This window comes from Micromonospora sp. WMMA2032 (assembly GCF_002688545.1).
Taxonomy (GTDB): domain Bacteria; phylum Actinomycetota; class Actinomycetes; order Mycobacteriales; family Micromonosporaceae; genus Micromonospora; species Micromonospora sediminicola.
On record NZ_CP024052.1, the window covers coordinates 3,264,876 to 3,495,561 of the forward strand.

Here is a 230,686-nt window from a genome sequence, read left to right on the forward strand (position 1 = left end):
CGGCGCACGTCTTCCCGCTCATCCGGTCGCCGAGCGTGGCCGGGTCGGGCAGCGCGGCGGCCACCAGGTCGCGCGGCGACACGTCGACCCCGCGCACGCGCACCGGTTCGGTCGCGTCCAGCCCGAGCTTGTGCAGCGTCCGCAGCACCTCGATGAACTCCGCGCCGAGGCCGTACTTGAAGGTGACCCGCTTCGCCGGCACCCAGCGCGGGATGAGCAGCACCTCCTCGTGTTCCACGTTGACGCACTCGACCGGGCCGATGCCGGCCGGGAAGTCGAAGACCTCCGGTTCGCTGAACGGCTCGGTGGTGAACCAGCCGCGCCCGGCCTCCCAGATCACCGGCGGGTTGAGGCACTCCTCGATGGTGGTCCAGATGGAGAAGGAGGGAGCGAACTCGTAGCCGGCGACGGTGAGGTTCGCGCCGTCGCGTACCCCGATCTCGTCGATCTCGGTGAACAGCTCGTCGGCGGCGTAGCGGGCGAAGACGTCGGACAGGCCCGGTTCGACGCCGATCCCGCACAGCGCCAGCCGGCCGGCGGCGGCCCACCGGTCCGCGACGGCGAACTGCTCGTCGCCGAGCTTGACCCCGGTTTCCGCGTAGGGGCGCTCGGGGTGCGGCCGGGACAGCGACATCGCCATGTCGAGGTAGTCGGCCCCGGCCGCGAACGCGCCGTCGAAGATCGGCATGACGAAGCGCGGGTCGACCGCGTTGAACACGTGGGTGATCCGGTGCTCCCGGCAGAGCGCGGCGACCGCGTCGGCGGACGACGCGTCGACGGTGGCGGCGACGAACCGGTCACCGTGGCCGGCGACCGCCCGGGCGGCGCGCGCCGGGTCGTGGTCGGCGACCACCATGGTCTCGAAGAAGGAACGGCGGGCGGCGATGGATACGGCGGCGGAGCCGACGCCACCGGCGCCGACGAGCAGGATACGCATCAGGAGTCGAACCCCAGTCCAAAGCGGTCGAGAGTACGGAGCCAGAGGTTGCGCCGCCCGTCCCGCGCGTCGGCGCGGGCGAGCGACCAGCGGGTGAGGTTGATACCGGCGGACCGGGCCGGTTCCGGCGGGAACGGCAGCGGCTTGCGGCGCACCAGGTCGAGTCGGGTCAGCGGGGTGTCCGCGCCGGCGAGCAGGTCGAGGGTGACGCGCGCGCCGAAGCGGGTGGCGCCGACGCCGAGCCCGGTGAACCCGGCCGCATAGGCCAGGCGTCCGGAGTACGCGGTGCCGAAGAACGCGCAGAACCGGGTGCAGGTGTCGATGACGCCACCCCAGCGGTGACTGAAGCGCACATCGGCGAGCTGCGGGAACGTCGTGAAGAAGTGCGAGGCGAGCGTGGTGAAGGTGGCCTCGCGCTGCTCCAGCGCCGGTGCCACCCGGTTGCCGTAGTGGTAGATGGCGTCGTAGCCGCCGAACAGGATCCGGTTGTCGGCGGTGAGCCGGTAGTAGTGGAACTGGTTGCCGGTGTCGGCGAGCCCCTGCCGGTGCCGCCAGCCGATCGCGTCGCGCTGCGCGGCGGTCAGCGGCTCGGTCATCAGCGCGTAGTCGTAGACCGGGACGACCCAGGAGCGCAGCCGGCGCAGCAGCGGCGGGAACGCGTTGGTGGCCAGGGCCACCCGCCGGGCCCGTACCGTGCCGGGCGCGGCGTCCGGGCCGCCGGCCGTGGTGGCGCGCAGCGCGGCCCCGTCGGTGGCCAGGCCGGTGACCCGGGTGTGCTCGTGGATCCGGACGCCCAGGCCGAGCGCGGCGCGGCGCAGTCCCCAGGCGAGCTTCGCCGGGTCGAGCAGCGCCGTCCGGTCCCGGTCCCACATCCCACCGAGGTACGTCGGCGACGCCACCTCGGCGCGGACCTCGTCGCGGTCGAGCAGCCGCACGTCGTGGCCGTACCGGCGGCCCAGCTCGGCGTCGGCGGCGAGCCCGTCGAGCTGGTACGGCTCGACGGCCACCGCCAGTTCGCCGGTCCGTTCGAGGTCGCAGTCGATGTCGTACCTCGCCACGGTGGCGGCGATGGCGTCCAGGTTCTCCCGGCCGAGCCGTTCCAGCTCACCGATCTCGCCGGGGAACCGCTCGATGCCGTTGGCCAGCCCGTGGGTCAGCGACGCGGCGCAGAAACCGCCGTTGCGCCCGGACGCCGCCCAGCCGCAGGTGCCGGCGTCGACGAGCAGCACGTCGCGGTCCGGATCGGCCTCCTTGGCCAGCAGCGCGGTCCACAGTCCGGCGTACCCGCCGCCGACCACCAGCAGGTCGGCGGCGTGCGCGCCGGACAGCGGCGGCAGCGGGTCGGGGCGTTCCGGGCGGTCCAACCAGTACGGGACGGGCGCGGCATCGGCCAGCGCCCGGCCGGTATGCGGGAGCGTCATGGCTTCCCCGCCGGGGTGGCGATCACCGCGAGGGCGGCCCGTCGGGACCGCCGGCCGCGCAGCGAGCTCGCCCCGACCAGCAGCAGCGCTATCCCGAACATGGCCGTGCCGATGACGTTGACCTGCGGCGGGATGCCCCGCTGGGCCGCGCCCCAGACGTACATCGGGAACGTGACGGTGGTGCCGGCGTTGAAGTTGGTGATGATGAAGTCGTCGAAGCTGAGCGAGAAGGCGAGCAGCGCGGCGGCCACGATGCCGGGCAGCACCAGCGGGAGGGTGATCCGGCGGAACGTCTGCCACTCGCTGGCGTAGAGATCCATGGCGGCCTCCTCCAACCGCCGGTCCATGCCGGCGAGCCGGGCCTTCACGGTGACCACCACGAACGACACGCAGAACATCACGTGCGCGATGACGATGGTCCAGAAGCCCTGCGGCACCCCGGCGGCGACGAAGAGGGCGAGCAGCGAGGTGCCCATCACCAGTTCCGGGGTGGCCATCGGCAGGAAGATCAGCCCGTTGATACCGGACCGCCCGCGGAAGCCGTGCCGCACCAGGGCGAACGCCATCAGCGTGCCGAGCACGGTGGAGACGACGGTGGCGATCAGGCCGATCTCCATGCTGCGCACCACCGCGTCGCACATGTCGGCGGTGGCGCATGGGCGGGCCCAGTTGTCCAGCGTGAACTCGTTGAAGTCGTAGGAGAGCCGGCTGGACGGCCGGTTGAAGGAGAGTCCGGCCACCACCATGATCGGCAGCGTGAGGTAGCCGAGGACGAGCAGGGCCACGCCCATCACCCACCGGTCGGCGAGCCAGCGCCTGAGTCCCATCAGAGGACCTCCTCCGTGCCGGCCCGACGCAGGTAGACGAAGACGATGGCCAGGATCGCGGCCATCAGCAGGAAGGACAGCGCCGCGCCCTGTGGGTAGTCCAGCCGGACCAGGAACGCCGAGTCGATGACGTTGCCGATCATGTACTCGTTCGGCGTGCCGAGCAGCTCGGCGTTGATGTAGTCGCCGGTGGCGGGGATGAAGAAGAGCAGCGTGCCCGCGATCAGGCCCGGCATCGACAGCGGCAGGGTGACCCTGCCGAACGCGCGCAGCGGGCTCGCGTACAGGTCGCTGGCCGCCTCCAGCAGCCGGGGGTCGAGCCGCTCCAGGCTCGCGTACAGCGGTAGCACCAGGAACGGCAGGAAGTTGTACGTCAGGCCGAGCACCACGGCGATCGGCGTGGCGAGCAGCCGGCCGTCCGGGCCGAGCAGGTGCACGTCGCGCAGCAGTCCGACCAGCGCGCCGTTGTCCGACAGGATGGTCTTCCAGGCCAGCGTGCGCACCAGGAAGCTGGTGAACATCGGCGCGACCACGGCGACCAGCAGCAGGTTCTTCCACCGGCCGGCCTTCTGCGCGATCGCGTAGGCCAGCGGGTAGCCCATCAGCAGCGCCAGCACGAGCGCGATCGCGGAGTAGAGGAACGAGCGCAGGAACTGCGGCCAGTACGCCTGCAACGCGTCCGGATAGTTGCCGACCGCCCAGGTCATCGCGTAGCCGGTGGAGAGCGAGCCGGCCGGGTCGTAGAGGCTGGCGGCGGCGAGCTGGAGCAGCGGCAGCGCGAAGAAGACCAGCAGCCAGGCCGCGCCGGGCAACAGCAGCAGGTACGGCAGCAGCCGGGCGCGCCCGCGCCGCACCGGCGGTGGCGCCGGTTTCCCGCCGGCGGTCGGTACGTGGGCCAGCGCGGTCATGAGAGCGCACCGACCGGCGGCTCGTCGAGCAGCGGCGCGGTCTGGTCGTCCTCGCCGCCCGCCCGGGGCAGCAGGAACGCGTGCCGGGGGTCCCAGTGCGCGGTCACCGGCGTGCCGACGGCCAGCCGCCCGCCCAGCCCGCTGTTCGCGGCGAACGCGGACAGCTCGCTGCCCCACGCGGTGCGCACCAGGTACTGGGTGCTCACCCCGACGTAGGAGGCGTCGGTGACCACGCCGCCGACGTGCTGGTGCCCGGCGGGCACGTCGTCGGGGCCGCCGGCCAGGTGCAGCTTCTCCGGCCGTACGCCGAGGAAGGTCGGCCCGTCGACGACCCGGGCCCGGTCGGCGGGCACGGAGAAGCGCGCGCCGTGCGCGGTGACCAGCACGTCGTCCCCGGCGCGGCCGCCGGCCTCACCGGCGAGCAGGTTGGACTGGCCGAGGAAGTTGGCCACGAACGCGGTGGCCGGGTACTCGTAGATGTCGGCCGGGGCGCCGAGTTGCTCGATCCGGCCGGCGTTCATCACCGCGACCGTGTCGGCCATGGTCATGGCCTCCTCCTGGTCGTGGGTGACGTGCACGAACGTGATGCCGACCTCGGTCTGGATCCGCTTCAGCTCGATCTGCATCTGCCGGCGCAGCTTCAGGTCGAGCGCGCCGAGCGGCTCGTCGAGCAGCAGCACCTGCGGGTGGTTGATGAGCGCCCGGGCCAGCGCGACGCGCTGCTGCTGGCCGCCGGAGAGCTGGGCCGGCCGGCGCCGGCCGTACCCCTGGAGCTGGACGAGCGCGAGCATCCGCTCGACCTGGTCGCCCACCTTGCGGATGCCCCGGCGGCGCAGCCCGAACGCCACGTTCTCGTGGATGTCCAGGTGCGGGAAGAGCGCGTAGCTCTGGAAGACCGTGTTGACCGGCCGCCGGTACGGCCGCAGCCCGGTGATGTCCCGGTCGCCGAGCAGCACCTGCCCGCTGGTCGGCGCTTCCAGCCCGGCGATCATCCGCAGCGTGGTGGTCTTGCCGCAGCCGGACGCGCCGAGCAGGGCGAAGAACGACCCCTGCGGGACGGTCAGGCTGAGGTCGTCGACGGCGGTGAAGACACCGAACCGCTTGGTCAGGTCGGCCAGTCGCAGATCGCCGGCCGGGGTTTCCTGCGCCATCTGCCTCACGCCCCGATGACCTGCTGGAACTTGGTCTCGTACTCCTTCTCGCGCTGCTCGTCGAGGGCCATGAAGACCTTCGACTTCGCCAGCATCGCGTCGTCCGGGAAGATGAGCGGATTCTTGGCCAGGTCGGGGTCGATCTTCTCCATCTCGGCCTGCGCGCCCTGCACCGGGCAGATGTAGTTGACGTACGCGGCCAGCTTCGCCGCCACCGCCGGGTCGTAGTAGTGGTTCATCAGCGCCTCGGCGTTGGCCTTGTGGGTGGCCTTGTTGGGCACCAGCATGTTGTCCGACCAGAGCATCACGCCGGACTCGGGCACCACGAACTTGATCTTCTCGTCCTCGAAGCCGAGCTGGATCACGTCGCCGGACCAGCCGATGCAGGCAGCGATGTCGCCCTTGGCCAGGTCGGGGGCGTAGTCGTTGCCGGTGAAGCGCCGGATCTGCTTGCTGTCCACGGCCTTCTTCAGCTTGGTCAACGCGTCGTCGAACTGGGCCGGGGTGAAGTTGGCCGGGTCGTGGCCGCCGGCCTGGAGCAGCAGGCCCATGGTGTCGCGCATCTCCGACAGCACGGTCACCTTGCCCTTGAGGTCGGGGCGGGTGAGCAGCTCGTCGACGGTGCGGATCTCCTTGGTGACCTTGGCGTTGTAGGCCAGGCCGGCCAGCCCGGACTGCCACGGGATCGCCAGCTGGGTGTCCTTGTCGAACGACCGGCCGCGCAGCGACGGCAGCAGGTTCGCCTCGACGTTGGGGATCTTGGCCTTGTCCAGCTTCTGGATCCAGCCGAGCCGGATCATCCGGGCGGCCATCCAGTCGGTGAGCACCATGATGTCCCGGCCGGTGCTCTGGCAGCCGGCCAACTGGTTCTGCACCTTGCCGAAGAACTCGTTGTTGTCGTTGACGTCCTCGGTGTAGGTCACCTGGATGCCGGAGGCGGCCACGAACGCGTCCAGGGTGGGCCGCTTCGACTCGTCCTTCTCGTCGGTGTCCATGTACTGCGGCCAGTTCGAGAAGGCGAGCTTCTTCTCGGTGGCGGAAACGTCGTCGCTCTGGCAACCGGCTTCGGTCTGCTGGGCGCCCTTGGTGCCGCAGCCCGCGAGGGTGCCCGCGGTGGCGAGCAGGGCGGCCGAGCCGAGGGTCCCGGTGAGCAGACCACGCCGGGTGAGGGTCCGGAGGGGACTACGCATGTGACGACTCCTTGGGGGGCATCGTCGGCGGCGGGGCGGGGGTTGGCTCGCCGGCGGAGGGGTCAGTGGCGATGGAGGCCTGATCCTGACATGAGAACCCCTCCCTTACAAGGGATTCCGTTGCCGGAATAGCCATGCACCACGAAATACGCCAGACTGCGCCGGGGCACTACGCTCAGCACGGAGATTCGGACATGGGGAGCGGCGATGGCCAACCGGCACCTGGAGAACGGCAACGGCAACCGTCGCGTGACGGTGCGTGACGGCGCCAGCCACGCTCTGCTCGACGACGTGGCAAAGCAGATCATCGAACAGCTCCAGGAGGACGGGCGACGCCCGTACGCGAGCATCGGCAAGGCGGTCGGCCTCTCCGAGGCGGCGGTACGCCAGCGCGTGCAGCGGCTGCTCGACGCCGGCGTCATGCAGATCGTCGCGGTGACCGATCCGCTCCAGCTCGGTTTCCCGCGCCAGGCCATGATCGGGCTGCGCACCGACGGCGACCTGGAGACGGTCGCCGACCGGCTGGCCGAGTTCGAGGAGATCGACTACGTGGTGATCACCGCCGGCTCGTTCGACCTGCTGGCCGAGGTGGTCTGCCGCAACGACGCGCACCTGCTGGAGATCCTGCAGAAGCTGCGCGGGGTGGCCGGGGTGGTCTCCACCGAGGCGTTCGTCTACCTGAAGCTGCGCAAGCAGACCTACAGCTGGGGCACCGCCTGAGCCGGTGAAGTCAGGCCGCGCGGTCCCTGCTGTCGCGCGGCAGCGCCCCGGGGAAGGCCCCGCAGCTGTCCGGTCCCCACCGGCCGGAGTCCCCCGCAGTGAGCCTTTCGAGCTGATATCACCGACGACTCAGAGCGGGGAGCGCGAGGCGCGGAGAAGGGCGCCGCGCGGCGGCACGTGGCGCCCGAGCGGCGATCGCGTCGTCCGCGGCGGAGACCTCGGTGAGCCGGCCCAGCGACCCGGCGGGCCCGCTTCCTCGCCGGCCCGACGCACCTGCTCACCGCGGCGCACGTGGGTGGCCGGCCGGCCGTGCATGAGTGCGTGCCTGCGTGCGTGCGTGCGTGCGTCGGGGGCGATATCACCAACGACTCAGCTCGAAAGGCGCTCGACCCGCTACCGAGCCACCCGGGACAGCCGCGAAATCCGTCGCCTACGCGTACACAGATCGCTGAATCCGTTGCTTCCATCCGTCGACAGTTGCGTTATCAGCAATGACTGTGGGATAACCGTGGGCAGAGCGGCCGGTGTCACCCCCTGACCGGCCCGAGACCCGATGGGGCTGACATGGCCAACGCCACCGACCACCTCTGGATGCACTTCACCCGGATGGCCAGCTACTCCGCCGGCGAGGTCCCGACCATCGTGCGCGGCGAGGGCGCCTACGTCTGGGACGCGCAGGGCCGCCGCTACCTGGACGGGCTCGCCGGGCTCTTCGTCGTCAACGCCGGCCACGGCCGGACCGAGCTGGCCGAGGCCGCCGCCAAGCAGGCCGGCGAGCTGGCCTACTTCCCGCTCTGGTCGTACGCCCACCCGACCGCGGTCGAGCTGGCCGAGAAGATCGCCACGCTGACCCCGGGTGACCTGAACCGGGTCTTCTTCACCACCGGCGGCTCGGAGGCCGTCGAGGCGGCCTGGAAGCTGGCCCGGGCCTACTTCAAGCGCACCGGCAAGCCGAACAAGCACAAGGTGGTCAGCCGTTACATCGCCTATCACGGCACCTCGATGGGCGCGCTGTCGATCACCGGTCTCCCCGGCATCAAGAGCGACTTCGAGCCGCTGGTACCCGGCGGCATCAAGGTGCCGAACACCAACTTCTACCGGGCGCCGGAGCACGGCGACGACGCCGAGGCGTTCGGCCGCTGGGCCGCCGAGGAGATCGGCCGGGCGATCGAGCGGGAGGGGCCGGACACGGTCGCCGCGGTCTTCCTGGAGCCGGTGCAGAACTCCGGCGGCTGCTTCCCGCCGCCGCCCGGCTACTTCGAGCGGGTGCGCGAGATCTGCGACACGTACGACGTGCTGCTGGTCAGCGACGAGGTGATCTGCTCCTGGGGCCGGCTCGGCGAGTACTTCGGCGCCACCCGGTACGGCTACCAGCCGGACATCATCACCACGGCCAAGGGCATCACCTCCGGCTACGCCCCGCTCGGCGCGATGATCGCCAGCGACCGGCTGATGGAGCCGTTCCTCACCGAGACCGGCATGTTCGCCCACGGCGTGACGTTCGGCGGCCACCCGGTCTCCTGCGCGGTGGCCCTGGCCAACCTGGAGGTGTTCGCCCGGGAGGACCTGGTCGGGCACGTCCGGGCCAACGAGGACGCGTTCCGGTCCACCCTGGAGAAGCTGCACGACCTGCCGATCGTGGGTGACGTGCGGGGGGACGGCTACTTCTACGGCATCGAACTGGTCAAGGACAAGACGACCCGGGAGACGTTCGACGAGGCCGAGTCCGAGCGGCTGCTGCGCGGTTTCCTCTCCACCGCGCTGTTCGACGCCGGGCTCTACTGCCGGGCCGACGACCGGGGCGACCCGGTGGTGCAGCTCGCCCCGCCGCTGATCGCCGAGCAGCAGCAGTTCGACGAGATCGAGCAGATCCTGCGCGCGGTGCTGACCGAGGCGTGGTCGCGGCTGTAGACCGTGGGCTACCAGGACCTGTCGTACTGGCTGTCCAGCCTGGACGAGCCGCTGACGCCGCGAGCCGGGTTGCCCGGCGACACGGACGCCGACGTGGCGATCGTGGGCGCCGGGTACACCGGGCTGTGGACGGCCTTCTACCTGGCCGAGGCCGACCCGACGCTACGGATCGTGGTGCTGGAGCGGGAGATCGCCGGGTACGGCGCCTCCGGCCGCAACGGCGGCTGGTGCTCCGCGCTCTTCCCCACCTCACTGCCGGCGCTGGCCCGCCGGCACGGGCGGGACCGGGCGCTCGCCATGCAGCGGGCCATGCACGACACGGTCCGCGAGGTGGGCCGGGTGGTGGCCGCCGAGGGCGTCGACTGCGACTGGCGGGCCGGCGGCACGGTGGTGCTGGCCCGCACCGGGCCGCAACTCGACCGGGCCCGGGCCGCGGTGGCCGAGGCCCACGCGTACGGGCTGACCGACGACGACCTGGTGCTGCTCGACGCCGCCGAGGCCGCCGCCCGTTGCGCCGCCGACGGGGTACGCGGCGGCACGTACACCCCGCACTGCGCGGCCGTGCACCCGGCGAAGCTGGTCCGGGGGCTGGCCCGGGCGGTGGAGCGCCGGGGCGTACGCCTGCACGAGCGCACCCCGGTGACCGCGCTGCGGCCCGGGGCGGCGGTGACCCCGGCGGGCGTGGTGCGGGCGCCGGTGGTGGTCCGCGCGACCGAGGGCTTCACCCCGGCGCTGCCCGGGCACCGGCGGTCGGTCGCGCCGGTCTACTCGCTGATGGTGGCCACGCCGCCGCTGCCGGAGGAGACGTGGGCCCGGATCGGCCTGGCCGAACGGGAGACGTTCTCCGACCACCGGCACGTCATCGTCTACGGCCAGCGCACCGCCGACGGGCGGCTCGCCTTCGGCGGCCGGGGCGCCCCCTACCACTACGGCTCCCGGGTGCGGCCCGACTTCGACCGGGAGCCCCGGGTGTTCGCGGCGTTGCGCCGGGCGCTCGGTGAACTGTTCCCGGTGCTCGGGCCGGACGTGCCGGTGACGCACGCCTGGGGCGGTCCGCTCGGGGTGGCCCGGGACTGGGCCGCCTCGGTGGGGCTGGACCGCCGCACCGAACTGGCCTGGGCCGGGGGCTACGTCGGCGACGGCGTCGGCACCAGCAACCTGGCCGGCCGTACGCTGGCCGACCTGATCACGGGCCGGGAGAGCGACCTGACCGCGCTGCCCTGGGTCGGGCACCGCTCCCCGCGCTGGGAGCCCGAGCCGCTGCGCTGGCTCGCGATGAACGCCGGCCTGAGAGTCATGTCGTCCGCCGACGAGACCGAACTCCGCACCCACCGCCCCGCCCGCCGGGCCGCCCTCTTCAGCCGCTTCCTCGGCCACTGACCCCGCCCTCGCGGGCGGCCGGCGCCCAGGGGGCGCGGGTCAGTGGTTGGGCGGGATGACCCGGAGGTGGCCCCGGCGGCCCTGCTGGTGCGGGGGCTGGGGGGAGGGCTGGTCGTCGGACGGAGGGCGGGGCGGGGCCGGGCGGGCGGCCTCACGGACCGCCTCGGCCAGCGCCACCAGGTCGTCCGTGGTGGGTGGCGGCGGCTCGAACTCACCCTCGTGCCGGACCACGTCCCAGCCGCGCGGGGCGGTCAGGTTGCGGGCGTGCGGCTCACAGAGGTCGTACGTGTGCGGTTCGGCGAACGCCGCGAGCGGGCCCACCACCGCCGTCGACTCGTTGTAGACATAGGTCAATGTGGCGACCGCTTGCCGGGGGCAGCCGTTACGGGAGCAGCGCCGTGGTGACCTCACGGCGGCAGGGTATCCCCATTACCGGGTCCGGCGCACCGCTTCGCGTTACGACACGCCCGTCATGGTGATCACAATTCGTCCGGTCGGCGCACCGGCACGCCGGTCGACCGCACCACGGCGGTCCGGCCCGGTGGCCGGGCTACCCTGTGCCTCATGACCAGCCCGCAGAACCGCCGCCCCGGCTCCGGCCGGCGTACCCACCGCGACCGGCACGGTCGGGGGCTGCGCGGGCGTCTGGTGCCGGCCACCGTGCCGTTGGCCCGGACCAAGGCCGAGGTCTTCGACGACCTGGTGCTCGACACGGTGGAGACGCTCGAACGCCGGTTCGCCAAGGAGCTGGCCGGGGTCGAGTTCGCGGTCGAGGACGTCCCGCCGGATCTGAACGTCTACGACTCGGACGTGCTCGAGGACGGCGAGGTACCCCTCGCCCGGCTGCTGCCGGGCCGGCCCGGCCGCCAGGAGGTGCCGCCCCGGATCGTGCTCTACCGGCGGCCGCTGGAGTTCCGCGCGATGGACCGGGAGGACCTCGCCGACCTCGTGCACGACGTGATCATCGAGCAGGTGGCGAACCTGCTCGGCGTCGACCCCGACGAACTGGCCTGACCGGCCGGACGCCGACCGCGCGGACCCGGGCGGCCCCCACCGCCCGGTCCGTACGCTCCTCAGGCGGCGACCCGCCGCTTGAGCTTGCGCCGCTCCCGTTCGGAGAGGCCGCCCCAGATCCCGAACCGCTCGTCGTGGCCGAGCGCGTACTCCAGACATTCCGTCTTCACTTCACACCGCGAGCAGATGCGCTTCGCCTCGCGGGTCGAGCCGCCCTTCTCGGGAAAGAACGCCTCCGGGTCGGTCTGCGAGCAGAGCGCCCGCTCCTGCCACTCCGGCGCGTTCCCGAGCAGGTCGGCCACCTCGAGCTGGCCGTCCATCGATTGCCTCCTTGTCGCGCACCGGCGTCATTCGCCGCTGCAACCCCCCACGCGAAAGGCGTGCCTGTCCGTACGGACCTGTTTTGTTGCGTTCCGTGCGAACAACCCCATTCAAATTACACGCGTGTAATGCGTGCGCCGTCAAGCCAAACTTGATAATGGAGTCGCCCTCCCGACACGACCGGGACGACCGCTGCGGCCGCCCGTAGCCTCGCAACCTGCCCTATCGATTCAGACCCCGGACGAGTAACGCCCTCCCCGGCGAGTTGCCCCAAGTTTTCTGCCGTGGCGCGCCCTCGGGTGGGCCGGCCGGACGCCCCCGCCGGCCGCCGTTCCAAGATCAGAATTGGTGGGCCAAAGGGTAACGCGCCCGTCGCGGTACCGCCCGTCGAGCCGGTCAACGCCGACCGCGCCCCGTCCATCATGTGGACGGGGCGCGGGGGCCGGCGCGGCGGTCGGTCAGTCCAACCGGGGCGGTGAACTGCTCGGCCAGGCGAATTCGGTGATCGCTCCACCGGTGACGGAGATCGCGCCGGCGGGCGTGACATCGTCCCACCAGACGGTATAAGGGCCGGCCTCCAGGTCCGGGTAGACGGCACTGTGGAAGACGCCGTCGCGCACGTGCCGCTCCCGGACGGCGGAGTGGGTGCGGGGTCCGTCCCGGTCCGCGCGGCTGATCTCGATCTCCCGCCCGTGCAGCTCCCGGCCGGTGTGGATGATCAGCGCGCCGGAGTCGCCGCCGAGGTCGAGCACGACCGTGCCGCTGAACGACGGTCCCATGTCGTGGTGCTGGTGCGGCATGCCCGCGCTCCCGTCAGGACTTCTTCGCCGGCGGGTTGTTGAACCCGTCGTACGGCGTGCCGAGGAACGGGAAGTCGCCGAGGAACGGCGCGGTCACGTCGCCCGCGTCCAGCCCCGGGGTGACCGCCGCCGCGGCGGCGTCCGGCTTGAACGTCTTGTCCACCAGCGGGACGGTGAGCCCGGCGATCGCCCGCAGCGCGATGGTCACCACGTCGTCGCCCACCCGGCGGCCGTTCGGGAAGCCGGCCAGGTCGCCGCCGAGCACGCCGAACCGGTCCGGCTTGCGGCTGGGCCGGATCGCCGTGTTCAGGCGCAGCATGTCGGCCTGCACGTCGCCGGTGGTGTTGGCGAAGCCGTCGATCAGCCCGGCCGGTACGCCGGTGAGCAGGATCGCCACCAGGTCGGCGCGCGGCTTCTTGGCCTTGTTCAGCGCGTCCAGGTTGGGGAAGACGCCCGGGTAGAGCGTCGGCAGCAGGGCGGCCAGCTCGGGGCGCTCGACGAAGCCGGCGAACCGCTTGTCCTCCGACGGCGGCAGCGTGTTCCACAGGTCCTTCTTGGACATCGGCACGATGACCTCGTTGAACAACGGGTTGCCGAGTCGTGACACCTGGGTGAAGGGGCCGGCGGCCGTGTCCGCGGCCACCCGCTCGCCCAGCACCCGGACCTGCTGGCGCGACGCGCTGGTCCAGACGCCGATGGTGGACGCACGGTCGGCGTAGCCGTACCGGCTGGCCCGGCGGCGCACCTTGCTCAGCGGCACCTGCACCGCGATGCTGTGCACGTTCAGCCGGTCCAGCGCGTTGACCGGCTCGCCCTCGGTCTTGAACAGCTTCTTCCCGGCCACGTGCAGCTGCTGGAACGGCCGCAGCGTGCCCAGGTCGAACACCGCGCCCAGGTCCACGAAGAACCCGTCGGCCCGCTGGCCGGCGAAGACCTTCTCCCCGGTGGACAGCTTGAACGTCGCCTGCTTCACCAGGTTCTGATAGTTCGGCGTGGACAGCGGGCCCACGTTGCACGGCGGGCAGGGCAGCTTGTGCGCCAGCACGTGCTCACGCCCGTCCGCGATCCGGGTCAGCCGGTAGAACTGGCGCCGGTTCCAGTTCTTGCTCTCCAGCGACTCGATCGGCCCGGTGTTGTAGAGAAAACTGTTCTGGTTCGTGATCTCGGTGGTGAATTCGAAACGATAGGTGACGTCCGGATAGCCGTCGCCGTCGTTGTCGACGTGAATCTCGTACCGGACGTCGTCGCCGAACTCGAAGAAGTTGGGGCCGCCGGAGGGGAGCTGCACCGGCACGTAGTTGGCGATCAACGTGACCGTGTCCGGCTGGCTCGGACTGACGAACGCGTAGAGATCGGAGCTGTCGGCGACCGGATCCTTGGCGATCTCCGGGGCCTCACGGTGAGAGGACATGGCGGACCACACCTTCGTCGGGTGAACGGAAGTCGGGACCGGCGGCGGGAGCCCGCGCCGGGAGGGGCGGGATCAGCGGCGGCCGGCGGCGCGCACCAGGCGGTCGGCCAGACCCCGGTCGCGCACCTGGACCCGGGTCGTACCGACGAAGACGTCCATCGCGCCGGTGGCGGCGTCGCGGAGATGGACCACGATCGGCTCGTCGCGCCGGCTCGCGGTCGGGGCGTTCTGCGCGGCGGACAGGCCCGGCACGGTGAGCGCGGCCGCGCCCAGGGTGGCGCTCGCGGCGGCGGTCAACGTCTGCCGCCGGGTCAGCCGCGGCCAGGGCCGCCGCTTGGGGGCGTCGGTGGTCTCGTCAGTGCTCATCGGCAACCTTTCCGGGCCGGCGCCGCGGCGCCGCGGGGGCCGGGCACCCGGACGCCGCCGGGTCCCCGGGCTGGGGGTCACCGGCGGCGGTCCTCGCCGCAACCGCCGCCGGCATCGACAGGTACGGCCGGCGGCGGGGAAAGGTTCGACGTCAGGCGCCGGTGTGACCGTACGCGGTCGTCCGCTTGCGGAACGGTCGCCCGGCGGCCGAGGCGATCGCCCGCAACTGCTCCTCGGTACGCGCCGAACCGTTGCCCGACCCGGCCATCCGGGAGATGGTCTCCTCCATCAGCGTGCCGCCGAGGTCGTTGCAGCCGCCCCGCAGCATCTCCACCGTGCCCGCGTCGCCGAGCTTCACCCAGGAGCACTGGATGTTGTCGATCCGACCGTGCAGCAGCAGCCTGGCCATCGCGTGCACCGCCCGGTTCTCCCGCCAGGTCGGCCCCGGGCGGGCGATGCCGGCCAGGTAGATCGGCGCGTTGGTGTGCACGAACGGCAGCGCCACGAACTCGGTGAACCCGCCGGTGCGGTCCTGGATGCCGGCCAGCACCCGGAAGTGGGCCAGCCACTGGCCCGGGTGGTCGACGTGGCCGTACATCATCGTGGAGCTGGACCGGATGCCCAGCTCGTGGGCCGTGCTCACCACGTCGACCCAGGCGGCGGCCGGCAGCTTGCCCTTGGTGAGCACCCAGCGCACGTCGTCGTCGAGGATCTCGGCGGCGGTGCCCGGGATGGTGTCCAGCCCGGCCTCGCGCAGCATGCCGAGCCACTCCCGCACCGGCACCCCGGCCTTCGCCGCGGCGGTGACGATCTCCATCGGGGAGAACGCGTGCACGTGCATGCCCGGCACCCGCGCCTTGATCGCCCGGACGATGTCGGCGTAGCCGGTGACCGGCATCTTCGGGTCGATCCCGCCCTGGAGGCACACCTCGGTGGCGCCGGCCGCCCACGCCTCCTCGGCCCGGTCGGCCACCTGCTCCAGCGGCAGCCGGAACGCGTCGGCGTCGCTCTCCCGCTGGGCGAAGGCGCAGAACCGGCAGCCCACGTAGCAGACGTTGGTGAAGTTGATGTTCCGGTTGACCACGTAGGTCACGTCGTCGCCGACCGCGTCCCGGCGCACGTCGTCGGCGATCCGGCACAACGCGTCCAGCGCCGCGCCGTCCGTGCCGAACAACGCCAGCGCCATGGCCTCGTGCGCCGGCTCCAGCAGCGCGGCCGGGTCGTCCGCGGCCAGCCGCAGGCCCGCGCGCAGATCGGCGTCCACGCCGCCGGATCCGGGTACGCCGGCCGGGCGCGTGACCTTGCTCGCCACCTCGGACCAGTCGCCGTAGACGCTGTCGAAGTCGCCCCGCCGGTCCTCGGTGCGGCCGGTGACGTCGATCGTGACGTGCAGGTCGGTCCGGCCGCCGAAGACCTCCTCCGGCTCCTGCCAGGGCCGTCCCACCGGGCGGGCCGCCTCGACCGCGAGCCCGGTCTCCGGGTCGACGAGCGCGGTGACGTGCGGCAGCAGGCGCGGGTCCAGCCACGGCGCGCCGGCCCGCACGTACTCCGGGTAGACGGTCAGCCGCTCGCGCAGCGTGAAACCCGCGCCCGCGGTGCGCCGGGCCAGCTCGTCCAACTGCGGCCAGGGACGCTCCGGGTTGACGTGGTCGGGCGTGACCGGCGAGACGCCGCCCCAGTCGTCGATGCCGGCGCGCAGCAGCAGGTCGTACTCGCCGGCGATGAGGTTCGGCGGGGCCTGGATCCGGGCCCGCGGGCCGAGCAGCACCCGGGCCACCGCCACGGTCGCGGCCAGGTCGTGCAGTTCGGCGTCCGGCATGCCGCGCATCGCGGTGTCCGGCTTGGCGCGGAAGTTCTGCACGATCACCTCCTGGAGGTGGCCGTACTCCCGCATCGCGCGGCGGATGGCGAACAACGCGTCCACCCGCTCGGCCCGGTTCTCGCCGATGCCGATCAGGATGCCGGTGGTGAACGGCACGCCGACCCGGCCGGCGTCGTCGAGCACCCGCAACCGCACCGCGGGCTCCTTGTCCGGCGAGCCGAAGTGCGGGCCGCCCGGCTCCGACCAGAGCCGGGTCGCGGTGGTCTCCAGCATCATGCCCATGCTGGGCGCGACCGGCTTGAGCCGCTGCAACTCCGACCAGGAGAGCACGCCCGGGTTGAGGTGCGGCAGCAGGCCGGTCTCCTCCAGCACCGCCACCGCGCAGGCGCGCAGATAGTCGAGTGTCGAGTCGTAGCCCCGCTCGTCCAGCCACCGCCGGGCCGCCGGCCAGCGCTCCTCCGGGCGGTCGCCGAGCGTGAACAGCGCCTCCTTGCAGCCCTGTGCGGCGCCCTCGCGGGCGATCGCCAGTACCTCGTCGCGTTCCAGGTAGGCGGCGGGCAGTCGGTGCGGCACGGTGGCGAACGTGCAGTAGTGGCAGCGGTCCCGGCAGAGCCGGGTCAGCGGGACGAAGACCTTCTTGGAGAAGGTCACCACCCCCGGTCGGCCGGCCTCGCGCAGGCCGGCGTCGCGGATGTCCCCGGCGACGCGGAGCAGTTCGTCCAGCGCCGGGCCGCGCGCGGTCAGCAGCGCCGCCGCCTCGTCCGCGTCCAACGCCCGGCCGGTGGCGGCGCGACCGAGCGCCCGCCGGACGCTCGCCTCGGTCGGGACGGGCTCACTGCGATCAACCATCGGCCCAGCCTATGCGGTGCCGCTCGCGGTTCACTCGAGTGTAAGGAGGGGCCCCCGCTCAACGCCTCCGGTAGAGGCGGGGGCCCCTCTTGACGCCGGGCCGCCGGCGGGCGGCGCGTTCCGCCGCCGCCCGCGGCACGGTCACCGGGGCTGGTTCGGGTCCTCGCGGTCGAAACGCTGGGTGCGCTCGTCCCCGGCCGGGGAGGCGGGCTGGCCCGGCTCGGCGGGCTGACGCGGGATCGCCTGCGTCGGGTCCGCCGACGGCGGCTGGCCGAAGGGCGGGGCCGGCTGCGGGGCGCCGTACTGCGGCCCACCGAACGGCGGGCTCGACTGCGGGGCGGCCGGCGGCTGGCCGAACGGCGGGCTCGACTGCGGGGCGTGCGGCGGGGCGGTGTTGAACGGCGGCGCCGACTGCGGCGGGCCGTACGGGCCGGCCTGCGGCCAACCGGGCTGCGGCGGGCCGCCCGCCTGCGGGTAGCCGGCCGGGGGCTGACCCGGCTGCGGCGGCACACCGGCCGGCGGGTAGCCGCCCGGCGCCGGGTAGCCGCCCGGCTGGCCGGGCTGCTGCGGCCAGCCCGGCTGGGCCTGGCCGTAGACACCGGGCTGCGGCTTGGGCTTCGGCACGTAATAGAGCCGGCGCCAGACCGTGAACACCACGTACGCGGCGACCGCGAAGACGGCGAGCCAGGCCACCCGGGTGAGCAGCCCGAGGAACGCGTCCAGCACCTCGCCGTCGGCGAGCCGGCCGACCAGCCAGATCAGGAACGTCAACGCGCCGAAGAAGGCGGCGACGCCGTACTCGACCAACGCCACCAGGGTGATCAGTTTCGCCTTCGGCAGCACCGGGCGGACGTGCGTGGCGAGCAGCACCGCCAGCACCGGCAGGACGGTCGACTCCAGCCCGACGAAGGCGAAGAACGTGCTTCCGGCCCGACCGCTGAACGTGCTGTAGTCGTCGACCGGCACCAGCAGGCGCAGCAGGCCGACGAAGAGCAGCACGGCGTTCGCGCCGAGCAGGACGAGCGCGGCCAGTTCGCGCAGTGGCTTGGTCAGCTGGCTGGCCTGCGCGGCGTCACCGGACGCGGGCTCGGCGGGGCTGGTCACGGACTCCCCCAGGGGACGAAAGCGGACAGTTGCCGACGTGAGCGTAGTCTCTCCGGCCACCCGGCGACCCACGGCGGCACGTGCGGAAGGATGGACGGCATGCGCATCGTGGTTCTGACCGGCGGCATCGGGGGCGCCCGTTTCCTGCTCGGCGTGCGGGCGTACGCCCGCCAGGTGGGCGCCGAGGTGACCGCCGTGGTCAACGTCGGCGACGATCTGCTGCTGCACGGGTTGAAGGTCTGCCCCGACCTGGACAGCGTGCTCTACACGCTCGGCGGCGGCGCCGACCGGGAGCGCGGCTGGGGCCGGGCGGGCGAGACCTGGACGATCAAGACGGAGCTGGCCGCGTACGGCGCGGAGCCCAGCTGGTTCGGCCTCGGCGACAAGGACGTCGCCACCCACCTGGTGCGCACCACCATGCTCAACGCCGGCTACCCGCTGTCGCAGGTCACCGAGGCGCTGGCGACCCGCTGGCGGCCCGGCGTACGCCTGCTGCCGGCGACCGACGACCGCCTGGAGACCCACGTGGTCATCGATGACGAGCAGGGCCGGCGGGCGGTCCACTTCCAGGAGTGGTGGGTGCGCTACCGGGCGGACGTACCCACGCACCGGTTCGTGTTCGTCGGCGCGGAGACGGCGAAGCCCGCCCCCGGCGTGGTGGAGGCGCTCGCCGCCGCGGACGTGGTGTTGATCGCGCCGAGCAACCCGGTGGTCAGCATCGCGCCGGTGCTGGCCGTGCCCGGCCTGCGGGCGGCGGTGGTCGACGGGCCGGCCCCGGTGGTCGGGGTCTCCCCGGTCATCGGCGGCGCGCCGGTGCGCGGCATGGCCGACCGCTGCCTGGCCGTGCTCGGCGTCGAGTGCAGCGCGGCCGGGGTGGGCGGTCTCTACGGCGCCCGCTCCGACGGGGGCCTGCTGGACGGTTGGCTGGTCGCCCCGGAGGACGAGGGCACCACGGTGCCGGGCGTGACGGTCCGCTCGGCGCCGCTGCGGATGACCGACGAGGCGGCGACCGCCGCGATGGTGCGCGCCGCGCTGGAGTTGATGTGAGGCTGGAGATCCTGCCGGTGCCGGGCATCGGCCACGTGACCGAGGGCGACGACCTGGCCGCCCTGATCGCCGGCGCGGCGCCCTGGCTGCGCGACGGCGACGTGCTGGTGGTCACCAGCAAGATCGTGTCGAAGGCGGAGGGCCGGCTGGTCGACGTGCCGGCCGACGGCCCGGAACGGCTCGCCGCGCGCGACCGGGTGCTGGCCGGGGAGACCGTCCGGGTGGTCGCCGCCCGGGGCGCGACCCGGATCGTGCAGACCCACCACGGGTTCGTGATGGCCTCCGCCGGCATCGACGCCTCCAACGTGGACAAGACCCGGCTGGTGCTCCTGCCGGTGGACCCGGACGCCTCCGCCCGGGCGCTGCGGGCCGCGCTGCGCGACCGGCACGGTCTCGACGTGGCCGTCGTCGTCAGCGACACCATGGGCCGCCCGTGGCGCAACGGGCTCACCGACGTGGCGCTCGGGGTGGCCGGCATGCCGGCGATCCGCGACCACCGGGGCGAGGTCGACCCGTACGGCAACGAGCTCCAGCTCACCCAGATGGCCGTGGTCGACGAGCTGGCGGCCGCCGGCGAGCTGATCAAGGGCAAGTGCGACCAGGTCCCGGTCGCCGTCGTCCGTGGCTACCTCACCGCGACCGGCGACGACGACGAGGGCGCCCGGGCCCTGGTGCGGGACGCCTCGATGGACCTGTTCTCGCTCGGCACGGCCGAGGCGCGCGCGGACGGGCTGCGGGCGGCGGCCACGCTTCCCGACACGACCGGCGCCATCCCGGCCGACCCGGACGCGGTGGCGCGGGCGGTCGCCGCGGTGGCCGAGGTGGTCGTCCCCGGCACCGTCTTCACCCACGTCACCGACGACGAGGTACGCGCCGGGCTCGCCGCCACCGTGCCCGGCTGGCCCGCCTCGGCCACCGGCCTGGTGCTCGGCGCGGCGCCGACCCCGGTCGGCCGGGCCGACCTGGTCCGGTTCGGCGCCGACCTGCAACGCCTGCGCACCGCGCTGGCCGCCGAGGGGATCGGGTCCGCCCTGCTGCCCCCGCCGGCCGGCAGCACGGCGAGCGCCACGTTGGCGCTCTGACCGGCGCCCCCGCGGGCCACGGCCCGGTCAGGACTCCAGGACGGCTCGGCCGAGCGGGGTCAGCGTGTGCAGGACGGTGTTGCGGTCGCGGTGGCTGACCAGCAGCCCGGCGTTGCGCAGCACGGTGGTGTGCTGGCTGGCCGCGGCGGCGGAGATGTGCAGTCGGCGGGCCATCTCGCCGGTGGTGCAGCCCTCGTCGGCGGCCTGGAGCACCGAGGCGCGGGTGCGGCCGAGCAGGGCGGCCAGCGCGTCGCTCTGGCCGGCGCCACCGTCCCGCGCGGCGCCACCGCCGGGCGTGAGGCCGCCGAGCCGGTCGACCGGGTAGACCAGCACCGGGGGCAGGGTCGGGTCGACCAGCGCCACGGGCGTGCGGGAGCAGAAGAACGACGGCACGAGCAGCAGGCCCCGGCCGTCCAGGTGCAGCTCCCGGGTGTCCGGGTAGTCGAGCACCTCGAGCACCCCGCCGCCCCAGCGCATGCTGGGTCGCAGGCTGGCCAGCAGCCCCTCGGCGCCGCCGTCGAGCATGGCCCGGGCGCGCCGGGCCCGGTCCGCCTCGACCGCGGCCTGCACCCGGGTCCAGTACGGGGTGACCGCCAGCGACTGGTAGCGCGCCATGGCCTCGGTGAGGTGGTGCAGCATCTCCGGCTCGCCCCGGGCGAGCGCCGTCGCCGAGGGGGGTAGCGGGTTCTCGCTGGCGAGCAGGGTCAGGTCGCGGCGGAGCATGTCGGCCGGCGTGCCCCGGACGGCTTCCAGCCCGGCCTCGAAGCCGTCCCGGCTGGCGGACGGCGTGAGGAAGTCGGGAAAGTAGCCACGCGGCGGGTTGAGCGCGAGAAGCAGGCGGTAGCGCTCGGCGCCGGTGTCGGACCGCAGCCCGTGCGCCACGGTGCGTCGCCAGGTCGTCATCAGTGGGTCACGACCGCGACCCTGGAGCAGGTGCACACTGAGGACCAGCTCCCAGAGCGGGTCCGCGGCCGGGGCGACCCGGGTCCGCAGAATGTCCTCACTCGAGAAAATGATCTTCAACATGGAGCGCTCCTGGGCGGACGGCGGGGGCGCACGCCACCCCTGGCACTTTACCCGTCGGTACTAATCTCCATCTTTAAGCGTGACGTGAAAAACCTCGACGCGTAACGGGCCGGTTCGGCAGACTCGTCCTTGCCCGCCGACGCCGGGGCGCAGTGTCGACCCGGTCGCCGGCCGACGGGCGTGGCCGGACGGCACCACGAGGGTCTGCGGATCTGCTCCGCAGGGGTGCCGTCCGGCCCTCGCTCATCCGATCCAGAGCGCCACCCGGTGGTCCTCGTCGGTGACGAAGTACCAGCGTCCCGCCACCTCGGCCAGGCCCTCCACGTGGTGGAACGGCGCCAGCTCCGCCACCGGCTCGGCGGCCACCCGGGCGTCGGCACCGGCCGCGTGGCGGAACCGCACGTGCCGGGACGTCACGTCGCCGCCGTGCGGGTGGTCGTCGAGCAGCACCGAACCCTTGCCCAGCGCGTCGATCGACCCGATCACCGCCGCGTAGCCGCCGTCGTCGGTCGGCGTGATCGCGCGGAAGCCGGCCAACGCCCCGGCCGGCGTCACCCCGGTGAGCGCGTACGCGCCGAGCGCCCGCGGCCAGCGCGCCGCGTCGTCGAACATCTCCGCCACCCCGGCCAGCTCGACGTAGATCGGCTCACCGTCGGCGGTCACCGGGAAGCGCAGCCCGAGCAGCACGGTCCCGTCCGGCGTGAACGCCGCCGCCTCGACGTTGAGCGGGAGGTCGTCCTCGGCCAGCCGGGTCACCCAGCTCTTGGCCCGGGCCGTCCCCCGGGCCACCGTCTCCACGATGAACCGCTGCCGGACCCGCTCGCCCGGTGGCAGCGGGACCAGCGGGGCGGCGGCGAGCGCGTCGTTGACCGCCCGGTGCAGCCGGAAACGGTTGCGCACCACGTGCACGGGAAGAGTGCCGGTCGCCGCGTCGTCCTCCCGGAAGCGGGCCACGAAGGCGCGCCGGGGGCGCAGCGGGCCGCCCTTGGAGCCGAAGTGCGAGCCGAAGACGTAGACCCAGCCGTCGTGGTGGGCGAGCGCCTCGCCGTCCTCGGTGCGGCCGTTCTCCCGGCCCGCGTCGGCGGGCACGTGGTGCGCCACCCACTCGCCGTCGTCGCGTTCCAGCAGCAGGGCCAGGCACTGCTCCACCGGCCCCTCGTCCAGCACGGTCCAGAAGCCGCGCCGCGCGCCGTGCGCCCGCAGCAACGCGGGCGAGCGCACCGGCAGCAGATCGCTGGCCTCGTTGCCGGCCACCAGGAACTCGACGAGTCGCAGGGTCACCGGGCCAGGGTACGGAGGCGGCGCTCGTAGAGTGTCCGGGTGCCCGACACCTCCCGCACCGCGTACGCCCAGTTGCACGCCGATGCCGTCGCGGTGCTGCGCCGCTGGACGGCGACCAGCCCGGCCGCCGCCGCCAACCGGGACCGGACCCTGGCGCTGCTGGCCGCCGGGCCGGTCGCGCTGACGCGGACGCACCGGCCGGGGCACGTCACCGCCAGCGCGCTGGTCCTCGACCCGACCGGCGAGCGGGTGTTGCTCTGCCTGCACGGCAAGTTCCACAAGTGGGTGCAGCTCGGTGGACACTGCGAGCCCGGCGACCGGACCCTGGTCGGCGCGGCGCTGCGTGAAGCCACCGAGGAGTCCGGGATCACCGGCCTGACCGTCGGCCCGGAGCCGATCGACGTGGACGTCCACGCGGTCGCGTGCCAGGGCGGATCGCTGCACTACGACGTCCGGTTCGCGGTGTTCGCGCCGGCGGGTGCGACCGAACGGGTCAGCGCCGAGTCCGACGCGCTGGGCTGGTTCCCGCCGGACCGGCTGCCCACGCCGCTGGCCGGCGGGACCCGCCAGCTGGTGGCGCCGGCGCTGGCCGCGCTGGCCCGTCGCGCCGCCGGGTGACCCACGCCGGCGGCCGACCGACCCGCCGGATCAGACCAGGCTCTCCTCGCCGCGCTCCTTGAGCTGGTCGACGACCTTCTTCACATCCTGCGCCCGGTCGCGGGGGCAGACCAGCAGCGCGTCCGGGGTGTCCACCACGATCAGGTCGTGCACCCCGACGGTGGCGACGAAACGGCCGGAGTGCGGCACTACCACGGTCCCGGTGGTGTCGTGCAGCAGCACACCCGGCTTGGCGTCGCCGCCGAGCACCACGTTGCCGTCGGCGTCACCGGGCAGCACCTCGCCCAGGGTGTGGAAGTCGCCGACGTCGTTCCACCCGAAGTCACCCGGTACGGTCGCCACCCGGCCGGCGGTCGCCGCGCCCTCCATCACCGCGTAGTCGACCGAGATCTTCGGCAGCGTCGGCCAGACCGTGCCGAGCACGTCGTCCTGCTCCGGGGTGCCCCAGGCCGCCGCGATGGCGGTGATCCCGGCGTGCAGCGCCGGCTGCTGGCGGGCCAGCTCGGCCAGGAAGACGTCCACCCGCCAGACGAACATGCTGGCGTTCCAGAGGTGCCGCCCGGACCGGACGTAGCCTTCGGCCACCTCGGCGGCCGGCTTCTCCTTGAACTCGCGCACCGGGCGCAGCGGCCCGTCGCCCAGCGGGTCGCCGGTCTCCAGGTAGCCGTAGCCGGTCTCCGGCCGCGTCGGGGTGATGCCCACCGTCATCAGCAACCCCTGCTCGGCCCCGCCGATCGCCTGCCGCACCACCTCGGCCAGGCGGGCCGGGTCGCCGATCAGGTGGTCGGCGGCGAACGAGCCCATCACCGCGTCCGGCGCCCGCTCGGCGATCACCGCCGCGGCCAGCGCGATGGCCGCGCAGGAGTCCCGCGGGGAGGGCTCGACCAGGATGTTCTCCTCCGGCACACCGGCCAGTTGCCGGGCCACCGCCGCGGCGTGCGCGGCCCCGGTGACCACCAGCGTGCGCTCGGGTGTGGTCAGCGGCGACAACCGGTCGACCGTGGCCTGCAACAGTGAGGCGGAGGTGCCGGTCAGCGGGTGGAGGAACTTGGGATGGCCGGCGCGGGACAGCGGCCACAACCTTGTGCCGCTGCCGCCCGCCGGGATGACGGCGTAGAACATCAGCACATCATGCCCGAAGCGGGCGAGCGCCAGGGTCGGTCGTCGACGACCCGCAGCGGACGCTCAGGAACGCGCCCGGCGCCAGGCGGCGATGTGCACCTCCGCGCTGGACTCCCAGGTGAACTCCTTGGCCCGGTCGAACCCGGCCTTGGCCAGGGAGAGCCGTCGCTGCTCGTCGTCGAGCAGGGCGCCCAGGTCGGTGGCGATCTGGTCCGGGTCCTCGCTGGTGTAGGCCACCGCGTCGCCACCCACCTCGGGCAGGGAGAGCCGCGGCGTGGTGAGCACCGGGGCCGCGCACGCCATCGCCTCCAGGATCGGCAGCCCGAAACCCTCGCCGTAGGACGGGTAGGCGGCGACCAGCGCGCCGCCGAGGAAGCCGGGCAGGTCGGCGTAGCGCAGGTAGCCGGGGCGCAGCAGCCGCAGGTGCGACGGCACCTCGGCCACCGCGCGGTCGATGTCGTCGTCGTGCCCCTGGCCGCCGGCCACCACCAGCACGGGCGGGTTGGGTCGGTCGGCCACCGCCCGGGCCCAGCCCCGGATCAGGTTGGGCACGTTCTTGCGCGGCTCCTTGGCGCCGAGGAACGCGATGTAGCTGCTGTCGCCCAGCCCGAGCCGGGCCCGGACCCGGGCCTTCTCCTCGTCGCCCGGCGCGTGGAAGGCGGCCTGGTCGACGCCGTGGTAGGCCACGTCGATCCGGGTCGGGTCGGCGTCCAGCAGGCGGATCAGCTCGTCCCGGGTGGCCTTGCTGGGCACGATCACCCGGTTGGCCCGGCGCAGCGACGTCTTGATCGCGCTGCGGAAGAACGTCCGGCGCGACTTGTCGTAGTGCTCCGGCTCGGTGAAGAAGGTCGCGTCGTGCACGGTGACCGTCACCGGACAGCCGGCCCGCAGCGGGCAGGTGTAGAACGGCGAGTGCAGGACCTCCGCGTTGACCTGCTGGGCCAGCAGCGGCAGCCCGGTCTGCTCCCAGGCGAGCCGGGCCGGGCGGTGCGCCACGGCGGCCGGGGCGGGGATCACCTCGGCGCCGGGCAGCATCCGGGTGTAGCGCTCCAGGTCGGTGCGCAGGCTCACCACGGCCAGGTCGACGCCGGAGCCGCAGACCCGGCCGAGCGCGCCGAGCAGGCCGTCGACGTACCTACCGACGCCGCCTCGGTCGGCGGGGACACTCGTGGCGTCGATGAGTACGCGGGGCGGACGACCGGCGGTCACGGGGCGACTCCTCAGGTGGCGCGGTTGTGGGGAAGAACACTGTCGGCAAGCCTACGCCGGGCCGGGTGCCCGACGCTGACTGCGACCCGACGGTACGCCGACTTGTCGTTGTCATCGAGTACGCGCCGGGGGCGCGTATCGTTCGCGCCGATGGCCGACAACATTGCCCGGGTCTTCGCCGACGCGATCGCTCCCGACCCCGCCCGACCGTTGCTCACCTGGTATGACGACGCCACCGGCGAGCGCACCGAACTCTCCGGCGCAACGCTGGCGAACTGGGTGGCCAAGACGGCCAACCTGCTCGTCGACGAGGCCGGGGCCGCGCCCGGCGACCCGGTCGGCGTGTTGCTGCCGCCGCACTGGCAGACCGCCGCGGTGCTGCTCGGCTGCTGGTCGGCGAAGACGACGGTGGTCGACCGGCCGACCCCGGTGGACGTGCTGTTCACCGCCGTCGACCGGGTCGACGAGGCAGCCCGGTGGCCGGCCGGCGAGCGGTACGCCCTGGCCCTGGACCCGTTCGCGCTGCCGATGCGGCAGGTGCCGCCGGGCTGCGCCGACTTCGTCGGCGCGGTACGCGGACACGGCGACCACTTCACGCCGTACCCCTCCGGGGGCGAGGCGGACGCGGCGCTGCTGGCCCGCGCACAGGCACGCGCCGCGGAGCTGGGCCTGCGCGCCGGTGACCGCCTCCTGGTCGACGTGACCCGTCACCCCGACCCGGTCGACTGGCTGCTGGCCCCCCTGACCGCCGGCGCCTCCGTCGTCGCCTGCGCCCACCCCGACCCCACCCGCCAAGCCCACCGCGCGACAACGGAACGAACCACCCACACCCTCCCCCTCCCCTGACCCCCGCGATCTTGCACTTGCGGCCCCAGGTTCGGGGCATTCACCCCTTTCGTCGGGGCGGAAAGTGCAAGATCAGCGGGGCGGGGGCGGGGTCAGGCTGGGGTGGGGTGGTCGGAGCCGGCGCGGCGTTGGGCCAGGGTGGCGAAGGCGGTCAGGGACTCGGGGTTGGCCAGGGCGCCCTTGGCCGCGGCCGAGTCGACCGGGGTGCCGGTCAGGATCTTCTTGACCGGGACCTCCAGCTTCTTCGCGCTCAACGTTCTCGGCACGGCCCGGACCTGGTGGATCTCGTCCGGCACGTGCCGGGGTGACAGCGCGGTCCGCAGCTCCCGGCAGATCGTCTTCCGCATCGCGTCGTCGAGTTCCAGGCCGTCGGCGAGCACCACGAACAGCAGCAGCTCACCGGCGCCGCCCTCGTCGTCCTCCAGGTGCACCACCACCGAGTCGACCACCTCGTCGAGCCCCTCCACCACGGAGTAGAACTCGGCCGTGCCCAGGCGGACCCCGCCCCGGTTGAGGGTGGCGTCGGAGCGGCCGGTGATCACGCAGCCGCCGCGCTCGTTCACCGTGATCCAGTCGCCGTGCCGCCAGACGCCGGGATAGACCTCGAAGTACGCCTCCCGGTAGCGGGCGCCGTCCGGATCGTTCCAGAACCCGACCGGCATGCTCGGCATCGGCTCGGTGATCACCAGCTCGCCGAGCTGGCCGATCACCGCAGAGCCGTCGGCCGCGCGGGCCTCCACCTTCGCGCCGAGCGCCCGGCAGGCGATCTCCCCCGCGTGCACCGGCAGCAGCGGCACGCCGCCCACGAAACCGGTGCAGACGTCGGTGCCGCCGGAGAGCGACTGGAGCTGGAGGCGGTCGCCCACGTTCTCGTACACCCAGGTGAAGCCCTCGGCCGGCAGCGGCGCGCCGGTCGAGCCGAGGCCGCGCAGCGCGGACAGATCGGCGATCTCCCGGGGCACCAGCCCCGCCTTGCGGCAGGCCAGCAGGAACGGGGCCGAGGTGCCGAAGTAGGTGGTGCCGGTCTCCGCCGCCATCCGCCACAGCGCGCCCAGGTCGGGGTGGCCCGGGTTGCCGTCGAAGAGCACGATCGCCGCGCCCACCGCCGGCCCGGAGACCAGGAAGTTCCACATCATCCAGCCGGTGGTGGTGAACCAGAGGAACCGGTCGGACGGGCCCAGGTCGTGGTGCAGCGCCAGCATCTTCAGGTGTTCGAGCAGGATGCCGCCGTGGCCGTGCACGATCGGCTTGGGCAGGCCGGTGGTGCCGGAGGAGTAGAGCACGTAGAGCGGGTGGTCGAAGGCGACCGGGGTGAAGGTCAGCGGCTCGTCGGTTTCCGCCGCCAGCTCCGCCCAGGCCAGGGCGCCCGCCGGGATCTCGCCGGCCGGATCGAGGTACGGGACGGCGACGGTGTGCCGCAGCGACGGCAGCGCGGCCCGGATCGCGGCCACCTCGGCGCGCCGGTCGACCGGCTTGTCGCCGTAGCGGTAGCCGTCCACCGCGACCAGCACCGTGGGCTCGATCTGCTGCCACCGGTCGGTGACGCTGCGGGTGCCGAACTCGGGTGCGCAGGAGGAGAAGATCGCCCCCAGGCTGGCGGTGGCGAGCAGCAGGACGTACGTCTCCGGGATGTTCGGCGCGTACGCGGCCACCCGGTCGCCCGGGCCGACGCCGAGCCGGCGCAGGCCGGCCGCCACCCGACGGACCCGCTCGCGCAGCTCGGCCGCGGTGAGCGTCTCCGGGGCGCGGGTCTGCCCGTGCGCGATCACCGCCGGGTCGTCGTCGCCGAGGCCCGGCATGCGCAGCACGTTCTCGGCGTAGTTGAGCGTGGCGCCGGGGAACCAGCGGGCGCCGGGCATGGCCCGCCCGGCGAGCGTGGCGGTCGGCGGGGTGTGCGCGACCACCTGGAAGTAGTCCCAGATCGAGCCCCAGAACCCGTCCAGGTCGGTCACCGACCACTGCCACAGCGCGTCGTAGTCGGCGAACTCCAGCCCACGGTGCTCGGCCAGCCAGCGCAGGTAGTCACCGATCCGGGACCGTTCGCGTACGTCGGCCGGCGGCGTCCACAGCACGTCAGACACGTTCCACCCTCCCTGAGGCCCGTCACGACACTGTGCATGGGCCGTGGCGCCATCTTGCCCTACCTCGTGCCGCCATTCTCCGCACCGGGTGGCGGTTCCGGGGCGTGCCCACCCCACACCCCGAACCCCCCACCCATGTGGGCCGCGTGCAAGGAAGGGCCCCTTCTTAACGCCTCGTGCATGTGAAGGGGCCCCGCTTAACACCTCGCGCCCTGCGGGAGAGCATCGGCGGTGGCGGGCAGCGCCGGCACGCGCCGGATGTTAAGCGGGGCCCCCTCCTCTACCGCAGGCGTTAACAAGGGGCCCTTCCTTGCACGTCAGCCGGCGCGGTGGGCCTGGATGGCGCGGCGGCGGGCCAGGCGGTGGGCGCGCCGGATCTCCGCCTCCCGGAAGCGGCGTTCGTCGTCGGGCGTCTCGGGCAGCACCGGGCGGACCCGCCGGGGCGCGCCACCGACGTCCACCCCCACGAAGACCAGGTACGCGGTGGCGACCCGCACCGGCTCGTCCTCGGCCGAGTCCCAGCGCTCGGCGACCACCCGCACCCCGACCTCCATCGAGGTGTTGCCGGTCCAGTTGACCTGCGCGTGCGCGTGCACCAGGTCGCCCACCCGGACCGGCTCGGAGAAGACGATCTCGTCGATGGAGGCGGTGACCGCGGTGCCGCCGCTGTGCCGGGCCGCCGCCGCGCCGGCCACGTCGTCGACGAACTTCATCAGTACCCCACCGTGCACGCTGCCGTACAGATTGACATCGACAGCGGTCATGATGCGACTGAGCGTGACGCGGGAGTACGAGGTCGGCTTACCCGCCGGCACCGCGGGATGATCTGTCATGCCGGAAACGGTACGGTGCGCGGATGCGACATCTCTGGAGCTTCCTCGCCGGGTTGGTGGTGGCGCCCGTCACCTGGGTGCTCGTCACCCTCGGTCAGGACGGATCTGGGCGGACCGTCAACCGCTGGGTGGAGATCGGTACGTACAGCACACCGAACCTGATCGAGCCGGCCGTCTATCTGGGCGTCGCCGGCGTCCTGCTCGGCCTGCTCGGCACGCTGCGTTTCTCGCCGCTCGGCCCGCTCGTGGCGGGCCTGCTGCTCGCCGCCCCGTACGTCGGGTTGTTCGTCGCGCCCTTCTCCGTGCGGGACCGGGTGCCCGACGACCTGAAAGTGCTCGGCGACCCGCTGCCGCTGCGCCAGCCGCTGGAGAACGGCACGCTGTTCCTCATCGGCCTGCTGCTGCTGATGGCCGTGTTCAGCGCCCAGCGGTGGCGGCGACCCGTGGCGGCCGAGGCGGAGCTGACCCCGGCCGTCACACCGGTCGAGCACGGGCCCACGCTCACCGACTGGCCGCCGGCCGGCGCGCCGAAGGACCCGGACACGGCCCCGCTCACGCTGGCCTACCCGGAAACCCCCACCGATCCCCTGCCCCGCCGCACCGGCGGCGAGTCGCCGTGGTCCGCGCCGCCGCGCGGCGCCGCCCGGCCGGAGGGCACCAGCGAGAGCCGTTGACCAGTGCGGGCGGGCCGGGTCACCCCGGCCCGCCCGCCCGAACGTCGACGCCGGCGCTCAGCCCTTGAGCAGCTGCCGGGCCATGACGATGCGCTGCACCTGGTTGGTGCCCTCGTAGATCTGCGTGATCTTGGCGTCCCGCATCATCCGCTCGACCGGGTAGTCGCGGGTGTAGCCGTAGCCGCCGAGCAGCTGGACCGCGTCGGTGGTGATCTCCATGGCGGCGTCCGAGGCGAAGCACTTGGCGGCCGCGCCGAAGTAGGTCAGGTCCGCGTCGCCGCGCTCCGACTTGCCGGCCGCCGCGTACGTGAGCTGCCGGGCCGCCTCCAGCTTCATGCCCATGTCGGCGAGCATGAACTGGATGCCCTGGAACTCGGCGACCGCCTTGCCGAACTGCTTGCGCTCCTGGACGTAGCCCTTGGCGTAGTCCAGCGCACCCTGGGCGATGCCGATCGCCTGGGCGGCGATGGTGACCCGGGTGTGGTCCAGCGTCTGCATGGCGGTGGCGAAGCCGGTGCCCTCCGCGCCGATCATCCGGTCGGCCGGGATCCGGACGTTGTCGAAGTAGACCTCGCGGGTCGGCGAGCCCTTGATGCCGAGCTTCTTCTCCGGCGCGCCGAAGCTGACCCCCGGGTCGGACTTCTCCACCACGAAGGCCGAGATGCCCCGGGACCGAGCTGTGGGATCGGTCACAGCGAAGACGGTGTAGTACTCGGAGACGCCCGCGTTGGTGATCCACCGCTTCACGCCGTTGAGCACCCAGTGGTCGCCGTCGCGGACCGCCTTGGTGGTCATCGACGCGGCGTCGCTGCCCGCCTCCGGCTCGGAGAGGCAGTAGGAGAACATCGCGTCGCCCGAGGCGACCGGAGTGAGGTACTTCCGCTTCAGCTCCTCGGAGCCGGCCAGCAGCAGCGGCATGGTGCCCAGCTTGTTGACCGCCGGGATCAGTGACGACGAGGCGCAGGCCCGGGCCACTTCCTCGATCACGATGGCCGTGGCCAGCGCGTCCGCGCCGGCGCCGCCGTACTCGACCGGGACGTGCGGGGCGTGGAAGTCGGCGGCGCGCAGGGCGTCGTAGGACGCCTTGGGGAACTCACCTGTCTCATCCGCCTCGGCGGCGTGCGGAGCCACCTTCGCCGCACAGACCTCACGGACCGCCTCCCGGATCGCCTCGTGCTCCTCCGGCAACCGGTAGACGTCGAACGACTGCTCTGCGGCCATGTCGGCCCTCCCCTTTCACCGCTATCATGCGCAGTCTGTGCCGCCCGGAAGCTGCCGACTGCCGCAAACTGAAGGATAACCACCGGCTACGGCCGAACCTTACCGGCGGGTAGGCTCGCGCCCGAGCGTCGTCCACCCGACCCACTACCCTCACACCAGACATCAGTCCCCTCGGCGCCCGGCCTAGGCGCCCCCAGCAGAATGCGACGCGAGGAAGCGCCGCCAGTGCGAGCGGAGAAGACAGGCGTGACGATCCCGTACCCGAACTCCCAGCCGACGCCCGCCATCGCCGCGGTGACGCCGCCGTCCGGCGCCGCCCGGCCCCGGGTCACCTTCCTCGGCACCGGCTACCTCGGCGCGACGTACGCCATCTGTTACGCCGAGCTGGGCTACGAGGTGCTCGGCTTCGACGTAGACGCGGACAAGATCGCGAAGCTGAACGCGGGCGAGGTGCCGATCCACGAGCCCGGCCTCGACGAGCTGCTGCGGCGCAACCTGGCCGCCGGCCGGCTGCGGTTCAGCACCGACATCCAGGAGACCGCCGACTTCGGCGACGTGCACTTCATCTGCGTCGGCACCCCGCAGCGGGCCGACGGCATGGGCGCCGACCTGTCCTACGTCGAGGCGTCGGTGACCGGCCTCGCCCAGCACCTGACCCGCAAGGCGCTGATCGTCGGCAAGTCCACCGTGCCGGTGGGCACCGCCGAGTGGGTGGAGCAGCTGGTCGGCAAGCACAGCCCGACCGACCTCGGGGTCGAGGTGGCGTGGAGCCCCGAGTTCCTCCAGGAGGGCTTCGCCGTCGACGACGTGCTGCGCCCCAACCGGATCGTGGTCGGCGTCAAGAGCGAGTGGGCCAACGGCATGCTCTTCGCCGCCCACAAGGGCGTCTTCGACCTGGCCGCCACCGAGGACCGCGAGGTGCCCCTGGTGGTCACCGACTTCGCCACCGCCGAGCTGGTCAAGGTCGCCGCGAACGCGTTCCTGGCCACCAAGATCTCGTTCATCAACGCGATGGCCGAGGTCTGCGAGGCGGCCGGCGGCGACGTCACGCAGCTCGCCCGCTCCATCGGCTACGACCCGCGGATCGGCAACCGGTTCCTCCAGGCCGGGCTCGGCTTCGGCGGCGCCTGCCTGCCCAAGGACATCCGGGCGTTCCAGGCCCGCGCCCAGGAGCTGGGCGCCGGCGAGGCGCTGCGCTTCCTGCACGAGGTCGACCTGATCAACCTGCGCCGCCGTACCCGGGTGGTGCAGCTCGCCGCCGAGCTGCTCGGCCGCCGCTCCGGCCCGGCCGGTCCGGACCTCTCCGGCACCCGGATCGCGGTGCTCGGCGCCACCTTCAAGCCCAACACCGACGACGTACGCGACGCCCCCGCCCTCGCGGTGGCCGCGCTGCTCGGCAAGGCCGGCGCCGACGTGCACGTCTTCGACCCGCAGGGGATCGAGAACGCGCGCCGCGCCGTGCCGGAGCTGACCTACGAGGAGAACATGACCGACGCCGTCCGCGGCGCCGACCTGGTCTGTGTGCTCACCGAGTGGGCCGAGTTCCGCAACGCCGACCCGGTCGCGCTGGGCGAGCTGGCCAACGGCCGCCGGGTGGTCGACGGGCGCAACTGCCTGGACTCGACACTGTGGACGCAGGCCGGGTGGGAGTACCGCGGCATGGGTCGCCCCTGACCCGTCGACGTCGGGCCGGCCGGCCGGGGATCGCATCCCCGACCGGCCGGTCCTTTTTTGTTGTCCGGAACGCGCCGGCAACTGTCGAAATCCCGGCCCGCTCAGGGCATGCTGCCTCTGGGAGGTCCACAGTGCGGGGGCGCGGGCGAACGGGAGACTGACGTGGAGAGCTTCAGGTGCGCCTCGTGCGGGCGGGAGATCAAGCCCGCCGTCGTCTGCCCCCACTGCGGCGCGGAACAGCCCCAGTGGACCGAGCACCTGGCCGACATCGAGCGGTCGATCGCCGAGATGAAGGCGCGCGACGCCGAGATCGCCCGTGAGCAGCGGCAGATCGCGGCCAAGATGCAGGCCGCCCTCTTCCAGCGCGACATCCTGGCGCACGCCGGGGAGGAGCGGATCAAGCAGGCCACCCGTCCCCGCCGGGTGCTCCGCCGGCGGCCCGGACGCCGCCCGCCCACGGCCGCCACCGGCGCGCCGCCCCGGGTGCCCCGGCAGGGCACCCCGCCGCCCGGGCCGGACGACCTCCCTCCGTCGCCACCCCGCGGCCGCCCCCAGTGGCTCGACGCGGACGACCCGGAGCATCCGCCGGAGGCGTCGTCACGCGAGGTGCAGAACATCCCGCTCGGGCTGGGCGCGCTGCTGCTCGGCGTCGCGGCGGTGGTCTTCGCCGCGGTCGCCACCAGCTCGATGGACGCGTTGGCGCGGCTCGGCGTGCTGCTGGTCGCGACCGTGCTGATGCTGCTCGCCCCGCCGGTGCTGGCCCGGCGCGGGCTCACCTCGACCGCCGAGACCATCGCGGCGGTCGGGTTGCTGCTGGTGCCGCTGGCCGGGTACGCGCTCTGGGCCGTGGACCGGATCGGCGGCGGCACCTCGGGCGCCGCGTTCGCCGGGTCGATCTTCCTGGTCACCACCGTCGTCGCCTTCGGCTACGCGTACGGCACGGGCCTGCGCGCGCCCCGGTTCGCCACCGTGCTGGCCGCCCAGCCGGTGCTGCCGCTGCTGGCGTACGAGCGGATCACCGGCCCGGCCGGGTGGGCGTTGGTGCTCACCGTGGTGGCCGTGCTGGACCTGGCCCTGGCCCGCTCGGTGGTGGTGCGCGAACGGCCGGTCCGGCAGGACCTGCCCCCCACCGAGCCGCCGACACCCGCCGCACCCCGGCAGCGCGCCGACGAGGACCGGCCGGAGTCGGCGCCGGAGGAGGCCGGTGAGGTGCTCGGCGGCGAGTCGCCCGCCGGGCCCGCCGCCGCCGCGCCGGCCCGTCCGGTGCCGTGGCTGCGGGAGCTGACCTGGCTGCTGCACGGGGCCGCGGTCGCGGTCGCCCTGGCGTACGCGGTCACCGCCCTGCTCCGCGCCGCCACCGTGCCGACCGCCGCCGGCGCCGGCGCGGTGCTGCTGCTCGCCGCGCTGGTCGCGCTGGCCGGGACGCTGGTGCTGCGCCGGCCGCCGTTGCCCGACGTGGGCGCCGGCATCCTCACCCTCGCGGTCATCGGCGCGCTCGGCCGGGTCGCCTCGGTGGCCCTGCCCGGGCGTTCGCTGCTGCTGATCGCCGCGGTCATCGCGCTCACCGGGCTCGCCGTCCGGGCCGTACCGGAGGCGGCCCGCCGGGGTCCGCAGCTGGCGTCCGCGGTCGCGCTCACGGTCAGCGGCCTGGTGGTCGCCGGCGGCGCGCTGCGCGCCGGGCTGGCCCCGGTCCGGGCGGCGCTGCCCGCCTGGTCGGCCGACCTCGGCGGGTGGCACGCCGAGCTGGCCCGCGCGGTCGGACCGACCGGCTGGCAGCTCGCCGCCGCCGCGCTGCTGCTCACCGTCGCCGCCGTGGTCGCGCTGCCGCCGGAGATCCGCCGGGAGTTCGCGGTGGTCGGCGCGGCGCTCACCGCGCTGGCGGTGCCGGCCTCGCTCGGCCTGGGCTGGGCCGCGGCCTGCTGGCCGATGCTGCTCACCGCCGTCGCGATCGGGGTGCTCGGGCTCACCGCCGGCACCGAGCGCGCCGCCGTGGCGCACGCGGTGACCGCTGCCGGGCTCGGCCTGGTCGGGGCCGGGGCCGCGCTCGCCCGCCCCGCGCTCACCGCCGCCGCGCTGACGCTGCTCTTCCTGGCCGGGGCGCTGGTGTCGCTCGCCCCGCGGGTCCGCCTGGCCGCCGCCGCGACGGACCGGGTCTGCGCCTGGGCGGCCGGCGGCGCGGCGTTCGCCCTGCCCGGCGCGGTGGCCGCGTTCGTCGCCGCCACCGTGCCGACCCCGCCGGCGCCCACCCCGGCGAACCTCCGCGAGATCACCGTCCCGATCCTCGCCGCGAGCTTCCTCGCGGTCTGCGTGACGCTCGGCTACGCCGCCCTGGTCCAGGTGGCGCAGCGGCAGCTGAGCATGCCGCACGCGCTCGGCACCGTGCTCGGCGCGGTCGCCGTCGCCGCCGCCGGATTCGGCGCGCCCGGCGCCACCTCGGCGGACGCCTGGGTGGGTGGCCTGCTGCTGATCTCGGCCGCGCTGCTGGCGCTGGCCCCGCGGATCGACGCCGGCCGCCGCGCCGACATGTCGCTCGACGGCTCGGACCTGGCCCTGGCCGCGATCACGGTGGCGCTGGTGGCCACGCTGGCCCGGATCGCCGCGGTCCTCGCGCCGGGCGGTCAGCTCGTGGTGGCCGCCGCGCTGGTGCTGCTGGTGGCGGTCGCCGCCCGGGCGCTGCCGGAGGAGTGGCGGCGCGGTCCGATCCTCGGCATCGCCGCCGGGGGCACGCTGATCGGCCTGATCGCCGCCTGGAGCGCGCTGCGCGGCGGGCTCGGTGTCCTGGCCACCCCCGGCCCGATCTGGGCCGGTGACCTGAGCGGCTGGCCGGCGGCGCCGACCGGCGGGTCCACCTGGCAGGCGCCGGTCGCGCTGGCGCTGCTCGCGGTCACCGCCGCCATCCTCCTGCCACCGCCCTGGAAGTACGACGTGTCGGGCGCGGCCGCGGTGCTCGCCACGGTGGGTGCGCCGGCCGCGTTCGACCTGCCCTGGTGGTCGCCGGTGCTGGTGGGCGCCATGGTGGCCACCGTCTTCGGGATGGCCGCCGCGGCCGCGGCGGACCCGCGGGCCGCGCTGTCCCGGGCCACCGTGGCCGGCGTGGTGGCGTTGCACGCGGCCGGCGCCGGGCTGGTCCGCCCCTGGACCACCGCGCTGGCGCTGGGCAGCATCGCGTTGATCGGGGTGACGGTGGCCGCGCTGGCCCGCACGCTCGCGCCGACGCTGGTGGAGGACATCCGCGCCGAGGGTATGCCCCCGCATCTGGTGCAGGTGGGCGGTGCGGGCGCCGGGGCGGCGCTGCTGGCCCTTCCCGGCGCGGTGGCCGCCCTGTCCGCCGAGTTCGGCCGCCCGCCGCAGGTGGTCCTCACCTCCGCCCTGGCCGCCGCCAGCATCGGCCTGGCCGTGGTCGCGGCGGTACGCCGGCAGGTGCCGCAGTACCTTCCGTACGCCAGCGTCGCCGTGGTCGGCGCGGCCACCGTGACCGCGGCGGCCGCTCTGCTCGTCCGCCTGCCCGCCGGTGTGTTCGCCGCCGCCGCGGCGCTGCTCGGGGTGCTCGCCGAACTGGTCCGGGCGGCCACCGTCCCGCCGGTCGGCTCGGCCCGCCCGGTGCGCCGCTGGTCCGTGCTGTTCGACGGGGCGCTGCGCCGGGACCCGGGCGACCGCACGGAGCTGCGCTGGCGGGTCAGCCCGGCGGCCGGGGCGCTCGCCGCGGCGGCGCTGCCCACCGCGCTGGCCCTGGCCACGCTGGCGCCGTCGCTGGTGGTGGCGTTGTTCTCGCCGTTCGCGGCGCTGGGCCGGGTGTGGCAGGGGCCGCCGCCGGAGCTGCTCACCCCGCCGCCGGACGCCGTGGACCCCACCCATGTGCTCACCGCGCTGCTGCTCACCGCCACGGCGGCGCTGGCCGCGACCGGGTTCAGCGGCGGTCGCCGGTCCCGGGCGGTGCCGGTGGTCCTGCCCGGGGCCGCCCTCACCCTGCTGATCACGCCGGTGGCGCTGGGGCGGGGCTGGCCGGTGACCACGCTGGCCGCGCTGGCCGTCTTCACCATCTCCATGCTCGGGCTGGCGCTGACCCCACCGCCGCCGTTGGTGGAGCCGGCCCGGTCGATCCGGGTCGCCCGGGTGCTGGTCTTCGCGATCGGGCTCGCCGCCGGGGGCGCGGGGCTCTGCGGCAGCCTCGCCACCCGCGACCTGACCCTGTTCACGCTGGGCGGCGCCGTCGGCGTGGGCATCGTGGCCGCGCTGTTCGGCACCACCCAGCGGGCCCGCATCCTCGGGTGGTTGTTCGGCTCGCTGATGGCCCAGCTCTTCGCGCTCACGCTCGGGCTGGTGGTGGGGCTCGCCGCGGTCTGGTCCGCCTTCGGGGTGCTCGCGGTCGGCGCCGCGTTGCAGGTCTTCGCCGCCACGCTGCCCCGGTTGCGCCGGCCGGAGGCGTACCGGGAGGCGGCCACCGTCGAGTGGAGCGGTTACGGGGCGGCCCTCATCGCGCTGGCGCTGGCGTACGACTCACCCCGGCACATCGCCGCGCTGCTGGCCGCGTGGGGCGCGGTGCTCGGGGTGGCGGCCAGCCGTCCGGGCCGCCGTCCGATGGAGCGCAACCTGCTGTTCTGGGCGGTGGTGGCCTGCGAGATCAGCGCCTGGTGGATCCTGATGCGGGTGGCCGACGTGGCGCTCCCGGAGGCGTACACGCTGCCGTTCGCCGCGCTCGCGTTGCTGGTCGGGGTGCTGCAGCTGCGTCACCGGCCCGACCTGTCGAGCTGGGTGGCGTACGGACCGGCCCTGGTGACCGCGTTCCTGCCGACGCTGGCGATCGTGATCGCGACCGACTCCAGCATGCTGCGTCAGGTGCTGCTGCTGCTCGGCGCCGTGGCGGTGCTGATCTTCGGTTCGACGAGCCGGCAGCAGGCGCCGGTGATCGTGGGCGCGACGGTCACCGCGATCGCCGCGGTGCACGCGTTGTTCAGTCTCGGCCCATGGCTGGTGCTGATCCCGGTCGGCATCGTCCTACTGGTGCTGGGCGCGAGCAACGAGCGTCGCCGGCGGGCCCAGGAGCGCCTGCAGACAGCGCTGCGCGGCATGCGCTGACCTTGCCGCCTGTGCGCGGCGACGAACGGTCACCGACGGCGACACCCGCAGCGTTACGCAGATCGACAGCGCCGCATCACGCCAGCGACGCGCGCAGCGCGGCTTCCTTCTCGGCGACCAGGTCCTCCAGGCTCGCCTGGTAGGCGGCCATCCGGTCCCGCAACGCCGGGTCGGAGGCGCCGAGGATCCGGACGGCGAGCAGGCCGGCGTTGCGGGCATTGCCGATCGACACCGTGGCGACCGGTACGCCGGCCGGCATCTGCACGATGGACAGCAGCGAGTCCATCCCGTCCAGGTACTTCAGCGGCACCGGCACACCGATCACCGGCAGCGGGGTGACCGAGGCGACCATGCCGGGCAGGTGCGCCGCCCCACCCGCGCCCGCGATGATCACGCGGACGCCGCGATCGGCGGCGGACCGGCCGTACTCGATCATCTTGAGCGGGGTGCGGTGCGCCGAGACCACGCCCACCTCGTACGGCACGCCGAACTCGTCGAGCGCCTCGGCGGCGGCCCGCATGGTCGGCCAGTCCGAGTCACTGCCCATGATCAGCCCGACGGCGCTCATGCCGTGCTGGCTGGGCATGCCCTCACGGCCCTCGCTCCGCTCGGTGCGTTCGCTCATGCCGTGCTGGCTGGGCATGCCCTCACGGCCCTCGCTCCGCTCGGTGCGTTCGCTCATGCGCGTCCTTCCTGGAGCCAGCGGGCGGCCCGCGCGGCCCGGGCCCGTACGTCGGCCAGGTCGGTGCCGAGCACCGTGACGTGACCGATCTTGCGGCCCGGACGGACCTGCTTGCCGTAGAGGTGGACCTTGGCGCCGGGCTCGGCGGCGAACAGGTGGTGCAGCCGCTCGTCGATCGAGATCCCGCCCGGCTCCCCGCCGAGCACGTTCGCCATCACCACGACCGGCGCGGCGAGCGAGGTGTCCCCCATCGGATAGTCGAGCACCGCCCGCAGGTGCTGCTCGAACTGCGAGGTCCGGGCGCCCTCGATGGTCCAGTGCCCCGAGTTGTGCGGGCGCATGGCCAGCTCGTTGACGACCAGACCGGTGGGCGTGTCGAACAGCTCCACCGCGAGCAGCCCGACCACGCCGAGCGCGGTGGCCAGGTCGATGGCGAGCTGCTGCGCCGCGACCGCCCGCTCCTCCGGCAGGTCGGGCGCGGGCGCCAGCACCTCGACGCAGATGCCGTCGCGCTGCACCGTCTCCACCACCGGGTACGCGGCCACCTGGCCGAAGGGCGACCGGGCGACCTGCACGGCCAGCTCTCGTCGCAGCGCCACCCGCTCCTCGACCAGCAGCGGGGTGCCGCCGGCGAGCAGTGTCGCGGCCAGCTCGGCGGCCCGGTCGGCGTCGTCCACCATCCAGACGCCGCGCCCGTCGTAGCCGCCCCGGGCGGCCTTGAGCACCACCGGCCACCCGGTCTCCTGGCCGAAGGTCACCAGGTCCGCCGGCGACTCCACCGGACGCCAGGCCGGGTTGGGCGCGCCCAGCTCGCCGAGGCGCTCCCGCATCACCCGCTTGTCCTGCGCGTGCACCAGCGCCTCGGCCGGCGGGAACAGCTTCACGCCCTCGTCGGTCAGCGCGCGGATGTGGTCGTTCGGCACGTGCTCGTGGTCGAACGTGACCACGTCGCACCCCTTGGCGAACGTGCGCAGGGCGGTCAGGTCGGTGTGGTCGCCGTACTGGACGTCGGCGGCGACCAGCGCCGCGCCGTCGTCGGGAGCGAGCGCCAGCACGCGCAGCGACTGACCGAGGGCGATGGCGGCCTGGTGGGTCATCCGGGCCAACTGGCCGCCACCCACCATGCCCACGACGGGGAGTCCGGTCCGGGAGTCCATAGCGCCGCCAGCCTAACCGGGCCGGGGACACCCCCGGCCGCTGGGCCCGTCCCCGTCCCACGGCCGGGAAACGGGACGGCGACCGGCTCCGGGGCGGGGCACCATGATCCGCATGACGACTCGCCGGATGCTCCGCGCGCTGCCCGTACTGGCCCACGACATGCCGTCCTTCGACCCGTCCGACGTGCCGGCCGAACCCACCGCCCTCTTCGCCGACTGGCTCGCCGCCGCGGTCGACGCCGGGGTCGACGAGCCGCACGCGATGACCGTCTCGACGGTCGACGCCGACGGCGCGCCCGACGCCCGGGTGCTCATCCTCAAGGATCTCGACTCCGCGGGCTGGCACTTCGCCAGCAGCTCGGCCAGCGCGAAGGGACGCCAGCTGGCGCGGAACCCGCGCATCGCGCTCAGCTTCCACTGGCGGGAGCAGGGGCGCCAGGTCCGGGTGCGCGGCACCGCCCGACCGGCCGACCCGGCCGTGTCCCGGCAGGACTTCCTGGCCCGGCCGGAGGGCTCCCGGATCGCCACCCTGGCCGGCCGACAGAGCACCGTCCTCACCGACCGGGCGGAGCTGGACCGGGAGCTGGCCGAGGTCCGCGCCCGCCTCGCCGGCGATCCCGACCTGGTCGCCGACACGCACACCGTCTACGTGGTGGCGCCGGAGACGGTCGAGTTCTGGCAGGCCGACCGGGAGCGCCGGCACGTCCGGCTGCGCTACCGCCGGGGCGCAGCCGGCTGGGCGCGGGAGCAGCTCTGGCCGTGACGGCTCAGCCGAGTTGGGCGACCAGGTCCTCGACCGAGGTCACCGGCCGTTGGCAGACGAACCCCCGGCAGACGTACGCGGTGGGCCGCCCGTCGACCAGCGGACGGTCCGCCAGCAGCGGCACACCCGGCTGGTCCGGGGCGCCGGCCACCACCACCGCGCCGGGCGGGGCGTGCCGGCGGGCGGCGGCCACCAGCGGGTCGCCCTCCGGGTCGTCGGTCACCACCGCGATCTCGTACGGGCCGGAGAGCAGCGCCTCGCCGACCGTGGCGGCGTAGCCGGTGAACCGGGCGTGCCGGTCGACGATCGGCGCCACCGTGGACAGGGTCACCTCGGCCGCCTCCCGGTAGCGGGTCTCCCCGGTCAGCGCCGCGTACGCGACCAGCGCCGCGACGACCGCCGAACGGCCGGACGGGGTGGCGTTGTCGGTCGGGTCGGCGGGCCGGGTGACCAGGCGCTCGGCGTCGTCGGCGGTGTCGTAGAAGCCGCCGTCGGCGGACGCGAACCGGGCCAGTGCCACGTCGAGCAGCTGCCCGGCCAACGTCAGCCAGCGTCCCTCGCCGGTGAGCTGGTGCAGCGCGCAGAACGCCTCCGCGACGCAGCCGTAGTCCTCCAGCACCCCGGCCGGCTCGCCGACGACCTTGTCCCGGGAGACCCGGCGCAGGCGGCCGTCGACCAGGTGCACGGCGGCCAGGTGCTCGGCGGCGTCGCGCATGGCCCCGTCGGCGACGATGACCACACCCTCCATCAGGTTCGCGTCCTCGTCCTCCCGGGACGCGTAGAGCGCGGCGACCTGCTGGAACTCGGCGAGCGCGGTGATCGCCAGCCCGTTCCAGGCGGCCACCACCTTGTCGTCGCGGGCCGGCTGGGGCCGGGTGTCGCGGGCGGCCAGCAGCCGGCCCACCACGTCCTGCCAGCGGGCCCGGACCGCCGGGTCGGCGTCGTCGACGTCACGGGCCAGGCGCAGGACGCTGGCGCCGTGCTCGAACGTGCCGTCGGCGGTGACCTCGAAGAGGTCGGCGGCGAACCGTCCGTCGGACTCCCCCAGCACCTCGACCAGCTGCGCCGGCGTCCAGACGTAGGTGAGTCCCTCGACGCCCTCGGTGTCCGCGTCCAGCGCGGAGGCGAAGCCCTCACCGGGTCGGTGCAGCTCGTCGGCGAGGAAGCGGGCGGTGTCGCGGGCGACCCGGCGGGCCAGCCGGTCGCCGGTCAGCCGCCAGAGCTGGGTGTAGACGCGCAGCAGCAGCGCGTTGTCGTAGAGCATCTTCTCGAAGTGCGGCACGGTCCAGTGGCCGTCCACCGAGTAGCGGGCGAAGCCCCCGGCGAGCTGGTCGTTCAGGCCACCCCGGGCCATCGCCTCGCAGGTGTGCCGGACGATCTCCAGGCTGCGCGCCGAGCCGGTGCGCCGGTGGTGCCGGAGCAGGAAGAGCAGGTTCATGTGCGGCGGGAACTTCGGCGCGCCGCCGAAACCGCCGTTCGTCTCGTCGTACTCCTGGGCGAGCTGGCCGGCGGCGCCGTCGAGCAGCTCGGCGGTGAGCGGGGCGGTCACGCCACCGACGGCCTGGGCGCCGCCGATCGCCTCGACCACGGCGGCGCCCTGCCGCAGCACCGCCTCGCGCTGGTCCCGCCAGGCGGCGGCCACCGAGCCGAGCAGCCGGACGAAGTTGGCCCGGGGGAAGTAGGTGCCGCAGAAGAACGGGGTGCCGTCCGGGGTGGCGAACACCGTCATCGGCCAGCCGCCCTGGCCGGTCATGGCCTGGGTGGCGGTCATGTAGACGGCGTCGACGTCGGGGCGCTCCTCCCGGTCGACCTTGACGCAGACGAAGTCGTCGTTCATGAGCCGGGCCACGGCCTCGTTCTCGAACGACTCGTGGGCCATCACGTGGCACCAGTGGCAGGCCGCGTAGCCGACCGAGATCAGCACCGGCACGTCGCGGCGCTTCGCCTCGGCGAACGCCTCGTCGCACCAGGGCCACCAGTCGACCGGGTTGTCGGCGTGCTGGAGCAGGTAGGGCGAGGTGGCCTCGGCGAGTCGGTTCACCACCCGACCCTATCCGCCGCGCCGGACCGCCGCCCCCGGACCGGTCGGAGCCACGAGCCGTCCTTCCGCTATTCACCTTTGTCTATTTGAATCGGCGCATGGCCGGCGTCGTCCACCGCCGGCGCGTCCGAAGGAGACGGTCCATGCGCAGACTCCCCGCCCTGCTCGCCCTCGCCGCCCTCGCCGGATCCCTGCTGGCCCCCGGCACCGCGTCCGCCGAGGTCCCGCCGCAGACCCGGTGGTCCGCCACCACCGGCGTCGGGATCCACAACACGTACGAGCGCGGCACCTACACCTACCTGGCCCAGGCGCTCGACGCCCGGCCCGGGCTGATCGAGCTGGACGTCTGGCCGGACGTGCTGACCCGGCAGTGGCGGGTCAGCCACAGCAACCCGCTGGGCAACGACAACAACTGCGTCGCCGCCACCAGCGCCGCCCAGCTCTACACCGGCACCCGCAACAAGAACCTGGAGCACTGCCTGGACGACATCCGGCTCTGGCTGGGCGCCCACCCCGACGCCGGCCCGCTCATCCTCAAGCTGGAGCTCAAGACCGGCTTCAGCGGCCGTACCGGCCAGGGGCCGGCGCAGCTCGACGCGGTGCTCGCCGCGCGGCTCGGCGACCGGGTGTTCCGCCCGGCCGACCTGCTCGGCGACCACCCCGGCCTGGACGCCGCCGCCCGCGCCGACGCCTGGCCCACCCGCGCGCAGCTCGCCGGCAGGGTGATCGTGGAGCTGATCCCCGGCACCGTCGAGGAGGGCAACCCGACCGACACGCTCTGGACCGACGTCGAGTACGCCCGCCACCTGAACGGTCTGGCGGCCGCCGGCACGCTGGGCAGCGCCCGGGCGTTCCCGGCGGTGCACCGGGCCCAGGCCGGCGACCCCCGGACCCGGTACGCGGACCCGGCCCTGCGCCGGTGGTTCGTGCTCTTCGACGGCGACGCCTCGGCGTACGTCACGGGCGGCGTCGACACCGCCTGGTACGCCGCGAACCACTACCTGCTGGTGATGACCGACGCGCAGAACGTCCCGCCGGCGGTCGGCAGCGGCGACGCCGACGCGGCGGCGGCCCGGGTCGCCCAGCTGGCCCGCGCCCACGCCAGCATCGCCTCGGCCGACTGGGCCACGCTGCCCGCCGTCCTCGACGACGTGCTGCCCCGCGGCTGAGCGCGCCCCCGCGCCGTCGGGCCCGCCCGGCGGCGCGGACCGCTCAGGAGGCGCCGTCGGCGCGCAGCGGGAAGACGTTGCCCCGCGCGGTGTCGCGCAGCGACCCCAGCACCGCCCCGATCTTGTCCGCCGGCATCGGCTTGAAGAAGTGGTAGCCCTGCGCGGCGGTGCATCCCAGTTCGACCAGCGCGGTGCGCTGCTCGGCGGTCTCCACCCCCTCGGCCACCACCCGCAGCCCCAGCTCGTGGGCGAGCCCGACCGTGGTCCGGACGATCGCCGCCGCCTCCGGCGAGTCGGCCATCCGGATGACGAAGGACCGGTCCACCTTCAGCTCGTCCACCGGGATCCGGGTGAGGAACGTCAACGAGGAGAAGCCGGTGCCGAAGTCGTCGACCGCGAGCTGCACGCCCATCGCCCGCAGTGTCGCCAGCACCTCGTCGATGATCTCCAGCTCGCTCATCACGACGGTCTCGGTGATCTCCAGGACCAGCCGGTGCGGCGGCACCTGGTGCCGCCGCAGCGCCTCCTCGATCTCGGCGGGCAGCCGCGGGTCGAGCAGGCTGCGGGCGGACAGGTTCACCGAGATCGGGACGTCCAGCCCCTCCCGCGCCCAGCCGGCGGCCACCTCCAGCGCCTTGTCCAACACGTAGCGGGTGAAGCTGCCGAGCTGCTCGCTGTTCTCCACCGGGCGGATGAAGTCGGCCGGGCCGAGCCAGCCCCGGCGCGGGTGCCGCCACCGGATCAACGCCTCCACCCCGGTCGGCCCGCCGGTGGCCAGGTCCACCGCCGGTTGCAGCGCCAGCACCAGCTGGTCGTCGGTGGCCAGCGCCTCCCGCAGCTCCGCGAGCAACGCCAGGTGGTCGGTGCTCGCCGCGTCGCGGGAGCTGTCGTACGCGGCGACACTGCCGCCACCCTCCTTCGCCTGGTACATGGCGATGTCGGCGCGCCGCAACAGCTCGGTCAGGTCGGCGACGCCGGCGTCGGCCACCACCACGCCGACCGCCACCTCGATCGACATCCGCACCCCGGCCACCTCGGTCGGCGCGGCGAGCCGCTCGGCGACCTCCCGGGCCTGGCGCACCGCGTACGCCAGCGGGGCCGTCCGGTCCTCGACCACCGGGACCGAGGTGAGCAGCAGGGCGAACTCGTCGCCGCCGAGCCGCCCGAGCAGGTCCCCCGGCCGGGTCAGCGCGGCCAGCCGGTTGGCGGTGAGCCGCAGCAACTGGTCGCCCGCCGAGTGGCCGAGCGTGTCGTTGACCTCCTTGAACTGGTTCACGTCCAGCAGCAGCAGAGCCACCGGGTGGTCGTGGGCCCGCTGCCGCAGCGCCTGGTCGCCGCGGGTGAGCAGCGCGGCCCGGTTGAGCAGGCCGGTGAGCTGGTCGTGCACCGCGTCGTACGACGAGCGGGCGGTGACCAGCCGCAGCTCACGGTGGGTCGCGGCGTCGTGCAGGGCGGCGGCCAGGGCGTCGGAGAAGGCGGCCACGCCGTCCTGTTCCCGGGCGGTGGGCGGGGCGGACCGGGCGAACCGCACCCGCAGCCGTCCCACCTCGGCGGGGCCGACGGCGAGCCGCCGGACCAGCTCGTGTTCGCCCGAGCCGCGATCCGCCGGGGGCTCCACCTCCCGATCCCGCACCTGCCCACCGAGGTCGGCCCGGTATCGGCGCCAGCGCCCGTCGCCGCGGGCCACGTCGACCTCGACCAGCTCGGCCCCGAACAGGGTGAGGGCGCCGGTCACGGCGGCGGTCGCCACGCCGCGTTCGTCGAGCTGGTTGAGGGCGGCGGTGGCCTCGGCGAAGGCCCGCCAGGTCCGGCGCTCCTCGTCGGCCCGGAGCCGGTGCCGGTAGGTCTGCTGCAACAACCACAGCGGCGGCGGCAGGAGCAGCAGCCAGCGCGGGTCGAGTTCCAGCAGCGCGACCACCACCAGGCCGACCGCGACGTTGCCGGTGAACATGAGCAGCTTGCCGCGGAGCGCGGCGAGCAGCGGCGGCCCGATCGGGATGCCGTGCCGCAGCGCGAGCGTGGCGGCGCCCAGCCAGGCGGTGGTGAGCAGGTAGGTCACCGCGCCCGCGCTCAGCGCGAGGGCCAGTTCGGGGGTGGGCGCGGCGAGCAGCGGCCGGCCGAGGGCGCTCGCGACCGCCGCGGCCAGCGCCGTGGCGGCGGTGAGCGAGGTGGCGATGCGCACCAGCTCCAGCACCGGTCGGCGGTCCGCCACCAGGGACATCGTGGTCCAGGCGGCGCCGGCGCCGAGCAGCGCGGCGGCCGGCAGCCAGCCGGCGGGGACCAGCCAGAGGCAGACGAGGAGCGCGGCCTCGCCCCAGGTGATGCTGACCATGCCCGACGGGGCCCGGAAGCGGAGCCGGGCGAGCTGGGCCACGGCGAACGCGACGGTGGCGAGGCCGAACCGGGCCGGCCCGGGCAGGGGGTCGTCCACCGGTAGGTGTGCCGGTACGGCGAGGCCGAGCACCGCGGCCAGCAGCGCGGTGACCGCCACCGCGACGGTCAGCAGCACGACGCTCACCGGGGTGCCCCGCAGGCCGAGCCGATCGGGTGGCCGGTCGGCCGGTTCGGAGGTCACGGACCCGCCCCGTCGGCGGGTGCGACCGGGACACGGTCGGGGCCCGTTGCTGCCCTCGACATCGGCGCCCCCCTTCCGCGCAGGGTCCGGGGCCTGACGGTCCCCCCGGCGGAAGGCTAAGCCAAAGCCGGTGGCCGCAACAGGGGGCGACCACCGGCTCGGGCGTGATTCATGCGGTGTTCAGCTGTTTCGGCGCTGCTGGGGGCCGTTGGGGGCGCTCGTCGGTGAATCCTGCTCGACGGCCCCGTCTGTCGGATCGACGACTGCCGAGTCGACCCGGCCGGGCTCGCCCTGCCGCGGGAAGCGGTCGGGCAGGCGGCGCAGGCGGGCGTTCATGTTGCGGATGAGCAGGACGGTGACGGTGGCCAGCGCGACGATGAGGAAGAGGCCCATCGGGCCGGCCAGACCACCCGTGCGGGTGTCACCGAAGTTGTTCTCCGCGAGCACCTGGGCGGTGGTCAGCATGGTGTTCCTCCGATGTGCGGCTGACGACCAGGGTAGCCCGCGCCGATGTCAGTGGGCACGGCACGTCTCGCGCACCCCGGCGAAGAGGTCGGACTCGGGGAGCGGGCTGTCCACCAGCGAACGGGCGAGCTGGAAGTCCTCCGTCGGCCAGGCGCGCTGCTGGAGCTCCATCGGCACCTGGAACCAGAACCCGTCCGGGTCGATCTGGGTGGCGTGGGCGCGCAGCGCGTCGTCGCGGACCGGGAAGTAGGCGGCGCAGTCGACCCGGGTGGTGATGCGCTCCCCCTTGTCGGGACGCTCCTCCCAGCGCTTCATCCACTCGCCGTAGGGCGACTCCAGGCCGGCGGCGAGCATCGCCTCGTGCAGGCCCATGATCTTGGCCCGGGAGAAGCCCACGTCGTAGTAGAGCTTCAGCGGCTGCCACGGCTCGCCCAGCTCCGGGTGGCGCTCCGGGTCGCCGGCCGCCTCGAACGCCGCCACGGTGACCTTGTGGGTCATGATGTGGTCCGGGTGCGGGTAGCCGCCCTCCTCGTCGTACGTGGTGACCACGTGCGGGCGGAACTGGCGCATCAGCCGCACCAGCGGCGCGGCGGCGACCTCCACCTCCTGCAGCGCGAAGCAGCCCTCGGGCAGCGGCGGCAGCGGGTCGCCCTCGGGCAGACCGGAGTCGACGAAGCCGAGCCAGGCCTGCTCGACGCCGAGGACGGCGCGGGCGGCGTCCATCTCGGCGCGACGGATGTCGCCGATGTTGGCCCACACGTCGGGGCGGTCCATCTTGGGGTTCAGCACGCTGCCCCGCTCGCCACCGGTGCAGGTGACGACCAGGACATCCACCCCCTCGGCGACGTATTTCGCCATGGTGGCGGCGCCCTTGCTCGACTCGTCGTCGGGATGGGCGTGCACCGCCATGAGACGCAGCTGTTCTGCCACCTTCGGCGCTCCTCGTCTGTGCCGGCCGGGCGACCCGCCCGGGGCCGACCGGCTGACCTGCCGGAATCTCCCCCCGCGCCCGCGAAAGCCCCCGTGCTGGCACGTCGGGACCGCTGCCGGAGTGGCCGGGACCACCCTGGCCGGTCGAGGCCGACCTGCCATCCTTGACTCAGCGCCGGGCTGGGAAGATGGACCTAGCCATTCTTGCCGATGCCGCCGACAACAACGCCAGGAGATACCCGCCGGTGAGCGAGACGCACGCCACAGTCACACCGGGTACGCCGGTCTTCCCGCCCGGCCGGTACGGCCGCCGCCGGGAGCCGGGCCGCCGCCGGCCGCTCCTGCTCGCCCTGACGGTGACCGTCCTGCTGGCCGTCCTCGGGCTGGCCGCCGCGAAGCTCTACAGCCAGTACGGCGACCCCGAGTACCAGGGCGAGATGATCAGCTACACCGGGATCACCGACTCCCGCGTGGTGGTCGACTTCCGGGTCACCGTGCCACCCGGCGGCTCGGCGACCTGCCTGCTGCGGGCCCGCTCGCACGACGGCGCCGAGGTGGGCCACGTCGAGGCCACCGTGACCGCCGAGTCCGGCCAGCGGCACGTCCGAGCCCGACAGGAGGTGCCCACCAGCGCCCGGCCGTTCATCGGCGAGGTGCTGCGCTGCCGACCGACCGGCTGAGCCGGAGCACCGGCGAGCTGCCGGAACACGCGTACCTCGGGTCCCGCGACCGGCACCCGGGGTGATCGACCACACCTCGACCGGCACCGCACTGGTAACTTGGTAGTTCACCTGTCAGCCAGTCCGCACCAACCGAGGAGATCGCCTGTGTCCACCAACGGAAACGAGGCGCCCGCCACCTGGCTGTCCCAGGACGCTTACGACCGCCTGCAGGCCGAGCTCGACGAGATGATCGCCAACCGGCCGGTCATCGCCGCCGAGATCAACGCCCGGCGCGAGGAGGGCGACCTGCGGGAGAACGGTGGCTACCACGCCGCCCGCGAGGAGCAGGGCAAGGCCGAGGGGCGCATCCTCTATCTCAAGGAGCTGCTGCGCACCGCCAAGGTCGGTGAGGCTCCGGCCGCCGACGTGGTCTCGCCCGGCATGGTCGTCACCATCTACTTCGACGACGACGCCGACGACACCGAGACGTTCCTGCTCGGCTCCCGGGAGATCGCCTCCACCACCGACCTCACCGTCTACAGCCCCGAGTCCGCGCTCGGCAAGGCGATCCTCGGCGGCAAGGCGGGCCAGACCTGCACCTACACGGCCCCCAGCGGCGCCGACATCAAGGTGACCGTCGTGTCCTTCGAGCCCTACTCGGGCTGACCGCCCTCCGGACCCGCGCCGGACGGCTCGGGTCCCGACCCGACCGAGGCTGACAGGCTCCTCGGGCCCCGAGCCACACCCACCCGTTCGCCCCGACCGGACCATCCGGCCGGGGCGTTCGCGGTTCACCCCTCGCCGGCGAAGACGACCTGGTAGCCGCTGGCCCGCAGCGCGCTGATCAGCGTGTCCGAGTGCTCCACCCCACGGGTCTCCACGGACAGCGCCACCTCCACCTCGCCCAGCCGCAGGTGCGGGTTGGCCCGCTGGTGCACCACGTCCACCACGTTGGCCCGGTGCTCGGCGATCTCGCCGAGCAGCGAGGCGAGCTGACCGGGCCGGTCCACGCACCGCACGGTGATCCGCAGGAAGCGGCCGGCCGCGGCCAGGCCGTGCTCGATCACCCGCAGCATCAGCAGCGGATCGATGTTGCCGCCGGAGAGGACCGCGACCACCGGCGGGGTCACCTCCACCGCGCCGGCCAGGAGCGCCGCCACCCCGACCGCCCCGGCCGGCTCCACCACCTGCTTTCCGCGCTCCAGCAGCATCAGCAGCGCGCGGGAGATGTCCTCCTCGGAGACCGTGACCACGTCGTCGACGAGCTTGCGGACGTGGGTGAACGTCAGCTCACCGGGCCGCCCGACGGCGATCCCGTCGGCGATCGTCGCGAACGAGGGCAGCCGGACCGGTTCGCCGGCCCGCAGCGAGGGCGGGAAGGCGGCGGCGCTCGCCGCCTGCACCCCGATCACCCGTACGTCGGGACGCAGCGCCTTGGCCGCCACCGCCATGCCCGACACCAGCCCGCCACCGCCCACCCCGGTCACGATGGTGCGCACGTCCGGGCACTGTTCGAGCAGTTCCAGCGCCACCGTGCCCTGACCGGCGATGACGTCCGGGTGGTCGAACGGGTGGATGAACACCGCACCGGTCCGCTCGGCGAAGGTCTGGGCCGCGATCAGCGACTCGTCCACCGTGCTGCCGACCAGCTCGATCTGCGCGCCGTACCCCTTGGTCGCGGCGACCTTCGGCAGCGGCGCGTTCACCGGCATGAAGACGGTGGCGTGCGTGCCGACCAGACCGGCGGCGAGCGCCACCCCCTGGGCGTGGTTGCCGGCGCTGGCGGCCACCACGCCCCGGGCCCGCTCGTCGGCGGAGAGCCGGGAGATCCGCACGTACGCGCCCCGCACCTTGTACGAGCCGGCGCGCTGCATGTTCTCGCACTTGAGCCAGACCGGCCCGCCGAGCGCGGCGCTGAGCGGACGGGACGGCTCCAGCGGCGTGGTGCGGGTGACGCCGGCGAGCAGCTCCCGCGCGGCCTGTACGTCGGCGAGACCGACCAGTTCCGTCATGCCCCGATCGTGCCACCCGCCCCGGCCGCAGGCGGCGGCGACGTCACCGACGGCGCGTCCGGTCCGGCGACCGCCGGCGCGGGCGTGGCGGAAGCGGGCCAGCCGGGGTGGCCCGGCCAGGCGGGCACGGCCCGGGCGAGGCGGTCCTGCTGGGCGGCCGAGATCCGGCGGACCAGCACGACGAACGAGATGCCGGCGACCAGGCAGGCCACCGACAGCAGCAGCCGGCCGCCGAGCGCGTCCTGGTAGTAGCGGACGTAGCTGCCGTACTCCACGTCGTTCTGCGGCCACTCGGTCAGCCGCGAGTACCGCTGGTCGTCGCCGCGGCTGACCACCCGGTCGCCGACCGAGAAGACGAGCCAGGCGGCCCACCAGACGCCGACCAGGGCCGGCGTGGTGCGCCGGAGCAGGCTGTCCCGGGCGATGTTCGCGACCACCCGGGCCGGGACCACGAAGTTGGCGAACGGCACCAGCCAGCCGGCGATCGCCCAGCCCGGGCCGAGGCTCGGCAGGGCGCCCGCGAACGCGTCGGTGTTCTTCCGCGCCCGCCAGGTCCAGATGATGACCAGCACCGCCGCGGTCAGGAGGGCCAGCAGGTAGGGCAGCCCGAGCAGCAGTTCGGCGACCGCCGCGCCCAGCAGCAGGTCCCGGTCGCCCTGCTCGGCCGCCGTGCGGGCCATCCGCGCCCCGACCAGCGGGAACAGCGCGCCCGGCAGGTAGAGCACGGTGGCCGCGCCGACCGCGACCGCCGCGGCGGTGCCGAGGCCACGGACCGGGTACGTGGGCACGCCGGGCAGCACCGGCGGCTGGCCGAACGGCGTACCGCAACGCTGGCAGTCGGGGTCGACCGGGGACGCGACGTCCCCGCAGGTCTGGCAGTGCATCGGGGACCGTCCGGAAGGGTGTGCGCGACAGGGGTGCGCACACGTTAGACGATCACGCGGTGGCCGGCGACCCCGTACCGACCCGGGGATAGCCGGGAGCGTGCCGCGTCCACGGCGCCTGCATCTCGAACTGCCCGGCCACGCCGAGCAGCAGCAGCTCCGAGCCGGGCGGGCCGACGAACTGCACGCCGACCGGCAACCCGTCCGGGCGGCGGCCGACCGGCACCACGATCGACGGCAGGCCGGCGATGTTCCACGGCGCGGCGTACGGGGCGTACCGGATGTTGGTCGACATGTTCGCCAGCCAGGAGCGGCCGGACCAGCCGGCGGCCGGCGGCGGCGGCCCGGCCAGCGCCGGGGTGAGCAGCAGGTCGACCGAGTGGTCGGCGAAGAACTGCACCGACCGCTCGCGCCAGGCCGTCCGGTCGGCCTCCCGGACGTACCCCCGGCGCTGCGCCCACTCCCCCAGCGCGACGTGCCGGCGGCTGCGCCGCTGGAGCTGGCGCGGCGCCACCCCGGCGGCCCGCACGTCCGCCGCGGCGGCCGCGAACCAGGTGGCGATGCCCTGCAGGCCGAGCCGGGTCGGGTAGACCGGGTCGGCGGGAACGGTGTCGTGCCCGGCGGCGGCCAGCAGCCGGCCGGCCGCGGCGACGGCGTCCCGGTTCGGCGCGTCCGGGGAGACGCCGCGCACCGGGGAGCGCAGCGACACGCCCACCCGCAGCCGCGGCGGTGGGACCAGCCGGTCCGGCCGGCGGCCGGCCAGCACCGAGAAACCGACCACCGCGTCGGCGACCGTCCCGGTCAGCATGCCGTGCTCGGTGAGGCCGAACCAGTCGTCCGCGCCGAGCTGGCAGGGCACCACACCCCGGCCGGGCTTGAGGCCGACCAGGCCGCAGCAGGCCGCCGGGATGCGGATCGAGCCGAGACCGTCGTTGCCGTGGGCCATCGGCACCAGCCCGGCGGCCACCGCGGCGGCCGCGCCGCCGGAGGAGCCGCCGGGGGTGCGCGACAGGTCCCACGGGTTACGGGTCACGCCGGTGTCGTCGTCGGTGAGGGCCCACAGGCCCAGCTCCGGCATCCGGGTCACGCCGAGGATCACCGCGCCCGCGCCGCGCAGCCGGCGGACCACCTCGTGGTCGGCCTCCGCCACGCCGGTACGCATCGCGGCCGACCCGTTCCAGGTGGGCAGCCCGGCGACCGGCGTGTTCTCCTTGACCGCCACCGGCACGCCGGCCAGCGGCAGGTCGGCCAGTTCCTCCTGCTCGTCGACCTTCTCCGCCTCGGTGATCGCCTCGCCGCCGCGTACCGTGCGGAACGCGGCCAGTTCGGCGTCGACCCGGGCGGCGTGGTCGAGGTGGTCGGCCACCACCTGCGTGGCGGAGACGTCACCACGGCGGACCGCACGGGCGATCTGCTTCGCGGTCGCCCCGACCCAGGTCGTCGGCAAGATGTCCGGCACTGCCACCCTCCCCGTCCAGCGGTCAGCCCAGCGCCTGCTCCAGATCGGCGAGCAGGTCGTCGACCGTCTCGATGCCGACAGACAGTCGCACGAGATCGCCGGGAACTTCAAGCGGCGAGCCGGCAGCGCTCGCGTGTGTCATCCGGCCCGGGTGCTCGATCAGGGACTCCACGCCGCCGAGCGACTCGGCGAGCACGAACAGCCGGGTGGAGTTGCAGATCTCCACGGCGTGCTCCTCGCCGCCCGCCGCGCGGAACGAGATCATGCCGCCGAACCGGCGCATCTGCTTGGCCGCGACCTCGTGCCCCGGGTGCGACGGCAGGCCCGGGTAGATCACCTGGCCGACCTTCGCGTGCCCGTCCAGGTAGGCCGCGATCCGCTCGGCGTTGTCGCAGTGCCGGTCCATCCGTACCCCGAGGGTCTTGATGCCGCGCAGGGTGAGCCACGCGTCGAACGGACCGTTGACGGCGCCCATCGCGTTCTGGTGGTAGCGCAGTTCCTCGCCGAGGGTGCGGTCCGCGGCGACCAGCGCGCCACCGACCACGTCGGAGTGCCCGCCGACGTACTTGGTGGTGGAGTGCACCACCACGTCCGCGCCGAACGCGATCGGCTGCTGCAGGTACGGCGAGGCGAACGTGTTGTCGACCACCAGCAGCGCGCCGGCGTCGTGCGCCACGGCGGCCAGGGCGGCGATGTCGGCGATGCCGAGCAGCGGGTTGGTCGGCGTCTCCACCCAGACGATCTTCGTGGTGCCGGGGCGGATCGCGGCGCGGACCGCGTCCGGGTCGGAGACCCTGGCCGGGGTGTACGCCAGACCCCACCGCTCGGCCACCTTGGCGAAGAGCCGGTAGGTGCCGCCGTACGCGTCGTCCGGGATGACCACGTGGTCGCCCGGCTTGCACACGGTGCGCAGCAGGGTGTCCTCGGCGGCCAGGCCGCTGGCGAAGGCGAGCCCCACCGGGCCGCCCTCCAGCGCGGCCAGGCACTCCTGCAGCGCGTCCCGGGTGGGGTTGCCGGAGCGGCTGTACTCGTAGCCCTCGCGCGGTGCGCCGACGGCGTCCTGGGCGTAGGTGCTGGTCTGGTAGATCGGCGGGATCACCGCACCGGTGCGGGCCTCGGGGTCCTGACCGGCGTGGATGGCGAGCGTCTCGAAGCCGTGACTCATGCCGCAGACGTTAGCCCGCCGGCTCACCCGACTGCCGTCGAACCCGGGCGCGCGCCGCCGCCGCGAGGTTGTCGGCCGGGTCCGCCATACTAGGCCGGTGAGTTCGACCGAAGCGCTGCCGTCCCGTCTGCTCGGCACGATCGACCGGATCCCCACCTCGCTGGAGATCCTGACTGGTCCGCGATCGGGCCGGGTCAGCCTGCCGGTGCGACTCGCCTGGTCGGGCCCGGCCGACTTCGACATCGGCGACGCGCGTGAACGACTGACCCTCTACTGCCTCCTCCTCGACTGCGGCCAGCGCAGCGACATCGTGCAATACGTCAACACCACGCTGCTCCGCCAGGACTGGCCTCGCATCCGCCGGTTGACCGCGCGCCGCGTGACCCGGCTCTGGGAGCGACGACTGCCAGACCTCATCGCCGGTGATGGACGAGCTGCACCGTCGACTGCTGGAGATCGGTTTCGCCGCCGGTGACGACCTGGGGTTGATGCTCGCGGGCGGCTATGCCATGTGCGCCCACGACCTGGTCGACCGCCCTTCTCAGGACATCGACTTCGCGACGGCCACCGCGATTCCGCTTCCCACCGTGACGGACCGTCTCGCCGCCGCCTACATCGCGGCCGGGTTCTCCGCTCGGATCGTTGAGTCGACGCCCCGAATGGCTCGCCTGCTGATCTCGAACGACGTGTCGTCGTGCGAGGTCGACCTGCTCAAGGAGGCCCTCGCGCCGCCGGCCCGAATGGCTCTGGGCCCGGTGCTTGCCTTCGACGACGCCGTCGGGCTCAAGGTTCGCGCGCTGCACGACCGCGCCGCCCACCGGGACTACATCGACGTCCGCGCCGCGAACGAGAGGCTCGCATGGACCGAGCTGGAGCACCTCGGCGCCCGCCACACCGCGGGTTTCTCGCTGGACGAGTTGGCCGACCGGTTGGGTGGCGTGACGGAGCGGGACATCCGGACCTTCCGTTCATACGGGCTCACCGAGCCGCAGGTCGACGAGCTTCGGACATGGGCCCTGGGCTGGGAGGCGGATATCCGGGCGCGCCTGGCCAACGGTGAGACCGGCCCGGTGGGCGTTCCCGACGATGACTGGGACGCATACCTGGACGAGTCCTGAGCGCCTCACCCCAACCTGTCGATCATGAAGTTGACGATGGCTACGGGGTCGGCGACATGTCGCCGCCAACTTCATGATCGGCGGACGTTGCGGAGGCGGGCCCGGGGGGGTGACGCGGTCTAGCCTGAGCGCATGAGCGGGTGCGTGTTCTGCGGGATCATCGCCGGCGAGGTGCCGGCCTTCACGGTGACCGACGAGCCGGACGGGGTAGCGTTCCTGGACACCCGGCCGGTGTTCAAGGGGCACGTGCTGGTGGTGCCCCGTGCGCACGTGGAGACGCTTGCCGACCTGCCGGACGACGCGTTGCCCGGCTACTTCCGGCTGGTGCGGCGGATCGCGGTGGCGGTGGAGTCCGGTCTGGGGTCGGGTGGGACGTTCGTGGCGATGAACAACCGGGTGTCCCAGTCCGTCCCGCACCTGCACACCCACGTCGTGCCCCGGACGAAGGGCGACGGGCTGCGGGGCTTCTTCTGGCCCCGTACCCGCTACGCCGACGACACCGAGGCGGCCGACTTCGCCGCCCGGATCTCGGCGGCGCTCGCCTGAGCGTCGGGTGGGCGGGTAAGGAACCGGGAACCGACGCTGTTGCACACGTTGGGAAAGCCAAGAGAGGAGTCCCACCGTGTTCCTCCGCCGCATGAAGGCCGAGATGATCTCTCCTGACCAGGCCCTGCCGGGCCGCCCGATCGCCATGCCGATCGCCGACCGGCACGAGGTGCTGCCGTCGACGCTGAAGGGCCCGTTCCCCGAGGGCGCGCAGGTAGCCGTCTTCGGCATGGGCTGTTTCTGGGGCGCCGAGCGGCTGTTCTGGACCCTCCCCGGCGTGCTCACCACGTCCGCCGGCTACGCGGGTGGCTACACCACCAACCCGACGTACGAGGAGGTGTGCTCCGGCATGACCGGGCACGCCGAGGTGGTCCAGGTGGTCTACGACCCGTCGAAGATCGCCTACGAGGACCTGCTCAAGGTCTTCTGGGAGAACCACGACCCGACCCAGGGCATGCGCCAGGGCAACGACGTGGGCACCCAGTACCGGTCCGCCATCTACACCACGACGGACGAGCAGCGCGCCGCCGCCGAGGCGTCCCGGGACGCGTTCGCGCCGATCGTGGCGCGGGCCGGCAAGGGCGAGATCACCACGGAGATCGCCCCGCTCGGCGACTACTACTTCGCCGAGGACTACCACCAGCAGTACCTGGCCCCGACGAAGAACCCGAACGGCTACTGCAACCACGGCCCGAACGGGCTGAGCTGCCCGGTCGGCGTGGCCCGTACCGCCGCCTGACGCCCGATGCCGGGTCTGCGGTGTTCGTCACATCGCGGGCCCGGCTCATCTCGGGCATCCGACGCCGAGCGGGCAGGAACCGACGCGTTCCTTCACAGCCACACTCCGTAACCGCGCATCGTAGCAACCTGTCACACGTTCGTCATCGTCTCAACAGGCGAACTGCAACAACCTCTGGCAGCATTGGCTCGCATGTGCGGACTTGCGGGAGAGTTCCGCCGTGACGGTTCACGCGCCGACGTCTCGGCCGTGGAGCGGATGGCGGCCACGATGAGTGACCGAGGGCCCGACGACAGCGGCGTCTGGTCGCAGGGCCCGACCGCGCTGGGACACCGGCGCCTGAAGATCATCGACCTGTCCGCGGCGAGCGGCCAACCGATCGTCGACGCCGCCGCCGGGCTCACCGGGGTCTTCAACGGCTGCATCTACAACTACCGCGAGCTGCGCGCGGAGTTGCAGGCCAAGGGCCACCGCTTCTTCTCCGCCGGTGACAGCGAGGTCGTGGTCAAGGCGTACGCCGAGTGGGGGCTCGACTTCGTCGACCACCTGGTCGGCATGTTCGCGGTCGCGATCAGCGAGCGGGACACCGGCCGCCTGGTGCTGGCCCGCGACCGGCTCGGCATCAAGCCGCTCTACCTGGCCGAGAGCCCCGGCGTGGTGCGCTTCGCCTCGACCCTGCCGGCGCTGCTGGCCGGCGGCGGCGTGGACACCACCATCGACCGGGTGGCGCTCGCCCACTACCTGAGCTTCCACAGCATCGTGCCGCCGCCGCGGACCATCCTCGCCGGCGTCACCAAGCTGCCCCCGGCCACGGTCCGGGTGTACGAGGCGGACGGCACCACCCGGGAGCGGGTCTACTGGGACCCGACCTTCGGGCGCGCCGCCGAGCGGGCCGGCTGGTCCGAACAGGACTGGCAGGACGCCCTGCTCGACTCGCTGACCACCGCCGTCCGTCGCCGGATGGTGGCCGACGTGCCGGTGGGCGTGCTGCTCTCCGGCGGCCTCGACTCCAGCCTGGTGGTCGCGCTGCTCGCCGGTGAGGGCCAGGCCCGGTCCGGCCTGGCCACGTTCTCCATCGGCTTCGACGCGGTCGGCGGCCGGGAGGGCGACGAGTTCGTCTACTCCGACCTGGTGGCCAAGACGTTCGGCACCGACCACCACCAGATCCGGGTGCCCACCGGCGACCTGCTGCCGCCGCTGGAGGCCGCCGTCGCGTCCATGAGCGAGCCCATGGTCAGCCACGACTGCGTGGCGTTCTGGCTGCTCAGCCAGGAGGTGGCGAAGCACGTCAAGGTGGTGCAGTCGGGCCAGGGCGCGGACGAGATCCTGGGCGGCTACCACTGGTACCCGCCGCTCGCCGGGGTGGACCGGGAGCAGGCGCTCGACACGTACGCGAAGGCGTTCTTCGACCGGGACGCGGCCGGGCTGGCCCGGGTGCTCAACCCGGACTGGCTGGCCGACGGCGACCCGGCGCGCGAGTTCGTGGCCGCCCACCTGGGCCGGGCGGGCGCGGAGACCGCGGTCGACGCCGGCCTGCGGATCGACACCCAGGTCATGCTGACCGACGACCCGGTGAAGCGGGTCGACAACATGACCATGGCGCACGGCCTGGAGGCCCGGGTGCCGTTCCTCGACCACGAGTTCGTGGAGCTGGCCGCGAGCTGCCCACCCGAGCTGAAGCTGGCCCAGGGCGGCAAGGGCGTGCTCAAGGAGATCGGCCGCCGGGTCCTGCCGCACGAGGTGATCGACCGGCCCAAGGGCTACTTCCCGGTGCCCGGCCTCACCCACCTGGAGGGCAAGCTCCTCGACCGGGTGCGCGACGCGCTCACCGCGCCCGAGGCGCGCCGGCGTGACCTGTTCCGCGGCGACTACGTCGACGCGCTGCTCGCCGACCCGAACGCCGAACTGACCCCGTTGAACGGAAACAAGCTGTGGCAACTGGGACTCCTGGAAATGTGGCTCCAGAGCCACGGAATCGACTGACCATGACGGACACCCTCGCCACCGGAACGGCGCGTACCGACCGGGAACGGGTGCTGGGGCGCCGCCGGGAACGGACCGGGCCGGGCGGTGACCCGGTCGCACCGGGCGCCCCGGAGCCGCGACAGCCGGAGACCGGGTCCGCCGACGCCTCCGGTGTCGTGCTGGACTGCGGCTGGGGCCGGCTGGTGTTCGGGCAGACGTTCGCCGACCAGGTGCACGTGGCCGACGTGCTGCGCTCCGAGGCGGTCGGCGCCCGGGACATCTGCATCTACCTGCGCGACCCGCACGTGCTGGTCTCCCGGCTGCCGGACGAGCTGTTCATCGACCCGTCGCTGACCTACCGGCTGCCGCTGGGCGAGCGCCGCCCGGCCGCCACCGAGGGCGGCGAGATCCCCGGGCTCACCATCCGGCCGCTGCGCGACGCGGACGACGCGGACGCGGTCAACCGGATCTACGCCCGCAACGGCATGGTCACCGCCCCGGTCGAGGTGCTGGTGGACAACGCCGCCACCGACCGGTTCCTGCACCTGGTGGCCGAGGACGCCACCGGCGAGGTGGTCGGCACCATCACCGGCGTGGACCACGTCGCGGTCTTCGACGACCCGGAGAACGGGGCCAGCCTCTGGTGCCTGACCGTCGACTTCAACACCGCGCCGCCCGGCACCGGCCAGGCGCTGCTCACCGCGCTCGCCGACCAGCTCGACACGCGCGGCCGGGCGTACGTGGACCTGTCCGTGCTGGCCGAGAACTCGGGCGCGATCCGGCTCTACGAGCGGCTCGGCTTCCACCGCACCGGCACGCTCTGCGTCAAGCGGAAGAACCCGATCAACGAGCGCCTGTTCCTGCCCGCCATGCCGGAGGGGTACGACGAGCTCAACCCGTACGCGAAGATCGTCGCGGACGAGGCGATGCGGCGTGGCATCCGGGTGGAGGTCACCGACCCGCACTGGGGTGAGCTGAAGCTGACCACCGGGGGCCGGACCATCCACACCCGCGAGTCACTGTCGGAGCTGACCTCGGCGGTGGCGATGAGCCGCTGCGACGACAAGCGGGTGACCCGGCGCATCCTGACCGAGGCGGGGCTGTCCGTGCCGCGCGGTCGCACCGCCACCGGCGAACCCGACGACCTCGCGTTCCTGGCCGACGTCGGCCCGGTGGTGGTCAAGCCGGCGCGGGGCGAGCAGGGCAACGGGATCACCGTCGGCGTGCGGACGGCGGAGGCGTTGACCGCCGCGGTCGAGCTGGCCCGCCGGTTCTGCCCGGACGTGCTGATCGAGGAGCTGCGCGCGGGCGAGGACCTGCGAGTGGTGGTGATCGACCACGAGGTGGTCGCCGCCGCGGTCCGGCGCCCGGCGCAGATCACCGGAGACGGAGTGCACGACGTCACCGAGCTGATCGAGCGGCAGAGCCGACGCCGGGCCGCCGCCACCGGCGGCGAGTCCCGGATCCCGATCGACGACATGACCCGTGAGGTGGTGGCCGAGGCCGGCTACCAGATGCACGACGTGCTGCCGGAGGGGCAGGTGCTGGCGGTCCGGCGGACCGCCAACCTGCACACCGGCGGCACCATCCATGACGTGACCGCCGAGCTGCACCCGGCGATCGCCGAGGCGTGCGTGACCGCCAGCCGGGCGCTGGACATCCCGGTCACCGGGTTGGACCTGCTGGTCCCCGCCCCGGACGCGCCGGAACACGTGTTCATCGAGGCCAACGAGCGGCCGGGGCTGGCCAACCACGAGCCGCAGCCGACCGCCGAACGCTTCGTCGACCTGCTCTTCCCGGGCACGCGGGCACCGCAGCGACTCTGGTCGCCGGCCGGTGCGGCAGGCTCAGGGGCATGACCGCACGGAAACCCCAACCGCTCAAGCTCGACCTCGAATACCTGCGCCAGGTGCTGGTGGAACTGCTGGAGATCCCCAGCCCGTCCGGGCGTACCGACCACATCCAGCAGTACGTGGGCGAGCGGCTCTCCGCGCTCGGGATCAGCTCCACGCTGACCCGGCGCGGAGCGCTGAGCGCCAGCCTGCCCGGGCCCCGGGCTACCGGCGCGGACCGCGCGCTCGTGGTGCACACCGACACCATCGGCGGCATGGTGAAGCGGCTCAAGGAGAACGGCCGGCTGGAGATCAACCCGATCGGCACGCACAGCGCCCGCTTCGCCGAGGGCGCCCACGTGCGGATCTTCACCGACGACCTGGACCGGGTGATCACCGGCCAGGTGCTGCCGCTCAAGGCCAGCGGGCACCGCTACAACGAGGCGGTCGACCTCCAGGGCGTCGGCTGGGAGCTGGTCGAGGTCCGGGTCGACGAGCCGGTGCACGACGAGGCAGGCCTCCGCGCGCTCGGCGTCGACGCCGGCGACTTCGTCGCGCTGCTGCCCAACCCGACGATCACCCCGAGCGGATACGTCAAGTCCCGGCACCTGGACGACAAGGCCGGGGTGGCCGCGGTGCTGACCGCGTTCAAGGCGATGGTCGACGCCGGCGTCACCCCGGCGGTCACCGCGCACCTGCTGGTCACCGTCACCGAGGAGATCGGCCACGGCGCCAGCCACGGGCTGGACCCGGACGTGGCGGAGATCGTCTCGGTGGACGCGGCGGTGGTCGCGCCCGGCCAGCAGTCCCGGGAGAACGCGGCCACGCTGGCGATGGGCGACGGCGTCGGCCCGTTCGACTACCACCTCACCCGCAACCTGGCCTCGATCGCCAAGGAGCACGGCGTCGACCTGGTCCGGGACGTGTTCGACTACTACCGCTCGGACGCCGCCTCGGCGGTCGAGGCCGGGGCGCACGCCCGGGTGGCGCTGCTCGGCTTCGGCGTGGACGCCACCCACGGGCACGAGCGCACCCACCTCGACGGCCTGCACCATCTCGCCCAACTGCTCTGCCTCTATCTGCAGAGCCCGCTGGTCTTCCCCGAGTGGGACGCCGAGCCGGAGGGCGACCTGGCCGACTTCCCGTCGCTGGCGGTGCAGCCGGCGCACGAGGAGGGCCCCCGGGAGGGCCCGATCGGCGTGGAGTGACCGTCACCCGGCCGACCCTCCGCCCGAGGGCCGGCCGGCCCGGGCGGAGGGCGAGGCTCACGCTCGGTGACGGGCGCTGACGGGCAGAGCCGGCCACGGGCCTTTCGAGCTGATATCAGAAACGACTCACCCGCCGTCGCGAGCGGCGGCATGTGGCCGGGGGCCGGGCGCCGGGCGCGGGGGCGAGGGCCGGGCGCGGGGGCGAGCGCCGGGCGCCGGGGGCCGGGGGCCGCCCCGACATCGCGTCCGGCCGTGAGTCGTTCGTGCTATCAGCTCGAAAGGCGGCGCGAACCCACGTCCCGACCGGGCGCGGTCCCGGGCTCTCGTCCGCCCTGTGATCGAAATTCGTTGCCGTGGCCGCCGGGAAGTGGATAGCGTGGCGGTACACGGGAAAGGAGGTGGTCCAGACTTGTATAGCAATCGGACTCGTGAGGTGGCTGTCCGCTAGCCGCTGTCCTCGACAGTGAAACCGTCCGCCGCGAGGCGGGCACAGCATGATCGTCGAGACCGTGTGGCAGCGGTGCGGCGAAACCACGACAGCCACCCGACCCCCGGGGTGCCGGCCCAGTCCAGCCGGCCCGCGCGCGAGCGCGGAAGCCCCGGGGGTCGCTTCATGTCTGGGGGAAGACCTTGTCCATGCGGGAGCTGGTGGTGCTCGGGACGGCCAGCCAGGCGCCGACCCGGCAACGCAACCACAACGGCTACCTGCTGCGCTGGGACGACGAGGTGATCCTCTTCGACCCGGGCGAGGGCAGCCAACGCCAGATGTTGCACACCGGGGTGACCGCCACCGACCTGACGCGGATCTGCGTCACCCACTTCCACGGCGACCACTGCCTGGGGTTGCCCGGCATGATCCAGCGGCTCTCGCTGGACCGTGTGCCGCACCCGGTGGCCGTGCACTTCCCGGCCGGCGGCGCGGACTACTTCGCCCGGCTGCGCCACGCCTCGAGCTTCTACGAGACGGCCGAGCTGGCCGTGGAGCCGATCGACACCGACGGCCAGCGGATCACGCTGGGCATCGGCACGCTGGAGGCCCGCCGGCTGCGGCACCCCGTCGAGACGTACGGCTACCGCCTGACCGAGCCGGACGGCTGCCGGATGCTGCCGGAGCGGCTGGCCGCGTACGGCATCGTCGGCCCGGCGGTGGGGCGGCTGCTCCGCGACGGCCACCTGGACCTCGACGGACGCCGCGTCAGCCGGGACGAGGTGAGCGTCACCCGACCGGGGCAGCGGTTCGCGTTCGTGATGGACACCGGGCTCTGCGACGGGGTGTACGCGCTGGCCGAGCACGCCGACCTGCTGGTGATCGAGTCGACGTTCCTGGAGTCGGAGGCCGCGTTGGCCGCCGAGGTCGGCCACCTCACCGCCGGCCAGGCCGCTCGGGTGGCCGCCGAATCGGGGGTACGCACGCTCGTGCTCACCCACTTCTCCCAGCGGTACGCCGACCCGCGCCGCTTCCACGACGAGGCCCGCGAACACTTCACCGGTGATCTGGTGATCGCCGAGGATCTCCAGACGGTGCAGGTGCCGCCCCGGCGGGTACCGTCGCCCGGGTGACACTCTCCCTACGTTCCGCGACCGAGGCCGACCTGATGGCGGTCGGCGCCCTGCACCAGCGCTCGCGGGTGGCCGCGTACTCGTCGATCCTGCCGCCCGAGGCGCTCGCCGAACCGACGCCGGAGGCGATGGGGCGCTACTGGGTGGAGCGGCTGACCTGGGAGGGCGCGGACCACCGGATGACCGTGGCCGAGCGGGACGGGCGACTGGTGGGCTTCAGCTACCTCGGGCCGGACGACGAGGGCGACCCGTCGACCGGACTGCTCAACGCGATCCACCTCGAGCCGGACGAGCGAGGCCGGGGCACCGGGCGGGCGCTGATGGTGGACGCGCTGGACGCGATGCGGGACCGCTCGTGGACCCGGGCCGTGTTGTGGGTGCTGCGCGACAACGCCTCCGCGCGCCGGTTCTACGAACGTGGCGGCTGGCGGGCCACCGGCGCGAGCCGCGTCGACCGCATCGGGCCCGCGCTGGTGGACCAGGTGCGCTACGCGCGTGAGGTGTAAGGAAGGGCCCCTTCTTAACGCATTCGGTAGAGGAAGGGCCCCCTGTTAACACCGCGCCCGTTCGCTGTCAGCGGACTCGGGCATGGGCGCCGGCGGGTGAGGCGTTGGTGGCGACATGGAGGAGACCGAGGACACCGGGCGGGCGGAGGACGCCGCGCTGGACGCGTACTCCCGGGTGGTGACCGGTGTGGCGGCGCGGGTGCTGCCCGCGGTGGCGGCCCTGTCGGTGCGGACCGCGCGCGGCGCGGGCGCCGGCTCGGCCGTCGTGATCGGGCCGGACGGGCTGCTGCTGACCAGCGCGCACGTCGTGCAGGGCGCGAACGGTGGTGTGGCCGCCTTCGGCGACGGCACCGAGACCCGGTTCCGGGTGGTCGGCGCCGACCCGCTGTCGGACCTGGCCGTGCTGCGCGCCGACGAGTCGGGCGTGCCGCCGGTCGAACTGGGCGACGCCGACCGGCTGCGCATCGGCCAACTGGTCGTCGCGGTCGGCAACCCGATGGGGCTCGCCGGCTCGGTCACCGCCGGGGTGGTCTCCGGGCTGGGCCGGTCGCTGCCCGCGCGGGACGGGCGGCTGGTCCGGCTGATCGAGGACGTCATCCAGACCGACGCCGCGCTCAACCCCGGCAATTCGGGCGGGGCGCTCGCCGACTCCGCCGGCCGCGTCGTCGGGGTCAACACCGCGGTCGCCGGGTACGGACTGGGGCTGGCGGTGCCGGTCAACCCCACCACCCGGCAGATCGTCGCCGACCTGACCGCCGCGGGACGGGTCCGCCGGGCCTGGCTGGGGGTGGCCGGCGCGCCGGTGCCGCTGCCGCCGGAGGTGACCGCGCGTACCGGCCAGCGGCGCGGGCTGCGGGTGGTGGAGGTGGTGCCCGGCAGCCCGGCCGGGGTCGCCGGGATCTACCTCGGCGACGTGATCGTGTCGGCGGGCGGGCGGCCCGTGCAGGACGGGCAGAGTCTGCAACGACTGATGCTCGGTCCGGCCATCGGTGTCCGGCTGTCGGTCACCCTGCTGCGCAAGGGGGCGTACGTGGACGTGGTGGCGGTCCCGACCGAGCTGGGCAGCCGATGAGGCATGTTAAGAAGGGCCCCTTCCGCTACGCCAGGCGTTAAGAAGGGGCCCTTCCTTACAGCTCAGCGGGCGCCGAGGTGGGCGAGCAGGTCCTGCCGGGTGAGCACGCCCTTCGGCTTGCCGTCGACCAGCACCAGCGCCGCGTCGGCCTTCTCCAGCAGCCCCACCGCCTCGCTGACCGGCTGCCCGCCGCCGATCATCGGCAGCGGCTCGCCCATGTGCCGCTCGATCGTGTCGTGCAGGTGGGCCTGGCCGGTGAAGAGCGCGTCGAGCAGGTCCCGCTCGGCGATCGAACCGGCTACCTCGCCGGTCACCACCGGCGGCTCGGCCTTGAGCACCGGGAGCTGGGAGACACCGTATTCGCGCATGTAGTCGATGGCGTCGCGGACCGTCTCGGTCGGGTGGACGTGCACCAGCTCGGGCAGGCCGCCCGGCTTGCCGGCGAGCGCGTCGGCCACGGTCGGCTCGGTGCCCGAGTCGTCCAGGAAGCCGTACCGGGCCATCCACCCGTCGTTGAAGATCTTGGACAGGTAGCCCCGGCCGCCGTCCGGCAGCAGCACCACGACCACGTCGTCCGGGCCGGCCTTGCGGGCCACCTCCAGCGCGCCCACCACGGCCATGCCGCAGGAGCCGCCGACCAGCAGCCCCTCCTCGCGGGCCAGCCGGCGGGTCATCTCGAAGGACTCCTTGTCCGACACCTCGACGATCTCGTCCGCGATCGAGCGGTCGTACGTCTCCGGCCAGAAGTCCTCGCCGACGCCCTCGACCAGGTAGGGCCGGCCGGTGCCGCCGGAGTAGACCGAGCCCTCCGGGTCCGCGCCGATCACCCGGACCCGCCCCTCGGACGCCTCCTTCAGGTAGCGGCCGATGCCCGAGATCGTGCCGCCGGTGCCGACACCGGCCACGAAGTGGGTGATCTTCCCCTCGGTCTGCCGCCACAGCTCCGGCCCGGTGGTCTCGTAGTGCGAGCGCGGGTTGGCCGGGTTGCTGTACTGGTTGGGCTTCCACGCGCCGGGGATCTCCCGGGCCAGCCGGTCGGAGACGTTGTAGTAGGAGCGCGGGTCCTCCGGCGCGACGGCGGTCGGGCAGACCACCACCTCGGCGCCGTACGCCCGCAGCACGTCCTGCTTGTCCTGGCTGACCTTGTCCGGGCAGACGAACACGCACCGGTAGCCCCGGAGCTGGGCCACCAGGGCCAGCCCGACACCGGTGTTGCCGCTGGTCGGCTCCACGATCGTGCCGCCGGGCCCGAGGATGCCGGCCTTCTCGGCGTCCTCGACCATGCGCAGCGCGATCCGGTCCTTGACCGATCCGCCCGGGTTGACGTATTCCACCTTCGCCAGCACGGTCGCCTGGATGCCCTCGGTGACGTTGCGCAGGCGTACCAGCGGGGTGTTGCCGATCAGCTCGACGACGTTGTCGTAGTACTGCACCTCGTTGTGCCCTTCGTTGCGCCGCCGTCGTGGGGCGGCCGGTCAGCCGTCAGTTCGCCGCCCAGCGTACGTGCCGTCAGGGCACCACGTGCCCGGGGACGACGGAGCTGCGACGTGCCTCCCACTCCAGGAACCGTTCGGTCTCGGCGAGCACGCTGCCGGCCAGCCAGGTGACCATCACCGCGTCGTCGGCCAGCCCGAAGATCGCCAGCGGGATCTCCGGCAGCAGGTCGATCGGGGAGACCACGTACGCCGCCGCGCCGGCCATCAGGGCCAGACGGACACCGCCGTCGTACTCGCCCCGGGCGGTCGCCCGGATCATCCGCGGCAGCGCCGCCAGCCGGGCGCCCAGTGACGGCCCGCCGCGCGCGCCCGCCGCCAGTGCCCGGGCCAGCGCGGCGAACGCGGCGCTCCGCTTCAACGTCTTCCCCATGTCTCCGCCCCTCTCCGTCCGACCAGGGTGCGGCCCCGGGGCAAGCCCGCGTCCGCTTTCCCCGGAGTACCCAGACGGGCACCCGCCCAGCCTCCCGATCACGGGAAGCGGGGGTCGTACCGGCGCGATACTGTCGGCTCATGGGGGACGCTGGTTCCGTCGCGCCGGTCCGCTGGCAGCGCGCCCGGCAGATCGCCCGCCTCGCGGCGATCGGCACGGGCGCCACGGTGGCGGCCACGGCCGCCACCGGCGGGGTGCTGCTCGGCCAGGCCCGGCAGGCCCGCCGCACCATCCCGATGGCCGAGGCCCCGCCGCCCCGCTGCGACGGCGTCTACGGCGCGAAGCTCCCCGGCCCGCCGGTCACCATGGTCGTCCTCGGCGACTCGTCGGCCGCCGGCTACGGCGTGCACCGCCGCCGGGAGACGCCCGGCTCGCTGCTGGCCACCGGCCTGTCCCGGCGACTGCACCGCCCGGTCCGGCTGCACCGGTTCGCCGTGGTGGGCGCCCTGTCGGCCGGGCTGAAGCCGCAGGTGGAGTCCGCGCTGGAGGTCGAGCCGGACGTGGCCGTGGTGCTGGTCGGCGGCAACGACGTCACCAACCGCACGCCGCCGGCGCTGGCCGTGCGCTACCTGGTCGACGCGGTCCGCACGTTGCGCGCCGCCGGCTGCGAGGTCGTCGTGGGCACCTGCCCCGACCTCGGCACGATCCGGCCGATCCAGCCGCCGCTGCGGTGGCTGGCCCGGCGCTGGAGCCGCCAGCTCGCCGCCGCCCAGACGGTGGCGGTGGTCGAGGCGGGCGGCCGGACGGTCTCCCTCGGCGACCTGTTGGGGCCACGGTTCGCCGCCGAGCCCGGCCGGATGTTCGCGTGGGACCGGTTCCACCCCTCCGCCGAGGGCTACGCGGTCGCGGCGGCGGCGCTGCTGCCGACCGTGCTGTCCGCGCTCGGGGCCGTCCCCGAACGCCGCCCTTCGCTCGCCGGCGCGGAAGGCGTACGGTCGCTCCCGGAGGCGGCCCACGAGGCGGCCCGGCACGCCGGCACCGAGGTCAGCGGCGCCCAGCTGCGGGGTCGCGACCGCGGGCCCGCTGGGCGGTGGGCGCAGCTGCGGCGGCGGGCCTTCTTCGGCGTCGGCGCGGTGCCCTCGACCGGCACCGCCGCCGACTCGGCCACGCTGGAGGGAACGGCATGAGCGAGCGCCACGTCGGACACCGGGAGGTGAGGGCATGAGCGGACCGGATCAGACGGCGGCCCGGTGGGGCCGGGCCGCGGCCCTGTCGCTGCTGGCCGGCACGGTCGGCGGCGCGGCGGTCCTCGCCGGCCAGGCGATCGCCGCCCGCACCCGCGAGTACGCCCAGCCCGAGCTGGGGCTGGTGCTGCGCGCCACGGTCGGCCGGGCCGACGCGCCACCGCTGCGTCTGGTGCTGCTCGGCGACTCGTCGGCGCTCGGCGTGGGGGTCGACCGGTTCGACGAGACCATCGGCGGTCAGCTCGCCCACCTGCTCGCCGAGGGGCCGACCGGCCGCCGGGTGCACCTGTCCAGCGTCGGGGTCTCCGGGTCCCGCGCCACCGACCTGGCCACCCAGGTGGCCCGGGCCCTGCTCGGTGAGCGCCCCGACGTGGCGGTGGTCCTGATCGGCGCGAACGACGCGACCGCGCTGGCCCGCCCGGCCGACGCGGCGGCCTACCTCGGCTCGGCGGTGCGCCGGCTGCGGGAGGCGCACGTCGAGGTCGTGGTGGGCACCTGTCCCGACCTCGGCGCGGTCCGCGCCGTCGCCGCCCCGCTGCGCCAGGTGCTCGCCTGGTCCGGTCGGCGGATGGCCCGCGCCCAGACGTCCGCCGTGCTGGACGCCGGCGGCACCGTGGTCGACCTGGGCACCGAGACCGGCCCGGTGTTCCGGGCCGATGCCGGAACGCTCTGCCACGACGGCTTCCACCCGTCCGCCGACGGCTACCGGGTCTGGGCGCACGCGCTGCTCCCGGCGGTCGAGGCCGCCGCGGCGGTCGCGTTCCGACATCACCGCCGCCCGCCGGCGGGGTGACATTTCCCGCCCGCCGCGCGGCTTCCACGGCAAGTTACCCGCGGGTTAACGTTGGTTCATGCCGATTGAGTCGCCCCGCGACGCCGTCATCGTCGCCACCGCCCGGTCCCCCATCGGCCGCGCGTTCAAGGGTTCCCTGCGGGAGGTCCGCCCGGACGACCTCGCCGCCACCATCGTCCAGGCCGCCCTCGACAAGGTCCCGGGGCTCGATCCCACCACCATCGACGACCTCTACCTGGGGTGCGGCCTGCCCGGCGGCGAGCAGGGCTTCAACATGGCCCGGGTGGTGTCCACCCTGCTGGGCCTGGACGGCCTGCCCGGCGCCACGCTGACCCGCTACTGCGCCTCGTCGCTGCAGACCACCCGGATGGCGATGCACGCGATCCGGGCCGGCGAGGGCGACGTGTTCGTCTCCGCCGGTGTGGAGATGGTCTCCCGGTACGCCCGGGGCAACTCCGACACCCTGCCGCCGGAGGCGCAGGCGCTGGTCGGCGGCGGCTGGGAGAACCCGCGCTTCGCCGAGGCGCGCGAGCGGTCGCAGGCCCGCACCCAGGCCGGCGCCGAGGTGTGGACCGACCCGCGGGAGGCCGGCCAGCTGCCGGACATCTACCTCACCATGGGTCAGACCGCGGAGAACCTGGCCCAGGTGTACGACGTGACCCGCGAGGACATGGACGCGTTCGGCGTCCGTAGCCAGAACCTGGCGGAGAAGGCGATCGCGGACGGCTTCTGGGCCCGGGAGATCACCCCGGTCACCACGCCGGACGGCACCGTGGTCGGCACCGACGACGGCCCGCGTCCCGGGGTGACCCTGGAGGCCGTGTCCGGCCTGAAGCCGGTGTTCCGCCCGGACGGCCGGATCACCGCCGGCAACTGCTGCCCGCTGAACGACGGCGCCGCCGCCGTGGTGATCATGAGCGCGGAGCGGGCGTCCGAGCTGGGGCTCACCCCGCTGGCCCGGATCGTCTCCACCGGTGTCACCGCGCTCTCCCCGGAGATCATGGGCCTGGGCCCGGTCGAGGCGTCGAAGCAGGCGCTCCGGCGGGCCGGCATGACCATCGACGACGTCGACCTGGTCGAGATCAACGAGGCGTTCGCCGCCCAGGTGATCCCCTCGTACCGGCAGCTGGGCATCCCGGAGGAGAAGCTGAACGTGATGGGCGGCGCGATCGCCGTCGGCCACCCGTTCGGCATGACCGGCGCCCGGATCACCGGCACCCTGCTCAACGCGCTGGAGTGGCACGACAAGACCATCGGTCTGGAGACCATGTGCGTCGGCGGCGGCCAGGGCATGGCGATGGTGCTCGAACGACTGAGCTGAGTCCGGTTCGCCGGAGGGCGGGCCGGGTACGGGAGGCCGCATGGCGACCGTCGTGGAACGCGAGCGCAAGTACTCCGGCGACGAGGGTTTCCGGCTGCCCGACCTGACCGGGTGCGGTGGCGTCGTGACCATGTCCGACGCCACCGTCTCGGATCTGGACGCGGTCTACTGGGACACCGACGACCTGCGGCTGCTGCGCAGCGGGCACGCGCTGCGACGGCGTACCGGCGGGCACGACGCCGGCTGGCACCTCAAGGTGGGCGCGGTCGGCGGCGCACGCGTCGAACACCAGTTCCCGGCCGGGGAGTCCGACGCCGGGCCGCCCGCCGAGCTGGTCGCGCTGATCCGGGGCGCGTCCCGGGGCCGGCCGGTCGCCCCGGCCGCCCGGGTCGTGAACCACCGTCGGGAGCGGCGGCTGCGGGACGCGGACGGTCGGGTGCTGGCCGAGGTGGCCGAGGACGACGTCCGGTCCGAGGACCTGGTGGACGGCACCACGCAGACCTGGCACGAGATCGAGGTCGAGCTGGTCGACGGCGACGACGGGCTGCTCGACGCGGTGGCGGAACGGTTGCGCGCGGCCGGCGCCCGCGAGGTGCCGGTCAGCAAGTCCCACCGCGCCGTCGCCGCGCGGCTCGCCCGCTTCGACGACCGCGCGCCCGAGGGCGCGGCGGGGCCGGTCCTCGGGTACGCCCGGGCGCAGCGGGACGCGTTGGTCGGCAACCACGCGGCGGCGTACCAGGGCGACGAGGACGCGGTCCACGACATGCGGGTGGCGGTCCGCCGGCTGCGGGCCACGCTGCGCACGTTCCGCGGCCTCTGGGGCCGGCGGGAGAGCGAGGCGGTCCGCGCCGAGCTGCGCTGGCTCGGCGGTGAGCTGGGCCGGGTACGCGACGTGCAGGTGATGGCCGCCCGGCTCGACACGGCGGTGCACGAGCTGCCGGACGAGCTGGTGCTCGGCCCGGTCCCCGCGCGCATCGGCGAGCGGTTCGCCGCCGAGCTGGCCCGGTCGAGCACCGCGCTGCGGGCGGCCCTGGACTCCGACCGCTACCCCGAGCTGCTGGCCCGGCTGGACCGGCTGGTCGAGACCCCGGCCGGCGAGGTCGACCGCCGCTGGGTGGACCGTCGGATCCGCCGCGCCCTGCGCCGCGCCGACGACCGGCTGGACGCGGCGTCGGCCGTCGCCGGGCCGGCCGGGGACTTCGCGCTGCACGAGGCGCGCAAGAAGTACAAGGCGGCCCGGTACGCGGTCGAGGTCCGCGAGCCCGCCGTGGGCAAGCCGGCCGCCCGGCTGGTCAAGCGGCTCAAGGCGCTCCAGGACCTGCTCGGCACGCACCAGGACTCGGTGGTGACCCGGGAGGTGCTGCGGCGGCAGGCCTTCCAGGCGTACGCCGAGGGCGAGAACACGTTCACCTACGGCCTGCTGCACGCCCGGCAGGCTGAGGCCGCCGGGCACGACCGGCCGGCGGTGATCCGGGCGCGGGACCGGGCCCGACGGCGCAAGGTCCGCCGCTGGCTGCGGGGATGACCGGGGCCGGTGCAGAGCCGGCGCGGGAGGAGGCGCTCCCGCTTCTCGGTGCCTTTCGAGCTGATATCGGAAACGACTCGGTTCGACCGCGGTCCCGACGCCGCGCGGCCGCGCGCGACTCGTGCGCCCACTGACCGGCGACCGTCCGGCAAGCGCGCCGGGTCACCCGGAACGGCGATCAGAGTGTGGCGCGGGTGCGGGTCACCGCGGCGGCGGCGTCGGCCAGCACGGGCTCCGGTGGACCGGCCAGGGCCAGGTCGGCGGCGACCACCCGGAGTTGGTCGGGCAGGGCCAGGTCGCTGGGCAGTCGGGGCACGTCGCGGCGCGGCTCGCCGGCGGTGTCGGCGGCCAGGTTGGCGATCTCCTGGACCAGCTTGTGCACCAGGTCGGCCCGGGACACGTTGCCCCCCTCGGCCGGCGCCGACCAGCGCGGCTGCTGCCAGTGCCCGACCTGTCGGACCAGCAGGGTCACCGCCCGGTCCAGTTCCGCTGCGCTCATCGCCGCACAGTTTACGGTCAGCGGCGCACGTAGCTGAGCAGGCGGAGGATCTGCCAGTACAGGAAGATCAGGCCGACCAGCAGGCCGAACGCGCAGTACCAGGCGTAGCGGCGGGGCAGCCGGTTGCGGACGGACCGTTCGACCAGGTCGAAGTCGAGGACGAAGCCGAGCGCGCCCGCGATGATCGCCACCACGGAGAAGACGTACGGCAACCAGCCCACCCGGCCGGTGAGGCTGTAGACCGCCACCCCCTGCCGCCCGGTGAACAGGTACGCGAGCAGGTTGACCAGGCCGAGCGCCACGATCCCGACGAGCGTGCCGATGACCAGCCGGGCCAGCCGTGGGGTGGCCCGGATCAGCCGGGCCCGGTAGAGCAGGGCCATGCCGAGGAAGACGCCGAACGTGCCGACCACGGCCTGCGCCACGATGCCCGGGTAGACCAGCTCGAACGCCCGGCTCGCCACCCCGAGCAGCAGTCCCTGGAGCACCGCGTACCCGACGATGAGCGGCGGGTTGGTGATCTGCTTGAGCGAGATGACCAGCACCAGGGCGAGGCTGGCCAGGGCGCTGCCGGCCAGCGCCGCCGAGATCCACGCGGCCTGCGGCACCACGAACCAGGCCACCGCCGCGGTGACCCCGGTGAGCAGCAGCAGGCCCACCGTCCGGGCGACCACGTTGGCCACGGTCATCGCGTCGCCGGCCTCGACGCCGAGCACCTGCCGCTCGGTGCGACCGACGTCGTCCAGCCGGTCGAGCACCGGGTTGGCACTGCGCACCGTGGCCTCCTCCCGCCGACGTACCCGGATCCCACTCTGCCCCGGGTGGGCCGGTGAGGACGGGAAAACGGCGACGCCCGCCGCCGCGGGAGCGGCAGGCGGGCGTCGCGGGACGGGCGGGACGGTCAGTCGTCGCCCTGGAAGTAGCTGAGCAGCCGCAGGATCTCGATGTAGAGCCACACCAGGCCGACCACGATGCCGAACGCGGCGGTCCAGGCGTAGCGCTGCGGGAGGCCCATCCGGACCCCCTCCTCGATGTCGGCGAAGTTGAGCACGAAGCTCAGCGACGCCACCACGATGCAGACCAGGCTGAAACCGATGGCCAGCGGGCTGCCGTCGCGCAGGTGCGTGTTGACGCCGAACAGCGACAGCACCAGGTTGACCAGCATCACGCCGAACAGGCCGGCGATCACCGCCACCATGATCCGGGCGAACTTCGGGGTGGCCCGGATGATCCGCGCCTTGTAGATCATCGCCATCAGGAAGAAGACGCCGAAGGTGGCGACCACGGCCTGGAGCACGATGCCGTCGTAGAGCGTCTCGAAGGCCTTGCTGACCATGCCGACGAAGACGCCCTCGATGATCGAGTACGCCACCACGAGCGCCGGGTTGGCCATCCGGGAGAACGAGATGATCAGACCGAGCACCAGGCCGACCACGGCCGCGCCGATCCAGGCCACGCCGACCAGCGCGTCCGGCACGAGCACCCAGGCCGCGGCGGCCGAGGCCCCGAGGAGGGCGAGCATGAGGACCGTCTTGACGACGACGTCGTCGAGGGTCATCGGGGTCACGGCGGGCGGGGCCACCGGCTGGCCGTAGCCGCCCGGGTAGGGCTGCTGCGGCGGGTACTGCTGGGGGTATCCGGGCTGACCGTACGGCCCGGGCTGGGCGTACCCGGCCGCCCGCTCACGCTCGGCCGCCTGGCCGAGCCGGGCGAGCACCGGGTTCGAGGTCTTCACTTCTCAGGCCTCCCTCAGAGGTCGATCGCACGTAGACGTGCGTCTCCAGGGTAGACGGGCCGACAACACGGCACATCGCGCCAAGCTGTGGGAAAGCTGAGAGTTCGTGCCCGGGGCGGGGGTCGAACCCGCACGCCTTGCGGCAGCCGCTTTTAAGGCGGCCGTGTCTGCCGTTCCACCACCCGGGCGGGTGACACCGGCGCGCCGACACGCGCGGGTGCAGATCTCACCGTAGCGGCTGCGCCGCCGCCCGGCGTACCCCGGCGGGCCCGGCCGATATGGTCGACGCCGTGAGCAGCGCCGCCCGCACGGCCCCCGGGCCCGACCGTGACCAGGCGGTCCACCCCGCGCGGGCCGGCGGGAGCCGGGCGACCCGGCTACGGGCCGCCGTCCGGCGGCACCGGGCGGACCTGGTCGTCGGGTTCCTGTTCGTGGCGCTCGCCGGCTGGCTCACCCACGGCCTGTGGCCGTCGCCCGGCACCCGGATGCTCGCCCTCAACCCGGCCGACCAGACCCTGTACGAGTGGTTCCTGGCGCTCGACGCGCGCGCCCTGCACGGCGAGTTCAGCCTGGTCACCGACCGGTTGAACGCGCCGGACGGGGTGAACCTGATGGCCAACACCTCGGTCGTCGCGCTCGGTGTGCTGCTCGCCCCGGTCACTGTGGCGTTCGGCGCGCCGGTCACGTTCGCCCTGCTGGTCGCCGGGAACATGGCCGGCACCGCGTTCGCCTGGCACCTGCTGCTCACCCGCACGCTGCGGGCCGGCCCGCTCGCCGCCGCGCTCGGCGCGGCCGTCTGCGGCTTCGGCCCGGGCATGGTCTCGCAGAGCAACGGCCACCTGCACATGACCGCGCAGTGGCTGGTCCCGGTACTGGTCTGGCTGGTGGTCCGGCTGCTGCGCGCCGCCGATCCGGCCGGGCGCCCGGACGGGCCGGACCGGCGGCGGGCGGCCTCCTCCGCGGTCGGGCTGGCCGTCGTGGCCACCGTCCAGGTCTTCGTCGGCGAGGAGGTGCTCTTCCTCGCCGCGCTCACCCTGGCGGTCATGGCCGTGGCGTACGGGATGGCCGACCGGGACCTGCTCCGGCGGGCGCTGCCCACCTTCGCCGGCGGTCTGCTCTGCGCCGGCGGGCTGGCGCTGGTGGTGCTGGCGTACCCGCTCTGGGTGCAGTTCGCCGGGCCGCAGGGCGTCGCGGACGGAATGTTCCCCCCGGCCTACTTCTCCGCCGACCTCACCGGCTGGACCCGGCTCTCCGCGCTGACGGTGTTCGGCAGCCCGGAGGCGGTCCGGCTGACCACCGGTCCGGCCGAGTTCACCACGTTCCTGGGCTGGCCGCTGCTGCTGGTCACCATCGGCTGTGCGGTCTGGCTGGGCCGCCGCGCGCTGGTGGTCGCCGTGGTGGCCGCGGGGCTGGTGGCGGCCGCGCTCGCGCTCGGCCCGGAGGTCGTGGTCGGCGGGGAGCGGACCGGCGTGCCCGGCCCCTACGCGCTGCTGGCCGGCCTGCCGGTGGTGGACGGCGCGCTGCCGATGCGCTTCGCGCTGGTGGTGCTGCCGCTGGTCGGCACCCTGCTCACGCTCGCCGTGCACCGGGCCCGACACGACTCCGGTCCCGCCCGCCGACTGGTCCCGGTCGCGGTCGGCGCCGCCCTGCTCAGCATCTTCCCCACCCCCCTGCCCACCGTCGACCGGCCGGCGCTGCCCGAGTTCGTCACCGGCGGCCACTGGCGGCAGTGCGTCCGCCCCGGCGGGGTGCTGGTGCCGGTGCCCACGGCCACCCCGAAGGACCCGTGGCCGATGCGCTGGGCCACCGCCACCGACGTCGCCTTCGGCATGCCGGAGGGCTTCTTCATCGGCCCGTACGGCGAGGGCGGCACGGCCACCATGGGCACCTGGCAGCGGCCCACCTCGGCCCTGCTGGCCGACGTGGCCCGGCGCGGCGTGGCGCCGGCGGTCGGTGACCGGCACCGCCGGCAGGCCGCCCGGGACGTCGAGTCCTGGGGCGCGTCCTGCGTCGCGGTGACCGACGACGCGCCGCACGCGGAACTGCTGCGCCGCACCCTGGAACAGCTCTTCGGCCCCGGCACCCGGATCGCCGACGCGTGGACCTGGCGGTTCTGACCCCGGACACGGCGAAGGGCCCCTCCCGTACGGGAAGGGCCCTTTCCGTTGTCGATCAGACGCGTGCCGCGCCGACCGGCGGGGCGGACGCCTCGGCGAACTCCTCGCGCGGGTCGTGCAGCTGGCCCAGCGCGACCACCTCACGCTTGAGGAAGAACGCCAGCGACCAGTCGACCACCACGCGGACCTTGCGGTTGAACGAGGGGATCCGCGACATGTGGTACGTCCGGTGCATGAACCACGCCGGCCAACCGGTCATCTTCACGCCGTAGACCTGCGCCACGCCCTTGTGCAGGCCGAGGCTGGCCACGCTGCCGGCGTGCTTGTGCTTGTAGTCGACCGGCTCGCGCCCGCGGATCACGTTCGCGATGTTGTCGGCCATCCGGGCGGCCTGCCGCACCGCGTGCTGCGCGCTCGGCGAGCAGAAGTTGCCCGGCTCCTTGGTCAGGTCCGGCACCGCGGCGCAGTCGCCGGCGCTCCACGCGCCCTCGACCACCCGGTCGCCGTCCACCACCTGCAGCGTCGGCCGGCAGGTGATCCGGCGCCGCTCGTCGCGCGGGAAGTCGGTCGCGTCCAGCATCGGCGACGGCTTCACGCCGGCCGTCCAGACGATAGTGTCGGACGGGAAGCTGTCGCCGTCGGAGAGCTTCACGACGCCGTCGACGCACGACTCCAGCCGGGTGTCCAGCCGGATGTCCATGTTGCGCTTCAGCAGCTGCTGCACCGTGTAGGCGCCCATGTCCCGGTCGACCTCGGGCAGCACCCGGTTGGTGGCCTCGACCAGCACCCAGCGCATCTCCTCGGGCTTCAGCTCCGGGTAGTAGCGCAGCGCGTCGCGGGCCATGTCCTCCATCTCGGCGAGTGCCTCGATGCCGGCGTAACCACCGCCCACGAAGGTGAACGTCAGCGCACGGCTGCGGACCGCCGGGTCGGTCGTGGCGGCCGCCACGTCGAGCCGGTCCAGCACGTGGTTGCGCAGGAAGATGGCCTCACCGATGGTCTTGAACCCGATGCCGTTCTCGTGCAGGCCGGGGATCGGCAGGGTGCGGGACACCGAGCCGGGGGCGACCACCACGTGGTCGTACGGGATCTCCCGGGCCGGGCCGCTGATCGGCTGCACCACGGCGGTCATCCGGTCGTGGTCGATCCGGGTGACCGTGCCGGCCACCACGGTGCACTTGCGCAACTCCCGCCGCAACGGCACCACGGCGTGCCGCGGGGAGATGTTGCCCGCCGAAGCCTCCGGGAGGAACGGCTGGTACGTCATGTGCGGCTGGGGGTCGACGACGACGACCTCGGCCTCACGGGAGCTCAGCTTCTTGGACAGGCGCAGAGCGGCGTACAGGCCCACGTGCCCGGCACCCACGACAAGGATCCGCTTCGGATTCACGTCATCTATCTTTCCCCGGGGGGCTCCGGTAATCCCGCGCGAGACCCCCATCTGTGACGGAGCACAACCCGTGTGACCTGCGCAACGTCCCGGGGTGTCCCGTCATCTGCGACGCAGCAGCCACCCCAGCAGCGCGCTCAGCCCCACCGCGACCAGCAGCCCCACCACCGTCGCCACCTGCGAGCCCGCGGACCCGCCGACCCCGCCGAGCCAGGCCAGCACGATGCCGACCACGGCGCTGGCCAGCACCACGCCGCCGGCCCGGGCCAGCCACCGCAGCACCAGGTCCGGGTCGATCAACCCGTCGTAGGGCAGCAGCGCGGCGAGCGCGCAGAGGGTGTGCGCCAGGTAGAGCAGCGTGGCGACCGTCAGCAACCGCCACAGCGCCGGCGGCCGATCGAAGCCGAGCGTGGCCAGCAGCCAGCCGGCGACCGTCACCAGCGCGGTGAACGTCGGCCAGACCCGCCTCGGCCCGACCGCCGGCAGCACCGCGGCGATGGTCAGCGCCAGCAGCGACCGCGGGGTCAGGGCCTGCACCGGGTACGCGAGCAGGAAGCCGGCCAGCACGACGAGGAAGATGCCGCCGCGCACCAGCAGCGGCAGCGGGCTGACCCGGGCGGCGGCGTACCGCACCGCCCGGACCCGCTCGATCAGCGCGTCGGTCATGAGAAACCCGCCCTCGGTGCGGTGGCCAGCCGGGCCACGTCCCGCAGTACCTCGTCCAGGCTGCCGGCGCCGGCCCACCGCACCACCGGCACCCCGTGCTCGCGGAGCTGGCCGATCATCGTGTCCCGGTCCAGCCGCCACAGCCGGTACGCCACCTCGGCCCACCCACGCTCCTTGGGCACCGGCAGTTCGGTCGGCAGCGTGTCCACCGCCACCACGAACCGCCCGCCCCGGGCCAGCCGGGCGAGCATCTGGGCCGACCGCTCGTCGAGCAGCGGTGTGAGCACCACCACCAGCGCGTCCGAGGAGAGCACCTGCGGGCCGAAGATCTGGTCGTACGGCTCGTGCGGGGAGGACTCGGCGTGCACGTCGAGCAGCCACTCCAGCGCGGTCAGGTACTGCCGCCGACCGGTCGCCGGGCGCAGCCGCCGGGCCGTCGGGCCGTACTCCAGCAGCGCCACCCGGTCGCCCCGGTGCAGGTAGTGCTCGGCGATCGCGGCGGCGGCCCGGACCGTGGTGTCGAGCACCGAGGCCGCGCCGCCCACCCCGCCGGAACGGCCCGCCTCGGCCAGCACGTCCAGCAGCACCACCACTTCGGCGTCCCGGTCGGAGAGGGTGGCCGCGACGTGCAGCTGACGGGCGCGCAGGGACACCCGCCAGTCGACCCGGCGCAGCCGGTCACCGGGCGCGAAGACCCGTACGCCGGCCAACTCGCCGCCCTCCCCCGGGCGCCGCGACCGGTGCCCGCCGACCAGCCCGGCGGCCCGGGGCATCGCCTCGACCGCGTCGAACGGCTCGGTCCGCGGGTAGACCCGGGCCCGGATCGGGTCGGTGATCACCGCCCGGGACACCAGCAGCCCGTCGGCGGCGGCGACCCGGGCCCCGGCCGGACCGATCGGGTGCCGACCCCAGCGCAGCGCGGTGCCGGTCAGCTCCAGGTCGACCGCGGTGCCCCGGGGCACCGAGGTGACGAACGGGCGGTCCGCGCCGCCGGCCCCGCGCACGTCCAGCCCGGAGCCGCCGAAGCCGACCTGCTCCACCCGCAGCCACCGGGACATCCGGGTGCGCACCACAGCGATGTCGTAGCCGACCGAGTCCGGATTGCTCACCGCCACGGTGGCGGCCATCGGCCCGCCCTCGACCAGGTGGGTGTCCCCGACGCCCAGCTCCAGCTCCGGCTGCGCGGCCGGGCGGCGGCGCAGCGCGTACGCGGTGCCCAGCGCGAACGGCGTGGCCAGCACCACCAGGTCGATCCGGCCGAGCAGCACACCGGTGACGAGCAGGACGCCGGTGAGCAGCACGGCCCGGCCGAGCGCCCAGGTGGGCGCCCAACCGCTCGCCGGCTCGGCCCGGGCGTCCATCAGCGCCCGGCGGCGTAGCTGGGCAGCGCGCCGCTGGCCGGGGCCGGCGTCGACTCCAGTACCTCACCGACCACGAAGGACGGGTCGACCCGGCGCAGCCACATCTCCGGCCGCAGCGTGATCCGGTGCGCCAGCGCGGGCGCCGCCACCGCCTTGACGTCCTCCGGCACCACGTAGTCCCGGTTCGCCAGCACCGCCCGCACCCGGGACAGCAGCAGCAGCGCCAGCGAGCCGCGCGGGGACGCGCCGACCAGCACCGACGGGTGGTCCCGGGTGGCCGAGGTGAGCGCCACGATGTAGCGGCCGACCGAGTCCTCGACGACCACGTCCTCCAGCGCGGCCTGCATGGCGCGCAGCGTGCCGGCGTCCACCACCGGGGTGATCTCGGCCTCCTCGCGGCGGCGGGCGACCCGCCGGCGCAGCACCTCCCACTCCTCGTCGTGGTTCGGGTAGCCGAACGAGACCCGCAGCAGGAACCGGTCGAGCTGCGCCTCGGGCAGCGGGTAGGTGCCCTCGTACTCGATCGGGTTGGCGGTGGCCAGCACGTGGAACGGCTCGTCCAGCCGGTAGGTCACGCCCTCCACCGACACCTGCTTCTCCTGCATCGCCTCCAGCAGCGCCGACTGGGTCTTCGGCGGCGTCCGGTTGATCTCGTCGGCGAGCAGCAGGTTGGTGAAGACGGGCCCGGCGCGGAAGGAGAAGTCGCCGGTGCGCTGGTCGTAGAGGAAGGAGCCGGTGACGTCGGCGGGCAGCAGGTCCGGAGTGAACTGGAGCCGGCGGAAGTCCAACCCGAGCGCCTGTGCGAAGGACCGCGCGGTGAGCGTCTTGCCCAGGCCGGGCAGGTCCTCCAGCAGCACGTGACCGCCGGCGAGGATGCCGGCCAGGACCAGTTCCAGCGCCTCACGCTTGCCCACCACGACGGTGCCGACCGCGTCCAGGACGGCCCGGGCGAGCCGGCCCACCTCGGCGGGGGGCATGCTCCGGTCGACGTCGTTCATCAGATCTTCTCCAGTTCGGCGACGATCGCCGCGAGGTCGCGCGGCGACGGTGGGCGGCGGGCGGGGGTGCCGAGGAACGTCCAGAGCTGCTCGCCCAGCAGCGCGCGGGCCCGCGCCGGGTCGGACTCGCGGGTCACCCCGTGCCGCTGGCGCAGCCGCTCGTCGGCCAGCTCGCCCAGGCGGGGCAGCACCCGCTCGGTGAACCGCTCGCGGTTGCCGCCGCACCAGTCCAACGGACGCTCCCACCCGTTGATCGCGGTACGCAACGCGTCCCGCGAGGACCAGTTCCAGGTGCCCGGTTCCTCCCCGACGGGGGTCCGGACGCCGGCGCGGGGCGGGGGCGGGGGTGAGAGCGCGGCGGTGACCCGGCGTACGGCGAGCACGGCGAGCACCCCCGCGACGATGATCCAGATCGGCACCCGCAGGCCGACGGCGCTCAACGCGACCATGACCACCGCCACGACGGCGGCGGTCACTGCGGCGGTCCGCAGCAGCCAGCGCGCCCGGCCGCCCGAGGGTCGCTCGGCCTCCCCGGCGGGTTCGTCGCCGAACGCGAGCAGGTCGTCGATGCTGGTGCTCATGCCGGGACCTCCCCGGCCACCACGCTGGTCAGCTCGCCGCGCAGGCGGCGCAACGCGGCCCGGGCCTGGTCCCGGGTGCGCTCGTCGACCGGGTGGGTGGCATAGCGGGCCTCCCGGTAGACGTGCGCGAAACCGTCCAGCACGTCGGCGCTGGCGATGGCCGGGATGCCCGCCGCCGGGTCACCGCGCAGCAGCCGACCGACCAGGTCGGTGGGGGTGTCCCCGGTGTGCCGCGGCACGCCGGCCTCCTCGGCCGCTTCCTCCAGGCGGACCCAGCAGGCGATCACCGCGGTGCGCGGGTCGGTCGACCGGTCGTCCAGTTCGACCAGTCCGGCGTCCAGGGCCGCCATCACCTCGCGGGCGGTGCCCGCGGCGGTGCGCCGGGCCCGTTGCGCGGGCACCGCGCGGGTGGTCCGCCGCAGCGCGCCGCCGACGACCGTCCAGAGCACGTATCCGACGACGGCCAGCACGACCGCGGCGAGCAGCGCCATGGCGACGGTGACCAGCCAGTCCGGTATCCCGCCGGAGGTCTGCTCGCCGGCCTGCCGGGGCTCGACCGGGAACGAGGGCGTCTCCGAGGGGTACTCCGGCACGTACGGGATGGTGTCGGCGGCGGGCGGGATCCGGCTGGCGCCGATGGCCGAGTGCCCGGCGGCGAGCGCGGCGACCGCGAGCAGCGCCGTCACCGCCGCGACCGGCCACCACCGGCGCAGTACGCCGAAGTCCATCCCACCGCCTCAGGTGTTCCTCAGTCCACCCCGGCCAGGTGCTTCGCCCGGGTGAACACGTCGTCGAGCATCGCCGGCGTGAGCCGGCCGGTGAACGTGTTCTGCTGGCTGACGTGATAGCAGCCGAGCAACGTCGGCACCGACTCGCCGGACCAGTGTGCCCCATGGCCGAACGCCGGGCGCGGTGTGGGCGGGCGCTGCCCGTACACGTGCCGCAGCACCGGCCACCACGCGGCCCAGGCGAACGCGCCCAGCGCGACCACCACGCGCACGGTGGGGCGTACCAGTTCGACCTCCCGGTGCAGCCACGGCGCGCACGTGTCCCGCTCGGCCGGGGTGGGCTTGTTGTCCGGTGGGGCGCACCGCACGGCGGCGAAGATGCGGGTGTCGCGGAGCGCGAGGCCGTCGTCGGCGGACACACTGGTCGGTTGGTTGGCCAGCCCGGCCCGGTGCAGCGCGGCGAAGAGCACGTCCCCCGACCGGTCCCCGGTGAAGATCCGCCCGGTGCGGTTGCCGCCGTGCGCGGCCGGCGCCAGGCCGAGGATCGCGATGCGCGCGTCCGGTGGGCCGAAGCCGGGCACCGGCCGTCCCCAGTAGTCCTGGTCGCGGAACGCGGCCCGCTTGACCCGGGCCACCTCCTCCCGCCACGTCACCAGGCGGGGGCAGGCGAAGCAGTCGCTGACCGCGCCGTCGAGGTCGGTCAGGTCGGTCGCCCGCGCGGCGCGGGCGACCACCTCGCCGGGGGTACGCGACTCAGCCAAGCTTCGCCCGGAACAGTTCCAGGGTGCGGGCCCAGGCGGTGGCGGCGGCCCGCTGGTCGAAGTGCTCCGGCCGGTCCTCGTTGAAGAACGCGTGCGCGGTGCCCGGGTAGTCGAACGTCTGGCAGGTCCCCCCGGCGGCCTCGATGGACCGGCGTACGCTCTGCACCCCGTCGGCGGCGGAGAGGCCGTCGGCCTCGGAGCAGTGGATGAGGGAGGCCTTCCCCGCGTAGCCGGCCCAGTCGGTGGCCATGCCCTCCCAGGGCAGGCGGGGGTAGAAGCCGGCGGTGGCGACGATGCGCTCGGAGAAGGTGCCGGACCACAGGGCCAGGCTGGCGCCCGCGCAGAAGCCGGCGCAGCCCACCTTGCCGGCGACCTCGGGCCGGCTCGCCAGGTATTCGGCGGCGGCCGCGATGTCGCTCGCCGCCTCGTCCATCTGGGTGCTGTTCAGCATCTGCCGCGGCTCGGTCGGCTTGCTGGCCGGGCCGCCGTGCCGGAAGTCGGGCGCGAGGGCGACGAAACCGGCGTCGGCGAAGCGGTCGACCACGGCCCGCACGTGGGGCACCAGGCCCCACCAGTCCTGGATGACGATGACCGCCGGGCTCGCCACACCGCCGGAGGGTATCGCGAGATACCCCTCGCTCGTCCCCCCGTTGCCGGTGAAGCTCACCATCTCGCCCATGGGCCCGTCCTCCTAGCGGTCAGTCATCGTTGGCTGGTCGCACAGTTGGGTGTTACGTGCCGGTAGCGTGCCACGCGGTCACCGGCCCGGGGAAGACGGAAGAACAGTGGCATTCACCTCCTGTCGACCCGCCGGGCGGGAGCAACTTCCGCGGCGGCGTGCGTGCGTCGAGACGCCTGTCGAGCTGATGTCGTCAGCGACTCAGCTCGACAGGCGTGGATCGTGGGTGCCGGGACCGGACCGACCGGCGCGGCCGGACTCAGCGCGTCGGCGTCGGCGCGGGCGTGGCGCTCTCGGTCGGCGCGGGCGGGGCGGGTGACGGCGCTTCCGGCGGCCCGAACGGTGCCAGTTCCGGGCAGTACGGGTAGGCGTTGCGCGGCGCCGGCACGGCGCCGGACGAGTCCAGGCAGTTCGGCCAGCCGAGCCGGATCGGCACGCCGTTCTGGTCGAAGAGCTGCGCGTCGCGGATCAGGCGTCCCTGCTGGTCGTAGACGAAGACGTCCTCGATCCGGTCGTACCGGCGATCCACCGCCACCTGCTCGTAGTCGGCGGGGCTGCCGCCGCCGGCGCGCTGGTCCACCTCGGCGAGCACGGCGACCGAGAACAACAGCAGCGCGGCGGTGCCCAGGTGGTGCAGCCGTCGCGGCCACCCGGTGAGGCCGGCGGAACGGTGGCCCCACCACACCGACGCGACGACCGCGCCGATGAGCACCAGCAACCCGGCGGAGGTGTTGGTGCCGAGCCGCGGCACCAGGCCGACCTGCCCGTCCGTCATCGCGGCCACGAGCAGGGCGGCCAGCCAGCCGCGTACCAACCACCAGGCCGGGCGTAGCGGGCGCAGGAAGTCGCTCACCGTCTCGTGACCGAGCACCGGGCCGAGCTGGCGGTCGAGCAGGCGCAGCTGGGTGACCGCGTTGTCGCGCGCGGCGGACAGCCGGCGCAGGCGGACCGGCCGCCCGCCCGGCTCCGCGCCCGCCGCGGTCCGCAGCTCCGCCGCGTACGCCTCCGGCGGGCCCAGCCGGTCGACCAGGGCGCCCTCGCCCTCGGCGGCGACCTCGGCCAGGTGCTCCGCAAGGTCCTCGGTCAACTCGTCCCGCCGAGCCGGCGGCAGGTCGGCGAGCGCGGCCCGCACCCGGTCGACGTAGTCCGTGATCTCCTGCCCAGTGACGGTCATGCCGCCATCCCCCGATCGTCGAGCAGTGCGTCCATGGTGGTGGCGAACGAGCGCCAGGTCTTGCCGGAGCGGGTGAGCTGGTCCCGCCCCGAGGCGTTCAACGAGTAGTACTTGCGGTGCGGTCCGGACTCGCTCGGCACCACGTACGTGGTCAGCAGGCCGGCCGCGAAGAGCCGACGCAGCGTGCCGTAGACCGAGGCGTCGCCGACCTCGGTCAGGCCCGCCTCGCGCAGCCGGCGCAGGATGTCGTAGCCGTACCCGTCCTCGTCCTTGAGCACGGCGAGCACCGCGAGGTCGAGGACACCCTTGAGGAGCTGCGTCGTATCCACGCTCCGCACACTAGTGCGCATTACGGAATACCGTCAACAGGACACCCCGCCGGCAACGGTCGATGCGGCGGGGTGGGAGTTAGGCGAGGCTCCAGGCGATGCCGTCGAGGATGTCGTGCTCGGAGGCGACGACGGAGGGCATCCCGGCCCGCTCCATGATCACGCGGAGCACCAGCGCGCCGGCGCCGATCACGTCGGCCCGGCCGGGATGCATCACCGGCTCGGCCAGCCGCTGTTCCCGGGTCGCGCCGAGCAGGTAGGCGGTCACCGAGGCCACCCGCTCGTAGGGGACGCGGGCGTGGTGGATCCGGCCCGGGTCGTACTCCCGGAGCCCTTCGGCCAGGGCCACCACTGTGGTGACCGAGCCGGCGAGCCCGACCAGCGTGGCGGCCTCCCGGCCGGGCACGGCGGCCAGCGCCCGGTCCACCGCCGCGGCGACGTCCGCCTCGGCGGCGGCGATCTGCGCCGGGGTCGGCGGGTCGCCGTGCAGGTGCCGTTCGGTCATCCGGACGCAGCCGATGTCCACCGAGATCGCGCCGCGCACACCCTCGGTGCGGGTGCCGACGACGAACTCGGTCGAGCCGCCGCCGATGTCGACCACCAGGTACGGCGGTTCGGCGTCGGCGGGCAGGCCACGGACCGCGCCGGTGAACGACAGCCGGGCCTCCTCGTCGCCGGTCACCACCTCCGGCGGCACGCCGAGGGTGCGCTCCACCATGTCGCGGAAGTCGCCGGCGTTGGAGGCGTCGCGTGAGGCCGAGGTGGCGCACATCCGCACCCGGTCGGCGCCGAGCTTGTCGATCTCGGCCGCGTAGTCGGCCAGCGCCACCCGGGTCCGCTCGATCGCCTCCGGCGCGAGCCGGCCGGTGCGGTCGACCCCCTGCCCCAGCCGGACGATCTCCATCCGCCGGCTCACGTCCACCAGCGGCGCCGACTCCCCCGCGGACGGATCCGGCAGGTCCGCGACCAGCAGTCGGATCGAGTTGGTCCCACAGTCGATGGCAGCCACACGCGCGCTCACGGCTGCCACCCTACGGCAGCCCGGCCGGGGTCAGAGGCGGAGGAGCATGCGGCTGTTGCCCAGGGTGTTGGGCTTGACCCGTTCCAGGTCGAGGAACTCCGCCACACCCTCGTCGTACGAGCGGAGCAACTGCTCGTAGACCGGCTGCGGGACCGGGGCGCCGTCGATCTCGCGGAACCCGAAGCTGCCGAAGAACCGGGTCTCGAACGTGAGCACGAAGATCCGCGCGACGCCGATCTCCCGCGCCGCGTCGATCAGCTCGCCGACGATCCGGTGACCGATCCGGTGACCCCGGCAGGACGGGTCGACCGCCACCGTGCGGATCTCCGCCAGGTCCTCCCACATCACGTGCAGCGCGCCGCACCCGACCACCGTGCCGTCCCCGGTGACCGCCACCCGGAACTCCTGCACGTCCTCGTAGAGCGTCACGGTGGCCTTGCTGAGCAGGCGCCGGTCGTCGGTGTACGTGTCGACCAGCCGGCGGATGCCGCGTACGTCACCGGTGCGGGCGCGGCGGACCACGACCTCGTCGACGGTGCTCACCTCACTCCGCCGCGGGCACGTCCACGCAGGGGCCGGCGGCCCACCACTTCTCCACCAGAGCCAGCGTCTCGTCGCCGAACGGGTTCACCCCCGGGCCGGCGCCGAGCGCGTGGCCCAGGTGCACGTGCAGGCACTTCACCCGTCCCGGCATGCCGCCGGCCGAGATGCCGGCGATCTCCGGCACCTCACCGATCGCCTCCCGGCGGGCCAGGTAGTCCTCGTGCGCGGCCCGGTACCGCGCGGCCAGCTCCGGGTCCTCGGCCAACCGGTCGGCCATCTCCTTCATCAGCCCGGCCGACTCCAGCCGGCTGCACGCCGCCGTGGCCCGCGGGCAGGTCAGGTAGAACAGCGTCGGGAAGGGCGTGCCGTCGGCCAGCCGGGGCGTCGTCTCCACCACGTCGGGCAGGCCGCACGGGCATCGGTGGGCCACCGCCCGGGTGCCGCGAGGCGGGCGGCCGAGCTGCGTGGCCACCGCGGCCAGGTCGGCCTCGGTGGCCGGCTGACGTTCCGGCAGGGGTACGGAGTCCGCCGCCGGCTCCAGCGGTGGTTCGACGCTCACAACAGGACCTCTCGTGTGGTGCTCACTTGTCGCGGCGGTCGGCGTTGGCCGCCTGCACGCTCGACCACAGGGTGTCGTACCAGGGGTCGGGCGGCCTCGGCGCCCCCGCCTTCGCGCCCTTGCCGGCGTCCTTGGCGGCGCCGTCCGGGTCGGAGAGCACCACCAGCAGCGTCTCGCCGGGCTTACCCATGAAGAAGCGCTCCCGGGCCTGCGTCTTGACGTACTCCGGGTCCTTCCACTTGGCCGCCTCGGCGGTGAGCCGCTCGATCTCGGCCCGCTGCGCGGCCTGCGCGGCTTCCATCCGCTCGATGTCGGCCTGCTGGTCCAGGTAGACCCGGACCGGATAGGTGTATGCCAGGGCGAGCGCGATCAGCACCGCGAACAGCACGGTGGCGCGCCCGGTGAAGCGCCGGGGTTGGGGTGCGGTGAGCCGCTTGACCGCGCCACCGGCCGCGGTACGCCGAGCCGCGGCCGGGCGGCTCGCGGAGCGTACGCCGTCGGTGGCGCGGGACGTGCCGGGTGACCGGCCGGCGGCCCGCTGCTCGGCGCGGACGCCGCCGTCACGGGCCGTGGACCGGACCCGGGCACCGCCCGCCCGGCCGGCCTGACCCGGCCGACGGGCGGGGCGTTGGCCGCCCGGTGTGCGGCGCTGCTGCATCGTCACACCCCTCCCCCGGAGCGTCGGCCTCAGGCCGAACGGTAACGCGGGAACGCGCCGGCGCCGGCGTACCGCGCCGCGTCGGCCAACTCCTCCTCGATCCGGAGCAGCTGGTTGTACTTGGCCACCCGGTCGGAGCGGGCCGGCGCGCCGGTCTTGATCTGCCCGCAGCCGGTGGCGACCGCCAGGTCGGCGATGGTGGTGTCCTCGGTCTCGCCGGAACGGTGGCTCATCATGCACCTGAAGCCGGCCCGGTGGGCCAGGTCCACGGCGTCGAGCGTCTCGGTGAGCGAGCCGATCTGGTTGACCTTGACCAGCACCGCGTTGGCGGCCTGCTCGGCGATGCCCCGGGCGATGCGCTGCGGGTTGGTCACGAACAGGTCGTCGCCGACGATCTGGATCCGGTCGCCCAGCGCGGCGGTCAGGGTGGCCCAGCCGCTCCAGTCGTCCTCGGCCAGCGGGTCCTCGATGGACACGATCGGGTAGTCGCCGGCCAGCTTGGTGTAGTAGTTGCTCATCTCCTCGGCGCTCTTGGCGCTGCCCTCGAACGTGTAGCTGCCGTTGTCGAAGAACTCGGTGGCGGCCACGTCGAGCGCGAAGACGATGTCGGTGCCGAGCCGGTAGCCGGCCTTCTCGACCGCCTCGGCGATCAGGTCCAGCGCGGCGGCGTTGGTGGGCAGGTTCGGGGCGAAGCCGCCCTCGTCGCCGAGCCCGGTCGACAGGTCCTTCTTCTTCAGCACCGTCTTCAGCGCGTGGTAGACCTCGGCGCCGGAGCGCAGCGCGTCCCGGAAGGTCGGCGCGCCGATCGGCGCGATCATGAACTCCTGGATGTCGACGTTCGAGTCGGCGTGCGCGCCACCGTTGAGGATGTTCATCATCGGCACCGGGAGCAGGTGCGCGTTCGGGCCGCCCAGGTAGCGGAAGAGGCTCAGCTCGGCGCTGCCGGCGGCGGCCTTCGCCACGGCCAGGGAGACGCCGAGGATGGCGTTGGCGCCCAGCTCGCCCTTGTTGTCCGAGCCGTCGATGTCGATCATCTTCTGGTCGATCAGCCGCTGCTCACTGGCCTCGTAGCCGATGAGCTGGTCGACGATCCGGTCCTCGATGTTGGCGACGGCCTTCTCGACGCCCTTGCCCAGGTAGCGGTCGGAGTCACCGTCGCGCAGCTCGACCGCCTCGAAGGCGCCGGTGGAGGCGCCGGACGGCACCGCGGCGCGGGCGATCGTGCCGTCGTCGAGCCCGACCTCGACCTCGACCGTCGGGTTGCCCCGCGAGTCCAGGATCTCCCGGGCGACGATTCCCTCGATGGTTGCCACTGAGTCGCTCCTCGTTTGTGTGGTTCCGGTCCGGTATGGGCCGCGACGGTGCGGCTGAGGCAGGTGTTGAACGCAGCGTATCGGTCCCCGCCCTCCCGTACGCCGCTCGGGGCGGACCCCACGGCGCGAGCTGAGACGGACATTCCCGGATTACCGGGCGTCAACCGGCAACGGGTTTGCGAGAGGTTGCGTCGATCGACAAGGCTGGGCATCATGCCTGCCGCCTCGACGACTCTCCGTGTGCTCGCCGCCTCGGTCATCGTGTCGCTCTCGGTCACCGGATGCCAGGCCCTGGACGACGCGGGGGTCGCCCTCGGGCGGGCCGATCTGGTCAACGACCTCGCCGCGCGGATGGACCGGGCGCTGGAGCAGACCTGGGCCGCGGAATACCAGCTCGACGGCGGGCGGACCGCCTCGATCGCCCAGACCGAGGAGCCGCTCCGCTCCACCTACACCTGGCCCGGCGGCAAGATCACGGTGACCCAGGAGGCGGTGACCCGGTGCGCGAGCACCGCCGCCCGCACCTCCTGCACCGTGTCCCCGCCGTTGCTCACCGCCGGCAAGCCGTCGGTGATCGTCTACGACGAGGCCCGCAAGCAGGGCCTGGTCACCCCGCCGGCGGTGATCCGGCTGCTCACCGATGCCGCGCTGCGGCCCGAGGCGGTCATCACGCAGAGCGACACCACGCTGGCCGGACACCACGCCACCTGCGTCGACGTCACGAACGCCGGGGAACGCTTCACCGCCTGCGTGACCAACGAGGGGGTGCTGGGCAGCTTCACCGGCCGGCTCGACGGCAAGCCGGCCGAGGTGACGCTGAGCCGCTACACCGAGACGGTCGAGGCCGCCGCGTTCGCGGTGCCGGCCGGCGCCGGCGTGGTCGACCGCCGCACCACCACGTCGTGAACCACGGCGGCGCCGGAACCCCCGCACCCCACGCCGCCGGCGCAGCGGGCCGGACGGGCGCGGAGGGCTTCCGTCCCGCCGCCGACCACGGCCGGCCGCCGGACCCGGACGACCTGGCCCTCGCCGTGGCCGGGCGGAAGCTGCTGACCGGCGCCGACGGTCGACTGCCACGGATCGGCGAACTGCCCGCCCGGACCGGCTGGGTGGCGGTCGGCACGCTGGACGGGGTGCCGGCCTGGGCGACCGAGGTCAGCGACCCGGAGTCCCTGCCCGGCCGGTGGCGCAGCTGGCGCGGCCTCGCGGCCGAACTACCCGCCGCCGCGGCGGACCTGGCGGGGCGCGCGCTCGCCGTGGTCACCTGGCGGCGTACGCACCGGTGGTGCGGGGCCTGCCGGGCCGAGCTGGCCGACGTGCCGGGCGAGACCGCGCGGCGCTGCCCGACGTGCGGGCTGACCGTGTACGTGCCGCTGTCCGTCGCGGTGCTGACCGCGATCACCCGCCCGGGCGAGCTTCTGCTGGTCCGGCACGCCCACGGGCCGACGGAGCTGTGGGCGCTCGTCGCCGGCTTCGTCGAGGCGGGCGAGTCGCTGGAGGCGGCGGTGCACCGCGAGGTCGCCGAGGAGGTCGGCCTGACGCTGGACCGCCCCGCGTACGTGGACAGCCAGCCGTGGGCGCTGTCCGGGCCGGGCACGCTGCTCGCCGGTTTCACCGCCGCCGTGACCGATCCGGCCGCGGAGCCGGTGGTCGACCGGGCGGAGCTGACCGAGGCCCGCTGGTTCCCGGTGGACTCGTTACCGGCCGAGCTGCCGCCGGCGTACTCCCTGTCCCGCTGGCTGATCGACGCGGTGGTCGCGCGCGGTTGACCCGTCAGAGCCCCAGCAGCGTGCGCAGGTGGCGCGGGGGCGGGCAGTCGTGCGCCAGCATCGCGTCGTGCCACTCCCGGACCGGCACGTCGGCGGGTCGCGCGGCGGCGATGTCGGCCATCTCGCTGTAGCCGACGAAGTAGGTGGAGAGCTGGGTGGAGGTGAGCAACGCCCGCCGCCACTTGCCGGCCGCCTCGCCCTCCTCCTGGAAGCCGCGCCCGGTCATCAGCGCCATCGCCTCCGACTCGGGCAGGTCGTCGCAGTGCACGAGCTGGTCCAGCAGCGCGTTGATGGTCATCCGGAGCTGCATCTTGAGCTGTTGCAGGCGCACCGGCAGCCCACCGAAGCCGAGGCCCGCCATCAGCTCCTCGGTGTAGACCGCCCAGCCCTCGATGAACACACCCGACTCGGTGAGCGCGCGCACCCGGGTCGGGCCGGCGTGGCGCCGCGCGTGGGCGAGCTGGAGGAAGTGACCCGGCATCGCCTCGTGCACGGTCAGGTTGCGGATCATGTGGTCGTTGTACTCCCGGTAGAACGACTCGACCCGCTGCGCCGGCCAGTCCGCCGGGGTGGGCGCGATGCAGTAGAACGTCGGCACGTCGGCCGTCTCCAGAGGGCCGGGCGAGTCGCAGTAGGCCACCGCCACCCCCCGGGCGAACTCCGGCATCTCCTGGATCACGCACGGGTCGTCGACCAGGCTCACCAGGTCGTGCCGACGGACGAAGTCACTCGCCTCGTCGAGCGTGACGGAGGCGAGGTCGACGATGGTGGCGTCGTCCGGGTGCTCGGCGGCGAGCAGGTCCAGCGCCCGGCGTACCGTCTCGTCGTCGGCCGGACCGCCGACCAGCTCGACGGCCGCCGCCCGGATCTCCTCGGTGACCCGGTCGAGGTTGGCCCAGGCGCGGCGCTGGACCTCGGCGGCGCCCAGCTCGGTGTCGAGCGTGTGCCAGAGCCGCGCCTCCCAGCGTCGCCGGCCCAACCGGGGGTCACGCCCGGGACCGGCGTCGGCGGCCAGCCCCGCGCGCAGCCAGGCCACGAACTCGTCGAGCGAGGCGATCGCCGCCGTGGCGGCCGGCCCGACCCGGTCCCGCAACGCGGGCGCCTGGGCGAGCAGCGCGGGCACCTCGTCGCGGACCAGGGCCGCGGTGCCGGTGAACTGCCCGACCGCCGTCTCGGCGTGGATCCGCGGCATGTCGCGCAGCGTCGCGCGCGCGGTGGCCAGGGCGTCCGGTACGGCGGCGAGGCGCCCCGCCAGGTGGATCAGGCGCTCCTCGACCGGGGCGTAGGGGCGGGCCAGCAACGCGTGCAGCAGCGGGCCGGGATTGTGGCGCAGCGGGTCCCACTCGTGACCGCGGATCTCGGTCGCCTCGAACAGCCCGCGGTCGACCAGGCTGCTGAGCAGCGCGTGGTCGACGCTCTCCTCGACGTCGAGCGTGTCCGGGTCGATCTCGGAGAGCGCGTCGGCCGCGTCCTTCAGCATCGCCTGGTCGGCGGCGAGCGCGTCGGCGGAGAGGTCGGGCAGCCGGTCGTCGTAGCGGTGGTCCCCGGCGGCGGTGGCCAGCCCGGGCCGGCTCTCCAGCAACGCCTCGACGATCCGCTCCGCCAGCGGCACGAACGCTTCCATACCGAAACCCTACCGACCGCGCCGCCGGGCCCCGCCCTCCCACTGCCCCCGCCGCCGCGTTGATCAAGGAGTTCGCGTCTCCGTCGGCGCCCCTCCCGACACCAACTCCTTGGTCACCGAATCGGGTCCCCCGCCCCGGCCGAGCGCGATGTGGACCGCGAGTCTCGCTTCCCGGCGGGGCTTGGTCGATGGGGCCGGGCTGGGCGGACAGCCTCGGCGATCTTGCACTGTGCGCCCCGGCGAATGGGTGTCTGCGACGTCGGGAGGGCCGCAAGTGCAAGATCGCCGGGGTGGGGGTCAGGCGGGAGGGTTGGTGGTGGTGCGTTCGGCGGCGCGGACGGCGTCGGCGTACGCCAGGGTGGCGCGCCGGAGCGCCGCCTCCGGGTCGATGCCGGCCTGCCGGGCGGCCGCGACCGTGGACAGCAGGCTCGCGCCGAGGCGCGCCTCCGCGTCCACCTGGGACTCGGCCAGCGGCGGCGGCACGGCCAGCCCGACCCGACCGGCCCGGTCCAGGATCTTCGCGGCCAGGGCCAGCGCGGGCTGGCTCAACGCGATGCCGTCCAGCACCGAGTCGCGGGTCTTCTCGGCCCGCTTGATCCGCTCCCAGTTCGCCTCGATCTCCTCGATCGAGCCGGCCCGCTCGCCGGAGAACACGTGCGGGTTGCGCCGCACCATCTTGTCGACCAGGCCACCGGCCACGTCGTCGACGGTCCAGCTCTCGCCCTCCGGCAGGTTCTCCGCCAGCCGGGCGTGCAGCAGCACCTGGAGCAGCACGTCGCCCAGCTCCTCACGCAGCGCGTCGGTGTCGTCGGCGCTGATCGCGTCGTACGCCTCGTAGCACTCCTCGAGCAGGAACCCGGCCAGGCTGCGGTGGGTCTGCGCCCGCTTCCACGGGTCGCCGCCGGGCGAGGCCAGCCGGTCCATCACCTCGACCGCGTCGAGCAGCCGGGCGCCGGGCGGGTCCCACGAGCCGTACATCAGCTCCAACTCGGCCAGGCCCGGCTCGCGGGCCAGCCGCAACCCCAGCTCGCGGGCGAGCGACTCGTCACCGGTCGGGCCGGCCAGCCACACCGCGCCACCGTGCGCCGACACCGCGTCCAGCAGCGCCTGCGTCGCGCCCTCGGTCAGCACGCTCACCTCGGCGCCGGCCATCCGGACCACCCGGGTCAGCTCGCTCTCCGCGCCGGCGAAGACCGGCGCGGAGCGTACGGCGTCCCAGGCGGCCGAGGTCAGCAGGCCGGCGGGCAGCCGGGGCGAGGTGACCAGCAGGACGATGCGTGCCGTCATGCTCAGGGCGCCACCGACGCGTTCGGCTCGACCGACTCCGGCCCGGTCGACTCCGGTTCCGGGGTGGAGACGTCGGTCACCTGGTCCGCGCCGTCCACGTACGGCAGGTCGTACTGACGGAACCCGCCCTGCGTCTGGAGCAGCGCCGGGATCTCCAGCGTCGGGAAGCGCGGGTTGACGGTCACGTCGAGCTTGCGCACCTCGTCCCGCAGCGCCACGCTCACCGCGCCGACCTGCCGGGTGAAGGCGGCCTCGGCGAACTGCTTGCGCTGCTCCTCGGCCGACCACCCGGCCGGGGCCACCCCGGCCTTGACCAGCGCGTCGTACAGGTCGGTCCGCGACCCGTCGCTCAGCTCCGCCGGCGGCAGGCCGCGCTCCAGGGCCAGGTAGAGGTCGTACCACTCGGCGGCGAGCGTCGCGTACTCGGTGTTGGGCACGCCCAGTTCCTTGCCGAGCTGCTCGGCGGTGAGCTGGTCCTGCACCGGGATCTTCTTCTCCTCGGCGACCCGCTTGCCCAGGTCGATGCCGACCAGCAGGTTGAGGACGTCCTGGCGGTCCACGTTCAGCTTGAGCTGCTCCGGCGACGGGGTCGCGCCCTGCTGTGCCGCGGCGTCGCGCACCGAGGCCGCGTACGCGGTCTGGGCCTCGTCGTGGATCGTGTCCACCCGGTCGACGGAGTAGGTCCGGTCACCGACGTAGGCGGCGACGTCCGGGGCGGACCGGCCACAGGCGGTGAGGGAGAGCGCGGCGAGGGCCGCGACGCTGGTGGCGGCGAGGAGACGGCGAGCACGCATGACGGTCACTCTCTCACGCCCCGTACCCGCCTGTGACGCCGCCCACCTCACCGCGCCCCCGCCCCGGCCGGCTGCGCCGCCGCCGGCTCGCTGTGTCACCGTCCGCTCGCCACTGCGGGGCTGGCAGAACCGGCCAGCTCCTCGGGCTCGCTGTGTCACCGTCCGCTCGCCACTGCGGGGCTGGCAGAACCGGCCAGCTCCTCGGGCTCGCCCAGGACATCCGAGAGGAGCTGACCGCACCACTCCAGCAGCGCCTGGTCGCGCAGCGGCTCGCCGCCGATCCGGCGGGTGCTCGGCCGAGGCACGCTGACCTGGTCGAGCGCCTGCTTGTAGACCGAGTCCGGGTGGTAGCGCTTGAGCCGCATCTGCTTCGAGTCGGGCAGCGGCAGCGGGCCGAACCGGATGTGCTTGCCCTGCATCGAGACGTCGGTGAGGCCGTAGCGGCGGGCCAGCAGCCGGAACCGCGCCACCGCCACCAGGTTCTGCACCGGCGCGGGCGGCTCGCCGTAGCGGTCGGTCATCTCGGCGACCACCTCGCGCAGCCGCTCGGAGTCGCGGGCCTCGGCGAGCTTGCGGTACATCTCCAACCGCAGCCGCTCCACCCCGACGTAGTCGTGCGGCAGGTGCGCGTCGATCGGCAGGTCGACCTTGACCTCGGTCTCCTCCTCCTGGTGCTCACCCTTGAACGCGGAGACCGCCTCGCCGACCATCCGGACGTACAGGTCGAAGCCGACGCCCTCGATGTGGCCGGACTGCTCGCCGCCGAGCAGGTTGCCGGCGCCCCGGATCTCCAGGTCCTTCATCGCCACGTACATGCCGGCGCCCAGCTCGGTGTGCTGCGCGATGGTGGCCAGCCGCTCGTGCGCGTTCTCCGTCAGCGGCTTGTCCGCCGGGTAGAGGAAGTAGGCGTAGGCCCGCTCCCGGCCCCGGCCGACCCGGCCCCGGATCTGGTGCAGCTGGGCCAGGCCGAGCAGGTCGGCGCGCTCGACGATCAGCGTGTTGGCGTTGGGGATGTCGATGCCGGACTCGACGATCGTGGTGCAGACGAGGACGTCGAACTCCTTCTCCCAGAAGCCGACCATCACCTTCTCCAGCGCCTCCTCGCCCATCTGGCCGTGCGCCACCGCCACCCGGGCCTCGGGCACCAGCTCGCGGATCCGGCGGGCCGCCCGGTCGATCGACTCGACCCGGTTGTGCAGGTAGAAGACCTGACCGTCGCGCAGCAGCTCACGGTGGATGGAGGCGGCCACCTGCCGGTCGTCGTACGCCCCGACGAACGTCAGCACCGGGTGCCGCTCCTCCGGCGGGGTGGCGATGGTGGACATCTCCCGGATGCCGGTGATCGCCATCTCCAGCGTCCGGGGGATCGGGGTGGCCGACATGGCGAGCACGTCGACCGAGGCGCGCAGCGTCTTCAGGTGCTCCTTGTGCTCGACGCCGAAGCGCTGCTCCTCGTCGATGATGACCAGCCCGAGCTGCTTGAACCGGGTGGCCGCCTGGAGCAGCCGGTGGGTACCGATGACGATGTCGACGCTGCCGTCGGCGACCATCTCCAGCGTCCGCTCGGACTCCTTCGGGGTCTGGAACCGGGAGAGCTGCCGGATGTTGACCGGGAACTGGCTCATCCGCTCGGCGAACGTGTTGTAGTGCTGCTGCACCAGCAGGGTGGTGGGCACCAGCACCGCCACCTGCTTGCCGTCCTGCACCGCCTTGAACGCCGCCCGCACCGCGATCTCGGTCTTGCCGTAGCCCACGTCGCCGCAGATCAGCCGGTCCATCGGGACGGTCTGCTCCATGTCCCGCTTGACCTCCTCGATGGCGGCCATCTGGTCCGGCGTCTCCTGCCAGGGGAAGGCGTCCTCCAGCTCCCGCTGCCAGGGGGTGTCCGGACCGAAGTTGTGCCCCTTGGACGCCTTGCGCGCGGCGTAGAGCTGGATCAGCTGGGCGGCGATCTCGCGGACCGCCTTGCGCGCCCGGGCCTTGGACTTCTGCCAGTCCGAGCCACCCATCTTGTGCAGCGTGGGCTGCTCGCCGCCGACGTAGCGGGAGAGCTGGTCGAGCTGGTCGGTGGGGACGAAGAGGCGGTCGCCGGGCTGGCCACGCTTGCTCGCCGCGTACTCGATGACCAGGTATTCGCGGCTGGCGCCGTTGACCGTGCGCTGCACCAGCTCGACGTAGCGGCCGATGCCGTGCTGCTCGTGCACCACGAAGTCGCCGGCCTTCAGCTCCAGCGGGTCGATGGTGTTGCGTCGCCGGCTGGGCATCTTGCGCATGTCGCGGGTGGAGGTGCCCCGGCCGCCGGTGACGTCGTCGCCGGTCAGCAGCACGAACTTCGACGCCTCGTCGACGAACCCGGCGGTCAGGCAGCCGCAGGAGACGAGCACCTCGCCCGGGGCGGGCGCGGCGGGCACCTCCTCGGTGAGCCGGGCGCCGAGGCCGGCGTCGCGGAGCACCTCGACGGCCCGCTGGGCGGGGCCGTGGCCCTCGAAGACCAGCGCGATCGAGCAGCCCTCACCGGCCCAGCGCTTCAGGTCGTCGACCACCCGGGCGGTCTCGCCGTGGTAGAGCGGGGCGGGCTGGGCGGCCAGGGTCACCGCGATGGCGTCGTCCGGGGTGACGTCGACCTCCGTCGGCGCGTCCTCCCAGGGCTGCCGGGCCGGCGCCGCGTCGGCCTCGACCAGACCGAACGGTGCGAGCGTCCACCAGGGCTGGCCCAGGGCGCGGGCCGCCGTGCGTACCTCGGCCAGGGTCTTGAAGGCGGCGGCGCCGAGGTCGACCGGGGCCTGGCCGCCGACGGCGGCTGCGGCCCAGCTGGCCTGGAGGAACTCCTCCGAGGTACGGACCAGGTCGTGCGCCCGGGTGCGGATCCGCTCCGGGTCGCAGAGCAGCAGGTGGGTGCCGGCCGGCATGCAGTCGACCAGCAGCTCCAGCGCGTCGGCGCCGATCAGGGCCGGGGCCAGCGACTCCATCCCCTCGACCGGGATGCCCTCGGCCAGCTTGTCCAGGATCTCGGCCAGCTCGGGATGCTCGGCGGCGAGCGCGGCGGCCCGCTTCCGGACCGACGGGGTGAGCAGCAGCTCCCGGCACGGCGGCGCCCAGAGCTGCGCGACACCCTCGATGGTGCGCTGGTCGGCGACGGCGAAGGTGCGGATCTCCTCCACCTCGTCGCCCCAGAACTCGACCCGGGACGGGTGTTCGTCGGTGGGCGGGAAGACGTCCAGGATGCCGCCGCGCACGGCGAACTCGCCGCGCTTGGTGACCAGGTCGACCCGGGCGTACGCCATGTCGGTGAGCCGGCGGGCGACCTCCTCCAGGTCGGCCTCGTCCCCGGCGGCGAGCTGCACCGGTTCGAGGTCGCCGAGGCCCTTGAGCTGCGGCTGGAGCAGCGACCGCACCGGCGCCACGACCACCCGCAGCGGCCCGGTGCGCCCGTGCGCGTCGGCCGAGTCGGGGTGGGCCAGCCGGCGCAGCACCGCGAGCCGCCGCCCGACCGTGTCGGAGCGGGGCGAGAGCCGCTCGTGCGGCAGCGTCTCCCAGGACGGGAAGACCGCCACCTGCTCCGGCGGCAGCAGGCTGCCCAGCGCGGAGGCCAGGTCGTCGGCCTCGCGGGTGGTGGCGGTGACCGCGAGCACCGGCCGGCCCGCGCCGCCGGCCGGCTCGTCGGCGGCGACGGCGGCCACCGCGAACGGGCGCAGCGCGGCGGGGGCGGTGAGGTCGAGGCCGTCGACCCGGGCGGCACCGGAGCGCGCCAGGTCACGCGCCCGGGCCAGCCCGGGGTCGGCCAGGGCGGCGGAGAAGAGTCCGGTGAGCATCAGTGATCACTTCCAGCGGCTCGACACGACGAGGACCCCGCGTCCAGCCGGACGGGGGGTGCACCTGTCGAGACTATCCCGCGCCGGGGACAATCTCCGGTGGCACCGCGTAGGCCGGGAGGGGACGGGCAATGCCGGAACAGGTCGGTAGTGATCCCCGGACCCGAACCACGCCGGGCCGCTGGCGGGTCCTCGGGGTCGCCCCCGGCATGCTGCTCTACCAGGTGCGGTGCGTGGTCGAGGACCCCGGCTGGCACGGGCCGGCGCGGGACCTGGGGCACCGGGTCTTCCTCGGCCGCTCGGGGGTCTCCCTGCGCCGGCTCAACGGCCAGCTCAGCGTGGTGGACGCCACCTCGGTCCTGCTCACCCGCCCCGGCGACGAGATGTACGCCGCGCACCCGCTGGGTGACGGCGACGTCTACACCTGTCTGGAGCTGTCCCCGGAGCTGCTCGGCGAGCGGCCGGACACCGACCGGTGGCTGGGTCGGCGCGGCTGGGACGGCAGCGTCGACGAGCGGCTCGACCTGGAGCACCGGATGCTGGTGGCCCGCGCGACGGCCGGGCTGGACCGGTTCGAGTTCACCGAGCGGGTGCACCGCTTCCTGGGCCGGCTGCTGGCGGCCAGCCCGGTCGGCGCGGGCGAGCCGGGAGCCGAGATCGAACGGGCGGTCCGGCGCCGACCGGCCACGCTCGCCGCGCACCGCCGGCTGGCCGACCGGGCGCGCGAGGTGCTGGCCGCGTCCGACTCCCGGCTCGGACTGACCGACGTCGCCGCCCAGGTGGGCTGCTCACCGCACCACCTGAGCCGAGTGTTCCAGCGGGTCACCGGGCAGAGCCTCACCGCATACCGGAACCGGCTGCGGGTGCGCTCCCTGCTCGACGTGCTGGCCGACGGCGACGGCCCGCCGCTGGGCGAGGTCGCCGCCACGTACGGCTTCGCGGACCAGGCGCACCTGACCCGGGTGGTCCGGGAACAGGTGGGGCACCCGCCGGCCCGGCTGCGCCGGCTCTTCGCCGCCGGCGAGGCCGACCTGGACGCCGCCTGAACGTTCGCTCGACGATCCGAGCAAGATTCTTCAAGAACCGCCCGGTCGGGTCCGGCGAGGATGGATCCCGTCAGCCCGGCCCGGGTCGCCATGGGGAGATGGCGACCCGGCCAGGGGTACGCGGGCCTGTTCGGGGAGGCCCGACACCCGAAGCCGGTCCTGCGCCGCCGGTTCACGGCGTGCCGCGGAGGTGCCGCACTCCCCCCTGCGGCACCTCCCCCATGATCTTGACCGGGGCGCGTCGACATGGTGCGGTGGAGGCATGACGGGGGAATACCGGGCGGTCTTCGACGCCGAGGTCCGCTTCGCCAACGGCGGTGGGCTGCGTACCGAGGGTTTCCGGCTGGACGTGCCGGGCCCGGGGATCACCGACGACGAGTTGGCGGCGCTGCTCGTGCGGCACCTCGGGCTGCTCATGGTCGGCGAGGTGCGGATCAGCAACCGGACCGTGGTGGAGGAGCCGCACAAGGGCGGGCGCGGCGTCCCCGCCGCGGCCCCCGGCGGGCGGCGCCTGGTCGAGCTGAGCCACGAGATCACCGACGGCCTGGTCACGCTGCCCGGCTGGCCGGCGCCGCGGATCACCGACTGGCTGACCCGGGAGGCGTCCCGGGAGCGGTACGCGCCGGGCGTCGAGTTCCACGTCGCGCGGATCGACATGATCGCCAACACCGGCACCTACGTCGACACGCCGGCGCACCGCTGGGCCGACGGGCCCGATCTGACCGGGATCCCGCTGGACCGGCTGGCCGACCTGCCCGGCCTGGTGGTGCGCGTCCCCGCCGGCACCCGGGCGGTGGACCGGCTGCTCCTCGCCCCCTACGAGGTCACCGGGCGGGCGGTGCTGCTGGACACCGGCTGGGACGCGCACTTCGGCACCGACGCGTACGCCGGCCCGGAGGCGCCCTACCTGACCGCGGACGGCGCCGACTGGCTGGTCGAGGCCGGTGCGGCGCTGGTCGGCATCGACTCGATCAACATCGACGACATGACCCCGGCGGCGGCCGGCGAACGACCGGCGCACAGCGCCCTGCTGGCCGCCGGCATCCCGATCGTGGAGCACCTGACCGGCCTGGGCGCGCTGCCGCCGACCGGTTTCCGGTTCACCGCCGCACCGCCGCGGGTGGCCGGCATGGGCACCTTCCCGGTCCGCGCCTTCGCCGTCCTCGACGGCTGACCCGGCCGGAGCGGGGACGGCGTCAGTAGTGGACCGCGATGCGGCGTTCGACCGCGTCCACCCGGATCTCCCCGCCGTACGGGACGATCAGTTGCGGGTCGGTGTGACCCAGGTCGACGTCGAAGACCACCACCGGGTCGTCGGCGTACGGCCCGAGCGCCCGCAGGATCGCCGCCCGCTGCTCCTCGGCCCAGGCCAGCCGTTCCGGGACCGACAGTCGGCGGTCGAAGTTCCACGCCTTGGGGCGGCCGACCACGATCGCCGGGCAACCGGCGAGCAGCCCGCGCTCGCCCAGGTTCCGCATCATCCGGAAGACCTCCTCGGCCGGCGGCATCTCCTCCGAGGTCTCCACGAGCAGCACCGAGCCGGCCAGCTCGGCGGCGGACGGGACCCGGTCGGCGGCGGCCAACCAGTGCACGATCTCCAGGTTGCCGCCCCAGGTCCGGCCCGTCACGACCCGATCCGGCCCGTGCCAGCGCCAGCCCTCGCCCGGGAGCATCGGCGGCTCCTCGGTCAACGTCTGCGGGTCGCCCCAGTCGAGCGTCTCGTCGCCCCACTCGGCGGCCGGGGCCAGGTCGTACCAGCCGGAGGTGAACAGCGCGGCGCGCAGCGAGTCGAGCGTCAGCGGGTGCGGGCTGCCCGGCCGGCCGAGGTGCACCAGCACCGAGCCGCCGTGGTAGGCGACGATCCCCAGCCTGTGCAGGTGGTTGAGCACGTTGGTGTTGTCGGAGTAGCCGAAGTAGGGCTTCGGGTTGGCCCGGATCACCTCGTCGTCGAGGAACGGGGTGACCGTGATCAGGTCGTCCCCGCCGATGGTGGCGAGCACCGCGGTGACCGTCGGGTCCGCGAACGCGGCGGTCAGGTCCCGGGCCCGGTCCCGGGGGTCGGCGCCCATCCGCCGGGTGGTCGGATATTCCACCGGCTCCAGCCCCAGCTCGTCGCGGAGCCGGCGCAGGCCCAGCTCGTACACGTGCGGGAAGAGGCCCGGCAGGCCGGCGGAGGGTGAGACGACGGCGACCCGGTCGCCCGGCTTCGGCTTGGTGGGACAGCGCGGCGGCGTCATGATCCGAACGCTATCGGCCGGCACCAGCGATTTCCGCCCGGCGAAACGCCACGAGCCGGGCATATGCCGGCAATAGGCTAGGCCCGTGGACGACGAGGCGGAGCTGCGTACCCGGGACTGGCTGCCCCGCACGGCGGCGCTGGTCCTCGGCACCCTGGCGCTGGCCAGCGCGTTCATCGCCGCCTACGTCGGCGCGTTGCACAAGCCGGACCCGAAGGACGTGCCGGTCGCCGTGGTGACGACCGACCAGCAGGCGCAGGCCGTGATGTCGGCCGTCCGCGCCCGCACCGACGTCGTCAAACCCGTCGGGTACGACAGCCGGGAACGTGCCGACGACGGCCTCGACGACCGCTCGGTGTACGCCGTGCTCGGCTCCGCCCCGGGCGGCGGCCTGACCCTGGCCACGGCCAGCGCCGGCGCGCCCGCCGCCACCGAACTCGTCACCGAGGTGTTCACCGAGGCGGCCCGGCAGGCCGGCGTGCCGCTGGCGGTCACCGACGAGGTGCCGGTCTCCGGCGGCGACCCGCGCGGCCTGGTCCCGTTCTACCTGGCGGTCGGCGTGGTCCTCGGCGGCTACCTGGCCTCCACGGCGCTGGGCATCTCGCTCGGCACCAGCCCGGGCAGCCTGCGCCGGGCCGGGTTGCGGATCGCCACGCTCGCCGTCCACTCCGTCCTGCTCGGCATCATCGGGGCGGTGCTGGTCGGGCCGGTGCTGGACGTCTTCCCGCACGACGTGGGAACCATCGCGGTGGTGGGTGCACTGGCCGCGTTCGCGGCCGGGATGGTCGCGGCGGCCGTGCAGGCGTGGCTCGGGCTGCTCGGCACCGGCATCGTGATCCTGCTGCTGGTGGTGCTCGGCAACCCCGGCTCCGGGGGCATCTACGCGCCCGAGTTCCTGCCGCCGTTCCTGCGCGGGATGCATCGCTGGAACGTCCCCGGGCTCGCCACCGACCTGCTCAAGTCGGCCATCTACTTCGACTGGCGCGGCGGCGGCTGGGCGCTGACCGGGCTGCTGGTCTGGGTGGTCGCCGGCCTGGCCGGTCTGCTCACCGCCACGATGTTCCGGGCCCGCCGCCGGGCCGCGCGGACCGGTGCGGGACGCCACGCCGTCGCCGGCCGCTGACCTGCCGGCCCGTCCCAGAGTGCAGATCATCACGCCGTCCCCCTCCTGCCGTCGGGGCGCACGCGGATACCATCCAGGGGAGTCGGACAGCGCTGTCCTTCGTCCTCGCGTAAGGAGCGCAACCGTGACCGACCAGCACGACCACGACGGCCCCGACGCCGCTCTCCGGGCCGACATCCGCCGCCTCGGCACCCTGCTCGGGCAGACCCTGGCCCGCCAGGAGGGCCGGCCGTTGCTCGACCTGGTCGAGGAGATCCGCGCCCAGGTCCGCTCCGACGCGCCGGCCGCCGCCCAGCGCCTCGCCGGGCTCGACGTCACCACCGGCACGAAGCTGGCCCGCGCCTTCTCCACCTACTTCCACCTGGCCAACATCACCGAGCAGGTGCACCGCGCCCGCGACCTGCGTCGCCGGCGCGCCACCCACGGCGGCTGGCTGGACCAGGCCGCCAAGATGATCGCCGAGCGCGGCGTGCCGGCCGAGGAGATCGCCGCGGCGGCCCGCCGGCTGGCCGTACGCCCGGTCTTCACCGCCCACCCCACCGAGGCGGCCCGCCGGTCCATCCTGTCCAAGCTGCGCGCGGTCGCCGACGAGCTGGACACCGAGACCGCCAACGCGATCCTCTACGGCGCCAGCGACGAGGGCCCGGCCAACCGCCGCCTCGCCGAGCTGCTCGACCTGATGTGGCAGACCGACGAGCTGCGGCTCGACCGGCCGGACCCGACCGACGAGGCCCGCAACGCCATCTACTACCTGCGGGACCTGCACGCCGAGGCCGCACCGCAGGTCCTCGACGACCTCGCCGACACGCTGCGTACGCTCGGCGTGGAGACCTCGCCGACCGCCCGTCCGCTGACCTTCGGCACCTGGATCGGTGGTGACCGCGACGGCAACCCGTTCGTCACCCCGACGGTCACCCGCGAGGTGCTGCGGATCCAGCACGAGCACGGCATCGAGGCCACCGAGAAGGCGATGGACGAGCTGATCAGCGAGGTCAGCGTCTCCCGCCGGCTGCGCGCGGTCTCGCTCGACCTCTCCGCCAGCCTGGCCAAGGACCTGGACGCGCTGCCCGAGGTCGCGCCCCGGTTCCGCCGGGTCAACGCCGAGGAGCCCTACCGGCTCAAGGCGCGCTGCGTGAAGGCCAAGCTGGCGAACACGCGGGAGCGGCTGCGTGCCGGCACCCCGCACGTGCCGGGCCGCGACTACCAGGGCTCGACCGAGCTGATCGCCGACCTGGAGCTGCTGCGCGCGTCGCTGGCCCGCAACTCGGGGCAGCTCACCGCCGTGGGCCGGCTCGCCTCGACCATCCGGACCGTCTCCGCGTTCGGGCTCCACCTGGCGACCATGGACATCCGGGAGCACGCGGAGAAGCACCACGAGGTGCTGGCCCAGCTCTACGAGGCGGTCGGCGAGGTCTCCGACTACCCGTCGCTGACCCGGCTGGAACGCACCAAGCTGCTCGCCGACGAGCTGACCGGCCGCCGGCCGCTCTCCACCCAGGACAGCCCGCTCACCGAGGCGGCGCGCAAGACGTTCGACGTGTTCTCCGCGATCCGCGAGGCGCAGGACCGGTTCGGCCCCGAGGTCATCGAGTCGTACATCATCTCGATGACCCTCGGTGTGGACGACGTGCTCGCCGCGGTGGTGCTGGCCCGGGAGGCCGGCCTGGTCGACGTGCACAGCGGGCGGGCCCGGATCGGCATCGTGCCGCTGCTGGAGACCCCGGCCGAGCTGAACGCCGGCGGCGAGCTGCTCGACGAGCTGCTGTCGCTGCCCGCCTACCGGGCGCTGGTCGCGGCGCGCGGTGACGTCCAGGAGGTGATGCTGGGCTACTCCGACTCCAACAAGGAGGCCGGGATCACCACCAGCCAGTGGTCCATCCACCGGGCCCAGCGGGCGCTGCGGGACGTGGCCGCCCGGCACGGCGTGCACCTGCGGCTGTTCCACGGCCGGGGCGGCACGGTCGGCCGGGGCGGCGGCCCCACCCACGACGCGATCCTGGCCCAGCCCTACGGCACGCTCGACGGCGCGATCAAGGTGACCGAGCAGGGCGAGGTCATCTCCGACAAGTACACGCTGCCGGCGCTGGCCCGGGAGAACCTGGAGCTGACCGTGGCCGCCGTGCTCCAGGCCACGCTGCTGCACACCGCGCCCCGGCAACCGGCCGAGATGCTGGAGCGCTGGGACGCGGCGATGGACGTCGTCTCCGAGTCGGCGTTCCGGTCGTACCGGTCGCTGGTCGAGGACCCGGACCTGCCGGCGTACTTCTGGGCGTCGACCCCGACCGAGCTGCTCGGCGCGCTGAACATCGGCTCCCGGCCGGCGAAGCGCCCGAACACCGGCGCCGGCCTCTCCGGCCTGCGGGCCATTCCGTGGGTGTTCGGCTGGACCCAGACCCGGCAGATCGTGCCGGGCTGGTTCGGCGTGGGATCCGGGCTGGCCGCCGCACGGGAGGCGGGCCTGGCCGACGTGCTCGCCGAGATGAACCGGAACTGGCACTTCTTCCGCACGTTCCTGTCGAACGTCGAGATGATGCTGACCAAGACCGACCTGAGCATCGCCCGCCGCTACGTCGAGACGCTGGTCCCGAAGAAGCTGCACCCGATCTTCTCGACGATCGAGCAGGAGTACGAGCTGACCAAGCGGGAGGTGCTGGCGGTCACCGCCTCGCCGGCCCTGCTGGAGAACTCGCCCGTCCTGCAGCGCACGCTCGCCGTGCGGGACACCTACCTGGAGCCGCTGCACCACCTCCAGGTGGCGCTGCTGCGGCAGTACCGCGAGTCCGGCGCCGCCGGCCGGGCGGTGGCGACCGCGCCGGGCGGCCGCCGGGCCCCGAACGACGGCACGGCGCTGGAGCGGGCGCTGCTGACCACTGTCAACGGCATCGCCGCCGGCATGCGCAACACCGGCTGAGACGCAAGGAAGGGCCCCCTTTTAACGCCTCGTGCATAAGAGGGGGCCCTTCTTAACGCCTGCGCCCGGCGCGCTGCGAGCGGCGCCCGACGCGGTGGCGCCGGCTAGAAGTCGCCGCCGCCGAAATCACCACCGAAGTCCCCGCCGCCGAAGCCGCCGAAGTCTCCGCCGCCGCCGAAGTCGCCACCGGCGTAGTCACCACCGCCGCCCATGTCGCCGCCGCCCATGTCGCCGCCCTGGTCGCCGAAGTCCTGGCCGTCGCCGAAGCCCTCCTGGTAACCGGCGTCGTACCCGGGATCGGCGAATGCGGGTGAGAACAGCGCGTCCGCGATCAGGAGACCGCCGACCACACCGACGCCCGCGCCGAGCGCGGTCTTCCACCACGGCGTGGAGTACCAGCCGGCCGGCACCGGCCGCCCCTGGAACCGGCCACCCGGGTAGTAGTAGGGCGTCGCGTTCCCCGGCTGCGGGCCGGCCCGGAACGTCTGCCCCTGCACGTCGACCTGGCGCTCCTTGGTGAGCGAGCCGGCACCCTGGGCGGCGGCCAGCGGCGGCAGCTCCGGGCCCGGGTCGATGCCCATCGCCGTCCGCGCCGCCCGGATGTACGCCAGCCCCTCCAGCGCGGTCTCCCGGGCCAGCGCGAACTGGTGCGGGGTGCGCGCCTGCTCCAGCTGCGAGCCGGCCGCGTTGTACCGCTCACCGGCGTCGGCGAGCGCCTGCCGGACCGCCGGGGCGTCGCCGTGCAGGTTCATCAGCTGACCGCCGAGCCGCTCGTACCAGCGCTGCGCCTCGGCGCGGGCGTCCGCCATCTCGTCGGCCCGCCGGGACCTGCTCCCCCACCGCCAGAACACCAGCGCACCTCCGAGCATCACGATCAGGAACACCCACAGGGCAACTTCCATGACCTCGAACGTACCCAGCGCGCGCACGTCGTACCCGTTTGGCAAGCTTTCTGCCATGAGCTTCTCGACGCTGGCCGTGGTGGTGCTCTGCCTCGCCGCGGGCGGCGCGGTGGGCTGGCTGGCGGCCCGCGGGCGGGCCGCGGCCGACGTCGCCCGTCTGGAGGCGACGCTGGCCGCCGCCCAGGCCGGCGAGGGGCGGCTGGAGCAGTCCATGCGGGCGCTCAGCTACGAGGCGACCGCGCAGTCCCAGGAGGCGGTGGCGCGCGCGGTGGCGCCGCTGCACGACACACTCCGCCGCTACGAGCAACGCGTCGCCGAGCTGGAGCGCGACCGGGTCGACGCCTACGCCGAGCTGCGCGAGCAGGTGCGCTCGATGAGCGCGGTCTCCGGCGAGCTGCGCACCGAGACCAAGCAGCTGGTCGCCGCGCTGCGCGCGCCGCAGGTGCGTGGCCGGTGGGGCGAGCACCAGCTCCGGCGGATCGTCGAGGCGGCCGGCCTGCTGGAGCACTGCGACTTCAGCGAGCAGGTCACCGCCGCCACCGACCAGCAGGGGGTCCGCCCCGACCTGGTGGTGCGCCTGCACGGCGGGCGCACCGTGGTGGTCGACGCGAAGGCGCCGTTCGACGCCTACCTGACCGCGATGGAGGCGCGCGACGAGCGCGGGCGCGACACCCACCTCGACGCGCACGCCCGGCACCTGCGGGCGCACGTCGACGGTCTCGCCGCAAAGTCCTACTGGTCGGCCTTCGACCAGACCCCCGAGTTCGTGGTGCTGTTCGTGCCGGCCGACCCGTTCCTCGACGTGGCGTTGCAACGCGACCCGACGCTGCTGGAGCACGCGTTCGCCCGCAACGTGGTGCTGGCCACGCCGGCCACGCTGGTGGCGCTGCTGCGCACGGTGGCCTACTCCTGGCGGCAGGAGGCGCTGGCGCGCAACGCGGCGACCGTCCACTCGCTGGCCCGCGAGCTCTACGGGCGGCTGTCCACCCTGGGCGACCACGTCGGCAAGCTGGGCAGCTCGCTGAGCGGCGCGGTGACGGCCTACAACCGCGCGGTCGGCTCCCTGGAGGCCCGGGTGCTGGTCAGCGCCCGCAAGCTCGCCGAGCTGGGCGTCTCCGACGACGAGCTGCCCACGCCGGCGCAGGTCGAGCTGGCCCCCCGCCAGCCGCAGGCGCCCGAGTTGCTGGGCCGGCCGTCCACATCGGCCGAACGGTCAGCAGACATCGACGTTTAACACGGCGCACGTGACGACGACGGCCGATCCGTGTCACGGAGTGGTCACAAACCGATCCCGGGTAGTGACACATCTCGTCACGGCCCGAAGGATCTGCGTCACACGTGCCCTGTCGTCTGAAGGGCCCTGTTCTCTGGAGGAAGAGAACGTGAGTCAACCCCGCAATCGGAGCCGGCGCCCCTCCGCCGCGCTCTTCGCCTCGGTCCTCGCGGCCGGCGCCATGACCGTCGGGGGTGGCGCCGCGACCGCGAGCGCGGCCCCCGCCAACGCCCCGCAGCCCTCGCAGCCGACCGCGGCGAAGGCCCTGGGCGCCCACGACGCCAAGCTGCTCGACGCGGCCGAGGCGAAGAACGCGCCGACCGTCACGATGATCATCGCGGCCCGGAAGGGCTCGGCCAAGAAGGTCGTCGACGGGCTCAAGGGTCTCGGCGCCACCGTCAGCCAGCGGTACGACCAGGTCGGCTACGTGCTGGCCAAGGTGCCGACGGCGAAGGCGCTCAAGGCCGCCACGCTGCCCGGCGTCGCCGCCGTCGACCTCGACGAGACCATCAAGCTCCCCGACCCGGCACCGGAGGCCGCCCCGAACGGCGCCAAGGCCGCCGAGCAGGGTGAGACCCTGGCCGGCCCCGGCGGGGACACCGGCGCGGTCAACCCGTACATGCCGACCAACGAGACCGGCGCGGAGGCCTTCAAGGCCGCGCACCCGACGTGGGACGGCCGCGGCGTCACCATCGGCATCATGGACTCCGGTGTGGACCTCGACCAGCCGGCGCTGCAGAAGACCACCACCGGCGAGCGCAAGATCGTCGACTGGGTCACCGCGACCGACCCGCTCGAGGACGCCACCTGGCGCGCGATGATCACCGAGGTGAGCGGCCCCAGCTTCACCACGGGCACCGGCGCCTCGGCCCTGACCTGGACCGCGCCGGCCGGCACCTACCGGTTCAACACCTTCCGCGAGTCCATCACCGCGGGCAGCGACCCGGCCGGTGACGTCAACCGCGACGGCGACACCACCGACTCCTGGGGCATCCTCTACAACCCGGCCAACGGCGACATCCGGGTGGACGTCAACCAGAACCGCGACTTCACCGACGACGAGGTGATGCGGCCGTACAAGGAGAAGTTCCAGGTCGGCCACTTCGGCACGGACAACCCGGCCACCGCCGTCCGGGAGCAGATCCCGTTCGTGGTCGAGTTCCGGCGCAACGTCGACACCACCCCGGCCGGCGGCCCCGGCCTGGTCGACTACGTCAACATCGGCATCATCGAGAGCACCCACGGCACCCACGTCGCCGGCATCACCGCCGCCAACGACATGCTGGGCAACAGCGCCTTCGACGGCGCCGCCCCCGGCGCCAAGCTGGTCTCCGCCCGCGCCTGCTCCTGGGGTGGCGGCTGCACCGCCGCGGCGCTCACCACCGGCATGGTCGACCTCGTGGTCAACCGCAAGGTCGACGTGGTGAACATGTCGATCGGCGGCCTGCCGGCGCTGAACGACGGCTCCAACGCCCGGGCCGTCCTCTACAACGACCTGATCAACACGTACGGCGTGCAGCTGTTCATCTCGGCCGGCAACTCCGGCCCGGGCCTGAACACGGTCGGCGACCCGTCGGTCGCCACCGACGTGGTCAGCGTCGCGGCGAACATCAGCAAGGACACCTGGCTGGCCAACTACGGCTCGGTGGTCCGCAAGGAGAACGCGCTGTTCAACTTCTCCTCCCGCGGCCCGCGTGAGGACGGCGGCTTCAAGCCGAACATCTCCGCTCCCGGTTCGGCCATCTCCACCGCGCCGACCTGGCAGCCGGGCAACCCGGTGCCGGAGGCGGGCTACCCGCTGCCCCCGGGCTACCAGATGCTGAACGGCACCTCGATGGCCTCCCCGCAGGCCACCGGCGCCGCCGCGCTGCTGCTGTCGGCCGCCAAGGCGACCGGCGCGGGCGTCACCCCGGCCGCGCTGCGCCGGGCCGTCTACACCTCGGCCAAGCCGATCGCGGACGTCCCGACGTACGCCCAGGGCTACGGCATGTTCAACGTGCCGGGCGCGTGGAACCTGCTGGCCAAGGGCGTGCAGACCCGCACCTACACCTCCGAGGCCGCGGTCTGCACCGAGCTGTCGCCGAACCTGACCCGCTACGACCGGGACTCCGGCACCTTCGTGCCGAACCCGAACGTGGGCACCGGCATCTACAACCGGTGCGCCGCCGACCGGGGTGGCCAGACGGTCAAGAAGAGCCGCACCTACGACGTCAAGCTGACCCGGACCAGCGGCCCGAACAAGAGCGTCAAGCACCTGCTCGGCCTCCGCGGCAACGACGGCACCTTCTCCGTCCGCAAGGAGGTGTGGCTGCCGCTGAACAAGACCGTCACCGTCCAGGTGAAGGCCAAGCCGATGACCACCGGCGCGCACGGCGCGATCCTGACCGTCGACGACCCGGCCACCTCGGTGGTCGACTTCGAGGTCGCCGCGGTCGTGGTCGCCTCCAACGCGGTGAGCGCTCCGGCGTACTCCTACTCGACCGAGGGCTCGGTCGAGCGGAACAGCTTCACCTCGTACTTCGTCACGGTTCCGCAGGGTGCGGGCGCACTCCAGGTCAACCTGTCCGGCATCGCGACCGGCTCGCAGACCCGGTTCATCGCCATCAACCCGTACGGTGTGCCGGTCGAGAGCACCGCGAGCACCGCCTGCTACACCAACTTCTCCGACGCCGCCGCCTGCAAGCCGCAGGAGCGGGACTACCAGAACCCGATCCCGGGCGTCTGGGAGATCGAGGTGGAGTCGCGGCGCACGTCGCCGGCGCTGGACAACCCGTTCCAGCTGCAGGCGCGGGTGCAGGGCGTGAAGGTCGAGCCGGCCGTGGTCCAGCTGCCGGCGGTCACCGCCGGCACGCCGAGCCCGGTGAGCTGGAGCCTGACCAACACGTTCGGTCCGGTCCGGGTGACCGGCGTCGGTGGGCCGCTGTCCAGCGTCCGCGCCGAGCGGCCGACCATCACCGAGGGCGCCACGCAGGAGTACACGGTGGACATCCCGGCCGGGACCACCTCGTTCTCCGCCCGGATCGGAAACACCTCCGACCTGGGCGCCGACCTGGACCTGTACATCTTCCGCGGCGCCACCGAGGTGGGCCGGTCGGCCGACGGCGACTCGGAGGAGGCGGTCACGCTGAACAACCCGGTCGCCGCCACGTACCGGGTGGTCATCGAGGGCTACGCGGTCGCCGCGGGCGGCACGGCGTACGACTACCGGGACTCGTTCGCGTCCCCGGCGCTGGGTTCGCTCTCCGCGCCGTCCACGCCGCTGTTCCTGCCCAACGGCGGCACCGCGACCCTGACCGGTTCGGTGACCGCGCTGAGCACCCCGGCCGCCGGTCGGGAGCTCTTCGGTGACATGGCCGTCACCACCGTCGAGGGCGCGGTCGTCGGCCGCGGCTCGGTGGAGATCAACGCGGTGAACTGAGTCACCCGTCGTAACACGGAAGCCCGCCTCCCGACGAGGGAGGCGGGCTTCCGCCTTTCCCGCGAGACGGGGTCAGGCCGGCCGGGCGGACTCGACCACGAACGGGGTGCCCTGCTGGCAGGTGGTCATCATGCCCGGCTCGGGCCGGCCGGTGACCTCCACCTTGGCACCGGCCTTGAGCAGGTCGCGCGGACCGCCGACCAGAAGGTGGTCGTCGAGCAGGAGGCAGTTCGGCTCCACACCGGCCCGGATCGTGCCGGTGATGGTGGTGCCGCCGACGCCGGGTGGCGTCGACGGGCCGCCCTTCCAGGTCGGGTTCGGGCGGCTGGGCGTCACGCTGGGCACGGGATCGGGCTGGCTGGTCACCGGGGCGGCTCCCGTCGGGCTGGGGCTGGCGGGCTCGTCGCCGGGTCCGGCGCAGGCGGTCAGCGCGACACCGGCGAGGAGGGCGACGAGCACCGTCCGAGGAGTCTTCATGGTCGGTTGGACGCGGCGGGCGGCCGATCCGTTCCCGGTCAGCCGCGCGCCGCGGCGGCCTTCATGTCGCGCTTGAGCTCCTGCGGCAGCGAGAAGGTCAGCCGCTCGTCGGCGGTGGTGACCTCCTCGACGTCGGCGAAGCCGCGCTCGGCCAGGTGCGCGAGCACCTGCTGGACCAACTCGTCGGGCACGCTCGCGCCGGAGGTCACACCCACGGTGCGGGCCCCCTCCAGCCAGGCGTCGTCGATCTCGTCGGCGAAGTCGACCAGGTGACCGGCGCGGGCGCCGGCGTCCAGCGCCACCTCGACCAGCCGGACCGAGTTCGACGAGTTGCGCGAGCCGACCACGATCACCACGTCGCACTCCGGGGCGATCTCCTTCACCACGTGCTGACGGTTGGAGGTCGCGTAGCAGATGTCGTCGCTGGGGGGCGACTGGAGCAGCGGCAGCCGCTGCTTGAGCCGGGCCACGGTCTCCAGCGTCTCGTCGACCGACAGCGTGGTCTGGGAGAGCCAGACCACCTTCTCCGGGTCGCGCACGGTGACCTTGTCGACCCCGTCCGGGCCGTCGACCAGCTGGATGTGGGCGGGGGCCTCACCGGCGGTGCCGATGACCTCCTCGTGCCCCTCGTGGCCGATCAGCAGGATGTCGTAGTCCTGCTGGGCGAACCGTCGGGCCTCGTGGTGCACCTTGGTGACCAGCGGGCAGGTCGCGTCGATCGCCCGGAGCGAGCGCGCCCGCGCCTGCTCGTAGACCTCGGGGGCCACGCCGTGGGCGGAGAAGATGACGGTGGCGCCCTCCGGCACCTCCTCGTTCTCCTCCACGAAGATCGCGCCCTTGGCCTCCAACGTCCGCACCACGTGCTTGTTGTGCACGATCTGCTTGCGGACGTAGATCGGCGCGCCGTAGAGCTTCAGCGCCTCCTCGACGGTCTGCACCGCCCGGTCCACACCCGCGCAGTAGCCGCGGGGGTTGGCCAGGAGCACGCGCTTGCCGGTCCGGGGAGTCGTCTCAGCGTCAGTCACCCGCCCATGGTACGTGGCGCCCTCCGGGCCGGCAGCGGCCGCGACCACGGCACCGGTCAGGGCTGGCCGGCGGTGTCGGTCCCGGGCCGTAGGGTGGGCGGGTGAGCGCGGGTGAGGTGGGGCGGGGCACGCCCCCGGAGCGGAGCACGTCCGAGGAGCCGTGGCCGGTCCGGGTGGTCAGCCAGAAGGTCGGCGCCTGGATCGCCCGGCTCGGCTGGGTGTGGGTCGACGGTCAGGTGGCGCAGATCAGCCGCCGTCCCGGCGCCACCACCGTCTTCCTCACCCTGCGTGACCCCTCGGCCGATCTCAGCCTGACCGTCACCACCAACCGTGACGTGCTCGACGCGGGCGCTCCGGAGCTGCGTGAGGGCGCCCGGGTCGTGCTGCACGCCAAGCCCGAGTTCTATGCCGCGCGGGGCACGCTCAGTCTGCGCGCCGACGAGATCCGCCAGGTCGGTCTGGGTGAGCTGCTGGCCCGGCTGGAGAAGCTCAAGAAGCTGCTCGCCGCGGAGGGGTTGTTCGACCGGTCGCGCAAGCGGCGCCCTCCGTTCCTGCCCGGCCGGGTCGGTCTGATCACCGGGCGGGCCTCGGCGGCCGAGCGGGACGTGCTCACCAACGCCCGGCGGCGCTGGCCGGCGGTCGACTTCCGCACGGTCAACGTGGCGGTGCAGGGGCCGAGCGCCGTGCCCGACATCGTCGGCGCGCTCAAGGTGCTCGACGCCGACCCGACGGTCGACGTGATCGTCATCGCCCGGGGCGGCGGGAGCATCGAGGACCTGCTGCCCTTCTCCGACGAGGCGCTGTGCCGGGCGGTCTTCGCCTGCCGCACCCCGGTGGTCAGCGCGATCGGCCACGAGACCGACGCGCCGCTGCTCGACTACGTGGCCGACGTGCGCGCCTCCACCCCCACCGACGCGGCGAAGCGGATCGTGCCCGACCTGACCGAGGAGGTCCGCCTCATCGGGCAGGCCCGGTCGCGCCTGGAGCGGGCGGTGCGCAATCTGGTCGACCGCGAGCAGCACCGGCTCGACCTGTTCCGCTCCCGTCCGGTGCTGGCCCGACCGCAGGTGATGGTCGACCAGCGGGCCGTCGACGTGACCGCGCTGCGGGACCGCGCCGGCCGGTGCCTGGACCACCGGTTGAGCGGCGCCGCCGACGACCTGCGCCACACTCTCGCGCGGCTGCGCGCGCTCTCCCCCGCGGCCACGCTCGACCGCGGCTACGCCATCGTGCAGCGCGGCGACGGCCACGTGGTCCGCGCGGCGTCCGAGGTGGCCAAGGGCGATCCACTGCGGGTACGCCTCGCCGAGGGCGAGCTGACCGCCACCGTCGACGGTTGAGGAAATGGTACGGATGACTGAGAAGACCAAGGACGAGCAGCTCAGCTACGAGCAGGCCCGCGCCGAGCTGGCCTCGGTGGTGGAGCGGCTGGAGGCGGGTGGCACCTCGCTGGAGGAGTCGCTGGCGCTCTGGGAGCGGGGCGAGCAGCTCGCCGGCGTCTGCCAGCGTTGGCTGGACGGCGCTCGCGCCCGCATCGACACCGCCCGGCAGAAGACCGAAGAGTGACCGTGGGCCCGCCTGCGCGCGCCGCTCGGCCCTCCGCCGGGAGGGCCGAGCGTCCCGGGAGGCGGGCCCACCTCCCGGGACAGCGAGCGCCGGTCAGCTGAACAGGTTGTAGAACTCCGGCGGCGCCTCGACGACCTGGTCGGCCGGCGGCTTCTGGGCCGCGGCGGCGTTGCCGTAGTCGGTGTAGGTGATCTTCAGATCCTGCGCGGCGCTCTGGCCGGCGGCCGGGATCTTGAGCACCATCTCACTGAGCCGGCCCTGCGGGTCGACCTTGGCGGTGAACGGCACCGACTGGGCCTGCGCGCCGAGTGCGGTGATCACGGCCGGGTCGAGCGAGCCCGCCTCGGCGGCCTTCGACACGTCGACGGTGCCCTCGTACGCGCCCTCGCCGGTCTGCCGGACGTCGGTGACGCCCTGGGTGAGCACGGCGCTGCCGGCCGGGTCCACCTTCTCGAAGTCGAAGCCCAGCGCCCGGTTGCCCTTGATCCGGTTCTGGTCGAGGTGCTGGTACTTGCCGAGGTTGAGGTTCTTCACGCCGGGGATCTTGGCGGCCGCCGTGCCGCCCAGGTCGAGCTTGACCCAGCTGTCCGGCTTGGCGTGGATGAGGTCCAGCTTCATCATCAGGTCCGACGACGGGTCACCGATCGTCATCCGCATCTCGGCGCTCTGGCTGGGCTCGTGCACCTGCCCCTCGGCGGTGGAACCGGCACCCGTCATGGTGAACCGGAAGTTCCCCTCGCGGATCGCGTTGGTGGAGTCGAGCAGGGCCTGCTTGGCCGCGCTGCTGGACCCGCCGGCGCTGGGGGCGACGCTGCCGGAGGCGCTCGGGGTCGCGGAGGCGTCGGAGGTTCCGGCGCCGTTGCTGTTGCAGGCCGCCAGGCCGGGAATGAGCAGCGCCGCGGCGAACGCGGTGGCGCTGAAGCGTCGTATCTTCACGTCAACCTCTCCAGGTGGGTCGTCCGGGCTCGATGTCCCGTCTGTTCCCTGAAGAGGCGTTGCGCAATCCCGCGTCACCCGGCCGTGCGTGTCAGCGCAGCGAGGTGGCGAGCTTGCGCAGCTCCGTCTCCCCCGCGTCGCCGACCACGATGACCGTGCGGTTCGGCTCCAGCAGGACCAGTGCCTGCTCGTTGCCGCGGGCGGTGTACCGCTGCCAGCTCAGCCCGTCGGGCAGGTCCGCGGGGCCCTGCGGCCGGCCCTCGCTCAGCTCGGCCGGCAGCAGCTTCTCCGCCGGCACGTTGCTCTCCACCAGCTGCGCGCCCCGACCCTCGGGGGTCACGTATCCGATCCGCAGCGTCGCGCCGTCCGCCTCGGTCCGGAAGCGGGCGTTGACCGTACGCCAGTCGTCGCCCAGCCCGGTCGGCTGGCTCACCGGGAACACGTTCGCCGCCCGGGCCTGCTCCAGCGCCGGCGCCGGGTCGACGGTGACCGGCGAGTCACCGCCGAGGAAACCCCGGTAGAACGCGATCAGCAGCGCGATCGGCACCAGCAGCACGAGCAGGGACAGCACCATGTCCTTCGGTGACCGCTCCGAGCGGGCCTTCTCCTTGCGGGCGGGCGGCGCGGGCCGGTCGCCGGCGACGGTCTCGGCCCGGCCGGCGTCGTCCCCCGCCGGGTCGACCAGGGCCGGCTCGCCCCGGTCGGTGGGCGGTTCGACCAGCGCCGGCTGCCCCTGCGGCGGGGTCGGGCCGGCACCCGGTCGGACCGGCGGCTGCCCCTCGGGCGGGGTCGCGTCGGTCGGCGGACGGTCGGCAGGCTGCGCGGGCTCCACCCGACCATTGTCGCAGCCGTCCGGGGAGCGTGATCCTGGCCTCCTCCGCCCCGCCGGGACGGCGAACCTGAGATCGTGTGAGGATCAGCGACAAAACCGGCGGCGGCGACGGCCGCACTCCCGCCGGTCCACCCCGCAACGTCGCGAGGAGGAAGCCGCCATGACAACCACCAGGACGCGGACACCCCAGGATCTCGACCGCAACCTCGCCCTCGATCTGGTCCGGGTCACCGAGGCCGCGGCCATGGCCGCCGGGCGCTGGGTCGGCCGGGGCGACAAGGAGGGCGGCGACGGCGCGGCCGTCGACGCCATGCGCAAGCTGATCAACTCGATCCCGATGCGCGGTGTCGTGGTGATCGGTGAGGGCGAGAAGGACAACGCCCCGATGCTCTTCAACGGCGAGGAGGTCGGCGACGGGACCGGTCCCGAGGTGGATGTGGCGGTCGACCCGATCGACGGCACCACCCTGATGAGCAAGGGCATGCCGAACGCGCTGGCCGTGCTCGCGGTGGCCGAGCGCGGCGCGATGTTCGACCCGAGCGCGGTCTTCTACATGGAGAAGCTCGCGGTCGGCCCGATGTACGCCGACGTGGTCGACATCGACGCCGGGGTGGTCGAGAACATCCGCCGGATCGCCAAGGTCAAGGGCACCGACACCGCCGAGGTGACGGTCTGCGTGCTGGACCGGTCGCGCCACGACGACCTGGTGAAGCAGATCCGGCGCACCGGCGCCGGCATCCGGTTCATCTCCGACGGGGACATCGCCGGCGCGATCGCCGCCGCCCGCGGTGAGTCGGACATCGACGTCCTGATGGGCATCGGCGGCACCCCCGAGGGCATCACCGCGGCCTGCGCGCTGAAGTGCATGGGCGGCATGATGCAGGCCAAGCTCTGGCCGAAGGACGACCAGGAGCGGGAGAAGGCGCTGGCCGCCGGGCACGACCTGGACCGGGTGCTGTTCACCGACGACCTGGTGACCGGCGACAACTGCTTCTTCGTGGCGACCGGGGTCACCTCCGGCGACCTGCTGCGCGGCGTGCGCTACCGGGCCGGTGGGGCGTACACCCAGTCGATCGTGATGCGCTCCAAGAGCGGCACGATCCGGGTCATCGACTCCTACCACCGCCTGGAGAAGCTCGCCCTCTACTCGTCCGTCGACTTCGACGGGCGCCCGCTGGCCGAGCAGGAGTGAGCGCGACCGGGACGGCGGCGCCGCCGACGCTGTCGACCGGTCGGCGGATCGCGGGGGTCGGTCTGGCGACCGGCTCCGGCGTCCTGGTGGCCGTGCAGTCCCGGATCAACGGCGAGTTGGGCGTACGCCTGGCCGACGGGATCGCCGCCGCGGTGGTCTCGTTCGGCCTGGGCCTGCTGATCCTGCTGGTGCTGGTCCCGGCCACACCCGGGGGGCGGCGAGGGCTGGCCGCCCTGCGCGGCGCGTTGCGTACCGGCGCCCTGCGCCCCTGGCAGTGCCTGGGCGGGGTGTGCGGTGCGTTCCTGGTGGCGACGCAGGGACTGACCATCGGCGCGCTCGGCGTGGCCGTGTTCACCGTCGCCGTGGTGGCCGGGCAGTCCGGCAGCAGCCTGCTGGTCGACCGGGCCGGCATCGGGCCGACCGGCCGCCAGGCGGTCACCCCGAACCGGCTGGTCGGCGCGGTGCTCACCGTGCTGGCCGTGCTGCTGGCGGTGGGCGACCGCCTCGGCGACCCGGGCGCGCTGGCACTGGCCCTCTTGCCGCTGGCCGCCGGGATCGGCATCGCCTGGCAGCAGGCGGTGAACGGCCGGGTCCGCGCGGCGGCGGACAGCGCCATGACCGCAACGCTCGTCAACTTCGCGGTCGGCACGGTGGCGCTGCTCGCCACGTTCGCGGTGGAGGTGGCGGTGCGGGGCCGGCCGGCGGGCGGTTTCCCGAGCGAGCCGTGGCTCTACGTCGGCGGCCCGATCGGCATCGTGTTCATCGCGCTGGCCGCCGCACTCGTGCGGTTCACCGGGGTGCTGCTGCTCGGCCTGGCCACCATCGCCGGGCAGATCGTGGGCGCGGTGCTGCTGGACGTGGTGTTGCCGACCGCCGCCTCGCATCCCGGGTTGAACACGCTGCTCGGTGCGGCGCTGACGTTGGTGGCCGTCCTGGTCGCCGCCCTCTCCCCGCCCCGCCGCGCCTAACGCGCGGTCGGGGCGTGCAGGGTGTCGACGATCTCGTCGACGACCCGGTCCAGCGGGGTCGCCTCGATGCCGAGCGTGGCGGTGGCGGCGGTGGAGTCCAGCACGAACGGCCGGGCGAACTGGTGCGCGGTCTCCCGCAGCTCCTTGGCGAACGGGTTGGCCACGCCGGCCAGCCAGAGCACCGGGTAGGGCATCCGGGTCAGCTTCGGCGCCGGCGCGCCGGCCCGGGCGGCCGTGCGGTCGGCCAGGTCCCGCATCGACACCGCCGGCGCGCTGGGCACGTGCCAGGCCCGACCCCAGGCCCGCGGGTCGGTCGCGGCGGCGACCAGGGTACGGGCGACGTCGGGAACGTACGTCCAGGTGTGCGGGGCGTCCCAGTCGACGGGGAGGAACACCCGTCGCCCGGTGAGCACCCGGGGCAGCACCATCATGGCCAGCGAGGTGCCGCCGACGCCGATGTAGTCGGAGCCGCGTACCTCGGTGACCCGGGCCCGACCGGCGCGGTGGGCGGCCAGGGCGTCGGCCCACATCCGGTTGCGGACCCGGCCCTTGACCCCGGTGGCGGCCGGTGGCGTCGACTCGGTCATGGGCGCGTCGACCGGGCCGTACCCGTAGAGGTTGCCGACGGTGGCGAGCACCGCGCCGGTGCGCTCGGCGGTGGTGAGCAGCGCGCCGGCCAGCGGCGGCCAGTCGAGGGACCAGCGGTGGTACGCCGGGTTGGCGCAGTTGTGGAGCGCGGCCGCGCCCTCGGTCAGCGCGGTCAGCCGGTCGGTGTCGGCGGCGTCGGCGGCCACCCGCTCGACCGCCGGGTGCTCCGGGCCGGTGCCGCGCCGGGTGACCACCCGCACCCGCTCGCCCTGGGCGACGAGGAGCCGGGCGGTGGCGGTGCCGACGGGTCCGGCGCCGACGATCACGTGCAGGGCCATGGCAGGTCCACCTCTTCTGAAGCAGTTATCCGAATCGAGAGCAGCGCTCTCGAAGAAGAGCATGACGCGGATCGGCGACTCCGTCAAGAGCAGTGCTCTCGCTTTTGATTGGCGCTCTCATCCGTGACACAGTGGGAGCCATGGTCGCTCCCTCGCTCCGCGCCCGGGTCCGCGCCGGGATGATCGAAGAGATCAAGGCCGTCGCCCGCCGCCACCTGGCCACCGACGGCGCGAACCTCTCCCTGCGCGCCGTCGCGCGGGACCTCGGCATGGTCTCCTCGGCGATCTACCGCTACTTCCCCAGCCGGGACGACCTGCTCACCGCGCTGATCCTGGAGGCGTACGCCGCGTTGGGCGACGCGGTCGAGTCGGCCGACGCCGCCGCCGACCCGGCCGACCTGCGCGGGCGCTGGCTGGCCGCCTGCCGGGCCGCCCGCACCTGGGCGCTGGCCCACCCCGCCGAGTACGCCCTGCTCTACGGCAGCCCGGTGCCCGGCTACGCGGCTCCGGACGACACGGTCGCGCCGGCCCAGCGGCCCCCGACGACACTGGTCGGCATCCTGCGCGACGGGGTGGCCACCGGCCGGCTCGCGCCGCCCGCCGAGGACCTGCCCGAACCGCTGCGCGCCGACGTCGCCGAACTGGTGGCGGCGCTCGGGATGGACCTGCCGCCCGCGCTGCTGGCCCGCGGCATGGCCGGCTGGACCCAGCTCTTCGGGCTGATCAGCTTCGAGCTGTTCGGCCGGATCAACCGGGCCCTGCCGCACCGCGACGAGTACTTCGACCACCAGATCGGCCTGATGGCCGACCTGGTCGGCCTGCCCTGACCCGGATCAGTCCGCCGGCACACGCCCCGGCCCGCCGGCCGGCGGCGGCAACGGGTACGGCGGATCGGGCGGAAGCGGCGGCCACGGCGGGGCGACCGGCGGTCGCCACGGCGCGACCAGCCGGGCCGCCCGCCAACCGAGCAGCAGCCCCGGCACGAGGGCCAGCGCGGCCAGCGCCAGCGCCGTCGAGGCGTGGACCGGTCGGCCGTAGAGCCACCCGGTCAGCGGCACGCCCGCCAGCACCACGGTGAGCGTGGCCGCCAGCATCGCCTCGCCGGTCCACCGGCCGGGCACCCCCCGCGCGGCCGGCGGGATCAGCGCGAGCAGCCCGCCGCCGAACAGCAGCAGGGCACAACCGGCGGCGAGCGGGAACAGGATGAGGTCGTCGACGTTCCAGACCACGAGCAGGAACACCGCGGCGTGGAACAGGACCACGACCTGGACGAGCGGCAGCACGACGCCGTAGCCGGACGTGCGGGCGGCCCGCGCACCGGCGACGACGAGCACCAGGGCACCCAGCGCCAGGGCCAGCAGCGCCGCCCGGAGCGGGTCGTTGTGCCGGTCCCCGGGGGAGATCACGCCCAGCGGCGGAGGCCCCTCCCCCTGGTCGTCGGCGAATCCGATCCGGCGCCAGCCACCGTCCGGGTCGCGCAGCGCGAAACCGTCCCGACCGTTCGCGACCAGGACCACGTGCCGCCCGCCGGTCACGTCGAGCACGGCGAGGTCCTGGCCGGCGATCCGCTCGCCGGCCGACCCGGCCTCCTGGTAGCGCGCCCGCAGCAGCTCCCGCTGCTCCTCGGTGACCTGCCAGGACAGCCGCCAGGTCCGGCCCGCGTCGTCGCTCTCCTCCACCCGGATCCGCCCCGGCAGCCACCGGTAGCACCGCTGCGGGGCGGCGGGCAGGCAGGCCCGCCGGTCCGTGCGCTCCGACCCGGCGCGCAGGGTCTCCTCCTCGGCGGGAGCGGGGTCGCGCCACGTCGCACCGGCGTCGTCGCTGATCCGCCATCGCCAGGGCGGGTCGGCCGAGGCGCCCTGGCTCTCCCCGATGCCGGCGACCAGCCGGCCGTCGACCACTGCCGCGTCGACCGCGTCGGCGTACCCGATCGCGCTGGTCGCCGCCACCGCGAGCGTCGCCGCCGGCAGCAGCACCAGGACCCGGACCGACCGGGCGCCCCGCCGCCCCACCGGGTCACGGCGGGCCCGCCGCCACGCCCAGACCGCCAGCGCGAGCGCCGGCAGGGCGAGCAGGTCGGTACGGTCCGCCCGGACCAGTGAGGGCCCGCTCACCGCGCTCCACGCCTGCGAGGCGGCCGTCGCGGCGTACCCGCTGGTCTTGACCACGGCGAAGCCGATCCCGACCGACCCCAACGCGAGGCCGGCGGCGGCCCGGGCCCCGAGCCGGGGTACGACGAGCGTGACCAGCACGGCGACGAGCGGCGGCGCGAGCACCAGCCCGGCGACGTCGCTCAGCTTGCCGGTCACCGGGCCCGGCCGGGCCGCCTTGAGCACGTGGTCGTTGAACACCAGCACGATCAGGGCGAGCACGGTCACCGGCTGGCCCAGCCAGGCCAGCGCGACGCGGTCGCCGTCGGGCGTGCTCCGGTCCGGGGGCGTCATCCGTCCATCGTGGTCACCGATGGTCTCGGCGCGGCCACACGGCGATGAGGATCCGGCGTCAGGTGCCGTCGGAGGAGTGGCCGGGGAAGAGGTGCGCGGTGGGGTCGATGGCGACGGCCGCGTTGTTCACGGCGGTGGCCGCCTCGCCGAAGCCGGTGGCGATCAGCCGGACCTTGCCCGGGTATTCGGTGATGTCCCCGGCCGCGAAGACCCGGGGCAGGTTGGTGGCCATGGCGCTGTCCACCAGGATGTGCCGCCGATCGAGCCTCAGCCCCCACTCGGCGAGGGGGCCCAGGTCGGCGGTGAAGCCGAGCGCCGCCACCACCGTGTCCACCGGCAGCGTCTCCGCCGCGCCCCCGCGCACGGTCAGCTCGGCGCCGGTGACGTGGTCCTCCCCGTAGAGCCGGCTCACCTCGGCGTTGACCACGACCCGCACCGGCAGCGCGCGGACCCGCTCGACGGTGGCGGCGTGCGCGCGGAAGCGGTCCCGCCGGTGCACCAGTGTCACCGAGCGGGCCAGCGGGGCGAGCGTGGCCGCCCAGTCGAAGGCCGAGTCGCCGCCGCCCACGATGAGCACGTGCCGGTCGGTCAGCTCGGTCGGCTGCGGCACGAAGTAGACGATCCCGCCGCCGGTGAAGCTGTCCGCGACCGGCAACGGCCGGGGTGTGAAACTGCCCAGACCACCGGTGACCACCACCGCGCCGCAGCGCAGCTGCTCACCGCCGGCCAGCCCGAGGACCGGCCGCCCGTCCAGGTACGAGAGCTTTTCCGCGCGTACGCCGAGCAGGTAGTCGGGGTGGAACGGCGCGGCCTGGGCGACCAGGTTCGCGACCAGCTCCCGCCCCTTGATCGCGGGAAAGCCGGCGACGTCGAGGATCAGCTTCTCCGGGTACATGGCGGTGACCTGTCCGCCCGGTTCGGGCAGCGCGTCGATCACGGCCACCGAGAGCCCGCGGAACCCGGCGTAGTAGGCGGCGAAGAGCCCGGCGGGGCCGGCCCCGATCACGGCGACATCGACCTCGCGCATGGCGTACCGTCACTTTCCGCCAGGGATCAACCGGTGCTGATGCCGACGGTAGGCGGGCGGACGGGCACGGGCAAGCACGTCCCGCGGACGGTTCGACGCGTCGTCAGGGCAGCGTGACCGGAGGTGACCCGAGCCGGTCCGGCGTGCCGGTCTCGACGCGGCGGCGGAACAGGATCGCGGCGACCACGCCGCCGAGCAGCCCGAACAGGTGCCCCTGCCAGGAGATCCGCTCGTCGGTGGGGAGGATGCCCAGCAACTGCCAGCCGTAGAGCAGGCCGACCAGCAGCACCACGGCGAAGTTCCACCAGCTCCGCTCCACCACACCGCGGGTGAGCAGGATGCCGAGGTAGCCGAAGATCACGCCGCTCGCGCCGACCACCACCGAGTTGGGCGAACCGGTGAACCACACGCCCAGGCCGCTGACCAGGATGATCACCATGGTGGACCAGAGGAACCGCCGGGTGCCGGCGGCCAGCACGAACGTGCCGAGCAGGATCAGCGGGATGCTGTTGCTGTAGAGGTGGTTCCAGCCGGCGTGCAGGAACGGCGAGAAGAAGACGCCGTCCAGGCCCTGGATCCGGTGCGGGATGATGCCCGCGGTGACGTCGAGGTCGAGGCGCAGGCCCACGTCGAGCGCCTCGACGAGGAAGAGCACCGGCACCACCGCGCACATGGCGACGAAGGCCCGGCCGAGCGCCGCGTAGAACGCATCGGTGCCGAACCGGTGGGGGTCGCCGCCGCGAGGGCCGTCGTGCCAGGTCACCTGTCAAGAGCTACCAGCAAGCGCGGCCGTCCGCCACTCGAGCGGCGGAACAACGAGGGCGGGACGCGCGGATTCCCCGCCCGCCCCGCCGTCGGTCGATCGGTCAGTACCAGCCCGAACTCTGCGACTTCTGCCAGGCGCCGCACGGGTTGTCGTACCGGCCCTCGATGTAGCCGAGGCCCCACTTGATCTGGGTGGCCGGGTTGGTCTTCCAGTCGTCCGCCACCGAGCCCATCTTGCTGCCCGGCAGTGCCTGCGGGATCCCGTACGCGCCGGAGCCCGCGTTGTACGCCTTGTGGTTCCAGCCGCTCTCCTTGGTCCAGAGCTTGTCCAGACAGGGGAACTGGTCGATACCGAAGCCCTCGTCGAGCATGATGGCGCAACCGATCTTGCGGTTGCCGCTGAACTCCTCGCACGAGGCCGGGATGGGGCCGTCGTACGGCTTGGCCTTGGCCTCGGCCTCGGCCTTGGCCGCGTCCCGCTCCTTCTTGCGGTTGGCGGCGGCCGCCTCGGCCTGCTTGGCCCGCTCGGCGGCTTCCTTCGCCGCCGCGGCGGCCCGCAGCTTGGCCTGGTACTCGGCGGCCCGCTGCCGGGAGGTCGTCACACGGTGCTCGGCCTGCCGGTCGCGCTGGTAGGCGTACTCCGTCCGGTCGACCTCGAGCCCGACCTGCGCGGTCAGGCCCTGCTGCTGGGTCTGGCGATCCTCGCCCAGGTAGAAGCCACCGGCGACGCCCACGGAGAGCAGTGCGACAGCGGCCGTACGGGCGCCGAACCGGCTCCACAGCCGACTCACGAAGTTTCCCTTCGTCGGGGGCAGGGACACGGCACGCCGCGCGGCCGGGTGCGGCCGGGTACGGGTGCCGTGAGCGCCCCGACCCGACGGTCGAGGCCGACGCGCCGGCGTCCCGTGGCTCCCGCCGTCGTGGCGGAGAAGGCTCGACGATGCTGCCGGTGCGTATGGGGCTCCGGGCCGTGTTCGGCACCGGAGTTGTCGGTGGCGCTCGATGAACACCATCGCGCAGGGTGAGGCCGGTGGGAAACCACGGACGCCAAATGTGATCTGCGCCACACCAAGAATGTGGGCAAAAGCGGGCGTACCAGGGGGTCAGCCCGGGATGTCCTCCAGCAGATCGGTGACCATCGCGGCGATCGGAGAACGCTCCGATCGGCTGAGGGTGACGTGCGCGAAGAGGGGATGCCCCTTCAGCGCCTCGATCACCGCGGTCACCCCGTCGTGCCGACCGACCCGGAGGTTGTCCCGTTGCGCCACGTCGTGGGTGAGCACCACCCGGGAACCCTGGCCGATCCGGGACAGCACGGTGAGCAGCACGCCCCGTTCCAGGGACTGCGCCTCGTCCACGATGACGAAGGCGTCATGCAGGCTCCGGCCGCGGATGTGGGTCAACGGCAGCACCTCCAACAGCCCGCGCGAGGTGACCTCCTCCAGCACGTGCTCGTGCACCACCGCGCCCAGCGTGTCGAAGACGGCCTGGGCCCAGGGCGACATCTTCTCCGACTCCGAGCCGGGCAGGTAGCCGAGTTCCTGGCCACCGACCGCGTACAGCGGGCGGAACACGATCACCTTCTTGTGCCGGCGACGCTCCATCACCGCCTCCAGGCCCGCACAGAGCGCCAGCGCGGACTTGCCGGTGCCGGCCCGCCCACCCAGCGACACGATCCCGATCGACTCGTCCAGCAGCAGGTCGAGCGCCACCCGCTGCTCCGCCGAGCGCCCGTGCACGCCGAACGCCTCGCGGTCGCCGCGGACCAGCCGCACGGTCTTGTCCGGCAACACCCGGCCGAGCGCCGAGCCCCGCCCGGACTGCAGCACCAGGCCGGTGTGGCAGGGCAGGCCGGCGGCGGCGTCGACGTCGAGCGCCTCGCCCGCGTACAGCCGACCGATCTCCTCCTCGGAGAGCTCCAGCTCGGCCATCCCGGTCCAGGTGGGGTCGCTGGCCTGGCCGTGCCGGTACTCGTCGGCGTGCAGGCCGACCGAGGCCGCCTTGACCCGCAGCGGCATGTCCTTGCTGACCAGGGTCACCTCGCGCCCCTCGGCGGCGAGGTTGAGCGCCACCGAGAGGATCCGCGCGTCGTTCGACTCGTTACGGAACCCGGGCGGCAGCACCCCGTCGTCGGTGTGGTTGAGCTCCACCCGGAGCGTGCCGCCCTGGTCGTTGGCGGGCACCGGCCGGTCCAGCCGGCCGTGTCGCACGCGCAGCTCGTCCAGCATGCGCAGCGACTGGCGGGCGAACCAGCCCAGCTCGGGGTGGTGCCGCTTGCCCTCCAGCTCGGAGATGACCACCAGCGGCAGCACCACCTCGTGCTCGGCGAAGCGGTGGAACGCCGCGGGGTCGGAGAGAAGGACCGAGGTGTCCAGGACGAAGGCCGGGCCGGCTGGTCGGGGCTCCTCGGCGGCGGGGACCGCCGCGGCGGCGCTGCGGCGGCCGCGGGTGGTCCGGCGGGTCGGGGCGGTCGCGGCCGGGGTCTGGTCGGCACCGGCGGGGGTACGGCGAGTGGTCACAGGCCTGCTCCGCGGATGGGCACCCGGCCACCCGAGTTCCGCCTCTTCCGGCGCCCGGCGGGCACGGGGTCGGATGCGGGCCCCGTGCGCGAGTCGTCGCAGGTCCGGGCTGTCCGGCTGGCCCGGGAAAACCCCGTGCCATGCCTAGACGCTAATCGCACCGGGGCCGCGCGGCTAGAGGTGGACGTGGATCACGCCCGTCGGGAAAATGAACGTGCCCGGAACCGGCCGGGATGCATGCCCCCTGCGCGCACCCCGGCCGGAGCTCCGTCGCCTCAGCCCTGCCGTCGCACCAGGGTTCCGGCCCTCGGCCCGGCACCGGCGGCGCCGAACGAGGACCCGGTGTACGTGGTGCCGGGCCGGGCCGCCACGCCGCCGAGCTGGGCGGTCGCGCTGACGCGTACGGCCGGGGCGGAGCCGGTGCGCCCGGTGACCGCGGTGGGGACGGCGGTGCCCGCGAACGGGGTGGCCGCCCGTCCGACCGACGTCACCACGGTCGGCGCCGGGCCGGCGAGCGCCGAGGCGATGGCGGCCTGCGCGTCCCGGCGCCGGCGGTTCCAGGCGCCCCGGTCGCCGTCGAAGTAGCCCTGGCGGTAGCCGAACCGGTAGCCGATCCGGTAGCTGAGCTGACCGTGCAACCGGCCGGCGGCGTAGCAGGTGGAGCCGAGCACCAGAACGAGGACCACGGCGAGAAAGGGGCTCACCGGGTCACCTCCGCCGCCCGGGACGGCGTGGCGCCCCGGCTCATCGCTCGTCCGCCCCGGGCAGCGGGTCGACCACCAGCAGCCGCTCCAGGTCGGCGGTGCTGACCTCCTCGACCAGTTCGACGCTGATCCGGCAGCCGTCGAGGATGACCTCGGCGACGGACGCCCGGCGGATCTCGCCGCCGGAGTCGTAGACGCGCACGCTCAGCTCGGGGCAGCCGAGGTGGGTACGCCAGGCGTCCCACTCCTCCCGGTCACCGACGCTGAGCGAGAGGTAGCGACAGCCCCGGGCGAGGTAGACGCGCCACGGCGCGCTCAGCCCGGCGGAGACCCCGTCCGCGATCAGGCCGAACGCCTGGGCGCGGGTCGCGAGCTCGGTCACGAGACCCCCTCGGCACCCGCGGAGTGACGCATGTGAGCACTCGTCGTCTCAAGCACGTGACACACCGTAAGTTGTCTCATGAGCGTGACAGTATCAGCTTTTCGTCCGTTTGCCGCCGTACTCGTGTCCATCTATTCTGCCCGGGTGACACCCCTCAGGAGCAGCTCTGGATCGTTTACCGGAAAACCCGCGACAGCGTCCCGTCGGCGTGACAGCAGCGTGCCGAGCCGGCCCGACGCGGCCGACTGGCCGTACCGTCACGGGGTGACCGAGACGGCCAACGCACGGAAGATCGCCTTCGCCACCTTCGTCCGCCGCGCGCTGGACGACGCCCGCGCGATGCGGGCCTGGAGCGGCACCGAGGTCTCCCGGCGCACCGGCGTCTCCCGCCAGACCATCAACCGCTGGGTGCGCGGCGACTGGGCCAGCGACCCCGAGGCGGAGCGCGTGGTCGCCTTCTGCGAGGGCCTCGGGCTCGACCCGGCGGCCGCGTTCGTCGCACTCGGCTGGGACCGGGCCGCCGGCCCCCGCGCCGACCCGACCCCACCCCCGATGGACCCGGACGTCGAGGCACTGCTGCGCCGGCTGGTCGACCCGAACGTCTCTGACGCGGAGAAGTTCCACATTCGAGAAACCATTCGTTACCTCGCATATCGCCCGACTCTCCCGGCCGTTGTCCGAAATAGGGGTAAACAGGCCGGGTAGTTCCTCAAATGGCGAAAGAACGGAAGGTCAGACCCGATTGTTTCGCCGCGGGGACGGATCGGACCGGCTAGCGTCCACGTTTGTACTGCTAGGGGCTCGTCGTCGGCGGGGGGACGGGACACAGCCGAACCCAGCCCTGCGGGACAGAAGGAGGGGTCTGTCCATGACCCTGAAATGGTTGGCAGTCGTGGTCGCGGTGGTGTCGGTGACATCGTGCGTGACCGGCAACGTGGTGGTCGGCGTGCTGAACGGCGGGCAGCTTCCCCTGGTCGCCAATCTTCTCGCGCTCACCACGGCCGGCACCGCGGTGGTCCTCGCCGTCGTGGCCGAGCTGCACGATCGGCTCAACGACCGGGTCAGCGCGCTCACCGAGTTCCTGGTGGCGCGGCTCAACGAGATCGAGGCGCACACCGGCGACCGGAACACCGGTTTCGTGGAGGGCTACCTGCTCAGCCACGGACAGGACGCGGCCGTGGTGCCGTTCGGGCGCCGGGGACGGGGAGCCGCCGAACGCTGACCTCCCACGTCGTCCCGACGTCACATCTCGGCCACGAATACGCCGCCCGGCGCGGGGTACGCTGTCGCGCGTGCCGCCGTTGAATCTGGGCAACCAGCAGCCGAAGACCCCGTTGAACGCGGAGCACGCCTGGCGTGCGACCGCCGCCCGCGTGCGCGACGTGGTGCTCTTCTTCGACTTCGACGGCACGTTGGCGCCGGTCGACGACGATCCCACCGCGGTCCGCCCCGCGCCGAAGGTGCTCACCGCGCTGGAGGCGCTGGCCCCCCGCGTACGCCGGATCGCCATCGTCTCCGCGCGACCGGTCGAGTTCCTCCGCGACCACCTGGGTGGCCTCGACGGCGTGGACCTCTACGGGCTCTACGGCCTGGAGCACAGCCACTCCGGCGGCGAGACGGTCACCGAGCCGGCCGCGCTGCCCTGGGTGCCGACCATGGCCGAGCTGGCCGAGCAGGCCCGGGCCGAGCTGCCGCCGGGCGCCCTGGTGGAGTTCAAGCGGCTCTCCGTCGCGCTGCACTGGCGCACCGCCCCGCAGCTCGGCGACCTGGTGCAGGAGTGGGGCCGGAGCCAGGCCGAGCGGCTCGGCCTGCGCTGCCAGGCCGGTCGTATGGTGCTGGAGCTGAAGCCCCCGGTCGACCGGGACAAGGGCATGGTCATCGGCGAGGCCGTGCGGGACGCCGGTGGCGCCTGGTACTTCGGCGACGACGTCTCCGACATCAAGGCGTTCGCCGCGCTGCGCGCCCGCGCCGCCACCGACCCGGACTTCCTCGGCGTGTGCGTGGCCGTCGCCAACCCGGAGACGGGTCACGAGGTGGCCGACGCCGCCGACCTCACCCTGGACTCCCCCGCCGCCCTCGGCGAGTTCCTCGAGGCCGCCCTCCCCCACCTCACCTGACTCGACCGCCCCTCCTCGTCGGGAGAAGGGCGGGTCAGACGCCGTAGCGGCGCTGGCGGGTGGCGTAGGAGCGCAGGGCGCGGAGGAAGTCGACCTTGCGGAAGTCCGGCCAGTTCAGCTCGCAGAAATAGAACTCCGAGTGCGCGCTCTGCCAGAGCATGAAGCCGGACAGTCGCTGCTCCCCGCTGGTCCGGATGATCAGATCCGGGTCCGGCAGCCCCTTGGTGTAGAGGTGCTCGGAGATGTGGTCGACGTCGATCGACGAGGCCAGCTCCTCGATCGTGCCGCCGTTCGCCGCGTGCTCCAGCAGCAGCGACCGCACCGCGTCGGCGATCTCGCGCCGCCCGCCGTACCCGACGGCGATGTTGACCTGGGCCCCGCCGTCGCGGTCCCGGGTGCGTTCCTCGGCCGCCTTCAGCGCCGCCGCGTGCGGCGCGGGCAGCACGTCGAGCGCGCCCACCATGCGCAGCCGCCAGGGGTTGCCCTCCTCGGCCAACTCGGTGGTGAGGTCCTCGATGATCTGGAGCAGCGGGTCCAGCTCGGCGGCCGGCCGGGAGAGGTTGTCGGTGGAGAGCAGCCAGAGCGTGACGTGCCCGACGCCGGCGACGTCGCACCAGCGGAGCAGCTCCTTGATCCGCTCGGCGCCCATCCGGTGGCCGTCGTTCGGGTCGACGAAGCCCATCTCCCGGGCCCATCTGCGGTTGCCGTCGCACATCACGCCGACGTGTGCGGGCACGGGCCTGCCCGCGAGCTTCGCCGTGAGCCGGCGCTCGTACACGGAGTAGAGAAGTTTCCGCAGAGTCATCACCTTGCAGGGTAGCGACCCCGCGGAAAGATCAGTGCCGCGGTGGCGCATCGCGGGACGGCCGGCCGTTCCCGGCCCCACGCGGGCGCGGCACCCCGGCCGCGACGGCGGCGAGCGTGCGGGCGTCCAGGCGCCCGTCGCCGAGCCCCAACTCCACCACCGTCCGGTAGACCCGCTCGTCCCGACCGGCGGCCCCGATCACCGCGTCGACCACCCACCGACGCCGGGCCAGCCAGGCCGCCGCCGAACTGTGCCGCAGGTGCACGCCGAGCCGGGCGCGCAGCGCGGCGGCGTACCGACGGGCCGCGTCGGCGGGCGCGCCGGCCGCCGCCGCCCCGGCCAGGGCGCCGGAGCGCAGCGCGTAGAAGATCCCCTCGCCGGTGAACGGGTTGATCAACGACAGCGCGTCGCCGGCCAGCAGCACCCGGCCCCGCCCGGGCGCCGGCCGGTGGGTGGAGAGCGGCAGGTGGTGCGCGCGCAGGTCGGTCACCGTGGCGGGGTCGGTGCCGGGCAGCAGCGCGGCCATCCGGTCCACCAGGTGCGCGCGGGTCAGCGGCTCACCGCGCAACACCTCCCCGTACCCGACGTTCGCGCGCCCGTCCCCGATCGGAAAGGCCCAGGCGTACGCGGGCCAGCGCTCCGCCGACGTGACGATGAGCTGCTCGGGCGGGCCGGGCGGCGCGGGCGCGTAGCCCCGGATGGCGAGCGCGAGGTGCCGGTCCGGGTTCACCGGGTGCCCGAGCGCCCGGCGCAGCACCGACCCGGCGCCGTCCGCCCCGACCACCGCCCGACCGGCCAGGTCCCCGTCGAGCACCACCCGGTCGGCGCCCACCTCCACCGCGCGGACGGTGTGCCGCCGCAGCTCCACCCCGGCCTCGACCGCCGCCCGGACCAGGCGCGCGTCGAACACCTTCCGGGGCACCGTGTACGCGGGCCGGGGCAGCGCCCGGGCCACCGTGCCGCCACCGGGCCCGACCAGGCGCAGCGCGGGCAGCGGCGGGTATCCGTCGACGGCGCCGGTCACGCCCAGCTCGGCGAGCACGTCCAACGCGTGCGCGGCGATGCCGTCCCCGCACGCCTTGTCGCGTGGGAAGTCGTACCGGTCGAGCAGCAGGACCCGGGCCGCGCCCGCCCGCCGTGCCGCGAGCGCCGCCGCCGCCCCGGCCGGCCCCGCCCCCACCACCACGACGTCCCACACCGCGCCCACCACCCCCACATCCTCCCCCGCCACAGCTCCCCCGCCCCCGCACCGCGCCCGCCGCGGTCGGAGTTGACCAAGGAGTTCGCGTCAGCTCCGAGCCCGCGCTCCGACCCGAACTCCTTGATCACCGCGCCGGCCCGGGCGGGGACGCGGGCGCGGTGGGGTGCGTGGGTCAGGGGGTGGTGCGGTGGAGGGAGTAGAGGGTGAGGGCGGCGGCGGTCAGCAGGGGGGCGCCGTCGCGGATCAGGCCGTCGACGCCGAGCAGCCACCAGCAGAGCGGCAGGTCGAGCGCGAGCACGCCGAGCGTGACGACGACCAGCGCCCGGCGCGCCCAGCCGCGGCCGCGCAGCAGGAACGCGGTGCAGAAGAGCACCGCGTAGCTGACCGCGATGCCGGCGCCGAACCAGAGAAACAGGGCGGGCACGGCGGCGATCCGCCCGTCCAGCACGGACCCGGTCGCCACCAGCGCCGGCACCAGCATCAGCGGGCTGTAGGTGAACGCGGCGACCCGGGCGGTGAGCAGCCAGCCGTTCGCCTGCGGGCGCTTCGGCACCACCTCCCGCCAGGAGATGGTGCCGCCCTCGACGACCAGGCCCTTGCGGTGCCGGACCAGGTGGGCGCGGACCGCGTCGGAGCGGTAGAGCAGCACCACCACGGCGACACAGAGCGCGCTGAGCGCGGCGAACCCGACCAGGCCGGGCAGCGCGGGCACCCCGGCCCGGGGTACGACCAACCGGCCCACCGCGAAGATCGTGGTCACCGCGAGGATCAGTCCGAACGGCCGGGCGCCCACCCGGCCCTTGTTCACCTGCCCGATCAGCAGCACGAAGCCCAGCGACCGGAGCATCGCCCAGCCCGTGCGGACCGCGAGGCCGAACTCCTGCTCCGGGGCGTACCAGTAGTTGAGCAGCTCGACCGCGACGGTGGCCGCCGAGGTCACGGCGAGCAGCGTGGTCAGCGCCCGGACGGCGGACGGCCGCCGGACCTCGACAGGTTCGACGGCCGTCCTCATGGCATCCGATGTTGCCCGGTGCGGGCAACCGGCACACCTCTTACTTCTGCGGCTCCGCGTCCAGCCGGGCGCGCAGCGCGTCCAACTCGGCCCAGAGCACGCCGGGGAGCTTGTCCCCGAACTTCTCGAACCACTCGGTGACCAGCGGCAGCTCCTTGCGCCACTCCTCCGGGTCCACCTTCAGGGCGATCCGGACGTCCTCGGGCGTCATGTCGAGGCCCTCGACGTCCAGCGCGTCCTGCGCCGGGACCATGCCGATCGGGGTCTCCACCGCGTCGGCCGTGCCCTCCAGGCGCTCGATGACCCACTTGAGCACCCGGGAGTTCTCGCCGAAGCCCGGCCAGAGGAAGCTGCCCTCGGCGTCCTTGCGGAACCAGTTGACGTAGTAGATCTTGGGCAGCTTGGCCTCGTCGCCGTCGGCGCCCTTGCCCATCTCGATCCAGTGCCGGAAGTAGTCACCGGCGTGGTAGCCGATGAACGGCAGCATGGCCATCGGGTCGCGCCGCACCACGCCGACCGCGCCGGACGCGGCAGCGGTGGTCTCCGAGGAGAGCGTCGCGCCCATGTAGACGCCGTGCACCCAGTCGCGTGCCTCGGTCACCAGCGGGACGGTGTCCCGCCGCCGGCCGCCGAACAGGATCGCGTCGATCGGCACGCCGTTCGGGTCGTAGTAGTCCTCGGCCAGGATCGGGCACTGGGTGATCGGGGTGCAGAACCGGCTGTTCGCGTGCGAGGAGAGGTTGTCGCTCTCCGGCGTCCAGTCGTTGCCCTTCCAGTCGATCAGGTGGGCCGGCGGCTCACCCATGCCCTCCCACCAGATGTCGCCGTCGTCGGTGAGCGCGACGTTGGTGAAGATGGAGTTGCCGCGGTCCAGCGTACGCATGGCGTTGGCGTTGGTCTTCCAGTCGGTGCCGGGCGCGACGCCGAACAGGCCGTACTCCGGGTTGACCGCGTAGAGGCGGCCGTCCGGGCCGAAGCGCATCCAGGCGATGTCGTCGCCGATGGTCTCGACCTTCCAACCCGGGATGGTCGGCTCCAGCATGGCGAGGTTGGTCTTGCCGCAGGCCGACGGGAACGCGCCGGCGATGTGGTAGACCTTGCCCTCGGGCGAGGTGATCTTGAGGATGAGCATGTGCTCGGCGAGCCAGCCTTCGTCGCGCCCCATCACGCTGGCGATCCGCAGCGAGTAGCACTTCTTGCCGAGCAGCGAGTTGCCGCCGTAGCCGGAGCCGTAGGACCAGATCTCCCGGGTCTCCGGGAAGTGCGAGATGTACTTGGTCTCGTTGCACGGCCAGGCCACGTCCTGCTGGCCGGGCGCCAGCGGCGCGCCGATCGAGTGCAGCGCGTGCACGAAGTCGGCGTCGTCGCCCATCGCCTCCAGGACCGACGACCCCATCCGGGTCATGATCCGCATCGAGGCGACCACGTACGGGCTGTCGGTGATCTCGACGCCGAACATGGGGTTCTCGGCCTCGACCGGCCCCATGCAGAACGGGATGACGTACATGGTGCGACCGCGCATGCTGCCGCGGTAGAGGTCCGTCATCGTCCGCTTCATCTCGGCCGGCGCCATCCAGTTGTTGGTGGGGCCGGCGTCCGCCTCGTCGACGGAGCAGATGAAGGTGCGCTCCTCGACCCGGGCGACGTCCGTCGGGTCCGTCCGCGCGTAGAACGAGTTCGGCTTCTTCTCGGGATTCAGCCGGACCAGGGTGCCGTTGTCGACGAGTTCGTCGGTGAGGCGACGCCACTCCTCGTCGGACCCGTCCACCCAGACCACGCGGTCGGGGGTGGTCAGTTCCGCGACCTCACGTACCCAGGAGAGCAGTTTGGGGTGGGACGTCGGGGCCTGATCGATACCCCGAACAGTAGCCGGAGCAACCATGTCACATCTCCTTGTGGTCGACGCTGACCGATCTATGGGATGCACGAGCTCTGGCGGGCGAGTGCGCCGCCGTCGTGGAAACCTGGGATTGGGCTCAGCGTAAACCGGGCTGCCTCGCCAGTCAGTGGGACTGGTTGTGAAGAACTGCACAAGGTACGGCCACGCTGCGGCATCGCGATCTGATACCCGCTTTCGCGCGCAGTTTCACGCAAATCCTGCGGTGAACCTTCGCCGGCCCGGTCCGTCACCCGTCCGGTCGCGACGTCCGATCCGCGGATGCACACGGGGATGTCACGAAAGGCGATTCCGTGATGCGCTCCACACATTCGTACAGCCGGTTACGCTCTGCTCACGGACCACCGAAAAGGGCGGCGGCTCGCCGGCGGGGAGGACCGGGCGGAACGCCGGCGTCCAAGTTGCCCCGGCCGACTCGCCGTTGCGGTCGGTCCCCCTACCGTGCAACCGGTACTCTCGGCGGGTGGCCGCGACGATGACCGGGGACCAACCGGGTGCCCCGCAGACCCGTCGGGGTCCGATCGAGGCCCTCCTCCACCGTTTCGGCCACCTGATCCACGAGTTGAGCAAGTTCGCCACCGTCGGCGGCTTCGCCTTCCTGGTGGACTTCGCCCTCTTCAACTATCTGTCGAGCGGTCGGGGCATGCCGCCCCTGGCGGCCAAGACGATCTCCACCGTCATCGCCGCGACCATCGCCTTCCTCGGCAACCGGTTCTGGACCTGGCGACACCGCCAACGGTCCAACCCCGCCCGCGAGTACGCGCTGTTCTTCTTCTTCAACGGCGTGGGCCTCGGCATCGCGGTGGCCTGCCTGGCGATCAGCCGCTACGGCCTGGGGGCGATCTGGCCCGGGGTGTTCCAGACCCCACTGGCCGACAACATCGCCAGCTTCATCGTCGGCACCGGCCTGGGCACACTGTTCCGGTTCTGGTCCTACCGACGGTTCGTCTTCGTCGAGGCGGGAACTCCCCCCGTTCCGGCAACGAGCCACGACCGAGAGTCCGGGGCGTGACCCACCGCCCATCCCGACCCGCCGGGCCCAGCCGGCCCTGCCCACTGCCCTAAGGTGTTCCGCATGCCTGGAGTCCGTCTGCTGCCCGAGCGCTGGCAGAAGTTCATCCACGAGGCGCTCAAATTCGGCATCGTCGGCGGCATCAACACCGTCATCAATTACGCGGTGTTCAATGCGTTGGCACTCACGGTTTTTCGCGACGGCCAGCTGAAGGCGACCGTGATCGCGACGATCGTCGCGACCATCACGTCGTATCTGATGAATCGTCACTGGACGTACCGCGATCGACCGAAATCGGCGCTACGGCGCGAATACGCCCTGTTCTTCCTGTTCAACGGCGCCGGCCTGCTCATCGAACTCGGTGTGCTGGCCCTGGCCAAGTACGGCCTCGGCGTCCACGGCCTGCTGGCGCTCAACGTGGCGAAGACGATCGGTGTCCTGCTGGCCACGCTCTTCCGTTTCTGGTCCTACCGCACGTTCGTCTTCCAGCCGGTGCCGAAGCACGCCGAGGAGACCTGGCACTCGGTGCCACGTGACGAGTGGGACAACGTCGCCGAGATGGACCCGGTGGCCGAGCTGGCCGAGTCCGTCAGCGAGCTGGAGGAGGAGGAACCGCCACTGGGCGCCGGAGGGCGGGCGGTGGCCGACTACTCCCCGCCCCAGGGGCGTACCGCACCCGCCGACGCAGGCCTGGGCGGCGCCCTCGGCGCGGACCTGGACGCGGAACTCGCCGCCGAGCTCCAACCGCGGCGCGCCCGCCGCTGACCGACCGACCTCGCCGCCCCCGCCCACCCGGACGGGGGCGGCGGCGTACGTCAGGACGGGTCGCGCAGCGGTTTGCCCTCGGCCATGTCGGCCAGGATCTCGCGCATCTCGCCGTCACCCAGGCTGTGCTTGTCGTGCTGGGCCTCGACCAGCTCGTAGAGCTTCGTCTGCACCCGGTCCACGTGCGGTACGTCGGCGAGCACCGACTGGCCCCGCTCGCCGGCCGACTCGATGGTGAGCGTGCCGCAGCCGAGCATCCGCTCGACGAACTTCTGGTGCATGGCGTGGTCGTTGATCCGGGTCAGCGGCAGGTCCCGCCGGTTGCGCGAGAACACCCCCTCCTGGAGCAGCACCCGCTCGTTGGTGAAGAGGTAGTGCGTGGTGCGCCAGACCAGGAACGGCCAGAGCCCCCACCACAACGCCAGCACCAGGCCGAGCCCGGCGATGGCGTAGAGCGCGATGGTGCCGCCGTCGCCGTCGGGCAGCAGGACCCAGCCCGCGACCACCGCCGCGACGGTGAGCACCAGCACCAGGATCGGCCGGATCAGGGCCTTCCAGTGCGGGTGCAGGTGCAGCACGACGTGCTCGTCCTCGGTGAGCACGTCTTCGGGGAACGCCACGGGAACCTCCTCGCAGAACCGGACGCGCTGACCGTAACCGGTCGGCGCACCCCGGCGGCATCGGCCGCGCGGGCGGCTGCCCCGTGGGTGTTAAGAGGGGGCCCTTCCTCTACCGGAGGCGTTAATAGGGGGCCCTTCCTTTCACCTCAGGTGGAGCACGTCGCCGGCGGCGAGACGGAGCGTCTCACCGGCCGCGTCCACCAGGAGCTGCCCGTCCGGGTCCACGCCGGTCGCCGTGCCGTGCACCTCGCGGCCGTCCGGCAGCAACACCCGCACCTGGCGGCCCACCGTGGCGCACCCGCCCAGGTACGCCTCGCGCAGCCCGCTGGCCACCGCGTCGCCGCCGGCGTCGCGCCAGCGCTCGTACCAGTCGGCGAGCGCGCGCAGCAGCGCCCGCACCAGCGGGTCCCGGTCGGTGGCGGTGGCGCCGGCGAGCCGCAGCGAGGTCGCGGGCAGGCCGGTCGGGTTCTCCGGCAGCTCGTCGGCGCGCAGCGTCACGTTCAGGCCGACCCCGACCACGATCGCCGGCGGTTGGGCGCCGTCGCCGGGCACCGCCTCGGCCAGCACGCCGGCGCACTTCGCGCCGTCGACCAGCAGGTCGTTCGGCCACTTCAGCCGGGCGTCCACCTCGGCCAGCCGGCGTACCGCCTCGACCAGCGCGACGCCGGCCAGCAACGGCAGCCAGCCGTACCCGGTGGCCGGCACGGGCGCCCAGCCGCGCTCGGGGACCGCCTCGCCCGGCCGGAGCAGGACGCTGGCCGCGATGCCGGCACGCGGCGGCGACTGCCAGACCCGGCCGCGCCGGCCCCGGCCGGCGGTCTGCCGCTCGGCGACCACCACCAGGCCCTCCGGCTCGCCGGCCCGCGCCGCCGTCACCACGTCGGCGTTGGTCGAGCCGGTCTCCGCCAGCAACTCCAGCCGGCGCCACGGCCCGTGCGGCGCGACCAGCGCGCGGCGCAGCCGGGCCGCCGACAGCGGCGGTCGGTCCAGATCCGTGTACGGCGAGCCGGGCATCCCGCCAGCCTACGGCCCGGGGTGAGGCGCACTGCACAACCTCACGCACCTGAACCATCGTTATATTCCACGGGTGACTACCGAGACCGGGATCAACATCCACACGACCGCCGGCAAGCTGGCGGACCTGGAGCGACGGCTCGACGAGGCGGTGCACGCCGGGTCGGCACGCGCGGTCGAGAAGCAGCACGCGCGGGGCAAGAAGACCGCCCGGGAGCGGATCGAGATGCTCCTCGACGAGGGCTCCTTCGTCGAGCTGGACGAGTTCGCCCGCCACCGCTCCACCAACTTCGGGCTGGAGAAGACCCGCCCGTACGGGGACGGGGTGGTGACCGGCTACGGCACCGTGGACGGCCGGCAGATCTGCGTCTTCGCGCAGGACTTCACCGTCTTCGGCGGCTCGCTGGGCGAGGTCTTCGGCGAGAAGATCGTCAAGCTGATGGACCTGGCCATGAAGATCGGCTGCCCGGTGGTCGGGATCAACGACTCCGGCGGCGCGCGGATCCAGGAGGGCGTCGCCTCGCTCGGCCTCTACGGCGAGATCTTCTTCCGCAACGTGCGGGCCAGCGGCGTCATCCCGCAGATCTCACTCATCATGGGTCCGTGCGCGGGTGGGGCGGTCTACTCCCCGGCGGTCACCGACTTCACCGTGATGGTCGACCAGACCTCGCACATGTTCATCACCGGCCCCGACGTGATCAAGACGGTCACCGGCGAGGACGTCGGCATGGAGGAGCTGGGCGGCGCCCGCACCCACAACGCCCGCAGCGGCAACGCGCACTACCTCGGCACGGACGAGGAGGACGCGATCGAGTACGTCAAGGCGCTGCTGTCCTACCTGCCGTCGAACAACCTGGACGAGCCGGTGGTGTTCGACGCACCGGCCGAGCTGGCGATCACCGACGAGGACCGGGAGCTGGACACGCTGATCCCGGACTCGGCCAACCAGCCGTACGACATGCACCGGGTCATCGAGCACGTGCTCGACGACGGCGAGTTCCTGGAGGTGCAGCCGCTCTACGCGCAGAACATGGTGGTCGGCTTCGGCCGGGTCGAGGGTCGCCCGGTCGGCGTGGTCGCCAACCAGCCGATGCAGTTCGCCGGCACGCTGGACATCGCCGCGTCCGAGAAGGCCGCCCGGTTCGTCCGCACCTGCGACGCGTTCAACGTCCCGGTGCTGACGTTCGTGGACGTGCCCGGCTTCCTGCCCGGCACCGGGCAGGAGTGGGACGGCATCATCCGCCGCGGCGCGAAGCTCATCTACGCGTACGCCGAGGCGACCGTCCCCAAGGTCACCGTGATCACCCGTAAGGCGTACGGCGGAGCGTACGACGTGATGGGCTCCAAGCACCTGGGCGCGGACCTGAACTTCGCCTGGCCGACGGCGCAGATCGCGGTGATGGGCGCGCAGGGCGCGGTGAACATCCTCTACCGCTCCGAGTTGGCCAACGCCGAGGACCCGGCCGCGGTCCGGGCGGAGAAGATCGCCGAGTACGAGGACACGCTGGCCAACCCGTACATCGCGGCCGAGCGCGGCTACGTGGACGGGGTGATCCCGCCGCACGAGACGCGTACCCAGATCGTCCGGGCGCTGCGGGTGCTGCGCACCAAGCGCGAGACGCTGCCGCCGAAGAAGCACGGCAACATCCCGCTGTGACGAGGCCGTCGGCGCCCCCGCCGGGAGAGCGGCGGGGGCGCCGACGTGTCAGCACCCCGGGTATGCGGCCACGCACATCCGCTCGGCCGCGACCCGGGCCATCTGCCTCACCTGCGCCTCGGTCACCCTGGCCTCGGGCACCTGGCCCTGGGGCAGGTCGGTCCGCAGCCGGCCGGACGGGATCAACACCGTCACCAGGTCACCCGCCCGTACCACCAGCCGGTCCTCGAACAACGGCGCATAGCCGGCCGGCCGGCCGGTCGTCTCGTCCGGCGGCACGCTCGCCTCGTGCCGCAGCAGCAGCGCCTGGTCTCCGGCGAAGCCGCTCGCCGCGACGTACCAGCGGTGCACGACCTCGGCGCTGACCGTCCCCCGCTCGGTGTAGGCCTTGCCGGTCGTCCGCCACGCGCCGCAGGCCGCGACAGTGCCCTCCAGGTCGGTGACGAACCGGCCCGCCGCCTCGGGCCCCATCCGGTAGACGTCCTGGGTGAGGACCGATCCGATGGTGGTCGCGGGCTCGGTCGGCGGTTCCATCAGGGTCTGCGACAGCGAGTAGCGCGAGCGCGGTTCCTCGGCCGGCCGCCCCTGCTCGCGGGCGCAGACCTGGAGGAGGTCGTCGACCCGGACCGGCTCGTCGATGCCGCTCTCGCTGAGCCGCTCGCCGGTCGGAACGGGGATGTCGGCCGGTTCCAGCATCGCCTCGGCCACGATCTCCCCCGGCCCGTCGACGGCACCGGCGGCAAGCGGTGGCGGCGCACCGGCCCGGTCCACGAGCGTCGCGGTGAGCGCCGCGACGACCACCACCGAGGCCGCGGCGAGCGCGGCGGAGCGTCGGCTGCGCCGCCGGGCCGTGGCCCGGATCGCCTCCGGCTCCGGCCAGGTGACGTTGCGCAGATCCCGGTGCAGCAACTCCACGAGTGCGACGTCGTCAGGCATCTGCCGCCTCCTCCTCCAGGTCCACCACGGCGAGCAGCCCGGCGAGCGCGGTCCGCCCCCGGGACAACCGCGCCTTCACGGTGCCGACCGGGGCCTCGGTCTCCCGGGCCACCTCGGCGACCGGCATGCCGACCAGGTAGTAGAGCGCGATGGCGACGCGTTGCTCCTCCGGCAGCCGCCGCAGGGCCGCCACCACCTCGAGCGTGTCGGTGTTCGGGCCGGGCACGCTGTCCTCCGCCCCGTGGCGCAGGTAGGCCCGGGCCCGGCTGCGCAGGCTGCGCCACCGGCTCACCGCGATCCGGCTGGCCACCACCCGCAGCCAGGCCTCCGGGTCGTCGTACCCACGCACCGTCGACCACCGCTGCCAGGCCCGGATGTACGCCTCCTGCACGGCGTCCTGCGCCTCGGCGAGGTTGCCGGTGAGCACGTAGACGAAGCCGAGCAACCGTTGCCGGCTCCCCCGGTAGAACTCGTCGAACCCGTCGACGTCCGGCACCTGCTACCTCCCCCGTGACGGTCGCAGGAGAGACGCCTGGCGCACCGGGTGCGGTTGCCCGCTCAGCCGACCAATTTCTCCAGCTCGGCCACCGGGAAGCCACCGGCGGGGATCCGCTCGCGGACCGCCCGGCGGACCGCGACCTGCACGGCCGCGTTGACCGGGGTGGGCACCCCGTGCAGCCGCCCGAGCAGCACGATCTCCCCGTTGATGTGGTCGGTCTCGGCCGAGCCGGCGCCCCGGGCCAGGCTCTGCCAGGTGGAGCCGCCGGCGCGGTCCTCCCCGTCGACCGGCCGGTAGGCCACCAGGTCACCACGTTCGGTGGCCTCCTCGTCCCGGCTGGTGTGCGGGATTCCGGCGGCGGCCAACGCCGCCTCGCCCTCGGCGCGTACCCGCGTCGACAGCGACTCCGGCATGTCCCGGCCGAGCAACGCCTGGAGGCCGTTGCCGAGGTTGACCAGCAGCTTGCCGTACTTCCAGCGCATCACGTCGTCGCGCACCGGGGCGACGAAGCCGGCGGCGGTCAGGTCGGCGGCGATCGCCCGGCTGGTGTCGTCGGCGCCGCTCGGATAGCGGCCGAGGTGCAGCATGCCCGGGTGCGGGTGCCCGTTGGCGACGACCACGCCCGGCTCCAGGTGGGTGGCGGGCAGCCAGACGCAGACCGGGTGCACCCGGGCGAAGAGGCGCAACGCGGCCGGCTCGTTCGCCACGCCGTTCTGGGCGAGAAGCACCGGGAGCCGCTCGGCGGCCGTCCCGCCGCCCTCGACCGGGGCGTCCGCCCACGCGGTCAGCGCCGCCTGGGTGTCCTGCGACTTGACCGTCAGAACCAGCACCGTGTCGGCCGGCAGCGGCGCGCCGTCCGGGCCGGCCACCGCCGGCAGCCGGCCGGCCACCGTCCGCTCCGGCGTCCGCAGCGTCAGGCCCCGCTCCCGCACCGCGTCCAGGTGCGCGCCGCGCGCCACCAGTGTCACGTCCCGGCCGGAGTCGGCGAGGAGTACGCCGATGGTGCCGCCGACCGCGCCCGCCCCGATGATCACGTATCGCATCCGTCCGATTCTGCCCCGACGCGGCGTGGGCCGCTGTCCGGCACGGTCCGGCCGGGGCGCGATCCGCCGTCCGCCGGGTCGGCCGGGCCCGGGCGGCCGGGCGGGCTCGGCCGGGTCCGTCGGGCCGACCGGGTCAGCCGGGTCCGGCGGGTCAGCAGGGTCCAGCGGGGCAGCCGGGCCGGGTCAGCCGGTGAGGCCGACCTCGGCGAGGAGCGGGCCGGTGAGCAGCAGCGTGCCGGCGACCAGCGCGCCGAGCGCGACCAGCAGGAAGAACCCCACCCAGAACAGCGGCGGGAACGGCGTCAGCCGGGCGAGCTGGTCGGCGTCCGACTGGGGCATCCGGCCCCGACTGCGTTGGCGTCGCAGCTCGAAGACCGGCCGCACGCCGCCGACGAGCAGGAACCAGATCGAGGTCCAGGCGAAGGCCGCCTGCACTTCGGGCGGCGTGTACCAGGAGACGGCGAGCACGATGCCGCCGGTGACCAGCAGCGACAGCGCACCGAACAGGTTGCGGATGAGCACCAGCATGGCCAGCAGCAGCGCCACCGCCAGCCAGAGCAGCAACGTGATCCGGTTGCCGGCGAGCAGCCACGCGCCGCCGAGGCCGAGCAGCGACGGCGCGACGTAGCCGGCGAGCAGCGTGAGGATCATGCCCGGCCCGTCGGGACGACCGGCGGAGAGCGTCAAGCCGGACGTGTCCGAGTGCAGCCGGATGCCGTGCAGCTTGCGGCGGGTGAGCAGCGCCATCAGCGCGTGGCCGCCCTCGTGCGCGATCGTCACCGCGTTGCGGGCGATCCGCCAGGGCACCCGGGCGGCCACCACCGCGACCGCCACGACGGCGGTGAGCACCACCAGCAGGGGCGGCGGGTCCGGTTGGGCGCTGGTCAGCGTGTCCCAGAGCGTGGTCAGGCCGTCGATCAGGGGCATGGGCGGGGAGCCTACCGCCCCGAGCCGTGTCGTTCGACCGGTCGCGTCTCATAAAGTGTGAGACTGATCGGGCGTGGTCAGGGAGCGGAGGTGAGGTCGGTGAGCGCAGCTCCGTTGGGGCCCTACAGCTCGCACGTAGGTCCGTGGACTGAGGCCGACTACCTCGCATTGAGCGACAACCGCGGCCGCATCGAACTGCTCGACGGGAGTCTGATCGTGAGCCCTGCTCCGAGCCGACGGCACCAGCGGGTGGCGCGACGACTGGCGAATTCCGTGGAGGCCGCGGCCGAGCCAGCCGGCCTGTTCGTCTACGACGCCGTCAACGTGCGGCTGGGCGTCGACCGGATCGTGATTCCGGATCTCGTCGTCACGGATGCCGACGATGACGGCGTGATTCTCGACGCCGAACGCGTGGCGCTCGTCGGTGAGATCGTCTCGCCGGGTAACGCCGCCGCGGACCGCCTGGTCAAGATGCAGCTCTACGCGATCGCCCGGATCCCGTTCTGTCTGCTGGTCGAGCAGGACGGCGACAGCCACTCGCTGCGGCTGCACCGGCTCGACGGGGGCCACTACGTCGAGGACGCCGTGGCCAAGGCCGGTGAGACGCTCAGCGTCACCGAGCCGTTCCGCTGGGCGATGGACCCGGGCACCCTCCGCTGATCCGGAACCACCCCGCCACCTGGGATGACGACGACCGTCGATGAAAATTTCCTTGCACCCTCTTGCGATCTAGGGCACTAACCTCCAAAGATGAGCGTCAATCAGTAGACGTCCTCTGGAGGCATCCATGGCCCACACCAGGTTCTCCGTACGCCGGCTGTTCGCCGCCGGCCTGACCGTCGCCGCCACCGCGGCCGCGGCCCTCGTGGCGACCGCCGGACCGGCCGCCGCCGCCACCACGCCCGGGATCGACGTCTCCCGCTACCAGGGCAGCATCAACTGGACCAGCGTGCGCAACGCGGGCATCCAGTTCGCCTTCATCAAGGCCACCGAGGGCACGAGCTACAAGGACCCGAACTTCAACTCGAACTACGTCAACGCCTACAACGCGGGCGTGATCCGGGGGGCGTACCACTTCGCCCGGCCCAACATCTCCGCCGGCTCGACCCAGGCCAACTACCTGGCCAGCAACGGCGGCGCGTGGTCCGCCGACAGCCGCACCCTGCCGGCCGCGCTGGACATCGAGGGCAACCCCTACAGCGGCGGCTACTGCTACGGCCTGAGCACCACCGGCATGCGCAACTGGATCCAGGACTTCCTCAACACCTACCGGTCCCGCACCGGCCGGTACGCGGTCATCTACACCACGACGAGCTGGTGGAACCAGTGCACCGGAAGCTGGACCGGCCCGTGGGCCAACCACCCGCTGTGGCTCGCCCGCTGGGCCAGCTCGCCCGGCACCCTGCCGGCCGGCGCGCCGGTGTGGAGCTTCTGGCAGTACACCAGCACCGGCAGCGTCTCCGGGATCAGCGGCAACGTCGACCGCAACTACTGGAACGGCGACCGGAGCCGACTGATCGCCCTGGCGAACAACACCTGACGCGCGCCCGCCGTCATCGGGACCGCCTCGCCACGGGGCGGTCCCGCTGTCGTCGTACCGTCGGGGTCGTCGTCGCCCGGTCAGGCCCGGCGGCGTGCGGTGGCCGGCACGGGCACCGCCGTGCGGCGGGTCCAGCGCCACGCCGCCACCCCCGCGAGGGTGAGCGTGAGCACGCCGAGGATCGCGACCGGCGCGGACAGGCCGGCGCTGACCAGGAGCAGCACGACGTCCCCGAGCGCGACGAGCATCCACAGTGCCAGCCGGGTGCCGGTGTCCCTGCGTCGGTAACCCATGTCGCACCTCCTTCCGTCGTCAGGGATGTTCATACCCCCGAGGACGGAAAGCCATGCGAACACGTTTCGTGACGGCGGGATTCCTGGGTCAGTTCTTGCGGTCCGGCACGAAGCCCTTGGTGATGATGTCGAAGGCGGCGAGGTTGGCCTCCCAGTCCTTCGCCGGCACCTCCCAGCGCAGCGCGTAGCCCCGGTTGCTGGCCGTCGCCACGCCCCGGTTGCGCACGTGGAAGCGGGTGCCGCCGTCACGCGTCTCCAGCCAGTCCCAGTCGGCGCAGGTGCGGAAGTAGGGGTCGCACCGGGTGATGCCGACCAGCTTGTAGGCGTCGACGTAGTTGCGCCGCGACGACTCCTGCGCCTTCCAGTCGGCGTACGCGTCCTTCTTCGGCGAGTCCGTCCACTGGATGAACAACACGCGACGGGCGCCGCCGACCTCGTAGAGCACGACCTGATTGCCGCTGGGCTTGGCCCGCCAGCCGTCTGGAACCGGCACCTGGAAGCCGTTGGAGCCCTTGTAGTAGCGCCAACCGGCCGGCAGCACGAACCCCGACGGGGATGGGCTGGCCGACGCGGACGGGCTGGTCGACGGACTGCCGCTCGGCGAGGCGCTCGCGCTGGGCGGGGCGGCGCTGGTGCTCGGCGCGGGCGGGGCCGCCGACCCCACCGAGCTGCCGGCCGTCGGTTGACCGCCGTCGCCGGAGTCGTCGCCGTTGTTGAGCAGCGGCAGCGCCACCGCCAGGCCGACCAGCAGCACCAGCACCAGCGCGCCGATGAGGAGGTTGCGCCGGTTCGGCGCCGTCTTCGTCCCGGGCAGCACGGTGGCCCGCCCGGTCGACGAGGCGGGGCTGACCGGCGCGGCGCTCAGTGGCGCGGGGCTGACCGGCGAGGCCGGGCGCTGCGCCGGGGCGGCGGGAACGGGCTCACCGTCGAGGCGGGTCTCGTCCAGCGCCGGGTCGGCGTCGTCCACCCGGGTCTCGTCGACCGGCGGGGTGGGGTCGAGCTTCGTCGTCGGCTCGGCGGCCGGCGGGGTCACCTTCGCGGTCGGGCCGGCGTCCGAGGTGGGCGCCGGCACCTTCGCCGTCGGGTCGGCGGCGACCGCCGCCGTACCCCCGGTGGCGGCGACCGCGCCGGCGGCCGAACTGTCGTCGCGTTCGGCCTGGTCGGCCGGGCGCGGCGCCGGCACCAGCGGCGGTCGCGGCGCGCGCGGACCGTTCGGCCCCGGCCGGCGTACGCCGTCCAGCAGCGAGATGCCCTTGGCCCGCCGACCGGCGGCCTTGCGCAGCATGCGCTCCGCCACCTCGGCGGTGATCCGCTCGTCCGGGTCCTTGCGCAGCAGGCCCTGGAGGACGGGCTTGAGCGGCCCGGCGTTGCGCGTCGGCGGCAGCGGCTCGGTGGCGAGCGCGGCCAGGGTGGCGATCGCCGACGGGCGGGCGTAGGGCGACTTGCCCTCGACGGCGGCGTAGAGCGTGGCGCCGAGCGACCAGAGGTCGGCCTCCGGCCCCGCCGTGCCGTCGCGGGCGCGCTCCGGCGAGATGTACGCGGGCGAGCCCAGCACCATGCCGGTGCGGGTCACGTTCGGGTCGCCGGGAATGGTGGCCAGGCCGAAGTCGGTCAGCACCACCCGGCCGTCCTCGCCCAGCAGCACGTTGCCCGGCTTGACGTCGCGGTGCATGATCCCGGCCTTGTGCGCGGCCTTCAGCGCGCCGAGCACGCCCAGGCCGATCTCGACCGCCTTGGCCACCGAGACCGGGCCGTCCTCGGCGATGGTGTCCTGCAACGACTTCGACGCGACGTATTCCATGACGATCCACGGGTCGCCGTCGGTGCGCAGCACGTCGAAGATGCGGACCACGTTGACGTTGTTGAGCCGGGCGATGGCCCGCGCCTCACGCAGCGAGCGTTCCCGCATCTCGCGGCGCTCCTCCGGGGTGAGGCCGGGCGGCGGGACCAGTTCCTTGATGGCCACGTCCCGGTGCAGCACCTCGTCCCGCGCCTTCCAGACGCGGCCCATGCCGCCCTGGCCGAGCGGTGACAGCAGCCTGTACCGGTCGGCGACGAGTTGGGGGAGCGCGTTCGACATCGCTGAAACCGTACCCGGCCGCCCCGACGCACACACCGCCGGCACGCCACTGTCCGGCGAAGGTCGAGTTCCGGACGCGTACCCTGGGCCCATGTCTGCCGAAGAGCCGATGTTCCGGATCGTCCGTGGCGTGCCCACCGCCGAGGAGCTGGCCGCTCTGGTCGGCGCGATCGTGGTGCGCACCCGCCCGGTCGCGGTCGCCGCGCCGGCCGCCGTCTCGCACTGGTCCCGCAGCGCCCGCCCGGCCGGCGCGAGCCCGCTCGCCGGTCCCGGCGCGTGGCGCGCCTCAGGTCTCCCCCGCTGAAACCTTCCCCGCGTACGGGACCCGTACCGGGACTGCCGGGATCCGCGCGGAGCCATTAACCTCACTCAGGGAAACCGTGCGGTGACGGGCAGGGAGGTCCGATGATCCCGGAGGACGACCGGCCAGCCGGCTGGCTACGCGACTACGGCGGCATCGAGGCCGACATCCGACAGATGCGCGAGTTCGCCGACCGCCTGCAGGACGAGGTCACGCGCAACTACTCCCCCCACCTGTCGTACATCGCCGACGACATGAAGGCCCCGGTGCCCAACCCGGCCGACGCCTTCGTCGAGCTGGTGCAGTTCATGCAGGCCCACCACGAGACCCAGAAGGCCGCCGTGAGCGCGGTGTGGGACCTGGCCCCCGCCACCGGCAGGCTGGCCGACGCCGCCGGCCGGATCGCCGCTCATTACGGCGACGCGGACGCGTTCTCCTCGGCCCGGGTCACCGACGTCGAACGGGCACTCACCACCCCGTCCACCGCCGTCACGCGTCCGATGCCACCCCTGGCCGACCCCACCGCAACCGATCAGGGGCAGCAGGTGGTCCTGCCGTGATCGAACGGGGCGGCGGACGCACCGCCGGGCTCACCGACTGGCAGCTGATGGACGTCTCCAGCATGTGGGCGTGCCTGCAGGACCAGGACACCACCGGCCAGTGGAAGCAGGTCGCCGGCTGGCGGAAGGTCTGCGACCTGGCCCTGGCCCACCTGAGCCGGTTGCGCGAATACCGGCGAGGGCTCGCCGAAGCGTGGCCGCCCGAGACCAACGCGGCCGCGCGGGCGTACGTCGCCGAACTCGACCAGCTCATCGAACGCGTACAGCACACCCACGACGCCGCCGCCGCGAACTACGACGCGCTGGCCGCCGCCGCGCGCGCCATCGGCAGCGCCCGCACCGAGCTGCGACCGCTCTACGACGAGTACGCGACCAAGCTGCGACAGAAGCAGGCGTACGAGACGACGGTCGCCGACCCAAAGGCGGTGGCGGGCAGCCGGCTTCCGGAGCGGCCCCCGGTGACGGACGAGGACCTGGAGCGGTTGAACGTCAGGGCGCGCGGGTTGATGACGGGATTGAGCGGAGAGCTCCAACAAGCCCAGGTCATGCTCCGCCAGCCTCCTCCGCAGCCAAAGCTGCCAAGGCAAATCGAAGATCCAGACGCGTACGGGAACATCACACCAGTCATCCCACCAGTCGTGCCGGTGCCCCTACAAAACAGCGTTGATCAGCGTCAGCAAATAGTTTCCAAGCCAGGTCAGCAGACACCCCCGCCCCTCTCATCAAGCAATGGGCCTGTACTTGGTGGCACGGGAACCGCTTTCGCCCCGCCCCCAGCAACCGCTACGCAGGCTGGACTACCCAACCCAAGCTCAGTTGCGCCTACGGGCGGAGGAACTGTTCAGCCTCCCCTCGCACCGACTACTGGCCTGGGCGCCGGACCAACTGCACCTGCGGGGCCACAGACCGTTCGCCCGGGTCGATCTACTGGGGGTAGCCTGCCCGCTGTTCCGCCTCGCTCGACTCCCACAGGGGGCCTGATCGGCGGAAGCCAAGCCGTGGGCCTCCCAAGTTCAACCGGAGGCTCAGCGCCGCGCAGAGTTAATCCGGTTGGTGGGGTAATCGGTGGTGGAGGAGCCGGCACGGCCCCCAGCGGTGGTGCCGGGTCGCGGCCGGGCAGCGGAAGGCTGCTTCCACCCAACACCGTTCAAGGATTTCCATTGGGTGGAAGTCCAGGCTCGACATCAATGGGGGCAGGTCCGTTGAGTGGCCCGAACCGACGACCTCGGCCCCCTTCCGATGCCGAGGATGAGTGCCGTTGGGATCCAGACAACCCGTGGCAGGTCGACCGGGGCGTGGATCCAGTTATGCGACCGCCGGATGACCCTGGCCCCACCGACCCGGGACCAGCAATCGGCCTCGACAGATAATGGCATTCGCTTTTCGAACAGGCGCCACGGTCACGATACTTGTCGGCGCTTTGCTCACCCCTTCGGGCGAACCACCCCAAGTCCAAGTACGCGAGGACCAGTGGCATCTCCGATTCCTCAGAGCCGCAGACGCCCAGCGCCTCAGCCAGGGCGATGGCATCACAGTCGCCATACCAGACACGGGAATCGACCTCCACCCAGATCTGGCAGATAACGTACTTCCCGGAATTGACCTAGATGGAGCTAGCGACGGGCGGCAAGACATAAATGGTCATGGCACTTCGATGGCCGGCCTCATTGCAGCCCACGGCAAGAGCGACAGGACAGGGGCATTAGGGATCGCGCCGCGAGCGAAGTTGCTACCCATCCGGTCTAAACTGGTCGCCGGAAAGGGAGATACGGATGAGTTGGCCGCAAGCGTAGAGTGGGCGGTCACGCAGCACGCTGATGTAATAAGCATCTCCGCCACCGCTGGCGCGAGCACTCGACTTCAGCGGGCCATTAAATCAGCACTTGACGCAGATATTGTCGTAGTGGCAGCGGCTGGAAACCATCCAGAGAACGCAAGTGTCGGATACCCCGCGTCCGAGCCCGGCGTCATAGCTGTAGGCGGTATAGACCGCACTGGCGCGCACGCCTCTGCTTCGGTTAGCGGACCGGAGATAGATGTCGCGGCACCTGCGGTAGACATCTACAGCACGAGTTACGGCGGCAAGTATTCGAAGGGCACAGGGACCTCCAGTGCCACCGCGATCGTGGCTGGTGCCGCCGCGCTCATCCGCTCCAAATACCCCAACCTTCCCGCCGCAGAGGTCGCGCACCGACTGACCGCGACCGCTGTCGACAAGGGCCCACCCGGCCGCGACGACCAGTACGGCTATGGGGTGATCGATCTGGTCGCCGCGCTCACCGCCGACGTCCCTCCGCTCGGTTTCGAGTCGACCGGCGTCACCGCCCCGGCCCCGACCGCCGCCGCACCCGACGCCGCTGGCGACGACAGCACCGCCCGAGGGCTCGCGACCCTGGGCGCCCTGCTGGCGGCGGGCGGCGCCTACCTCGTCTGGCGTCGACGTCGACGTGCCGACGACCCGCCACCGAGGATCAGCCGGTAGCGTCGGCGGGGTGCTGAACTCCGTGCCGTTGCGTCTCGTGCTCGCCTCGCAGAGTCCCGCCCGCCGCAAGCTGCTCCAGGCCGCGGGGATCGAACCCGACGTGCTGGTCAGCGGTGTCGACGAGTCGCTGGTGGTCAGCGAGCGGGCCGAGGACCTGTGTCTCGAACTGGCCCGGCTGAAGGCCCAGGCCGTACTCGGTCGACTGCGGTCCACCGCGGAGGAGCGCACGCTGGTGCTCGGCTGCGACTCGGTGCTCGCGTTCGACGGTGAGATTCTCGGGAAGCCGGCGGACGCGGCGGACGCCACTCGGCGGTGGCGGCGGATGCGGGGGCGTAGTGGCGTCCTGCACACCGGGCACTGCCTGATCGACGTGGTGCACGAGCCGCGCGCCGAGGCGGTCGCCTCGACCACGGTGCACTTCGCGGACATCAGCGACGAGGAGATCGCCGCGTACGTGGCGACGGGCGAGCCGCTGGCGGTGGCCGGCGCGTTCACGATCGACGGGCTGGGTGGGGCGTTCCTGACCGGCATCGAGGGCGACCCGGGCACGGTGGTGGGCCTGTCCCTGCCCCTGTTGCGTCGGCTTCTCGCCGAGTTGGACCTTCGCATCGTCGATCTGTGGACGAAGGTCGCGCCGGGGGGCCAGGAGATCGAGCATCTCGGCTAACGTCCGGGCATGAGCACGAAGCCGCTACCGCTGACCCCGGAACTGCACGCCTATCTGGTGGCCCACGGGTCCGCCCCCGACGAGGTGGTCCGCGACCTGGCCGAGGAGACCCGGGCGGCCCTTCCGGCCGAGGCGGACATGCAGGTCGCTCCGGAGCAGGCGGCGTTCCTGACCTTCCTGACCCGGTTGCTCGGGGTGCGGCAGGCGGTGGAGGTGGGGACGTTCACCGGTCTCTCCTCACTCGCGATCGCCCGAGGGCTGGCCGACGGCGGTCGGCTGACCTGCTTCGACATCTCGGCGGAGTACACCGACGTGGCCCGGCGTTACTGGGCCCGCGCCGGGGTGCAGGACCGGATCGAGCTGCGCATCGGGCCGGCCGCGGACGGGCTGCGCGAGCTGCCTCGGGAGCGTCACCTCGACTTCGCGTTCATCGACGCGGACAAGGTCGGCTACCCGGTCTACTGGGACGAACTGGTGCCCCGGATGCGCCCCGGCGCGGTGATCGCGGTGGACAACACCCTCCGGGGCGGTCGGGTGCTCGCCCCGCGCAACGCGGACGATCGGGCGATCGCCGCGTTCAACGACGAGGTCCTCGCCGACGTCCGCGTCGAGGCCGTGATGCTGCCGATCGCCGACGGGGTGACGCTCGCCCGGGTGCGCTGAACCAGTTCGCCGAGGTGGCGGTATCGAGGCACGCCGGACACCGCCACCTCGGCGAAGTGGAGTCGATCAAGCGGGCGCGACACCGGGCGCCAGGGCCCGGCCCAGCCGCATGGTCAGCAGCACGGCCACCGCGATGAACACGGGCAACAGCAGGAAGGCCCGGTGCGGGCCGACGCCGTCGGCCACCCAGCCGAGCACGACCGGCGCGATCCCGAAACCAACCCCCATCGAGTACGACGACCAGCCCGCCGCCCGATCGGTGGCCGTGCCGGCGGCCGCGAGAGCGATGGAGATCGCCAGCGGGTAGTGGAGGGCGTTGCCCAGCCCGAGCACGACCAGGCCGGTGACCGCCAGCCAGCCGATCGGGCTGGCCCAGAACAGGGTGAACCCGGCGAGTGAGACGGTGAGGGCGCCGAGCAGCAGCGGCACCGGTGGCCAGCGCAGCGCGGCCCGGCCACCGGCGGCCCGGCCGACGAACATGCCGCAGACGATCGCCGCGACACCCGCCGACGCGCCGCCGGCACTCAGTCCGGCATGGCCGCGGAGCACGTCGGCGGTCCAGAGCGACAGGCAGACCTCGATCGAGCCGGTGACCGACATCAGAACCCAGGCGATCCAGTACGCCCGCGGCAACCGCGCGGACGCCGCCCGCATGCCCGCATCGAGGCCTCGGCAAGGTCCTGATCCGCTCGAACGAGATCTCACCGAAACCTCGCCCGACCCGCGGGCGAGCACAGCGGAGGCGCCCGCCGCGGGAGCCACAGCGCCGGGAGCGACAGCGCCAGGAGTAACAGCGGCGGGAGTCACAGAGCCGGGAGTAACAGCGGCGGGAGCGACAGAGCCAGGAGTAACAGCGGCGGGAGCGACAGCGGCGGCAACGGGCGCGGGCGCGGCCGATGGGGAAGCGACGCCAACGGGGGCGGCGGCAGCCGCGGTAGCGGGGGCGGCGGCAGCCGCGGTAGCGGGGGCGGCGGCAGCCGCGGTAGCGGGGGCGGCGGCAGCCGCGGTAGCGGGGGCGGCGGCAGCCGCGGTAGCGGGGGCGGCGGCAGCCGCGGTAGCGGGGGCGGCGGCAGCCGCGGTAGCGGGGGCGCCCTGCGGCAGGCGTACCCGGAAGGTCAACGCGGCGAGCGCGACCAGCGTGATCAGCCCGACCTCGACGGCCATCACCGGTCGCCAGCCGAGGCCGGCGTCCACCGTGACGCCGATGGTCAGCGGCGCCAGGATGCCCATGCCGGCGCAGGCGGCGTTGGCCTCGGTGAGCGCGGCGGGCGCGGCCGGCCCGTGCCGCGCGGTGAGCACCACGTTGACGCCGCTGATCACCATCATGCCGAAGGTGGCGACGACCGCCACGGCGGCGATGGTGGCGGGCAGCGGGTGGAGCAGGCCGAGCGCGGTGACGCCGGCGGCCACGCCGGCGAGGCCGAGCCAGATGGCCGGGCCCCGGCCGTAGCGGCGGGCGACCGGGGCGAACAGCGCGCCGCCGGCGAGCGCGCCGACCGCGATGCCGGTGCTGTGCAGGCCGGCGACGGCGGCGCTGGTGCCCTGTTCGTCGCGGAGCAGCGGTACGACGGGGCCGAACCCGTAGAGGAAGAAGCCCCAGAGGCCCAGCTGCGCGTAGGTCAGCCAGGTGGTCCGGTCACGGGTGAGGCGAGGCACCGGCCCGACGCTACGCGCGCACGACCGGCGCCTCGCCTTGAGTGAGAGGCAGCTCTCCCCGGGTGTTAAGAGGGGGCCCTTCCTCTACCGGAGGCGTTAATAGGGGGCCCCTCCTTTCATCTCACGCTGCGGGCGAACTGGCGGGCGGCCCAGACAACGCCGGCCACGGCGAGCACCGTGATGATTGCCAGCCCCTGCCAGACCTTGTCGTTGCCGAGGTCGCCGCCGAAGAGGGCGCGGGTGCCGTCGACGGCCCAGGAGAACGGGTTCCACTTGGCCACGCCCTGGAGCCAGCCGGGGGCGAAGGTGAGGGGCAGCAGGATGCCGGAGAGCAGCAGGACCGGCTGGGCGACCGTGTTCATCAGCGGGGCGAGCGCGTCCTCGCTCTTGACCTTGAGCGCGACGCCGTAGGAGACGGCCGAGGTCATCAGCGCGATGAGGGCGAGCATCAGGTAGGCCAGCAGCAGGTAGCCGATGAAGACGCGCAGGTCGAACAGGAGCGCCAGGAGGGTGATGATGACGGCCTGGGCGATCAGCGAGACCACGTCGCGCAGGGAGCGGCCGAGCAGCAGGGCGAGTCGGCTGACCGGGGTGACCCGGGAGCGTTCGATCACCCCGGCGCGCAGCTCGGCGATCAGGCCGAAGCCCTGGAAGAGGCCGCCGAAGATGGCCAGCAGCACGAGCAGACCGGGTACGAAGATCTTGTACGCGGCGGCCTGGGTGGGCGCGTTCAGGGCCGGCTTGAGCAGCGGGGCGAAGAGCAGCAGGTACATCACCGGCTGGAAGACGCCGACGAAGACCCAGACCGGGTTGCGCAGCAGCAGTTGCGCCTGGCGCTGGAAGATCAGCCAGGTGTCGCGGGCGAGTTTCATGACAGTTTCTCCGGGGGTCAGGACTCGCGCAGCGAGCGGCCGGTCTTGGTGAGGAAGACGTCGTCGAGGCTGGGTCGGTGCAGTTCGATCGAGCGCAGCTCCACCCCGGCGTGGTCGAGGCGGCGCAGCACCTGCGGGATGGCGACGGCGCCCTCGTCGACGTAGAGACGCAGGCCGCCCTCGTCGGCGGTCTCCAGCTTGGTCACGTACGCCTCGGTGTCGAGCAGTTGGGCGGCGTGCGGGGTGGTCGCGGCGTCCAGGCCGACGATCACCACCTCGCCGGAGATCTCGCGCTTCAGCTCGGCCGGGGTGCCCTCCGCGACCACCTCGCCGTGATCCATGATCGCGATCCGGTCGCAGAGAGCGTCGGCCTCGTCGAGGTAGTGCGTGGTGATGAAGACGGTCATCCCCTCGGTGCGCAGCCGCCGGATCTCGTCCCACATGTGGGCGCGGCTCTGCGGGTCGAGGCCGGTGGTCGGCTCGTCCAGGAAGACGATCTTCGGCTCGTGGATGATGCCGAGCGCGATCTCCACCCGCCGGCGCTGGCCGCCGGAGTAGGTCTTGCACTTGCGGTCGGCGTACTCGGTGAGCTGGAACGCGTCCAGCGCGCGGGTGGCGCGCCGCTGGGCGTCGGCCTTGGAGATGCCGTAGAGGCGGGCCTGGAGCACCAGTTCCTCGCGGGCGGTGGACTCGTCCCAGGTGCTGCCGCCCTGGGGCACGTAGCCGATCCGCCGGCGCACCCCGGCCGGGTCCTTGCGCAGGTCGGCCCCCGCGACGGTGGCCTGGCCGCCGTCCGGCTCGATGAGGGTGGCGAGCATCCGGAGCGTGGTGGTCTTGCCGGCGCCGTTGGGCCCGAGGAAGCCGAAGATCTCCCCCTCGGCGACGTCGAGGTTGACGCCACGGACCGCGTCCACGGTCTTCGTCTCGCGACCCGCGCGGGAGCGGAAGGACTTCCGCAGCCCCCTGGTCTCGATCATTTCTGCTCCTGGTCGTCCGGGCCGGACGTGACCGGCCGCCGATCGTCCGCGGGGAGGACGCACGACTCCCCCGCGGCTCCTGCCGAGGCTAACGCGATATAACTCTTCTAGTCAACGTTGATTATTTCTTGTCCCCGTCCGTCCAGCCCGACCAACCCTCGGCCTGCTCCATCCCCACGGGGAGGTAGGACACACCGGACTCGATCCGCTCCGCGATCCGTTCGCACCAGGCCGTCTCCGCCTCGGCCCGGGCCAGCCACAGCTCGAACATCCATCCGACGTGCACCGGTTTGCGGTTGCGCACCCAGTCGGAGTCCAACGAGGCGCGCATCGACTCGACGCCGGCGCGGAGCAGGTTGGCGCGGTTGCGCAACGCCGCCGCGGCCTCGTCGCGCGGCATCGCCGGCAGGAACGAGAACGCCGCCACGAACGGGTCCGGCGACTCCTGGACCTGCCACCACTGGGCCCGCAGCAACGTCTCGAACTCGTCCTCGCCCTTCGCCGTCACCTCGTACGTGGTGCGGGCCGGACGGGCGCCCACCTGCTCGACCGACACGGTCCGCAGCAGCCCCTCGTCGGTGAGCTTGCGCAACGCGTGATAGATCGAACCGGGCTGGACGTTCGCCCACTTGTCCGCGCTCCAACTCAGCAGCTCGCGGCGCACGTCGTAGCCGTGCACCGGCTGCATCCACCTGACCAGGCCCAGAATCATCATCCGCGTCGCCGACACCGGACAAGCGTAATAGCCAAGTTTGACTACAGTGCCACATCCCACACTGAGCGATCGTTAGGGCCAGCATGCCGGCCGATACACTCCCGGCATCGACCTCCCGGGAGGAGCCCCCAAGGTGCGCAAGGTTCTCATCGCCAACCGCGGCGAGATCGCCGTCCGCGTCATCCGCGCCTGCCGCGACGCCGGCCTGGCCAGCGTCGCCGTCTACGCGGACTCCGACCGGGACGCCCTGCACGCCACGCTCGCCGACGAGGCGTACGCCCTCGGCGGCGACACCGCGGCGGACAGCTACCTGCGCATCGACAAGCTCATCGACGTGGCCGCCCGCGCCGGCGCGGACGCCGTGCACCCCGGCTACGGCTTCCTCTCCGAGAACGCCGACTTCGCCCAGGCCGTCATCGACGCCGGGCTGACCTGGATCGGCCCCACCCCGCAGGCGATCCGCGACCTGGGCGACAAGGTGACCGCCCGGCACATCGCGCAGCGCGCCGGCGCGCCGCTGGTGCCCGGCACCCCGGACCCGGTGGGCAACGCCGACGAGGTGATGGCGTTCGCCGTCGACCACGGGCTGCCGGTCGCCATCAAGGCGGCCTTCGGCGGCGGCGGGCGCGGCCTCAAGGTCGCCCGCACCATGGAGGAGATCCCCCACCTGTTCGAGTCGGCCACCCGCGAGGCGGTCGCCGCGTTCGGCCGGGGCGAGTGCTTCGTCGAGCGCTACCTGGACCAGCCGCGCCACGTCGAGGCGCAGGTGCTGGCCGACCAGCACGGCAACGTGATCGTGGTGGGCACCCGCGACTGCTCGCTGCAGCGCCGGCACCAGAAGCTGGTCGAGGAGGCGCCCGCGCCCTTCCTCACCGACGCCCAGCGCGCGCAGATCCACGACAGCGCGAAGGCGATCTGCCGGGAGGCCGGCTACCACGGTGCCGGCACGGTGGAATACCTGGTCGGCGCGGACGGCACCATCTCCTTCCTGGAGGTCAACACCCGGCTCCAGGTGGAGCACCCGGTGACCGAGGAGACCGCCGGCATCGACCTGGTACGCGAGCAGTTCCGCATCGCCGACGGCGAGAAGCTGCGCATCACCGAGGACCCGACGCCGCGTGGCCACGCCATCGAGTTCCGGATCAACGGCGAGGACCCGGGCCGCAACTTCCTGCCCGCTCCGGGCACCGTCACCGCGCTGCGGTTGCCGTCCGGCCCGGGTGTCCGGGTCGACACCGGCATCTCGGCCGGCGACGTGATCGGTGGCAACTTCGACTCGCTGCTGGCCAAGGTGATCATCGTCGGCGAGACCCGCACCGAGGCCCTGGAGCGGGCCCGCCGGGCGCTCGACGAGATGGTGGTCGAGGGCATGGCCACCGCGCTGCCCTTCCACCGCCTGGTGGTCCGCGACGAGGCGTTCACCGCTGAGCCGTTCACCGTGCACACCCGCTGGATCGAGACGGAGTTCGACAACACCGTCCCGGCCTTCACCGCCGCCGCCGGTGCCGCCGAGGCTCCGGCCGAGCGCGAGACCGTCGTGGTCGAGGTGGGCGGCAAGCGGCTGGAGGTCGTCCTCCCCGCCGGACTCGGCGCGGGTACGGCGACCGCCGCGCCCGCCGCGAAGAAGCCGGCCCGCCGGGGTGGCGGGGGCAAGGCGGGCGCCGCGGTCAGCGGTGACACGCTCACCTCCCCCATGCAGGGCACCATCGTCAAGATCGCCGTGGCCGACGGCGACACGGTCGCCGAGGGCGACCTGGTCGTGGTGCTGGAGGCGATGAAGATGGAGCAGCCGCTGCACGCGCACAAGGCCGGCACGGTGAGCGGGCTGGCCGCCGAGGTGGGCGCGGTGATCACGGCCGGCGCCGCGATCTGCACCATCGCCTGAGGTGTAAGGAAGGGCCCCTTCTTAACGCCTGAGGTAGAGAAAGGGCCCCTTCTTAACAGCGCGGGGCCGGGTGGTCCTTGCCACCACCGGGGGCGGGAGCGCGCCCGGGCGGGAATGATGTTCGGGTGCGGTTCCTTCATGGCGCGGTCCCCGCGCACGACCTGACCTACAACGACGTCTTCATGGCGCCCAACCGCTCGCAGGTGGGCTCCCGACTCGACGTCGACCTGTCCTCCGGCGACGGCACCGGCACCACCATTCCGCTGGTGGTGGCGAACATGACCGCGGTGGCCGGCCGGCGGATGGCCGAGACGGTGGCCCGGCGCGGCGCCGTGGCGGTGATCCCGCAGGACATCCCGATCGAGGTCGTGGCCAACGTCGTCGGCTGGGTCAAGCAGCGGCACCTGGTGCACGACACCGCGATCACGCTGGGTCCGACCGACACCGTCGGCGACGCGATCCACCTGCTGCCCAAGCGCTCCCACGGCGCGGTCGTCGTGGTCGACGCGGACGGGCGGCCGATGGGCGTGGTGACGGAGGCGGACACCGTCGGGGTGGACCGCTTCGCCCAGCTGCGGCACGTGATGTCCACCGAGCTGCACACCGTGCCGGCGGACGCGGACCCGCGTACCGGATTCGACCGGTTGTCGGCGGGCCGGCGGCGGCTCGCGCCGGTGGTGGACGGCGAGGGCCGCCTGGTCGGCGTGCTGACCCGGCAGGGCGCGCTGCGCGCCACGCTCTACCGGCCGGCGGTGGACGACCGCGGCCGGCTGCGCATCGCCGCCGCGGTGGGCATCAACGGCGACGTCACCGGCAAGGCCGCCGCGCTGCTGGAGGCGGGGGTGGACACGCTGGTGGTGGACACCGCGCACGGCCACCAGGAGCGGATGCTCCAGGCGCTGCGGGCGGTGCGCAAGCTCGACCCGGGGGTGCCGGTGGCGGCGGGCAACGTGGTCACCGCGGACGGCGTACGCGACCTGGTCGAGGCCGGCGCGGACATCGTGAAGGTCGGTGTCGGGCCGGGTGCCATGTGCACCACCCGGATGATGACCGGCGTGGGCCGCCCGCAGTTCTCCGCGGTGCTCGACTGCGCCGCGGCGGCCCGCTCGCTGGGCCGGCACGTCTGGGCCGACGGCGGCGTACGGCACCCGCGGGACGTGGCGCTGGCGCTGGCCGCGGGCGCCTCGAACGTGATGATCGGCTCCTGGTTCGCCGGCACCTACGAGTCCCCCGGCGATCTCTACACCGACGCCGACGGCCGGCGCTACAAGGAGAGCTTCGGCATGGCCTCGTCGCGGGCGGTGAGCGCCCGGACCGCCGAGGACAGCGCGTTCGACCGGGCCCGCAAGGCCATCTTCGAGGAGGGCATCTCCTCGGCCCGGATGTACCTGGACCCGAACCGCCCGGGCGTCGAGGACCTGATCGACGAGATCATCTCCGGGGTACGCAGCGCGTTCACCTACGCGGGCGCACGCAGCCTGGAGGAGTTCCACGAGCGGGCGCTGGTCGGCGTGCAGAGCACCGCCGGGTACACCGAGGGGATGCCGCTGCCGACCAGTTGGTGACCGTTCAGGAGAAGAGCCGGCCGACCACCGCACGGGCGGCGGGCTCGGGGTCGGCGCCCACCCGGGACGGGAGGGCGCCGGCCAGCCACAGCTCGGCGAAGCCGTGCGCGATCGACCAGGCGGCCAGCGCGTCCGGGTCGGGTTCCCGGCCGGTGTGCCGGGCCACCCCGCCGCGCAGCAGCTCCCCGGTCCGCTGCCGGGCCGCCACCAGCTCCGGGTCGTCGGCCCGGTAGAGGTCCGGACGGAACATCACCTCGAAGTGCGCGCGGTGCCGGACCGCGAAGACGACGTACGCGACGCCGCTCTCCCGGAAGTCGTCGCCCGCCCCCCGCAGCGCCTCGCCGAGCTTGTCGAAGCCCTGGATGGCGAGCGCGGTGAGCAACCCCGCCTTGTCACCGAAGTGGTGCGCGGGCGCCGCGTGCGAGACGCCGGCCCGCCGGGCGAGATCGCGCAGGCTCAGCGCGGCCGGCCCGGATTCGGCGATCGCGTCCACGGCGGCGGCCAGCAGCGCCCGGCGCAGGTCCCCGTGGTGGTAGGAGCCGGAGGACGTCATGACCCCCACCCTAACTTGTCATTGACAAGATGGCATCCACGCCGGCAATCTTGTCGCTGACAAGATTGCTCGACGGAGGGATGAGCCGTGGCACCCCTGATCGCACTCCTCACCGGCACCGCCGTGGCCCGGATCGCCGGCCTGCTCGGCGTGGACGCGCTCGACGGCTGGCATCCCGCGCTGCGGGTCGGCCTGGCGCTGATGCTCGTGCTGACCGGCACGGCCCACTTCGCCTCCCGGCGGGCGGACCTGATCGCCATGGTTCCGCCGGCGCTGCCCCGGCCGGACCTGCTGGTCACGCTCACCGGCGTGCTGGAACTCGGCGGCGCGGTCGCCCTGCTGCCGCCGGCGACCGCGCGCTGGGCCGCGGCCGGCCTGGCGCTGCTGATGCTCGCCATGTTCCCGGCCAACGTCTCGGCCGCCCGCCGCCGGCTGACGCTCGCCGGCCGACCGGTCACCCCGCTGGCCACCCGGACGGCGCTCCAGCTCGTCTTCGTGGCCGCCGCGCTCGCGGTCGCCCTGGGCGACTGACCGCACCCTCGGCCGCGCCCGGTGCACATCCGCCGTCCGCGCGCCGCGGTCCAGGTGCCGGGCTGCGGTGCGGTGCCGGGCAGCCGCCCGACGGCTGCGGGCGGGGTGCCGGACCGCCCGGAGAACGGCGTGCCTGCCGACCCGGATCGGCAGGCACGCCCCGGCCTCAGACCCGCGCCGGCTCCGCCCCGGCCGGCGGGGCGTCCCCCGTCACCTCGGCGCGCACGCTCGGCAGGCGCAGGCAGGCGAGCAGGCCGACCAGCAGGAACCCGGCCGCGGTGAAGGCGGCGTACCGGGTGGCGTCGGAGAAGGCCGCCTTCGCCTCCTCGGCGATCGGCGCGGTACGCGGATCCGCCGCCAGCCCGCCGATCGCCGCGCCGGCGCTCTCCTTCACCGCGCTCACCACCTGGTCCCGACCGGCCGGGTCGAGGCCGGGCTGGTCGGCCAGCCGGTCGCCGAGGAGGCCGCCGAGGCCGGCGAAGAGCACGGTGCCGAGCACGGCGATGCCGAGCGCCGAACCGACCTGCCGGGCGGTGCTCTGCAGTCCGGAGCCCTGCCCGCTGCGCCGGACCGGCACCTCGGCCAGCGAGACGCCGGTGAGCTGGGCGGTGGCGAGACCGACGCCGATGCCGTAGACGAAGAGGAACGCCAGTGGCGCCCACCAGCGGGTGTCCGGGGCCACCACGAAGCCCAGTCCGGCGACGCCGACCAGCTCGGCCGCGACGCCCAACTGGACCACCCGGGCCGCGCCCCACCGCTGGGTCAGCGGCGCACCGATGCCGCTGGCCAGGAAACTGCCCACGGCGAGTGGCAGCAGCGCCAGGCCGGTGCGGAAGGCGCTGTAGCCGAGCACGTTCTGGAACCACAGCGGCAGCGCGAAGAGCAGGCCGAACTCGCCCAGGCTGACGATCGCCGCGGCCAGGATGCCGTTGCGGAACGAGCCGATGCCGAACAGCGACAGGTCGAGCAGCGCGGGTCGCCCGGCGCGGTTGCGGCGGACCTGCTGGGCCAGGAAGACCCCGAGTGCGGTCAGCCCGGCCAGCGCGGCCACCGGCACCGGGGAGATCGAGGCGGTCCAGTCGAGGCCGAAGAGGCTGAACGGGCGTTCCCGCTCCCACCAGCCGTAGGTGCGTCCCTCGATGAGCGCGAAGACCACGCCGGTCATGCCGACCACGGAGAGCAGCGCGCCGAGCAGGTCGACCCCGCGTTCGGCGCGGTCGTCCCGGGACTCGGCGACCAGCAGCAGGGTCGCCCCGATCACGGCCAGGCTGACCGGGACGTTGATGCCGAACGCCCACCGCCAGGAGTACGTGGTGGTGAGCCAGCCGCCGAGCAACGGGCCGAGCGCCGCCGCGCCGCCGATGGTCGAGCCCCAGACGGCGAACGCGATGCCCCGCTCCCGGCCGGTGAAGTTGGCGTTGAGCAGGGAGAGCGAGGTGGGCAGCATCATCGCGCCACCGATGCCCTGCAGCACCCGGGCGCCGATCAGCGCCTCGCCGGAGCCGGCGAGCGCCGCCAGCACGCTGGCCACCACGAAGACGCCCACGCCGGCGACGAACATCCGCCGCCGCCCGGACCGGTCGGCGAAGCGGCCGGCGACCAGCAGCAACGCGGCGAAGACCAGGGTGTACGCCTCCTGCACCCACTGGGCCTCGGTCGAGGTGATGTCCAGGTCCCGGATGATCTGCGGAACCGCGACGTTCACGATGGTGGCATCCACGATGATCATCGCCACGCCGAGGCTGATGGCGAGCAGCCCGAACCAACGTCCGCGCCCGTCGCTGCGCATGGCACCCCTCCCGCTTTAGCTAGATTTTCTAGCTACCTGAGATGCTAGCTTTAACCCGTGGAGGGGTCGCCGTCAACCGGAGAGGCCACGCCCGCCGGCCGGCCGCCGAGCAGCGAGGCCGCCCGGGCGCTGCGTGAGATGCTGCGGGTCGCCGGGGACACCCGGGCCGCGTTGGCCCGCCGCCTCGGCATCGGCGCGACCGACGCCGCGGCCATCGACCACCTGATCTCCAGCCCCGAGCCGCTGGGCCCGGTGGAGCTGGGCAACCGTTTGGGCATCCGGTCCGCCTCCGCCACCACGCTCGTCGACCGGCTGGTCCAGGCCGGACACGTCGCCCGCGCCCCGCATCCGCACGATCGCCGGCGCCTGACCCTCCAGGTGACCGAGCACGCGGTCGGCGAGGTGCTGGAGGCGCTCCGGCCCATGCTGGTCGGCGTCGACCGCGCGGTCGCCCGACTCACCCCCGAACAGGCCGAGGCCACCGCCACGTTCCTGCGCGAGGTCGCCGAGGTGATGCGGGAGTACGTCGCCACCGCGCCGGACGAGCCGCCCCGCGCCCGTACCGAGCGTGGCTGAGGGCACTCTCAGAAATTAGTTTGGGCCCTGATGGTTCGGGGGCTAATCTGGCGCCCGTGAACATGGGACCGCTCGTCCGCTACCCCGACGCGCTGCAACAGGCGCCGCTCGGCCGGCTGATCTCGATCGCCGGCCACGTCGTCGAGCAGCACTGGGGGCGCTACCTGGCCGAGCACCACGGTCTCACCTCCGCCGGCATGCGGGTGCTGATGATCCTGCTGCGGGCCGGCGACATCACCCACCGCGAGATGGCGGAGCTGTGCTTCGTCCGGCCCGCCACCCTCACCGGCATCGTCGACACCCTGGAACGCGACGGCTTCGTCAGCCGGCGGCGCAACCCGGAGGACCGGCGTGCCGTCCAGCTCACGCTCACCGACAAGGGCCAGGAGCACGCCCGCGCGATCATCGACCTGATCCACAGCGACCGGCCGTTGACGTCGGTCGACGCCGACCCGGCCAAGCGGGCCGTCATCCGCGAATTCCTGACCGAAATCATCACCGGCATGTCCGACGGGGACCTCCGTCGGTTGAACCGGGACAGCGAGTCCGACACCGAGTCGCCAACGGGGAGACATCCGTGCTGATCCGCCTGCTCCGCACACATCTGCGCCCGTACCGACGACTGCTGGCCGCCGTGGTGGCGCTCCAGTTCGTCGGCACGATGGCCTCGCTCTACCTGCCCAGCCTCAACGCCGACATCATCGACCGGGGCGTCGCCCGCGGCGACACCGACCAGATCCTGCGGACGGGCGGCTGGATGCTGGTGGTCAGCCTGCTCCAGATCGCCTGCTCGATCGCCGCGGTCTACCTCGGCGCGAAGACCGCGATGGGCTTCGGCCGCGACGTCCGCAGGGCGATCTTCGGGCACGTCAACCGCTTCTCCGCCCGCGAGGTGGCCCGCTTCGGCGCGCCGTCCCTGATCACCCGCAACACCAACGACGTCCAGCAGGTGCAGATGCTGGTGCTGCTCAGCTGCACCATGCTGGTGGCCGCGCCGATCATGAGCGTCGGCGGCGTGGTGATGGCGCTGCGCGAGGACGTCGGCCTCTCCTGGCTGATGCTGGTCTGCGTACCGGTGCTGGCCGTCGCGCTGGGCCTGATCATCCGCCGGATGGTGCCGGGCTTCCGGCTCATGCAGACCCGGATCGACACCGTCAACCGGGTGCTGCGCGAGCAGATCACCGGCATCCGGGTGGTCCGGGCGTTCGTCCGCGAGCCGTACGAGACCGACCGCTTCCAGGGGGCCAACGCCGACCTGACCGCGACCGCGCTGCGCATCGGCCGACTCCAGGCGCTGATCTTCCCGATCGTGATGCTGGTGCTCAACGTCTCCAGCGTGGCGGTGCTCTGGTTCGGCGCGGCCCGGGTCGACTCCGGGGAGATCCAGGTCGGCGCGCTCACCGCGTTCCTGCAGTACCTGATGCAGATCCTGATGGCGGTCATGATGGCCACCTTCATGCTGATGATGGTGCCCCGGGCGGCGGTCTGCGCCGAACGCATCGAGGAGGTGCTGGACACCGACTCCTCGGTGGTGCCGGCGGCCGACCCGGTGACCGAGGTCGCCGGACGCGGCGAGCTGGAGCTGCGCGGCGCCGGCTTCCAGTACCCGGGCGCCACCGCGCCGGTGCTGCGCGACATCTCGTTCCGGGCCCGACCGGGCCGCACCACGGCGATCATCGGGTCCACCGGCGCCGGCAAGACCACGTTGCTGACGCTGATCCCCCGGCTGGTCGACCCGACCGCCGGCGCGGTCCTGGTCGACGGCGTGGACGTGCGCGACCTGGCCCCGGACGAGCTGTGGCGGCGGATCGGGCTGGTGCCGCAACGGCCGTACCTGTTCAGCGGCACGGTGGCGAGCAACCTGCGCTACGGCAACCCGGACGCCACCGACGCGGACCTGTGGGCGGCCCTGGAGATCGCCCAGGCGCGCGACTTCGTCGCCGAGATGCCGGGCGGGCTGGAGGCGCCGATCGCGCAGGGCGGCACCAACGTCTCCGGCGGCCAGCGGCAACGCCTGGCCATCGCCCGCGCGCTGGTCCGCAAGCCGGAGATATATCTCTTCGACGACTCCTTCTCCGCGCTCGACCTCGGCACGGACGCCCGGCTGCGGGCCGCCCTCAAGCCGGTCACCGCGGACGCGGCGGTGGTGATCGTGGCCCAGCGGGTCTCCACGATCGTCGACGCCGACCAGATCATCGTGCTCGAGGACGGGGGTGTCGTCGGGATGGGACGGCACGACGAACTGCTGGAGAACTGCCCGACGTACGCCGAGATCGTGGCGTCCCAGCAGACGGCGGAGGTGACCCTGTGAGTGACACGAGAGCTGTGCCGCAGCAGAAGGGCGAGCCGAAGCGGCTGCCTCCGGCCGGACGGCGGCCCGGCGGCCCGCCGCACATGAACATGGGCATGCCGGCCGAGAAGGCGATGCGGTTCGGGCCGTCGGCGCGGCGGCTGCTCGGGCGGCTGCGCCCGTACCGGATCCAGCTCGTCGGTGTGCTGGCGCTGGCGCTGGCCAGCGTCGGGCTGAGCGTGATCGGGCCGAAGGTGCTCGGGCACGCCACCGACCTGATCTTCAACGGGGTGATCGGGCGGCAGTTGCCGGCCGGCACCAGCACCGAGGCGGCGGTGGCCGCGGCCCGGGCCGCGGGCAACGGCAACTTCGCCGACATGCTGGCCCGGATGGACGTGGTGCCCGGCGCGGGCATCGACTTCGACCGGCTGGGCCGGGTGCTGGCGTTCGCGGTCGCGCTCTACGTCGCCGCGGGCGTGCTGATGTGGGCGCAGGGCTGGGTGCTCAACGGCGTGGTGCAGCGCACCGTGTTCCGGCTCCGCGCCGACGTGGAGGACAAGCTCAACCGGCTGCCGCTGCCGTACTTCGACAAGCAGCCGCGGGGCGAGCTGCTGAGCCGGGTCACCAACGACATCGACAACATCTCGCAGACCCTCCAGCAGACGCTGAGCCAGCTGCTCACGTCGCTGCTGACCGTCGTCGGCGTACTCGGGATGATGTTCTGGATCTCGCCGCTGCTGGCGACGGTGGCCCTGGTCGCGATCCCGCTGTCGGTAATCGTCACCGGTCAGATCGCCAAGCGGTCGCAGCGCAAGTTCATCGCCCAGTGGACCCACACCGGTGAGCTGAACGCCCAGATCGAGGAGGCCTACACCGGGCACGAGCTGGTCAAGGTGTTCGGCCGGCAGAAGGAGGTCGAGGCCGCCTTCCACGCCAAGAACGAGGAGCTGTTCAAGGCCAGCTTCGGCGCCCAGTTCGTCTCCGGGATCATCATGCCGGCGATGTTCTTCATCGGGAACCTCAGCTACGTCGCCATCGCGGTGGTCGGCGGGCTGCGGGTGGCCTCCGGCGCGATGAGCCTCGGCGACGTGCAGGCGTTCATCCAGTACTCGCGGCAGTTCACCCAGCCGCTCACCCAGGTCGCGTCGATGGCCAACCTGCTCCAGTCCGGGGTGGCCTCGGCCGAGCGGGTCTTCGCCGTGCTCGACGCCGACGAGCAGAGCGCCGACCCGGCCGAGCCGGCCCGGATCGCCGACCCGCACGGCCGGGTCGAGTTCGAACACGTCTCGTTCCGCTACGACCCGGACAAGCCGCTGATCGACGACCTCTCCCTGGTCGCCGAGCCCGGGCACACCGTGGCCATCGTCGGTCCCACCGGCGCCGGCAAGACCACCCTGGTCAACCTGGTCATGCGGTTCTACGAGCTGGACGCCGGCCGGATCACGCTGGACGGGGTGGACATCAGCACCCTGCGCCGGGACGACCTGCGCGGACGGATCGGCATGGTGCTCCAGGACACCTGGCTGTTCGGCGGCACCATCCGGGACAACATCGCCTACGGGCGGCCGGACGCCACCGAGGAGGAGATCCTCGCCGCCGCCCGGGCGACCTTCGTGGACCGCTTCGTCCGCAGCCTGCCGGACGGCTACGACACCGTCATCGACGAGGAGGGCAGCAACGTCAGCGCCGGCGAGAAGCAGCTCATCACCATCGCGCGGGCGTTCCTGGCCGAGCCGTCGCTGCTGATCCTGGACGAGGCGACCAGCTCGGTGGACACCCGCACCGAGGTGCTGCTCCAGCGCGCCATGGCGGCGCTGCGCTCCGACCGGACCAGTTTCGTCATCGCGCACCGGCTCTCCACCATCCGCGACGCCGACCTGATCCTGATGATGGAGCAGGGCCGGATCGTCGAGCAGGGTACCCACGACCAGCTGGTCGCCGCCGGTGGCGCGTACGCCCGGCTCTACCGGGCCCAGTTCACCGGCGCGGTGATCTCCGACGAGGTGCCCGCGCCGACGCCGGGCGGTCCGCCGGCCGGGGTCCGGCCCACCGGCGCGCCGGTCGGGAACTGACGTGGACCCGGCGACACCTGCGACACCGGCCGCCCGGGTGACGGCACGTCACCCGGGCGACCCCGGCGTCGGGCCGGGCTCAGGCCGGCGGGAGCAGGTCGGGCGACCGGCTCGCGACCACCGCGCCGACCAGCCCCACCGCCGCGGCGGTGGGCATCGGGGCGAGACCGCGCCCGTCGCGCAGGCGCAGCGAGACCGACCCGTCGGCCGCCTCCCGGGCACCGACCACCCCGACGTACGGGACGCGTCGGCGGGCCGCGTCCCGGATCCGCGCGCCCAGCGAGCCCGATTCGTCGACCTCGGCCCGGAGGCCGGCGCCCTCCGCCTCGCGGCGGAGCCGGTGGACCGCGTCGGCCTGCGCGTCGTCCACCGGGAGCAGCACCAGCTGCACCGGGGCGTACCAGGCCGGGAACGCGCCCTCGTGCACCTCGATCAGGTAGGCGAACAGCCGCTCCATGCTGCCCACCAGGCTCCGGTGCACCATCACCGGCCGTTTCCGCCGCCCGTCCGAGTCGGTGTACGACAGGTCGAACCGCTCCGGCTTGTCGAAGTCGAGCTGGACGGTGGAGATGGTCGACTCCCGGCCGCCCGCGTCCACGATCTGGATGTCGATCTTCGGGCCGTAGAACGCGGCCTCGCCCGGCGCCTCGGTGACGTCCACCCCGTCGAGCGCGGCGCGGAGCAGCTCCTCGGCCCGCGCCCACCCGGCGTCGTCGCCGACGTACCGCTGGTCCGGCCCGCGCAGCGACAACCGGAACCCGGCCGGACGGACGCCGAGGGCGGCGTGCGCCTCGCGGATCAGCCGCAGGATCTCCCGCACCTCGTCGCCGACCTGCTCCAGGGCGCAGAAGTTGTGCGCGTCGTTGAGCGAGATGGCCCGCACCCGGGACAGCCCACCGAGCACCCCGGAGCGCTCGGCCCGATACATCCCGCCCAGCTCGGCGACGCGCAGCGGCAGTTCCCGGTAGGACCGGCCCCGGGCGGCGAAGACCAGCGCGTGGTGCGGGCAGAGCGCCGGGCGGAGCACGAACTCGTCGTCGGCGCTCAACCGCATCGGCGGGAACATGTCGTCGGCGAAGTAGCCCAGGTGCCCGGAGCGTTCGAACAGCTCCCGTTTGCCCAGCGGAGGCGAGTAGACGTGCCGGTAGCCGGCCCGACGCTCCAACTCCCGTACGTACTCCTCGACGGCGTGCCGGGCGGCGGCGCCGGCCGGCAGCCAGATCGGCAGCCCGGCGCCCGCGAGCGGGTCGGAGACGAACAGCTCCAGCTCCCGGCCGAGCCTGCGGTGGTCGATCATGTCGCTCTCCTTGATCAGGTACGACCCGGAGGCGAGCGGGACCGGGACGCCGCGAGGCCCCGGAGCGGATCGCCCCGGGGCCTCGTCGACGGAAACGTCAGTGCGGCGCGCCGGGAACACCCGGCGTCGTGGTCACCTCAGCACTGCGCATGCCCCGACGGTAGGCGCGCGGACGTCGACAGCGCACGTGAGTTTCGGGGAGTGGGTGCGGGTCGCCGGCACGGGACCTGCCGGCGACCCGCGGCGGCCCGGGCATCGAGAACGGGGGACCCGACGGCTCCGGTGCCGCGTCCCGTCAACGGTACGCCGGTGAGCGTGAATCCGCCGCCCCGCTCGACGCCCGTCGCACCGGTTGTCCGTCACCCCGGGAAGGGTCGCCTCGTTGCAGATCGACGGCCCACCGGTGTCGACGGTCACCACGGGGCAGGGTCGGTCGCGGTGACGCGGGACACGGCGTCAGGCTCGGTGCGGTCGAACGGGGAACTCCGGCGAGGTGGCGGTCGTGGCCGAACTCATCTCTGACGTCGCGTCGCCCATGTGGGCGTACGCGCTGCTGCTGACGCTGCTGGTCGCCGACGCCTTCGTCCCGGTGGTGCCGACCCAGGTCGTCATGATCACCAGTGGGGCGCTGACCGTCTACGGCGGGCTCAACCTGCCGCTCACCATCGCGGTCGGCGCGGTCGGCGTCTTCGTCGGTGACCTGGCCTGCTATGTGCTCGGCCGCACCGCACCGGCCCGTCGGGCAGCCCGGCACGCCGCGCCGGGGCGGGCCCGCCGCGCCGTCGCCCGGGCCACCCGCCGACTGCGCGAGCCCGGACCGCTGGTGATCCTGCTCTGCCGCTTCGTGCCCGGCGGCCGGATGGCGGCGTGTTTCTCGGCCGGCCGCAGCCGCTACCCGTACCGACTGTTCCTGACCTACGAGGCGGCGGCGGCCACCGGCTGGGCCAGCTACGGCACGCTCGTCGGTCACCTGGGCGGCACGGCGCTGACCGAGTCGGCGTGGCGGCTGCTGCTGATCGGCGGGCTGGCGGCGGCCGGGTTCGCGGGGGCGGGCTGGGCCATGACCTGGATCAGCACCCGCCAGACCCGCACCGAGGCCCCCGCCGACTGACCCTCGCGCGGCCACCCAGGATCTCCGCCGGACGCCCCACCGACTGGGCGTCGGATTCTTTCCGCGACTCCGGCGCGTGCGGGGCAACGGCACATATAAGTCCTGCTTATATGTGGGGCGGTCCCGTTGGCGGACGAACGGTTCCCGGAGCACCTGATCAGCTTGAAGGAAGATCAGTCATGAGCGATGGGTCGAACTGGCGCGACGTCAAGGCGAAGGCCCGGGGGGTCGACCCCTCCTGGGACGATGCCGACCGGGTGGCCCGGCGTGGACGACTCAGGGAACAGATGCTGGCCGCGGTCAGTGGCGCCCAGCTGGCGGAGATCCGGAAGCAGCTGGGCATGACACAGGCTCAACTGGCGGAGGCGGCGGGCCTGTCCCAGGCCCGGATCAGCCAGATCGAGAACGGCGAGAGCGTCAATCTGGAGATCCTCCGCGCCTACGTGACCGGGCTGGGTGGCCACCTCGACGTCGTGGCCAGGATCGGCAACATCCGGCTCGACGTGGCGTGACGCCGGGCGGCTTCCGCTAGGGGACGACCCGGGGATCGAAGTGGGTGGCGGTCCCGGATCCGCCTGGGGTCGTTCCGGCGACAGGCTTGGCCCATGCGTGGAGCCCGGAGAAGCGGCCTGCTGGCCCTCGGCGGGATCGCCCTGGCGGCGGTGCTCGCCGTGATCGGTCACCTCGAGGTGAACGACGACCTGAGTCCCTGGTCGCTGACCGTCAGCGACTTCGCCGTCTCCGACCGGGGCGGCGTCATCGACACCGCGATGGCGGTCCTCGCGGTGGCCAGCGCCGTACTCCTTCCCGCGCTGCGCCGGGCGGGCGCCGGTCGGGCGGCGGTCGTGCTGCTGGTCGCCTGGTCGGCCGGGCTGCTGGCCGCCGCCGTGGTGCCCACGAACGAGCCGGGCCTGCCCATGGACACCGCGGCCTACGTGCACCGGTACGCGTCGGTCCTGTCGTTCCTGGCCCTGCCGGTCGCCGGCTGGCTGCTCGCCCGCCGGCTCGGCGCCGCGCCCGCCGGTTGGCTACGCGCGTGGACGGTGGCGAGCCTGCTGCTGGCCGCCGCGATGATCTGGTCCGCCTACCCCGGTGACCGCGCGTTGATCGGCCTGGCCGAGCGACTCCTGATCCTCGCCGAGACCGCCCTCCTGACCACCCTGGCCCTCACCGTCGCCCGGACCCGGGCGGCGCTCACTCCAGCTCGTGGAGCATGAGCTGCCGGGCGGCCTCGGTGATCGAGCCGGACAGGCTCGGGTAGATCGTGATGGTCTGGGCCAGCTCGTTGACGGTGAGGTTGTTCTCCACCGCCATGGTGATCGGCAGGATCAGCTCACTGGCCTTGGGCGCCACCACCACGCCGCCGATGACCTGGCCGCTGGCCGGCCGGCAGAACAGCTTGACGAAACCGTCGGCCAGGTCGTCCATCTTCGCCCGGGCGTTGCCGGACAACGGCAGCATCACCTGGCGGGCCGGGGTCTTGCCGGCGTCCACCTCGTCCTGCGAGACACCGACGGTGGCCAGCTCCGGGTCGGTGAACACGTTCGCCGCGACGGTACGCAGCCGCAGCGGCCGGACCGCCTCGCCGAGCGCGTGCCACATGGCGATCCGGCCCTGCATGGCCGCGACGCTCGCCAGCAGCAGCACGCCGGTGCAGTCGCCGGCGGCGTAGATGCCGGGCACGTTGGTGCGCGACACCCGGTCGACGGTGACGTAACCGCCCCGGGACAGTTCGACGCCGTATTCCGCCAGGCCCAGGTCGGCGGTGTTGGGGATCGAGCCGACCGCGATGAGCGCGTGCGAACCGGTGACCTGGCGACCGTCGGAGAGCACGACCTCCACCCCGTCGGCGGTACGGCGGACCGCCTCGGCGCGGGAGTTGTTGAGGATGCTCATGCCCCGGTTGCGGAACACCCGCTCGATCGCCATCGCGGCGTCGGCGTCCTCGTGCGGCATCACCCGGTCGCGGCTGGAGACCAGCGTGACCTGGACGCCCATGGCCAGGTAGGCGCTGGCGAACTCCGCGCCGGTGACGCCGGAGCCGACCACGATCAGGTGCTCGGGCAGCTCGGGCAGGTCGTAGACCTGGCGCCAGGTCAGGATGCGCTCGCCGTCCGGTACGGCGGTGGGGAGCTGACGCGGGGTCGAGCCGGTGGCGACCAGCACCGTCGAGGCCTCGATCGAGTACGGCTCGCCGCCGCCGGCCGGGGTGACGATCACCCGGTGGGTGTGCCCGAGCGCGTCCTCGCCGAGGCGCGCGGTGCCGGCGACGAACTCGACCCCGGCCTTGACCAGCTTGGTGTGGATGTCGGCGGACTGGGCCAGGGCGAGGCGCTTGACCCGCTCGTGCACCGCCCGGGCGTCGACCGTGACCGCCTCCAGGCCGTCGGAGTGCACCCCGAACTCCTCGGTGTCCCGGTAGCCGGTCACCACCTCCGAGCTGGCGATGAAGGTCTTGGAGGGCACGCAGTCGGAGAGCACGCAGGCGCCGCCGGCGCCCGCCGCCTCGACCACGGTGACATCGGCGTCCAACTGGGCGGCGACCAGGGCCGCCTCGTACCCGGCCGGCCCGCCGCCGATGATCACGATCTGGCTCACAGAGCCGTCCCTTCGTTCGCGACTGCGGGGCTCCGCTCCGCTGCACTCCTCGCGCTCACGGCAAACGCCCCTCGTCTGTGCTCACAGTGACTTTCTTCTCCCCGTCGCGTCCGACACGCACCGTCGTATTCTCCCCCACCCGCCGACCGGGCTATCGTCGTCGCCGTGCGTCTCTACGCCGCTTACGGCTCAAACCTGGACCCCGCTCGCATGCGCGCCTACTGCCCGCATTCGCCGATGGTGGGCACCGGCTGGCTGGAGGGGTGGCGGCTCACCTTCGCGGGCGAGGACGTCATCGGCTGGGAGGGCTCGGTCAGCACCGTGGTGGAGTCCCCCGGTGACCGGGTCTTCGTGGCGCTCTACGACATCCACCCGTACGACGCGGCCCAGCTCGACGAGATCGAGGGCGTGACCGCCGAGACCTACCGCCGGCTCACCGTGCGCGTCTCGACGCTGGACGGGGACGTGACCGCGTGGGTCTACGTCTTCGACGGCTACGAGGGCGGGCTGCCGACCTCGTGGTACCTGTCGGAGATCGCGAACGCGGCCGAGAAGGCGGGCGCGCCGGACGACTACGTCACCGAGCTGCGGTCCCGCCCCACCGGCACCGCGTCCGCGTAGCGCGTCTCCCACCCCTCCAGTGTGCGCCGGACGGACACCCGCCCGCTCGGCGACCCCGACGCGGGGGTCCCCGGTCACACCTGCGGGGCGGGCACGCTCCGCTCGTACATGTCGGTCCAGCGCTCCTCCACCAGCCCGACGGAGCGGTAGAGGGTGACCGGGGCGGTGGGGTTGGCCAGGTCCACGCCCAGCCCGGCGCCCTCGCGGCCCTTCGTCGCGTAGATCGCGAAGGCCCGACGCAGCAGCGCCGCGCCCACCCCGCGCCGCCGGTGGGCGGGCAGCACCGACAGCGTCCGGACCCACCCCATGCCCTGGTCGACCGCCTGGTCGGAGGACTGGAGGGCACCGGCCGGCTCGCCGTCGACCTCGGCCAGCAGCCACTCGTCCCAGACCTTGCCGCTGGACGGGAGCGACTCCCGCCACCGCGCGAAGTCGAGCGGCTCGTGGTCGGGGGTGTCCCGGAACGCGGTGTCGTAGATCCGGTGGAACAGCCGCAGGTCGCTCTCGTCGTCGGCGCGCAGCGGCCGGATCGTCACACCGGCCGGTGGCGCCGGCTCGGCGGGCAGGTCGGCGAGCGAACGGGTCATCCGGACGTACCGCTTGACCCGGGTGAACCCGGCCTCCACCAGCTCAGCCGCCCAGCGGGTCTCCGGAGCGAAGACGGCGGTGCGGGCGGTCAGCGCGGGCCGGCCCCGCTCGGCGGCCCGTTCGGCGACCCGTTCGAGCAGCCGGGCCAGCAGCGGGGCGCGCAGGGGCGCACCGTGGTCCGGGTCCACGTAGACCTCGACGAACTCCCGGCCCACCCCGGTCGGGTTGCTCAGGATCGCCCAGCCGACCACCACGCCGTCCGGGTCGGCGACCAGCCAGGAGTCCCGCGCCGGGTCGACGAAGGGCGCGGTCAGCGCGTCCCGCACGTCGTCGGCGTCGAAGTCCGGGTAGCCCACGGCGAACGTGTCGGCGGCGTGCACCACCGTCAGGATCGCGGGCACGTCGTCGAGGGTGGGGCGGCGGGCGGTCCAGCCGGCGGGGAGCGTCACGGCGCAGATCCTGGCAGCCGGGCCGCCCGGGACGCCTCCCATTTATCCGCCCCGGGCGCGCGGCCGGGCGGCGGTGAGCAGGTGGACCAGCTCGGTGCCCTCGACCGGGCCGAGCGCGCGGAACGCCGGGGACACCAGGCGGTCGGTCACCGCCTCGGCCCAGAGCCGCCGCCGCACCAGCGGCCCGACCGGCGGGTAGGGCGGCGCCCAGCCGCAGGCGGCGGCCCCCGTCTCCCCCTCCGGCCCGGCCAGCACCGCCTCCAGCGGCGTCAGCCCGGCCGCCCGCACGGCCAGCAGGTAGGCCCCGGCGAAGTGCTCGCGCAGCAGCAGCAGCCCGACGGCGGCCCGGGCGCCGGGGGACGGGTCGGGCACCGGCATGGCGCGCCAGGCGGCGAAGAGCGGCATGGCGCTGCCGTCGGCGGCCTCGACCGCCCGGCCGAGCAGCCCGGCGAGCCGGGACACCTCGGGACTCCCACCCAGCCGGGCCGCGCCCCAGCGGCAGCACTCGGCGAGGTTGGCGGCGGCGACCTCCAGCGGCGGGACCGTCCGCGCGGCGGCGTCCCAGCCGTCGGCGACCGCCTCGGGGGCGATGAAGCCGAGCGCGGCGGCCACCGTCTCGGCGCGTACGTCGCCGAGCGCGCCGGCCCGGCCGGTGATGTAGAAGGCCCACCCGGAGATGCCGAGCAGCCGGGCCCGGCGCAGCGTCGACGGGCAGCGGGAGAACGCCTCGCCGAGTTCCAGCGCCAGCGGCTTGCACGCGGCGGCCACCTGCTCCGGGGTCATCGGCGACCCCCCGCCGTCCGTCCACCGTGGCCGCTCATCACGCTCAGTCTGCCTCGTGATCACCCTCCATGGCATCCCCCTCTTCGGCGTCGAGTGCCTCCAGGACGCCCTCCACCTCGCCGGCGCGCCGCCGGGCCGCGCTGAGCGCGCGTTCCGCGCCCCGGCGGGTCAGCTTGGCCCGGCTCAGCTCCTGCTCGGCCGCCGCCCGACGGCGCTCCAGCTCGGCCAGCTCGGTCTCGATCCGGTCCAGCGTCGCCGCGCCGTCCCGCTCGGCCCGTTCGGCCCCGGACAGCTCCGCCTCGGCCCGGCCCAGCTCCGCGCGCGCCTTCTCCAGCTCGCGGGCGGCCGCCCGCCGCCGCTTCGCCCGTTCGGCCCGCGCCGCCCGTTCCTCGCGCGCCCGGCGCGCCTCGGCCGCCCGGTCCGGTACGCCGGACTTCCCCGCCCGGTCCGGTACGCCGGACTTCCCCGCCTTCTCCGGTACGCCGGGCTTCCCGGCCCGCTCCGGTACGCCGGACCTGCCCGCGCGCTCGGGCCGGGTGGGCTCCTCGTCGTCGCCGGTGATCAGCCGCAGCTGGGGGCGGGGCACCTCACCGAACCCGGCGTAGTGGCTGGCCCGCAGCAGCCGGCCGGCGCGTACCTGGTCGGCCACCTCGGTGTCGGAGAGCGCGGCGTTGAGCGTCGCCTCCACCTCGCCCAGCGGCAGTTTCCCGGCCGGGGGCGCGGCGGGTTCGGCGGCGGCCAGCCGGCGTACCTCGGCGACCAGCGCGCCCACGACGGCGCGACGCTGCGCGGAGAGCTCGCGGAGCGTGCCGCCGCGCAGGTCGCGTTGCGCTTCGCGGAGCGCCTCGGCGAGCTGGGTCAGGTCGGCGACCAGGTCGGGCCGGCGGATCGCGAGCAGGTTGACCAGCCAGGCCGCGACCGTGGGCCGGCGGAGCCGCCCGATCTCCCGGGCGGTACGCGGGTCGCCGGCCTGGCGCGCCTCCGCCACGGCGGCGTCCCGGGCCGCGACGAACCGGTCCGGGGGCGTGGCGTAGAGCCGCCGGACCACGTCGGCAGGGGGGCCGGGCACGGTTCAGGCGTCGATCCGGGTACCGGGCTCCAGACGGCGGTAGTCGGTGTTCGACATCGCGGTGTACTGCCGGTCGAGCACACCGAAGCCGTTGGCGTTGAGCAGACCGTCGTGCAGCGCGTAGGCCCGGCGGGGGGCGACGGCGCGGATGAAGTCGAGCACCTCGGAGAACTTCGACCAGGGCGCGTGTATCGGGGCGAAGAGCGTGTCCACCTGGACGTCGTCGGGGGCGAACAGCGCGTCGCCCGGGTGGTAGACGACCTCGTCGAAGAGGTAGCCGATGTTCTGGATCACGGGGATGTCCGGGTGGATGACCGCGTGCTGCCCGCCGTACGTCCGCACCGGCACGCCGGCGGCGGTGAACGACTCGCCCGGGGCGACCACGACGAGCGCCTCGGCGGCGTCGCCGAGCACGCCGGCGAGCGAGGCGGGGCCGTTCACCTGGATCGGCCGGCGTTCCAGCGCCCGGGTCAGCGCGGCGACGTCCACGTGGTCCGGGTGCTCGTGCGTGATCAGCACCGCGTCCGCCCCGTCCAGCGCCTCGGGTTCGCTGAAGACGCCGGGGTCGACGACCAGCACTCCCCCGTCGTGCTCCAGCCGGAGACAGGAGTGGGTGAACTTGGTGACCTGCATCGTGACTCCTCGATTATCGAATCGTGATGTCCTCAGCGCAGTCTGCCGGAACCGGCGCGACGACGCGTCGCGTCCGAGGTATCGGCCCCGGCTCGCGGGGCCGTCGACGATCGGAGCGGGGAATGGGCGGACGACGACTCCGGGGCGTGGCCCTGGTGGCCGTGGGCCTGGCGGCGGTGCTGGCCGTGGGGGCGTGCAGCGCGGGCGGGGACAGTGGCAGCGACTCGGCCGCGCCGCAGAACGCGGCGGGCGGCGCGGCGGAGGGCGGCGCGGAGCGGGACCAGGCGGCCCCGGGCGGGACCGGCGGCGCGGACCTGCGGGTGGACCAGCGGTCCATCATCTACACCGGGACGATGCAGGTCCGGGTGGACGACGTGGACACCGCGGCACGGGAGGCGACCACGGCGGTGACCGCGGCCGGCGGCTTCGTCGGCGGCGACCGGCGGTCGAGCGAGTCGGCGGACGCGCGGGCGGTGCTGACGCTGCGGGTGCCGGCGGACCGGTTCGCCGGCGTGATCGACCAGCTGGCCGGGTTCGGCCGGCAGGAGCGCCGGGAGATCCGCACCGAGGACGTGACCGAGCAGGTGGTCGACCTGGACGCCCGGATCGCCACCCAGCGGGCCCGGGTCGAGAGCGCCCGCAAGCTGCTGGCCCAGGCCAGCTCGGTGGACCAGCTGGTCGCCCTGGAGAACGAGGTGGGCACCCGGCAGGCCGACCTGGCCGCGTTGGAGGCCCGCAAGCGTCGGCTGGCCGACCTGACCGCGCTCTCCACCATCACCGTGACGTTCCTGGGCCGGGACGCCAGCACCGCCGAGGAGGAGGCCGACCTCGGCTTCCTGACCGGGCTGGGCGGCGGCTGGACGGTCTTCCTCACCTCGGTACGCGTGCTGCTCACCGTGCTCGGCGCGGTCCTGCCGTTCGCGGTGGTGATCGGCGTACCGCTGTGGCTGTTGCTGCGGTGGCGACGCCGGCGGGCCCGTCGGACGCCGCCGCCCGGCGGACCACAGCCGCCGGCGCCGGTCGGGCCGACCGGCGGTCCGGTCAGCGCGCCGCCGCCAGTGCCCGCAGCGCGGTCTGGACCATGAGGCGTACGCCCACCTCGATGGCGCGCTCGTCCACGTCGAAGGAGGCCCGGTGCAGGTCCACGTTGGGCCCGCTCCGGCCGACGCCGAGGCGGGCGAGCGCGCCGGGGACGTGCTCCAGGTACCAGGAGAAGTCCTCGCCGCCCATGCTCTGCGGCGTCTCGGCGATGCCGTCCGGTCCGAGCGCCGACGCGGTGGCGGCGGTGAGCACGCCGATGGCCCGGGCGTCGTTGGTCACCGGCGGGCGGCCGCGCAGGTATTCCAGGTCGACGGTGGCGCCGGTGGGCGCGAGCACGTCCCGCACCACCTGGGCCACGATCTTGGGCGCCTGGTCCCAGGTGTCGCGGTCCATCACCCGCAGCGTGCCGGCGGCGCACGCCTCGGACGGGATCACGTTGTAGCGGGTGCCGGCCGACGCGTGGCCGAACACCAGCAGCAGCCCGCTGTTGGCCGGCACCCGGCGGCTGATCAGCGTCGGCACCTCGGTGACGAGCCGGCCGAGCGCGTCGACCAGGTCGACGGTCAGGTGCGGGCGGGCGGTGTGCCCGCCGGGACCGGTGAGCCGGACGGTGACGTTGTCGGCGGCGGCGGTGATCGGGCCGACCCGCAGGCCGACCTTGCCCACCGGCAGGTTCGGGTCGCAGTGCAACGCGAAGATCTGCACCACGTCGTCGAGGCCGCCGGCCTCGATGACCTCCAGCGAGCCGCAGGGCAGGATCTCCTCGGCCGGCTGGAAGATCAGCCGCACCCGGCCGTCGAGCTGACCGAGGTCGGCCAACTGGGCGAGCAGCATGCCGACACCGAGCATCACCGAGGTGTGCACGTCGTGGCCGCAGGCGTGGCAGACGCCCTCCACGGTGGACCGGTACGACACGTCCTTCGGGTCGCTCAGCGGCAGCGCGTCGATGTCGGCGCGGAGCGCGATCACCGGCCCGTCCGGGCGGCCGTCGATGTCACAGATGACGCCGTTGCCCTTGGGGAGCAGGCGCGGCTTCAGCCCGGCGAGCGAGAGTTCCCGGTGCACCAGCGCGGCCGTCTCGAATTCCTCGCCCGACAGTTCCGGGTGCGAGTGAATGTGCCGGCGGGTCTCGATGAGACCGGGTACCCGCAGCGCGAGCAGATGGTCGAGCTCGAAGGGCAGGGGCTGGGAACCGGTCGGCGTCTCGGGCCGGGACGACGCCAGCGGGCCACCGGAAGGCAGCGTCAACGCACTCGTCACGTCGAATTCTCGATCACTAGAGATGGATGGATCTTCGGGGAGAACAGCAGACAGCCTAGACCTCCGGCGGTGACGCTGCGCAACATCTTTCGCGTAGCGGTCGGACCGCGCAGCGTCACGAATGCCCTGGTGGGAGGGCTCGAATATCTGCGGGACAGCAGGTAGATCGCGGTCGGACGCCGTCATCTGCCCCCCACCTCCTACAACGCGTAACCGATTCATCGGTCACCAAATACCGGCCGTCGTTCCGAATTGTCGCATTAGTCGCGGCAATTAACTGCCGCTCCGACAATTGCGCGACAACAGTCGGCTGCCGGACGACTCCCGACGGTGACATGACTGTCCGCCGAACGACCGCACAGGCTGTCCGTCCCGTTCCCCCGTTCGGGTTACCCGCATTCCCGAATCGCACACGCGCCACGGTCACGGCCACACTGCCCGCAGACGCGTCGGCACCACCTCGGGCGGCGTCGCCCGGGGCAGGATCCGCGCCGGGCCGTCACCGCCCGGCGCGTGCGCCGGAGGCTTCCACGGTACGCCGCGCGACCGTGTTCGCCCAGGTCAGAACCGGTCAGTCGGCCGGTAGACACCCCACACGTCGCGCAGCGTCCCGCACACCTCGCCGACCGTGGCCCGGGCGCGCAGCGCCGCCTTCATCGGGTGCAGCACGTTCGTGTCGCCCTCGGCCGCGGCGCGCAGCTCGGCCAGCGCCCGCTCGACCGCGTCCGAATCCCGCTCCGCGCGCAGCTTGGCCAGCCGTTCCGCCTGGGCCGCCTCGATCGTCGGGTCCACCCGCAGCGGCTCGTACGGCTCCTCCTCGTCGATCTGGAACCGGTTGAGCCCGACCACCACCCGCTCACCCGAGTCGATCTCCTGGGCGATCCGGTACGCGGACTGCTCGATCTCGCGCTTCTGGAAGCCGGCCTCGATGGCGTCCACCGCCGAGCCGTGGTCGAACACCCGGTCCATCAGCTCGTTCGCCGCCGTCTCCAGCTCGGCGGTCATCGCCTCCACCACGTACGACCCGGCGAACGGGTCGACGGTGGCGGTGAGATCCGTCTCGTACGCCAGCACCTGCTGGGTCCGCAGCGCCAGCCGGGCGGCCTTCTCGGTGGGCAGCGCGATGGCCTCGTCGAAGCTGTTGGTGTGCAGCGACTGGGTGCCGCCGAGCACCGCGCCCAACCCCTGCACCGCCACCCGCACCAGGTTGACCTCGGGCTGCTGGGCGGTGAGCTGCACGCCCGCGGTCTGGGTGTGGAACCGCAGCATCATCGACTTCGGGTTCTTCGCGCCGAACTCGTCGCGCATCACCCGGGCCCAGATGCGACGGGCCGCGCGGAACTTGGCGACCTCCTCCAGCAGCGTGGTGCGGGCCACGAAGAAGAACGACAGCCGGGGCGCGAAGTCGTCCACGGCCAGCCCGGCCGCGAGCGCCGCCCGGACGTACTCCACGCCGTTGGCCAGCGTGAACGCGATCTCCTGCGCGGGCGAGGCGCCGGCCTCGGCCATGTGGTAGCCGGAGATGGAGATGGTGTTCCACTTCGGCACCTCGGCCCGGCAGTAGGCGAAGGTGTCCGCGACCAGCCGCAGCGAGGGCTTCGGCGGGAAGATGTACGTCCCGCGGGCGATGTACTCCTTGAGGATGTCGTTCTGGATGGTGCCGTTGAGCGCGCTGCCGGGCACCCCGTTCTCCTCCGCCACGAGCTGGTAGAGCAGCAGCAGCACCGAGCCGGGCGCGTTGATGGTCATCGAGGTGGAGACCTTGTCCAGCGGGATCCCGCCGAAGAGCGTCCGCATGTCCTCGATGGAGTCGATGGCCACGCCGACCTTGCCGACCTCGCCGTGCGCGATCGGGTCGTCCGAGTCGTAGCCCATCTGGGTGGGCAGGTCGAACGCGACGGACAGGCCCATGGTGCCGGCGCGCAGCAGCTGGTGGTAGCGCGCGTTGCTCTCGGTGGCGGTGCCGAAGCCGGCGTACTGCCGCATGGTCCACGGCCGGGACGTGTACATCGTCGGGTAGACCCCACGGGTGTACGGGTAGTCGCCCGGCTCGCCCAGCCGGGAGTCCAGGTCCGCCGGAAGGTCGGCCGCCGTGTAGACGCCCTTGATCGGGAAACCCGACTCGCTTGACCGCGCATCGCTCATTACCGGATGGTAGGACGCGGCCGCCGCTCGATGGGTGAGGGATACCGCACACCGGGCGGTGGCGGCCCACCGGAGGTGAGTAGCTGGCCACATACCGTCGAGTAGGTAAACGCCCGCCGCGTCGGGTTTCGCATCGGGCGTCGGAACCAGCAAGATAGAGGGGTTGTGTCCCAGCCCCCTCGATATCCCCCGGTGGCTTTTCTGTGACTCAGATTCCGACGTGGAGCGGCGGACCGGCCAGTCCCCCCACTGGACGCGCGGCGCCCGGCACCACCATCGGTGGTCGCTACTCGCTGCGATCCCCGGTGGGCAACGGCGGCATGGGCACGGTCTGGCGAGCCACAGACACCCTGTTGCGCCGCGACGTGGCGGTCAAGGAGGTGGTCCTCCCGCCGGGGCTCGCCCCCAGCGACCGCGACGCGCTCTACGAACGGACGCTGCGCGAGGCCCGCGCCGCCGCCGCGATCCAGCACCCGGCCGTGGTGCAGGTCTACGACGTGGTCACCGAGGGTGGCCGGCCGTGGATCGTGATGGAGCTGCTGGACGCCCGCAGCCTCGCCGACATGGTGATCGAGGACGGGCCGGTCGCGCCGCGCGCGGTGGCCAAGATCGGCATCGCGTTGCTCGGCGCGCTGGAGGTGGCGCACGCGATAGGCGTGCTGCACCGCGACGTCAAGCCGGCCAACGTGCTCATCTGCACCGACGGCCGCTGCGTGCTGACCGACTTCGGCGTCGCCCGGATGCCCACCGACGTGCAGCTCACCACGCCCGGCATGGTGCTCGGCTCGCCCCACTTCATCTCCCCGAGCGGGCCATGGGCCAGGAGTTCGGCCCGCCCAGCGACCTCTTCTCACTCGGCGTGACGCTCTACACCGCGGTCGAGGGGCGGCCCCCGTTCGACAAGGGCGACCCGATCGAGACCATGCACGCCGTGGTCGAGGACCCGCCCGCCACGCCGCAGCGCAGCGGCCCGCTCACCGGCGTGCTGATGGGCCTGCTGGAGAAGGACCCGGCCCGCCGGATGGACGTGCACCGGGCCCGGGCCATGCTGCGCGAGCTGCTCGCCGGCCCGCTGACCAGCACCGCGACCGCGGTCAACTCGGTCACCGACCCGTACGCCGTGGTGCCGGTGCCGCGCCCGACCACCCCGCCGCCGGTCGCCCCGGAGCCGAAGCCGAGCGGCCAGATCGGCGGCCGGGCGATGATCGGCCCGGGTGAGTCGCTGACCGACCGGCTGGCCGCGCTGCGTCGCGGCGAGCGCCCCGGCGCCACGACGGCGGGTGACGCGGCGCTCGACGAGACGAGCGCCGACGCGTTGGCCGGGCCGCTGCACACGCCCACCGGGGCCATGTCCGGGCCGGGCGCTCCCGAGGCCACCCAGCACATCTCGCCGGACGCCACCGTCCGCCTCGGCCGGGGCGCCGGCGCGGACGCCACCCAGCGCGTCCCCACCGGCGCCCCGACCACCTACGGCGGCGGCGCCGACGCCACCCAACCGGTGTACGGCGGCGGCGCCCAGTGGTCGGTGCCGGGCACCGGCCAGCCGTGGACCACGCCGGCCACCGCGCCCGGCGACGGCGCGCCCGGCGGCGTGAAGGGCCTGCTCGGCCGCGTCAAGGCGTGGCCGCGCAAGGTTCAGCTCGCCGCCGCGGGCGGTCTGGCCGTGGTGCTGCTGGTGAGCGTGATAGCGCTGACCAGCGGCGGCGACGACGCTCCCCCGCCGATCGTGGGCGCGCTGCCCTCCACCTCGGCCGCCGCCGCGCCGGAGATGCAGGAGCGGACCGTCAAGGGCGTCACCATCCAGGTGCCGAAGGGCTGGCAGCAGCAGACCGGCGGGCTCTACGTCGACTACGTCGACCCGGACGACGAGGGCCGCAAGGTCCGCGTCATCGCCGAGAAGTGGGGCGGTACGTCGATCAGCTGGGCCGAGTTCGCCTCGAAGAACCTGAGGAGGAACACCGCCAACAGCAAGACCTGCCCCGCCCCCTACACCGAGGTGTCGGTCTCCGAGCAGCCGCTCGCCGGCCAGACCGCGGGCCAGCTCGAATACACCTGCGGCGAGGGCGAGTCCATGCGCCACGGCATCTGGCGGGGCCTGGTCAAGGACGGCAAGGTCTACTCGTTCTACCTCTCCTCCACCGACGCGCGGTTCGCCGAGAGCAAGCCGATCTTCGACGCGATGGTCGGCTCGTTCCAGCTCACGGCGGACAACTGAGTCGAGGCCGACGGCCAGTGGTGATCCGTCGCCGTGCTATCAAGAGGCCATGGCGGCGGACACCACTGACCTTGACGACCTTCGCGCGCGAGCCGAGAGCTGGCTCGCCGACGACCCCGACCCGGCCGACCGGGACGAGCTGCGCGCCGTCCTCGACGGGCTGCCCGGCACCGCCGGCGAGCTGGCCGACCGCTTCGCCGGCCCGCTGACCTTCGGCACCGCCGGCCTGCGCGGCCCGCTGCGCGCCGGGCCGAACGGGATGAACCTCGCCGTGGTCACCCAGGCCGCCGCCGGGCTCGTCGGCTGGCTCGCCGCCCAGGGCGGCGAGGGCCCGCTGGTGATCGGGTACGACGCCCGACGCGGGTCGCGCGCCTTCGCCGAGCGCACCGCGCAGGTGGCCACCGGCGCGGGCCGCCCGGCGCTGCTGCTGCCCCGCCCGCTGCCCACGCCGGTGCTGGCGTTCGCGGTGCGGCAGCTCGGCGCGGTCGCCGGCGTGATGGTCACCGCCAGCCACAACCCGCCGCAGGACAACGGCTACAAGGTCTACCTGGGCGCGCAGCTCGGCGGCGAGCTGGGCGCGGGGGCGCAGATCGTGCCGCCGGCCGACGCCGGCATCGAGGCGGCCATCCGCGCGGTCGGCCCGCTCGCGCAGGTGCCGCTCGGCCCGGCCGGCCAGGTGCTCGGCGACGACCTGGTCGCCGCGTACGTGGACCGGGCCGCCGCGGTGGTGGACCCGGCCGGGCCCAGGGACCTGAAGGTCGCGTACACCCCGCTGCACGGGGTGGGTGGCGTGGTGCTGACCGCCGCGTTCGCCCGGGCCGGCTTCGGCGTGCCCGGCGTGGTGCCGGAGCAGGCCGAGCCGGATCCGGCGTTCCCGACCGTGAGCTTCCCGAACCCGGAGGAGCCGGGCGCGGTGGACCTGCTGGTCGCGCTCGCCGACCGCACCGGCGCGGACATCGCCATCGCCAACGACCCGGACGCGGACCGCTGCGCGGTCGCCGTACGCGACGCCGGGTCCTGGCGGATGCTGCGCGGCGACGAGGTGGGCGCGCTGCTCGCCGACCACCTGATGCGACGCGGGGTGACCGGCCTCTACGCCACCACGATCGTGTCGTCGACGCTGCTGCGGGCCATGGCCGAGGCCCGGGGGCTGCCCTACGACGAGACGCTGACCGGGTTCAAGTGGATCGTCCGGGCCGGCGGGGGCCGGGAGCCGCTGGTGTACGGCTACGAGGAGGCGCTGGGCTACTGCGTCGCGCCCGGCCACGTCCGGGACAAGGACGGCATCACCGCCGCGCTGACCGTCGCCGAGCTGGCCGCCGGGCTCAAGGCCCAGGGCCGTACGCTCACCCACCGGCTGGACGAGCTGGCCGCCGAGTTCGGCGTGCACCACACCGACCAGCTCTCCGTCCGGGTGGAGGACCTGCGGGTGATCGCGGACTCGATGGCGCGGGTGCGGGCGGCCACCCCGACCGCGCTGCTCGGGCACCCGGTCACCGAGGCGACCGACCTGCTCCCCGAGTCGGACGTGGTCATTCTGCGCACCGACGCCGCCCGGGTGGTGATCCGGCCCTCCGGCACCGAGCCGAAGCTCAAGGCGTACCTGGAGGTGGTGGAGCCGGTGACCGACGGCGACGTCACCGCGGCCCGGCGCCGCGCCCGGGCCGCCGTCACCGAGCTGCGCAACGAGATCGCCGCCGCGCTCGGCCTCTGAGATGTAAGGAGGGGCCCCTTGTTAACGCCTGGCGTTAACGAGGGGCCCCTCCTCTACCTGAGGCGTTAAAAGGGGGCCCTTCCTTACCGCTTGCCGAGGGCGGCGTCGACGGCTTGGCCGAGGGCGGCGATGACCAGGCTCACCGACGGGCGTACCACGCTGTCGTCCAGGCTCACCGTGCCGGAGAAGCCGGCGCCCGCCGCGATCTCCTCCAGGCGCTTGCCGGCGTCGGTGGCGGCGGCGCCGGTCAGCCCGAGCGCCGGCTCCATCCGCAGCACCGCGACCAGGGTGGCCAGCGCCGCGGTCCGCTCGTCCGGGAGCTGCCCGCTGGTCAGCGCGTCGGCCAGCCGGCGGCGGATGTCCGCCTCGACCGAGGCGTCGGCCACCGGGTAGCGGTGCACGTGGATGAAGCCCAGCTCGGTCTCGTCCACGTCGCGGACCACGCCCCGGCCGCAGAGGTCGCCGAGGATCCGGTCGCGCAGCCCGTGCCGCAGCCGCTGCACCCAGGACGAGGGCGTGTGCGGGGTGTCCGCGGCGATCTTGGCCAGCACCGCGTCCGCGATCGGCTCGCCGGTCGGCGCGGGGTCGACCACCGCCAGGTTCCCGTCCGCGTACGCGACCCGTCCGGCCAGGGCCAGCTCGACCAGCACCGCGGCGGCCATGCCCAGGTCCAGGCTGATCCGCGGCATGGTGGCCTTGCCGGTTTCGTCGTCATACGCGAGGAGCAGCAGCTCCTCGGCGAGCGCAACACCAGTCATGGCCCGGAACGCTAGCGCCTCCCCGCACCCTCGCGCATCAACTCGCCGGTGCCGCCCGCTTCCTACGGCGGAGGGCCCCTCCGGGATGGAACGGGCCCTCTGCGCGCGGGTGCCGACGGGTCAGAAGCGGGGCATGCCGCCGAACTGCCGGTCACCGGCGTCGCCGAGACCGGGGACGATGAACATCCGGTCGTTTAGGCCCTCGTCGATCGACGCGGTGACCAGGCGCAGCGGCAGGCCGGACTGCTCCAGCCGCTGGATGCCGACCGGTGCGGCCAGCACGCAGAGCACGGTGATGTCGGTGCAGCCGCGGTCGGCGAGCAGCCGGCAGCAGTGCTCCAGCGAGCCGCCGGTGGCCAGCATCGGGTCGAGCACCAGCACCGGCAGGCCGCTCAGGTCCCGGGGCAGCGACTCCATGTACGCCCGCGGCTCGTACGTCTCCTCGTCGCGGGCCAGGCCCACGAAGCCCATCGACGACTCGGGCAGCAGGTCGAGCGCGGCGTCGGCCATGCCGAGGCCGGCCCGCAGCACCGGCACCAGCAGCGGCGGGTTCGCCAGCCGGGTGCCCTCGGTGTCGGTGACCGGGGTCTGGATCGAGTACTTCTCGACCGGGAAGGAGCGCGCGGCCTCGTACACCAGCATGGTGGTGAGTTCGCGCAGCGCGGCCCGGAACGACGCCGAGTCGGTCCGGGCGTCCCGCATGGCGGTCAACCGCGACTGGGCGAGCGGATGGTCAATGACGTGTACGTCCACGATCGCTCAACCTACCGGTCCCCGGCCCGGCGCACGGCGGGTGCGGCCCGACCAGCGACGCCGCTCACGTATGCGCTCACGTCGGGTCCGCCGTGACCAAGATCACTCGACTCGCGGGTGCGTACTATTCGGGGCATGACGGCGACAGCGACGTCGGCCCGGTCGGACCTCTCCGAGCTGGGACGATCCGAGACCGCTCTGCGGACCTTCCTGCACGGCCTGCCGGGCGTGGACCAGGTCGGCGCGGAGCAGCGGGCGGCACAACTCGGCACCCGATCCATCAAGACCACGGCCAAGGCCGAGGCGATCGACCTGGCGATCCGGATGGTCGACCTGACCACGCTGGAGGGCGCGGACACCCCGGGCAAGGTGCGGGCGCTCGCGGCCAAGGCGGTGCGTCCCGACCCGTCCGATCCGAGCTGCCCGCACGTCGGCGCGGTCTGCGTCTACCCGTCGATGGTCCCGTACGTGGCCGAGGTGCTGGCCGGGTCCGGCGTGCACCTGGCCAGCGTGGCGACCGCGTTCCCGTCCGGTCAGGCGCCGCTGGAGGTCAAGCTCGCCGACACCCGGGCCGCCGTCGCGGCCGGCGCCGACGAGATCGACATGGTGATCAACCGGGGCGCGTTCCTGGCCGGGCGTTACTCCGAGGTCTACGACGAGATCGTGGCCACCAAGGAGGCGTGCGGGGACGCGCACCTCAAGGTGATCCTGGAGACCGGCGAGCTGGCCACCTACGACAACGTGCGGCGCGCCTCCTGGCTCGCCATGCTGGCCGGCGGCGACTTCATCAAGACCTCCACCGGCAAGGTCCCGGTCGCGGCCACGCTGCCGGTGACGCTGGTGATGCTGGAGGCGGTCCGCGACTTCCGCGCCGCCACCGGGCGGCAGGTCGGCGTCAAGCCGGCCGGCGGCATCAAGACCACCAAGGACGCGATCAAGTACCTGGTCATGGTCAACGAGACCGTGGGCCCGGACTGGCTCGACCCGGACTGGTTCCGCTTCGGCGCGTCCAGCCTGCTCAACGACCTGCTCATGCAGCGCACCAAGCTGACGACCGGCGTCTACGCCGGTCCCGACTACTTCACCCTGGACTGAACGCGATGTTCGAATACGCACCCGCCCCCGAGTCGCGCTCGGTGGTGGACATCAAGCCCTCGTACGGGCTCTTCGTCGACGGCGCGTTCGTCGACCCTGCCGACGGCGGCAGCTTCAAGTCGGTCAACCCGGCCTCCGAGGAGGTCCTGGCCGAGATCGCCGAGGCCGGCAACGAGGACGTGGACCGCGCGGTCCGCGCCGCGCGCCAGGCGTACGAGAAGGTGTGGGGCCCGATGCCGGGCCGGGACCGGGCCAAGTACCTGTTCCGGATCGCCCGGATCATCCAGGAGCGCTCCCGCGAGCTGGCCGTGCTGGAGTCGCTGGACAACGGCAAGCCGATCAAGGAGTCCCGCGACGTCGACCTCCCGCTGGTCGCCGCGCACTTCTTCTACTACGCCGGCTGGGCGGACAAGCTGCCCTACGCCGGCTTCGGCCCCGACCCGAAGCCGCTCGGCGTGGCCGCGCAGGTCATCCCGTGGAACTTCCCGCTGCTCATGCTGGCCTGGAAGATCGCCCCGGCGCTGGCCGCCGGCAACACGGTCGTGCTCAAGCCGGCCGAGACCACCCCGCTGACCGCGCTGCTGTTCGCCGAGATCTGCCAGCAGGCCGACCTGCCGGCCGGCGTGGTCAACATCGTCACCGGCGCCGGTGACACCGGCCGCGCGCTGGTCGAGCACCCGGGCGTGGACAAGGTCGCGTTCACCGGCTCCACCGACGTGGGCAAGGCCATCGCCCGCGCGGTCGCCGGCACCCGCAAGAAGCTCACCCTGGAGCTGGGCGGCAAGGCCGCCAACATCGTCTTCGACGACGCCCCGATCGACCAGGCGGTCGAGGGGATCGTCAACGGCATCTTCTTCAACCAGGGGCACGTCTGCTGCGCCGGGTCCCGGCTGCTGGTCCAGGAGTCGGTCGCCGACCGGGTGCTGGAGTCGCTCAAGCGCCGGATGGCCCAGCTGCGGGTCGGTGACCCGCTGGACAAGAACACCGACATCGGCGCGATCAACTCGGCCGCCCAGCTGGCGAAGATCCGCGAGCTGTCCGAGGTCGGCGCCGCCGAGGGGGCCGAGCGCTGGTCGCCGCCGTGCGAGCTGCCCGAGCGCGGCTTCTGGTTCGCGCCGACCATCTTCACCGGGGTCACCCAGGCGCACCGGATCGCCCGCGAGGAGATCTTCGGTCCGGTGCTGTCCGTGCTCACCTTCCGCACCCCGGCGGAGGCCGTCGAGAAGGCCAACAACACGCCGTACGGGCTGTCGGCCGGCATCTGGACCGACAAGGGCTCCCGGATCCTGTGGACCGCCGACCGGCTGCGCGCTGGCGTGGTCTGGGCCAACACGTTCAACAAGTTCGACCCGACCTCGCCGTTCGGCGGCTACAAGGAGTCGGGTTACGGTCGCGAGGGCGGCCGGCACGGGCTGGAGGGGTACCTCAATGTCTGAGCGGGTCGCGGTACGCAAGACGTACAAGCTCTTCATCGGCGGGAAGTTCCCGCGCAGCGAGTCGGGACGGTCGTATCTCGTGCAGGACTCCAACGTGTCGCTGGCCTCCCGCAAGGACGCCCGGGACGCCGTCGTCGCCGCGCGCGCCGCGGTGAAGGGCTGGGCCGGGGCGACCGCGTACAACCGGGGTCAGATCCTCTACCGGGTGGCCGAGATGCTGGAGGGCCGGCGCGACCAGTTCGTCGCGCTCGGCGCCCCGGCCGACGAGGTGGACGCCGCGATCGACCGCTGGGTCTGGTACGCCGGCTGGTCGGACAAGCTCCCCCAGGTCTACGGCGGCGCGAACCCGGTCGCCGGCCCGTACTTCAACCTGTCCGCGCCGGAGCCGACGGGGGTGGTGGCCGCGGTGGCCCCCGAGGCCCCGGCGTTGCTCGGCCTGGTCAGCGTGATCGCCCCGGCGATCGTCACCGGCAACACGGTGGTGGTGGCCGCCTCCCCGGCGGCGCCGCTGGCGGCGGTGACCCTGGCCGAGGTGCTGGCCACCTCCGACCTGCCCGGCGGCGTGGTCAACATCCTGACCGGCCGGCTCGCCGAGACGGTGCCGACGCTGGCCGCGCACATGGACGTCAACGCCGTCGACCTGACCGGTGTCGCCGACGCCGAGCTGGCGGCGGAGCTGGAGGTCAAGGCGGCGGAGAATCTCAAGCGGGTGCTCCGGCCGGCGCCGGCGGACCACGACTGGCACGCCGATCCGGGTCTGACCCGGATGACCACGCTGCTGGAGACCAAGACCGTCTGGCACCCCAAGGGCGTCTGAGTCTCTTCTACTACGCGAGGTAGGATTGACGGGTGACTCGGCTCGGTGACCTCGAACGTGCGGTGATGGACGTGCTGTGGGACTCGGTCCCGGGCACGTCGGACGGCGTGACCGTGCGCGAGGTCGCCGACGCCCTGGACGGCCGTGAGCTGGCCTACACCACGGTGATGACCGTGCTCGACCGGCTCGCCGGCAAGGGCATGGTGCAGCGCGAGCGGGAGGGGCGGGCCTGGCGCTACCGGCCGGCCGCCACCCGGGAGGCGCACATCGCCCAGCTCATGCTCGACGCGCTCGACCTCGGCGGCAGCCGGGACGCCGCGCTGGTGCGCTTCGCCCGGTCGGTCACCGGGACGGAGGCGGACGTGCTCCGGGCCGCCCTCGCCGCCGAGGCCGGGCTCACCGATCCGGCCCGACCCGCCGAGGCCGGGCTGACCGACCGCGTCGAGGATCCGCGGCCCGCCGGGCCGGCGCTCGACGAGGCGACGGACCGGTAGGGCCGCCGCCGTGGCGTACGCCGTGCACTTCGCCGCGACCATCCTGGCCTGCTGGCTGACCGCGCAGGTCCTCGCCGCCGCGCGCTGGACGTGGCGGGCGCCCCGGGTGGCGATCGTCTGCTGGCAGGCGGTCGGGTTGGCGCTCGGGCTCTCCGCGATGGGGCTGCCGATGGCGGTCGGTCTCGCCGCGTACGACCGGCCGACCGGCGGCGCGCTGCTGGCGCTCGCCGACGACCTGGCCCACGGCACGCTGCCGGCCGGTGTGGGCGCGGTGCATCTCAGCCTGGTCGGGGTCGGTTTCGGCATCGGTGCGGTGCTGCTCACCACGACCGTGCGCAGCGTGCACGGCGCGGTGCGGGCGCAGCGCCGGCACCGCGAGCTGCTCACCCTGGTCGCCCGGCGCGACCCGACGATTCCCGGCGCGCTGGTGCTCGACCACCCGAGCGCGGCGGCCTACTGCCTGCCCGGGGTGAAGCCCCGGGTGGTGGTGAGCGCCGGCACGGTCAGCCTGCTCGATCCGGCGGAGCTGGCGGCGGTGCTGACCCACGAGCGGGCGCACGCCCAGGAGCGGCACGATCTGGTGCTGCTGCCGTTCACCGCGCTCTGCCGGGCCCTGCCCTGGTTCCGCTGGGTGCGCGACGCGCACGAGCGGGTTGCGCTGCTGGTCGAGATGCGCGCCGACGACAAGGCCCGCGAGCTGCACGCCGAGGAGCCGCTGGCCGGCGCGCTGCGCCGGTTCGCCGCCGCCGGGCACCGGGTCACGCCGGCCGGCACGCTCGGTCTGGGCGACCGCGACCTCGACGTACGGGTGCAGCGGCTGCTGGTCGCGGACCGCCCGCCGCGGGTGCTCGGCGCGACCGCGCTGGCCGTCGCCGGCACCCTGGTATTCCTGCCGGTCTCCCTCTTCCTGAGCTGAGGCGTCCCCTACGGGACTTCTCCGGGTGCCGCGCGGCCCAATAGGTAGACAAGCTACGTGTAGGGTTCCTACGACAAGCGAGCCAACCCGTGGGAGACGCGACCATGGACCCCCTGCTCCTCGCCCGCCTGCAGTTCGCCACCACCACCTCCATCCACTTCCTGTTCGTGGTGGTCACGCTCGGCCTGGTCACTCTCCTGGTCGGGCTGCAGACGGCCGGCTACCTGACCGGCAAGCCGGTGTACGAGCGGCTGACCCGGTTCTGGGGCCAGCTCTACGTGATCAACTACGTGCTCGGCATCGCCACCGGCATCGTGATGGAGTTCCAGTTCGGGCTGAACTGGAGCGGGCTGTCGCGGTACGTGGGCAACGTGTTCGGCGCGCCGCTGGCCATCGAGACGCTCGTGGCGTTCTTCCTGGAGTCCACGTTCCTCGGCATGTGGATCTTCGGGTGGCACCGGCTCCGGCGCGGCACGCACCTGGCGCTGCTCTGGGGCGTCGCGATCACCGCGTACGCCTCGGCGTTCTGGATCATGGTGGCGAACGCCTGGCTCCAGAACCCGGTCGGCTACGAGGTCCGCGACGGCGTCGCCCACCTCACCGACTTCGGCGCGCTGCTCACCAATCCCACGTTCGGCATGGCGTTCGGCCACGTCGTCTCGGCCGGCCTGGTCACCGGCGGCCTGCTGATGGCCGCGGTCAGCGCCTGGCACCTGCTCCGGCGTACCCCCGACTTCGCGCTCTTCCGCACCTCGCTGCGGATCGGCCTGGTCACCGCGGCGCTCGCGGTGACCGCCCTCCAGGGCTTCGGCTTCGCCCAGTTCGGCCCGGTCGGGCAGGTCCAGCCCACCAAGTTCGGCGGCGGGCCGGCCCGGGACGCGACGGTGGCCGACTGGACCGCCCGGTTCGGTCCCGGCGACTGGGACCCGCCGGTGCTGTCCAGCGTCGGGCTCGGCTTCATGATCCTGATCGGCTTCGCCCTGGGCTGCGTCTGGCTCCTGCTGCCGCTGCTCTGGCGTGACTGGATCATCCGGCTGCGGTTCCCGCTCTGGCTGGTCCTGCTCGGCCTGCCGCTGCCCTTCGTCGCCGTGCTGCTCGGCTGGATCGCCCGCGAGGTGGGCCGCCAGCCCTGGGTGGCGTACGGGCTGCTGCCCACCGCCCAGGCCGTCTCGCCGGTGTCGCCCGGGCTCATGCTCACCTCGCTGATCGGCTTCAGCCTGCTGCTCGGCACGCTCGCGGTCACCAACTGGACGCTGATGGCCCGGCATGCCGCCCGAGGCGCGCTCGACACCGCCCTGGGCCGCCCGCCCGCGCCCGACACCGACCCCGACCACCAGCCCGTGTTCGCCTGAGGAGCCCGCCGTGGAACTCGCCTGGTACGCCCTGCTCGGCCTCTTCTTCGCCACCTACCTGGTGCTCGGCGGCTACGACTACGGCGTCGGCCTGCTGCTCGCCCGGCGCGCGGACGCGGCCGCCCGCCGCGCGACGCTCACCGCCGTGGGGCCGTTCTTCCTCGGCAACGAGGTCTGGCTGGTCGCCGCCGTCGGCATCCTGTTCGGCGCCTTCCCCACGCTGGAGGGCGAACTGCTCTCCGGCTTCTACCCGGCGGTGCTCGGCGCGCTGGCCGGCGTCGTGCTGGTGACCGCCGGGGTGCAGCTGCGCAGCCGGTCGGTCGCCGGCTCCGCCCGCGCCGGCTGGGACCGGGTGGTGGTGGTCGGCAGCGTGCTGGCCGCGCTCGGCTGGGGCGCCCTGCTCGGCGGGCTGCTCCAGGGGGTGCCGCTCACCGCCGACGGGCACGTGGCCGGCGCCGGCCACCTCGTCACCCCGTTCGTGGCCGCCGCCGCGCTCACCGTGCTGGCGCTGGTCGCGCTGCACGGTGCGACCTTCCTCACGCTCCGGCTGCCGTCCACCGACGCGCCGGCGCTCGCCCGGGTCGCCCGCGGCCTGGTGCCCGTCGCGCTCACCGCGGTCGCCACCGCCACCGTCCTGGGGCTGCTCTCCGACCGGGTACGCGCCGCCGTGGCGCGGCCGGCGGTCGCCGTACTCCTGCCGTTGGCGCTGGTGGCGGCGGTGCTGGTGGCCCGCGCGGCGCTGCGCCGGGGCCGCGCCGGGGTGGCCTTCGCGGCGACCGCGACGGCGCTGGCGCTCCCGGCGCCGCTGGTCGGGGCCGCACTCTGGCCCCGGATCCTGGTCGCCACGACGGACCCGGCGGCCTCGCTCGCGGTCGCCGACGCGGCGGCGAGCCGCCCGACGCTGGCGCTGCTGGGCTGGCTGGTGCTGCCGCTCGTGCCGGCCCTACTAGGCTTTCAGGCGATGTGCTGGTGGGTGTTCCGAGGACGGACCGACGGCCGGGCACCGGTGTACTGGTGAACCGCCGCCCGTTCGACCCGCGTCTGCTGCGTCGGGTCCCCGCGGCCCGGCGCGACCTCGCCGTGCTCGCGGTGCTGGGCGGGCTGACCGCGCTGCTGGTGGTGGCCCAGGCGACCGCGCTGGCCACGCTGCTGGCGACCGCGATCGACGGGCGGCTGCACCGGCCCGCGCTGGCCGGGTTCGTGGCGGCGGTGGCCGCCCGGGCGCTGGTGAGCTGGGCCCAGGGCACGGTGGCGGCGCGGGCCGCGGCCACGGTCAAGGCGGCGCTGCGCGCGGACCTGCTGCGCGCGGTCGGCCGGCACGGCCCCACCTGGGTCGCCGGCCGGCGGGCCGGGCAACTGGCCACCCTGGCCGGGCGAGGGCTGGACGCGCTCGACCCCTACTTCACCGGCTACCTGCCGCAGCTGGTGCTGAGCGTGACGGTGCCGGCGGCGGTGCTGGCCCGGATCGTGTTCGCGGACTGGAGCTCGGCGCTGATCATCGCGCTCACCATTCCGCTCATCCCGATCTTCGGGGCGCTGCTCGGCTGGCAGGCGCAGGCCGCCACCGAGCGGCAGTGGCGGCGGCTGTCGCTGCTCGGCGGGCACTTCCTCGACATGGTGGCCGGGCTGCCCACGCTGCGCGCGTTCGGCCGGGCCCGGGCCCAGGTCGACGTGGTGCGCCGGATGGCCGACGGCCACCGCCAGGCCACCATGCGGACGCTGCGCATCGCGTTCCTGTCCGCGCTGGTGCTGGAGCTGGTCGCCACGCTCTCCGTCGCGCTGGTCGCGGTGCCGGTCGGCATCCGGCTGCTCGGCGGCGGGATCACGCTCTCCACCGCGCTGCTCGTGCTGCTGCTCACCCCGGAGGCGTACCTGCCGCTGCGGGCCGCCGGCAGCCGGTTCCACGCCAGCATGGAGGGCCTCACCGCGCTGGACGAGGCGCTCACCCTCTCCGCGACCGACGCGCCGAACGCACCCACCGCCGCCGGGCGCGCGGCCCCGGACGGCCGCGGCGAGATCCGCTTCGAGGGCGTGACCGTCGCGTACGACCGGACGACCGCGCTGCGCGACGTCACGCTGACCATCCGGCCCGGCGACCGGGTGGCCGTCATCGGGCCCAGCGGCGCGGGCAAGAGCACGCTGCTCAACCTGCTGCTCGGCTTCGTCCGCCCGACCAGCGGGCGGATCACCGTCGACGGCACCGACCTGGCCGAGGTCGACCCGGACACGTGGCGCCGCGAGCTGGCCTGGGTGCCGCAGCGGGCCCACCTGTTCGCCGGTTCGCTGGCCGACAACATCCGGCTCGGCGCGCCGGACACCCCGGACGACGTGCTCGCCGCCGCGGTGACCGACGCGGCGCTGGACGAGGTGGTCGACGCGCTGCCCGACGGGCTCGACACCCGGCTCGGCGAGCGCGGCCACGGCCTGTCCAGCGGGCAGCGGCAACGCGTCGCGCTGGCCCGGGCGTTCCTCCGGGACGCGCCGGTGGTGCTGCTCGACGAACCGACCGCCCGGCTGGACAGCGCCAGCGAGGCGGTGGTCCTGAGCGCCACCCGGCGGCTGGTCGCCGGCCGGACCGCGTTGCTGGTCGCGCACCGGCCCGCGCTGCTGGCCGACGCCGACCGGATCCTGCGCGTCGAGGACGGCCGGGTCACCGAACTGCGCCCGACGACCACCGGCCCGGCGGTGACGCGATGATCCCGCGCGACACCGTCCTTCCGGCCGGCCCCGCCCGCGCGGCGGCGCCCGGCCGCGAAGCCGCTTCCCCGACCCGCCCCGCCCGCGCGACGGTGACCCGGTGAGCGCCGGCGACGGCGTGACGCCGGTGGGCCGCGTGCCCGCCGGGCCGACCTCGGTCCCGGCGGAGCCGTCCGGGGTGCCGGAACCACCGGCGCCCACCCGCCCGGACGCCGAGCGGGTCGTGCTGCGTCTGGCCCGGCCCTACCTGGGCCGGCTGCTCGGGGCCGGGCTGCTCGCCGCGGCGACCGAGTTCGCCGGGCTCGCGCTGATGGCGACCGCGACCTGGCTGCTGATGAGCGCCGCCGGCCGGCCGCCGCTGGACCGGTTGACCGTGGCCATCGTCGCGGTGCGGGCGCTCGCGGTCGGCCGGGGCGTGTTCCGCTACACCGAACGGCTCGCCGGGCACGACGCCGTGCTGCGCATGATCACCGACGTCCGGGCCCGGGTCTTCGCCGCGCTCGCCGCCCGGCGCGAGGGCGCCGACCGGCGCACCGGTGACGCGCTGAGCCGGCTGGTCTCCGACGTGGAGGCGGCCCAGGACCTGCTGCTGCGCGTGCTCGTGCCGGGATCGGCGGCGGCCCTGGTCAGCCTGCTCGCGGTCGGGGGCGCGGCACTCATCTCGCCGCCGGCCGCCGGCGTGCTCGCGGTGGGCCTGCTGGTCGCCGGCGTGGCACTGCCCGCGCTGGCCACCCGGCTCACCCGCCGGGCCGCCGACGAGGTGGCCCCGCTACGCGGCGCGCTCGCGGTCGACGCCGTCGACCTCACCCACGGCGCCGCCGACCTGGCCGCCTTCGGCGCGACCGACGCCGCCCTGGCCGCCGCCGAGGGGCGGGCCGGGCGACTGGCCCGGCTGGAGCGCCGGCTCGCCGCCGTCGGCTTCGCGGTGGACGCGACCGGCGTGCTGGTGGGCGGCCTCACCGCCGCCGCGGTGGTGGTCGTGGCGCTGCGCGCGGGCGTGGGCGGGGTGCTGGTCGGCGTCCTCGCCGTCGGCACGCTGGCCGCCGTCGAGGTGGCGCTCGCCCTGGTCGCGGCGGCCCGGCAACGCACCCAGCTCCGGGCCGGGCTGGCCCGCGTCGCCGACCTGCTCACCGAACAGGCCGCGACGGAACCGGTCGACGTCACGGGACCGGTCGGCGCGGCGGAGCCCGTCACCGGCGGCCACGACGTGCGGTTCGAGGACGTGACGGTCCGCTACCGGGCCGGAGCCGCACCGGCCCTGGCCGGGTTCGACCTCGACCTGCCGGCCGGCCGCCGGGTCGCCGTGGTCGGCCCGAGCGGCGCCGGCAAGAGCACGCTGGCCGCCGCGCTCACCGGCGCGGTACGCCCCGCCGCCGGCCGGGTCACCGTCGGCGGCGTACCGGTGTCCGAGCACCCGGCCGACCGGCTTCCCCGGATCGTCGGCGGCCTGCTCGCCGAGGCGTACGTCTTCCACGCGACGGTGCGGGAGAACCTGCTGCTCGGCCGCCCCGACGCCGGCGAGGCGGACCTGACCGCCGCGGCCCGCGCCTCCGGGCTGCTCGACTGGGTACGCGACCAGCCCGAGGGCTGGGACACCGTGGTCGGCGAGCAGGGCGGGCAGCTCTCCGGCGGCCAGCGGCAGCGACTGGCGCTGGCCCGTGCGCTGCTCGCCGCGCCGCCGGTGCTGGTGCTCGACGAGCCGACCGAAGGGCTCGACCCGGCGGCGGCCGACGCGGTGCTCGACTCCGCGCTGGCCGCCACCCCCGCCGGGCACTCGGTGCTGCTGATCAGCCACCGACTCAGCGGCCTGGCCGGGTTGGACGAGATCCTGGTGCTGGAGGGCGGCCGGGTGGTGCAGCGCGGCCGGCACGAGGAACTGGTGGCGCGCCCGGGCTGGTACCGGGAGCAGTGGCTGCGCCAGGAGGCGGCCGAGCGCGGCTACCTCGCGCTCGCCCCCTGACGCGTTCCGGGGTTTTCCCCGACGCCACCCGCGCCCGCCGGTGGCAGGCTGGTGCCATGCGGGTGGATCAGGGGGCAGGGGTCGAGGGCCGGCTGCGCGAGTTGTCCGGGCGGCTGCACGGGCCGACCCGGCTCAAGGCCGACCTGCTGACCGAGGCGCGGCACGCGCTGGAGGACGCCGTCGAGGCGTACCGGGAGGGGGGCCTGCCGCGGGCGGAGGCCGAGCGGCGGGCGGTGGCCGAGTTCGGCAGCGCCGCCCAGCTCGTACCCGGCTACCAGGCCGAGCTGGCCGCCGGGGCGCTGCGCGGGCTGGCCCTGCGCACGCTGGCGGTGGCGGTGGTGCTCATGTCCGCCGGCGACCTGACCTGGCGGGGGTCGAGCTGGAGCGCCGGGCCCCGACCGCCGTCGGGCTACCTGCTGCTCTCCGCCGCGTTGAACGGCATCTGGGCGGTGGTCGCCGGGCTGGCCCTGCTGGGGCTGCTGCTCGGCGCGCTGGCCGCCCGGCGTGGCTCGCCGCGGCTGGTCCGGTCGGCCCGCGCGGTCGGCTTCGGGCTGACCGGTGGGCTGCTGCTCGGCGCGCTCGCCGGGGGCGCCCTGTTCGGCTGGTCGGTGCGCCTCTGGGACGCCGCGCTGACCTGGCCCCCGATGATCGTCGGCGCGGTGGTGGTCTCGGCCGCCTGGTTCGCCCTGGCCCGGGCGGCGCGGTGGTGGCTGCTCAGCAACCGCGTCCCGCGGCCGGCCGGGTGACCCCGGTCAGGCCGGCGCGGTCGGCGGCTCGTCGGCGCCGAGGAACCGGCCGACGGTGGCGCTGAACTCGCGCCAGCCCGCGCGTTCGCCGGCGAGCGCCCGGCCGCCGGCATCGGTGAGCTGGTAGGTGCGTCGTTCCCGGCCGTTGACGGTGCTCCACGTGCTGTCCACCAGCCCGGCCCGCTCCAGTCGGCGCAGCGCCGGATAGATCGTGCCGGTGGGCAGGTCGAGCGTGCCTCCGCTGCGGGCCCGCAGCGCCTCGATGATCGCGTAGCCGTGCAGGGCGCCCCGCTCCAGCACGGCCAGCAGCAGCGCGTCCAGGTGTCCGTGCAGCGCCTGCGCCTTCATGTGTAGCGAGCCTACTTGTCGGGCGCGCGGGACGCCACCGGGGTGCGGCTCCCGGTCGGAACCGGTCGCCCACTAGGGTATGTGCGCAGAGTCACTCGGCGGCGCGACGCCGTCGGGTGGGCAACCGAACGCACACGGAGGTCAGCGTGGCCCGCCAGTCGCCCCAACGGCCCGACGCCGACGAGCCCGAGCTCGACGAGACCGACGCGTCGGCCGCAGCAGACGAGGTCGAGGTCGACCGCCCGGCGGCGGACCGCACGCTCTGGGACGAGGTGCGGATCGACCCGGTGGAGATCGCCCTTCCCGCCGGCACCGGCTTCACGCTCCGGGCCTACCGGACGGCGCGCGAGCTGACCCCGACCGACGTCGCCGAGCGCGACGAGGACGACCCGTTCCTGGCCCGCCGTCAGGTCGTCGAGACCGAGGAGGACGAGGAGGTGGTGATCCTCGACGAGGAGTTCGCCGCCCTCTCCGCCGAGAAGGACGACGAGGACGAGGACAAGGACGGCGGCCGCGCCGGGGGACGTCGCCGGGGCAGGACCGGCGACGCCGAGGCCGAGACGGACGACGACGAGGCCGACGAGGCCGACGAGGACGAGGCCGAGGACGACGAGGACGACGCGGGCGACGAGGAGGTGCCGGTCTTCCTCAGCCACAAGGGCCGGCTGCTGCTGTTCAAGACCCCCGAGTCGCTTGTCACTTTCATCCGTTCCGGTGCGCCCAACGACCTGTCCCAACTGGACAGCTGGAATGAACTGTCCGAACGGCTGGAACCGGCCGACATCGCCCCGCTGGACGAGGACACCTACGAACTCGACCTGGTGGTGGAGAACCTTCGCGGCGGTCACGACGCCTGGGATCCCGCGCTGCTGATCGAAGCCGGCGAGATCGCCCGTGACCTGTCGTACGCCCTGCGGCTACCGGCCGTGCTCGACATGCTCTCCGCCGGCTCCAGCCTGGACGATCTGGACGAGGCGCTGCGCGCTTCTGTCAATGGCGGAATCGGTGGTTTCCTGGGTCGGCGCCGGCTGAAGAAAATCGGGGCACAAACCGCAAGTTTGGGTTGGCGCACCATTGTCGGCAAGATCTCTGCTGTTGTGGACTGGCGCGACTGACCCGGAGCGGGGAGCATCAGTCTCTGGCAGAACAAGACCTGTGTCCCGGGAGGAGGACGACGCCGTGGCGCTCGTGCGCGTGTACTGCGGTCTGGCCTCGGCAGATCCGGCCGACCGAACGGCTTCGGCCGGAACGACGCTGACGTCCGCTGTGGTCGACGACGCAGGCCGTCTGCTGCACGTCTGTGAGATCGGTGACGAGCCCGCCGGCTACGCCCGGCTGGTCGCGCTGCTGGTGGAGCGGTCCGGTGGGCCGAGTGGGGTGGCGATCGCCGCCGACTCCGACGACCACACCGTCACCTCGCTGCTCAGTGCCGCCGGCCGGCCGCTGGCGATCGCCGACGACGACTCGGTCGACGACTTCGCCGAGCGCTTCGCCGACGACGACTCCCTCGAGGAGATGCAGTCCTCCCCGGTCGAACGCCGGGCGGTCGGGCTGGCCCGGGCCCTGCAGGCGGGCGCGCTGTCCGCGGTGACCCTCCCGGCGCCGCGCGACCTGGCCGGCTACAAGCAGGTCCTGGCCGCGCACGCGGCACTGGCCAGCGGGCGGCACTCGGCCGCGGTGACGCTGCGCGAGGTCCTCCGCGAGCTCTATCCGGCGGCGCTGCGCGCGTACCCGGATCCCGCCGAGCCGGTCGCCCTGGCCGTGCTCGACGCGCTGCCCGAGCCGGGCATGCTGACCGGCGCGTCCGGTCGCGGCCGCGACGCCGGCGTGGCCGCCGACGCGGTGACCGCGCAGCTGGCCGCCGACGGCCTGGCCGACGCCGACCGGATCGACGAGGCCGTGACCGCGCTGCGCGTCGCCATCTCCGAGACGCCCCGGCGGGCCACTGTCAACCGATCGCTCACCGCCGCCGTCGCCGAGACGGTGCGACAGGCCGTCGCGTCGGTCCGGGCCTGCGACGCCGGCTGCGACGCGCTGGTGGGTGCGCTGGCCGAGCGGGCCGCCCCCGCGCCGGTGGCCGGCCGCCGGGCCGCCGCCCGCCGGGGCGAGCAGGTGGACGAACTGACCCCGACCGTGTCGACCGGGCTGCGTCCGGTGCGCCCGGCCGAACCCGAGCCGACCGTCGAGCACGCCCTCCGGCGGGCCCGCCCCGAGCCGGCCCCCGACACCGTCGAGCCGGGTGGCCGCCGCGCCCGCCCCGAGCCCGTGCCCGGTGGCCGGCGCAGCCGCCCGGAGCCCGTCTCCGGTCCGGCCGCACCGCCGTCGCCCCGACCGCTCGGCCCGCCGCCGGTCGCGCCCGCGCCGGTGGCTCCGCCGCCGGTCGCACCGACCCCGGTCGCCCCGGCAGCGGCGCTGGGTCGGCCGATGTCGGCTCCCCCGAGCCGCCCCGAGCCGACCGGCGCACCCCTGCCGTCGCGGGTGGACGGTCCGACGAACCGGCCGATCTCCGCTCCGCCCCCGCCGCCGCCCGGCATCACGCCGATCGCCCCGTCCCAGCGCGGCGCCGTGCCGCCCGCCGACGCCGGCGAGCCGTTCCGCCCGACGCTGACCACCGCCGCGATCAACAAGGCGCGGGCGGAGCGGCAGCGCACGGTGATCCCGCCGCGCCCCAAGACCAACCAGGAGCCGCCGACCGGCGGGTTCAGCGCCACCGACCTGAGCGTTCCGGTGCCGAGCCCGCGCCCGTCCGCGCCGGAACCCGCCCCGCCGGGCTCCCGCGCCAACTGGCCGCTGGTCAACACCGGCGACGACCAGAACGACCGGGAGCGGGAGGCGCCCGCCTACCCGTACGGGCGGAGCGTGGACGCGCCGAGCGACCCGGGACGGGTCACCCCGCCGTGGCTCGCCGACGACCTGCCCCAGGAGCCGCCGATGCTGCGCCTGGTGGAGCCGCCGCCGCTCGCCGACCGGGCGCTGCGCAACGAGCTGGACCAGCCGACCGACCCGGGCCTCGACACGCCCCCGCTGCGGCTGGTCGACCCGGCCGACGCCGCGCGTCGGGCACCCCGCGCCGAGCTGCCCCCGCCGTTGGAGCGGCGTCCCGCGCCCAAGGAGCACCGGCCGCCGCCGGTGTCGGACGAGGGCGACGGTGACCTGCTGATCTTCGCGCAGGCCAAGTCGGCCTGGTTCGTCGGGCACGGCGACGAGGCGGACCTGGAGTGGTCGAGCACCGCGGACACCGGGTGGCAGGCCGCCGAGCAGGCCGCCCGCCCGTCGGTGGGCTCGGAGACCAAGGCGGGCCTGCCGAAGCGGGTCCCCCAGGCCAACCTGGTGCCGGGCTCGCCGCTGCGCGAGGAGCGTCCACTGCGGATCGTCCGCAACGCGGCCAGCCTCGCCGAGAACACCACTGGCTACTTCCGGGGTTGGCGTCGCGGTCAGGAGATCGGTGGCTTCGCGGTCGGCGGTCGGCCGGGCCGCGAGGCGGCCGGCGGCTGGGACTTCAGCCGGGACACCGGCGACCGCGACGACGAGCGGGAATACGAATACCGCTCAGCGGGATACCGGTCCTGACCACCACGCCTCGGCGTGTTCCTACCCACACCCGGACGATTTGACGTCGGGTCCGGCCGGCCGGGAACATACCCGGCGGACCAGCGGCGGCGCCTGTTCGCCGGGGTGGGAAGGCGACTCCATTGGCGACACCGGCATTCGACTCCACCGTGCTCACCCGTCGGGGCGTTCTCGCCGCCGCGGCCGGCAGCCTGCTGCTGGCCGGCTGCGGGCCGCAGGGGCAGCGCCCGGGTGACGGCGGGACCAGCAGCGCACCGGGCGACCAGGACCTGTTCGTCGGCGCGAGCCTGGAGCTGAGCGGACGCGGCGCGACGCTCGGCGTGTTCCAACGCCGCGCGCTGGAGATCACCGCGGAGTCGCTGAACCGGACCGGCATCCAGGTCGGCACCCTGCTCCGGTCGATCCGGTTGGACATCCGGGACAACGGTGGCAGCCCGGAGGTCGCCGCCCGACAGGCCGCCGAGCTGACCCGCGCCGGGGCGCAGGCACTGGTCGGTGGCGTCCTCGGTGAGACCGCGGCGGCCCTCGCGGCGGCGGCCCAGCGGCTCAAGACGCCCTACCTGTCCCTGGGCTACGGCGACCGCATCGTGCTCCCGCTCCAGGAGCGTACGTTCAGCTTCAAGCTCACCCCGGACGGCACCGACATGGCCCGCCGGATGGCGGACCTGCTCGAATCACAGCGGATCCGCCGGGTGGTCCTGCTCGCGGCGGACGGACCCCACGGCGACTCGGGCGTGCGCGCCGTGCGGGACGCGCTCGACAACAGCAGGGTGGACCTGGTCCGGACGGTACGGCTGCCGGAGACCGGACGGAGCTTCCGCTCCGCCGCCGAGCGCGCCGCCGCCGGAAAGCCGGACGGGGTCATCGTCTGGGGCACCGCGCCCGACTCCGGTGACGCGGCGCGGGAGCTGCGGCGCGCCGGTCACCGCGGCCCGCTCTTCTTCGACGCCGGGGCGGTCGCCGACGACACCGTGAGCGGCGCCAACGCGACGGCGGTGGAGGGGGCGTACGCCGTGCACCCGGCCTGCCTGGGCGGCTCCCCGCTGACCGCCACCAGCACCGCGCAGGTGGCCCGTCAGGACTTCGACCGGCGCTACACCCAGCGGCACGGCACCTCGGTCGCCTTCGCCCCGTACGCGTCGGACGCGCTTCAGCTCCTGGCCGCGTCGGCGCGGAAGGCGACGAGCCTCGACCGGGGCCGGTTGCGGGCGTTCCTCCAGACCCAGATGGCCGAGGGCATCGCCGGCGGCTACGCCTTCACCGAGGGCCGGCACGGTGGCATGGAGGCCGACTCGCTCGGCGTCTACCTGGTCTCCCAGGGCAGCTGGACCCGGTACGCCTGACCGTCGTCCGGTGACCGTCCCGGCGGGACGGTCACCGGACGACCGCGTACCGCATTCGACCACGGACGGCAGGAAGCGCCCGGTGGCCCATGGCCGCCGGGCGCTTCCGCGTGTCGGTCAGGCGGGCGCGACGGCCCGCGAGCGCCGCATGGTGAGCACGTACTCGACCAGCGAGATCAGTACGTGCTTCGTCGACTCCCGGTTACGGGCGTCGCACGGCACCACCGGCACGTCGCGGGAGATCGCGAGCGCGTCCCGTACGTCCTGCGGATCGTGGTACTGCATGCCGTCGAAGCAGTTGATGGCGATCAGGTACGGCAACCGCCGGTGCTCGAAGAAGTCGATCGCGGCGAAGCAGTCGGCGAGTCGACGGGTGTCGACCAGCACCACCGCGCCGATCGCGCCCCGGACCAACTCGTCCCACATGAACCAGAACCGCGTCTGACCCGGCGTACCGAAGAGGTACAGGATCAGGTCACGGTCGATCGAGATACGACCGAAGTCCATCGCCACCGTGGTCGTCGTCTTGCCCGGCACCTGCCGGGTGTCGTCGACGCCCACGCCGGCGGAGGTCATGATCGCCTCGGTGGTCAGCGGCGTGATCTCCGAGACCGAACCGACCAGCGTCGTCTTGCCGACGCCGAATCCACCGGCGATAACGATCTTCGCCGACGTCACGCGCCCGCTCGGGACCGGCGGCCGGTGCGACATGTCAGAGCCTGCGAAGTCCACTCAGCACCCTCTCCAGCAGTTCAGTGCCCACCGCGTCGTCAGAGTCGTCCAAAATGGTCGGCTCGTGGACCGCGACCAGGCCGTCCGTCGCCATGTCGGCGATGAGCACCCGGGCCACGCCGAGCGGAAGCTGCATCCGCGCCGCGATCTCGGCAAGCGACTGCACGCGTCCGTCACACAACGCGGCTATGTACTGGTGTTCACGACCGTGGCCACCACCATTGCCAGTGGCAACCGCTCGGCCGCGCACCGTCGTCTCGACGAGCGCCTCCAGGGCGATGTCGAGCCGGGGACGGGTACGACCTCGGGTCACGGCGTACGGCCGGACCAACGCTCCCGTCGGCTCGTCACGATCCGCCATGTCGCCGCTCACCTCCCTCGCACCCGGCACCGGCTCGCCCCGGTGGCATCCGTCGCTGTCGTCGTTGTTCCCGCTCCTGACCCACCGGCCAGCGCGTCATTCAGCCCATCATCCCCACAGCCGTACGCGGCTGCGGCGTCAGGGCGTCGCCCACCCGGTCCACGAGCAGGGCCATCTCGTACCCGACCTGACCCACGTCGCAGCTACGCGCCGCGAGCACCGCGAACGACGAGCCGTCCGAGATGGACATCAGGAACAGGAAGCCGTTGTCCATCTCGACGACTGTCTGCAGCACCGCTCCGCCCTCGAAGCAGCGCGCCGCGCCCTGGGTCAGGCTGACCAGGCCGGACGCGATCGCCGCGAGCTGGTCGGCGCGGTCCCGCGGGAGGTCACGGGACGAGGCGAGAAGCAGGCCGTCGGCCGAGACCGCGACCGCGTGCGCCACACCGGGCACCCGGTCGGCGAAGTTGGCGAGCAGCCATCCGAGATCCTGCGTAGTAGTCATCCTTGTTGCTCCTTCTGCCCGCTCCCGGCCACCGGGCCTGAGCCAGACTGCGAGGACTGCTGCCCGCCCGGAGTGCCCTCCGGGCCGGTCGTGTTGCTGTCGGTCGTGTTCCGCCCCCGCTGCACGCCCCGATGGTAGGCCGAGAGCAGGCCCCGGACACCCTCCGGCGTCCGCCGCTGCGACGACGGCGACGGCTTGTCGATGCTGCCCGGCACGAGCTGCGCCATCGGCGTCCGCTTCGGCAGGCCCTTCTGCGTGGTCTCCTCCACCGGCACCTCGGTGGCGGCCGAGGCGGCCCGCCAACCGTCGTCGGCCGCGGTCTGCCACGGCGAGGGCTGCTGCGGCGACGCCGGCTGCCGGGTCGGCAGCCCACCGGCGTACGCCGGACGCGCGTTGCCGTTCGCCGTGCCGTTGTCACGCGGGGCTCCGCCGGCCGTCGGAGTGTGTGCCATCGGTGTGTTACCTGTCGTTGCGGGTGTGGTCTGCGGCACAGCCCGGCCTGCGGTGTCCACCTTGGCGAACTGCTGGGTCGCGGCGCCGTTGGCCGGCCCGGCCGGGGCGGCCGCCGCCTCCTCGTTGGGCCCGGGCCGACGGGTGCGGAACCAGGCCGACTCGAGCTCCCGGAAGATCGGCAGCTCCATCGTCTCGTCCGCGTACCGCTGGCGGTTGCCGGGCTGCTGCGGTGCGGCCTGGCGCGGTGCGGGGGCCGGCTGAGGGGCCGCCGGCTGGGCGGCGGGCTGCTGCGGCGCCATCGACGGCGTCTCCGTGCGCGGGACCCGCGGCAGCTCCGTGGTCATGTCCATGCCGGCGGGCATCCGCTCCGGCATGGCGGGGGCCGGCGCCGGGGCGACCGGCGGCCAGACCGGCGGGGCGCCCACGTGCGGAGCGGACGTCGACGGGACCGGACGCGACGGCAGCTGGTCGGTCGGCGGGGCGGAGACCGGGTAGCCCGCGGTCGGCTGGCCGGAGACCGGCGCGGCCGAGACGGGGTGGCCCGAGACCGGGTAGCCGGAGACCGGCGCGGCCGACACCGGACGGCCCGGGTACGGGTCGCCGGAGACCGGGTGACCGGAGACCGGAGCGGCCGAGACGGGACGGCCCGGGTACGGGTTGTTCGCGTACGGGTTGCCCGAGACCGGCGCGCCGGAGACCGGCGGCAGCGGCGGGGCCGACACCGGTGGGACCGGCGGGGCCGACACCGGCGGCGGGTTGTAGGGCCGCGCCTCCGGGCTGCTGGGCAGCTGCCGCGGGATGGCCGGCTGCTGACCGGTCGTGGCCGGGTCGCCCTCGGCCGGGTTGCGCCGCTGGGGCAGCGGGTCGACCGGCTGGCCGTTGGCGGCCCGCGGGGCGTAGCCGTCGCCGCCACCGGCGTTGGCGCCGGTGAGGTCGGACCAGGCCGGCATGGCACGACCGCCGCCGGCGTTGGCCGGGGTGCCGGAGCCGTTGCGGTGGCCCGGGTCGAAGGAACGCCCGCCGAGCGTGACCTGGTTGCCGGAGCCGCCGGGGTGCGGCGCGGGGGGCGGGGTGTGCGGGCCGTTGCCGAGCGCGGCCAGGGCGCCGAAGGCCGGCGTGGGGCCGCCCTGCTGCGGGCCGGCTGCGGGCAGCGCCGGGGCCGGCATCCCGCGACCGGCGAGGGCGCGCGGCACCAGGACCGAGGTGGGCAGCGTGACGTCGGCGACGGTGCCCCGGTCGGCGGCGGGCCGCAGCTCGACCTTGACGCCGTGCCGGGACGCCAGCCGGGCGACCACGACCAGGCCCATCATCCGGGAGACCGCCACGTCCACCTGCGGCGGCGTGGCGAGCCGCTCGTTCAGGTCGCGCAGCTGCTCGGAGCTGATGCCGATGCCGCGGTCCTCCACGTAGAGCGAGGCGCGGTCGCCGACCCGACGGGCCTCGACCATGACGCTCGAGTCCGGCGGTGAGAAGGCGGTGGCGTTGTCGAACAGCTCGGCGACCAGGTGCACCAGGTCGTTGACCGCGTGCGCGGCGACCTCGATGTCGCGGTCGATGACCCCGAACTCGATCCGGGTGTAGTGCTCGACCTCGGACTGGGCGGCGCGGAGCACGTCGATCAGGGCGGCCGGCTCGCGCTGCACACGGGTGGAGTCCGCACCGGCGAGGACCAGCAGGTTCTCGTCGTTGCGGCGCATCCGGGTGGCCAGGTGGTCGAGCTGGAACAGCTCGGCCAGCCGGTCCGGGTCCTCCTCGCCGCGCTCCAGCCGGTCGAGGTGGCCGATCAGCCGGTCGACCAGGATCTGCGAGCGGCGGGCCAGGTTGACGAACATGGTCGCGACGGAGGCGCGCAGGGCCGCCTGCTCGGCCGCGGTGCGGACCGCCTCCAGGTGGACGGCGTTGAACGCCTCGGTCACCTGACCGAACTCGTCCTTGCTGCGGACCGGCAGCGGTTCGGCGATCTGGTTGGCCAGCTGCACCGGGGAGAGCTGACCGGTCACCTGCGGGTCGCGCAGCCGGGCCACCGCCTGCGGCAGGCCGTACTGGGCCACCGACAGGGCGCCCTGACGCAGGTCGCGCAGCGAGCGGGCCATCGACCGGGCGACCAGGTAGGCGAAGAGGATGGCCAGCAGCAGCATGGTGAGCAGCAGGCCGGTCTCGAGGAACACCTGGCGCTGCGTGTCCGACCGCAGCTCGTCGGCCTGCCGGACCACGTTGCCGTCGAGCCGGGACTCGACCGTGCGGATCAGCTTGGCGTTGCCGACCATCGCCTGGTCCCACTGGTCCGGCCCGAACGGCGCGTTCTTCATCGAGCCGCTGTTGTTCGCCGACATGAAGCCGGTGAGGTTGTCGGCCTTACGCAGGTCGGGTCCCTCGACCGTCTGGTCGAAGAACTCGGCGTCGGCCGGGGTGGCCACGGAGCGGAACGTCGCGAGGGCCTGCGCCTGGGCGGTGCCGCTGGCGATGAACTGCTCGCGCAGCGCGGGGCTGTACTGCCCCTGGGTGAGTGCCTGGTGCACGACCACCCGGCGCTGGGCCAGGTATTCCTTCTGCCGGGCGACCGCGGCGGCGGCGCGCATCCGGTCGCTCAGGTCGTTGTCACCGGCGAGCTGGGTGGCCGAGTCACGGATCGAGAGCAGGTCGTTGATCAGGCGCTCGTACGCCTTCTCCGCCTCGTCGATCTTGAGCTTGCCGTTCAGCACCTGGCTGCGGGTGGCCGGCAGGTCCTTGAGCTGGTCGTCGATCTCGTCCAGCCGGGCCTCGAAGTTGCGCGGCAGGTCGTCGATCTCGCCCCGCTGGCGCAGGTAGGGGCCCTTGGCCTGGTCCACCCGCTGGTTGGCCCGGTTGTAGGCCTCCTGGTACTGCGCCCGGGTCTGGAGTTCCTTCGCTCCGAGGAAGAGCACCGAACCGACCCGCTCGTCCTGCATCGTGTCGGCCAGGTCACCCGAGTAGCCGATCAGGCTGGCGAGGTCGCCGGCCCGGTTGGCATTGTTGAGCGTCTCCAGGTGGTCGACCAGACCGCTGGTGCCCACCACGACCGTGGCGATGGTCGGCACGATCATGATCAGACCGAGCTTGGACCAGATCGGCATGTCGCGCAGCCGACTCGCCGGCCGGCGCAGCCGCGACAGGAAGGAGCCCGCCGTCGTTGGCCGTTTGCTCACGTCACCGCCCTCGCAAAACCGCGTCCGACGTCACCTGAGGGCAACGCCGAGCGACCGACCCGGCGGGTCGGACCTCCGAGATTCCATCACGCCGCCTCCCAAAGAGAAAGCCCAGGTTGGCCCTCGCCGGAGGTGTGATGAGATGTTGATGCAATTTGATAGCAATCCGTCTGGCCGGAGTCACTGAAGGTAATGGAACACCCGCATCGCGTCGTCCTGCTCGCCGGGCCCTCCGGCTCGGGAAAGTCGTACATAGCCCAGCGAACCGGACTTCCGGTGCTGTGTCTGGACGACTTCTACAAGGACGGCGATGACCCTACGTGTCCACGCCGAAACGGACAGGTGGACTGGGAGTCCCCCTTGTCCTGGGACGCGGACACGGCGGTGGAAACCATTGCCCGACTGGCCCGGGAGGGCAAGGCCGAAGTGCCGGTTTATGCGATCGGCGCGGACCGGCGGGTGGCCACCCGGCCATTCGACGTCGACGGATCGCCAATTTTCGTCGCCGAAGGGATCTTCGCCGCCGAGATCGTCGCCGAGTGCCGGCGCCGGGGGCTGCTCGCCGGGGCGTACGCGCTGCGGCGCCCGCGTGGCGCGACCTTCCTGCGCCGGCTCGCCCGCGATCTCACCGAGCAGCGCAAGGCCCCCCGCGTGCTGGTCCGGCGCGGGATCACGCTGCTGCGGACCGAGCCGGCCGTGCTGCGCCGGCAGACCGGCCTGGGCGCCGAGGCCGCCCGCGCCCGGCAGGTGCTGCGCGGGGTGGCCGCCCTGCTCGCCGGCCACCCGCGCCGCCGGTGATCAGCCGATCAGCTTGGCGTACGCCGGCTTGATCACCTCGTCGATGATCCGCAGCCGCTCGTCGAACGGGATGAACGCGCTCTTCATCGCGTTGATGGTGAACCACTGGAGTTCCTTCCAGCCGTAGCCGAAGGCGTCCACCAGCAGCGCCATCTCCCGCGACATCGAGGTGCCGCTCATCAGCCGGTTGTCGGTGTTCACCGTCACCCGGAAGCGCAGGTCGCGCAGCAGCCCGATCGGGTGGTCGGCGATCGACGCCGCCGCGCCGGTCTGCACGTTCGACGACGGGCACAGCTCCAGCGGGATGCGCTTGTCCCGCACGTACGCCGCCAGCCGGCCCAGCACCGGCGGGTTGCCGGGGGTGATGTCGTCCACGATGCGCACGCCGTGGCCCAGCCGGTCCGCCCCGCACCACTGGATCGCCTGCCAGATCGACGGCAGGCCGAACGCCTCGCCGGCGTGGATGGTGAAGTGGAAGTTCTCCCGCTGGAGGTACTCGAACGCGTCCAGGTGCCGGGTGGGCGGGAAGCCGGCCTCGGCGCCGGCGATGTCGAAGCCGACCACCCCGGTGTCGCGGTGCCGCACCGCCAGCTCGGCGATCTCCTGCGACCGGGCGGCGTGCCGCATCGCGGTGAGCAGCGTGCCGATCCGGATCGGCGTGCCCGCCTCGGCGGCCAGCGCGCTGCCCTCCCGGAACCCGGTGACCACCGCGTCGACCACCTCGTCGAGGGTGAGGTTCTGCTCCAGGTGCTGCTCGGGCGCGAACCGCACCTCGGCGTAGACGACGCCGTCGGCGGCCAGGTCCAGCGCGCACTCCCGGGCGACCCGACGCAGCGCGGGCGCGGTCTGCATGACCGCGACGGTGTGCGCGAACGTCTCCAGGTAGCGCTCCAGCGAGCCGGAGTTCGCCGCCTCGGAGAACCAGCGTCCCAGCGCCTCCGGGTCGGTGGTGGGGAGTTCGTGGCCGGCCTCGGCGGCCAGCTCGACGATCGTCGCGGGCCGCAGGCCGCCGTCGAGGTGATCGTGCAGCAGCGCCTTGGGGACCTTGACGATGTCCTCGTACGAGATTGCGACCATGCTCAGACCCTAGTCACCGGCGGTACCGGTCCGGCACCGGACCGGCTTCAGGGACGCCAGCCGTAGACCCGCTCGACGCTCAGGCGCAGGACCAGGCGGCCGTCGGCCACCATGGCGGCCCGGTAGTCCGCCCAGTCCGGGTGCTCGCCGCGGATCCGCCGGTAGACCTCGACCAACTCGTCGACCGTCGCGTCGTCGGTCGCGGCGGCCGGCGGGGTGAGCGTCACCGTGCCCTCGGCCACCGCGTACGCGCCGCCGTCGGCGGTGGTCACGTGGAAGCTGGCCCGGGGGTCCCGGCGCAGGTTGCGCACCTTCGCCCGGTCGGCCGTGGTGGAGCAACGGATCAGGCCCGGCTCGGCCAGGTAGTCGAGGTTGGACAGCTGCGGGCGTCCGTCCCGGCGCAGGGTGGCCAGCACCCCGCGCCCGTGCTCGCCGAACAGCTCCCAGAGCCGGGCGCTCATGCGGTCACCCGCAGCGGCGCGAGCGCGGCGGCCAGCCGGACGAGCCGGTCGAGCATCAGCGCGGCGGCGTCGTCCCGGCCCGGGTCGGCGCGCAGCTCACCCGACTCGTCCAGCGCCTGCCGCAGGAAGACGACCACCGCGTCGTTGACCGGCGTCATGTTCAAGGTCGTCACCACCTGCTTGATCATTTGCACCGCGCGCAGGCCCCCGGAGGTCATCCCGTAGCTGACGAAGCCCACCGGCTTGTGCTGCCACTCGTGGTAGAGGTAGTCGATCGCGTTCTTGAGCGGCGCGCTGAAGCCGTGGTTGTACTCCGGCATCACCAGGACGAAGGCGTCCGCGGCATCGGTGGTGGCGCTCCACGTGTGGGTGTGCTCGTGCAGGTAGACCCGCTCCGACGGATGGTGCGGCTCGTCGTGGAAGGGCAGTCCGACCTCGGCCAGGTCGACGAGGCGTACCTCGTCGAAGCCGCCGTGGCGGACGGCGGCGGCGGTGAACCAGTCACCGATGCGGCGGCCGACCCGACCGGGGCGGGTGCTGGCGACGATCACGTTCAGGCGGGGCATGGTGGGGTCACTCCTGTCGGGGTGGCGGCCGGGGCCGGCACGGTGAGTCGGGGAACGAGCCAGGCGACGATCGGGCCGATGCCGACCGCGTAGAGCAGGGTGCCGGGACCGACGGCCCCGCCGAGCAGCCAACCGACCGCCAGCACGGTCACCTCGATCAGGGTGCGTACCGGGCCGAGCGGGAGGCCGCGGGCGGCCAGGCCGGTCATCAGCCCGTCGCGCGGACCGGGACCGAGGCGGGCGCCCAGGTAGAGCGCGGTGGCGAGACCGTTGAGCAGGATGCCCGCGACCAGCAGCCCGATCCGACCGGCGAGCGGGTCGAGCGGGGGACCAGGGCCAGCGTCGCGTCGAGGGCCAGCCCGACCAGGGCGACGTTCGCCACCGTGCCGATGCCGGGGCGCTGCCGCAACGGGATCCACAGCAGCAGCACCAGCAGTGCCACGCCGTTGACCAGCAGGCCCATCGGCAGGCCGGTGCGGGCGGCGAGGCCCTGGTGCAGCACGTCCCAGGACGCGAGGCCGAGGTCGGCGCGGACCATCAGCGCGACGCTGACGCCGAACAGGGTCAGGCCGGCGAGCAGCCGAACCACCCGGGCCGACATTTTCGTTGACATGTCATCAACCTAGGCGGCATGTTGGTGACATGTCAACCAACCGTTAGGATCGGGGCATGGACGAACCGCGCTGGCTCGACGAGCGGGAGGACCGCGCGTGGCGGGGCTACCGGCGGATGCGCCGGCTGCTCGACCTGGAGCTGGCCCGCGAGCTGATGCAGGACGCCGGCCTCTCCGAGCCGGACTACGACGTGCTGAGCGACCTCTCCGAGACCCCCGACCAGCGGATGCGGCTCAGCGAGCTGGCCGACCGGATGCTCTGGTCCCGCAGCCGGCTCTCCCACCACATCTCCCGGATGCAGCAACGCGGCCTGGTCGTCCGGGAGGAGTGTGCCACCGACGGGCGCGGCTCGGTGGTGACCCTCACCCCGGCCGGCCGGCGGGCCGTCGAGGCCGCGGCGCCGGCGCACGTGGCCGCCGTCCGCCGCCACCTGATCGACCTGCTCACCCCGGCCGAGCTGGCGGCACTCGGCACGCTCAGCCAGCGGGTGGTCGACCGTCTCGCCGGCCGACCCGGCGACGGCGCCGGTCGACGCGCGGAAGCGGCGGGCTGAGCCGTGGACCACCGGATCCTGGGCCGGCTGCGCTGCCCGGTCTGCGCCGAGCCGCTGGCCGAGGCCACCGCCGGCACCACCCGCGCGCTGCGTTGCCCGCGCGGGCACAGCTTCGACACCGCCCGGCAGGGATACGTCAACCTGCTCGCCGGCCGCACCCCGCACAGCGGGGACAGCGCCGACATGGTCTCCGCCCGGTCCGACTTCCTCGCCGCCGGGCACTACGACACCGTCGCCACCGCACTGGCCTCCGCCGCGACGCGCGTCGCGCCCGACGACCCGTACCCCCTGGTGGTGGACGCCGGCGCGGGGACCGGCCACTACCTCGCGGCGGTGCTGGCGGCGCTGCCGGACGCCCACGGCCTGGCGCTGGACGTCTCCAAGCCGGCGCTGCGCCGCGCGGCCCGGGCCCATCCGCGCGCCGCCGCCGCGTTGGCCGACACCTGGCAGCGGTTACCGCTGGCCGACCGGTCCGTGACCGTGCTGCTGAACGTCTTCGCGCCGCGCAACGGTCCGGAGTTCCACCGGGTGCTCGACCCGGCCGGAGCGCTGCTGGTGGTCACCCCCGCAGTCGACCACCTGGCCGAGCTGGTCGACGCGCTCGACCTGCTCCGGGTGGACCCCGACAAGGCCGACCGGGTGGCCGGCAGCCTGGGCGGCCACTTCGCCGAGGATTCCGTCACCGAGCACCGGGCCCGGCTGGCGCTGACCCGCGCCGAGGTCACCACGCTGGTGGGGATGGGACCCAGCGCCTGGCACGCCGACCCGGGACGGCTCGCCGCCCGGATCGCCGGGATGCCCGAGCCGACGCCGGTCACGCTCGCCATCCGGCTGGGCGTGCACCGGCCGCGCTGACCGGCGTCAGGTGGAGAGGTCGACCTCTTCCCAGCCCGGCGGCTCCTCGTGGTACGGCCCGCGCAGCACCACGGCCCACTCCAACGCCCACCGGCGCTGGCCGATCGCGTTGGCATCCACCAGCCCGGGCAGCGCCCGGCCGGCCCGCTCGGTCTCCAGGTAGGCCCAGTCCAGGCAGTAGTGCAGGTCGAGCAGCGCCGCCGCGTCGGCGGGATGTTGCGGTGCGGCCAGGATCCGGGCCCGCCACTGCGGGAACGTCTCCCCGGTGACCAGGTTCGGCATCCGTTCGACCAGCCGCTCGTCGACCGGCACGGTCGGGTCCAGCTGCTTGGTCAGGCCGAGCACCCAGGCCAGCGAGAAGAGCGCGTCGTGGTGCAGCACGAACGACCGGTGGTCGCCCCGGCTGCCCATCACGAACTGCCACTCCGGCGGCGTCAGCATCTCGACCAGGTGCGAGTCGAGCAGCCAGCTCATCGCCGCCTGCGCGGGCATGCCGAAGCAGCGGGCCAGAATCAGGTGCAGCACCGCGATCCGGGCCTCGATCTCCGGGGTCGGGCGCAGCTCGATCTCGTCGCCCGGCTCCCACACCAGCGGGAACTGCGACGGCGGCAGCGGAAGACCCAGCCGGGACAGCTCGTCGAGGCTCGCCTCGCGGACGGCCCGAGGATCGGGAGCGGATACGCGCAACGGTCAGTCCCTGTCTGGTCGCCCCGGCTCGCCGCCGGTCGGTCCCCCTGGCCTGGGAGGATAGCGGCTCCGGCCGGGCCGGCACCATGGCCGGCCCGAGCCGGAACCCGTCAACCGATCCGGTCGATGACCAGCGGCGTGACGGCCGGCGCCTCGGCCGCCACCCGGATCGCCCCACGCGCCTCGGCCAGCGCCGCCGGGATCCGCTCGGCGTGCTCGGCGCGCAGCTCGAACAGCGGGTCACCGACCCGCACGCGATCGCCGGGGCGCTTGTGCAGGACCACGCCCGCCGGGACGCTCACCGGGTCCTCCTTGCGGGCCCGGCCGGCGCCGAGCCGCCAGGCGGCCACCCCGATCGCGTACGCGTCGACCTCGGCCACCCAGCCGTCCTCGGCCGCGGTGACGACCTCGACCTCCGGCGCGGTCGGCATCGGGGCGTCCGGGTCGCCGCCCTGCGCCCGGATCATCGTCCGCCAGGCGTCCATCGCCCGGCCGTCGCGCAGCGCGGCGGCCGGGTCGGCGTCCGGCAGGCCCGCGGCGTCGAGCATCTCCCGGGCCAGCGCCAGCGTCAGCTCCACCACGTCGGCCGGGCCGCCGCCGGCGAGCACCTCCACCGACTCGGTCACCTCGACCGCGTTGCCGACCGTCAGGCCGAGCGGGGTGGACATGTCGGTGAGCAGGGCGACCGTGCGCACCCCGTGCGCCCCACCCAGCTCGACCATGGTGCGGGCCAGCTCGCGGGCGTCGTCGACGTTCTTCATGAAGGCGCCGGAGCCGACCTTCACGTCGAGCACCAGCGCGCCGGTCCCCTCCGCGATCTTCTTGCTCATGATCGAGCTGGCGATGAGCGGGATCGCCTCGACGGTGCCGGTGACGTCGCGCAGCGCGTACAGCTTGCGGTCGGCCGGGGCGAGCCCGTCACCGGCCGCGCAGATCACCGCGCCGACGTCGCGGAGCTGGGCGATGAACTCGTCGTTGCGCAGCGCCGCCCGCCAACCCGGGATCGACTCCAGCTTGTCCAGCGTGCCGCCGGTGTGACCGAGCCCCCGGCCGGACAGCTGCGGGACGGCCGCGCCGCACGCGGCGACCAGCGGGGTCAGCGGCAGGGTGATCTTGTCGCCGACGCCGCCGGTGGAGTGCTTGTCCACGGTCGGCCGGGCCACCGACGACAGGTCCAGCCGCTCGCCGCTGGCGATCATGGCGGCGGTCCACCGGGCGATCTCCGGGCCGGTCATGCCGCGCAGCAGGATCGCCATGGCCAGCGCCGACATCTGCTCGTCGGCCACCAACCCCTTGGTGTACGCGTCGACCACCCAGTCGATCTGGCCGTCGCTCAGCACACCCCCGTCCCGCTTCGTCCGGATGACGTCAACCGCCGTGAAAGCACTCACTTCTCAAGATCCAATCAATTGATCGCGCGTGGCCGCACCGACCCGCGAACGGTGACCGTCGAGGAATCGGGCCGACCGTGACCGGCGGAGGGATCAAGCCTGACCGCCCGGAGCCGGGCACGGTCGGCCCGATTCCCCCAGCTCAACCCCACTTCAACCGGCTCAACCCCAACGGACCGGAATCTCCGAAGGAGGCTCACCCTCACCGGCCCAGAAGATCGTCCCGGACGCGTCCACCACGACCACACGCGGCGTCCGCGCCAACCCCCACTCGATCGCGCCGGCCGGCTCGTCCCAGGTCGGGCCCTCCTCCAGCACGCCGGTCTCGGTGTCCTCGGCGTCCCCGGCCGACCGCTCCCAGTAGGTCGTCCAGACCTGCTGCCCGCCGGACAGGTCGGGGTGCACGAACACCGTCCCCCGGCCGCGCCAGGCGGCCAGCCGGTCCGGCACCACGGGCACCGGATGCTCGCCGGTCACCGCCTCGATGTCGGCCACGTCGAAGGCGTGCGGGAGCAGCTCCGCCATCCGCAGCGGCCCGCTCTTCGCCTCGATCAGGCACTCCGGCCCGCCCTGCTCCCAGAGCAGCTGCCGGCACCGGCCGCACGGCATCAGCGGCTCACCGGTCGCGTCGACGCAGGACAGCGCCACGATCCGACCGCCGCCGGTGGCGTGCAGCGAGGAGACGACGCCGCACTCGGCGCAGAGCGTCACGCCGTAGCCGGCGTTCTCCACGTTGCAGCCGACCACGACCCGGCCGTCGTCGACCAGGGCGGCGGCGCCGACGGGAAACTTCGAGTAGGGCACGTAGGCGTGCCGCATCACCTCGGTGGCGGCGGCCCGCAGCCGCTCCCAGTCGATCTCCATCACGACTCCCATTCTGCCCAATCCACGCCGATCGGTCACCGGCGCGGCCGGAGACGACGATGCCCGGCGGGTCCTCCCGCCGGGCACGTCGTGTCGCGGAGGCTCAGCCCTTGATGTACGGCTTGCCGTCGGCGGCCGGTGCCCGGACCTTGCCGACCAGCCCGGCCACCGCCAGGATCGTCGCCAGGTAGGGCAGCATCGCCAGGAACTGGCTCGGGATGCCACTGCCGATCGCGCCCAGGTAGGTGGCGAGCTGGTCGGCGAAGCCGAAGAACAACGCCGCGAGCAGCGCGCCCGTCGGGCTCCACCGGCCGAAGATGAGCGCGGCCAGGGCGATGAAGCCCTTGCCGCCGATCATGTTCTTGGTGAACGAGTAGAGCGCCAGCGTGTACGACGCCCCACCGACACCGGCCACCAGGCCAGCCATGATCACGTTGCGGTAGCGCAACCGCAACACCTTCACGCCCACCGTGTCGGCGGCGGTCGGGTGCTCACCCACCGACCGGGTCCGCAGGCCCCACCGGGTCCGGAACAGGGCCAGGTGGATGACCAGCACCAGCAGCAGGCCGAGGTAGAGGAAGATGTTGCCCCGGAACAGCGCCGGACCGATCAGCGGGATGTCCTTCAGCAACGGGATCTCCCAGTTGCTGAAGCGCGGCGCGCTGTTGTACTTCGCCGCGTCGGTCTGCATCAGCCGCTCGTAGAGGAAGCCGGTGACGCCGACCGCCAGCAGGTTCAGCACGATGCCCATGACCACCTGGTCGACCAGGTAGCGGATGGCGAACACGGCCAGCAGCAGCGAGATGAACGCGCCGCCGATCGCGGCGGCCACCAGGCCGACCCAGACGCTGCCGGAGATGCTGCCGAACAGCGCGCCGGAGAAGGCGCCCATCAGCAACTGGCCCTCGATCGCCACGTTGACCACGCCGGAGCGCTCGCAGAGCACGCCGGCCAGCGCGCCGAAGATCAGCGGCAGCGCCAGGATGAACGTGCCCCGGACGACGTTGACCAGCGGCATGAAGTTGCGGCCCTCGGGGGCGGCGGAGACCTGCCAGCACAGGAAGCTCAGCACGAAGGCGACCAGCCCGGCGCCGAGCAGCAGCGTGAACCATCGCTTGGGCACGCCGGCCAGCAGGGCGGCACCGGCCGCGGCGGCGATGACCCCGAACAGGATCGCGCCGATCGTGCCGTTGATCTCCAGGGCGGCGCCGCCCTCGGTCTCGCTGAGCGTGAAGCGGGCCTGCTGGTCGGTGGCGAGCGCGCCGAACAGCACGGCCGCGAGCACACCCAGAGCCAGCAGGACCGCGCCGGCCTTGCGGGCACGCGTCCAGAAACCCTCGTCGACCGCGGTGACGGCGACCTCGGGGACAGCGGTGGTGGACATGCTCACCAGCCCTTCGCGAGGCTCGTCTGCAGCCGGGCGGCGCGGGCCGCCCGGAGCTGGAAGATCGCCTTCACCAGGGCGGGCGCGGCGATGAAGATGACGATGAGCGCCTGAAGCACGGTGACCAGCTCCAGCGAGATCCCGGAGTAGGACTGCATCCGGTTGCCGCCGGCCTGGAGCGCGCCGAACAGCAGCGCGGCCAGCAGCACGCCCCACGGCTTCACCCGGCCGAGCAGGGCGACCAGGATGCCGTCGAAGCCGATCTGCGCGATCACCAGCGGGGTCAACGCGTCGGCGGTGGAGCCGAGCACCATGTTCGAGCCGCCGAGGCCGGCCAGCAGACCCGCGGTCGCCATCACCAGCACGTACGTCTTGGTCACGCTGATGCCGGCGGTCCGGGCCGCGTCCGGGTTCTCGCCCACCGCGCGCAGCTCGAAGCCGAGCGTGGAGCGGTTGAGCAGCCAGGCGATGAACCAGGTGGCCAGCACCGCGAGCAGGATGCCGGCGTGCACCCGCAGGTCGTCGCCGAGCAGCCGGGGCAGCTGCGCGGAGGAGTCGACCGGCTTGCTGATCGCGTCCGCGCGGTCGGGGTTCTGCACCCCGCTCTGGATGATGATCCAGGACAGGAAGTAGATCGCCACGTAGTTGAGCATGATCGTGTTGATCACCTCGTGGGCGCCGGTCCGGGCCTTGAGGATGCCCGGGATGAAGCCCCAGAGGGCACCGCCGAGCGCGCCGGCGATCAGCGCCACCAGCAGGTGTACGCCGGGCGGCAGCGGCAACGCGAAGCCGGCGACGGCGGCCAGGATCACGCCGATGGTGGCCTGGCCCTGGGCGCCGATGTTGAACAGACCGCCGCGGAACGCCAGCGCCACCGACAGGCCGGTGAAGACCAGCGGCGCGGTGTAGGTCAGCGTCTCCGAGATCGGGCCCATGACGGCGGTGAATCCGACCGCGTCCGGGTCGAAGATCGCGCCCTTGAACAGGTTCGCGTACGCCTCGCTGACCACGGTCCAGCTGGCGTTCAGCGCGTCCGCCGGGCGGGCGGTGATGTAGCTGTAGGTGGCCAGCACCTCCGGGTCGGAGATGATGATCAGCACGGCGCCGACCAGCATGGCCAGCACCACCGCGAGCACCGTCACGGTGACCGTGTTCGCCGCCCAGAGGTTGTCCAGGAACAGCTTGCCCAGACTGGGCCGGGGCTCCCCGGCCGGTGGCTGCTTCGGCGCGGTGGCGGGCACCGGACGCTCGGCGTCGCCGGCCGGCGCGGTCGGCGTCGCCCGGGCCTCGCTGCGCGCCTCCTGCGCCTCGGTCGCCGGCTCCTTGTCCGGGGAGCCCGAGACCGGATTCGGGTTCGTCATGCCTCGTCCTCGTTGGCAGGGCGGTCAGCGGTCGGGGTGGCGGTGTCGGGCGTGATGCCGGCCATCAGCAGGCCGATCTCCTCGCGCGGGGTGTCCGGGCCGACGATGCCGATGATCCGACCGCGGTACATCACCGCGATCCGGTCGGCCAGGCCGATCACCTCGTCCAGCTCGCTGGAGACCACCATGACCGCGGTGCCGACGTCCCGCTCGCGGATCACCCGGCTGTGGATGAACTCGATCGAGCCGACGTCCACGCCCCGGGTGGGCTGCGCGGCGATGAAGAGCTTCAGCGGCCGGGACAGCTCCCGGGCCACGATCACCTTCTGCTGGTTGCCGCCGGAGAGCGTGCCGACTGCGGCGTCGGCCGACGAGGTACGGATGTCGAACTGCTCGATCCGCTCCTTCGCCGACTTCCCGATGGCGTCCGGCTTCAGCGACAGGCCCTTGCCGAACGGCGGCCGGTCGTAGATGTCCAGCACCAGGTTCTCCGCCACGGAGAACTCCTTGACCAGGCCGTCGACGCTGCGGTCCTCCGGCACGTAGCCGACGCCGGCGCGGAGCACCTTCTTGGTCGACCAGCCGTTCACCCCCTCGCCGTCGAGGCTGATCGTGCCGGCGAGCGTGGGACGCAGGCCCATGATCGCCTCGATCAGTTCGGTCTGGCCGTTGCCCTGCACGCCCGCGACGCCGAGCACCTCGCCGGCGCGCACGGTCAGGTCGACGCCGTCGACGGCGCGTACCTGCCGGTCGTCGTCGACGACCAGGCCGGCGATCTCCAGGATCGGCTTGCCGGGCTCGGCGGGCTTCTTGTCCACGGTCAGCCGGACGCTGCGGCCCACCATCAGCGCGGCCAGTTCGTCCCGGCTGGCGCTCGGCTCGGCGGTGCCCACGGTCCTGCCGCGCCGGATCACGGTGATCCGGTCGGCGATCGCCTTCACCTCGCCCAGCTTGTGGGTGATGAACACGATCGACTTGCCGGCGGCCTTGAGCGACCGCATGACCGTGAGCAGTTCCTCGGTCTCCTGCGGCGTGAGCACGGCCGTGGGCTCGTCGAGGATCAGCAGGTCGACGTCCCGGGTGAGCGCCTTGACGATCTCCACCCGCTGCTGGATGCCGACCGGCAGGTCCTCGATCACCGCGTCCGGGTCGACCCGGAGGTTGTAGCGCTCGGAGACCTCGGCGACCTCGCGCCGGGCGCGCCGGCGGTCGAGGATGCCGGCGAACGGCCCCCGGACCTGCTCGGCGCCGAGCATGACGTTCTCGGCCACGGTGAAGACCGGCACCAGCATGAAGTGCTGGTGCACCATGCCGATCCCGGCGGCGATCGCGTCCGACGGACCCTTCAGCTTCAGCGGCTTGCCGTCGACCAGGATCTCGCCCTCGTCGGGCTGGTAGAGCCCGTAGAGCACGTTCATCAGGGTCGACTTGCCGGCGCCGTTCTCGCCGAGCAGGGCGTGGATCTCTCCAGGCTCCACCGTGAGGTCGATGTGGTCGTTGGCGACCAGATCACCGAACCGTTTGGTGATGCCGCGCAGTTCGAGTCTCAGCGCAACCTCCTGGAGTGCGAGCGATGGTGCAGCGTAGCCACTGCCGCGCCGCCACCGCGCCGGGTGGGGGTGTGGGGGATCAAGGTGACCGGCCGCCCCGAGGCGCGGGGTGCGGACCCCGTGCGCCGGGACGGCCGGATCGTCAGTGCTGGTGCCCGCCGGCCCCCGCGGTCGATGATCTCACCGCGACGGCCGGCGGAGCGGTCACTTGGTCGGCTGGGCCTTCGAGGTGACCGTGATGGTGCCGGCGGAGATGTCCGCCTTGATCTTGTCGACCTCGGCCTTCAGGTCCGCCGGGACCTTGCTGTCGAAGTCGTGGTACGGCGCGATGGAGACGCCGGTGTTGGCCAGCGTGCCCACGAAGCCCGGCTTGGCCTGCAGCTTCTCGCCACCGGCGGCCTTCAGCACGGCCTCCTTGACGGCCTCCGGGATGTTCTTGACGACCGTGGTGAGGATCGCCGAGCAGTCCGGGGTGCTCTCGCAGCCGTCGACGTCCACCCAGACGACGGAGTACTTGCCGCCCGAGGCCTTGGCCGCGGAGGTGGTGCCGAGGCCGGCGCCGCCGGCGACCGGCATGACGATGTCGGCGCCCTGGGCGACCAGCGCGTCGGACACCTTCTTGCCCTCGTCCTGCTTGACGAAGTCGTTGGTGAAGGAGCCCTTCTGGGTGGCCTTGTCCCAGCCCAGCACCTGGACGTTCTTGCTCTTGGCCTTGTTGTAGTAGGCCACGCCGTCGGCGAAGCCGTCCATGAAGATGGTGACCGGCGGGATCGGCAGGCCGCCGTAGGTGCCCACCTTGCCGGTCTTGCTCATCCCGGCGGCGAGGTAGCCGGCCTGGAAGGCGGCCTGCGCGGTGTCGAACTGCATCGGGTAGATGTTGTCCACGGCCGGGTTGGCGTCCACGATCGCGAACTGCTGGTTCGGGTTCGCCTGCGCCGCCGCCTTGGTGGCGTCCGACATCAGGCCACCGACGGCCAGGATGAAGTCGCACTTCTGGTTGACGAAGCCCTTGAGGTTGACCTCGTAGTCCGCCTCGGCCTTCGACTGGACGTTCTTGATCTCGATGTCGCCGTTTTCCTTCTGCGCCTCCTGGAGGCCCTTCCAGGCCGAGGTGTTGAAGGACTTGTCGTCGATGCCACCGACGTCGGTCACCATGCAGGCGCTGTACTTCTTGTCGCCGGTGCCACCGGCGTTGTTGTCGTCGTCGGGAGCCTCACCACACGCGGCGGCGCCCAGCACGAGGCCACCCGCCACGACGGCGGAGGCGATCCGCATCCCACGCACAGAGCGCAAGACGTCTCCTTCCCATTGCCCACCGCGTCGTGCGCGGTGCGCAGCCCTTGCGCCGGCCTGCGGTGTGCCGCCGGCGTCCCACGTTACGGACGGGAGCGTACGCCCGCGCCCACCCACCGGCCGACAATCGTGCACGACTGTTGAGCGTCCGTTACCCCGGTGTAACCCTTGGGTGGGGCAGATCACTTCTCGTGCTGACAGACCTGATGGGCGGTGTCGCGAACGTCCGTTTCCGGCACCTCCCCGACCTCCCGGCGAACTACCGCCAGAAGACCGCGACCGCCGCGTTGAGCAGCGTCAACCCGATGATCGCAAGGAAGTGCCCACGGTTCACGGACTCCCGCTTACGGGAGAAGAAGACCATGACGAAGATGAGCAGCGCGAGCACCAACTTGGTAACAAGCTTCGCGGGGGCGGGCTCGTCCCCGTCGCGCAGCGGGGCGGACAGTCCGAGACCGGTCAGGATCTGGATCACCGCCCCCCACAGCATCGCGGCGTTGATCCGCAGTCGGCCGGTGACGTACTGGGCGATCCCGCCGCCGAGCAGCAGCGCGAAACCGATCAGATGGACGTAGAGAAGGATCAGACGAAGAGCTTCCACGCCGGCCATCCTCCCCCATCAACGACGCTTTGTAGTAGGGGCCCGCCGAGGTGCCGTCATACCGTGACCTCGGCTCGGGCCGGGCGCGACACCGGCGCCTCGCCGAGCCCGCCGGACCGTCGGCCGATCAGCACGAGCGCCAGCCCGACCAGCGCGTATCCGGCCAGCACGGCCAGCGACCGACCGGCCCCCGCGCCGTCGAAGAAGGCTGCCGACCGCAGCAGCGTGCCGCCGGCGCCGACCGGCAGGAACTGACCGACCGTCCCCCACGGCTGCGGCAGCAGCTCGGGCGCGGCGGCGACCGCCGAGAGCGGGTTGCCGACCAGGAAGACCAGCAGCGCGCCGAGCCCGATCCCGGCGCGGCCGAGCAATGCGCCCAGCCCGGCCACCGTGCCGGCGGCGGCGAGCGAGAACAGCCCGATCGCGCCGGCCTCCCGCCACGGGTCGCCGTCGACGAGACCGAGCCAGCCGTGCAGCACCGCGACGCCGACGCCAGCGGCGACCACCGCGTACCCGATCAGGCCGGCGAAGCGCGCGGCGCGACCGGCGACCAGCAGCGTGAGCAGCGCGCCGGCCAGCATGCCGGTGAGCGCCAGCGGCAGGAAGCCGGCGGCGAAGCCGGCGCCGCGCGGGTCGTCCGGGTCGGCCGGCACGACGGGCGTCACCGGCACCGGGCGGCCGCCGGAGAGCTGGCCGGCGGCCTCGGTGAGCAGGGCGGCCACGGTGGGGCTGGCGGCCGGCGCGGTGTGCAGCGCGACGCCGTCCGGGCCGGCCACGAACGCGGCGTACACCTCGCGGTCCCGCAGCGCCCGGTCGGCGGCCGCCGCGTCCGGGAGCCTGGTGACAGCGAAGCCGCCGGGCCGGGCGGCGGCGAGCCGGGCGGCCAGCTCCGCGGTGGCCGGCGGTGGCCCGGCCACCGCGACCGGCAGGTCGCGCGGCGCGAGGTGCGCGGCCGGCGCCGCGAACAGGGGTACGAGCAGCGCCTGCACGACCACCGTCAGGCCGACCAGCAGCGCGGCGAGGGTCCAGGGCGAGCGGGACCGGAGCATCGGCGTCTCCCTAAAACGAATGTTCGTTCTCTTGAAACGAGCGTGCGCCTCCGCGCGGACTTCGTCAAGAACGAACGTTCGCTTTAGAATGTGGGACGTGCCACGAGTCTCCGAGCAGCACCTCGCCGCCCGCCGTCAGCAGATCCTCGACGCGGCCCGGCGGTGCTTCGTGCGCGACGGCTTCCACCACACCTCGATGCAGGACGTGATCAGGGAGGCCGGGCTCTCGGTCGGCGCGGTCTACCGCTACTTCCCGAGCAAGAACGACCTGATCACGGCCATCGCCCAGGCCGTGATCGGCACCGCGGACGCGACCTTCGCCGAGCTGTCCACGGCCGACCCGCCGCTGCCGCTGACCGGGGTGCTGGAGCGGGCCCTCACGTTCGTCGACACCCAGCTCGGCCCGGACGGGGTGCTGCCGCTGGCGTTGCAGGTGTGGAGCGAGGCGCAGCGGGACCCGGTGCTGGCGGAGTTCGTCGCGGCCACCTACACCCGGCTGCGGGCCCACTTCGTCGCCGCCGCCACCCGGGCGCGCGAGGCCGGCGAGCTGCCCCCGGAGGCGGATCCGGAGGCGGTCGGCGCGGCTCTGTTCGGGCTGGTCCCCGGCTACTTCACCCAGCGCATCCTCACCGGCTCCCCCGACCGCGAGACCTACCTGACCGGCGCCCGAGCCCTCCTGCGCTGAGGTGTTGGGAGGGGCCCCTTGTTATGCAGAATGCGTTAACAAGGGGCCCCTCCTTTCACAGGCGCCAGAGCTGGAAGGTGGGGCCGTCCGCCGGCAGCGTCACCGTGCCGTCGACGGACGGGCGCAGCGCCGGCGCGCCGCCGTAGATGTTGTCGGCGGCGGGCAGGCCGGTCAGGCGGACCGGGGCGCCGGGGGCGCGGCGGGCCAAGGCCAGCACCGTGCCGGACGGCGCCTCGCGCAGGAACACCAGCGTGTCCGCGTCCGCGTGCACCCAGCGCAGGCCGCCGTGCCGCAGCGCCGGCTCGTCGCGGCGCAGCGCCAGCAACGACCGGTACGCGTCGAACGTGCGCCGGTCCCAGCTCTCCGGCCGGTGCCACGGCATCGGGGTCCGCGAGCCCTCCCCGTTGGTGCCGGTCAGCCCCAGCTCGTCCCCGGCGAACACCACCGGCGTGCCGGGCATGGTGGCGAGCAGGCCGGCGGCCACCTCCTGCCGGGCCGCGTCACCGACCACGGTGCGGATCCGGGCCGAGTCGTGCGAGCCGAGCAGCTGCCACGAGTGGGTGTACGACCGCCACGACACCAGCGACCGGTACGTGTTCATCGTGGCGAGCACCGCGCCCGCGTCCCGCCGCCGTACCCCGCCCGGGGTGCCGAGGAAGTTCGGCACCGGGTCGTCGCCGGCACGCAGCCAGGACCACACCGGGTCGGTGAAGCCGACGTAGTTCATCGTCCCGTGCCAGCCGTCCCGGTCCAGGTCACCGGTGTGGTCGTGGCCGTGCTCGGCGAGCAGCAACGCGTCCGCCCGGGTCTCGGCGACCACCTCACGCAGCAGCCGCGCCACCTCGTGGGTGTAGGCGTCGGCGCCCCGCCGGCCGGTCATGTTCGCCACGTCCACCCGCCAGCCGTCCAGCCCGTACGGCGGGCGCAGCCAGCGGCGCAGCAGCGAGTCCTCGGCCGTGGCGAACCGGCGGCGCAGCTCCGCGCTGCCCCAGTTGAGCTTCGGCAGCGACTTGACCCCGTTCCAGGACTCGTAGTCCTGTCCGGGCAGGTCGAAGTAGTACAGCTCGCGTTCGGGCGCGTGCACGTCGGAGACGGCGGCGGTGAACCAGTCGTGGGCGTCGCCGGTGTGGTTGCTGGTGATGTCGCCGAGCAGCCGCCAGCCCCGGGCGTGCACCGCGTCCGCGAGCCGGGCCAGCGCGGCGTCGCCGCCGAGCAGCGGGTCCACCGTGTCGAAGCTGGACGCGTCGTACCGGTGGTTGGAGCGGGCCGGGAAGACCGGCGTGAGGTAGACCGTGTTGACGCCGAGCCGGTCCAGGTGGTCCAGGCGCTCGGTGATCCCGTCGAGGTCGCCGCCGTAGAACTGGCGGGGCGTCTCCGGGCCACGGCCGATCACCGGGGTGTCCCAGTCGCACGGGATGGCCCAGTCCGGCGCGGTCCGGGTGTCGGCGGCGGCGGAGCGGGCGAACCGGTCCGGGAAGATCTGGTAGATCACCGCGTCCCGGGCCCAGGCCGGCGGCGGCGCGTAGCTGACCAGCTTGAAGTCACCGTGGTCCGGCACGTCGTGGGCGGCCGTGCCGGCCGCGTTCAGCCAATGGGCACCGTGGTCGCCGTCGAGCAGGAAGCGGTAGTTGCTGACCGGGTTGCGGACCTCGACGTCGGCCCGCCACCACACGTCACCGTCGGCGGTGCGGTCGACCACCGCCTCGGCGAAGTGCGGCTCGCCGTCGCCGGTGGTGCGCAGGTGCACCTGGCGGACGCCGGCGCCGGCGGGCACCCGGACGAAGACGGGAACGGTCTGCCCGAGCGCGGGCTCCTGCTCCGGGACGTAGGTGGCGGACCCGTCGTGGTGCGGTTGCAGGGACATGGTGATGCCTTTCGCGTCGTACCGACAGGGAGTGGGGCGGGCACCCGCCGCGGTCGGTGTCACCCGACCGCGGCGGTCCGCCCGAGAACCGCTCCGGTGTACGCCGACACGACGCCCTTGCCGCAGCGTGAGCCGAGGAGGCTCAGCCCTTGACGGCTCCGGAGGTGAGGCCGGAGACGATGTAGCGCTGGAGCAGTTGGAACACCAGCACCGTCGGGACCGCGGTGAGCAGCGTGCCCGCCGCGAAGATCCCGAAGTTGTTGTTGCGTTCGCCCGCCACCAGGCCGTACATGCCGACCGCGAGGGTCTTCGACTCGGTGTTGGTGAGGAACACGTTGGCGATGATGAACTCGTTGATCGACCCGATGAACGCGAGCAGGCCGGTCACCGCCAGGATCGGCGCCACCAGCGGCAGCATGATCCGGAAGAAGACCTGCACGTGCGAGGCGCCGTCCATGGTCGCCGACTCGTCCAGCTCCTTCGGCAGCGTGTCGAAGAAGCCCTTCATCAGCCAGGTGTTCGCTCCCAGCGCGCCACCCATGTAGAGCAGGAACAGGCCCCACGGGGTGTTGAAGCCGATCGCCGGGTACAGGTCGGTGACCGTGGTGAAGATCAGGAAGATCGCCACGATGGCCAGGAACTGCGGGAACATCTGGATCAGCAGCAGCGTGAGCAGGCCGACCCGGCGCCCGGCGAACCGCATCCGGGAGAACGCGTACGCGGCCAGCGCCGACAGGAAGATCGACGCGAAGCTGGCCACGCCCGCGAGCAGCAGCGAGTTGAGGAACCAGTGGCCGAACGCGGTGCGGTCGAACAGGTTGGTGAAGTTCTCCAGCGACGCCCCGGTCGGCAGCAGCTCGGTGGAGGAGAGCGTGCCGAGCGGGTTGAGCGCCGCCGAGATCACGAACAGGATCGGGAAGAGGCTGAACACGACGGCCAGCACCCCGACCAGGTGCCGCCAGCCCACCTGGCTGAACCACCGGCTGCGCGCCCGGCCGGCCGCGTTGCGGTTGGCCACCGGGGCTTCCGCGATGCTGGTCACGAGTACACCTCCTCCTGCTTGCGGGTGCGCCGGAAGCTGATCGCCGACACCGTCGCCACGATCGCGAAGATGAAGATCGACACGGTGGCGGCCAGGCCGAACTCGGCGCCCTGCGCGCCGAACGCCAACCGGTAGGTGTAGGTGATCAGCAGGTCGGTGGCGCCGTTGCGCGGGTTGTCCGGCGCGAACGGCCCACCCTCGGTGGTGAACAGGATCGCGTTGACGTTGTTGAAGTTGTACGCGAACGACGCGATCAGCAGCGGCGAGAGCGCCACCAGCAGCAGCGGCAGGGTGACCGCCCGGAACGACTGCCAGGGCGTCGCCCCGTCGACCGAGGTGGCCTCGGTCAGCTCCCGCGGGATGGCCTGCAACGCACCGGTGGCCACCAGGAACATGTACGGGTAGCCGAGCCAGAGCTGCACCAGCAGCACCGCGATCCGGGCCGACCAGGAGCCGCCGAACCAGTCGACGTCCAGCCCGAAGAGGTTGTTGACCAGGCCGAAGTCGGTGTTGAACATGTCCCGCCAGACCAGCAGCATCGCGAACGACGGCATCGCGTACGGGAGGATCAGCAGCACCCGGTAGAAGTTCGTGCCCTTCATCCGGGGCGAGTGCAGGGCGAGCGCGATGGCCATGCCGAGCAGGAAGGTGAAGCCGGTGGAGCCGATCGCGAACGCGAAGTTCCAGGCCAGGGTGCCGAAGAACGGCTTGGAGATGTTCGGGTCGGTGAGCACGGCGCTGAAGTTCTTCAGCCCGACGTTCACCTTCCAGCCCTGGGTGAGCCGTTCCCCGTCGGCGGCGACGAAGGAACCGACCTTCTCGTCCGCGCTCCAGGTCTTGCCGGTCTCGCTGTCCTTGACGCAGTCGCAGCCGGCGTCGTACGCCCGGGCCGCCTTGCCCTCGTAGGCCCGGGTGAGGCCGTTGGAGCGGATGGCGCCGGTGTCGGTGGGGACGATCAGCGCGGTGACGGCGTCGCTGCGGCCGCTGGCCTGGCCGATGTTCAGCACGGTGTAGCCGTCGGCGGCGGTGACCTTGCCGCTGAGGCTGCTCACCGTCACGTCGGCGGCGTCGAGCTTGCGCAGCCCGCCCGCGTCCCCGGCGAAGACCTCCTTGGTCTTCGGGTCGCTGAGCAGGAACACCAGGGCGCCGGTGGCCGGGTCGCCCTTGGTCGCGATGCTGAGGTTGTATTCGGTGGAGCCGGGGACCTGCTTCACCGAGGAGGTCTGGATGGCGACGATCGCGTCGTCCTTGCTGCCCCGGTGGCCGTCGCCGAAGTTCGTGAACGCGGTGCTCGCGGTGTAGAGCACCGGGAAGACCTGGAAGGCGATCAGGAAGAGCGTGCCGGGGACCAGGTACTTGGCCGGGATGTGCCGGCGGCTCAGGTAGAGGTAGAACAGGCCGGCGGTGGTGACCGCCAGGACACCCAGCCCGATCCACTGTTCGGCCTCGATGAGCGGGAACGCCGCCCAGATCGCGATCCCGGCCACCAGGCCGAGCAGGACCACCTTGACGACGAGGCCGGTCGCGGTGATCGGCGCGTGGTTCCGCGCGGTACGGGACGTGCGCGGGAGCCCGGGGCGGGCGGGCTCCCGGCCCGGGGTCTGCGTGGCAGACCCCGGGCCGGACAGCGGCGCGCTCATTACTTGATCTGACCCTGGATGGTCTTGCCAGCGGCCGTGATCGTCTTGGCCGGGTCGGCGCCACCGATGATGGCGGCCTCCGCCTTGCCGAACGGGTCCCAGATCGCGGCCATGGCCGGGATCGCCGGGAGCACCTGGCCGTTCTTGCCGGCCTCGGAGAACTTGGCCAGGTCCGGGTCCTCGCCCTTGACCTGGTCGAAGGCGGCGGTCAGCGCCGGCGGGCGCGGCTCGGCCTTGTACAGCGCGACGGCCAGCTCGGGCTTGGTCACGTAGTTGGTGACGAACTCCTGGGCCAGGGCCTTGTTCTTGCCCTTGGCGGCCACGTAGAACGCCTGGACGCCCACGAACGGCTGGGCCTCCTTGCCACCGGCGAAGCCGGGGACCGGGGAGATGTCGTACTTGATGCCGGCCTTCTTGGCGTCGGCCACGGCCCACGGGCCGGAGACCAGGAAGGCGCACTTCTTGCCGGTGAAGGTGGAGATGGCGTTCTCCGGGGTGATGGAACGCTTCAGCGCGCCGTCGCCCTTCTCACCGAGCTTCGCGATCTTCTGGAAGGCCGCGATCGACTCCGGCTTGCCCACGCCCAGGTCCTTCGGGTCGTAGTCGCCGTTGGCGGCGGTGCCGAACAGGTTGCCGCCACCCGAGGTGTACAGCGGGTAGATGTGGTACGCGTCGCCGTTCTGGCCGGACTGGAGGCAGAGGATCTCGCTGGCCTTCTTGTCGGCCTTGAGCTTCTTGCCGGTGGCGACCAGGTCCTCGATCGTCTTCGGCGCCTCGGGGGCCAGCTCGGTGTTGCGGAGCAGCGCCACGTTCTCGGTGGCGTAGGGCACGCCGTAGAGCTGGCCGTTGAACGTGACGGCCTTGATGGCGGTCTCGTTGAAGCCGCTCTTCTGCTCGGCCGGCAGCTGCACCGGGTCGATGGCGCCGTTCTGGACCATGTTGCCGATCCAGTCGTGCGCGCCGACCACGACGTCCGGGCCGCTGCCCTGCTGGGAGGCGGTGACGAAGTTGGTCTGCAGGTCCTTGGAGACGGCCTGGACCTCGACGGTCACGCCGTTCTCCTTGCCGAACTCCTCGGCGAAGGGCTTGAGGGCGGCGGTGCGCTTGTCGTCGGCCCAGATGACCAGCTTGCCGCCGGTCGCCTTGTCGGCGGACTTCTCGGCGGCCGGCTTGTCGCTGCCGCTGTCACCACAGCCGGACGCGGCGAGCGCCAGGCCGAGGACGGCGACCACACCCGCGGTACGGATGCGCATCGGTACTCCTGTCGTCATGGTGGCCCGCCGGGGGAAGGGCGACCACCAGTGGAAACCTCTGAAAGTTCTTGCTGACCGGCGCGGGGGTGCTGCGCCGCTGCTCTCGCATGTTGCGGGGACGTTAGCAAGAGGTTGCAGAGAATGGAAGGGCTTGCAGAAGTGTACGCAAGACTTTGCCGTTGAGCTAAAGTGCCGCCATGCGCGCTCGACTGTCCGACATCGCCCAACAGGCCGAAGTCAGCGAGGCCACGGTGTCGCGGGTGCTCAACGACCGCCCCGGAGTGGCCCCCGAGACCCGGCAGGCCGTCCTCACCGCCCTCGACGTGCTCGGCTACGAGCGACCGGCCCGGCTGCGCAAGCGCAGCGCCGGGCTGGTCGGCCTGGTCGTGCCCGAGCTGGACAACCCGATCTTCCCGGCGTTCGCCCAGATCATCGAGTCCGCCCTCGCCCCGACCGGCTACACGCCGGTGCTCTGCACCCAGACCCCCGGCGGCGTCCGTGAGGACGAGTACGTCGAGATGCTGCTGGACCGCCAGGTCTCCGGCATCGTCTTCGTCTCCGGCCTGCACGCCGACACGGCCGCGGACCACGACCGCTACCGCACGCTGCTCGCCCGGCCGCTGCCGATCGTCATGATCAACGGCTACGCCCCGGGGATCCCCGCGCCCTTCGTCTCCTGCGACGACCGGGAGTCCGCCGAACTCGCCGTCGCCCACCTGGTGGCGCTCGGGCACCGACGGATCGGCCTGATCACCGGCCCGGACCGGTTCGTCCCGGTGCAGCGCAAGGTCGCCGGCTACAAGGCGGCGATGGGGCGCCTCACGGACATCTCCGACGAGGACCTGACCGAGCTGACCGAGCTCTCCCTGTTCGGCGTGGAGGGCGGCGAGGCCGCCGCCGGCCGGCTCATCGAGCGCGGCGCCACCGGACTGGTCTGCGGCTCCGACCTGATGGCGCTCGGCGCGATCCGGGCGGCCCGTCAGCGCGGCCTGTCCGTGCCCGAGGACATCTCCGTGGTCGGGTACGACGACTCCCCGCTGATGGCGTTCACCGACCCGCCGCTGACCACCGTGCGCCAGCCGGTCGCCGCCATGGCGGTCGCGGCGGTGCGGGCGCTGGTCGACGAGATCAACGGCCACCCCTCCCCCAACTCCGAGTACCTGTTCCGCCCCGAGCTGGTGGTGCGCGGCTCCACCGCGGTTGCCCGCCCCACCACCGCCCCCAAGCGCCAACGTCCCGCCCCCACCTCCCTGGCCGTCCCCGCCTGACCCACCCCCCTCACCCCGGCGATCTTGCACTTTCCGCCCTGACAAAAGGGGTGAAGGGCGCGGACCGAGGGCCGCAACTGCAAGATCGCGGGGGCCGCTCGGGGGCGACGCTCTGTGCGGGAAGTCCCGGGATTCGGGACGGGGGTGGAAGCGTGATCCTCCTGGCTGGGAGGTGATCGGTGTCATTTCTTGCGCAAGGAATGCTTGACTCTTGCAGAGCCGGCGCGGCATTCTGCTCAGACACCCTGCGCCACCACAGAACGGGAATCGACATCCGATGACCTCCGCCCCCACCCCCACGCCGCTGGCCGCCGACGACGACTGGTGGCGGTCCGCGGTCGTCTACCAGGTCTACGTCCGCAGCTTCGCCGACGCGAACTCCGACGGTGTCGGTGACCTCCAGGGCATCCGGCAGCGCCTGCCCTACCTGCGTGACCTCGGCGTGGACGCGCTCTGGCTGACCCCCTTCTACACCTCGCCGCAGGTCGACGCCGGCTACGACGTGTCCGACTACCGGGACGTGGATCCGCTCTTCGGCAACCTGACCGACTTCGACGAGATGATCACCGACGCGCACGCCCTGGGCCTGCGGATCATCGTCGACCTGGTGCCCAACCACACCTCCAGCGCGCACCCGTGGTTCACCGCGGCGCTCGCCGCCGGTCCGGGCTCGCCGGAGCGCGAGCGCTACCTGTTCGCCGACGGCAAGGGCGAGCAGGGCGAGCTGCCCCCGAACGACTGGGAGAGCATCTTCGGCGGCCCGGCGTGGACCCGGGTGGTCGACGGCCAGTGGTACCTGCACCTCTTCGACCCGGCCCAGCCCGACCTGAACTGGCGCCACCCCGAGGTGCGGGCCGAGTTCGAGGACGTCCTGCGCTTCTGGCTGGACCGCGGCGTGGACGGCTTCCGGATCGACGTGGCGCACGGGATGATCAAGGCCGAGGGCCTGCCGGACGTCGGCTTCAACTCGATGACCACCGGC

General features: G+C 73.5%; 204 protein-coding genes, 1 tRNA gene and 3 pseudogenes (2 of these 208 only partly in view). 89 read left to right on the plus strand and 119 right to left on the minus strand.

The window, feature by feature from the left end; genetic code table 11:
* The 6 genes in view from CO540_RS14725 to CO540_RS14750 are tightly spaced (at most 5 nt apart) and all read right to left on the minus strand, a layout consistent with a single transcriptional unit that may run on beyond the window.
* Nucleotides 1–937: the 5' portion of a saccharopine dehydrogenase family protein gene (locus tag CO540_RS14725; protein ID WP_099162494.1), read on the minus strand. It extends 266 nt beyond the left edge of the window; only the first 937 of its 1,203 coding nucleotides appear in the window; it begins with the start codon at nt 935–937; its stop codon lies off the left edge, out of view.
* The gene (locus CO540_RS14730; protein ID WP_099162495.1) at nt 937–2,358 is read right to left on the minus strand and encodes an FAD-binding oxidoreductase; all 1,422 of its coding nucleotides are present in this window, start codon (nt 2,356–2,358) and stop codon (nt 937–939) included. Before CO540_RS14730 ends, CO540_RS14725 begins: the two co-directional genes overlap by 1 nt.
* Nucleotides 2,355–3,185 carry an ABC transporter permease gene (locus CO540_RS14735; RefSeq protein WP_172967851.1) on the minus strand — a complete coding sequence of 277 codons (831 nt, stop codon included), beginning with the start codon at nt 3,183–3,185 and terminating at the stop codon, nt 2,355–2,357. Before CO540_RS14735 ends, CO540_RS14730 begins: the two co-directional genes overlap by 4 nt.
* On the minus strand, nt 3,185–4,093 hold the full coding sequence (locus CO540_RS14740) for an ABC transporter permease (protein WP_099162496.1): 909 nt from the start codon (nt 4,091–4,093) through the stop codon (nt 3,185–3,187). Before CO540_RS14740 ends, CO540_RS14735 begins: the two co-directional genes overlap by 1 nt.
* The gene (locus CO540_RS14745) at nt 4,090–5,244 is read right to left on the minus strand and encodes an ABC transporter ATP-binding protein (protein ID WP_099162497.1); all 1,155 of its coding nucleotides are present in this window, start codon (nt 5,242–5,244) and stop codon (nt 4,090–4,092) included. Before CO540_RS14745 ends, CO540_RS14740 begins: the two co-directional genes overlap by 4 nt.
* Before the next feature lie 5 nt (nt 5,245–5,249).
* Complete coding sequence (locus CO540_RS14750; protein WP_099162498.1) at nt 5,250–6,434, minus strand: spermidine/putrescine ABC transporter substrate-binding protein; 1,185 nt, start codon at nt 6,432–6,434, stop codon at nt 5,250–5,252.
* A 207-nt stretch (nt 6,435–6,641) separates the two neighbouring features.
* Between CO540_RS14750 and CO540_RS14755 the strand changes: the two genes are divergently transcribed.
* The 3 genes from CO540_RS14755 (at nt 6,642) to CO540_RS14765 (ending at nt 10,445) form a co-directional block, all read left to right on the plus strand.
* Nucleotides 6,642–7,154: an Lrp/AsnC family transcriptional regulator gene (locus tag CO540_RS14755; protein ID WP_091581749.1), complete on the plus strand. Its 513-nt coding sequence runs from the start codon at nt 6,642–6,644 to the stop codon at nt 7,152–7,154.
* Between the two features lie 564 nt (nt 7,155–7,718).
* The gene (locus CO540_RS14760) at nt 7,719–9,065 is read left to right on the plus strand and encodes an aspartate aminotransferase family protein (RefSeq protein WP_099162499.1); all 1,347 of its coding nucleotides are present in this window, start codon (nt 7,719–7,721) and stop codon (nt 9,063–9,065) included.
* Between the two features lie 3 nt (nt 9,066–9,068).
* On the plus strand, nt 9,069–10,445 hold the full coding sequence (locus tag CO540_RS14765; RefSeq protein ID WP_099162500.1) for an FAD-binding oxidoreductase: 1,377 nt from the start codon (nt 9,069–9,071) through the stop codon (nt 10,443–10,445).
* A gap of 39 nt (nt 10,446–10,484) precedes the next feature.
* On the opposite strand, the gene CO540_RS14770 is transcribed toward CO540_RS14765, so the two are convergent.
* Complete coding sequence (locus CO540_RS14770) at nt 10,485–10,856, minus strand: DUF3499 domain-containing protein (protein ID WP_091581759.1); 372 nt, start codon at nt 10,854–10,856, stop codon at nt 10,485–10,487.
* A gap of 153 nt (nt 10,857–11,009) precedes the next feature.
* Between CO540_RS14770 and CO540_RS14775 the strand changes: the two genes are divergently transcribed.
* Nucleotides 11,010–11,459 carry a metallopeptidase family protein gene (locus tag CO540_RS14775; protein WP_018787548.1) on the plus strand — a complete coding sequence of 150 codons (450 nt, stop codon included), beginning with the start codon at nt 11,010–11,012 and terminating at the stop codon, nt 11,457–11,459.
* A gap of 59 nt (nt 11,460–11,518) precedes the next feature.
* Here CO540_RS14775 and CO540_RS14780 read toward each other — a convergent pair whose 3' ends face one another.
* From CO540_RS14780 to CO540_RS14805, 6 genes are all read right to left on the minus strand, one after another.
* On the minus strand, nt 11,519–11,779 hold the full coding sequence (locus CO540_RS14780) for a WhiB family transcriptional regulator (RefSeq protein ID WP_013284161.1): 261 nt from the start codon (nt 11,777–11,779) through the stop codon (nt 11,519–11,521).
* A gap of 459 nt (nt 11,780–12,238) precedes the next feature.
* Complete coding sequence (locus tag CO540_RS14785) at nt 12,239–12,580, minus strand: phospholipase (protein WP_099162501.1); 342 nt, start codon at nt 12,578–12,580, stop codon at nt 12,239–12,241.
* Between the two features lie 13 nt (nt 12,581–12,593).
* Entirely contained in the window at nt 12,594–13,991 is a 1,398-nt protein-coding gene (locus tag CO540_RS14790) for a DUF4331 domain-containing protein (RefSeq protein WP_099162502.1), read from the minus strand.
* A 72-nt stretch (nt 13,992–14,063) separates the two neighbouring features.
* Nucleotides 14,064–14,357 (minus strand): hypothetical protein, encoded by a 294-nt coding sequence (locus tag CO540_RS14795; protein WP_091581768.1) that lies wholly within the window; start codon nt 14,355–14,357, stop codon nt 14,064–14,066.
* A 151-nt stretch (nt 14,358–14,508) separates the two neighbouring features.
* Complete coding sequence (locus tag CO540_RS14800) at nt 14,509–17,028, minus strand: bifunctional FO biosynthesis protein CofGH (protein WP_099162503.1); 2,520 nt, start codon at nt 17,026–17,028, stop codon at nt 14,509–14,511.
* A gap of 141 nt (nt 17,029–17,169) precedes the next feature.
* Nucleotides 17,170–18,132 carry a hypothetical protein gene (locus tag CO540_RS14805; protein WP_091581775.1) on the minus strand — a complete coding sequence of 321 codons (963 nt, stop codon included), beginning with the start codon at nt 18,130–18,132 and terminating at the stop codon, nt 17,170–17,172.
* A 99-nt stretch (nt 18,133–18,231) separates the two neighbouring features.
* On the opposite strand from CO540_RS14805, the gene cofD reads away from it, so the two are divergent.
* Both cofD and CO540_RS14815 read left to right on the plus strand, forming a co-directional pair.
* The gene (gene cofD / locus CO540_RS14810; RefSeq protein WP_099164770.1) at nt 18,232–19,179 is read left to right on the plus strand and encodes a 2-phospho-L-lactate transferase; all 948 of its coding nucleotides are present in this window, start codon (nt 18,232–18,234) and stop codon (nt 19,177–19,179) included.
* Nucleotides 19,176–20,261 (plus strand): coenzyme F420-0:L-glutamate ligase, encoded by a 1,086-nt coding sequence (locus tag CO540_RS14815; protein ID WP_099162504.1) that lies wholly within the window; start codon nt 19,176–19,178, stop codon nt 20,259–20,261. The genes cofD and CO540_RS14815 overlap by 4 nt, the downstream gene beginning before the upstream one ends.
* 27 nt (nt 20,262–20,288) lie before the next feature.
* Here the strand turns inward: CO540_RS14815 and CO540_RS14820 are convergent, their stop codons facing one another.
* On the minus strand, nt 20,289–21,287 hold the full coding sequence (locus tag CO540_RS14820; protein ID WP_099162505.1) for a helix-turn-helix transcriptional regulator: 999 nt from the start codon (nt 21,285–21,287) through the stop codon (nt 20,289–20,291).
* A 243-nt stretch (nt 21,288–21,530) separates the two neighbouring features.
* Nucleotides 21,531–22,568 carry a hypothetical protein gene (locus CO540_RS14825; RefSeq protein ID WP_099162506.1) on the minus strand — a complete coding sequence of 346 codons (1,038 nt, stop codon included), beginning with the start codon at nt 22,566–22,568 and terminating at the stop codon, nt 21,531–21,533.
* Between the two features lie 39 nt (nt 22,569–22,607).
* On the opposite strand from CO540_RS14825, the gene CO540_RS14830 reads away from it, so the two are divergent.
* Nucleotides 22,608–23,186: an NUDIX hydrolase gene (locus CO540_RS14830; protein ID WP_099162507.1), complete on the plus strand. Its 579-nt coding sequence runs from the start codon at nt 22,608–22,610 to the stop codon at nt 23,184–23,186.
* 30 nt (nt 23,187–23,216) lie between these two features.
* Here the strand turns inward: CO540_RS14830 and CO540_RS14835 are convergent, their stop codons facing one another.
* Both CO540_RS14835 and CO540_RS14840 read right to left on the minus strand, forming a co-directional pair.
* Nucleotides 23,217–24,308, minus strand: a complete 1,092-nt coding sequence (locus tag CO540_RS14835; protein ID WP_098746051.1) for a mannose-1-phosphate guanylyltransferase — start codon at nt 24,306–24,308, stop codon at nt 23,217–23,219.
* Nucleotides 24,309–24,371: 63 nt separating this feature from the next.
* Entirely contained in the window at nt 24,372–25,517 is a 1,146-nt protein-coding gene (locus tag CO540_RS14840; RefSeq protein ID WP_099162508.1) for a glycosyltransferase family 1 protein, read from the minus strand.
* 150 nt (nt 25,518–25,667) lie between these two features.
* Between CO540_RS14840 and CO540_RS14845 the strand changes: the two genes are divergently transcribed.
* Nucleotides 25,668–26,363, plus strand: a complete 696-nt coding sequence (locus CO540_RS14845) for a TIGR03089 family protein (protein ID WP_099162509.1) — start codon at nt 25,668–25,670, stop codon at nt 26,361–26,363.
* Between the two features lie 92 nt (nt 26,364–26,455).
* Here the strand turns inward: CO540_RS14845 and CO540_RS14850 are convergent, their stop codons facing one another.
* Nucleotides 26,456–28,444 carry an acetoacetate--CoA ligase gene (locus CO540_RS14850; protein ID WP_099162510.1) on the minus strand — a complete coding sequence of 663 codons (1,989 nt, stop codon included), beginning with the start codon at nt 28,442–28,444 and terminating at the stop codon, nt 26,456–26,458.
* 317 nt (nt 28,445–28,761) lie between these two features.
* Nucleotides 28,762–29,277, minus strand: a complete 516-nt coding sequence (locus CO540_RS14855) for an acyl-CoA thioesterase (RefSeq protein ID WP_099162511.1) — start codon at nt 29,275–29,277, stop codon at nt 28,762–28,764.
* 23 nt (nt 29,278–29,300) lie between these two features.
* Here CO540_RS14855 and CO540_RS14860 point away from each other — a divergent pair, with 23 nt between their 5' ends.
* Nucleotides 29,301–29,951 carry a hypothetical protein gene (locus CO540_RS14860; RefSeq protein WP_099162512.1) on the plus strand — a complete coding sequence of 217 codons (651 nt, stop codon included), beginning with the start codon at nt 29,301–29,303 and terminating at the stop codon, nt 29,949–29,951.
* 57 nt (nt 29,952–30,008) lie between these two features.
* Here CO540_RS14860 and CO540_RS14865 read toward each other — a convergent pair whose 3' ends face one another.
* On the minus strand, nt 30,009–31,172 hold the full coding sequence (locus CO540_RS14865; RefSeq protein ID WP_091581810.1) for an acyl-CoA dehydrogenase family protein: 1,164 nt from the start codon (nt 31,170–31,172) through the stop codon (nt 30,009–30,011).
* 246 nt (nt 31,173–31,418) lie between these two features.
* Here CO540_RS14865 and CO540_RS14870 point away from each other — a divergent pair, with 246 nt between their 5' ends.
* Both CO540_RS14870 and CO540_RS14875 read left to right on the plus strand, forming a co-directional pair.
* The gene (locus CO540_RS14870; RefSeq protein ID WP_091581814.1) at nt 31,419–32,846 is read left to right on the plus strand and encodes a UDP-glucose/GDP-mannose dehydrogenase family protein; all 1,428 of its coding nucleotides are present in this window, start codon (nt 31,419–31,421) and stop codon (nt 32,844–32,846) included.
* 162 nt (nt 32,847–33,008) lie between these two features.
* Nucleotides 33,009–37,922, plus strand: a complete 4,914-nt coding sequence (locus CO540_RS14875; RefSeq protein WP_099162513.1) for an SCO7613 C-terminal domain-containing membrane protein — start codon at nt 33,009–33,011, stop codon at nt 37,920–37,922.
* 76 nt (nt 37,923–37,998) lie between these two features.
* Here CO540_RS14875 and purE read toward each other — a convergent pair whose 3' ends face one another.
* Together purE and CO540_RS14885 are read right to left on the minus strand one after the other, a co-directional pair.
* The gene (purE, locus tag CO540_RS14880) at nt 37,999–38,490 is read right to left on the minus strand and encodes a 5-(carboxyamino)imidazole ribonucleotide mutase (protein WP_099164771.1); all 492 of its coding nucleotides are present in this window, start codon (nt 38,488–38,490) and stop codon (nt 37,999–38,001) included.
* Between the two features lie 110 nt (nt 38,491–38,600).
* Nucleotides 38,601–39,761, minus strand: a complete 1,161-nt coding sequence (locus CO540_RS14885) for a 5-(carboxyamino)imidazole ribonucleotide synthase (RefSeq protein WP_099162514.1) — start codon at nt 39,759–39,761, stop codon at nt 38,601–38,603.
* Nucleotides 39,762–39,873: 112 nt separating this feature from the next.
* On the opposite strand from CO540_RS14885, the gene CO540_RS14890 reads away from it, so the two are divergent.
* Nucleotides 39,874–40,524 carry a pyridoxal 5'-phosphate synthase gene (locus tag CO540_RS14890; RefSeq protein WP_099162515.1) on the plus strand — a complete coding sequence of 217 codons (651 nt, stop codon included), beginning with the start codon at nt 39,874–39,876 and terminating at the stop codon, nt 40,522–40,524.
* Between the two features lie 4 nt (nt 40,525–40,528).
* Here the strand turns inward: CO540_RS14890 and CO540_RS14895 are convergent, their stop codons facing one another.
* Nucleotides 40,529–42,565: a thioredoxin domain-containing protein gene (locus CO540_RS14895; protein WP_099164772.1), complete on the minus strand. Its 2,037-nt coding sequence runs from the start codon at nt 42,563–42,565 to the stop codon at nt 40,529–40,531.
* 143 nt (nt 42,566–42,708) lie between these two features.
* Here CO540_RS14895 and CO540_RS14900 point away from each other — a divergent pair, with 143 nt between their 5' ends.
* Nucleotides 42,709–43,734, plus strand: a complete 1,026-nt coding sequence (locus CO540_RS14900; RefSeq protein WP_099162516.1) for a phosphatidylinositol-specific phospholipase C domain-containing protein — start codon at nt 42,709–42,711, stop codon at nt 43,732–43,734.
* A gap of 43 nt (nt 43,735–43,777) precedes the next feature.
* Here the strand turns inward: CO540_RS14900 and CO540_RS14905 are convergent, their stop codons facing one another.
* From CO540_RS14905 to mca, 3 genes are all read right to left on the minus strand, one after another.
* On the minus strand, nt 43,778–46,267 hold the full coding sequence (locus CO540_RS14905; protein ID WP_172968030.1) for a bifunctional diguanylate cyclase/phosphodiesterase: 2,490 nt from the start codon (nt 46,265–46,267) through the stop codon (nt 43,778–43,780).
* A gap of 222 nt (nt 46,268–46,489) precedes the next feature.
* A complete protein-coding gene (locus CO540_RS14910) occupies nt 46,490–46,774 on the minus strand; it encodes a hypothetical protein (RefSeq protein ID WP_091581846.1) in 285 nt (94 codons plus the stop codon).
* 48 nt (nt 46,775–46,822) lie between these two features.
* Nucleotides 46,823–47,704 carry a mycothiol conjugate amidase Mca gene (gene mca, locus CO540_RS14915; RefSeq protein ID WP_099162518.1) on the minus strand — a complete coding sequence of 294 codons (882 nt, stop codon included), beginning with the start codon at nt 47,702–47,704 and terminating at the stop codon, nt 46,823–46,825.
* A gap of 245 nt (nt 47,705–47,949) precedes the next feature.
* Here mca and CO540_RS14920 point away from each other — a divergent pair, with 245 nt between their 5' ends.
* On the plus strand, nt 47,950–48,384 hold the full coding sequence (locus tag CO540_RS14920) for a DUF4307 domain-containing protein (RefSeq protein ID WP_091581853.1): 435 nt from the start codon (nt 47,950–47,952) through the stop codon (nt 48,382–48,384).
* A 147-nt stretch (nt 48,385–48,531) separates the two neighbouring features.
* On the plus strand, nt 48,532–49,032 hold the full coding sequence (greA, locus tag CO540_RS14925) for a transcription elongation factor GreA (RefSeq protein ID WP_091581857.1): 501 nt from the start codon (nt 48,532–48,534) through the stop codon (nt 49,030–49,032).
* A 125-nt stretch (nt 49,033–49,157) separates the two neighbouring features.
* Here the strand turns inward: greA and ilvA are convergent, their stop codons facing one another.
* Genes ilvA through CO540_RS14945 form a run of 4 tightly spaced genes read right to left on the minus strand, consistent with a single transcriptional unit; the run spans nt 49,158 to nt 53,886 of the window.
* On the minus strand, nt 49,158–50,378 hold the full coding sequence (gene ilvA, locus CO540_RS14930; RefSeq protein ID WP_099162519.1) for a threonine ammonia-lyase: 1,221 nt from the start codon (nt 50,376–50,378) through the stop codon (nt 49,158–49,160).
* Nucleotides 50,375–51,262: a DUF4328 domain-containing protein gene (locus CO540_RS14935; protein ID WP_099162520.1), complete on the minus strand. Its 888-nt coding sequence runs from the start codon at nt 51,260–51,262 to the stop codon at nt 50,375–50,377. The genes ilvA and CO540_RS14935 overlap by 4 nt, the downstream gene beginning before the upstream one ends.
* 52 nt (nt 51,263–51,314) lie before the next feature.
* Nucleotides 51,315–52,727 carry an amidase gene (locus CO540_RS14940; RefSeq protein ID WP_099162521.1) on the minus strand — a complete coding sequence of 471 codons (1,413 nt, stop codon included), beginning with the start codon at nt 52,725–52,727 and terminating at the stop codon, nt 51,315–51,317.
* Between the two features lie 16 nt (nt 52,728–52,743).
* On the minus strand, nt 52,744–53,886 hold the full coding sequence (locus CO540_RS14945) for a cystathionine gamma-synthase (RefSeq protein WP_091581872.1): 1,143 nt from the start codon (nt 53,884–53,886) through the stop codon (nt 52,744–52,746).
* A 97-nt stretch (nt 53,887–53,983) separates the two neighbouring features.
* On the opposite strand from CO540_RS14945, the gene CO540_RS14950 reads away from it, so the two are divergent.
* The 10 genes from CO540_RS14950 (at nt 53,984) to CO540_RS14995 (ending at nt 64,432) form a co-directional block, all read left to right on the plus strand.
* Nucleotides 53,984–54,361, plus strand: a complete 378-nt coding sequence (locus CO540_RS14950) for a hypothetical protein (RefSeq protein ID WP_099162522.1) — start codon at nt 53,984–53,986, stop codon at nt 54,359–54,361.
* Nucleotides 54,312–55,004: a nucleotidyl transferase AbiEii/AbiGii toxin family protein gene (locus CO540_RS14955; protein ID WP_099162523.1), complete on the plus strand. Its 693-nt coding sequence runs from the start codon at nt 54,312–54,314 to the stop codon at nt 55,002–55,004. The genes CO540_RS14950 and CO540_RS14955 overlap by 50 nt, the downstream gene beginning before the upstream one ends.
* Nucleotides 55,005–55,136: 132 nt before the next feature.
* Entirely contained in the window at nt 55,137–55,550 is a 414-nt protein-coding gene (locus tag CO540_RS14960; RefSeq protein ID WP_099162524.1) for an HIT family protein, read from the plus strand.
* Nucleotides 55,551–55,626: 76 nt separating this feature from the next.
* Nucleotides 55,627–56,289, plus strand: a complete 663-nt coding sequence (gene msrA / locus CO540_RS14965; RefSeq protein WP_099162525.1) for a peptide-methionine (S)-S-oxide reductase MsrA — start codon at nt 55,627–55,629, stop codon at nt 56,287–56,289.
* Between the two features lie 192 nt (nt 56,290–56,481).
* Entirely contained in the window at nt 56,482–58,272 is a 1,791-nt protein-coding gene (locus CO540_RS14970; RefSeq protein ID WP_099162526.1) for an N-acetylglutaminylglutamine amidotransferase, read from the plus strand.
* Nucleotides 58,273–58,274: 2 nt separating this feature from the next.
* Nucleotides 58,275–60,113 carry an N-acetylglutaminylglutamine synthetase gene (ngg, locus tag CO540_RS14975; RefSeq protein ID WP_099162527.1) on the plus strand — a complete coding sequence of 613 codons (1,839 nt, stop codon included), beginning with the start codon at nt 58,275–58,277 and terminating at the stop codon, nt 60,111–60,113.
* Nucleotides 60,110–61,294 (plus strand): osmoprotectant NAGGN system M42 family peptidase, encoded by a 1,185-nt coding sequence (locus tag CO540_RS14980; RefSeq protein WP_099162528.1) that lies wholly within the window; start codon nt 60,110–60,112, stop codon nt 61,292–61,294. The genes ngg and CO540_RS14980 overlap by 4 nt, the downstream gene beginning before the upstream one ends.
* A 630-nt stretch (nt 61,295–61,924) precedes the next feature.
* Complete coding sequence (locus CO540_RS14985) at nt 61,925–62,854, plus strand: ribonuclease Z (RefSeq protein ID WP_099162529.1); 930 nt, start codon at nt 61,925–61,927, stop codon at nt 62,852–62,854.
* Nucleotides 62,851–63,360, plus strand: a complete 510-nt coding sequence (locus tag CO540_RS14990) for a GNAT family N-acetyltransferase (protein WP_099162530.1) — start codon at nt 62,851–62,853, stop codon at nt 63,358–63,360. The genes CO540_RS14985 and CO540_RS14990 overlap by 4 nt, the downstream gene beginning before the upstream one ends.
* A 115-nt stretch (nt 63,361–63,475) precedes the next feature.
* A complete protein-coding gene (locus tag CO540_RS14995) occupies nt 63,476–64,432 on the plus strand; it encodes a S1C family serine protease (RefSeq protein ID WP_099162531.1) in 957 nt (318 codons plus the stop codon).
* Nucleotides 64,433–64,494: 62 nt separating this feature from the next.
* Here the strand turns inward: CO540_RS14995 and CO540_RS15000 are convergent, their stop codons facing one another.
* Both CO540_RS15000 and CO540_RS15005 read right to left on the minus strand, forming a co-directional pair.
* Nucleotides 64,495–65,865: a cystathionine beta-synthase gene (locus tag CO540_RS15000; protein ID WP_091581914.1), complete on the minus strand. Its 1,371-nt coding sequence runs from the start codon at nt 65,863–65,865 to the stop codon at nt 64,495–64,497.
* A 76-nt stretch (nt 65,866–65,941) separates the two neighbouring features.
* Nucleotides 65,942–66,298 (minus strand): YkvA family protein, encoded by a 357-nt coding sequence (locus CO540_RS15005; RefSeq protein WP_099162532.1) that lies wholly within the window; start codon nt 66,296–66,298, stop codon nt 65,942–65,944.
* A gap of 140 nt (nt 66,299–66,438) precedes the next feature.
* Here CO540_RS15005 and CO540_RS15010 point away from each other — a divergent pair.
* From CO540_RS15010 to CO540_RS15025, 4 genes and pseudogenes are all read left to right on the plus strand, one after another.
* Nucleotides 66,439–67,523, plus strand: a pseudogene (locus CO540_RS15010) (SGNH/GDSL hydrolase family protein).
* Complete coding sequence (locus CO540_RS15015; RefSeq protein ID WP_099162534.1) at nt 67,520–68,335, plus strand: SGNH/GDSL hydrolase family protein; 816 nt, start codon at nt 67,520–67,522, stop codon at nt 68,333–68,335. The pseudogene CO540_RS15010 and the gene CO540_RS15015 overlap by 4 nt, the downstream one beginning before the upstream one ends.
* Before the next feature lie 58 nt (nt 68,336–68,393).
* Complete coding sequence (locus CO540_RS15020) at nt 68,394–69,656, plus strand: acetyl-CoA C-acetyltransferase (RefSeq protein ID WP_099162535.1); 1,263 nt, start codon at nt 68,394–68,396, stop codon at nt 69,654–69,656.
* A gap of 40 nt (nt 69,657–69,696) precedes the next feature.
* A complete protein-coding gene (locus CO540_RS15025; protein ID WP_099162536.1) occupies nt 69,697–71,181 on the plus strand; it encodes a CYTH and CHAD domain-containing protein in 1,485 nt (494 codons plus the stop codon).
* A gap of 178 nt (nt 71,182–71,359) precedes the next feature.
* On the opposite strand, the gene CO540_RS15030 is transcribed toward CO540_RS15025, so the two are convergent.
* The 4 genes from CO540_RS15030 to CO540_RS15045 form a co-directional block, all read right to left on the minus strand.
* Nucleotides 71,360–71,680, minus strand: coding sequence for a hypothetical protein (locus tag CO540_RS15030; RefSeq protein ID WP_091581936.1), 321 nt, complete (start codon nt 71,678–71,680; stop codon nt 71,360–71,362).
* A 17-nt stretch (nt 71,681–71,697) separates the two neighbouring features.
* Nucleotides 71,698–72,456: a Bax inhibitor-1/YccA family protein gene (locus tag CO540_RS15035; protein ID WP_099162537.1), complete on the minus strand. Its 759-nt coding sequence runs from the start codon at nt 72,454–72,456 to the stop codon at nt 71,698–71,700.
* A gap of 125 nt (nt 72,457–72,581) precedes the next feature.
* Nucleotides 72,582–73,415 carry a Bax inhibitor-1/YccA family protein gene (locus CO540_RS15040; RefSeq protein WP_091581944.1) on the minus strand — a complete coding sequence of 278 codons (834 nt, stop codon included), beginning with the start codon at nt 73,413–73,415 and terminating at the stop codon, nt 72,582–72,584.
* A gap of 107 nt (nt 73,416–73,522) precedes the next feature.
* Nucleotides 73,523–73,603: transfer RNA gene (locus CO540_RS15045), tRNA-Leu, on the minus strand.
* 90 nt (nt 73,604–73,693) lie between these two features.
* Here CO540_RS15045 and CO540_RS15050 point away from each other — a divergent pair.
* Nucleotides 73,694–75,532, plus strand: a complete 1,839-nt coding sequence (locus CO540_RS15050; protein ID WP_099162538.1) for a hypothetical protein — start codon at nt 73,694–73,696, stop codon at nt 75,530–75,532.
* A 55-nt stretch (nt 75,533–75,587) separates the two neighbouring features.
* On the opposite strand, the gene CO540_RS15055 is transcribed toward CO540_RS15050, so the two are convergent.
* The 15 genes from CO540_RS15055 to eno form a co-directional block, all read right to left on the minus strand.
* Nucleotides 75,588–76,922, minus strand: coding sequence for an NAD(P)/FAD-dependent oxidoreductase (locus CO540_RS15055; RefSeq protein ID WP_099162539.1), 1,335 nt, complete (start codon nt 76,920–76,922; stop codon nt 75,588–75,590).
* Between the two features lie 102 nt (nt 76,923–77,024).
* Nucleotides 77,025–77,588: a hypothetical protein gene (locus CO540_RS15060; RefSeq protein ID WP_099162540.1), complete on the minus strand. Its 564-nt coding sequence runs from the start codon at nt 77,586–77,588 to the stop codon at nt 77,025–77,027.
* Complete coding sequence (locus CO540_RS15065) at nt 77,585–78,949, minus strand: DUF58 domain-containing protein (RefSeq protein ID WP_099162541.1); 1,365 nt, start codon at nt 78,947–78,949, stop codon at nt 77,585–77,587. The genes CO540_RS15060 and CO540_RS15065 overlap by 4 nt, the downstream gene beginning before the upstream one ends.
* Nucleotides 78,949–79,947: a MoxR family ATPase gene (locus CO540_RS15070; RefSeq protein ID WP_091581964.1), complete on the minus strand. Its 999-nt coding sequence runs from the start codon at nt 79,945–79,947 to the stop codon at nt 78,949–78,951. The genes CO540_RS15065 and CO540_RS15070 overlap by 1 nt, the downstream gene beginning before the upstream one ends.
* The gene (locus CO540_RS15075; protein WP_099162542.1) at nt 79,947–80,528 is read right to left on the minus strand and encodes a hypothetical protein; all 582 of its coding nucleotides are present in this window, start codon (nt 80,526–80,528) and stop codon (nt 79,947–79,949) included. The genes CO540_RS15070 and CO540_RS15075 overlap by 1 nt, the downstream gene beginning before the upstream one ends.
* Nucleotides 80,525–81,256, minus strand: a complete 732-nt coding sequence (locus CO540_RS15080; RefSeq protein ID WP_098743670.1) for a DUF4129 domain-containing protein — start codon at nt 81,254–81,256, stop codon at nt 80,525–80,527. Before CO540_RS15080 ends, CO540_RS15075 begins: the two co-directional genes overlap by 4 nt.
* A 20-nt stretch (nt 81,257–81,276) precedes the next feature.
* Nucleotides 81,277–81,990, minus strand: a complete 714-nt coding sequence (locus CO540_RS15085) for a uracil-DNA glycosylase (RefSeq protein WP_099162543.1) — start codon at nt 81,988–81,990, stop codon at nt 81,277–81,279.
* Nucleotides 81,991–82,009: 19 nt separating this feature from the next.
* Complete coding sequence (locus CO540_RS15090) at nt 82,010–82,696, minus strand: dienelactone hydrolase family protein (protein WP_099162544.1); 687 nt, start codon at nt 82,694–82,696, stop codon at nt 82,010–82,012.
* 259 nt (nt 82,697–82,955) lie between these two features.
* Nucleotides 82,956–83,870 (minus strand): hypothetical protein, encoded by a 915-nt coding sequence (locus CO540_RS15095; RefSeq protein ID WP_098743673.1) that lies wholly within the window; start codon nt 83,868–83,870, stop codon nt 82,956–82,958.
* Nucleotides 83,867–84,199 (minus strand): PadR family transcriptional regulator, encoded by a 333-nt coding sequence (locus tag CO540_RS15100; protein WP_091581984.1) that lies wholly within the window; start codon nt 84,197–84,199, stop codon nt 83,867–83,869. The genes CO540_RS15095 and CO540_RS15100 overlap by 4 nt, the downstream gene beginning before the upstream one ends.
* Nucleotides 84,200–84,278: 79 nt before the next feature.
* The gene (locus CO540_RS15105; RefSeq protein ID WP_099162545.1) at nt 84,279–85,208 is read right to left on the minus strand and encodes a Ppx/GppA phosphatase family protein; all 930 of its coding nucleotides are present in this window, start codon (nt 85,206–85,208) and stop codon (nt 84,279–84,281) included.
* Between the two features lie 42 nt (nt 85,209–85,250).
* Nucleotides 85,251–85,763 carry an amino-acid N-acetyltransferase gene (locus tag CO540_RS15110; RefSeq protein ID WP_099162546.1) on the minus strand — a complete coding sequence of 171 codons (513 nt, stop codon included), beginning with the start codon at nt 85,761–85,763 and terminating at the stop codon, nt 85,251–85,253.
* Nucleotide 85,764: 1 nt separating this feature from the next.
* On the minus strand, nt 85,765–86,322 hold the full coding sequence (locus CO540_RS15115; RefSeq protein ID WP_099162547.1) for a DUF501 domain-containing protein: 558 nt from the start codon (nt 86,320–86,322) through the stop codon (nt 85,765–85,767).
* Nucleotides 86,323–86,344: 22 nt separating this feature from the next.
* A complete protein-coding gene (locus tag CO540_RS15120; RefSeq protein ID WP_099164773.1) occupies nt 86,345–86,980 on the minus strand; it encodes a septum formation initiator family protein in 636 nt (211 codons plus the stop codon).
* Nucleotides 86,981–87,009: 29 nt separating this feature from the next.
* Nucleotides 87,010–88,293 carry a phosphopyruvate hydratase gene (gene eno, locus CO540_RS15125; RefSeq protein ID WP_099162548.1) on the minus strand — a complete coding sequence of 428 codons (1,284 nt, stop codon included), beginning with the start codon at nt 88,291–88,293 and terminating at the stop codon, nt 87,010–87,012.
* A gap of 213 nt (nt 88,294–88,506) precedes the next feature.
* On the opposite strand from eno, the gene CO540_RS15130 reads away from it, so the two are divergent.
* Together CO540_RS15130 and nudC are read left to right on the plus strand one after the other, a co-directional pair.
* Nucleotides 88,507–89,199, plus strand: a complete 693-nt coding sequence (locus CO540_RS15130) for a hypothetical protein (RefSeq protein WP_099162549.1) — start codon at nt 88,507–88,509, stop codon at nt 89,197–89,199.
* Nucleotides 89,196–90,062 carry an NAD(+) diphosphatase gene (gene nudC, locus CO540_RS15135; protein WP_099162550.1) on the plus strand — a complete coding sequence of 289 codons (867 nt, stop codon included), beginning with the start codon at nt 89,196–89,198 and terminating at the stop codon, nt 90,060–90,062. Before CO540_RS15130 ends, nudC begins: the two co-directional genes overlap by 4 nt.
* Before the next feature lie 4 nt (nt 90,063–90,066).
* Here the strand turns inward: nudC and CO540_RS15140 are convergent, their stop codons facing one another.
* The 4 genes from CO540_RS15140 to mfd form a co-directional block, all read right to left on the minus strand.
* Nucleotides 90,067–91,686, minus strand: coding sequence for a DUF885 domain-containing protein (locus CO540_RS15140; protein ID WP_099162551.1), 1,620 nt, complete (start codon nt 91,684–91,686; stop codon nt 90,067–90,069).
* 297 nt (nt 91,687–91,983) lie between these two features.
* A complete protein-coding gene (locus CO540_RS15145) occupies nt 91,984–92,973 on the minus strand; it encodes a nucleoside triphosphate pyrophosphohydrolase (RefSeq protein WP_099162552.1) in 990 nt (329 codons plus the stop codon).
* A gap of 2 nt (nt 92,974–92,975) precedes the next feature.
* Complete coding sequence (locus tag CO540_RS15150) at nt 92,976–93,767, minus strand: hypothetical protein (RefSeq protein ID WP_099164774.1); 792 nt, start codon at nt 93,765–93,767, stop codon at nt 92,976–92,978.
* Between the two features lie 155 nt (nt 93,768–93,922).
* Nucleotides 93,923–97,579 carry a transcription-repair coupling factor gene (mfd, locus tag CO540_RS15155; protein WP_099162553.1) on the minus strand — a complete coding sequence of 1,219 codons (3,657 nt, stop codon included), beginning with the start codon at nt 97,577–97,579 and terminating at the stop codon, nt 93,923–93,925.
* 131 nt (nt 97,580–97,710) lie between these two features.
* Between mfd and CO540_RS15160 the strand changes: the two genes are divergently transcribed.
* Both CO540_RS15160 and CO540_RS15165 read left to right on the plus strand, forming a co-directional pair.
* A complete protein-coding gene (locus CO540_RS15160) occupies nt 97,711–98,625 on the plus strand; it encodes an AraC family transcriptional regulator (RefSeq protein WP_099162554.1) in 915 nt (304 codons plus the stop codon).
* Nucleotides 98,626–98,887: 262 nt separating this feature from the next.
* Complete coding sequence (locus CO540_RS15165; RefSeq protein WP_099162555.1) at nt 98,888–99,799, plus strand: cyclase family protein; 912 nt, start codon at nt 98,888–98,890, stop codon at nt 99,797–99,799.
* A gap of 22 nt (nt 99,800–99,821) precedes the next feature.
* Here the strand turns inward: CO540_RS15165 and CO540_RS15170 are convergent, their stop codons facing one another.
* Nucleotides 99,822–100,862, minus strand: a complete 1,041-nt coding sequence (locus CO540_RS15170) for a S66 peptidase family protein (protein ID WP_099162556.1) — start codon at nt 100,860–100,862, stop codon at nt 99,822–99,824.
* A gap of 85 nt (nt 100,863–100,947) precedes the next feature.
* Between CO540_RS15170 and CO540_RS15175 the strand changes: the two genes are divergently transcribed.
* Nucleotides 100,948–101,985 (plus strand): hypothetical protein, encoded by a 1,038-nt coding sequence (locus tag CO540_RS15175; protein WP_099162557.1) that lies wholly within the window; start codon nt 100,948–100,950, stop codon nt 101,983–101,985.
* A 124-nt stretch (nt 101,986–102,109) separates the two neighbouring features.
* Nucleotides 102,110–104,896, plus strand: a complete 2,787-nt coding sequence (gene ppc / locus CO540_RS15180) for a phosphoenolpyruvate carboxylase (RefSeq protein WP_099162558.1) — start codon at nt 102,110–102,112, stop codon at nt 104,894–104,896.
* A gap of 104 nt (nt 104,897–105,000) precedes the next feature.
* Here ppc and CO540_RS15185 read toward each other — a convergent pair whose 3' ends face one another.
* On the minus strand, nt 105,001–105,798 hold the full coding sequence (locus CO540_RS15185; RefSeq protein WP_099164775.1) for a hypothetical protein: 798 nt from the start codon (nt 105,796–105,798) through the stop codon (nt 105,001–105,003).
* Nucleotides 105,799–105,853: 55 nt separating this feature from the next.
* On the opposite strand from CO540_RS15185, the gene CO540_RS15190 reads away from it, so the two are divergent.
* Both CO540_RS15190 and CO540_RS15195 read left to right on the plus strand, forming a co-directional pair.
* Complete coding sequence (locus tag CO540_RS15190) at nt 105,854–107,032, plus strand: DNA recombination protein RmuC (RefSeq protein WP_091582041.1); 1,179 nt, start codon at nt 105,854–105,856, stop codon at nt 107,030–107,032.
* Nucleotides 107,033–107,180: 148 nt separating this feature from the next.
* Nucleotides 107,181–110,489 (plus strand): S8 family serine peptidase, encoded by a 3,309-nt coding sequence (locus tag CO540_RS15195; RefSeq protein ID WP_099162559.1) that lies wholly within the window; start codon nt 107,181–107,183, stop codon nt 110,487–110,489.
* A gap of 72 nt (nt 110,490–110,561) precedes the next feature.
* On the opposite strand, the gene CO540_RS15200 is transcribed toward CO540_RS15195, so the two are convergent.
* Together CO540_RS15200 and CO540_RS15205 are read right to left on the minus strand one after the other, a co-directional pair.
* Nucleotides 110,562–110,966 carry a hypothetical protein gene (locus CO540_RS15200; RefSeq protein WP_091582047.1) on the minus strand — a complete coding sequence of 135 codons (405 nt, stop codon included), beginning with the start codon at nt 110,964–110,966 and terminating at the stop codon, nt 110,562–110,564.
* Between the two features lie 38 nt (nt 110,967–111,004).
* Nucleotides 111,005–111,991 (minus strand): 4-hydroxy-3-methylbut-2-enyl diphosphate reductase, encoded by a 987-nt coding sequence (locus CO540_RS15205; protein ID WP_099164776.1) that lies wholly within the window; start codon nt 111,989–111,991, stop codon nt 111,005–111,007.
* Between the two features lie 101 nt (nt 111,992–112,092).
* Here CO540_RS15205 and xseA point away from each other — a divergent pair, with 101 nt between their 5' ends.
* The gene (gene xseA, locus CO540_RS15210; RefSeq protein ID WP_253865956.1) at nt 112,093–113,331 is read left to right on the plus strand and encodes an exodeoxyribonuclease VII large subunit; all 1,239 of its coding nucleotides are present in this window, start codon (nt 112,093–112,095) and stop codon (nt 113,329–113,331) included.
* A gap of 13 nt (nt 113,332–113,344) precedes the next feature.
* Complete coding sequence (locus CO540_RS15215) at nt 113,345–113,557, plus strand: exodeoxyribonuclease VII small subunit (protein ID WP_091582057.1); 213 nt, start codon at nt 113,345–113,347, stop codon at nt 113,555–113,557.
* 93 nt (nt 113,558–113,650) lie between these two features.
* Here CO540_RS15215 and CO540_RS15220 read toward each other — a convergent pair whose 3' ends face one another.
* Both CO540_RS15220 and CO540_RS15225 read right to left on the minus strand, forming a co-directional pair.
* Nucleotides 113,651–114,493, minus strand: a complete 843-nt coding sequence (locus CO540_RS15220; RefSeq protein WP_099162560.1) for a hypothetical protein — start codon at nt 114,491–114,493, stop codon at nt 113,651–113,653.
* Between the two features lie 91 nt (nt 114,494–114,584).
* Nucleotides 114,585–115,325 carry a DUF4245 domain-containing protein gene (locus tag CO540_RS15225; protein WP_099162561.1) on the minus strand — a complete coding sequence of 247 codons (741 nt, stop codon included), beginning with the start codon at nt 115,323–115,325 and terminating at the stop codon, nt 114,585–114,587.
* A 160-nt stretch (nt 115,326–115,485) separates the two neighbouring features.
* On the opposite strand from CO540_RS15225, the gene glpX reads away from it, so the two are divergent.
* On the plus strand, nt 115,486–116,517 hold the full coding sequence (gene glpX, locus CO540_RS15230; protein ID WP_091582068.1) for a class II fructose-bisphosphatase: 1,032 nt from the start codon (nt 115,486–115,488) through the stop codon (nt 116,515–116,517).
* A complete protein-coding gene (locus CO540_RS15235) occupies nt 116,514–117,485 on the plus strand; it encodes a DMT family transporter (RefSeq protein ID WP_099162562.1) in 972 nt (323 codons plus the stop codon). Before glpX ends, CO540_RS15235 begins: the two co-directional genes overlap by 4 nt.
* Here CO540_RS15235 and CO540_RS15240 read toward each other — a convergent pair.
* Nucleotides 117,482–118,411, minus strand: a complete 930-nt coding sequence (locus CO540_RS15240) for an NAD-dependent epimerase/dehydratase family protein (protein WP_099162563.1) — start codon at nt 118,409–118,411, stop codon at nt 117,482–117,484. The two genes, CO540_RS15235 and CO540_RS15240, sit on opposite strands and share 4 nt — an antisense overlap.
* Nucleotides 118,412–118,551: 140 nt before the next feature.
* Between CO540_RS15240 and CO540_RS15245 the strand changes: the two genes are divergently transcribed.
* Nucleotides 118,552–119,238, plus strand: a complete 687-nt coding sequence (locus tag CO540_RS15245; RefSeq protein ID WP_099162564.1) for a TetR/AcrR family transcriptional regulator — start codon at nt 118,552–118,554, stop codon at nt 119,236–119,238.
* Between the two features lie 6 nt (nt 119,239–119,244).
* Here the strand turns inward: CO540_RS15245 and CO540_RS15250 are convergent, their stop codons facing one another.
* From CO540_RS15250 to CO540_RS15280, 7 genes are all read right to left on the minus strand, one after another.
* Nucleotides 119,245–120,855, minus strand: a complete 1,611-nt coding sequence (locus tag CO540_RS15250; protein WP_099162565.1) for a hypothetical protein — start codon at nt 120,853–120,855, stop codon at nt 119,245–119,247.
* A 58-nt stretch (nt 120,856–120,913) separates the two neighbouring features.
* Nucleotides 120,914–121,882 carry an NAD(P)/FAD-dependent oxidoreductase gene (locus tag CO540_RS15255; protein WP_099162566.1) on the minus strand — a complete coding sequence of 323 codons (969 nt, stop codon included), beginning with the start codon at nt 121,880–121,882 and terminating at the stop codon, nt 120,914–120,916.
* Between the two features lie 103 nt (nt 121,883–121,985).
* On the minus strand, nt 121,986–122,645 hold the full coding sequence (locus tag CO540_RS15260) for a rhomboid family intramembrane serine protease (RefSeq protein WP_091582094.1): 660 nt from the start codon (nt 122,643–122,645) through the stop codon (nt 121,986–121,988).
* Nucleotides 122,646–122,748: 103 nt separating this feature from the next.
* Nucleotides 122,749–123,438, minus strand: a complete 690-nt coding sequence (locus tag CO540_RS15265; protein WP_172967853.1) for a lytic transglycosylase domain-containing protein — start codon at nt 123,436–123,438, stop codon at nt 122,749–122,751.
* A 312-nt stretch (nt 123,439–123,750) separates the two neighbouring features.
* Nucleotides 123,751–125,166, minus strand: coding sequence for a PhoH family protein (locus CO540_RS15270; RefSeq protein WP_091582101.1), 1,416 nt, complete (start codon nt 125,164–125,166; stop codon nt 123,751–123,753).
* A gap of 275 nt (nt 125,167–125,441) precedes the next feature.
* Nucleotides 125,442–125,870 (minus strand): hypothetical protein, encoded by a 429-nt coding sequence (locus CO540_RS15275; protein WP_099162568.1) that lies wholly within the window; start codon nt 125,868–125,870, stop codon nt 125,442–125,444.
* A gap of 40 nt (nt 125,871–125,910) precedes the next feature.
* Nucleotides 125,911–126,252 carry a hypothetical protein gene (locus CO540_RS15280; RefSeq protein ID WP_091582110.1) on the minus strand — a complete coding sequence of 114 codons (342 nt, stop codon included), beginning with the start codon at nt 126,250–126,252 and terminating at the stop codon, nt 125,911–125,913.
* 264 nt (nt 126,253–126,516) lie between these two features.
* Here CO540_RS15280 and CO540_RS15285 point away from each other — a divergent pair, with 264 nt between their 5' ends.
* The 3 genes from CO540_RS15285 to otsB all read left to right on the plus strand — a co-directional run bounded on the left by CO540_RS15285 (nt 126,517) and on the right by otsB (nt 128,369).
* Nucleotides 126,517–126,957 (plus strand): helix-turn-helix transcriptional regulator, encoded by a 441-nt coding sequence (locus CO540_RS15285; RefSeq protein WP_091584191.1) that lies wholly within the window; start codon nt 126,517–126,519, stop codon nt 126,955–126,957.
* A gap of 163 nt (nt 126,958–127,120) precedes the next feature.
* Nucleotides 127,121–127,474: a hypothetical protein gene (locus CO540_RS15290; protein WP_099162569.1), complete on the plus strand. Its 354-nt coding sequence runs from the start codon at nt 127,121–127,123 to the stop codon at nt 127,472–127,474.
* 70 nt (nt 127,475–127,544) lie between these two features.
* Complete coding sequence (otsB, locus tag CO540_RS15295) at nt 127,545–128,369, plus strand: trehalose-phosphatase (protein WP_099162570.1); 825 nt, start codon at nt 127,545–127,547, stop codon at nt 128,367–128,369.
* Nucleotides 128,370–128,403: 34 nt separating this feature from the next.
* On the opposite strand, the gene CO540_RS15300 is transcribed toward otsB, so the two are convergent.
* The 4 genes from CO540_RS15300 to CO540_RS15315 form a co-directional block, all read right to left on the minus strand.
* Nucleotides 128,404–129,174 carry an isoprenyl transferase gene (locus CO540_RS15300; protein ID WP_099162571.1) on the minus strand — a complete coding sequence of 257 codons (771 nt, stop codon included), beginning with the start codon at nt 129,172–129,174 and terminating at the stop codon, nt 128,404–128,406.
* 31 nt (nt 129,175–129,205) lie between these two features.
* Nucleotides 129,206–130,372, minus strand: a complete 1,167-nt coding sequence (locus CO540_RS15305) for a geranylgeranyl reductase family protein (RefSeq protein ID WP_099164778.1) — start codon at nt 130,370–130,372, stop codon at nt 129,206–129,208.
* 175 nt (nt 130,373–130,547) lie between these two features.
* Nucleotides 130,548–131,387, minus strand: coding sequence for a hypothetical protein (locus CO540_RS15310; RefSeq protein WP_099162572.1), 840 nt, complete (start codon nt 131,385–131,387; stop codon nt 130,548–130,550).
* Between the two features lie 40 nt (nt 131,388–131,427).
* Nucleotides 131,428–133,269: a phosphoenolpyruvate carboxykinase (GTP) gene (locus CO540_RS15315; RefSeq protein WP_098743697.1), complete on the minus strand. Its 1,842-nt coding sequence runs from the start codon at nt 133,267–133,269 to the stop codon at nt 131,428–131,430.
* 136 nt (nt 133,270–133,405) lie between these two features.
* Here CO540_RS15315 and CO540_RS15325 point away from each other — a divergent pair, with 136 nt between their 5' ends.
* Nucleotides 133,406–134,296 carry a GtrA family protein gene (locus tag CO540_RS15325; protein WP_253865958.1) on the plus strand — a complete coding sequence of 297 codons (891 nt, stop codon included), beginning with the start codon at nt 133,406–133,408 and terminating at the stop codon, nt 134,294–134,296.
* A gap of 63 nt (nt 134,297–134,359) precedes the next feature.
* Nucleotides 134,360–135,061: a GtrA family protein gene (locus CO540_RS15330; RefSeq protein WP_091582129.1), complete on the plus strand. Its 702-nt coding sequence runs from the start codon at nt 134,360–134,362 to the stop codon at nt 135,059–135,061.
* Nucleotides 135,062–135,111: 50 nt separating this feature from the next.
* On the opposite strand, the gene CO540_RS15335 is transcribed toward CO540_RS15330, so the two are convergent.
* On the minus strand, nt 135,112–135,681 hold the full coding sequence (locus CO540_RS15335) for a PH domain-containing protein (protein ID WP_091582131.1): 570 nt from the start codon (nt 135,679–135,681) through the stop codon (nt 135,112–135,114).
* A gap of 141 nt (nt 135,682–135,822) precedes the next feature.
* Complete coding sequence (locus CO540_RS15340; protein WP_099162573.1) at nt 135,823–136,695, minus strand: biotin--[acetyl-CoA-carboxylase] ligase; 873 nt, start codon at nt 136,693–136,695, stop codon at nt 135,823–135,825.
* A gap of 73 nt (nt 136,696–136,768) precedes the next feature.
* Here CO540_RS15340 and CO540_RS15345 point away from each other — a divergent pair, with 73 nt between their 5' ends.
* Nucleotides 136,769–138,352 carry an acyl-CoA carboxylase subunit beta gene (locus CO540_RS15345; protein ID WP_091582135.1) on the plus strand — a complete coding sequence of 528 codons (1,584 nt, stop codon included), beginning with the start codon at nt 136,769–136,771 and terminating at the stop codon, nt 138,350–138,352.
* Between the two features lie 48 nt (nt 138,353–138,400).
* On the opposite strand, the gene CO540_RS15350 is transcribed toward CO540_RS15345, so the two are convergent.
* The 4 genes from CO540_RS15350 to CO540_RS15365 form a co-directional block, all read right to left on the minus strand.
* Nucleotides 138,401–139,288 carry a hypothetical protein gene (locus tag CO540_RS15350; protein WP_099162574.1) on the minus strand — a complete coding sequence of 296 codons (888 nt, stop codon included), beginning with the start codon at nt 139,286–139,288 and terminating at the stop codon, nt 138,401–138,403.
* Complete coding sequence (locus CO540_RS15355) at nt 139,281–139,784, minus strand: SigE family RNA polymerase sigma factor (protein WP_099162575.1); 504 nt, start codon at nt 139,782–139,784, stop codon at nt 139,281–139,283. Before CO540_RS15355 ends, CO540_RS15350 begins: the two co-directional genes overlap by 8 nt.
* A gap of 62 nt (nt 139,785–139,846) precedes the next feature.
* On the minus strand, nt 139,847–140,830 hold the full coding sequence (locus tag CO540_RS15360) for a ketopantoate reductase family protein (RefSeq protein WP_099162576.1): 984 nt from the start codon (nt 140,828–140,830) through the stop codon (nt 139,847–139,849).
* 183 nt (nt 140,831–141,013) lie between these two features.
* A complete protein-coding gene (locus CO540_RS15365) occupies nt 141,014–141,757 on the minus strand; it encodes a M50 family metallopeptidase (protein WP_099162577.1) in 744 nt (247 codons plus the stop codon).
* A 99-nt stretch (nt 141,758–141,856) separates the two neighbouring features.
* On the opposite strand from CO540_RS15365, the gene CO540_RS15370 reads away from it, so the two are divergent.
* Both CO540_RS15370 and CO540_RS15375 read left to right on the plus strand, forming a co-directional pair.
* Complete coding sequence (locus CO540_RS15370) at nt 141,857–142,417, plus strand: Uma2 family endonuclease (RefSeq protein WP_099162578.1); 561 nt, start codon at nt 141,857–141,859, stop codon at nt 142,415–142,417.
* A 127-nt stretch (nt 142,418–142,544) separates the two neighbouring features.
* Nucleotides 142,545–143,297: a GH25 family lysozyme gene (locus CO540_RS15375; RefSeq protein WP_091582155.1), complete on the plus strand. Its 753-nt coding sequence runs from the start codon at nt 142,545–142,547 to the stop codon at nt 143,295–143,297.
* Between the two features lie 80 nt (nt 143,298–143,377).
* Here CO540_RS15375 and CO540_RS15380 read toward each other — a convergent pair whose 3' ends face one another.
* Nucleotides 143,378–143,590, minus strand: coding sequence for a hypothetical protein (locus CO540_RS15380; RefSeq protein ID WP_091582158.1), 213 nt, complete (start codon nt 143,588–143,590; stop codon nt 143,378–143,380).
* Between the two features lie 88 nt (nt 143,591–143,678).
* On the minus strand, nt 143,679–145,670 hold the full coding sequence (locus tag CO540_RS15385; RefSeq protein ID WP_099162579.1) for a serine/threonine-protein kinase: 1,992 nt from the start codon (nt 145,668–145,670) through the stop codon (nt 143,679–143,681).
* A gap of 91 nt (nt 145,671–145,761) precedes the next feature.
* Here CO540_RS15385 and CO540_RS15390 point away from each other — a divergent pair, with 91 nt between their 5' ends.
* From CO540_RS15390 to CO540_RS15415, 5 genes are all read left to right on the plus strand, one after another.
* Complete coding sequence (locus CO540_RS15390) at nt 145,762–145,974, plus strand: acyl-CoA carboxylase subunit epsilon (RefSeq protein WP_099162580.1); 213 nt, start codon at nt 145,762–145,764, stop codon at nt 145,972–145,974.
* Nucleotides 145,975–146,075: 101 nt separating this feature from the next.
* The gene (locus CO540_RS15395) at nt 146,076–146,531 is read left to right on the plus strand and encodes a hypothetical protein (protein WP_099162581.1); all 456 of its coding nucleotides are present in this window, start codon (nt 146,076–146,078) and stop codon (nt 146,529–146,531) included.
* 1,369 nt (nt 146,532–147,900) lie between these two features.
* The gene (gene mycP, locus CO540_RS15405; RefSeq protein ID WP_099162582.1) at nt 147,901–149,013 is read left to right on the plus strand and encodes a type VII secretion-associated serine protease mycosin; all 1,113 of its coding nucleotides are present in this window, start codon (nt 147,901–147,903) and stop codon (nt 149,011–149,013) included.
* 10 nt (nt 149,014–149,023) lie between these two features.
* Nucleotides 149,024–149,680: a nucleoside triphosphate pyrophosphatase gene (locus tag CO540_RS15410; RefSeq protein WP_099162583.1), complete on the plus strand. Its 657-nt coding sequence runs from the start codon at nt 149,024–149,026 to the stop codon at nt 149,678–149,680.
* A 9-nt stretch (nt 149,681–149,689) separates the two neighbouring features.
* Complete coding sequence (locus CO540_RS15415; RefSeq protein WP_099162584.1) at nt 149,690–150,343, plus strand: O-methyltransferase; 654 nt, start codon at nt 149,690–149,692, stop codon at nt 150,341–150,343.
* Between the two features lie 66 nt (nt 150,344–150,409).
* Here the strand turns inward: CO540_RS15415 and CO540_RS15420 are convergent, their stop codons facing one another.
* The 4 genes from CO540_RS15420 to CO540_RS15435 all read right to left on the minus strand — a co-directional run bounded on the left by CO540_RS15420 (nt 150,410) and on the right by CO540_RS15435 (nt 154,563).
* Nucleotides 150,410–151,999, minus strand: coding sequence for an MFS transporter (locus CO540_RS15420; RefSeq protein WP_099162585.1), 1,590 nt, complete (start codon nt 151,997–151,999; stop codon nt 150,410–150,412).
* Between the two features lie 116 nt (nt 152,000–152,115).
* On the minus strand, nt 152,116–152,871 hold the full coding sequence (locus tag CO540_RS15425) for an ABC transporter permease (RefSeq protein WP_099162586.1): 756 nt from the start codon (nt 152,869–152,871) through the stop codon (nt 152,116–152,118).
* Between the two features lie 17 nt (nt 152,872–152,888).
* On the minus strand, nt 152,889–153,848 hold the full coding sequence (locus tag CO540_RS15430) for an ATP-binding cassette domain-containing protein (RefSeq protein WP_099162587.1): 960 nt from the start codon (nt 153,846–153,848) through the stop codon (nt 152,889–152,891).
* Nucleotides 153,849–153,969: 121 nt separating this feature from the next.
* Nucleotides 153,970–154,563: a PadR family transcriptional regulator gene (locus CO540_RS15435; protein WP_099162588.1), complete on the minus strand. Its 594-nt coding sequence runs from the start codon at nt 154,561–154,563 to the stop codon at nt 153,970–153,972.
* Nucleotides 154,564–154,696: 133 nt separating this feature from the next.
* On the opposite strand from CO540_RS15435, the gene CO540_RS15440 reads away from it, so the two are divergent.
* Nucleotides 154,697–156,448 carry a biotin carboxylase N-terminal domain-containing protein gene (locus tag CO540_RS15440; protein ID WP_099162589.1) on the plus strand — a complete coding sequence of 584 codons (1,752 nt, stop codon included), beginning with the start codon at nt 154,697–154,699 and terminating at the stop codon, nt 156,446–156,448.
* Nucleotides 156,449–156,573: 125 nt separating this feature from the next.
* Complete coding sequence (locus CO540_RS15445) at nt 156,574–158,013, plus strand: GuaB1 family IMP dehydrogenase-related protein (RefSeq protein ID WP_099162590.1); 1,440 nt, start codon at nt 156,574–156,576, stop codon at nt 158,011–158,013.
* A 4-nt stretch (nt 158,014–158,017) separates the two neighbouring features.
* On the opposite strand, the gene CO540_RS15450 is transcribed toward CO540_RS15445, so the two are convergent.
* Entirely contained in the window at nt 158,018–158,566 is a 549-nt protein-coding gene (locus tag CO540_RS15450) for a TetR/AcrR family transcriptional regulator (RefSeq protein ID WP_099162591.1), read from the minus strand.
* A gap of 87 nt (nt 158,567–158,653) precedes the next feature.
* Between CO540_RS15450 and CO540_RS15455 the strand changes: the two genes are divergently transcribed.
* Complete coding sequence (locus tag CO540_RS15455; RefSeq protein WP_099162592.1) at nt 158,654–159,097, plus strand: DoxX family membrane protein; 444 nt, start codon at nt 158,654–158,656, stop codon at nt 159,095–159,097.
* A gap of 166 nt (nt 159,098–159,263) precedes the next feature.
* Here CO540_RS15455 and CO540_RS15460 read toward each other — a convergent pair whose 3' ends face one another.
* Nucleotides 159,264–160,886: a DHA2 family efflux MFS transporter permease subunit gene (locus tag CO540_RS15460; protein ID WP_099162593.1), complete on the minus strand. Its 1,623-nt coding sequence runs from the start codon at nt 160,884–160,886 to the stop codon at nt 159,264–159,266.
* 138 nt (nt 160,887–161,024) lie between these two features.
* Here CO540_RS15460 and CO540_RS15465 point away from each other — a divergent pair, with 138 nt between their 5' ends.
* The 4 genes from CO540_RS15465 to CO540_RS15480 all read left to right on the plus strand — a co-directional run bounded on the left by CO540_RS15465 (nt 161,025) and on the right by CO540_RS15480 (nt 165,824).
* Nucleotides 161,025–161,462, plus strand: coding sequence for a MarR family winged helix-turn-helix transcriptional regulator (locus CO540_RS15465; protein WP_172968031.1), 438 nt, complete (start codon nt 161,025–161,027; stop codon nt 161,460–161,462).
* Between the two features lie 62 nt (nt 161,463–161,524).
* Nucleotides 161,525–162,046, plus strand: coding sequence for a MarR family winged helix-turn-helix transcriptional regulator (locus CO540_RS15470; protein WP_098743715.1), 522 nt, complete (start codon nt 161,525–161,527; stop codon nt 162,044–162,046).
* A complete protein-coding gene (locus CO540_RS15475; protein WP_099162594.1) occupies nt 162,040–163,773 on the plus strand; it encodes an ABC transporter ATP-binding protein in 1,734 nt (577 codons plus the stop codon). The genes CO540_RS15470 and CO540_RS15475 overlap by 7 nt, the downstream gene beginning before the upstream one ends.
* A gap of 95 nt (nt 163,774–163,868) precedes the next feature.
* Nucleotides 163,869–165,824: an ABC transporter ATP-binding protein gene (locus tag CO540_RS15480; RefSeq protein WP_253866741.1), complete on the plus strand. Its 1,956-nt coding sequence runs from the start codon at nt 163,869–163,871 to the stop codon at nt 165,822–165,824.
* Nucleotides 165,825–165,903: 79 nt separating this feature from the next.
* Here CO540_RS15480 and thrS read toward each other — a convergent pair whose 3' ends face one another.
* Entirely contained in the window at nt 165,904–167,136 is a 1,233-nt protein-coding gene (gene thrS / locus CO540_RS15485; protein WP_371682301.1) for a threonine--tRNA ligase, read from the minus strand.
* Nucleotides 167,137–167,623: 487 nt separating this feature from the next.
* Here thrS and CO540_RS15490 point away from each other — a divergent pair, with 487 nt between their 5' ends.
* From CO540_RS15490 to CO540_RS15500, 3 genes are all read left to right on the plus strand, one after another.
* Nucleotides 167,624–168,232, plus strand: a complete 609-nt coding sequence (locus CO540_RS15490; protein ID WP_099164780.1) for a DedA family protein — start codon at nt 167,624–167,626, stop codon at nt 168,230–168,232.
* 179 nt (nt 168,233–168,411) lie between these two features.
* Complete coding sequence (locus CO540_RS15495) at nt 168,412–168,744, plus strand: helix-turn-helix transcriptional regulator (RefSeq protein ID WP_091582238.1); 333 nt, start codon at nt 168,412–168,414, stop codon at nt 168,742–168,744.
* A gap of 93 nt (nt 168,745–168,837) precedes the next feature.
* Entirely contained in the window at nt 168,838–169,449 is a 612-nt protein-coding gene (locus tag CO540_RS15500; RefSeq protein ID WP_099162597.1) for a DUF998 domain-containing protein, read from the plus strand.
* Here the strand turns inward: CO540_RS15500 and CO540_RS15505 are convergent.
* Nucleotides 169,427–170,830 (minus strand): NAD(P)H-quinone dehydrogenase, encoded by a 1,404-nt coding sequence (locus CO540_RS15505; RefSeq protein ID WP_099162598.1) that lies wholly within the window; start codon nt 170,828–170,830, stop codon nt 169,427–169,429. The two genes, CO540_RS15500 and CO540_RS15505, sit on opposite strands and share 23 nt — an antisense overlap.
* A gap of 165 nt (nt 170,831–170,995) precedes the next feature.
* Between CO540_RS15505 and CO540_RS15510 the strand changes: the two genes are divergently transcribed.
* Nucleotides 170,996–171,451, plus strand: coding sequence for a gamma-glutamylcyclotransferase (locus CO540_RS15510; RefSeq protein ID WP_046566454.1), 456 nt, complete (start codon nt 170,996–170,998; stop codon nt 171,449–171,451).
* Nucleotides 171,452–171,525: 74 nt separating this feature from the next.
* Here CO540_RS15510 and CO540_RS15515 read toward each other — a convergent pair whose 3' ends face one another.
* The 4 genes from CO540_RS15515 to CO540_RS15530 are packed head-to-tail and all read right to left on the minus strand — an operon-like array spanning nt 171,526 to nt 174,973.
* Entirely contained in the window at nt 171,526–172,488 is a 963-nt protein-coding gene (locus CO540_RS15515; protein ID WP_099162599.1) for a GNAT family N-acetyltransferase, read from the minus strand.
* 42 nt (nt 172,489–172,530) lie between these two features.
* Nucleotides 172,531–173,271: a hypothetical protein gene (locus CO540_RS15520; RefSeq protein ID WP_099162600.1), complete on the minus strand. Its 741-nt coding sequence runs from the start codon at nt 173,269–173,271 to the stop codon at nt 172,531–172,533.
* 43 nt (nt 173,272–173,314) lie between these two features.
* Nucleotides 173,315–174,340: a hypothetical protein gene (locus CO540_RS15525; protein ID WP_099162601.1), complete on the minus strand. Its 1,026-nt coding sequence runs from the start codon at nt 174,338–174,340 to the stop codon at nt 173,315–173,317.
* Nucleotides 174,341–174,343: 3 nt separating this feature from the next.
* Complete coding sequence (locus CO540_RS15530; RefSeq protein ID WP_099162602.1) at nt 174,344–174,973, minus strand: MBL fold metallo-hydrolase; 630 nt, start codon at nt 174,971–174,973, stop codon at nt 174,344–174,346.
* A 122-nt stretch (nt 174,974–175,095) separates the two neighbouring features.
* Here CO540_RS15530 and CO540_RS15535 point away from each other — a divergent pair, with 122 nt between their 5' ends.
* Entirely contained in the window at nt 175,096–176,058 is a 963-nt protein-coding gene (locus CO540_RS15535; RefSeq protein WP_099162603.1) for a DUF4349 domain-containing protein, read from the plus strand.
* On the opposite strand, the gene CO540_RS15540 is transcribed toward CO540_RS15535, so the two are convergent.
* Nucleotides 176,015–177,274 (minus strand): amidohydrolase, encoded by a 1,260-nt coding sequence (locus tag CO540_RS15540; protein WP_099162604.1) that lies wholly within the window; start codon nt 177,272–177,274, stop codon nt 176,015–176,017. The two genes, CO540_RS15535 and CO540_RS15540, sit on opposite strands and share 44 nt — an antisense overlap.
* A 561-nt stretch (nt 177,275–177,835) precedes the next feature.
* On the minus strand, nt 177,836–179,419 hold the full coding sequence (locus CO540_RS15545; RefSeq protein WP_099162605.1) for a methylmalonyl-CoA mutase: 1,584 nt from the start codon (nt 179,417–179,419) through the stop codon (nt 177,836–177,838).
* A gap of 203 nt (nt 179,420–179,622) precedes the next feature.
* Here CO540_RS15545 and CO540_RS15550 point away from each other — a divergent pair.
* Both CO540_RS15550 and CO540_RS15555 read left to right on the plus strand, forming a co-directional pair.
* A pseudogene (locus CO540_RS15550) lies at nt 179,623–181,634 on the plus strand (protein kinase).
* Between the two features lie 49 nt (nt 181,635–181,683).
* Nucleotides 181,684–183,348 (plus strand): phospho-sugar mutase, encoded by a 1,665-nt coding sequence (locus tag CO540_RS15555; protein ID WP_099162606.1) that lies wholly within the window; start codon nt 181,684–181,686, stop codon nt 183,346–183,348.
* A gap of 83 nt (nt 183,349–183,431) precedes the next feature.
* Here CO540_RS15555 and CO540_RS15560 read toward each other — a convergent pair whose 3' ends face one another.
* Together CO540_RS15560 and upp are read right to left on the minus strand one after the other, a co-directional pair.
* On the minus strand, nt 183,432–184,106 hold the full coding sequence (locus tag CO540_RS15560; protein WP_099162607.1) for a GPP34 family phosphoprotein: 675 nt from the start codon (nt 184,104–184,106) through the stop codon (nt 183,432–183,434).
* Nucleotides 184,107–184,226: 120 nt separating this feature from the next.
* Nucleotides 184,227–184,859: a uracil phosphoribosyltransferase gene (gene upp, locus CO540_RS15565; RefSeq protein WP_091582308.1), complete on the minus strand. Its 633-nt coding sequence runs from the start codon at nt 184,857–184,859 to the stop codon at nt 184,227–184,229.
* A 135-nt stretch (nt 184,860–184,994) separates the two neighbouring features.
* Here upp and deoC point away from each other — a divergent pair, with 135 nt between their 5' ends.
* From deoC to CO540_RS15615, 10 genes are all read left to right on the plus strand, one after another.
* Complete coding sequence (gene deoC, locus CO540_RS15570; RefSeq protein WP_099162608.1) at nt 184,995–185,954, plus strand: deoxyribose-phosphate aldolase; 960 nt, start codon at nt 184,995–184,997, stop codon at nt 185,952–185,954.
* Between the two features lie 5 nt (nt 185,955–185,959).
* Nucleotides 185,960–187,390 carry an aldehyde dehydrogenase family protein gene (locus tag CO540_RS15575; RefSeq protein ID WP_099162609.1) on the plus strand — a complete coding sequence of 477 codons (1,431 nt, stop codon included), beginning with the start codon at nt 185,960–185,962 and terminating at the stop codon, nt 187,388–187,390.
* Entirely contained in the window at nt 187,383–188,207 is an 825-nt protein-coding gene (locus tag CO540_RS15580) for an aldehyde dehydrogenase family protein (protein ID WP_091582320.1), read from the plus strand. Before CO540_RS15575 ends, CO540_RS15580 begins: the two co-directional genes overlap by 8 nt.
* A gap of 32 nt (nt 188,208–188,239) precedes the next feature.
* Nucleotides 188,240–188,701, plus strand: coding sequence for a BlaI/MecI/CopY family transcriptional regulator (locus CO540_RS15585; protein ID WP_099162610.1), 462 nt, complete (start codon nt 188,240–188,242; stop codon nt 188,699–188,701).
* Between the two features lie 10 nt (nt 188,702–188,711).
* Entirely contained in the window at nt 188,712–189,617 is a 906-nt protein-coding gene (locus tag CO540_RS15590) for a M56 family metallopeptidase (RefSeq protein ID WP_099162611.1), read from the plus strand.
* Nucleotides 189,618–189,721: 104 nt separating this feature from the next.
* A complete protein-coding gene (locus tag CO540_RS15595) occupies nt 189,722–190,969 on the plus strand; it encodes a cytochrome ubiquinol oxidase subunit I (protein ID WP_099162612.1) in 1,248 nt (415 codons plus the stop codon).
* A gap of 10 nt (nt 190,970–190,979) precedes the next feature.
* On the plus strand, nt 190,980–191,987 hold the full coding sequence (locus CO540_RS15600; RefSeq protein WP_099162613.1) for a cytochrome d ubiquinol oxidase subunit II: 1,008 nt from the start codon (nt 190,980–190,982) through the stop codon (nt 191,985–191,987).
* Nucleotides 191,984–193,666, plus strand: a complete 1,683-nt coding sequence (gene cydD / locus CO540_RS15605) for a thiol reductant ABC exporter subunit CydD (protein ID WP_099162614.1) — start codon at nt 191,984–191,986, stop codon at nt 193,664–193,666. Before CO540_RS15600 ends, cydD begins: the two co-directional genes overlap by 4 nt.
* 178 nt (nt 193,667–193,844) lie before the next feature.
* Nucleotides 193,845–195,626 carry a thiol reductant ABC exporter subunit CydC gene (cydC, locus tag CO540_RS15610; protein ID WP_253866742.1) on the plus strand — a complete coding sequence of 594 codons (1,782 nt, stop codon included), beginning with the start codon at nt 193,845–193,847 and terminating at the stop codon, nt 195,624–195,626.
* Nucleotides 195,627–195,682: 56 nt separating this feature from the next.
* On the plus strand, nt 195,683–196,372 hold the full coding sequence (locus CO540_RS15615) for a permease prefix domain 1-containing protein (protein WP_091582340.1): 690 nt from the start codon (nt 195,683–195,685) through the stop codon (nt 196,370–196,372).
* A 6-nt stretch (nt 196,373–196,378) separates the two neighbouring features.
* Here the strand turns inward: CO540_RS15615 and CO540_RS15620 are convergent, their stop codons facing one another.
* On the minus strand, nt 196,379–196,720 hold the full coding sequence (locus tag CO540_RS15620) for a PadR family transcriptional regulator (protein ID WP_099162616.1): 342 nt from the start codon (nt 196,718–196,720) through the stop codon (nt 196,379–196,381).
* A gap of 116 nt (nt 196,721–196,836) precedes the next feature.
* Between CO540_RS15620 and CO540_RS15625 the strand changes: the two genes are divergently transcribed.
* The 3 genes from CO540_RS15625 (at nt 196,837) to CO540_RS15635 (ending at nt 201,633) form a co-directional block, all read left to right on the plus strand.
* The gene (locus CO540_RS15625; protein WP_099162617.1) at nt 196,837–197,835 is read left to right on the plus strand and encodes a DNA primase; all 999 of its coding nucleotides are present in this window, start codon (nt 196,837–196,839) and stop codon (nt 197,833–197,835) included.
* 40 nt (nt 197,836–197,875) lie between these two features.
* Entirely contained in the window at nt 197,876–200,290 is a 2,415-nt protein-coding gene (locus CO540_RS15630; RefSeq protein ID WP_099162618.1) for a transposase, read from the plus strand.
* A gap of 122 nt (nt 200,291–200,412) precedes the next feature.
* Entirely contained in the window at nt 200,413–201,633 is a 1,221-nt protein-coding gene (locus tag CO540_RS15635; RefSeq protein ID WP_099162619.1) for an ABC transporter substrate-binding protein, read from the plus strand.
* Between the two features lie 117 nt (nt 201,634–201,750).
* Here the strand turns inward: CO540_RS15635 and CO540_RS15640 are convergent, their stop codons facing one another.
* The 4 genes from CO540_RS15640 to CO540_RS15655 form a co-directional block, all read right to left on the minus strand.
* A complete protein-coding gene (locus CO540_RS15640) occupies nt 201,751–202,344 on the minus strand; it encodes an ATP/GTP-binding protein (RefSeq protein ID WP_091582358.1) in 594 nt (197 codons plus the stop codon).
* Between the two features lies 1 nt (nt 202,345).
* On the minus strand, nt 202,346–202,726 hold the full coding sequence (locus tag CO540_RS15645) for a DUF742 domain-containing protein (RefSeq protein WP_013473970.1): 381 nt from the start codon (nt 202,724–202,726) through the stop codon (nt 202,346–202,348).
* A gap of 100 nt (nt 202,727–202,826) precedes the next feature.
* Nucleotides 202,827–203,231 carry a roadblock/LC7 domain-containing protein gene (locus CO540_RS15650; protein WP_013283992.1) on the minus strand — a complete coding sequence of 135 codons (405 nt, stop codon included), beginning with the start codon at nt 203,229–203,231 and terminating at the stop codon, nt 202,827–202,829.
* Nucleotides 203,228–206,848, minus strand: coding sequence for a sensor histidine kinase (locus CO540_RS15655; protein WP_099162620.1), 3,621 nt, complete (start codon nt 206,846–206,848; stop codon nt 203,228–203,230). Before CO540_RS15655 ends, CO540_RS15650 begins: the two co-directional genes overlap by 4 nt.
* A gap of 360 nt (nt 206,849–207,208) precedes the next feature.
* Here CO540_RS15655 and CO540_RS15660 point away from each other — a divergent pair, with 360 nt between their 5' ends.
* Nucleotides 207,209–207,646: an ATP-binding protein gene (locus CO540_RS15660; protein WP_253865961.1), complete on the plus strand. Its 438-nt coding sequence runs from the start codon at nt 207,209–207,211 to the stop codon at nt 207,644–207,646.
* On the opposite strand, the gene CO540_RS15665 is transcribed toward CO540_RS15660, so the two are convergent.
* From CO540_RS15665 to CO540_RS15680, 4 genes and pseudogenes are all read right to left on the minus strand, one after another.
* Nucleotides 207,647–208,723: an adenosine deaminase gene (locus tag CO540_RS15665; protein ID WP_091582371.1), complete on the minus strand. Its 1,077-nt coding sequence runs from the start codon at nt 208,721–208,723 to the stop codon at nt 207,647–207,649.
* Nucleotides 208,724–208,770: 47 nt separating this feature from the next.
* The gene (locus CO540_RS15670) at nt 208,771–209,184 is read right to left on the minus strand and encodes a PPOX class F420-dependent oxidoreductase (protein ID WP_099162622.1); all 414 of its coding nucleotides are present in this window, start codon (nt 209,182–209,184) and stop codon (nt 208,771–208,773) included.
* Nucleotides 209,181–209,750 carry an NADPH-dependent FMN reductase gene (locus CO540_RS15675; RefSeq protein WP_099162623.1) on the minus strand — a complete coding sequence of 190 codons (570 nt, stop codon included), beginning with the start codon at nt 209,748–209,750 and terminating at the stop codon, nt 209,181–209,183. The genes CO540_RS15670 and CO540_RS15675 overlap by 4 nt, the downstream gene beginning before the upstream one ends.
* Nucleotides 209,738–210,363 (minus strand): annotated as a pseudogene (locus CO540_RS15680) (YitT family protein). The gene CO540_RS15675 and the pseudogene CO540_RS15680 overlap by 13 nt, the downstream one beginning before the upstream one ends.
* Before the next feature lie 56 nt (nt 210,364–210,419).
* Here CO540_RS15680 and CO540_RS15685 point away from each other — a divergent pair.
* Nucleotides 210,420–210,917 (plus strand): MarR family winged helix-turn-helix transcriptional regulator, encoded by a 498-nt coding sequence (locus CO540_RS15685; RefSeq protein ID WP_099162624.1) that lies wholly within the window; start codon nt 210,420–210,422, stop codon nt 210,915–210,917.
* Nucleotides 210,918–210,920: 3 nt separating this feature from the next.
* Nucleotides 210,921–211,772, plus strand: coding sequence for a putative RNA methyltransferase (locus tag CO540_RS15690; RefSeq protein ID WP_099162625.1), 852 nt, complete (start codon nt 210,921–210,923; stop codon nt 211,770–211,772).
* Between the two features lie 6 nt (nt 211,773–211,778).
* On the opposite strand, the gene CO540_RS15695 is transcribed toward CO540_RS15690, so the two are convergent.
* From CO540_RS15695 to CO540_RS15735, 9 genes are all read right to left on the minus strand, one after another.
* Nucleotides 211,779–212,459 (minus strand): DUF4272 domain-containing protein, encoded by a 681-nt coding sequence (locus CO540_RS15695; RefSeq protein WP_099162626.1) that lies wholly within the window; start codon nt 212,457–212,459, stop codon nt 211,779–211,781.
* Between the two features lie 110 nt (nt 212,460–212,569).
* Nucleotides 212,570–213,850, minus strand: coding sequence for a thymidine phosphorylase (locus CO540_RS15700; protein ID WP_099162627.1), 1,281 nt, complete (start codon nt 213,848–213,850; stop codon nt 212,570–212,572).
* A gap of 162 nt (nt 213,851–214,012) precedes the next feature.
* On the minus strand, nt 214,013–214,714 hold the full coding sequence (locus CO540_RS15705; RefSeq protein WP_099162628.1) for a cytidine deaminase: 702 nt from the start codon (nt 214,712–214,714) through the stop codon (nt 214,013–214,015).
* 103 nt (nt 214,715–214,817) lie between these two features.
* Nucleotides 214,818–216,098 (minus strand): ABC transporter permease, encoded by a 1,281-nt coding sequence (locus tag CO540_RS15710; protein WP_099162629.1) that lies wholly within the window; start codon nt 216,096–216,098, stop codon nt 214,818–214,820.
* A gap of 2 nt (nt 216,099–216,100) precedes the next feature.
* Nucleotides 216,101–217,459, minus strand: coding sequence for an ABC transporter permease (locus CO540_RS15715; RefSeq protein WP_099162630.1), 1,359 nt, complete (start codon nt 217,457–217,459; stop codon nt 216,101–216,103).
* A complete protein-coding gene (locus tag CO540_RS15720) occupies nt 217,456–219,009 on the minus strand; it encodes an ABC transporter ATP-binding protein (protein WP_099162631.1) in 1,554 nt (517 codons plus the stop codon). The genes CO540_RS15715 and CO540_RS15720 overlap by 4 nt, the downstream gene beginning before the upstream one ends.
* Before the next feature lie 204 nt (nt 219,010–219,213).
* Nucleotides 219,214–220,284, minus strand: coding sequence for a BMP family protein (locus CO540_RS15725; RefSeq protein WP_172968032.1), 1,071 nt, complete (start codon nt 220,282–220,284; stop codon nt 219,214–219,216).
* 277 nt (nt 220,285–220,561) lie between these two features.
* Nucleotides 220,562–220,903 (minus strand): hypothetical protein, encoded by a 342-nt coding sequence (locus CO540_RS15730; RefSeq protein WP_098746061.1) that lies wholly within the window; start codon nt 220,901–220,903, stop codon nt 220,562–220,564.
* 56 nt (nt 220,904–220,959) lie between these two features.
* Nucleotides 220,960–221,952, minus strand: a complete 993-nt coding sequence (locus CO540_RS15735; protein WP_099162633.1) for a hypothetical protein — start codon at nt 221,950–221,952, stop codon at nt 220,960–220,962.
* 97 nt (nt 221,953–222,049) lie between these two features.
* Here CO540_RS15735 and CO540_RS15740 point away from each other — a divergent pair, with 97 nt between their 5' ends.
* The gene (locus CO540_RS15740; RefSeq protein WP_216642279.1) at nt 222,050–222,637 is read left to right on the plus strand and encodes a TetR/AcrR family transcriptional regulator; all 588 of its coding nucleotides are present in this window, start codon (nt 222,050–222,052) and stop codon (nt 222,635–222,637) included.
* Between the two features lie 55 nt (nt 222,638–222,692).
* Here CO540_RS15740 and CO540_RS15745 read toward each other — a convergent pair whose 3' ends face one another.
* The 4 genes from CO540_RS15745 to CO540_RS15760 all read right to left on the minus strand — a co-directional run bounded on the left by CO540_RS15745 (nt 222,693) and on the right by CO540_RS15760 (nt 228,436).
* Entirely contained in the window at nt 222,693–224,501 is a 1,809-nt protein-coding gene (locus CO540_RS15745) for a glycoside hydrolase family 13 protein (RefSeq protein ID WP_099162635.1), read from the minus strand.
* A 142-nt stretch (nt 224,502–224,643) separates the two neighbouring features.
* Nucleotides 224,644–225,543: a sugar ABC transporter permease gene (locus tag CO540_RS15750; protein WP_099162636.1), complete on the minus strand. Its 900-nt coding sequence runs from the start codon at nt 225,541–225,543 to the stop codon at nt 224,644–224,646.
* Nucleotides 225,540–227,183, minus strand: coding sequence for an ABC transporter permease subunit (locus CO540_RS15755; protein WP_099162637.1), 1,644 nt, complete (start codon nt 227,181–227,183; stop codon nt 225,540–225,542). Before CO540_RS15755 ends, CO540_RS15750 begins: the two co-directional genes overlap by 4 nt.
* On the minus strand, nt 227,183–228,436 hold the full coding sequence (locus CO540_RS15760) for a maltose ABC transporter substrate-binding protein (protein ID WP_099162638.1): 1,254 nt from the start codon (nt 228,434–228,436) through the stop codon (nt 227,183–227,185). The genes CO540_RS15755 and CO540_RS15760 overlap by 1 nt, the downstream gene beginning before the upstream one ends.
* A 197-nt stretch (nt 228,437–228,633) precedes the next feature.
* On the opposite strand from CO540_RS15760, the gene CO540_RS15765 reads away from it, so the two are divergent.
* Together CO540_RS15765 and CO540_RS15770 are read left to right on the plus strand one after the other, a co-directional pair.
* The gene (locus CO540_RS15765; protein WP_099162639.1) at nt 228,634–229,704 is read left to right on the plus strand and encodes a LacI family DNA-binding transcriptional regulator; all 1,071 of its coding nucleotides are present in this window, start codon (nt 228,634–228,636) and stop codon (nt 229,702–229,704) included.
* A 277-nt stretch (nt 229,705–229,981) separates the two neighbouring features.
* A protein-coding gene (locus CO540_RS15770) for a glycoside hydrolase family 13 protein (protein WP_099162640.1) crosses the window boundary here: on the plus strand, nt 229,982–230,686 show its start. The gene runs 930 nt beyond the window's last position; 705 of the gene's 1,635 nt are visible here — the first part of the coding sequence; it begins with the start codon at nt 229,982–229,984; its stop codon lies off the right edge, out of view.

Coding starts and splice junctions, on each gene's coding strand:
- CO540_RS14730 (WP_099162495.1), bottom strand. CDS start 2,358: ATGACGCTCCCGCATACCGGCCGGGCGCTGGCCGATGCCGCGCCCGTC.
- CO540_RS14735 (WP_172967851.1), bottom strand. CDS start 3,185: ATGGGACTCAGGCGCTGGCTCGCCGACCGGTGGGTGATGGGCGTGGCC.
- CO540_RS14740 (WP_099162496.1), bottom strand. CDS start 4,093: ATGACCGCGCTGGCCCACGTACCGACCGCCGGCGGGAAACCGGCGCCA.
- CO540_RS14745 (WP_099162497.1), bottom strand. CDS start 5,244: ATGGCGCAGGAAACCCCGGCCGGCGATCTGCGACTGGCCGACCTGACC.
- CO540_RS14750 (WP_099162498.1), bottom strand. CDS start 6,434: ATGCGTAGTCCCCTCCGGACCCTCACCCGGCGTGGTCTGCTCACCGGG.
- CO540_RS14755 (WP_091581749.1), top strand. CDS start 6,642: ATGGCCAACCGGCACCTGGAGAACGGCAACGGCAACCGTCGCGTGACG.
- CO540_RS14760 (WP_099162499.1), top strand. CDS start 7,719: ATGGCCAACGCCACCGACCACCTCTGGATGCACTTCACCCGGATGGCC.
- CO540_RS14775 (WP_018787548.1), top strand. CDS start 11,010: ATGACCAGCCCGCAGAACCGCCGCCCCGGCTCCGGCCGGCGTACCCAC.
- CO540_RS14780 (WP_013284161.1), bottom strand. CDS start 11,779: ATGGACGGCCAGCTCGAGGTGGCCGACCTGCTCGGGAACGCGCCGGAG.
- CO540_RS14785 (WP_099162501.1), bottom strand. CDS start 12,580: ATGCCGCACCAGCACCACGACATGGGACCGTCGTTCAGCGGCACGGTC.
- CO540_RS14790 (WP_099162502.1), bottom strand. CDS start 13,991: ATGTCCTCTCACCGTGAGGCCCCGGAGATCGCCAAGGATCCGGTCGCC.
- CO540_RS14795 (WP_091581768.1), bottom strand. CDS start 14,357: ATGAGCACTGACGAGACCACCGACGCCCCCAAGCGGCGGCCCTGGCCG.
- CO540_RS14800 (WP_099162503.1), bottom strand. CDS start 17,028: ATGGTTGATCGCAGTGAGCCCGTCCCGACCGAGGCGAGCGTCCGGCGG.
- cofD (WP_099164770.1), top strand. CDS start 18,232: ATGCGCATCGTGGTTCTGACCGGCGGCATCGGGGGCGCCCGTTTCCTG.
- CO540_RS14820 (WP_099162505.1), bottom strand. CDS start 21,287: ATGTTGAAGATCATTTTCTCGAGTGAGGACATTCTGCGGACCCGGGTC.
- CO540_RS14835 (WP_098746051.1), bottom strand. CDS start 24,308: ATGTTCTACGCCGTCATCCCGGCGGGCGGCAGCGGCACAAGGTTGTGG.
- CO540_RS14845 (WP_099162509.1), top strand. CDS start 25,668: ATGGCCGACAACATTGCCCGGGTCTTCGCCGACGCGATCGCTCCCGAC.
- CO540_RS14855 (WP_099162511.1), bottom strand. CDS start 29,277: ATGACAGATCATCCCGCGGTGCCGGCGGGTAAGCCGACCTCGTACTCC.
- CO540_RS14860 (WP_099162512.1), top strand. CDS start 29,301: ATGCGACATCTCTGGAGCTTCCTCGCCGGGTTGGTGGTGGCGCCCGTC.
- CO540_RS14865 (WP_091581810.1), bottom strand. CDS start 31,172: ATGGCCGCAGAGCAGTCGTTCGACGTCTACCGGTTGCCGGAGGAGCAC.
- purE (WP_099164771.1), bottom strand. CDS start 38,490: ATGAGCGCCGTCGGGCTGATCATGGGCAGTGACTCGGACTGGCCGACC.
- CO540_RS14885 (WP_099162514.1), bottom strand. CDS start 39,761: ATGGACTCCCGGACCGGACTCCCCGTCGTGGGCATGGTGGGTGGCGGC.
- CO540_RS14890 (WP_099162515.1), top strand. CDS start 39,874: ATGACGACTCGCCGGATGCTCCGCGCGCTGCCCGTACTGGCCCACGAC.
- CO540_RS14900 (WP_099162516.1), top strand. CDS start 42,709: ATGCGCAGACTCCCCGCCCTGCTCGCCCTCGCCGCCCTCGCCGGATCC.
- CO540_RS14910 (WP_091581846.1), bottom strand. CDS start 46,774: ATGCTGACCACCGCCCAGGTGCTCGCGGAGAACAACTTCGGTGACACC.
- ilvA (WP_099162519.1), bottom strand. CDS start 50,378: ATGACGGAACTGGTCGGTCTCGCCGACGTACAGGCCGCGCGGGAGCTG.
- CO540_RS14935 (WP_099162520.1), bottom strand. CDS start 51,262: ATGCACTGCCAGACCTGCGGGGACGTCGCGTCCCCGGTCGACCCCGAC.
- CO540_RS14945 (WP_091581872.1), bottom strand. CDS start 53,886: ATGAGTCACGGCTTCGAGACGCTCGCCATCCACGCCGGTCAGGACCCC.
- CO540_RS14955 (WP_099162523.1), top strand. CDS start 54,312: ATGGACGAGCTGCACCGTCGACTGCTGGAGATCGGTTTCGCCGCCGGT.
- CO540_RS14960 (WP_099162524.1), top strand. CDS start 55,137: ATGAGCGGGTGCGTGTTCTGCGGGATCATCGCCGGCGAGGTGCCGGCC.
- CO540_RS14970 (WP_099162526.1), top strand. CDS start 56,482: ATGTGCGGACTTGCGGGAGAGTTCCGCCGTGACGGTTCACGCGCCGAC.
- ngg (WP_099162527.1), top strand. CDS start 58,275: ATGACGGACACCCTCGCCACCGGAACGGCGCGTACCGACCGGGAACGG.
- CO540_RS14980 (WP_099162528.1), top strand. CDS start 60,110: ATGACCGCACGGAAACCCCAACCGCTCAAGCTCGACCTCGAATACCTG.
- CO540_RS14995 (WP_099162531.1), top strand. CDS start 63,476: ATGGAGGAGACCGAGGACACCGGGCGGGCGGAGGACGCCGCGCTGGAC.
- CO540_RS15005 (WP_099162532.1), bottom strand. CDS start 66,298: ATGGGGAAGACGTTGAAGCGGAGCGCCGCGTTCGCCGCGCTGGCCCGG.
- CO540_RS15015 (WP_099162534.1), top strand. CDS start 67,520: ATGAGCGGACCGGATCAGACGGCGGCCCGGTGGGGCCGGGCCGCGGCC.
- CO540_RS15020 (WP_099162535.1), top strand. CDS start 68,394: ATGCCGATTGAGTCGCCCCGCGACGCCGTCATCGTCGCCACCGCCCGG.
- CO540_RS15025 (WP_099162536.1), top strand. CDS start 69,697: ATGGCGACCGTCGTGGAACGCGAGCGCAAGTACTCCGGCGACGAGGGT.
- CO540_RS15030 (WP_091581936.1), bottom strand. CDS start 71,680: ATGAGCGCAGCGGAACTGGACCGGGCGGTGACCCTGCTGGTCCGACAG.
- CO540_RS15050 (WP_099162538.1), top strand. CDS start 73,694: ATGGTCGACGCCGTGAGCAGCGCCGCCCGCACGGCCCCCGGGCCCGAC.
- CO540_RS15060 (WP_099162540.1), bottom strand. CDS start 77,588: ATGACCGACGCGCTGATCGAGCGGGTCCGGGCGGTGCGGTACGCCGCC.
- CO540_RS15065 (WP_099162541.1), bottom strand. CDS start 78,949: ATGGACGCCCGGGCCGAGCCGGCGAGCGGTTGGGCGCCCACCTGGGCG.
- CO540_RS15070 (WP_091581964.1), bottom strand. CDS start 79,947: ATGAACGACGTCGACCGGAGCATGCCCCCCGCCGAGGTGGGCCGGCTC.
- CO540_RS15075 (WP_099162542.1), bottom strand. CDS start 80,528: ATGAGCACCAGCATCGACGACCTGCTCGCGTTCGGCGACGAACCCGCC.
- CO540_RS15080 (WP_098743670.1), bottom strand. CDS start 81,256: ATGGACTTCGGCGTACTGCGCCGGTGGTGGCCGGTCGCGGCGGTGACG.
- CO540_RS15090 (WP_099162544.1), bottom strand. CDS start 82,696: ATGGGCGAGATGGTGAGCTTCACCGGCAACGGGGGGACGAGCGAGGGG.
- CO540_RS15095 (WP_098743673.1), bottom strand. CDS start 83,870: ATGACCGTCACTGGGCAGGAGATCACGGACTACGTCGACCGGGTGCGG.
- CO540_RS15120 (WP_099164773.1), bottom strand. CDS start 86,980: ATGCAGCAGCGCCGCACACCGGGCGGCCAACGCCCCGCCCGTCGGCCG.
- CO540_RS15130 (WP_099162549.1), top strand. CDS start 88,507: ATGCCTGCCGCCTCGACGACTCTCCGTGTGCTCGCCGCCTCGGTCATC.
- CO540_RS15140 (WP_099162551.1), bottom strand. CDS start 91,686: ATGGAAGCGTTCGTGCCGCTGGCGGAGCGGATCGTCGAGGCGTTGCTG.
- CO540_RS15145 (WP_099162552.1), bottom strand. CDS start 92,973: ATGACGGCACGCATCGTCCTGCTGGTCACCTCGCCCCGGCTGCCCGCC.
- CO540_RS15150 (WP_099164774.1), bottom strand. CDS start 93,767: ATGCGTGCTCGCCGTCTCCTCGCCGCCACCAGCGTCGCGGCCCTCGCC.
- mfd (WP_099162553.1), bottom strand. CDS start 97,579: ATGCTCACCGGACTCTTCTCCGCCGCCCTGGCCGACCCCGGGCTGGCC.
- CO540_RS15160 (WP_099162554.1), top strand. CDS start 97,711: ATGCCGGAACAGGTCGGTAGTGATCCCCGGACCCGAACCACGCCGGGC.
- CO540_RS15165 (WP_099162555.1), top strand. CDS start 98,888: ATGACGGGGGAATACCGGGCGGTCTTCGACGCCGAGGTCCGCTTCGCC.
- CO540_RS15170 (WP_099162556.1), bottom strand. CDS start 100,862: ATGACGCCGCCGCGCTGTCCCACCAAGCCGAAGCCGGGCGACCGGGTC.
- CO540_RS15185 (WP_099164775.1), bottom strand. CDS start 105,798: ATGGAAGTTGCCCTGTGGGTGTTCCTGATCGTGATGCTCGGAGGTGCG.
- CO540_RS15190 (WP_091582041.1), top strand. CDS start 105,854: ATGAGCTTCTCGACGCTGGCCGTGGTGGTGCTCTGCCTCGCCGCGGGC.
- CO540_RS15200 (WP_091582047.1), bottom strand. CDS start 110,966: ATGAAGACTCCTCGGACGGTGCTCGTCGCCCTCCTCGCCGGTGTCGCG.
- CO540_RS15215 (WP_091582057.1), top strand. CDS start 113,345: ATGACTGAGAAGACCAAGGACGAGCAGCTCAGCTACGAGCAGGCCCGC.
- glpX (WP_091582068.1), top strand. CDS start 115,486: ATGACAACCACCAGGACGCGGACACCCCAGGATCTCGACCGCAACCTC.
- CO540_RS15240 (WP_099162563.1), bottom strand. CDS start 118,411: ATGGCCCTGCACGTGATCGTCGGCGCCGGACCCGTCGGCACCGCCACC.
- CO540_RS15245 (WP_099162564.1), top strand. CDS start 118,552: ATGGTCGCTCCCTCGCTCCGCGCCCGGGTCCGCGCCGGGATGATCGAA.
- CO540_RS15250 (WP_099162565.1), bottom strand. CDS start 120,855: ATGACGCCCCCGGACCGGAGCACGCCCGACGGCGACCGCGTCGCGCTG.
- CO540_RS15255 (WP_099162566.1), bottom strand. CDS start 121,882: ATGCGCGAGGTCGATGTCGCCGTGATCGGGGCCGGCCCCGCCGGGCTC.
- CO540_RS15290 (WP_099162569.1), top strand. CDS start 127,121: ATGACCCTGAAATGGTTGGCAGTCGTGGTCGCGGTGGTGTCGGTGACA.
- CO540_RS15300 (WP_099162571.1), bottom strand. CDS start 129,174: ATGACTCTGCGGAAACTTCTCTACTCCGTGTACGAGCGCCGGCTCACG.
- CO540_RS15310 (WP_099162572.1), bottom strand. CDS start 131,387: ATGAGGACGGCCGTCGAACCTGTCGAGGTCCGGCGGCCGTCCGCCGTC.
- CO540_RS15315 (WP_098743697.1), bottom strand. CDS start 133,269: ATGGTTGCTCCGGCTACTGTTCGGGGTATCGATCAGGCCCCGACGTCC.
- CO540_RS15330 (WP_091582129.1), top strand. CDS start 134,360: ATGCCTGGAGTCCGTCTGCTGCCCGAGCGCTGGCAGAAGTTCATCCAC.
- CO540_RS15340 (WP_099162573.1), bottom strand. CDS start 136,695: ATGCCCGGCTCGCCGTACACGGATCTGGACCGACCGCCGCTGTCGGCG.
- CO540_RS15350 (WP_099162574.1), bottom strand. CDS start 139,288: ATGCCTGACGACGTCGCACTCGTGGAGTTGCTGCACCGGGATCTGCGC.
- CO540_RS15360 (WP_099162576.1), bottom strand. CDS start 140,830: ATGCGATACGTGATCATCGGGGCGGGCGCGGTCGGCGGCACCATCGGC.
- CO540_RS15365 (WP_099162577.1), bottom strand. CDS start 141,757: ATGCCCCTGATCGACGGCCTGACCACGCTCTGGGACACGCTGACCAGC.
- CO540_RS15375 (WP_091582155.1), top strand. CDS start 142,545: ATGGCCCACACCAGGTTCTCCGTACGCCGGCTGTTCGCCGCCGGCCTG.
- CO540_RS15380 (WP_091582158.1), bottom strand. CDS start 143,590: ATGGGTTACCGACGCAGGGACACCGGCACCCGGCTGGCACTGTGGATG.
- CO540_RS15385 (WP_099162579.1), bottom strand. CDS start 145,670: ATGTCGAACGCGCTCCCCCAACTCGTCGCCGACCGGTACAGGCTGCTG.
- CO540_RS15390 (WP_099162580.1), top strand. CDS start 145,762: ATGTCTGCCGAAGAGCCGATGTTCCGGATCGTCCGTGGCGTGCCCACC.
- CO540_RS15395 (WP_099162581.1), top strand. CDS start 146,076: ATGATCCCGGAGGACGACCGGCCAGCCGGCTGGCTACGCGACTACGGC.
- mycP (WP_099162582.1), top strand. CDS start 147,901: ATGGCATTCGCTTTTCGAACAGGCGCCACGGTCACGATACTTGTCGGC.
- CO540_RS15415 (WP_099162584.1), top strand. CDS start 149,690: ATGAGCACGAAGCCGCTACCGCTGACCCCGGAACTGCACGCCTATCTG.
- CO540_RS15425 (WP_099162586.1), bottom strand. CDS start 152,871: ATGAAACTCGCCCGCGACACCTGGCTGATCTTCCAGCGCCAGGCGCAA.
- CO540_RS15430 (WP_099162587.1), bottom strand. CDS start 153,848: ATGATCGAGACCAGGGGGCTGCGGAAGTCCTTCCGCTCCCGCGCGGGT.
- CO540_RS15435 (WP_099162588.1), bottom strand. CDS start 154,563: ATGATGATTCTGGGCCTGGTCAGGTGGATGCAGCCGGTGCACGGCTAC.
- CO540_RS15450 (WP_099162591.1), bottom strand. CDS start 158,566: ATGACGTCCTCCGGCTCCTACCACCACGGGGACCTGCGCCGGGCGCTG.
- CO540_RS15460 (WP_099162593.1), bottom strand. CDS start 160,886: ATGCGCAGCGACGGGCGCGGACGTTGGTTCGGGCTGCTCGCCATCAGC.
- CO540_RS15465 (WP_172968031.1), top strand. CDS start 161,025: ATGCTGCGGGTCGCCGGGGACACCCGGGCCGCGTTGGCCCGCCGCCTC.
- CO540_RS15470 (WP_098743715.1), top strand. CDS start 161,525: ATGGGACCGCTCGTCCGCTACCCCGACGCGCTGCAACAGGCGCCGCTC.
- CO540_RS15480 (WP_253866741.1), top strand. CDS start 163,869: ATGCCGGCCGAGAAGGCGATGCGGTTCGGGCCGTCGGCGCGGCGGCTG.
- CO540_RS15495 (WP_091582238.1), top strand. CDS start 168,412: ATGAGCGATGGGTCGAACTGGCGCGACGTCAAGGCGAAGGCCCGGGGG.
- CO540_RS15500 (WP_099162597.1), top strand. CDS start 168,838: ATGCGTGGAGCCCGGAGAAGCGGCCTGCTGGCCCTCGGCGGGATCGCC.
- CO540_RS15520 (WP_099162600.1), bottom strand. CDS start 173,271: ATGACCCCGGAGCAGGTGGCCGCCGCGTGCAAGCCGCTGGCGCTGGAA.
- CO540_RS15530 (WP_099162602.1), bottom strand. CDS start 174,973: ATGCAGGTCACCAAGTTCACCCACTCCTGTCTCCGGCTGGAGCACGAC.
- CO540_RS15535 (WP_099162603.1), top strand. CDS start 175,096: ATGGGCGGACGACGACTCCGGGGCGTGGCCCTGGTGGCCGTGGGCCTG.
- CO540_RS15545 (WP_099162605.1), bottom strand. CDS start 179,419: ATGAGCGATGCGCGGTCAAGCGAGTCGGGTTTCCCGATCAAGGGCGTC.
- CO540_RS15555 (WP_099162606.1), top strand. CDS start 181,684: ATGGCGGCGGACACCACTGACCTTGACGACCTTCGCGCGCGAGCCGAG.
- CO540_RS15560 (WP_099162607.1), bottom strand. CDS start 184,106: ATGACTGGTGTTGCGCTCGCCGAGGAGCTGCTGCTCCTCGCGTATGAC.
- deoC (WP_099162608.1), top strand. CDS start 184,995: ATGACGGCGACAGCGACGTCGGCCCGGTCGGACCTCTCCGAGCTGGGA.
- CO540_RS15575 (WP_099162609.1), top strand. CDS start 185,960: ATGTTCGAATACGCACCCGCCCCCGAGTCGCGCTCGGTGGTGGACATC.
- CO540_RS15580 (WP_091582320.1), top strand. CDS start 187,383: ATGTCTGAGCGGGTCGCGGTACGCAAGACGTACAAGCTCTTCATCGGC.
- CO540_RS15595 (WP_099162612.1), top strand. CDS start 189,722: ATGGACCCCCTGCTCCTCGCCCGCCTGCAGTTCGCCACCACCACCTCC.
- CO540_RS15615 (WP_091582340.1), top strand. CDS start 195,683: ATGCGGGTGGATCAGGGGGCAGGGGTCGAGGGCCGGCTGCGCGAGTTG.
- CO540_RS15620 (WP_099162616.1), bottom strand. CDS start 196,720: ATGAAGGCGCAGGCGCTGCACGGACACCTGGACGCGCTGCTGCTGGCC.
- CO540_RS15640 (WP_091582358.1), bottom strand. CDS start 202,344: ATGTCGCACCGGCCGCCGGTCCCGAGCGGGCGCGTGACGTCGGCGAAG.
- CO540_RS15645 (WP_013473970.1), bottom strand. CDS start 202,726: ATGGCGGATCGTGACGAGCCGACGGGAGCGTTGGTCCGGCCGTACGCC.
- CO540_RS15650 (WP_013283992.1), bottom strand. CDS start 203,231: ATGACTACTACGCAGGATCTCGGATGGCTGCTCGCCAACTTCGCCGAC.
- CO540_RS15665 (WP_091582371.1), bottom strand. CDS start 208,723: ATGGTCGCAATCTCGTACGAGGACATCGTCAAGGTCCCCAAGGCGCTG.
- CO540_RS15670 (WP_099162622.1), bottom strand. CDS start 209,184: ATGAGCGCCCGGCTCTGGGAGCTGTTCGGCGAGCACGGGCGCGGGGTG.
- CO540_RS15675 (WP_099162623.1), bottom strand. CDS start 209,750: ATGCCCCGCCTGAACGTGATCGTCGCCAGCACCCGCCCCGGTCGGGTC.
- CO540_RS15685 (WP_099162624.1), top strand. CDS start 210,420: ATGGACGAACCGCGCTGGCTCGACGAGCGGGAGGACCGCGCGTGGCGG.
- CO540_RS15705 (WP_099162628.1), bottom strand. CDS start 214,714: ATGGAGATCGACTGGGAGCGGCTGCGGGCCGCCGCCACCGAGGTGATG.
- CO540_RS15710 (WP_099162629.1), bottom strand. CDS start 216,098: ATGTCCACCACCGCTGTCCCCGAGGTCGCCGTCACCGCGGTCGACGAG.
- CO540_RS15715 (WP_099162630.1), bottom strand. CDS start 217,459: ATGACGAACCCGAATCCGGTCTCGGGCTCCCCGGACAAGGAGCCGGCG.
- CO540_RS15725 (WP_172968032.1), bottom strand. CDS start 220,284: ATGCGGATCGCCTCCGCCGTCGTGGCGGGTGGCCTCGTGCTGGGCGCC.
- CO540_RS15735 (WP_099162633.1), bottom strand. CDS start 221,952: ATGCTCCGGTCCCGCTCGCCCTGGACCCTCGCCGCGCTGCTGGTCGGC.
- CO540_RS15745 (WP_099162635.1), bottom strand. CDS start 224,501: ATGTCCCTGCAACCGCACCACGACGGGTCCGCCACCTACGTCCCGGAG.
- CO540_RS15755 (WP_099162637.1), bottom strand. CDS start 227,183: ATGAGCGCGCCGCTGTCCGGCCCGGGGTCTGCCACGCAGACCCCGGGC.
- CO540_RS15760 (WP_099162638.1), bottom strand. CDS start 228,436: ATGCGCATCCGTACCGCGGGTGTGGTCGCCGTCCTCGGCCTGGCGCTC.
- CO540_RS15765 (WP_099162639.1), top strand. CDS start 228,634: ATGCGCGCTCGACTGTCCGACATCGCCCAACAGGCCGAAGTCAGCGAG.